Below are 230686 nucleotides of genomic sequence, written 5' to 3'. Positions count from 1 at the left end.
TGACACGGTAGGCGATTTTCAGGGACAGGTCCCCAACCACACTGGCCTGAACAGAGGTTTCCGATTCGGTGATCGCGTTATTGTGCTTGAGACCAAACTCGGTACTGAGTTTCTGACGGAACAGAGCATTCTCTGACAGGGAGAAATCAAGCTGCCCGGCCAGTCGGCCAATCACCTCATCCTCGTACTGTTCGCCATCCTCATCCGGCTCGGCAAGCCGGTTGTAACGGTAACCAGCACCCGCAGACAGGTCCAGGAAAGACAACTCGTCCAGTTGCCAGACCCGATGACCATAACCGGCGGTAGACGAGGAACGGAAATCATAGCCTGAAAACCGGTCATCCTCGTAATACCCGCGCAGGAAAAAGAAGCTGTTTTCCGAGAACTTGAGGTTGGTTTCCGCCTCGCCCCGATACCGCTCAGCGGTGGTTTCATCCTCGGCTTCGGTATACGCCGAACGCACCTCAATCAAATTGCGCCAGCGTTCACCGTCCTCCTTGAGCGCCAGCCGGCCTTTGAGGTTGGTTTCCTCGGTATTGCCCGTGGTGACAAGCACTCCGAGTTCCGCCTCACCTTCCCAGCCTGCTTCCTGGCCGAAAGCGACCAGGGGGACTGTCGCCAGGGTCAGGATGCTTACCCCTCTGATCAGCTTCATGAATGCTCCGTTTCAGGATTGTGTGCCTGCCGGCGCAACGCGGCTCTCAACGCTCTCAGTGGCTCAGTAGATCAGCGAATTAACCGCACGGTACACTAGGCCTCCCCCTGCATACTGAGGGCGGCCTGACGCTCACGCTCCGCCCTCTTGCGGGCCTTGCGCTCGGCAATGGTGCGCGCGGCTTCGCCGCCAACATGGGCCTCACCACGTTCCCGGGCCAGTTGAATCTGCCGTTCACGTTCGGCAAAGCGGGCCCGCTGCTCATCGGTCAGGCTATCAATGCACTGGTGGCAGCTTACGCCCTGCTCGTATTCCGGCCGCTGCTTATCCTGCTCGGTAATCGGGCGACGGCAGGCATGGCACTGGTCATACTCGCCCCGTTCAAGACGGTGATTGACGGTGACCCGGTCATCAAAGACAAAGCACTCCCCTTGCCACAGGCTGTTCTCTTCCGGCACTTCCTCCAGGTATTTCAGGATGCCGCCCTTGAGGTGGTAGACCTCTTCGAACCCCTGCTCCTTGAGGAAGGCCGTGGATTTCTCGCAACGGATACCGCCGGTACAGAACATGGCCACCTTGCGGTGCTTTTCCGGGTCCAGGTTCTGCTTTACATAGTCGGGAAACTCCCGAAAGGTATCGGTGGCGGGATTGACTGCATTGCGGAAGGTGCCGATTTCCACCTCGTACTGGTTGCGGGTGTCGATCAGCAGTACCTCCGGGTCGGCAATCAGATCATTCCACTGATCCGGTTCCACGTAGGTCCCCACAGTGCGCCTGGGATCGATGCCTTCAACACCCATGGTGACGATCTCTTTCTTGAGCTTCACCTTGGTGCGTTTGAAGGGCTGGATGTCCACGAATGACTCCTTGTAATCGATACCATCAAAACGCGAGTCCTTTTCCAGCCACGCCTTGATGGCATCAATGCCGTCCCGGCTACCGGCTATGGTGCCATTTATGCCTTCACGGGCCAGCAGCAGGGTGCCGTGTACGTCTTTCTCCAGCATCCGATCCAGCAATGGCTGGCGGAGCTGGCGGTAATCGTTCAGGACTGCGAACTTGTAGAGTGCGCAGACAACAACAGTCTGGGTCATGGTTTCTCCTTGCGGGCCGGAGCGTAAATCCGGAGCAATAAACAACAACGAGACCAGGGCCGGGCCCCGGTCTCGTCAACGGCGGGCAAATTCTAACCAATCGCGAAATGAAGGCCAACGGCCATGGAGCAATGGTAATTCAGTGCTCACTCAGTCCTCGCCCAGCTCCCGCTCCACCACGGCGGACAACTGGCCCCAGTGCGGGCGGTTCAGGGGGATATTATCCACCAGTACCGTGGGCGTACTGGCAATCTTCAGTTGCATGGCCACCTGCCGGCTGTCCTCGATGGCTTCCCGGTGCAGGTCCGACTCCAGGCAGCGGTCAAAGCGGCGGGTATCCAGCCCTATGTCGCTGGCGTATCCAGAGAACATCTCACCGGGGTTGTCGCTGGTTTCCCAACGGGTCTGCTCCGCAAACAGGCGGTCGTGCATGGCCCAGTACTGGTCCTGGTCGCCGGCACAGCGGGCCGCCATGGCCGCCTTTACCGAATGGGTGTGCTGCGGCAGCGGCAGATCGAAAAACACAAACCGTACCTGGCCAGACTCGACGTACTGCTCTTTCAGCTTCTGGCTGGCTTCGGCAAAACGGGCACAGGCCGGGCACTGATAGTCGGCAAACTCCCGCACCACCACGTCGGCATCTTCCGGACCAACGGCGATACCAAAACGGTCCAGTTCAGCCGGAAATGGCGGGGTATCCTCCGACACCTGCGGCAGGCTGTCCGAGTCCGGCGTCGGCGGTTGTGTCAGTTGATACAGTGCAGCAACCACGGCCACCACGATGATCAACAGCCCAACATATATAACGGGTTTGCTGGAACGTTTCCGGGGCGACGATGATGCCCCACTCCCCTGACGGCGCTTGGCTTCACCCATGGGCGACCTCCTGATATCGGTAGCAGACGAACGGTGAGTTGTTCAGAAGCGCTATTGTGAGGCGTTTGGCAAAGGCGAACAACAGTCCTTTACCAGGCTCCTCACGGAAAACGCACCAGTCGCCAACGGCGATCCTCAGTCGTCGTTATCGCTTTCCGTGTCATCCTCACTCTCGCTTTCAATTTCCTCCGCAATATACTCGCCATTCACTTCCCTATATTCCACTTCGACCCTTTCGCCCTCCAGGTCTTCAAAGGCAAGGCCTTCAAACCCGGTACTGGCATCAACCCGGATCACGACTCCCAGCACGGTCAGACTTCTGGCACCGGGCTCATCAGTCAGCGCGGTGATCCGGCCTTCAAGCTCATATCCGGAGTCATCCGCCCCGCTCTCGCACTCGATTTCCAGTGCCTCCAGATAACCTCCGTCTGTAGAGCGCTGGATACCTGCGACTTCCAACTGGATACGGCCAACGTGTTCGGGCCCGAACCGGACCGGACAGGCCTCATCATCCTCATCGCCTCCACGGATGGTGAAGGGGGTCAGGCGAATCTCGATTCCGCCTGCCTGGAGCACATCACTGTCGATGCCATCGAGTCGCCCCTCGAATTCCGCATCCGCGTCCCGGTACTCGATGTCATCGGCCCTCAGCGTGAGCACGCCATTGTCATTGATATAGTCGCCCTCTACCTGCAGCAGTACACCCTGATTGATGTCCGATGGCATCAGATCACCAAACTCCGTGCCTGCGTGGGTAGCAACCGGAATACCGTTCAGGGCGAAGCTTCCACTATCACGTTCCCCGGCAGCAAAGGCCCGGGTCACCACACCGGCGATCTGCACATCTTCATTCAGCGATACGTCCAGGAAGGCCGTTGCGCCACCGTTACAGATACGATTCACGGTGAACGGGGCTCCGCTGACATACTCACCCTCCACATCCACTGGCGCTCCGTCAGCAAGCTGCAGTTGGTCACAGACCGCGCCCGACAGGATCTGTAATTCCAGTCCACCCACAAAGAAACGTTGATTGGGCTCTTCGCCGGTGACAGAAAGGCTGCCCTCGAGCTCCGCTCCGGTGTCCTCCGCTGCAACAGGCCCCACATAACTTGCCCGGAAACGACCATCGGCCTGCAACCAGCCACTGATACGCAGAGTCTGGCCAACGCTGACCATTGCCAGGTCCGCCAGCGTGGTCTGTGTCAATGCATCAAGATTCACCTCGAAACCCATGACCTCAATGCGCCCCTGCCGGGTTGTCTCGTCCCAGGGCTGAGGAATCCCTGTTACCGGCCCGCGCAGCGTGTCGTCGTAGCGGACGGACTCAGCTTCACCTTCGCCGTCATCCTGCCATTCACCACGGATCTGCAGGATCATGCCTCTTTCCAGGTCGCCTTCGGTGGAGACACCGGCTTCTCCCAGGAAGTCGTCCATACCCAGGTTCTCCGTCACAAACCGGATACCGTTGACAATAACGCTACCAAAACCGGACACCGGCCCGACACTCGAACCGGTTCCGCGGATACCGCCGTCGGCGATGCTTCCACCGCCCCCACCCGCGCCGCCACAACTGGCCAACAACACCGTCAGCGACAGCAGTAACATCATGGAAACTCTTGCAAGCAAACGACCAGTCATGGGTTCCTGTCCTTGTTTGTACCCCGGCTGACGCTTTCCGGGGGATATCAGTATGGCAACGCCAGAAAACACCGTCGGGGCCGATGTCGACCACCGTCGTTGCGACGGACCATCAACGAAACCAACGGTTTCGTGTTCATGATGGTACCTCTCCGTCCGGTTCATTCTGGATAGGATCTTCAAAATAGAACACACTGATGCCGGTACGCACGGACGTCAGTTCCTCCCCGTGCCGACCACTCACATCCCGGTCACGAGGCCCCAGCCAGCCATCAAGCTGCTCCAGGAACTGCTGGGCTTCATGGCCCGCCAACTTGCGCCACTGCGCGATGAACTCCGGTGGAACATTGTTATAACTCAGCGTCCGCTGGAAAAGCGGTGATCGTCCCTGCCTGGCACTCACCAGGTTGTAATCGATGGTTGATATCAGATCGGATACATCTTCGCCGAAGATATGGAGCATCTCGGCATCATCCCCTGCAGGTACATAGGCGCGCTTGCGAAGTACCAGTTCTGCAGGGCCCTCGGCACTCTGGCTGACCACCCCCACCCGCAACAACTCATCCAGGACGGCCTTTGGTGTCATATCACCGCTGTACAGACGCACCAGTTCACTGAAACTGGCGCCCCCCTCGAACGGCAGTACTGCCGGGCCGCCTTCCACGTCCTGAAAACGGGTATCGTGTACCCAGCCGGCAACCACCCGGGAGGCTCGATTGCCCTGGCGACTCTCCCTCGGCTGCAGTGGCTGGCCGGAAAGCATTTCCCGCTGCCGTTTAACCTCCTTGCGGGTCAGGCCGGTGAGTACCGCAGCCCGGGAGTCGGTCATTTTCCTGCGCTGGTCCCTGAAATCTTCCAATGCGGCCTCCACATACGCCCGGCGCATCAGCTCGGCAAAATCGCCAAACGGAATACCATTACGAAGAAGCAGACGGGCCAGTGGCCGGAGGATCCGGTATAGGGCCCGGTGCAGGGGAGTCGGGGTATGATCGGTCATATTTGGGATTGTATTCCCATGGCAGGGGGGACTACCAGTGAGGGGCCGTGACCGGCCCCTCAATTACCCGCTTACCTCAGTCGTCATCGTCATCTTCGATGTCGATCTCAGTGATGACGTAGCTGTCGACGGATCCCTCGAAGTCGATCTCGACCAGGGTACCCACGGAGATCCCACTAAAGCTGGCATTCCCCCGGTTCAGGGTCAGGCCCATGATGCTGAGGGTGTCGCTGGAAATCCCGTCCACCCGGCCTTTCACTTCGAAGTCGCTGTCGTCGTCATCATCACGCTCGATCTTGAAGGCTTCCAGGAAACTACCGGAGCCGTCAGACTGCTGGCGCCCTTCGATTTCCACATACTGTCCCTGCACCAGGGACTCAAGGTCCTGGGTGCGTCTGCGGGCATCATCGTCATCATCGTCTTTAATCAGGGAATTGGCGGTGATGGCCACGGTCACACCGGACACCTGCATCCTGTCCTCCGCGAGATTGACGGAATCAATCACACCCTCCAGTTCCGCATCGCCGTCCCGGGGCTCAATTTCTTCGGCCTCAAGCAGGCCACCGCGATACTTGCCCTCCACCTTCACAAACAGGCCATCGGCCAGTTGGCTCTCGCGGAGACCATCGTCAAACTCGGTATCGCCAGTAACCTGAACGGTCACACCATTGAGCGTAAACCGACGGGCGCTCGCATCGTAATCACCCGCAATCGCGCCGGACACTTCCACATCATCATCGTCTTCGAACCCGTCGTCGTCCCCTTCGATCTCCCGGGCCATCAACACGCCTTCACTAAGGTAGCCCTCGACTTCCACGATCAGGCCGTTGCGAAGATCGTCAGCCCCGTCCAGGTCGTCATCAAATTCAGCCAACCCATAGTCCACCTGTAAACCATTGATGGTGAAGGTGCGGGTATCACGGTCCAGATCAGCGATGACACCCTCGACCTCTGTCTCGAGCTCATCATCGTCGGTGAAACGGTCGCCGATCGGGCGGATACCCACGAAGCTTGCCCGGAAACTGCCGTCCCCCTGACGCCAGGCGCTGACACGGACGCGGTAGTTCCCCGGTGCCCCGGACACGGTGGCGAGATCAGCGCCACTCCTGATCACGGTACGCCCATCCAGAACCACGGTCTGGCCAGCCACGGTCAACGACCCGGTATTCTCGACATCGTCCCAGCTAAACGCCGTCAGGGCACCGCGAAGGGTGTCGTCGTACTCCACACTGCGGGCCCGACCTTCATTCCGGTCATCGTCCCAGTCAGCCTTCACCAGAAGGATCATGCCTTTTTCCAGTTCGTTTTCCAGGGTGAGGCCGTCATCGCTGGTAATGCTGCCGCCGAGGTCGTCGGTATTGAAATAGGTACCGTTGACGTAAACGCTGCCAAAACCGGATACCGGCCCTACGCTGGTGCCACTGGCCGAAGCGCTGTCATCACCGGAGCCACTGCCCGAACCGGATCCACCCCCTCCGCCGCAGGCGGCCAGAGAGCCCGCGAGCGCTCCGATCATCAGGGCCTTTACTGCCATTGTCAGCTTGCTGCGTTCCATGATTCTCTCCACCGGTCTCAAGGTTTTTTTGCCTACCAGGCAGTACCGCCGAACCCGCCTCACATGTTGGGATTATTTTCCCAGACTTTATTGGGATTTTATTCCCAAAAACCAAGATGTCCAGCCATGAACATGAACCTTTTGTGAATCTGGTATTCTAGGCGCTGTAACGTACTGAACACACAAACCATCGGACAGAACGACGCTGGGACTGCTGAAAGCCGGTCGAGAAAAACAGAGAAAGGCGAGAGCACTCACCAGGGCCCGGAGACCCAGAGGAGAGGAATTGACGGGGCACTCGATGCCACGGAAGAAAGAGGAGAATGCTATAGACAGATACAGGTACTGGAGAACAACTGACGGGGCCCACACCGGGCCCCGGGGCATCGGTCAGTGCGACACAAAGCCGTGCAACAGGCGATTCAGACGGTCCACTTCCCGGCGCATGTCCTGGAGTTCGTCCAGCAGATCCAGTGACATGGCAAGCCCGGGCAGGTTGATCTTCAGGTCCCGCTGCAGCCGCTGGGCCTTGCGCAGACGGGCCAAAGCCTGCAGATCAAAGGCCCAGTCACGGGCATCGCGACTTTCCTCCACCGGCGCGATGATGCCGTAACTCACCAGCTTGATCACGAACTCGGCATGGCATTCGCCACGCTCGCAGAATTCCCGCAGGGTGAAGGTGCCTTCCGCATCTTCAAGCTCAACGCTCACAATCGTTTCCGTGGTGTTCATCCTGCCCCCCCCCTGTCACACGTGCAGTTTCTGGCGTGGATTGAAGTGGCTCTCCACTTCGGCCAACTGCTCATACAGTGACCGCGCTTCAGCACTGTGTTGCTCTGGCATGACCACCTGCAGCACCACAATCTGGTCCCCCGGATGCTTGCCGGGCAGGCCCTTGCCCTTGAGCCGCAGCTTACGCCCGCTGTTTGAGCCCTGTGGAACCTTGAGACTTACCTTGCCACCAACCGTAGGCACGGTCACCGTGGCACCAAGTGCGGCTTCCCATGGTGCCACCGGCACGGTGATGATCAGGTCCCGACCCTCCACGGTAAAGTGCGGGTGAGGTGCCAGTTCCACCTCAATAAACAAGTCGCCATCCGGACCACCACCGATGCCGGGCGAGCCCTGCCCCTTGAGCCGGATATGCTGGCCATCCTCCACCCCCGCCGGGATCTTCACCTTCAGGTTTTTCGGGCGGGCCACCACCCGACCGTGATCATCCAGTTCATGGACAGTATATCGCAGCTGCTTTTCACAGCCATGGAAGGCTTCCTCCAGAAACAGTGCCATCCGGGCATGGACATCTTCCCCCCGGCTGCGCATGGTCTGTTGGAAGCCACCGCCGAAGCCACGATTACCTCCGAAGATTTCCTCGAAGAAGTCACTGAACTGCCGGGCATCGGCGTCGGTGTAACCACCCCCACCGAAGCCGGATGCACTCTGCCAGCCGGGCGGTGGCTCAAAGGACCCGTCGCCCCGGGCGCCGACCTTGCGCAGCTCGTCGTATTCGGCCCGTTTTTCCGGATCCTTGAGCACTTCGTAGGCTTCGCCCACGTCCTTGAACCTGGCGTCCGCATCCGATTCCTTGCTGACATCCGGGTGATACTTCCGGGCCAGCTTACGGTAGGCCTTCTTGATGTCCTCCGGGTTGGCAGACTCACTTACCCCGAGTACGGCATAGTAGTCCTTGAAGTCCATGTAACCCCTCGCTTGTGGTCAAGTACGGTTTCCACAGTTCTATATTTGACGCAAACGGAGAAATTACAAGGCGGTACAGGAAGGGAAATTGACGGGGATCAGGTCCGCCCATGGACAGGGCGAAGGCCCCTTGCCGGCGACGGGACATGGGCAAGGGGCAAAAGGTGCATTACTTCCTGGCGGTGTAGTCCTGGTAGGACTTCTCTTCCACGAAACGGGAACCCAGGGCCAGGTTGACGTCCTTTTTGATAGCGGCGCGTTTGTCGTTGGTCACATAGACCGCACGGGCCAGTTCAATAAAACGGTCACCGAAGTCCTGCGCCGCCTCCTGGTCGCGGATATCATCCTCGATCTCCCAGAGCTGCTCATTCACCGACTTGAGCTGGGCGCGCAGATCAGCAATGGCGGACTGGTCCGGCACCGCTTCATTCCAGGTGGCGGTCAGCTCGTCCAGTTCCAGCCGCACGTTCCTGACCTTGGCCTCATCCTGGATACGTTCGGATTTGATTTCCAGGATGGTGATCTTGTCCAGCACTTCCCCGAAGGACACGGGAACCTTGATAACGTCTGCCATGATGATTTTCCTGTCGAATCAGGTTGGAAACCATAAAGCCGCCGCGCTGTTGACCAGCAGACGGCGGCTTGTGTGTCACGCTGGCGCGATCAGCCTTCGACGGGTGTCAGCCAGTCACTGTGCTCTGGCAGCTTGCCCTTGACGGCATCGAAGTACCGGCTCTGCAGCTTCTCGGTCAGCGGACCGCGCTTGCCTTCGCCGATGACCCGGCCGTCCAGTTCGCGGATAGGCAATACTTCCGCCGCGGTGCCGGTGAAGAAGGCTTCCTCGGCGATGTAGACTTCATCCCGGGTGATGCGACGCTCCTTCACCGGAATGCCCTCATCCTTGCAGAAGTCGAGGATGGTCTGCCGGGTGATGCCTTCCAGGCATGACGTCAGTTCCGGAGTGTGCAGCACACCATCACGGTAGATGAAGATGTTCTCGCCGGAGCCTTCCGCCACGTAGCCTTCGTTATCCAGTAGCAGGGCTTCTTCCGCGCCGCCGGAAATGGCTTCGTTCAGGGCCAGCATGGAATTGATGTAGTTGCCGTTGGCCTTCGCCTTGCACATGGTGATGTTGACGTGGTGCCGGGTGTAGGACGACGTGCGTACCTTGATACCCAGTTCCTTGGCCTCCGGCGACATGTAGGAGGGCCAGCTCCAGGCGGCCACCATCACGTGCACCTGCAGATTGTCGGCACGCAGACCCATGCCTTCGGAACCCAGGAACACCATCGGACGGATATAGGCCTCGTCCAGGTTGTTTTCCCGCACTGCGCGGCGCTGGGCTTCGTTGAGCTGCGCCTTGGTGAAGGGCATCTTCATGTTCAGGATATGGGCGGAGCGGAACAGGCGATCGGTGTGCTCCTCCAGCCGGAAAATGGCGGGCCCCCGGTCAGTGCTGTAGGCGCGCACGCCCTCGAAACAGCCCAGACCATAGTGGAGGGTATGGGTGAGGACATGGGTCTTGGCATCGCGCCAGGGAACCATCTCTCCATCCAGCCAGATCAGGCCATCACGATCTGCCATCGACATTGTTGCTGCTCCTGGAAAAGGTTTTTCGGAAAAACGGCAGTTTATCAGGAAAAATCCCCGAACAGAAGTGTAGGATGCTAACCATAACAGCAATCCAGCATCACCTGCTGCCACATGTGCCGCACATAGTCCCGCTCCTGCGGGAACGCATCCCCCGCCACCTGACTGTTGAGATTCTGCAGGGCCCGCCGGTGGATGGTGGAACGCAGGGTAATGAAGGTTTCCCGCAATTTTTCGGTATCTTCCCCTGGCAGGACGCCGGCACGGCCCAGCTCTTCAAGCTGGCGGATATTATCGGACCACTGGGTCAGTTCCGGATGGGCCTCGCTGCAGGCCAGCATCAGGTACTGCACCAGAAACTCTATATCCACCAGGCCACCGGTGTCGTGCTTGATGTGAAAAACGTCGTTCCGTTTCGATTCCGGGGTGCCCAGGCTGGTCCGCATCTTTTCACGCATCTCCACCACATCGTTGCGCAACCGGTCCTGGTCACGGTGCTGGCAGAGGATGTCGTGGCGCAGACTTTCGAAGGCCTCCAGCGTGCGCGGGCAACCGGCTACGCCCCGGGCCCGGGCCAGGGCCTGGTGCTCCCAGGTCCAGGCGTCGTTGCGCTGGTATTTCTCGAAGGCCGGCAGGGTACTCACCAGCAGGCCCGAGTTGCCGGATGGCCGCAGGCGCATGTCCACCTCGTAGAGCTGCCCGGAGGGCGTCTGGGTGTTGAGGATATGCACAATCCGCTGCCCCAGGCGGGTGTAGAACACGGCATTGTCGATGGGCTTGTCGCCATCGGTGGACAGCTCCGGATCGGCATCGTGCACGAACACCAGGTCCAGGTCCGAGGTATAGCCCAGCTCGAGCCCGCCCAGCTTGCCATAGCCAATAATGGCAAAATCCTTGTCGCAGGCGGAACCATCCGACCGCAGCGGGTAACCGTGACGGCTCACCAGGTTGGCGAAGGCCACATCCACCACATGGTCGAGCACCACCTCGGCAATCCACGTCAGGTAATCGCTCACTTTCATCAGCGGCAGGGTACCGCGCAGCTCCGAAGCCGCCACCCGCAGGATATGGGCTTTCTTGAAATGCCGCAGGGATTCCATCTGCTCTTCCAGGTCCTCATAGGGAATCCGCAGCATCTGCTGGCGCAGGTCATCCTCCAGTTCCGCCTTGGCCGGCGGGTGGTAGAGGCTTTCCGCGTTCAGCAGCTCGTCCAGCAGCAGCGGTGTTTCCGCGAGCTGGCGGGCAATCCAGGGGCTTTCGCTGCACAGGCGTACCAGTTGGGCCCGGGCTCCGGGGTTTTCCAGTAGCAGCACCATGTAGGCGGTACGACGCAGGATGGCTTCCACCAGTTGCAGCACCCGGGACAGGGTTTCCGACGGCTGTTCCACATGGCCAAGGGCCTCTAGCAGTACCGGCATGAACTGGTTGAGGCGCCGCCGCCCCTGGGTTTGCATGATCTGGACGGTGCGACTGTCGCGCAGCTCGTCCAGCAGGGCGAGACTGGCCTTAGGGTCCTCGAACTGGTGGCTGTCGAGCCACTGAATGGCGGCCTGTTCGTCCATTTCCGCCAACCAGAGTTCGTGCCAGCCCTCGTCCAGGTCGGAGGCTTCCTCGTCGTCCTCGTCCAGGGCAATGATATCCGCGAAATGGCGGGAGACCCGGGCCCGGTGCTGGTCGAGGGCCTCCAGGCACGATGCCCAGTCCGTAAAGCCCATGATCAGTGCCACCCGGGCCTGCCCCAGCTCATCGTCCGGCAGTAGCTGAGTCTGCTTGTCCTCCATGCCCTGGAGGGCATGCTCCAGGTTTCGCAGGAACACATAGGCCTCCCGCAGCTCAGTCACCACCGGCGAGGGCAGCAGTTCCAGTGCCTCCAGTTCCCGGAGGATGGCCAGCAGTTCCCGCTGCTGCAGCTCCCGGTCACGACCACCACGGATGAGCTGGAACGCCTGCACCACGAACTCGATCTCGCGGATACCACCGCCACCCAGCTTGATGTTGTTCTCCAGCCCCTGGCGCCGAACCTCGCGGTTGATCATGGCCTTCATGGAGCGCAGCGATTCGAAGGCGCTGAAGTCGATGTACTTGCGGTAGACAAAGGGGCGCAGGCTCTCCATCAGCACCCTGCCCGCGTCGGAATCGCCGGCCACCACCCGGGCCTTGACCATGGCATAACGCTCCCACTCACGGCCCTGATCCTGGTAGTAGGTCTCCAGGGCGGCAAAACTCAGGGCCAGGGCGCCACTCTGGCCATAGGGGCGCAGGCGCATATCCACCCGGAACACGAAGCCATCGGCGGTGATCTGGTCCAGGGCCTGGATCAGCTTCTGCCCCAGGCGGATAAAGAACTGCTGGTTGTCCAGGGAGCGACGCCCCCCCCGGGTCTCCCCCTTGCCCGGGAAGGCAAAGATCAGGTCGATGTCCGAGGAGATATTGAGCTCATGTCCGCCCAGCTTACCCATCCCCAGCACGATCAGGGGCTGCGGCGTTTCCTCGCCGGTCACCGGGTCGACGCCATAGGGGGTGCCCAGTTCCTCGCAGGCGCGGGGATACAGCCAGTCCAGCGCCGCCTGGATACCGATATCGGCAAAGTCACTGGCCGCCGCCACGGTTTCGTGATAGTCCGCCAGCTTCATGGCGTCCCGCCAGATCATGCGGAACTGGCTTTCCCGACGGAAACGCCGCAGGGCCCGATGCAACGAGGGCTCGTCGGTGACGTCGGCCAGGTATTGCTGCCAGCGTTGCCGCAGGCTGTCCTCCGTGGTCGGCTGGTTCAGGGGGTGCGCTTCCACCGCTTCGCGGACCAGATCACCGTGGCGTTGCAGGGTCTCCCTCAGGAACGGGCTGCGGGCCATGGCCCCGGCCAGGTCCGACTCCCCCAGGCCGACGGACTCGTCGGCCCAGGCAGGCACGCCCTCTGGAAACACATGCCGCCAGGCGCCGGACACCTCGTCCGCCAGTATCGCCGGCAGACCGCTCCACGGCTCTGTCATAACGCAACCCCCTGTATCTCTGTTATATTCACTGACGAGTCCCTGAATAACCCCTGACAGCCAATGACCGGCCAGGGCTTATCCAGGGGCTCCTTTACTGTATACGGAAGGAGCCCTCGCACAACCCCCGGTTCCGGGGACGATAACAGGGTCCTTGTGTCCATCCCACAGGAGCTGCCGGGAATCCATCCAGAATGCTGCCCAATCGCCGCCCGCTGAACCCGGAACACCAACTGACCCACCTGCCGATGTCGGGCATTATCCGTAGTCGTCTGAAGCGGCTTTTCCTGTTCCTGATCGGACTGATTGTGATCCACAGCCTGATTCTCTGGGCGGCGGAACCACTGAGCCTGCCGGAATCCTTCTGGCTGGCCATGACCACACTCGCCACCGTCGGCTATGGCGACCTGGCCCCGGCAACCGTGGTGGGACGCATCAGCACCGTCGTCCTGATGTATATCACCGCCATTACACTTCTGACACTGATCATCAGTGACTATATCGAGTACCGTTTCTACCGACGGGAACGCATCCTGACCGGCCGCTGGAGATACGACATGAAAAACCACGTACTGATCATCAACACACCCCGCCGTGGCGGCGAACAGTATTTCATGCGGATCGCCACCCAGTTACGGGCGGTTCCCGGCTACGAGAGCGTGCCGATCATGATCCTCACCCAGAAGTACCCCACCGGCCTGCCATCGGAACTGCAGGACATCGGCCTGGTCCACTACCACGGCACCGGCGCCAGCGAAGAGGATCTCAAGGCAGCCCATGCCGGACAGGCCAGGCACATTCTGCTACTGGCACTGGATGAGACCGATCCCTCCTCCGACAGCTATACCTTTGACATCGCCCACCGGCTCAGCGAACTGAACCTGGCCGGCAACACCACCGTGGAATGCGTCAGTGATACCAACCGGCAGCGGTTTCGCGCCATTGGCATCCGCTCGGTGATCCGACCGGTCCGGACCTATCCGGAGATCATGGTACGGGCGGTGGTGGCCCCGGGCACCGAAAAGGTGCTGGAGGATATGTTCAATTACGAGCAGGATCATCCACATAGGTATAACCTGACACTGGACGACCTGACCTGGTCTGATATAGTCAGCGCGCTGATCCGCCATGGTATCGGCACCGCGCTGGCCTACATCGACGACAACGACAATGTGATCTGCCACCCGGAGCCGGATCTTGAGGTGGAGGGCCGGGGCCTGATTGTCCTGGTCAAGTCCAGCGAAACGCCCGACCTATCCGTTGTAGAGGAAGCCCTGGAGCGCTACCGTCAGTTCCTCGAAAAATGGCAGGCAATGCACGAACACCCCGAGGAGCCCGCGCAATAGATATCTGGCCGGGCCCTTGACCTGATCCCGGACGGCGCCCATAGGCATTAACGACGAGGCTGCAGCGTGTCATTCCTTGATTCCGAGTTCTTCCAACCGCTCTACGAAGCCCTGGAAAACGACCAGACGGACGAGATCCAGGCGGCGGTCTCGGCCTTCAATGCCGCTGACCTCGCGGAATTCATCGAACACACCACCGGTGAGGACGACGACACCGGCCTGCGCGTGCTGCGTAGCCTGCCGGTGGAGCAGCAGGCCAAGATCTTCGGCTACATAAGCCCGGAGATCCAGCTCACGTTTGCCCGACTCATCCCCAAGCGGGAACTGGCCGGCATCGTTACCGACATGTCGGCGGACGAACGGGCCGACTTTTTCAATATTCTCGACGAAAACCAGCAGCACGCCCTGTTCCAGTCCCTGGCCAGCCGTGAGCGGGAGGACCTGCGGCGCCTGGCCAGCTTTGAGGAGGGTACCGCCGGTGCCCTGATGACCTCCGACTATGCCGTGGTCAGTGCCGGTATGACCGTGGCCTCGGCCCTGGCCCTGCTGCGTAATACCGCACCGGACAAGGAAACCATCTACCAGGCCTATGTGGTGGACAGGGATCACCGGCTGCAGGGGGCCATATCCCTGCGTAACCTGATCACCAGCGCCCCCGGCGCCATGGTGGACTCCCTGATGGCAACCGGCCTGGTATCCGCCCACACCCAGACCGAGCAGGAAGAGGTGGCCCGGCTGATCTCCCGCTATGACCTGCTGGCCCTGCCCATCGTGGATGACGACGGCCGCCTGGTGGGCATTGTCACCTACGACGACGCCATGGACGTGGCCGAGGCCGAAGCTACCGAGGACATGCACAAGGGTGCGACGGTTGGCCGCCTGGAGACCGGCCTGAAGACCGCGTCACCGTTTTCCCTGTATCGCTCGCGGGTGCAGTGGCTGGTAATCCTTGTGTTTGCCAACATCTTCACCGGTGCCAGTATCGATCACTTCCAGCAGACCATCTCCACCCACATCGCCCTGCTGTTCTTCATGCCGTTGCTGATTGCCAGCGGCGGTAACGCCGGCGCGCAGTCCGCCACCCTGATGGTGCGGGGCCTTGCCACAGGTGATGTCACCGCAAAGGACTGGGGCATGCTACTGGGCAAGGACATCCTGGTGGCCACGGGGCTGGGTCTGACCATGGCGGCGGCAGTCTCCGTTGTCGGGTTATACAAGGCAGGACCGGATATCACGACCGTGGTCGCCATCTCCATGCTGGTGGTGGTGCTCATGGGCAGCATTGTTGGCATGCTGCTGCCCTTCGTGCTGGACAAGCTGAAGTTCGACCCGGCCACGGCCAGCATGCCACTGATCACTACCATCGCGGACGTCAGCGGGGTGCTGATCTATTTCACTATTGCCTCGGTGGTGCTGGGCCTTTAAACCAGCAGCGACAACTGAAGCTGACCCAGCCTGGTCGAACCGGCCGCCAGTTCAGCGATGGTTTCACCCGAGTCCAGACGCTCCCGCAGCCAGGCCAGCTCATTGGCCTGTGCTGCCGGCACACTGTTCTGCTGCCGCAGACTGTCCAGATCCTCAACCAGCGTCACGTCAACGGTGCCGGACAACCAGGCACGGGACAAGCCATGAAACATCCGATTGACCAATGGCTCGCTGTCGTCCAGCGGTACCGGCCGATGCAGGCCGGCCAGGGCGTACCCCTGCTCTGCCTTGCTGATCAGGTTCAGGAACACCGGCACTTGGGCTGCCAACGCCCGCGACCAGTCCAGTAGGGTGTCCGGGGCGCCCTGTTTTAGTTCAAGCTCCAGTTCGCACAGATCCCTGCGCCTGCCTCCGGCGATAATGCTGCCCTGATCAAGGGCGCACTCGATGGTCGCCCTGGGCCCCTCCAGCATCAGGATCCGCCGCAGGAAATTGCTCTCAAACACCGGTGCCAGGTCGGCCAGATTCACACCCTGCCCCACCGGCGTATCGTCAATCAGGCCGATGTTGAGATCTGCCCCCAGCAGCGGCCACTCCCATTCCTGCCGGCGATGGGCGCCATCCACAAACTCCCCCTGGGTTTTCAGGGTCTGGATGTACCGATCACCCGCCTGGCGCACCCGCAGGGCCACTTTCTGCCGGTTCAGGTCACCGGCCGGGGTATCGTAGTAACGATTGACCAACGTCTTCTCCGCCCCCGCCGTCACGCCCGCCTGCGTCGACAGCCAGGCATGGGCCTGTGCCAAAGCGCCCGGGGTGAGACTCAGCTTGATTTCCAGTTCTTCCGCCATGGGGCCTCCAGGTTTGTCTCTACCGATACCATAAACGAAAAAACCGGCAGCCCGAAGGCTGCCGGTTTCCTGTACTGCTTCTTTAAATCAGCTGGTTAGCTGATCAGAAGTAGTAAACCGCACCGAGTGCTGCAACAGAGCGCTCGTCAGACTGCGGGTTGGTCGGGTCTTGGGTGTCGTATACGTCGTCACCGCCACCCAGGTAGCCTTCAACATACACGTACATGTTGTCGGACAGGTTGTGCAGAGCCTGAACGGTGATGGTGTCACGCTTCAGGTCATCGCCACCGTCTTCTTCCTGCAGCTCATAGGACAGAGCGAAGCGGTTGGCACCCAGGGTGTAGATACCCATCAGGCCGAACTTGTCGTAGTTGTCGCTACGAGTGTGGTATTCAGCGGTCAGGGACAGAGCGTCCAGGTTCGCGGTACCACGCAGGCCGTAGGTGTTCTCGTTGTCACCGTCGCCGTTGTCGTTGGAGTCCATGGCCAGGGCCAGCTCAACCATATCGGCAGAGTAGACAGCGGCCAGCTGGTACGGGAACTCGTTGTCGTCGGACGGGTTGGTGGCATCGCCGTCACCCTTGACCTGTACAGCGCCCCACAGGGACAGGCCGCCGAAGGACGGAGACATGTACTGGACCAGGTCGCCTTCACCAGTGGTGTAGCCGGCGTCCAGGCTCAGGTCAGCGGCTTCGTAGTACTGGGCGATAATGTCGACAGAGCGCTCGTAGGTGGAGTCATCACTACCGATCCAGACCTGACCGAAGCTGTCACCCTTAACACCGATGTAGGCTTCGTCCAGGGAGTCGATACCGTCGCTGCCTTCCTTGTCGTCAGCGCCGATACCTTCAAGCTCAATCTTGAAGAAACCGGTGATACCCGGAGCCAGAGCATGCTCGTGCTTGATACCCAGGGTGGAACCGTTGTCACGGTGCTCGAAGGAGTTGGGGCCGTCTTTGGTGTCGTCCCAGACAGCGGCGTACTGGATGTTACCGTAAACGGTCGGCAGGTTGCTTTCCTGCGCCAGCGCGGAGCCGGAGAAGGTAGCAGCGGCGATCGCAGAAGCGATAAGAGTCTTTTTCATCTTGCATCTTCCTTTTGAGTTAACTCAGGTTTTTAGCGACGGGCCTGACCCGCCTGTCAGTCTCAGTACACCCGCTCCCGCCAGCAAGTGCTGTGGCAACGGGGTGATGACGTCGAGCCTCTTCTTGCCGGAGCCCTTCACAGTCAATCACTTACAAAGCTTATTTAAAGCTCTATCTAAGTAAACCTTGTTTTAATATAAGAACAAGAGATTTGCAAATTTTTAACCCGAATTTTCTTAGGTTTTTTTTGCCTATGCCCACAATGCTTATAGCTTGCGGCTTCACCTCTAGGAACAAATTCAGGGCCAGGTAAAAAACAAAACTTACAAATCAGTAAGTTGTAAAACCATAAAGCCTGAACCACCCTACTCATCGAACCCGGATGGCACCACAAAAGTGCATTATTCAATACGCGGCCAAGTTGCTGCACCGCTGCCGGGCACTCTCCTGTTGCCGATCGGTAGCACCGTATCAGCCTTTTATGACACTTTTATTCAAACCGTCAATAAAAATGTCACCGGTCCGTCATTCACCAGTGATACCTTCATATCGGCGCCAAACCGCCCCTTCCCCACGCGATCCTCACCAAGTATCCCGACCGCCCGACGCACGAATTCGTCCACCAGATTACTGGCGACGTCCGGGGTGGCGGCATCGGAAAATCCGGGACGGGTACCGGAACCGGTATCAGCGGCGAGGGTAAACTGGGGAACGATCAGAAGCGCGCCACCACAGTCCTCAAGACTGCAGTTCATTCGCCCCTGGTCATCAGAAAAGACGCGGTAGCGGGAAATCTTGTGGACCAGGGCGTCCACTTCAGTGATGGTGTCCTTGCGCTCTATACCGAGCAACAGCAGAAGGCCGCGATCAATACTGGCGATGGTGTCATCATCCACCGACACACTGGCCTCCGTGACCCTCTGGATCAGTCCTTTCATAGCGTCCCTGAAATACAATTTATCTGGAAACGAGGCGAATTCTATCGGCGGAATGTCCGGGGCGCAAGTCAGGTTACATTTAGATACATGATTTTAAAGCCTGTATGGCAGCCTCCTCGGCCCGAGCCTCATGCCAGACGGGGCTCCGTCTGCCGGGAGACGGTTTCCACCGCCCGCATCAGGGCATCGATAATGGGAGGCTCAGAGGCGGAGTGGCCAGCGTCCCGAATGATTCGTAACTCCGCCTGGGGCCAGGCCTCACTGAGGGCAAAGGCATTATCCAGGGGGCAGACCATGTCGTATCGGCCATGAACGATCACACCAGGGATGTCCGCCATCCTGTGGGCATTGTCCAGAAGCTGCCGCGGCTCAAGGAAAGCGTTGTTCATGAAGTAATGGCATTCGATACGGGCCAGGGCGATGGCGGTATGGGGGTGGGCGAAATGCTCCACCACCCGGGGATTCGGGTGGAGCGTGGCACAACGGCCTTCCCAGACCGACCAGGCCTTGGCCGCCTGAATCTGCTCCAGCTCATTGTCGCTGGTCAGTCGCCGGTAATAGGCGGCCACCATATTGTCCCGCTCCGGTTCCGGGATCGTGGCCAGGTAGTCCTGCCAGTAGTCGGGAAACACCCGCCCTGCCCCGTGCTGGTAGAACCAGTGAATGTCCTCCGGGCGACACAGGAAAATGCCCCGCAGTACCAGGCCGAGCACCCGGTCGGGATGTTCCTGGGCATAGGCAAGGCTGAGGGTCGACCCCCAACTGCCGCCAAAAAGCATCCAGCGATCAACACCCAGGAATGCCCGCACCTTCTCCAGGTCGTCCACCAGGGCCTGGGTGTGGTTGCCTCCCAGCTCCGCCAGCGGTGTCGAGCGCCCAGCTCCCCTCTGGTCCAGCAGGATAATGCGGAAACGCTCGGCATCGAAGAACTGGCGATACCAGTCCTCACACCCGCCGCCGGGACCTCCGTGGATGACAATCACCGGTATGCCGTCCGGGTTGCCGGACTCTTCCAGGTACAGCTCGTGGGGTGGGTCCACCGCCAGGCGGTGACGGGCGTAAGGCTCGATTTCCGGGTAGAGGGTCAGCATTGCGGGCTCCTTTTGGCAATAAAAGGAGTCTAGCTGAGATCGATGGGGGGATTCACGTTTAAAAACCCTCCCCCTTGAAGGGAGAGGGGATCTACGCGGCGGAGCCTGGCAGAGTAGCCTTAGCTCTTCTTACCGGCCCGTTTGCGGTCGTTTTCGGTCAGCAGCTTCTTGCGCAGCCGGATCGACTTGGGCGTGACTTCCACCAGCTCGTCGTCGTCGATGAACTCCAGGGCCTGCTCCAGCGTGTGCTTGATCGGCGGCACCAGGCCGATGACCTCATCCTTGCCGGAGGCACGCATGTTGTCGAGCTTCTTGGCCTTGGTGGGGTTGACCACGATGTCGTTATCACGGCTGTGAATACCACACAGCTGACCTTCGTAGATCTCGTCACCCGGCGCCAGGAAGAGCTTGCCACGGCTTTGCAGGGTTTCCAGCGAGTAGGTCATCGCCGTACCCTTGGCCATGGAGATCAGCACACCGTTCTGACGACTGCCCATGGCACCCTCTTTTACCGGGCCATAATGACTGAATGTGGAGGTCAGGATGCCGCTGCCGGAGGTCATGGTCAGGAAGGTGTTACGGAAGCCGATCAGGCCACGGGCCGGAATCACGTATTCCACACGCATGCGGCCCTTACCGTCCGGGATCATGTTGGTCATATCGCCCTTGCGCAGACCCAACTGCTCCATCACCGGCCCCTGGTGCTGCTCTTCAATGTCCACGATGACGTTTTCGTAGGGCTCCTGTTTGACACCGTCGATTTCACGAATCACCACTTCCGGGCGACCTACCGCCAGCTCGAAGTTCTCCCGGCGCATGTTCTCGATCAGCACCGACAGGTGCAGCTCACCACGACCTGAAACCTTGAACTTGTCAGCGGACTCACCGTCCTCGACCCGCAGGGCCACGTTGTGCAGCAGTTCCTTCTCCAGACGCTCCTTGATGTTGCGGCTGGTGATGTACTTGCCTTCCTTGCCGGCAAACGGAGAATCGTTGACCTGGAAGGTCATGGACACGGTGGGCTCATCCACGGTCAGGGCCGGCAGGGCCTCAACCGCGTTCTGATCGCACAGAGTGTCGGAGATGAACAGTTGGTCCAGGCCACTGATACAGACAATATCGCCAGCCTGCGCCTCGTCCACTTCCACCCGCTGGAGACCGGAGTGGCCCATGATCTTGAGGATACGACCGTTGCGCTTATTGCCATCGGCGCCAATCGCGGTCACCGGCGTATTGGTTTTCACCTTGCCGCGCGTGATACGACCGATACCAATGACACCCAGGAAGCTGCTGTAGTCCAACTGGGAGATCTGCATCTGGAAGGTGCCCTCGGGGTCCACCGCCGGCGCGGGCACATGATCGACAATGGCCTGGAATACGGCATCCATGTTGTCGTCCATGGCTTCGTGCTCCATGCCGGCGATGCCGTTCAGGGCACTGGCGTAGACCACCGGGAAGTCGAGCTGATCTTCGGTGGCACCCAGGTTGTCGAACAGGTCGAAGACCTGATCCACCACCCAGTCCGGACGGGCACCGGGACGGTCAATCTTGTTGACCACCACGATGGGACGAAGGCCGGCATCGAAAGCCTTCTGGGTCACGAAACGGGTCTGGGGCATGGGGCCGTCGATGGAATCCACCACCAGCAGCACACTGTCTACCATGCTCATGACCCGTTCGACTTCACCGCCAAAATCGGCGTGACCCGGGGTGTCTACGATGTTGATGTTGTAATCGTGCCACTTCAGGGCCGTGTTCTTGGCCAGGATGGTGATACCGCGTTCCTTTTCCTGGTCATTGGAGTCCATGACCCGCTCGTTCTCGAGTTCCTTGCGGTCCAGGGTGCCGGACTGGCGCAATAACTGGTCTACGAGGGTGGTCTTCCCATGGTCAACGTGGGCAATAATGGCAACATTTCTTAGCTTATCAATCACAACAGGTTTCCTGAGGCATGTCGGGCGACCTGAGAGGGTCCACAATGCGCGCCCGACCTGTCGGCCGGCCCACATACCGTCTCAAATCCGGAAAATGAATACTTGTCACCGGCAGTGAGGCCGGTATCCTGCACTTGGAGTCTTTAGCAGGCGCGCGAAGTATATAGGAAACAGGGTGTCGTTAATATGAAGAAAAACGCCTATTCTGTTTCGGTGCACCCCATACGCCCAGCGCACCATAAATGACCACAGCAACCCTTGGGCGCACCAAGAAGGTGCACTGCAGAAGCCTTTAGGCCAGACTTTGCCCCAGCGGAGAGCGTAAAGAGTCCTCCCAAAGGCCGTGGTTGCGCTTTTCTGGCGCGCCAACAAAAAACTGGCAAGCAGTTTGCTTTAAATTACGCAGCCGACTATCAGGGCGGTGCGGCCCCGTATGGAACCGCTGACACTGCTGATACCAACGATCGGACCGCAGCAACGCTGAACGATCCGGCACGACGAACACCGAAATCGCCCGCAACCCGGGTTAACTTACGGAGTAAGCACAATGTCCAAAACGATTGATCTGATCAAAGAACACGAAGTCAAATGGGTCGACCTGCGATTCACTGACAGCCGCGGTAAAGAGCAGCACGTCACCCTGCCCGCCACTGAAGTGGACGACGATTTCTTCAGCGATGGCAAGATGTTCGATGGTTCTTCAATTTCCGGCTGGAAGGGCATTAACGAGTCCGACATGATTCTGATGCCGGACGACGAGACCTCCGTACTGGATCCGTTCACCGAAGAAACCACCATCAACATTACCTGCGACATCGTGGAACCGACCACCATGCAGGGTTATGAGCGCGATCCCCGTTCCGTGGCCAAGCGTGCCGAGGAATACCTGAAGTCCACCGGCATCGCCGAGGGCGCCCTGTTCGGTCCTGAGCCCGAGTTCTTCGTGTTCGATTCCGCCAAGTGGAAAGTGGACATGCAAGGCGCCATGTACGAGCTGTACTCCGAGGAAGCCGCCTGGGTTTCCGGTGAAGACTTCGAGCGCAACAACATTGGTCACCGTCCTGGCGTCAAAGGCGGTTACTTCCCGGTTCCCCCGGTAGACAGCCTGCATGATCTGCGTGGCGCCATGTGTGCCGCCATGGAATCCATGGGTCTGGAAATCGAGGTTCACCACCACGAAGTGGGCACCGCCGGCCAGTGCGAGATCGGTGTTGGTGCCAACACCCTGACCCGTAAGGCTGACGAGGTTCAGATCCTCAAGTACTGCGTACACAACGTAGCCCACGCCTACGGCAAGACCGCCACCTTCATGCCCAAGCCGGTGGTAGGTGACAACGGTTCTGGCATGCACGTTCACATGTCCCTGAACAAGGACGGCAAGAACCTGTTCGCCGGTGACGGCTACGCAGGCCTGAGCGAAATGGCACTGTACTACATTGGCGGCATCATCAAGCACTCCAAGTCCATCAACGCGTTTACCAACAGCTCCACCAACAGCTACAAGCGTCTGGTGCCGGGCTTCGAGGCGCCGGTCATGCTGGCCTACTCTGCCCGTAACCGCTCCGCCTCCATCCGGATTCCGTACGTAAGCAGCCCCAAGGGCCGTCGTATCGAAGTACGCTTCCCGGATCCGTCCGCCAACCCGTATCTGGCCTTCGCAGCCCTGATGATGGCTGGCCTCGACGGCATCCAGAACAAGATCCACCCGGGCGATGCCATGGACAAGGACCTGTACGATCTGCCGAAGGAAGAAGCCCTGAACATCCCGACCGTTGCCGAGACTTTCCAGGAAGCCCTGGACAGCCTGGAAGCGGACCACGAGTTCCTGACCCGTGGCGGCGTGTTCACCGAAGACATGATCGCCGGCTACATTGACCTGAAGCGCGGTGAAGTGGAAAAGCTGAACATGACCACCCATCCGGTCGAGTTCGAGATGTACTACTCTGTCTGATCCGCGTCCGCGGAACGACTGAGTCAGAGAAAGCCCCGCCTCGGCGGGGCTTTTTTGTGACTTTCACCTCACCGTAACCCGAGGCGACGTATAGCACATTGCATTGCCTCTGGGCTCTGTCGATAATCCCGTTATGGTCCATCACAAGGTTCTGCCCATGAAAGCATCGTTCCTGATTGCCGCCGCCACGTCGGCATTGATCGCCCTTCCCGTCCAGGCCGAGATCTACCGGCAGGTAGACGCCGACGGCAACGTGACCTTTACCGACGAGCCGGACGGCAACGCCGAGCGCGTCAACGTAAAACCGGCCACCACCATCACCATGCCAAAGCCGAAAACCGTCGAGGAACAGCTTGAGGAAGAGGACGAGGGCATCGGTGATCAGGATGCCTACGAGTCCGTCAGCTTCACCTCTCCGGCGGATGACGAGGCATTTCACAGTGGCAGCGGCGACGTTGAGTTCCGGGTAACCAGCGACCCGGGCCTGCGTCAGGGGCACAAGTTCGAAATCACCCTGGACGGCCAGCCGGTGGGGCAGACCAGTTCCGGCTCTGTCACCGTCAACAACGTCTTTCGGGGCACTCACAAAGCTGGTGTCAACGTGATCAACCAGGAAGGCAAGCGCATCTACACTGGTGACCAGATCAGCTTTACGGTGCATCGCCCCTCCGTACAGAATTGAAGAGTTCCTGAGTAACTTTCTGACCCTACCCGTCTGGCTCGCTCTGCCACGCGCGAGCCAGGCCTGACACAGCCCCCGGTCTTGCCCCTCACAAGCTGCACCATTTTAGTGCGCTCGCACCAATAAACAGCCATACTCTGTTCCGACAGGGGGCGTTTCCAATTCCCAATAGCAACAGTCCGTTCCCGTCCGCACCAGGCTACAGCGGACAGAGAGCGGTCTGGCAGCAGTGCTGCCCGCAAATGGCGCATCACCGAAAGAAATCGCGACGCGATCTCAATTCTGGATCGGTTTTTGCAGCAGCCAGGCCATCAACCGAGGGAGATTCATGTCAGCCGTTACGGAATACAAGAGCATACTCGACAGCCTGACCACCGCCGTGATCGTTGTGGACAAGAACCTGCGAATCGACTACCTGAATCCCGCCGCCGAGAGCATGCTGGAGACCAGCCTCTCCCGGGTTCACCGCGTCCGGCTGGCTGGCCTTCTGCTCGAGACCAACCAGACTCTGGATACCCTCCAGGCCGCTGCGGAAACCGGTCAGACCTACACCCGCCGTGAGGCGGAATTCCTGCTGGCCGCCGGCAACCGGTTGACCGTGGACTACTCGGTGACCAGCTTTGGCGCAGATGGCAGCCGCCTGCTGCTGGAAATCCAGCCCCGGGACCGCCTGCTGCGCATCAGCCGGGAAGAGGACCTGCTGACCCAGCAGGAGACTACCCGCATCCTGGTCCGGGGCATGGCCCACGAGATCAAGAATCCCCTCGGAGGCATCCGGGGTGCCGCGCAACTGCTGGACCGGGAACTGTCCGACGACAGCCAGAAGGAGTACACACAGGTCATTATTGACGAGGCGGACCGGCTTCGCGGCCTGGTGGATCGCATGTTGGGCCCCAACCGGGCACTGAAGTTAGCCGCCACCAACGTCCACGAGGTCCTGGAGCGGGTGCGCACGCTGCTGGAGGCGGAAAGCCGGGGCCGGCTCAACTTCCGCCGCGACTACGATGTCAGCCTGCCGGAATTCCCCGGCGACAAGGAACAGCTTATCCAGGCCTTTCTGAACATCGCCCGCAATGCCATGGAGGCCGCCTTTGAGTACCGTGACGGGCCCTGTAGCGCCGAGCCTCCCACCATTACCTTCCGCACCCGGGTACTGCGCCAGTTCACCATTGGCCAGAAGCGCCATCGACTGGTGTGCCGGGTGGATATTATCGACAACGGGCCGGGTATCCCCCCGGACCTGTTACAGAACATCTTCTATCCCATGATCAGCGGTCGCGCCAATGGCACCGGCCTGGGGCTGTCCATCACCCAGAGCATTATCGGACAGCACCACGGCCTGGTGGAGTGTGAGAGCGAGCCGGGCTCGACCGACTTTATTATCTTTCTGCCGCTGGAGGAGACCACGCGATGAGTCAACCGGCAAACGTCTGGATCATTGATGATGACCGCAGCATACGATGGGTGCTGGAACGTGCCCTGACCCAGGCCGGCATGGAGCCCCGGGTGTTCGAGAACGGCGACAATGTCATGATGCGCCTGGAACACGAGGAGCCGGATGCCATCATCAGCGACATCCGCATGCCAGGTATCGACGGCATTGCCCTGCTCTCCCGGGTGGTGGAGGATCACCCGGATGTGCCGGTGATCATCATGACCGCCCATTCCGACCTGGAGAGTGCCGTCACCAGTTACCAGAGCGGCGCCTTCGAATACCTGCCCAAGCCGTTTGACGTGGACGACGCCGTGGCCCTGGTCAAGCGCGCCGTGGCCCACAGCCATGAACGCCGGGCCAGTGCTGAACCCAGCACCGAGTCACCCCACCGCAACGCCGAGATCATCGGCGAGGCACCGGCCATGCAGGAGGTCTTCCGGGCCATCGGCCGGCTGTCCCACTCCAATATCACGGTACTGATCAACGGCGAAAGCGGTACCGGCAAGGAACTGGTGGCCCAGGCCCTGCACAACCACAGCCCCCGGGCCAGCCATCCGTTCATTGCCCTGAACATGGCCGCCATCCCCAAGGACCTGATTGAATCGGAACTTTTCGGCCACGAGAAGGGTGCCTTCACCGGCGCCGGCGCGGCCCGCCAGGGTCGATTCGAGCAGGCCAACGGCGGCACCCTGTTCCTGGATGAGATCGGGGATATGCCGGCAGATACCCAGACCCGCCTGCTGCGGGTGCTGGCGGATGGCGAGTTCTACCGGGTGGGCGGCACGACCCCCATCAAGGTGGATGTGCGTATCATCGCCGCAACGCATCAGGATCTGGAAAAACTGGTGGATGCCGGTAACTTCCGGGAAGACCTCTTCCACCGCCTCAACGTCATCCGAGTGCACCTGCCCAAACTGGCGGAGCGCCGGGAGGACATTCCCCGCCTGATGCAGCACTTCCTGAAGCGGGCGGCCAAGGAACTGGCGGTGGAACCCAAGGTATTGCGCCCTGAGTCGGAGGAATACCTCACCACCCTGCCCTGGCCGGGTAACGTGCGCCAGCTTGAGAACACCTGCCGCTGGCTGACCGTGATGGCCAGCGGCCGCGAGGTCCATATCGACGACCTGCCGCCGGAACTGATGCAGCAGGCGGAAGCCCCGGCCACCGGCCAGACCTGGCAGGAAGGCCTGCGCAACTGGGCCGAGCAGGAGCTGCGCCGGGGCAAGAAGGGCATCCTGGATACGGCGGTACCGGAGTTCGAGAAGATCATGATCGAGACCGCCCTGAAGCAGACCGGCGGTCGACGGCGGGATGCGTCCATCCTGCTGGGCTGGGGGCGCAATACCCTGACGCGGAAGATCAACGAATTGGGCATGGATCATGAGGAGGTGGAGGAGCACTGAGCGCTTCCACCTTCCTCATACCAGACGTCTAGTTCTCGACTTCGCGCCAGTAGATGATGCGGTCGCTGCCTCGGTAGACGCCGAAGGTGGCTAGACCGGAGGGATCCTCAAGCACACCATCGTCATCGTAGTCCCCGGTTAGCCATATCGGCACGGGAAAGGTCACCCGGACGTCCCCCCGGTTCCCTTCGCCAGGGGCCGTCAGGACTATCTCACTGCCAGTTGCCGGAGCTCCCGCCACTAAGGTGTCAGACGCGGCTATTACCGATGTACTGCCTCCGCTCAATCCGGATTGGTCCAGGACGACATCGTCGGTACTGTACGCCCAGCAACTGTCCGACGTGTTCTGCACAAAGCCCTCTTCGGTGTAATAGTCCACCCGGAAGGGCATCACAAGGTCTGACGTTTCGGGACCATAGACGTTTTCCAGCTGCAACCTGCCGTACCTCATCTCAAAATCGAAATCCGGCTCAATGGCAATGGGCAACTGGGGCGATGATACGTTGTCGGCGTCTTCCAGCCGGGTCAACTCGATGCGGTAGTCAGGCGTAAAGGGAGCCACACGGGTTTGTGGTGTTTTGTCATAGGTTATCTCATCAGATGACGAGAATCGGTATTCCAGCCGCCCCGGCCCTACGACCGGCAGGGTTGGCGTATCCAGGTTGGCAGTGACCGGGAACAGATCTCCGAGGGCATCCACTGCCGACAGGTCGGTATCACCGGGAGTCCTGGACACACCGCCGATAGACAGCCGCTGGAAGCTGCCTATCGTGTAATTCTGCGTCAGGCCACCGTTGGCGTTCAACGCTTCCAGTATCAGCAGTGGCTCCGTACCAGACCGCCAACTGAGGGCCTGACCGGTGTAGGCAAAGGCCGTGGAGACCGCGCAATAAGATTCAACTTCCCCATGTTCCGCAACGGTTACACCGAACCGGGCCGGAATGAAACGCCCAACGTGACTGATGGCGTTCCCTGTCACATCGTCGGAGCCGAGATAGCTGGCGCTGGACAGCGTCGGCGTCATACGGATGATGCCAACCTCCGGCCACTCAAACCAACCGCAGGCCGTTCCGCCAGGGGCTGAAGCCCCGCTGCAACCTTCCCCGAACGGGCCAAACGCTCCGGTCAAGGGGGGCGCACTGCCACCGCTTGGCGCGACCAGAGACGCATCAACGGACACGGATTCAGTAGGTGTTTCCCGGCCGAAATTCGGCGTGACATTACCACTGGCGTTGATGGCAGACACACCAACCTCAAACTCCTCGCCTGCGGCAACGAACACATTGTCATCCTGTACCGCTGTCGCTCCTGGATTGCCAGGAATATCCAACTCAAAATGATCCGGTCTGGCCACAAACGCCCCATCCCCCACCATGATCAGACCGGCGTCCTCTCCAGAGCCGTCATACCGGGCGTTAAGACGGACACGACCGACATCGGGGTAGCGTATGTCGACGGTGGCAACGCCGTCTCCATCAAAACTCAGCGATGTTGTCGCTCCCGCCGATGAGGGCATTGGATTGCCCTCGAGAAACAGGCTCCTGGTGCCTGAGGATGGATTCACATAGGTGGACCAGAGCGCTACCGGCTTGGTTTCGTTATCAAAGCCGGGCACACACTTTTCGGACGTGTCGTCCTTGCGAACGGCGGCGATACGTGCAGGGACCTCGGTATCGGCAATATGATCGGGTATCGATATATCGAAACCCGAGTCGACGAAGATGAGATCACATTGGTCGGCCGCCAGAACGCCGCTACCGTCATCACACAGGGTCTGCGAGAAGGCAACAGTCCCCGGGTCCGATTCAGGCACGCCCAGTGTCACCGTTCCCGGGGTGGTAATTGCCAGCGAGCGGGTGGCGACACCATCCGTGATGGTGAACGTATCACCACCCAACCAGCCGGAGGGTGCCAGGGTCACCTCGACCGGATCGGGAAAGGTCTCACTGCAGTCATCATTCTTACAGGCACGGATGACAATCTCTTCCGGACGGCAGGTCAGTGCAGTACCGCTGTGCTCAATCTCGAAGTGATCCACACGCGCCTGCACCTCACCCGTTTTTTCAGCGCAGATCTGAAGGTTGTCCAGTTCGTGGATGTTGGTTGATCCGCCCGTGGACGCTGTCAGCGACAGCAGGAGATTCTCCGGAATGTCGGGCTGGCTGCTGAGTGTTTCCTGGACCACCGTCTGGAACCGGTTGCCAGTGCCCCGACCATTCCTCTCGACGGTTATCACCGGTACCTGTCCGCCCCTGGAATCAATCGTTATCCGATAGCGGTACGGATTACTGTCATTGTTGGAATCAATACCGGGGGACAACTCTCCCGAGTCTGCAATGTAGGCATAGTCCGGCGCGGCGCCACGCAGGGCAACCGAGTCCTGGGTCCGGTCATTGTTGCCACCCACCCGGCCTTCGCTGTCGTGGGAAAAATTGCCGTACTCATCCAGGCCGACACCCAGCCAGCCTCCGGCAAACCCGCCACTGCCATCAGGCTCCTGCGCATAGCCGAGGGAACCACCATAGCCCCCCGCCTGTGGGGTGACAGCAGCATCGGAAAACACCACCGCCAGCCCATCGGCACCTGAGCCACCATAGGCGTAGTAATCAAACTCAACCTGAATGAGATTGTCTGCACCAGGGAACAGTCCCTGGTAGCTTGCAGCCGTCGCCTGATCTCCTACGTTCTGGGTCATGCGCAGGCGTCCATTGACGACCTGGGGCGTGAAAGAGCCCCGGGACACCGAGGTAGCCCAGTCTTCGGACAGGCTGCCAGTACTGAACTCGTCGTTCATGCAAATCAGGGGCTCAGGGCTGTCGCAGTCCCGAGTGTCAAGGGCCAGGTCACGGAGCTCATCCTCGTCCAACCAGTCGTCGTGAATCCGCACCTCGTCCAGTGTGCCGTCAAGGAAATTAACCGGTGAGCCAGAGCCATAGCGGACACCACCAAGAACCAACCGGCCATCGAGCGGCTTGGCAGTGTGATAGTCATCGTCGAACAGGTAATACATGGCTTCGTCTTCTTCATCAAGAAGATTGCCATTCGCATCTCTCAGGGCAACCCGGGCACTGCCGGAAACCGAGTATATCGGGCGTACCTGTGCCTCGAAAAAATACCAGCGGTTGGCCGCCATGGGTTCACTATCAAGCGAAACGGTCTCCCCTCCCCCATATCGATTCCACAGGGTCAACTGCAATGTGCCATTATCCACGGTCACGTTATATTCCTGTGACGCACCGCCTTCGCCCTTGTGTACCAGTGTCTGAGTGCCACTGGTCGAGTTCAGCTTCACCCAGCCACTGATCGTCATATCCCGATCGCCGAGCTGCGGTGAAAGCTCCGGGGCATCGGGAACATCCACATAGTGCTGGGCATCGGTGTATACACCATCCTCGACGAAACCCTGCCCCCGGAAGCGCCCCCCACGGCAAACCTTGGCGTCTTCAGTATCAGGCAGGGAGTTACTGCCACCCGCCGTACGGGCCGTGCCGTTATTACCATTTCCGCTGCTGTCGATCACCTCGCCACTGGTGCCGGTCCACCCGGATTCGTCCATCTGCCAGTGGGCGGCGGGATCCTGGGCCCATGCCCTACCAGGGAAGCAGGCAACAGCCAGCAACAACACCAGGAAGACACGGACCACCGCAACCGGCGATTCCTCGACACGATAAGCCGTCATCTGACCAGCACCTCAACCGTTCGCTTAGCGCGGTCAGGCCCGTCGTCACCACAGATACCGGTGCTACTGACCCGAACCCATACCACAGATGTTGTCGCCCCATCCTCACTACTAACTTCCTCAGATTCCACCTGAATATCCGCCCGACAGTCAGAAAGGCCGGCGACACCAAACTCGATTGGAGGACTACTGTTTATGTTTTTAACCTGCACCTGACTCCACACCTCGCCGGCATTTTCGGTGTTCGGAAGAATCCTGGCGAGAGTCAGCTGTGCTCCACTTTCCGCAGCAAAAAAAGCGCGCTGGGACTGAATTTGCAGGCTTACGGACCGGCTGCCGCTATCCTGCAAATCGGCCATGGTCAACACAATCAGAGACAGCACGGTAATGATAAACAGGGCGATGGGTAGCCCTGCTCCCCGCTGGCTTACCACAAACTTACTGACAGTCTTGGCATCAGGGAACATTTCTGACCTGCAGGGTTTGGGAGAAAGAAAGCGGCTCTCCGGAATCAGGGTCAATCACAAAACTGAAATGGATAAGGCTATTGTTTCGGATAGTCGGAGTCTCTGATTCGAAAAAACGGCCAGTCTCCGATGGGCCTATACTTGTGACCAGGACCTGTTCACCACTGTCGACGGTTGAACATCCATCACCAAGATCACTCAACGTTTGCCGGTAGAGCCTGCCTCCTGACCAGGAAAACCGGACCGGGGCTTCAACGTAATAGAGCCTTGATTCCGGAGACGTCATGGATGGATCAGTGACATCATCGATCGGGTTGACACCTCCGGAGGGGGAGGCAATGACAGCCGTCAGGCCACTGACTTCGTTAACTGGCTCGTAGCCTGCTCCCGACTCTTTCGGTTTGTATATTCCCCCGGCCACCGCGGGCAGGAAACTGATGCAGTTGCCGGAGCTATTGACGTTGACGGAACCGGGTACAGCTCCCCTGAGTTCGCGAGTCAGGCGCTCGGAAACCACCACGCCTTTGAGGGCCCGTTTCTGGCGCTCGCTGACATCGAGGGCTCCCCTCATCGACAGGGCGACAAACTGGACGGAGATAGTGGCTACGATGCCCAGCAGGATAATAACCATGACCAACTCGATCAGGGTGAAGCCACGGGAACGGACCATCAGAAATTCCCCCGGTAGGCACTAAAAACGTATCTTGTGCCAGATGGGGCTGTAACAGTGATATCAACGCGTTTGGCAAGCTCTGCGTCTACGCCTATGCCGGTATCGTTTCCGGCGCAGCTGATATTGACGGAAACCTCGAACCCCGGGTAGCCATTGTCATCCGGGTTCAGGTTCCCACCAGGGATGGTATTGCAATCCACGTCATCCCCTGAGACGGCACCTCCTCCAAGCGGAGTCTGTTCATCGTAATAACGGGCCGCCACCTCATCGTAGTAGAGCTGGGCCAGGGCAACCGCCCGTGTCTGATTGAGAGGATCCGCGCTACGGCCAGCAATGAGAGAGAAGGCTCCAACAACGCCTCCGATGGCGACACTGATAATAACGATAGTCATCACCAGCTCCACCAGTGTGGCCCCCTGCTGGAAAAGCCTGATACGTGGAAGGCGGCTCATGGGCATTTCCCCCGGTAGAGTGCACCAAGAGCGTTCAGGCATACCAGGAAGTTGCTCTCGCCCGAGATCTGGAGCTCAACAGATTGACCGGCTATAGGTCCGCTGAGATTTCCAAGCTGGTCGAAGGGAATCTCCAGTCCGTCAGCACTGCCCCAGGAGGATGCAGAACCATCGTCGGAAATCAATCGATAGTTCACCTCCGCGCCATAATGTTCAATAGAGGATTCAGAACCCGCGGCGGACAGATCGAGAGAGTCCCCCGACACGGAAATGGCCAGTTTCGGGTTGGGATTACCCGCCAGCGCTGCCTGCTGGGCAAGCAGCGTGGCAGATTCCAGTTGCTGGGTGGCCAGCAAGGGGGAGAACGAGGAGCTTCGGGCGAATAGGCCTATTCCCAGCGCTGACAGAACACCAATCAGGATAATGACCATGACCAGTTCTACCAGCGTGAAGCCTTCCATATCCGGGACACGCTGAAGCTCCATCACCCTACCCTCGCCTTTACTTCACTTTTTCACCCAGCCTGGACTTCCACAAAGCCAATGAACCGGTGGTGATTTCGTTATGGCGTCGGTACGTTGCATGTTGACGAACCATCCATTGTTCCCAGTTCACTGACCGTGGAGGGACTATTGCTTCCATCAGATTCTGTAAAGTTGAAGCATGGTTTCCCACTTTCATCGGCTGTAGTAATGAAGGCTGTCGACGGGTCGGCGGTGGCATCCACTGTTACGACGAAATCCTCCAACTGAGCAGCATCTTCCACTGAGCTTGCAGCCAGATAACCGTTTACAAGATTTACGGTGGTGCCCTCCAATTCAACCGATCCAGTGCTTCCGGTGTCATCCGTTGCGAGCGCCTTAGAACGAACAATCCCCATGGCAGACTTTACGCTACCCCGGGCTCCTTCTACGGTGGCTCGTTCCGCATCCCCACCCAAATCCGCAAACCGCGGCAAAGCAAAGGCCGCGAGGATGCCCAGAATCACAATCACCATGACCAGTTCGATCAGGGTGAAGCCTTTTTCTTTCTTAGAGGCGATTGCATTAATAGCTGTCATGGTATTACTCCGGTTTTTCAGTGACTGATCTAAGTTTTCAGTTTTTGGTTATGGACTAATCGTTGTGACGATTTCGCCGTTGTCGGCGTTGTAAGTAATGGTGCTGCCCTCGCCGTCAAGCTGGTACGTGTAGGTACAAATGGTGGTTCCCGCTGACGCTGAATAATCGGTATCCGTACCCGTGCTTACTGTCGGCGCATTCGATTGTAAAAGCGCATTCCACACTTCCACACACCGGTCGTTGGTCATCGTTGTGCTGTTGGCGTCAGATCCCGCACTGATGGGCCAACCGTCATCACTGACGTCGACATCGTCATCACCGAAGCCAACCACATCCGTAGTGGCAGTCGTTGTTCCATTGGCGACCCACTGCGCTTTGACCAAGGCAACCCCCGCACTCAGGGCCCCCGCCGTCCCCTGAATACTGGATGCATGGGCCTGCTCAGAAAGCGATGTAAATCTCGGCAAGGCAAATGCCGCCAGGATCGCCAGAATGGCGATAACCACCACCAGCTCTATAAGGGTGAAACCCCTCTCCTGTTTTTTAAAGCTCATCTGTCGGCCCTCTTTGTTGCGACATTTCAATAATTGTCTCATGCATGCACTTTAGTGCGTTCTAGTCAGTTTCGCTTACCTGATCGCTGTCAATCTCTACCAGCTTGAGACCAATGACCCGTTTTCCCGTGTTTTTACCGTTTTTTGCAGTTCCGGCGTAATCCAGCCGGACCTGCCAGATAAATCGCCCCCCTGGCTCCCTGCGCCGCCCCTCCACCACCAGTGACTGTGCCGGCTGGTAGACGAGCCAGCGACGTTCAGTGTCGAAGCACCACCCCCTGTCATCCGGTGCCAATGCCGTACAGCGTTGCTGGGGCCACGGCTCGTCCTTGTCCTGCTGCAACAGGGACAGCGGATTCAGCCCCTCCAGCGATGCCAGGGTCTCGTCCCTGACCAGCGCGGCCTCTGCGCCCCTGACCACCAGGGCGCTACGCATCTGGTTCAGCATCAGTCTGACCGATTGCCGCTCTGCCCTTGCCGTGGTTTCTTCCAGGGCGTCGAGCAAGAACCAGACCGCCACGCCCAGCACCGTTAGTGCCACCAGCCACCGGAAGCGGCGGCGGTTGTCGGCCATGACCCGGCCCTCGGCACCCAACTGTGGCTACCCCCGCCCCATGGCGGCCGCCCCCAGGTCCCAGATGGGCAGGAACACCCCCAGGGCCAGGATCAGGACCAGCACCCCCATGGCGACAATCAATATGGGCTCGATGGATTCCGCCAGACGCTTGAGTCCGAAATCCACATCCTCATCGTAGAAATCCGCCACGTTGTTCAGCATCTCGTCCACGGCACCGGTCTCCTCCCCCACGGCAATCATCTGCAGGATCAGCGGGGTGAACATGCCACTGTTACGGGCGGTACGAAGCAGACTCTCCCCCCGTTCAATGCCCTGTCTCATGTCCCGGATATGGGTAGCGATCCAGGCATTGTCGGTGGCGTCCGACACCACCGTCAGGGCATGGGTAACGGGCATACCCGCTGCCAGCATCGTGGCGAAGTTCCGGGAAAAGCGGCTCAGGGTGATCAGTTCCAACAGCGGCCCGATAATGGGAAGCTTGAGTTTGTACCGGTCCCAGGTCAGCCGGCCCTGTTCGGTCTGCTTCCATTGCCTTACCAGCAGCCCGATGACAGCGACGACAAACAGCAGGACATACCAGTAGCCGATCAGGAAATTGGAGGTGCCCACAAGCACCTGGGTCAGGAACGGCAGGTCCGCCCCCAGCTTGTTGAACACGGCTGCGAATTTGGGAATCACCAGGAAGTTCACCACCATCAGGGCGGCCAACAGCGCCACCACAACAAACATCGGGTAACGCATGGCCTGCTTGAGCCGGCGTCTGGTGTCCCGCTCCAGTTCGAGGATGTTGGACAGCCGCTTGAAGGCATCGTCCAGCATCCCGGTGTTCTCACCCACATGGATCATGGCGATGAACAGGTCGGAAAAGACCGACGGGTGGGCCTGCATGGCCGTGGCCATGTTGGCGCCGCCTTCCAGCCGATCAGTGACGTCATCCAGGGTCTCCGACAGCACCGGCGAACGGGTGGTTTCCGCCAGTCCGCGCATGGTACGGATCAGGGGAATGCCGGCACGGGTCAGGGCATGCATCTGGCGGCAGAACACTATCAACTCGTCCAGGGTGATGCGGCGGCGGAACAGGGGGATCCGCTCCAGATGCTCCGACAGGGAGGTGCTCTCCTGCTGTTCTTCAATGGCCAGGGGCGTAATACCACGGCGCATCAGCTCGCCAGCGGCGGCATCCGGGGTTGGTGCCGTCAGGCTGCCCTGCTGCACAGAGCCGGAACTGTCCTTGCCCCGGTAACGAAACAGCATCACTGCCCCTCCGTCTTATCGACGGCATCCTGTACCGCCTTTTCAGCCACGATGACATCACTATCCTCCAGAGAGACGTCGGCTTCGGAGGTGGCCGCCACCCGGGCCACCTCGGCCAGGCTGGTGATACCGCGCAGTGCGTAGTCCATGGCACACAGCCCCAGCGGGCGGTACAACCGGCTTGCCCTGGCGGCCCGGGTAAACCCGGATACGTCCTGTCGGCGCAAGGCATCCAGCATGGCTTCGTTCATCTCCAGCATCTCGTAGACACCGATACGGCCCTTGTAGCCGGTGTTACTGCACTGGTAGCAGCCACGGCCATGGACAAAACCCGCCTCCAGGTCCAGCGGGTCCAGGTCGAACGTATCCAGCCAGACCCGCTCCTGGTCCGTGGGTTGGTAGGGTTCGCGGCAGTTGTCACAGACCTTGCGCACCAGTCGCTGGGCCACCACCCCAAGCAGCGAGCTGGCAACCAGGAACGGCTTGGCCCCCATGTCGATCAGGCGCATGGCACTGGAGATGGAGTCGTTGGTGTGCAGGGTGGACAGGACCAGGTGACCGGTCATGGCCGCCCGCAGACCGATTTCCACGGTCTCGTGGTCCCGCATCTCGCCCACAAGGATCACGTCCGGGTCCTGGCGCAGGGCGGAGCGCAACACATTGGCAAACTCAAGGCCAATACGGGGGTTCACCTGTACCTGGGTAATCCTGGGCAGACGGTACTCCACCGGATCCTCGGCGGTGATGATCTTTACTTCCGGGCGGTTCAGTTCAGTCAATGCGCCATACAGCGTGGTGGTCTTACCGCTACCGGTGGGGCCTGTCACCAGGATCATGCCATGGGGCTTGTGGATCATGCGGCGAAAGTTGGTCAGGAGGTGTTCCGGCATACCGGTGGCGTTCAGGTCCAGGATGCCACTGCTCTGGTCCAGCAGACGCATGACCACCGACTCGCCGTACTGCACCGGCATGGTGGACACCCGCACATCGATACTCCGCCCCTTCACCCGAACGTTGAAGCGGCCATCCTGGGGCAGCCGCTTCTCGGAGATGTTGAGGCCGGCCATCAGCTTGAGGCGCAGGACGAGGGCGGCATTGACCCGCTTCTCCTTCATCACCTGTTCCTGCAGGACACCGTCCACCCGCTGGCGGATGCGGACCACGGTTTCGTCAGGCTCGATATGGATATCGGAACTGCGGGCCTGCACGGCGTCCTCAAACAGGGTCTTGAGCAGCTTGACGACCGGGGCTTCCTCGCTCTCGGATTCCGCCGACAGGTCCGCCAGGTCGAAAGCGTCGTCACCCAGCTCGTCTTCCAGTTCCTCAGCCAGGGAGGCGATTTCCTCGGTGCGCCGATAGACCAGGTCCAGGGTGTTAAGCAGTTCGCTCTCCCGCACCACCGCCTGCTTGACCGGCTGGCGCAGCACCCGCACCAGCTCGTCGTAGGCAAAGATATCCAGCGGATCGGCCATGCCCACCAGCAGCTCACCCCCCTGCTCCGCCAGCACAATGGAGCGGAACCGCCGCGCCTGGGCTTCCGGCAGTCTTTTTACCAGGCTCTGGTCGAACTGGTAGTTACGCAGTTGGACGAAAGGCACCTCCAACTGGCGGGACAGGATATTGAGCAGGCTGTCCTCGTCCACGTAGCCCAGGTCGATCAGCGTACGCCCCAGCTTGCGCCCGGTGCTCTTCTGTTCCTTCAGGGCGGTCTGGAGTTGCTGGTCGGTGATGACCTCGTTCTGGACCAGCAGGTCACCAATCCGGATCTTGCGTCTCGGCTCGGCCATGCTATCCGGCTCCCAATGTCTGAAGACGCTGACGCACGTAATCCGCCAGCGATGGCGCCAACCCCGGCAGGGCGACAGCCTGTCGGTACGCACGGCGGGCGGCGGGGACGTCACCGCGCCCCTCCAGCGCAATAGCCAGGCCCACCCACCAGGGGGCCCGGCTGTTATCCCAGGCGATCAGCTCCGCCCAGTGATTGGCGGCCTGGTTGCTTTGGCCCTGCTGCTGCAACAGGGTGGCCAGGGTTACCCGGTATTCCACATTGTCCGCTACCGACGGCACGCCGGATTGCAGGGTCGTCACGGCCTGGTCCAGGTCGCCATCGGCCAGTATCGCCCGGGCCCGGATCAGCCTGAGGGTAGGATTCCGGGCCGCCAGGTCTTCCGGCACCCAGGACAGCGCCCGCTGGGTATCGCCACGGGCCAGCACACTCCGGGCAAACGCATAGCGGCTTTGGGGCGCGACCTGCGTGTCGGTGATATTGGCAAGGATGGATTCGGCGGCATTCAGGTCCCCTCCGGCCACCAGGGCCCTGATCTCCTTGCTGGCGGACAGGTCCCGCTGTGCCGGTGTCTGCCGGGTCTGCTTGATGTCCGCGCTTGCCGTTACCGGTTCTGAGCTCATCTCATTCGCTGCCTGGCTGACCACAGGCTCCCGTGGCCCGCTGGCGGTGACTTCGGGGGTTCGGGCAACCGCCTCTTTTGCTGGTGCCTGTTCCGTCGCCGGCTCGACATCCGGTTCCTGCTTCCCGGCGGTTTTTGGCTCCGCCGCGGAATCCTCCATGGATTCCGTGGACCGGTCTTCCCGATCAGCGACCGGAACCAGTGGCTTCGGCTCCCACGCTACCGGCGCACCGATATCCTCCTCCAGACCCGAAACCATGACCGCTGTCCCACCGGTTGCCCGGTCCGGTTGACCGGACGCGTCCGGCGTGGCCGCTGCCGATTCCGACGGTGGTTGTACCGGTGATATGGACGCCGTTCCCGCCGGCACAGCCTGATCCAGGGACGCGCCCCTGGCTTCCCCGGCGGAAGGAATGTTGGGGACCGTCGCAAACTGCCAGCCGGCATAACCAACCAGGCCCACGATTACCGTCAAACCGATACCACCGAGGATACTACGGGCCCAGGAGCGACGGGGCTGGGTACCGTTCGCCTGGCCAATATAGGCGGACGGCGCCGGCTTTGCCTGGCGCTGCTCGGCGGCTTTGAGGGCATCGTTCAGCAGACTCATATCCACCTCGCCAGCAGGCCCGGTTGACGGGCGCTTTCGGTATCCCTGACGGCACTGAGGACGTGTCCGCGCTCCACCTGCCGGTCCCCCCTTCCCCAGGCGGCGAGCATGGCCTTGTGGGCCAGCACGTTGACCAGCCGGGGAATGCCGCCGGAGGCGCGGGTGATCACTTTCAGGGCGCCGGGGCGGAACACTTCGGCACCGTTGTAACCGGCCAGGGCAAGGCGATGGCGCAGATACTGGGCCACCGACTCCCGGTCCAGCGGTTCCAGGCGGTAGTGGAAGGTAATGCGCTGCTTGAGCTGCCTCAGGCTGTCCCGGCTAAGCAACACGTCCAGTTCGGGTTGGCCGAACAGAACCACCTGCAGGAGACGGGTACTCTCGGTCTCCAGATTGGTCAGCAGCCTCAGGGCCTCAATGGTGGCTTCGGGCATGGCCTGAGCCTCGTCGATGACCAGCACCGCCGGCGTCTGATCAACGGCCAGCGCAATCAGGCGTTCATTCAGGGACTTCAGCACCTGGTGGGTGTTGGCTCCGGGCTGGATCCGGGCACCCAGCTCCTCGGCCACGGCCTCGTAAAGGGCCTCGGGCGCCAGGTGCGGGTTGGGGATATAGGCGGTACTGGCTTCACCCTCAAGCTCGTTCAGCAACAGCCGGCACAATAGGGTCTTGCCGGTGCCCACCTCACCAGTGATCTTGATGAAACCCTCGCGCTGGCGCAGGGCCACCACCAGCAGCTCCAGCGCATCACCATGGCTGGGTGCCCGCAGGAAGTAGCGGGTGTTGGGCGTCAATGCGAACGGTGCTTCCTGCAGTCCGAAGTGGGTTTCGTACATATCAGCGCGGCCCGCCCTCCGGTTCGGGCTTCGGCGATTCGGACGACTGCAACAGCTCCTGCAGAACCTGCATTCGCTCGCGGCTGGCGGAGATATCGGCGCTCATGGTGTCGGCACCGACCACGATCGGGCGGATCAGGATCACCAGCTCACTCTTGCGGGACTGGAAGTTACGCTGGCGGAAGGCCTCACCCAGAAACGGAATCTCGCTGAAGAATGGCACGGCGGCGTTGTCGTCCTCGCTGATGTTCTGGATCAGGCCGCCGATCACCACAATCTGGCCGCTTTCCGCGCGGATAACACTGTCGGTCTCGCGCACGGTGCTCAGCGCCAGGGGCAGCGTCACGTCCTGGTCGCCAATGGTGATGACCTTGTTCTGGTCATTGACCTCACTCACCGAGGGGTGCACATGCAGGGTGACGGAATCGTCTTCGGAAATCTGGGGCGTCACATCCAGGGAGATACCCGAAAAGAACGGTGTCAGTTCCACCGAGGTAGTGACCCGGTCAGTGGCCGTCACGGAATCGTTCTCGTCGAAATCGATATCGGTGACGAAGAACTCATCGGTCCCCACCTTGATCACCGCCTTCTGGTTGTTCACCGTAGCGATGCGCGGGCTGGACAGGGTCTGCACATTGCCCTGTTCACCCAGTAACTGGATCAGGCCGCTGAAATCGCCGGCCCGGATAGTGGCTGAAAACAGCCCACCGATATCCGACGGACGAATGCTCTGGCCACCCAGTGACTGGGCGGTAAAATAATCCTGCCGACCGGCGGAGCTCTGCACGTCAGACCAGTTGATACCCTGTTGGTAACCTTCATTGAGGGCCACCTCAAGCACCTTGGCCTCCAGTACCACCTGGCGCTGCATGATCAGCTCGGTGCGCTCCAGGTAGTCCCGGACCTGACGCAGGGTCTCACCATTGGCCCGTACCATCACCAGGCCGGCGCCGGGATTGGTGATCACCTGATGGTTATCGGCCGAGCCGACAATCATGGTCAGCGACTCCTTCAGGTCACTCCAGAAATCCGATTCGGTTTCCGTGGAAATTCGGGTACCAACCAGATTACGGGAGCTGCCGGCGTTGCGTTCCGCCCGGTTGCCGCCGCCGTCAAAATCGTCATTGCTGCGGGCACTACTGACCTGACCGGAACTGACCCGGGTCTCGGAACCACCGCTGCGTTTGACGCTCAGGTAGTTGATGGGAAACAGCCGGGTCTGTACCCGATCCGTATCCACCTGGAACAGGCGGCCCTTGCGTTGGATCGACAGGGCATAGACGTCCCCGGCGATGTCCATGACTTCAGGCACGGTCACATCCGTCAACCGCAGGTCGATGGAGGCACTGACCCCAGGGTGCACCACCACGTTGTAGCCGGTGCCTTCCACCAGCGCCTGGAAAAAGCTCCTGGCCTCCACATCACGGGCGTTGACGTCAAACCGCTGCTCCGTCTCCTGCGCTTGCTCCAACGGCGGCAACAGCGCGGCACCAACGTCTTCCGGCATGGCCGGTGTTTCGGCCTGACGGGCTTTTTCTTCCTCTTCCCGGACCTGCTGTTCCGCCTCTTCCAGGGTCTCGTCGATGGCACGGGCGGATTCCGTGGACGTCGCCTGCCCGGTTCGCATCAGCGGATTGCTGGCACAGGCCGTCAATGTCAACGCCAGTATTGCCAGGGTACCGTGTCTTGTCAGTGTCATAGCCACTCGCTGTCGGTTACTTGGAAGTCCGGATTGCCGGTGGTGACGCCAGGCGCACTTCACGCACCTGGCCCTGCACCACCAGCTCCACCCGACCGGGATAGATACGCCGCACGCGAACCCCATCGAACGTTTCACCTTCTCTTCTTGGCACACCGTTAATCACCGCCACCCTGCGCTCCGGCCCGTATAGTATCGAGGCCAGTGCAAACTGCCGCGGTTCCGCCGCCGGTGGTGGAGGCACCTGTTGTCCGGGTGGCCGGGTCGGATCCTGCAACGCCATGGCGGCCAAAGGCGCAGTCATCAGTACGATCACAATCAGCAAACGTCCCACATCACACCCCCAGCCACGCAGGTTCCAGACTCAGGGTCCGCACCCGGATGCGGGCAGAGCCACTGGGCCACTCGGACGCGTCATACTCCACCATGACCCAGCCCAGGCGCTCGTCCATCGCCTCCAGCCGTTCCAGGTACCTCAGTGTCTCAAGGTAGCCACCGGACACCAGGATATCGACCTCATGGGCGTACAGCAGTGTCTCTGGTTGAGCTCCCCCCGACTCGGGTGACTCCTGTGCAACAACCGGCTTCGGGGCCAGCAACTCGACACCGTCCAGAGACAGTCCCTTCTCGGTGGACAGCATGTCCTGCAGCATGATGACCATGTCCCGGGGCGGGATAAGCTGCCCGGTGGTGTCGGTGATCTGCTGGTCGATCTGTTCCAGGCGACGCTGCCGGGCCTGCAACGTCTGCCGCAACAGTGCCGACGGATCCCGGGCCAGTTGCTGCTCCAGCTCCGCCTGGGTGGCCAGTAGCTGGTGGCGTTCGAAGCGAACATCGTTCAGTTGCGCCTGGTGACGCCCGGCCCGTTCCAGTGATGGGCCAATCCAGAACTGCCAGCCGGCCAGCAGGATCAGCACCGCGACGGTCAGCAGGATCAGCGCCCGCTCGCGCACCGGTCGCTCGTCATACCAGGTGGACACCTGATGCCAGGGGTTACGGGCATCACTCATCGGGAGCCCTCCTCGTCGCGAGGGGTGGACACCCGGAATTCAATCCAGGGGTGGTCTTCGGAACGGGCCAGTTCGAACCGGCCAAAGACCTGTCCGGTGAAGGCCGGCTCTTCCCCGAGACGCTCCAGATAGACTGGCACCAGGGTGCCGGCACGGGTCCGACCTTCCAGCGTGACATGGTTCTGGCGCAGTTGCAGGCCGGTGAGCCAGAGCTCCTGGGGCACCTGCCGGGCAAGCGCGGCCATGGGTGCGGCGAACCCGTCGGAGCGATTGTCGGCCAGGCGCTCGACCCGCTCCAGCAACTGCTGACGCCGGGACAGGGTGTCGGTCACCCGCTCCACCGCCCGTTCCAGTTGCGAGTCCGGTTGACGGCCCTGGATTTCCGATGTCAGGCGCTCAATGGCCTGCTGTATCTGTTCATTACCGGATCGCTCCGCTTCCAGGGCCTGCGCCAGCCCGCTAGCCCGCTGGTGGGACCAGCCACCCGCCAGCAATACCAGCGCCAGCAGAACCACCGCCAGCAAGGCCACATTGGTGGCGGTCATCCATTGTCGGCGGGGGCGGAAATCCGGCTTGTACAGGTTGACCTGCTGGATCATGCGTCTCCCTCCGGCAGACTGAGACCGGCACTCCAGGCCACCAGGCATCGGCTGTCCAGTTCCTCTTCCAGGCCCAGCGCCGCCCAGTCCAGGTTGCACGCACTGGCGGCCAGGTAGGAACCGAGCATGGAGGTCAGGGGCAGCATGCTGTCCCGGGCCACCAGGTTGATCACCGGCGGCGGCACCTGGCCCAGTTGGCTTTCGTAGTAGTCCAGCGAACGCTGCATTTCCAGTGCCAGGGACTGGACTGCAGCCTCCTGACTGGATACGTCCCGCAGTTCATCGGAGGTCACATCCAGGCGCCGGGAAAGATAGAGGGTGTCGCCCTGGCAGATCACCATATGACCATACCGGTCCCTCAGGTGCACCAGTGCCGCCCCGCGACCGGAGTCGTCCAGACGGCTGACCAGGCGACGCAGGGCCAGCTCGGCGATATCGATCCGCTGCAGATCCAGATCGGCCTCCAGGGCCAGGGAAACCAGTTCCGTGATCAGGGTCCGGCGCACCGCCACCACATTGACCAGGTCACCGCGACCACGGGCCGCATCCCGCGGAAAGGGGAAGACATCGCAGACAGCGTCCGATGGACTGAAGTCCAGGAAATCCTTGAGCTTCCACTTCAGCGCATCACCCAACTCCTCATCCTCGATGCCTTCCGGACGGTCAAGCTGGAATACCTGGTACTGGTCCAGGGGCAGGATAATGGTGGTTTCCGCCCCCCCATGGCGACCAGACGAAACAATCCCCCGCAGGGCTGCCAACCGCTTTGCCGGCGTACACTCGACAAATCCGGACTGCGAACCGCCGGCCCAGGCAATACCATCCGGCCGGATCTCCAGGGAGAGCCGTGGACGACTGGAAGAGGAACTGAAAAGTTTCTTGAATCGATCAGCCAGAGACACGCATACCCTGCTTGGTCACTAATTGGAATATGTCTTTTATGGCTAACATTCTAGTTAAAGAACCGCATATGGAAATATGACATTCAGCATTATTTGACAGGCTTTTGCACTTCCGTAACAAAAAAGCCCCCATATATGGAGGCTTTATACACACATTTATTAACGCGCCATTTGTTTGGCTCGATATCCGTTATCTTCAGAAGGGGAGTATGACACAAAATGCCCACGTTCATGGTGGGTGGGTGGGTTTGCGAACCTCCACATGCAAGCCACCCAGGGACATACCGAAATTCTCCGATCTGGTTTCGTAACGATTTTCGTTACGTTTAGCCCGATTTGAGGCTCTGCTCGTGCGAAAACGTTACAGAAAGCAATCAAACGAGGCAATCTATAATCTTGGGAATACCTACATCTGCCATTCAACCACTACAAATAAGCTTTCTATTTAAAATGCCACTACTTTTCATGCAAAAGAGTCCGGCCTTGAAGTACGAGCACTCAGTTTGTCTCTTACCTACCCCAAGATTGGGTTAGCGCTACACACCACCAGTCTCATTGAACCTCGGGTCATAGCCACATATAAGTGCTGAGCGTTCATGCCCTCGGTGTTCAACAGTACTACCGTTTCGGCCTCCAATCCTTTGAGTAACAGCGTGCTACCGACGGCTCGTTTGGGCAAAGGGCGCCCCAGCAACCTATTTTCCTCACGTACCCGTAGACCAGCTTCCACTAGCGGGGTGTTCCCCGCAGAAGCTTCTCTGAGCGCTCTGAGCACCCCATAAAGGATGGAGGGGCGATACACGCGAACGCCCGGGAGCCCGTGCAGTTCAGACAAGAGCACTGCTGCGGCAGCGATCGAAGGTGCACGTTCGAACTCCAAGGCTCGACGTTCGGCGTCGTTCGGTGGATTTCGTGCCGTACCTCTTCTCAGAGACTCTAAGCGCTGTTTCAGCTGGGTGACGCCGACATTAGTCATGACACTCTGTGCGAAGTTCAGGACCTGCCCAAGAGCGAGCGGCGAACTAACGTCGAAGCTGGTGCAAAAGGCAATGAGATCTTGCAGATCTACAGCTTCTACGGTGGACGCCCCAGGTGTCTGGCTCGCGAATTTACGTTGCGCGTCCCGACTCCGGCTGTCAGCGATGATCAGAACTCGTCCGTCCGCGGCCGGTGGGGCAATTCTGGCTGCAGCCAAGCGTTGTTGGTGGTCGTTGGGGGGAACGGCCGGAAACCAGGTTACATACTCTGGTGGCGCGGTGCGCAGATCGACCGACTGCCTGGATGCCAGTAACCGACGGGCCTCCAACAGCCACTCTCCTAATGCTTCAGCCCCCACATTACGCCATCGCCAAGGCGTACTTAGTTCGCCGACAATGGGAAAATGCGTGCACACTTGCTGGCTCCAGTCTGCCAACGCATTGCCCCGAAACCCGAATATGGCCTGCATTGGGTCGCCCAGCACGCAGGTGGGCAAGATCAACGAAAGGAAGCAAACGATGTTGTGTTGAGGCACCGAGCAGTCTTGGTACTCATCGACGATGAGATGTGCGTATGAGGCCTTCAGGACCTCGCTGACGTGCCCGGCCTGCAACAGCCTCCCGGCGGCTTCCCGAATCAAGGGATAATCTCGCGACGGTGACGCCAATCGTAGAATCTCCGGATCGTGAGCGCTCCGACCGGGAAAGCTTGAGATGAGCCGCAAAGCCCAGCCATCGATCGTGCTCAATCGATAGGCATTAGCCGGCACCCCTGCTTGAGAAAGCCGACCTCGCAGGGCTGCCACTCCGGCATTCGTGTGTGTTAGCACGAGGATGGGCTTTCGATCGCGATGAGCGACCAGAGCCTGGGCGATCAACTGCGTTTTTCCACAGCCGGCTGGCGCGGTTACGGTACCGCGGGTGACCGCAAGTAGATCTATCTCAGCGCGGTCCATACGCAGCCCATCTGAATACGTTGTCCATAAGCTCCCGGAAACCGGGGTCACATAGCCCCAGGTCCGGCCCGACGATGGTCCTAGCCACCTCCTCCATCCAGGAGATGGACTTAAACCAACCAGCTTTACGAATGCGGGCAGCCCGGCCGAGCACGGCCCTAGTTTCAGCTGACAAGGCACCAGTTTGGTCGATTTCTTCCCAGACAGCGTCAAAGGTCACCGCGTTATTGGACACGGTGCGAAGGTGTTCATGAATCAGGTCACCGTGCAGTTCGTACGCATTCGTGATCAGGGCCTGGCAAGCCGCTGGCGAAAGGCTGCTGAATAGCTCATCCTCCAGCGCCCGGCCTTCGCGATAGGCAACAACAGCCCCACCTTGAACCATGAACGACCGCTGGACGGCAGGGGTAGGTTGCTTGTCGTCATCCCGCAGGACCATCACACGATAACCCAACTGCTGGAAGGCCGAAGCGCGGGCATATGGACGGTCCGCATCCCCACCTCCGCAGTCGACGAGGGTGACTCCTAAAGCCGCCAAGGACGCATTCCCTTGTTCGAGCTTGTATAGGTCCAAGCCTCGCAGTAGGCCGATCTCGCTGGCTCCTTCGCACACGATCACCGATCCAGCTAAGAAGGCCTCGGGATAGAGACGGATGGTGCTCTGGATTCCATTCTCCGTGCCGACTTGCCGTACCTCGTGGCTGTCTTCGCCACGGCGCAGAACAAAGAGCTGGTGGCCCGACAGCTCTCTCAGCGCCACGGGCGAATGAGTGGTAAGAAACACCTGCAGCGGATCGGCTTCTTTGGCGCCAAGTGAGCCAAGAAAGCGGGCGATGCGGTGCGGCTCAAGACCGTACTCGAGCTCGTCCGAAAGCACGATCGATGCCTGTTCGGCTGCCTTGCGCTGCAGACCTGCGACGAGTAGACGTGTGGAGCCAGTCCCCAGGTTGCGTAGCGGGATACCGTTTTCATTGTGGAGGGACACCGTACCCCCGCCAAACGATACCGACTGCGAATCGAGCAGTGCCCTGGCCCTGCCGCCAATTTGGACGCCCAGCTCCTCCGCAGTGGTATTTACGATTCCCAGTGCCTCCCCCAACTGATGTTCGGCTTGATCTCCAAAGGCATTACGTGCATCCCTGGCAGCTTGGACCAGAGCAGCTGAAGCGTCGGCTCTTTCCTCTGAGATTCGGTTTAAGACGGAACCACGTTTCCACCCCAGGTTATACTCCGCGAAAGTGCCGATACGTGTCGGTGCCAGCGCAGCGCTATCCTTCCTGGTAAGCCACTTGACGACGCCTTGCTGTGCGGCGCGGTCAGAGATGAGGGACCAAGAAGGCTCCAAATCACTGTCAACGGTCAGATTGAGGCAGAGCACGACTTCAGTGCCAGTGGTGGGCTCGTCTTCAACAATGCCGGTGGTGGGGTCGAATCCACGCAGGAAGGTGCCAAAACCCTCGAGCGTTGTCATCGAATTGTCGAGGTCGCCGAGCGTCAGCGTGATGCTGATAGGGGCTTTAACGTTAAAATGGGAAAAATCAGCATCCGAGAACTGGACGTTTCGTCTGACGCCTAAACACAGGTCGATCGCGTCCAGCACCGTGGTTTTGCCACTGTCACCCGGGCCGATAAGGCAGTTGATACCAGGCCCCGGACACCACACCAGCTGCCCTATACCGCGGAAGTTGAAGATTTCAATTCTTCGGATTCTTGCCATAGGTTGATGCTCCGCTGGTCATTGTCCGTGACATTTATCAGGCGCTTTGGGTAGAAGTGCTTGGCGGTTTTGGCGATCATCTGTTTCGCCTGCGTCCGTTGAAGGAAATGCTATTCTCCACCAAGATTGATCGATAGTTTCATTCGATAACCTTCTCTTCTCGGGGACGAATTCTTTTCTTTCCTGATCAGAGATTGATTGGCCGCTCTTACCGGAACAGGTTTCCCTTGGTTATCCGTTCTGAGGATGATCAGTTCGAGTCCAACGTTTTTTCAAAGCTATGAGAGCATCCAGTGCTGGACGGCCAAATTAACCGGTAAGGGCATTAAATCGCAAACTTTGCACTCCGTTTTGCAAATAGCCTCGACAGTTGCCACTCGTATGCTAGGCCAACAGCGGGGTAAAAGTGGCCGCAACGTGCGCCGATATGAAATAGGCTTGCCCTCCGTTCAAATGTCTCAGTTCCTTCGGGAAGGCTCAACTGCTTCCAGGTCATACGGTATCGATCAGTGGTCCTAGCCTCATCCGCATCGGCAACAATTTTGGTAGGTGGAATTTGCGTTGGTCCATGGGAGGGATCGTCGCATTCGTTTGAGCTGGGTGAAGAGAAAACGGAGGGGGCTGGGTCTAAATACACGTCGCCAGACCGGTCCGAGCTGAGCCGAGCGCCTTTTTATCGAGGTGTCCTACTTATCAATTTTGTGGCACTGTGACCTCATAAAAAATGAAGTGCTTTAATAAGAGGCCTCCCCGCAGCGATGAACCGTAAATCGAGATACAAGGCACTTCAGCAACGTCGCATAGGCCTGACGACCTCGCAGCGAATCATGAAGGTCTGGGGGATCGGAGAGTCCGACCAAGAACGCATTTTAAGCATCGAACCGGGTGAGTTGGACTCGTTTGATGCGCTTGAAGCATTGACCGATGACCAGTTGGCGAAAGTTTCCTATCTCCTGAACATCCACGCGTCACTGAAAGAGCTCTTCCAGAATCCGGAGAATCGATGCGGCTTTATGACGGCTGTCAATCACAACCCTCCCTACGACGGCCGCAGGCCGGTGGATTTCGTAATGACTGGTGAGGTCGACGCTCTCAAGAGAGTTTTCGAAAGCCTGGAGCGGATGAAACATGGACAGTGGTAGAAACATTGTTATTTCTGACATAACCGCGCAGTTAGGTATCTCGGAAGACGAGTTACCCGGGCAGACCCTGTTGTTGAGCTATTCCGAGAAGGACGTTAGAATTCTCTTTGAAGCGCTCCAGAATCGAATGATCGCGCTAATTGGGAACGATCCAGACAATCTTGCTCATTGGCTGAAAACTGATAACGAAGCATTTAACGGCAGACCAATCGATCGCTTAAGCACAATTGAGGGCTTTCGCGAGGTCATACACTATCTCGAGTTCTTTTCCCGATAAACCGTGCTGCATACGTTTAACTGATTCAAACGCACGTAATTCAGTCGACAAACCGGACAGCAACCTCGGATTCCTGCTGCTGAGCAAAAGCTCACGAAGAGCTTTAGCTTTGCGCCTACGTAAGAATCGCACTCACTGCTCTAATCGTCGGGACAATCTGGGCTTCCCCACTCCAACCCAACCGGGCCACCAACAGCGCCTTGGAGCTTCCGGTGCTTAATCCATTTGATTGCAATTTCATCCAGCACTTCGGAGGGGATTTCAACGGTCAGGCTATCGATGATCTGGTCTTTGAAAGTCTCCTTTGAAACCTCGTAAGAAGCGGGTTTCTCGAGCGCAAGGAACACTGAGCGAGGCTCCGCTGACAGAAGCTCTTCGTTGTAAAGATGAAACCTCTCTCCAGCCGCAATAGATGCCTTGGTACTCATTTTTTATCTCCCTGCATCAACTTGATGGTTGCTCCCCAAACGAGGGGCAGGTAGTGGTCGTCCTATAGCTAAATACCGAGAAAACTCACCACCGGCTTATACTGCATGGTGAATTTCTACGATTATATCTGAGCAGCAGCGAAGCGGCCGAAACCAATCCTACAATCTGCATAAACCTGCACTCCACTGCCTCAAACCTGCTGATTGACAAGATGCCACTCACACCATAGTGCACTTGACTGTAATCCGCACCGAAAGCGCTTGCCTCTTGGAATCAGTCTATCCAGCTGTATTTTATAGTATTTTTATACCACCCACATGAAACATCCGCACACTCCCGCTTGGGCCGATGCTGCTTACACCATGCTTGTGGTGATTTTTACAGACGAATAGTGATCAGCATCCCAAAGAAGGGAGCGTCCTCCAAGCGGTGAATCGCAGGAGAGATCGCTGCACCTATCTGACTTTCCCCATGGTCATTTCGCTGAGGGAGCCTATCAAAGTTCACGTCATCAATACCCGGAACTGTGTGCTAACTCAACCATTGGTAATCCCCACGATTCACTGGAAGATCTGACGCCATGGGATTACCTGGCGAAACACCAACGGGCGGAAAACTCTACTCAGCAGTGCAACTGAAACAGGGACGTTTACATTTCAGAAGATTTCATGAAAGACTATGGAGAGAAACAATGAGTTGGTTAGAACCCGGACAATCCACTTCCAAGTTTCAGTGAGCCAGGTGCAGTTTGGCTTTTAGAATTCACGTGGGTCTTGCTTCTCTTATTCCGGTCGCTCTGGGGCTCAAAGAAAGGGCTGAACTACACGAATAATGGATCTACATTCCTGAACAATGCTAGTCAATATTAGGGTCCGACTGCCAATTCAAGCCAGAATAAAGAAACCTTTCATGTTTCGTCGAAAACGTGAGGATTTAGAAACAAAACTTCCAGATCTTCGCTTTCCCGGGGCTAGCCAGCGTGAACCATCTTAAGGGGTAAATTCCAGGATGCCTGAACAGATAGAGATCTTCGACAAGATTTGCGGAGCCCTTCTTCTTCACCTTTACGATCACTTCCCAGTAAAAATCAATGTTGAGTTCACTGATTTGCCACTGGATCAGGAGTTGGACGCCCTCACTCCAGAAGAAATCTCACATTGGATGACTATCTTCGTGGAGACGGCATTTTGGCTCTCCAAGGAGAACTTCATTCGCTTTGATGGCGCTTCTTATGGTCAAAGTTTCCATGGGATGCAGCTCAGCATGTCCGGTCTAGCCGTTCTGCGCTCGGTACCAGGCTCTGTCGATGGCGGAAGGCTGTCGTTGGTAGAGAGAATCAAAGGCGCATTCAGTGAAGGCGGAAAGGTGATTTCGATCGAGGGACTTAAAGTGGGGGTCGGAGCGCTGCTTACGATGCAGTCGGGTCTCTCCTGAGGTGATTAGTACCAGTCAGTTTTCTGCTTTGCTAAAGCAGGTTGGGTAATTTGTACCTGGCGGGAAGGGGCAGTAAGACAACCTCCAGATCCATTCGCTTTTCCGGCGATAGTCGGCCTGAGTCATCTTCAGAGGCTACAATCCTTGTCGAAGAGCGGCCATGCCCTATGGGAGGTAGGAGAGTGAAATGCAGACTTTAAGTGCACCTAAAGTTCGGCAGAACCTGCACAGGCTGCTCGATGCATTGGCTTCTGGAGAAGAATTTGTCATCACTCGCTGTGGCAAGCCCATTGCCCGCCTGACCGAAGATTTGCCCCAATCTGTGATATTTCATGATCGATAAGACCTGCGGGCATCGCTGCCCTCGGCAAATGAAAGCGCAGCTTTGGCAATCCGATGCTTCCGTGACAATGAGCGTTAGCGAGGGAAGTCCAAACTCGGGGAAATCTGTCCAAACGAGATAGTTGATGATGCCACTAAGTCCGGACAAAAACAGAAAGGAAACAGCAACCTCCGCATTGAAAGAGATGGAGGAGATTGCCGCCGAGATACGAGCCATAATCAGGGGTATGCCAGCTGAAGAGCTCCTAGGATATATCTATGCCCAGCGCTTAATGGCAGTTGGAGACAAAGACGATCAAGGTATCGAGGGAAATCATCCAGACAGTCTGAAGAAGGAGATAAACGAGTCCCAGTTTTTACTTGAGTATGTGCACGCTGTTCTGGCGTCGGATGAGGCTCCTGGTGCTGTTCAATTTGATGAGGCGCGGTGCGCTGACCTGTACGAACTGAGCCGCGAGTTGAGAGAGCAATCTATGATGTTTGCGATAACTTCCTCCGTGGACACAGAGAATCAAGAGTTTGGGCCCAACACTGCGGAATTGGAGGTTCGAGCGAAGTCGTCGTGGGTTGTTCTCCGAGGGAATCGTTATCAGGTTCTAGAGAACGAGTTCTATCGCTACGTTCTTGCTGCTCACGACGATGCCTTAACCGAGGCCTATGGTGTCGGGGCTACTGAGATTGCGAAGGGCTTTCAAGAGATTGCAGATGCTACGCGTACGGGGCAAGCAGACGCCATGCTGGTGATGAGGAAACAGCACGAAGCCGCAATGCAATATGCTTCCGCTAAAGGAAAATCCATCGAGGAGGTAATGGAGGATTGGGTCGCCGAAAATGGAGAAGAAGCGGAGGCCGCACGCTTCGCGATGGAGGATATGCTACGGGGTGGTATCGCAAATGTCAGTCGCCATGCGAATCTACCGGCGGAACTTTTGGCAGATTTGGCCTATGAGAGGGGAGAAGAGGAAGATTTTTTTGCCAAAGGCGACTTTTCAGGGACGCCATACAGAACTCTTCCAGCCCGTAAAAAACCCTTACTTAAATTGGGATCGGAATACTTTGCCGTCGACCCATGCTTTATCAGAGATTCTGGATATCGCGCTTTGCTCTTCAATCTCCTAGAGCGAAAGCCAGATTACAAAGCGCTATTTAAAGAACGTCAAAAGATAATGAGCGAAGGGGCTTTCCCGGATATCTTGGCCGATCAGCTTGCTGGCGCGACTGTCTATAAAGAGGTGTATTACAAAGATCCTGTTACCAATCAGTGGGTGGAGAACGATACTCTGATTCTCATTGATGATGTTCTCTACCTAGTCGAAGCTAAAGCGGGAGCAGCTGCCACCATAGCTTCACCTGCCCTAGATTTTAAACGTCACGCCCAATCAATTAGGGACCTGATATTAAAAGCCTACAAGCAGTGTGAGCGATTTTTCAATTATTTGAATTCGGCCGATCAGGTACCGCTCTTCGAGCTAGCTAATGGTGCCTACCAGAAAATTGGCCAGGTCAGTCGCTCAGACTACCGGGTTATGGTGCCAATAGGCCTTACCGTGGAATCATTCTCGCCTTTTTCAGCCTATTGCAAGGATTTGCCTGAGATCGCGCCGCTTCTCCAAAAACACGGCTTCATATCGATGTCTATTGATGATCTGTTAGTCCTGAAACGCATCTTACCCTCAGCGGGAGCTTTCGCTCACTATATGGAAGTTCGGCAGGCCATGGCTGGAATGAAGCGGGCGCACCTGTTTGATGAGTTTGATCACCTTGGAGCGTACATCAGCCGAAACCGATTCGACCAGGATATTCGCGAGCAGCTCAGAGAGGGTGAGGCAGGATTCGTTGTCTGGGATGGTATGAGCGATGTTATCGATAAATATTTCGAAGGCGACAGCTGGGGAACCAAGCCAATACCGACACAGGATTTCCCACATGAATTAGCAAAGTTGCTTGAGGCGCTTAATAGCACTCACAAGCCTGGCTGGCTCAAGGCGGACAGCCTCATACGCGACTATGGAGAACAAGGGCGCAAGGATCTCGCAATGCGCCTTGCGGAGGTAGGCGATAGCTTGGGCGAGCGCCCCGAACGCTATTTTGCATTTACTGACCTTGATCAGATGTTATTTATCTGGATGCAAAATTCAAGCAAAGCTCCCGACTGGCAGAAAATAAAAGATCAGGCAGCCGCATCAGCTCTTTACGTGCAAGCATCAGCCGCTGTTGGAATATATGTGGAGGTGGGTAACGCAAATTGCTATGAGAAGGCCCACTTCTTTGAGATAGACCCACCTTCAAAACAGACCACTGACAATGCCCATATTTTTGCGGCTGCGGAGCGAATAGGCCAACGAATGAGTAGGGTAACTGCATCCCCGAGGAATCAACTGCCCCAAGCGCAGTTCAGAGGGAAAGTAGGCCGAAATGAGCGATGTCCCTGCGGCAGCGGTTTGAAGTATAAAAAGTGCCACGGTCGCTGAGCCTCATCCAACTACATTGCCTGCCTTGGTGACAGCTGCGGCCCAAACTAGAATAACTAACTAAAACATGGACGTTACTATGGAGCAATTGAATTAAATAGAGTCGACTCAATCCCCCATGGGGCTATGTCCCAAACCCCAACCCTCGCCGGGCGGAAGGGGTTGCAGTCAGGACTGCAACCCCGCGTCGAGGATATTTAATGACACGGCGTCAAGGGGCCGAGCCCTCGACGCGTCGCGGCTGCGGACCGCACCAACCCCTTGCCCCCTATCGCCATTTTGACCTGCCCCCAGTCTTTATGACCCTGACCCCGTTTCAGGCCCAGCCAGAGTTGAAAAAATCCGGTTGTATCGTCATCACTTTGTAACACCACTGGTCCCTCGCGCGAGCACATATGGCATAGGCGCTGAAGGGGGAAACAGGTCAGTCGAGAAAATCAATCAAATTGGTGAGCAACGTCTTGCGCTTAAAGGCTTTCGGTGGAGCCTCCGTGACTTTCCTGAAGACATCTGCCGAACCGATGAGGTGCACTTCATTTTCGGCCCGCGTCAACGCTGTATAAAGCCAACTTCTATCCAGAACCCTACCATCTTTCAGAAGCACTATTACTCTCGGAAACTGGCTGCCTTGCGCCTTATGCAACGTCATTGCATACCCCAACTCCAGAGCATCCAGCAGAGCGCCCTGGATCTCGACAGTTTCGCCCGTGTCCAGCTGCACGACGCCAACTACATCCTCGTCCTGCTCGACGCTCACGAGTTTGCCTAAAGAGCCGTTTTGCACACCTTCAGTCGGATGGTTTTGAGTGAACAGAACCTGATCATTCAGTCGTAGGTTTAGGTAGTATTCTTCACCTTCCAGGTTGAAATTCATCAGCGGTGAGTCACCGTTGTAAATCTGCTGAATCGACGAATTGGCCTCTCCAACTAATTTCCTTGTGGGGGCGATTATGCGAGATGCCTCTGGGCTCTCCAGATAAAGCTCTATGGCTTTTCCCAGCGCAATCTCTGCATCATCAATCCCATGGAAGTAGATATTCCGTGTGCTCAACGATGGCGGCACCTCGCCCGCGTTGACCTGCTTCGAATACTCGGGGATACCAGTGCTGCCCTTCTGCCGCTTTACGACATCCAACATCGTGTTTTGGACGTGGTCGGACAGCACCAGATCATGAAGAATCTTTCCAACTCCAATTGGAGGTAGCTGACTTGGGTCCCCGGTCAAGATGATTTTTACAGAAGGATCAATGTGATTGATGATACGAAACATCGTCGGGAGGTCGATCATTGATGCCTCATCAATGACGAGCATTGCTTTCGCGCCGTCCGGGCAGACAACGGGCTCTTCTCTCAAGAAACGAGCAATGGTCATCGTGAGATAGCCAATAGACTCATGAAGTCGCATGGCAGCTCGTCCAGACAAGGCAACCGCGTGGATGCTATAGCCGATTTTTGAAGCTGTCTGAAGAAACGTCGACAATACGGTGGTTTTGCCTGTTCCAGCGCCACCTGTAATGCAGCTAATACCCTCAGTAAGGCTAGTCATTACTGCCAGCTTTTGTTTGCTCGTAAGATCGTAAGGAAGCTGAGCCAAAACCTCCTGAAACGCCCACTCATCCCGATCAGAGAGGGGGGTTTTGAGTCCTAATAAGTGCTTGATGCGCTTCGCGAGCGCGAGTTCTTGAATAGCAGTAGCTGTTGGATGCAAACGGCCATCCTGCTTGTGATGGAGAGCCACGCTAGGCGTGTTTTTAAGCCAATCGACGCCCTCTTCGCAAAGAGCTTCACTCTTGAGGTAGTTAAAAGCCCTGGTCTTCACCTGACCGGCCTTGAGCCAGGTACTGCCATCTAACATACAGTCTTTGAGAGACTGCACCATCGCTGCTTGCGTTCGCTCTTTCGGGTATCTCTCACGCTCCCAAGCATGGCCGTGAATAGCGTGCAGCAATGTGTCGATTTCCTTGAATGTCAGTCCAAAGTTGATCAGCTCGAACGGGTTCTTTTTGATTGCTTCGACCGTTCCAAGCTTGTGATGCTTCAGGATTCGCTGCTGCACCGGTTGAGGAATCTTCGCTTTGCACATCCACACGGTATGCCGCAGGTTTTCATACTTTGCATAGCCCGCGTAAAGCGCCTTGATCGACTTGTCCGACAGCGTTTCTTGAAGGGCTTTCAAATCTTGCGCATTGCCTTCGGTGAGCATGCGATGAATATCCATCCCGAAACGACTCCAGAGCTGGCGTGCTTTAGACTCACCGATCCCCGAGAACTGCTTGTCTTTACTCACGAAGGTGATAAAGGTTTCCCCGGTGTCCGGCATATGCAAATCAAACACATCGGGGTTTTTGTAGGCATGTTCATTCGTCTTGTACGCCCCATGATCCATGACCCTAATCGTCTTGTGGCCGCGTACCTTCCAGAGCTGTCCCGGAGTAGGTTCAACTGGCAAATGTTCACTGGGTGCGACGACGGAAACAAAGTAAGTAGCCGACTTAAGCAAGTGGTCGCCACGAACCGGGACACCACGAATCACGGTTGAAAAGCTGCGACGGAAAGGCACAGCGGTAACGCGCATCATTTCTTCAAACAGAATCAGCTCATCGGGCATTGCGTAAACACCACTAGCCCATCTTTAATCGCTTCGACCGTTTCGCTGGTCGATGCCAGCTTTGACCGGAGAGCCTCATTCTCTTTCTCAAGCTTTTCAATTCGGACCTGGAGATCATGATTCGTGGACTCCAACTGTGCCAGGCGCTGACTGTCTGCGGATGATCGTCTCGCGGTCTTGTCGTATAGCTTTGCTCCGGCCTGTGCTTTTTTTCCCGAATCGGTCAGTGGGGGCAATACAGCTCGCTCTCTCAGCGAATCCTCAAGGTCTTTCAACGCTTGTTTCACATTCGCGTTCTTCTTGATTGCTTGGTCGCTCAAACCCGCAAGTTTTTTGATTTCTTGCCGATTTAGTATCCCCATGGGGCCGTAGACAATCTGGCGGAAGTCATCATCTGACATTGATGCAGACCACGCCTGAAAACGCTCAAGGTAGATTTGGCCCCGCTCTTGACTCATGCCTTACCCTCCAACCAATTTTCCATTGCAGCCCCCTGATAAAACACGATCCTCATTCTCCTGGTAGCCATTTTCAGTCAGCACTGATTTCGTTGAATTCGATCTTGAATTTCGACGGGGAAAGGACACCTTCGTAGAGCTTCGGAGTGAACGGCCCTCGCTCAACCATATTGAGGACTCGATTTTTATCTCTTGGGTCCACTTCCACACCGAAATATAGACCGATAATGCTTTCTGGATGCAATAGGAGTGAGTCTCCGTCACTCGGAACGGCCTCTGCGCCAGGCGCAAAAATATGCCGGAATTCCTGTTCGTATTGCCATGCTTTTGACTTGATGAGGGCAGCCTGCATGTTTCGTTCATCAGTCACAGGTGGATATGCGAACTGAGGGTACTCTGTCTGATACTTTACCTTGCGAGCGTCTGCGATTGGCCATATCGACGCGTCAAATTCGATACAAACGCCGGTATGAGAAGCTCCGTAATGGGACCACATCAACAGATTCTCATTCGAGGTGGTAAAGCTGAACATGCGCAATTCGGCAAACGTATCAAGCCCAGTTTGATGGAGGAGTTGCGACAGCAGCGCCGGGTTTAGGGCACACCCTACAATTCTGGCCTGGGCCTCGTGATCAGGCATGCCGTACTCCCTGAGCACCCCGTATAGTTTTGCAAGCACAAGTCGACGTTCGTCGTCACTTTCTGGCTCCCTGTAGTGCGGTTTACATTCAAATGGATCATTGAGTGATTGAGGAGATGAGTGATGGAGCTTCCCGTCAACAAACAAGTGCTCCAACAACCAATCTTTAACGCCTGTAAGCCTACGAAAATGAAAAAGCTCACGTTGTCCGACCTTCTCTGGGTAGGGATGATCGGCCTCGAACTGCTCCCATGAAATCATACTTAGCACTTAGCCCCCTTACGCGACTCATCTATTCCCCTCACCACCGCTGTCATGCCTTGGTATTGGTCTGTTGAGTGATTCTTGCGTCATCCCTCGTTGCTCAGCGTTGTACTGCCACGTCAAAAACTTTTCTTTCAGAGCTTTGTTCTCATACTCAAGTTTTCGAATTTTCCCAAGCAAACCTTCGATTCTCGCGTGAGCCGTGTTTATATCGTTGGGACGCGCTGCCGTAGCTCCACTCAGATCTAGCTTCTGGGATCGCTTATACAGCTGGAACGCATCTTTGATTTGCTGCTTCCGGTTCAATGCCTGCCGTGTAGTTTTAATGCCCAGGCTTATCTCGCAAGCCTTGACCAGCGCATCCCATTTCAGGTCGTACTTCCAGCCCTCAATGAGCGCAAGAATGCGATTCACATCATTCTCGGTAAGATGCTTTGCCATGATTATCGACCCAAAAGCTTACGCAATTTTTCTTGATCAAAACCAGGCTCTGATTTCGAGAAGGGAGGTAGTTTAGGAGCCTCACTCTCTTTAAGTTTACCTCGTGCGGCAAGCGCCTTTGTCACGCTCGTAAATCCATCGTCCTGGCAGGCGATCACAGAACCGTCAGGCACGTCGGGATTCTCCAATATTTCGACGAGTTCGCAGGCCCTCTCGTAATCCCTCATGGTGTCTTTAAGCCACTTGTCAGCTCCAAAGTAACCCTCGTCGATGCCCCTTTGTGCTTTTTCAAGGTTGACTCGAAGCGCCTCTTTCTCGAATTTTATCCGGCGAAGCTTTTCGTCATCGCCTTTGATACATTTGTGCTTCGAACAACCAAGACAACCGCGAGCTTTTGGACAAGGCTCCACCGAAAAATCGTGTTCACACTTCCCATAGAGCGTCGTATGGGCGATCCGATCACCGCTTCCGCCGAGTTCCTCTAACATTATCGGTTCGTTCTTGGCTGATAGCTCCGCGAGGTTTGTTTTCTGCGATCCAAGGCCTACTGATCTTGCTCTTTCTACCCGCTCTTCGGTCGTTTCGTGGTTATAGACTTTGTTCTGGGAGAGATTGAGTCGAGATGACCAACGGGCCCGCTCGACTTCACCAACATTGCCTTTTGCTGCCAGCGTATTGAGATAGTGACGGAACTGGTGCGTTGTCAGACCGAAATCGCTGCCTTCGTATCCCCACCTCTGGAAAATATTAAGACCTTTATCACGAGCACCTTTGGCAGGCGTCAGAGCTACGTTCAACTTATTTTTGTCTTGAGCCTCAATCGAAAAGAGCTTGGCTTTAAATTTCTTTTCAAACTGGTAGGAGTAGTAGCAATTCAGCGCGTGCTGGAACTTAACCGTTTTTGCTTCCGTGGTGAACGGGAATGTTGGCGGTAGCCAATACTCGCGTACAAACACGTTTAGCTTGCGTAGGGTGAGCGTAAGAACATCCTGATTGGCCGGAGATGGCTTCCCGGCGTACATGCCATCCAGGGCCTCCCTTAAGATGGTCTTTGACGCTTTACAATCCTTTCGCTTGTCGAGAACCTTTAAAGTTTGGTTTAGCCAAGTCTTAACACAGTGCCGTGGGGTTCCTTGAGAGCCTTCCAAACACATCGTCGCCAGAACCTGCTCATGCGTCAAAATGACATCTTGTCTAACATTGGGACACTCTTCGTGAATCGGGAACTCATCTGGACTCTCCTCCAGTTTCCTTGCGAGCTTTCTAGGCCCTTCTGTGATTGACGTAAGCCGCTCAATCGCCTCAAGGCAAAAATGCTGAAATGTCTTGGGGACTGGCTTATCACTAAACCCAAACCCCTTCTGTCCGTACCAGTTCAGGAAAAGCTCTTGTTCGCTCTTTGAGTTTTCCTTCCAAACGACACAGTCTTTTGCAAGCTGGTTGAGTTCATCAACACGCCCCGGCGCTGAAAGCAGAATTACGCTGTTGGAGCTAACAAAAATATCTCGGTGCTCCGTAGGCTTGGCAACCCAGATTTCAGCCAAAGCGTCCAGAACTTTGGGGTTCGGCATTCTTTTCTTTCGATCATCTTCGCGCTTTCGGTGACCCTCTTGGTCCAGTGGTCTTCCAATGGGGTTTTTCCAGTGGAGGGGCTTAGCAACAAGCTGATTGTTATCCAAAAAGTTTGATAGCGCTTGAAGCTGCTGACCGACTCGGTACGCCCGGTTCGCTGACTTGTGAACTAAGGGGTCACTACAAACTTCTGCCGCACGATCCATAACTCCGCTATGGACTAGTGTGATGTTGGCAGAATAGCCCAGATCCAGAAGGGCCTTCTCTACGAGTCGGAGTGCGACTACTTGAGAGACTTCAGCGGTACGATTGAGCGTTTGTTGGTGAATACAATACGCTTTTGCGAACTCAATGAATTGTGAATCTAAAACGTCACTTGGACCAAAGGTCTTGCTTCGAACGTTCGCCCCCAGCTTCGAGAAGGCCAAGCTCTTAATCCAATAACTCCAGTTCACCGCCTCCCAATCAAGAGGCACATCTCCTTTATCAAAACCTCGAAGACTTTTGGCGAAGTCCACGTAGGCAGTCACTTGCTGCTCAGCTTCGAGATTTGCCTTCGGCTTAAAAATAATGACGTCAGACATTGGCTTATTCCACCTCCATGATCTCTACCCGCTTGAGTTCACAGCGGTGAATAACGTCCTCGACTGCCAAGATCGTTCGATCTAGCTGGCTAGCGATAGTTTCGTCCCCAGTAGCATCCAGGATTTCTCTTCTCTCATCATAGAGATCGATCAGGATCTCCTCGTGAGGCGCGTCAATCCAAGGCTGAAACTTAATGCATGTGTAACAGGCAATTGGCGCTCGTGAGCCGCAGAATGCGAAATTCCCACAAGTTCCGACATTGTCGGAGCCCGTGTTGGTGCGGATACGACTTTTAGGATCGTCTCCTCTGACAGCGTCTGCCTCATCCCTAACAAGCACGCCCGCAAAAGCTTGTGCCAAAGGCCCTAAAAGCTTGCCAATTTTCTGGTCTAGCCGTGTCGCCATATCCGCTGACGTAGATACGTATACTCCTGCATTTTGGTAGTCAGTGTGGTCAAGTGCTCTGGCGATCACGCCCACACCAGCGCCTTCGCGAGCCAAGTCTGTCCCTATCGTTCTTCGGAAGCGGTGGGAAGTGAGATTTATGATTTCACCAGTACGCTCTGAGTGCACGTTTATCACTCTGCTCACATATCTCAGTCGTTGCGCCAGTGCCTGTTCACCGAGGTGGTGCTCTTCAGATGTTTTCCGAGCTTCTAGAATTGACGGCAAATCCCGAGCGAAACCTTTCCAGGCCCCAAAGACTGGGAGCAAATCATCTGTCACCTGGTGGATCAGGTACCTTTGAGCTTTGGGGAGGCACTCCTCAACCGTATCCAGCGACTCTTTCCTCAATATACGGACTAGCTGATAGAGATCTTCCGAGATACTGAAAGTTGAGAACTCCTCTCTGAATCCAGAGCCCCGCTGCTTACCACGAGGCATATCTACGGATGCCTGCCTGTTATTCAGTTTGAAATCACTTACACGTAGGTTTTTGATCTGGTTCGTCCGACTTCCCCGCTGTGCGAAAAGGAAAGTCAAAACGTAGTTTCCTGTGCTCAGGCGATCTTCAAGAAAGGCGTTGTTAATGCCGTCAATAACGGCCTGAAGCTCAATTGGCGTGTAAGGGCCGATAAATGGATCGTGAGATTTGACCGCCTCGCCTTTGACGTCACCCTTTAGCTTTACCTGATAAAGGGCGTCCAGGTAATCTTTGGAAATGCCCCCCATACCTGTCTCAAACCAGAACTTGAAGAAGCCCCGAACCTTCCCGAGCGCCCCCTCACGCTCTCTGCCAAGCTTAGGCTTCAAGGACAGGAAATCTGCCTCTTCAAGAATATTTAGGTCAGCCCCGAATTTGGCCGCAAACATGTTGAGCGTATTGGCAATTGCGCAAACAGAGCCGGCTTTGCAGACCCTTGCGTATAAGGCAAGTGCCAACTTGAAATATCCCCACGACTCCTCGGGAATGATTAGCTTGCAACCTCCAGCCAAGTTGACGTTTTGATGTTTATGCCGAAGTTTCCAGCGATCCTCCGACGGGAGAAAAGTCAGACCAGCAAAGGACTTATGGGGGGTGTTGAGCAGCGTCTCTATTTCGCTAGGCGATTTTTGTTTACTTGGGATCATCACGTTCCCTCTTTACGGTCTGGAATTTTGAATCTCGCTGCTCAAGCAGCTGCTTGGCTTTATCCTCATCGAAACGACGGTTATAAACTTGAGCCATCGTCCCCTCCGGCTTCCAACCCATTAGGTAGGCCCGGCTATTCTGATCAAACGTTCTTCTGTCGTCTTCTGGGAGGTCTTTCATTTTTTCGTCAACCAGACGAGAATAATTATAATTCCAGTGATGACGAAGCTTGTGCGGGAACAGTCGTCCCAGTGCCGGAAATGCTTTGGATAACTGACCGAAGATGTAGTTAATCGTCTTGACGCTAATGGGAGAGCCGTTTCCTCCCCGATGCGAAATCAACAGGAATGGGTGGGTTTTTGCTCCTGAAACTTTTGCTCGACTATGCAGGACGTAATTATCGATTTGCTCAATCAAAGCAGGGGAAAGAGGGATACTTCTCTCTCCAGTCTTTGCCTGAGGTTGCAAAGTGCGGGGATCGATTCGGTCATTATGACGACGATAAATGCTTACTGCGGGATTAACGAAGTCAATATCTGATACACGTAGCGCTGCAAGTTCGCTACGACGCATGCCTGTTTCGAGCAAAACGTGAACGATTATTAGATTCCGAAGCCTCACATCTGGGTTAGCTGACCAAGGGTTTTCGGGGTGATTCGGCATGATTTTCTCTAGCAGAATCGCCTCCTGATCAGTGGTAAGTTCAATCCGAGAACGTTGCCTGTGCTTTTTAACTTTTGGCTTGTAGGACTTTATCTCTTGCAGCATCGCTGAAAGACCAAGATCGTTATCACCACATCCCACCAACTTTTTATAAAGAAACTTCAGATAATCAGTGATATGACCAACTCTCGCTGATGCCTCATGGCGCTCCACCTCCGTGTAAGCCGATTTCAGCAATCTGGCCCCCGAGCGGATACGATTAATCGTCGCCGAATCCCACGCACAAAAATCTACCAAGCTCAAACACTCGCTGCCCTTCAACGCTTCACCAGACCCAAAGCGCTCCTCCAGTTGAACCCCCTCCAACTCGCACCAAGAGTAAAGCAACCTTAGGTGGTGCTGAATATTACGCTGCGTATGAAGCGAAGATCCTCGTTTTTGAGTAGTGATGTATAAAGACGGGTAATAGACCGGAATGCCGTGCTGCAAAAGGAGCGCAAACCGACGACCGTCCTCCACTTTCAGCAGTTCAACTTTATAATCCACTTCGCACCCTCAAAACGTCACTTAATACATATTAGTAAATACCAAAATTAAGCACAAGTAATTTCGTGACAGCAAAAATTTCTGTAAGCACAAAAAAGCCCCGCTATTGCGGGGCCTTAGAATCAAACATAACTACGAAACGTTACACTTTACATGATTCGGAGCCTAGAACGGAATATCGTCATCAAAATCATCCACCGGTTCCGGCATGTTGCCCTGACCGCCACCGGGCTGGCTGTAACCGCCGCCCTGATTGCCCGCAGGTGCCCCGTAGTTGCCCTGAGGGTTACCCTGGGCCGCCGGCTGCGGTTGTGACTGCGGCCGCCCCTGAGGGGCACCCTGGTTCATTCCGCTGTTGTCACCACCCCGGCTGTCCAGCATCTGCATCTGGCCATTAATGTCCACCACCACTTCCGTGGTATAGCGGTCCTGGCCGTCCTGACCCTGCCATTTGCGGGTCTGCAGCTTGCCTTCGATATAGACCTTGGAGCCCTTGCGAAGGTACTGACCGGCTATTTCCGCGATCTTGCCGAACATGACAATCCGGTGCCATTCGGTCTTGGGGACCAGTTGACCGGTCTGCCGGTCCTTGTAGCTCTCGTCGGTGGCCAGGTTCAGATTGACCACTGCGTTGCCGTTTGGCGTATAACGGGTTTCGGGGTCCTGCCCCAGGTTCCCGATCAGAATGACCTTGTTAACACCTCGTGCCATGATTCACCCCTGCTCTGTCGTTGTTCATCTCTGACGCTCCATCGCCAGCATCGTATTCCTGCAACTCTACCACGAATTCATCCCCGTCCCGATCCCGGTAGCGCGGGGTCGACATGGTACCAGCCACCACCAGCCATGCCAGCAGCACCAGCACCATCAGGCCGAATACACCGTCGACACCGGCCCAGCCAGCCATGGTGCCACCCGCGGCACCCCCGAGGAAGGCACCAAAGAACTGTGACGTGGAATAGACGCCCATGGCGCTACCCTTGGCGCCTGCCGGCGATTCCTTGCTGATCAGCGATGGCAGGCTGGCCTCCAGCAGGTTGAACGCCATAAAAAAGAAGAACAGCCCGAACCACGCCGCCGTCAGGGTAACGGCCCATTGCCACAGGGCCATGCTGGCCAGTGCCAGCAGCGCCACCGCACCACAGAGAACGGCTTTCATCTGGCGTTTCTTTTCACCCAGGATAATGAACGGCACCATGGCGAAGAAGGAGGTTACCATTACCGTCAGGTAGAACCACCACATGTCGTCCATCGCCAGCCCGAGCCCGTCGGACAGCATCACCGGCACCTGGATAAACAGGGCCGTCAGGGCCAGGTGCAGGGCAAAGATACCGAAATCCAACCGCAGCAGCCGCTGGTCCCGCAACACCTGCCCCAGCATTTCCCGGGCCGGCAGGTGCTCGCCTTCAGTTACCATGGCCGGGGGATCCGGCACCAGCTTCCAGACGATCACCATGGCCACCAGGGCCAGCACCGCCGTGAGGTAGAAGAGCCCCGCCAGGCCCGCGAACTCACTCAGCAAAGGCCCCAGGATGAGTGACAATGAGAAAGACAGTCCGATGGTCACACCGATGCTTGCCATCGCCTTGGTGCGCTGTTCCGCCCGGGTAAGGTCGCTGACCAGCGCCATCAGCACGCTGGCAATGGCCCCTGCTCCCTGCAGGGCGCGGCCGAGGATAACCCCGAAGATATGATCGGACGACCCGGCCACCAGGCTGCCAAGCGCAAAGATAACCAGGCCTAGGTAAATGAGGCGCTTGCGGCCGAACCGATCCGACATGGCCCCGAAAGGAACCTGCAGGCACGCCTGACTGAGCCCGTAGACACCGATGGCCATACCCACCAGCATGGGGGTGGCACCCACCAGTTCCGGCCCCAGCAGGGCGAAGACCGGCAGCACCATGAACAGGCCCAGCATGCGCATGGAGTAGACGGAAGCAAGGGCAGCCACGGCCCGACGTTCAGAATCGTTCATCAAAATGTCGCAGCGTGAGAATGAAAGCCGCCAGTCTACCAGATGAACCCGGCAAATTTGCGCATCTGGTCATGGGCTGGGTCAACGTTGCGATACCAGGACCATCTTTCTAAGCTTGTCACGTCGTCCGACCTTTTATCTGTTCAAGGCGGGCGCCCCTGATTACAATTCGCACACATTTCTCATCGGGTAGTACATTGTGGATCTAGCAACCTTGATAGGCCTCGTCGGAGGCGCCGTCATCATTGGTATGGCAATCATTCTCGGCGCTTCTCCAGGTGTGTTCATGAACGCTCCCTCGGTACTGATCGTGGTACTTGGAAGCCTCTCGGTGGTGCTGGCCAAGTTCAGCTTCAGGCAATATTTCGGCGCCCTTAAGGCAGCCGGGCGGGCCTTCTCGTTCAAGCTGCCGGACACCCAGGACCTGATCGAGGAACTGGTGGATATCGCCAATGTCGCCCGCAAGCAGGGCGTACTGAACCTGGAAGGCCGCGAGGCCAGTTCGGAGTACCTGCAGCAGGGCATCCAGCTCCTGGTGGACGGCCAGGCCGCCGATACCATCAGGGAACTGCTCAACAAGGAACGCGTGCTCACCATGGACCGCAATCGGTTTGGCGCCAAGGTCTTCCGGGCCCTGGCGGATGTGGCGCCAGCCATGGGCATGATCGGCACCATTGTCGGCCTGGTGCAGATGCTGTCGAACATGGAAGACCCCAAGAGCATCGGTCCGGCCATGGCGGTAGCCCTGCTGACCACGCTGTACGGCGCCATGATCGCGAACCCCATCGCCGACAAGCTGGAGCTCCGTCTGACGGAGGAAGCCCGGATGCAGTCCCTGGTCTCGGATGCCCTGGTGGCCATCCAGAACGGCCAGAACCCGAGGGTGATCGAGCAGTTGTTGTCCAGCTACCTGCCACCGGCAAAGCGTGACACGGCCGAATCCGGAGCCTGACCCCCATGGACGATCTACCCGAAGAGGAAAAACCGGGCATCCCGGCCTGGGTGGTGACCTTTGCCGACCTGATGTCGCTGCTAATGTGTTTTTTTGTGCTGCTGCTCTCCTTCTCGGAGATCGACGCCATGAAGTTCAAGCAGATCGCTCAGGAAATGTCGAACGCATTCGGCGTGCAGCGGGAGGTGGCGGCGGTGGACATCCCGCAAGGTACCAGCCCCGTGTTCCAGCACTTCACCCCCGGAAAGCCCGAGCCCACCGATCTGGATGAGGTCCGACAGAGCACCACCGAAACGGACCCGTTCCTGGATCGTGAACCGGGCACCCAGCCCGGGGAGCAGGCAAAAGGGCAGGCTACCGCCTCGGCCATGACGTTTGCCAACGACCTGGCAGAGGTGCTGGAACAGGAAATCACGGCGGGCCAGCTCGACGTGCAGGCAGACCCGGGCAAGCGTCAGATCATTATGCGGATTGAGGAACGGGGGTCTTTCGCCTCCGGATCCGCGGAGCTGACCTACTCAATGGTTGATCTGCTCTATCGCATGAGCAAGGTACTGGTGGACATACCAGGGGATCTGACCGTGGAAGGCCATACGGATGACGTGCCCATCGGCAGTGGTGGCCGCTATGAGTCAAACTGGAACCTGTCCGCCGACCGGGCAGCGGCGGTGGCGAATGCGCTGATTGAGGCGGGGCCACTGGATGAACGACGCTTCCGGGTCATGGGGCTGGCCTCCACCGAGCCCCGCCGGCCCAATTCGTCGCCGGAGAACCGCGCCCTCAATCGTCGTGTGGAGATCATCGTCGACCTGTCGGATGATCCCGGCGAAACCCCGACCACCCTGGACGAACTGCCGCCGGACATCCTGGTGGAACCGGACCGCACACCCGCCCCGTCAGGGGAAACACTGACCTGGTAACCGACACCGGATCACCCCGGACGCTTGGCCAGAGACCTGAAGCCGGTATACTGGCGTATTCCCTTGCTGAGAATCGAATCGCCAGAGGAGCATTATGGAGTCCATCCAGGTCAAAGGCGCACGCACGCATAACCTGAAGAACATCGATGTTGAGCTACCCCGGGACAAGCTGATCGTGATCACCGGGCTGTCCGGGTCGGGCAAGTCCTCCCTGGCATTCGACACCCTCTACGCGGAAGGCCAGCGTCGGTACGTGGAATCTCTCTCCACCTATGCGCGGCAGTTCCTGTCGATGATGGAGAAGCCGGACGTGGACCACATCGAGGGGTTGTCTCCGGCCATCTCCATTGAGCAGAAGTCCACCTCCCACAACCCCCGCTCCACCGTGGGCACTATCACCGAGATCTACGACTATCTGCGCCTGCTGTTCGCCCGCGCCGGCGAACCCCGGTGCCCGGACCACGGCCAGCCGCTGGAGGCCCAGACCGTCAGCCAGATGGTGGACCAGGTGCTGGCCATGCCGGAGGGCAGCAAACTGATGATCGTGGCGCCAGTGATCCGCGATCGCAAGGGCGAACACCTGCAGGTCATCGACACCATGCGCAGCCAGGGGTTCATCCGCATGCGGGTGGATGGCTACGTCTACGACATTGACGACGTGCCGCCCCTGGACAAGAAAAAGAAGCACTCGATTGATGTGGTGGTTGACCGCTTCCGGGTGAAAGAAGGGCTGGAGCAGCGCCTGGCGGAAAGCTTCGAGACCGCCCTGGAACTGGCAGACGGCATCGCCCTGGTGGCCGACATGGACAGCAAGCAGGAGGACGTTACCTTCTCCGCCCGCTATGCCTGTACCCAGTGCGGCTATTCCCTGAGCGAACTGGAACCGAAGATCTTCTCCTTTAACAACCCCGCCGGAGCCTGCCCCACCTGCGACGGCCTCGGCGTGCGCCAGTTCTTCGATCCCGAGAAAGTGGTGTACAACCCCGGTGCCACCCTGGCAGCAGGCGCGATCCGGGGATGGGACCGTCGGGCGGTCTACTATTTCCAGATGCTCACCAGCGTGGCCGAGCACTATGGCATCGATATGGATACCCCTTTTGCGGATCTTCCTGAAGACTTCCAGACGGTGGTCCTGCACGGTTCCGGCAAGGAGGAAATCCCTTTCCGCTATGTAAACTCCCGTGGCCATATCATGGAGAAGGAGCACCCGTTCGAAGGGGTGCTGCCCAACCTGGAGCGCCGCTACCGGGAAACCGAATCCCAGAGCATGCGCGAGGAGCTCGCCCGGCACCTGAGCACCCAGCCCTGCAAGGACTGTGGCGGTTCAAGGCTGCGCCGTGGTGCCCGCCATGTCTTCATTGATGAACACAACCTGCCGGACATCACCCATCTGCCGGTGGGGGATGCCCACAGCTATTTCCATGACCTGACGCTGCCCGGCACCAAGGGCGAGATCGCCGAGAAGATCCTCAAGGAAGTACGGCAACGGCTCCAGTTCCTGGTCAATGTGGGGCTGGAATACCTGACCCTGGAGCGTAGCGCCGACACGCTTTCGGGCGGCGAGGCCCAGCGCATCCGCCTGGCCAGCCAGATTGGCGCCGGCCTGGTGGGCGTCATGTACATCCTCGACGAGCCGTCCATCGGCCTGCACCAGCGTGACAATGACCGGCTACTGGCCACCCTCACCCACCTGCGGGACCTGGGGAACACCGTCATTGTGGTGGAGCACGACGAGGATGCCATTCGCGCCGCCGACCATGTGCTGGATGTGGGCCCCGGTGCCGGCGTTCATGGCGGCCATGTGGTGGCCCAGGGCACACCGGACGACATCATCGCCAACGACAACTCCCTCACCGGGCAGTACCTCAAGGGCACCCGGGAAATCGCAGTGCCCGCCACCCGCAACAAGGGCAACGGCAAGACCCTGACCCTGACCGGGGCCAGCGGCAACAACCTCAAGGATGTGACCCTGGAGCTGCCCCTGGGGGTGATGACCTGCATCACCGGCGTGTCCGGCTCCGGCAAGTCCACCCTGATCAACAGCACCCTGTACCCTGTGGCGGCTACCAAACTGAACAAGGCCACCAGCCTGACCCACGGGCCTTACAAGTCCCTCCAGGGCCTGGATAACCTGGACAAGGTCATCGACATTGACCAGAGCCCCATCGGCCGCACGCCCCGGTCCAATCCAGCCACCTACACCGGCATCTTCACACCGGTGCGGGAGCTGTTTGCCGGCACCCAGGAAGCCCGCAGCCGGGGCTATAAGCCGGGCCGCTTCAGCTTCAATGTGAAAGGGGGACGCTGCGAGGCCTGCCAGGGCGACGGCATGATCAAGGTGGAAATGCACTTCCTGCCGGATATCTACGTACCCTGCGATGTGTGCAAGGGCAAACGCTACAACCGCGAGACCCTGGAGGTGCGCTACAAGGGCAAGAACATCCACGAGGTGCTGGAAATGACCGTGGAGGAGGCCCGGGAATTCTTCGACCCGGTGCCATTCCTGGCCCGCAAGCTGCAGACCCTGGTGGACGTGGGCCTGTCCTACATCCGCCTGGGCCAGAGCGCCATCACCCTGTCCGGCGGCGAGGCCCAGCGGGTCAAGCTGTCACGGGAACTGTCCAAACGGGACACCGGCAAGACCCTGTACATCCTCGACGAGCCCACCACCGGCCTGCACTTCTACGACATCCAGCAGCTACTGACGGTCCTCCAGCGACTACGGGACCACGGCAACACGGTGGTGGTAATCGAGCACAACCTGGATGTCATCAAGACCGCCGACTGGATCATCGACCTGGGGCCGGAAGGTGGCTCCGGTGGTGGTGAGATCATTGCCGAAGGGACGCCCGAGGACGTGGCGCACAACAAGCGTTCCCATACCGGGCGGTATCTGAAGTCACTGGTTGGCTGAAAGCCGGTGCCCAGGGCTGTTTACCGGGCAGCCCTGAGTCCTTGCTGAGCCATCGGCAGTACCTGGGAACGCAGATAGTAATCCTGCAGGCGGTGATACTCCTCGGCCCAGCGGGTGCTGAATGGCACCTGCGCCTCCGGCTCTGGCCCGCTGTACAGCGGATTGTCCTTTACCCATGGGTAATACCATTCCGCCCCACGACTGAACGCGCCATACTGATTAATGACGCGTTCCGCATTATAACCGATGTTACTGACCCCCTCCGTGGCAAGCAGGTTTTCCCCACCCAGAGTAATGTAGTCCTGATCCGACAGGCTGAAATGATACAGGGTCGGAAACATATCGCGGTGGGAGCCAATCCGCATGGGGTCATAGCGGTACGTTGTATTGCTCAGGATCGGCTCCGGTATGCTCAGGTAAAAGGGCACGGCGTACGCCAGGCCATATTCCGTTGACTCTTCGGTACTGACGTGACGCACACGGTGGTCGCCAGTCACCGCTATTACGGTATTGTCCTTCAGTTGCTCCGACCGCTTGATACGATCAATAAACTGCCCCAGAGCATCGGAGGCGTACTGGTAGGTAGTAAGCACCACTTCCGCCTGTTTCTCCTCAAACCCCATCAACGAAGACAGGCGTTTGCTGACGGCTACCGGCTTGGCGTCGTAATAAGCCGGTACTTTATAGGGTGAGTGATTGGTCACCGTCATGATAAACAGCAGGGTCGGTTCTTCCGCGCTTTCCAGAATCCTGTTCGCGAACCGAAACAGGTAACCATCAGGCACGCCCCAGGTGCCGGAGTACTGCGCCGCCTCTGGAAAGACCTCGAGAATGTCGTTCTCATCGTAGACGCGATCAAATCCCTGTACCGGCAGGTAGTTAGACAGATTTCGCCACATACCGTTACCGCCATACAGGAATGCCACGCGGTACCCTGCCCGCTTATAGGGCAGAATCGCGGAGCCCCGCAGCGCCTTGTTCTGAACCGATGAGTGACTGATGGTCGCCACCGGACTATGGAACAGGGTCATGACGATACTGTCGATGGTCCCCGAAGTGCCCGCCATAAAACGCCTGAACAGGAAACCTTGCTCCAGGTGTGGCCGGAGACTGCCCAGCAGGTCGTTTTCCGGCAGACGGTCTTCCACCATGATGTTCATCCCCATGCCTTCCATCATTGCCATGACAACGTGGGGAGGGTGCTGCTCCAGATAGGCATTGTTCGGGGTGTGATAAACCGGGGTTGGCTGACCGAGTATTTTTTCCATCTGCGCGGTCAGTTCGTTTTCGGAGACGGGCTCAAACCGGCGTTGTTCCTTGTAGTCGGAGGTGGCCCAATCCAGTGCCATGAACACGTTCGGCGTGATCATATTCAGCGGCCTGTATTGGGAGACACTCGCGTGGTAACGCTTCAGCGGATGGCTATCCAAAGTTCCACGCGCCACGACAAAGGTCACCAGCACCATCGACAGTACCGCCAGGGACGTAACACCCCAATGCCAGTATGCCCTTGGGTTTACAAGCCCCAAAGCACCGCGCAAAAACCACCGGGAAGACAGATACGCCAGTAGCCCAACAGCCATCGCTAACAACAAGCCGCGGATAACCGGATAATCCTGCCATATATTGATCAGTACAGCTTTAGAGTCATCTTCCCATAAACCGAAGACAAACAGATCCACGTAACTGCCGTAGGTCTGATAGTAATAATAGTTACAGATACAGCCGACCACATACAGACTGGCAATCACAACGTGATAACCAACCGCAAACTTCAGCCACCGCTGATAAGCCCGGTGAAAGGCAGCAACCATAAGACCGCTGAGCAGTAGAGGGGAGTAGGCTATCGCCGTTACCTTGGCATCAAAACGACCACCAACAAAGAATGCCCGCCATATATCATCACCAATGCCCTGCTCTGGCAGCGAGCCCTGCACACTGATAAAAAACAGATAACGGGAAATCAATAAAATACTGAATGAGAAAACAAAGAACTGCAGTAACAGCAAGGATAGCTGACGAAAGCGGGATTGGTACTTCATTGCACGGCTGATCCTGACAAAAGTAATATCTGGTCGTTATTGCACTAACGCACCAGACGTATATCAGCACCACGGATCTCCGGAGGTATCATGGATATCCAACGAATCAAGAGTTCATATTGCTCAAAGGCCCGAGCACCGGAATCCTGATACGCGACTGATAGTTCCCGGTGAACAACAACCAGCGTATACAGCGCGGGGCATTCGGAGGGGGTCAGGAGCGTCAAGGTTAGCAGGTCGCTATTATAGCACCACGGTCATGTAGCTGTCACATACATATTTTCGCAGGCAGGTGAGTCATGGCTGCCGCCCGCAACTCTGGCTCAAGACGTCTCGCCACCTGCCTGCCCTCCTCATGCAGGAGGGGATTGGCCAGGATCAAAAAGACTACGGCAAAGCGTGTTCAATGCATCAGGGTATACAGCTTTCGCCGATAAGTCCGCACATCCGGGTTGTTGTTACCCAACTTCTCGAACAGCTCCACCAGTGTTGTCTTGGCGATGCCGTCCTTGTAGTGGGGATCGGTCTGCATCAGGCGGATCAGCAGGTCCATGGCCTCGGCATTGCGGTCGTTCAGGGCGTACTGCATGGATAGCTGGTGCAGGGCGTCCGGGTCTTTCGGGTCCTGCTCCAGGGCCATTTCCAGATCCTTGATGGGGGGCAGTTCACCGGCCTGGCGCAGGATATTCAGCCGGGCCGCCAACTGCTTGGCCTTGGGCTGCAGCTTCTCTTCCGGCGGCAGGCTTTCCAGCACCTGCTCGGCGGTATCCAGGTCGCCCTGCTCCGCCTTGATCTGGGCCAGGTCGATCAGCACCTTGAGGTCGTCCGGGTTCTGCTGGTTGAGCTGGCCGAAGATGGCCAGGGCGCCGTCCAGGTCGCCCTCTTCCCATAACCGGTGAGCCTTGTCGTAGGGCGCCTCCTGCTCCTCGGCCTTTTCCACATGCTGCTCAAGGAGCTTGCGCACCTCGCCTTCCGGCAGGGCGCTGTTGAAACCGTCCACCGCCTGGCCGTTCTTCACCAGGATCACCGTGGGCAGGCTGCGAACCCCCAGGCTGGCGGTAAGCTGTTGCTGCTCATCGGCATTCACCTTGGCCAGCAGGAAGCCGCCATTGTACTCGTCCGCCAGCTTTTCCAGGATCGGCATGATCTGCTTGCAGGGCGCACACCAATCCGCCCAGACATCCACCAGGATCGGGGTGGATTGAGAGGCGTCCATGACCTTCTCCTGGAAGTTGTCCATGGTGGCTTCGAAGATAAACGGCGAATTGCTCATGGCAAGAGTCCTGTCTGGTCCGGTAAGTGGTTACGAAAACTATCCTGTACATGGTGTCATTGGTACTGAATTCAAGCCAGGCCGCATCCATTGCCAACCTTGAATTCCCATACCTTGCCGCTACATAGCAGGAGAGACCCATGATCAGGCCGGGCCCGTCGCCCGGTAATCCCATTCGCGAGGACATGAGGAAGACAATGGCCGACGACCAGCAGCACGACCAACCGGAAGACGACATCACTGAATACATTGGCCGCGACGAGAACACCGGCACCAGCCTGGTTCTGCCTGGCGAGGCCCGCCCGCGCCGCATGTACGTCATTCCGGTGTCCAACCGGCCCTTCTTCCCCGCCCAGGTGCAGCCGGTGATGGTCAACCAGGACCCCTGGCACGAGACCCTCAAGCGGGTGGGCGATACCGAACACCACATGATGGGCATCTGCTTTGTTGAGGATCCGGACCCGGAGCGCAGCATTCCCGCGAGCGAGGAACTGGAGACCATCGGCTGCGCGGTCCGCGTTCACCACGCCCAGCAGGAAAGCGGCAAGGTCCAGTTCATTGCCCAGGGTCTGACCCGTTTCCGCATTACCCAGTGGTTGCGCCGCAAACCACCCTACCTGGTGGAAGTGGAATACCCGGACGAGCCCGAGGAGCAGGCTGACGAGCTGAAGGCCTACACCCTGGCCATTATCAGCGCCATCAAGGAACTGCTGCGCTCCAATCCGCTCTATGGCGAGGACGTGAAGCAGTATCTGTCACGCTTCGGGCCGGACGACAGTTCACCCCTGGCGGACTTCGGCGCCTCCATGACCAGTGCCCCCGGACGTGATCTGCAGGATGTGCTGAACACCGTACCGCTGTTGCGCCGGATGGAGAAGGTGCTGGTGCTGATGCGCAAGGAACAGGAGGTGGCGCGCCTGCAGGCTGAGATCAACGAGGAAGTGAACGACAAGGTGCAGAAGCACCAGCGGGAATTTTTCCTGCGGGAACAGCTCAAGGTTATCCAGCGGGAGCTGGGTGTTGCCAAGGACGACAAGACCGCCGATATCGAACGCTTCCGGGCCCGCATGGACAAACTGGAACCCAACAAGGATGTGCAGTCCCGGTTCGACGAGGAAGTCCAGAAGCTCCAGGTGCTGGAACAGGGCTCCCCGGAATACGGCGTCACCCGCAACTATCTGGACTGGATCACCCAGGTGCCCTGGGGCATTACCTCCCAAGACCATTTTGACCTGGGCCATGCCCGCAGGGTGCTGGACCGGGACCACGACGGCCTGACCGACGTGAAGGACCGGATCGTGGAATTCCTGGCGGAAGGCACCTTCAAGGGGGAGATCTCCGGCTCTATCCTGTTGCTGGTAGGGCCGCCCGGTGTGGGCAAGACCTCCATCGGCCGCTCGGTGGCGGAAGCCCTGGGCCGGGAGTTCTACCGTTTCAGCCTGGGTGGTATGCGTGACGAAGCCGAGATCAAGGGCCACCGCCGCACCTACATCGGCGCCATGCCGGGCAAGTTCGTGCAGGCCCTGAAGGACGCCAAGGTGTCCAACCCGGTGATCATGCTGGACGAGATCGACAAGATCGGCACCTCGTTCCAGGGCGACCCGGCCTCGGCCCTGCTGGAAACCCTGGACCCGGAGCAGAACCGGGACTTCCTGGACCATTACCTGGACGTACGCCTGGACCTATCCAAGGTGCTGTTCATCTGCACCGCCAACCAGCTGGACACCATTCCCCGGCCGCTGCTGGACCGGATGGACACCATCCGCCTGTCCGGTTACATCACCGAGGAAAAGCTGGCCATTGCCAAGCACCACCTGTTGCCCCGGCTGCTCAAGCGGGCGGGACTGCTGAAGAAACAGCTCAACATCACCGATGCCGCCATGCGTCAGGTGATCGAGGGCTACGCCCGGGAATCCGGCGTGCGGAACCTGGAAAAGCAGCTCCACAAGATTATCCGCAAGGGCATCGTCAGACTGCTGGAAAATCCGGACCAACCGGTGAAGGTGGGTGTTTCCGACCTGGAGGGTTTCCTGGGCCAGCCGGCCTTCCGCAAGGAGAAAGCCCTGAAGGGCGTCGGCGTGGTCACCGGCCTGGCCTGGACCGCGATGGGCGGTGCCACCCTGAGCATCGAGGCGTCCCGTATCCACACCAACCAGCGGGGCTTCCGTATGACCGGCCAGTTGGGTGACGTGATGAAGGAGTCCGCGGACATCGCCTACAGCTATGTGTCGTCGAACCTGAAACGGCTAAAGGCGGACCCGGCCTTCTTCGACAAGTCCTTCGTGCACCTGCACGTTCCCGAGGGTGCCACGCCTAAGGATGGTCCCAGTGCCGGGGTCACCATGGCCACGGCACTGCTCTCCATTGCCCGCCGGGAGACCCCGGCACAGGGCATCGCCATGACCGGCGAGCTGACCCTGACGGGGCAGGTGCTACCCGTGGGCGGTATCCGCGAGAAAGTGATCGCCGCCCGGCGTCAGAAGATCAACACGCTGATATTGCCGGAAGCCAACCGTGGCGATTACGAGGAGTTGCCGGACTACCTGCGGGAAGGCCTGACGGTACACTTTGCCAGGCACTACAACGATGTGTATCAGGTGTGCTTTGGTAACAAACCCAAAAAGGGCGCAAGCGTTCACTAAAGCAGTCGCGCCCAGCACGAGCCCCGGGGGTGGGGAGGCCTTTCAGAGCAGGGCCATGGATGGCCCGGTAGCAAGGTCGGTCCAGGGATGGGCCGTGAATTGCGGCGGCGAAAGGCCTCCCCACCTCCGGGGCGTCCCCGCTATATTGCCAGCCTTCGATCGACCTACCAGATAATCGCGATATCCCCGCGCTGGATATTCTCCAGCGCACCGTACTGCGGAATCACGCCATTGGCGTATTCCGGGAACACATTATCCAGGGTAACTTCGATATCCGCTTCCAGCAGTTCCGGCGTGGCATCCGGGCTGTCGAAATGGGAGTAGCTGCGATACAGCGCCAGGGTATCACCCGGACGCAGACCGGCCGTGGCGCCGGAGGCGAGGGTCACCTTGGTGCCTTCCACCCGGGTAATACGGGTCATAAACGGCTGGCAGGCCAGTGCGCCCTGGATATCATTGCGCATCTGCGTCACCAGGTCCGCCACCGCCTGACCGTAGGGGGTTTCCAGGAAACCCGCCGAAGCAAAACCGGAGGACTGGCCCTTGCCGGCATCCCAACGCCCCCGAGTCTGGAAGCGCTTCTGGTAGACCGGGGAACCGCTGAAGCCGTCGAAAATCATCATATCGGCGATAAAACGTCGCTCGGTATTGGTGGCACCCAAGCCCCGACCGATACTGTGCAGCACCGAAGTGTTCCAGGCGGAGGGGTCCTCCACGCCGATATCCCGGATCACACCCGCCACTACGAACTGCGCCCCCAGTTCCCGGGACACGTTGATCACATTGGTCAGCCGGTTATCGAACTGCTGGCTGGTAGGAGCATTCATGACATCCGGATACAGCTGGGTACCGGACGCTTTCAGCACCTGCAGGTTGCCCTGGGCCTGTAATCCGGACTGCAGCCACTGCGGCAACATCTGGCCGGCATCGTCCAGGCCGCCCAGGCGCGCCTGTTCCGGTTGCTGGAGGGTAAATCCGGTCACCGCCACCCGCTTCTTAAGGCCGGATGCATTACCCGCCTGGCAACTGTTCTCACGGTCTGACACCTGGGCGCGGACGGTCACCCGAAGGGCGTTACCCACCCGACGTTCATCCACCACCTCGACATGACTGATCTGCGCCCGGGATGAGACGGTCAACTGTGAGTCGGTAATCCGGCCATTGAGCACCGTCTCCTCACTGCTGACTCGAACGTCCTGTTGAAGGGCTACATCCCGGATGGCCGCCTCACGGGCTTCCGCCCGGGCAGCGTCCAGGTCGCCACCATGGATAGTGGCAATACCTGTGCCTTCCAGGGTCCCGGCACCGGAGGCGAAGCTGATTCCCAGCAGCACAGCCAGGGTGATTGTGCGGATCGTCAGTGTCATGGACATCGCCATCAATCCAGATAGTACAGGGAGTCAGAGCCGTTGCTGACCACATCGCCCGTGGCCCCGTCACCGGTGGGGAGGGGGTCTGGGCAATAGCCTGAAACATCGCGGTCGCTGACCCGGGACACACACTCCCGGAAGCGCCGCTCCAGTTTCAGTTCCATCACGGTTTCGATCACGCCGTCATCGTGTTCCTGAATATCCACCAGCTTGGCACCGCGAAGATAGCTGTCCACATAGGTGCGGAACATGTCGCTGTGGGCAACAAAGTCACTGACGGTGGAGCTGCCATAGATCACCGTGCCGTAGACCCGCTCGGCCAGGTTACGATAGGCGTCCAGTTGCGAAGCCCGCCTGGCCATCAGGCGCTTGCGGGGGTTGGGCCGATCGGTGGCCACGTGTTCATAGGTGCCATACCCGCTGACACGGACGATGATCGGCTCGAAGTTATCCGAACCGTTCTGCGACTGCCCTTCATACTGACTGTTACTGGCGCAGCCGGACAACGCCACGATTAACAGCAGGGCAATACAGGATGACTTCATGGGCGACTCCGGTTGTCATTCAGGGCAAAACACTGCATGTTCCCATGAAAAATCCGGGCCATGTATCCCAATGCACTGTTTTAACAGTAGTTATAGGATCAGACCACTCTTCCAGGCACCCCCGGCGGCAAACCTTCGCCGCCCTTCCCTGTCTCCCTATGACCACCGATGTACCACCAGCCTTTGCAGCCAGATTGATCACAACTTTGCCTGACACGCGGTGGATCCGCATAATCGTGGCTTTGCGGTTGGATAACGGGCCCCCGGTTCATGGAAATCTATCTGGTTGGTGGTGCGGTAAGAGACAGGCTCCTGGACATTCCGGTCAAGGATCGGGACTGGGTGGTGGTGGGCGCCACGCCGGACGACATGCTGTTCCTGGGCTACAGGCAGGTGGGCGCCGACTTTCCGGTATTCCTGCACCCGCAAACCCACGAGGAATACGCCCTCGCCCGGACCGAACGCAAGCAGGGGCGAGGCTACCATGGCTTCTCCGTCTACAGTGCTCCGGATGTCACTCTGGAGGACGACCTGCGCCGCCGGGACCTGACCATCAACGCCATGGCGATGTCGGAGGATGGTGCCCTGGTGGACCCTTTCCACGGCCATGAAGACCTCCAGAACCACCGCCTGCGCCATGTCTCCGAGGCCTTCGCGGAGGACCCGCTACGCATCCTGAGGACCGCCCGGTTCGCGGCACGATTCCACCACCTGGGTTTCGAGGTGGCGGACGATACCATGGCGCTGATGCGGCAGATGGTTACGGACGGCGAGGTGCAGCACCTGGTGCCGGAAAGAGTCTGGCAGGAGATCCAGCGGGCGCTTCATGAGGTGACGCCGACCACCTTCTTCGAGGTACTCAGGGATGCCGGTGCCCTGGACTATCTGATACCGGAACTGGCGAACGATGGCGTGGTGTTCCGGAATGCCATGGCAGCACTGTCGAACACAGCCAATCGAGATCTGGCGACGGAGTGCCGCTGTGCCGCGCTTCTGCATGGGTTGTCGGTAGACCAGGTCACAGACCGGACGGCGGCGCTGAAGACCCCGAATGACTGTCGGGACCTGTCGCGGTTGGTGGTGGCGCTGGCACCGCTGGCTCTCGGGCGAACCCTGACCGCAGAGTCTGTGCTTGACCTGTTCAACCAGGCCGATGCCTGGCGGCGGCCAGAGCGGTTTGATTTACTGCTGGCGACATTGACCTGCCTGCCAGATGGCCTGGATTCGGACACCCGGCGGCGGTTTCAGGATGCCCTGGAGGGAGCCCGCTCTGTGGACGCCCGGTCTTTGATGGCTCAGGGTTTCAAGGGCAAGGAGCTTGGTGAGGCTATTGGTCGGGAGCGTTTGCAGGTCGTTGGTCGTTTTTTCGGTTGAGCTTTCTTTGCCGGCTGGGCTTGGGGGTGAGGCGTTGGGTGATGGGCTTTTCTCCACCGCAATTCACGGTCCATCCCTGGACCGACCTTGCTCCGCGTCATCCTGACGCTGTTACGAAAAGCCCATCCCCCAACACCTCCATCGAGATTCGGGAAGTCTCGTGTTTGGTGCCCCGGTCTGATTATGCCCACTCTCTGAATTTCGATAGAATCAACCTTCCCTTAATGCGGATAGCACATTACTCGATCCGGTATCCGGCAGGGGGTCTTTCGTAGCAGGACCATGGATGGTCCGGTGCAAGGTCGGTCCATGGACGGGCCGTGAATTGCAGCGGAGAAAGGCCCCCTGCCGGGTACCGCGCCCCCCAAGGTCAGCATACGATGGGGGGAACTTAAAAAAACCGGAGACCCCCAACATGCAAGATGTAGTCATCGCAGCGGCCAAACGCACCGCCATCGGAACCTTTGGTGGTTCCCTCGCCAGCCTGAAGGCCGACCAGCTCGGCACCGCCGTGATCAAGGCCCTGCTGGAAGAAACCGGCGTCGCCGCTGACCAGATCAACGAGGTTATCCTCGGCCAGGTCCTCACCGCTGGCTGCGGCCAGAACCCGGCCCGCCAGGCCGCCATCAACGCCGGCATTCCCGCTTCCGTTCCGGGCATGACCATCAACAAGGTCTGCGGCTCCGGCCTCAAGGCCGTGCACATGGCCGTGCAGGCCATCCAGTGTGGCGACGCCGACATGATCCTCGCCGGCGGCCAGGAGAGCATGAGCCAGTCGCCCCACGTGGTGCCCAACAGCCGCAACGGCCAGCGCATGGGTAACTGGACCATGATTGATACCATGGTCAATGATGGCCTGATGGACGCCTTCAACGACTACCACATGGGCGTGACCGCCGAGAACATCGTGGAAAAGTACGGCATCAGTCGTGAGGAACAGGACGAGTTTGCGGCTGCCTCCCAGCAGAAAGCAGCCGCAGCCCGCGCCGCTGGCTATTTTGACGGCCAGATCGTCCCCATCACCATCCCCCAGCGCAAGGGTGACCCGATTGTGGTGGACAAGGACGAAGGCCCCCGTGATGGCACCACCGCCGAAGGCCTGAGCAAGCTCAAACCCGCCTTCAAGAAAGACGGCACCGTGACCGCCGGTAACGCCTCCTCCCTGAATGACGGTGCCGCTGCCGTGCTGGTGTGCAGCGCCGCCAAGGCGAAGGAACTGGGCCTGACACCGCTGGCGGTGATCAAGGGCTATGCCAACGCCGGCGTGGACCCGAGCATCATGGGCACCGGTCCGATTCCCGCCAGCCAGCGCTGCCTGCAGCGTGCCGGCTGGACCGTGGACGACCTGGATCTGGTGGAAGCCAACGAAGCCTTTGCCGCCCAGGCCATCTCCGTCAACAGGGACCTGGGCTGGGATACCGGCAAGGTGAATGTGAACGGTGGCGCCATCGCCCTGGGTCATCCCATCGGTGCCTCCGGCTGCCGTATCCTGGTCACCTTGCTGCACGAGATGCAGCGCCGTGACGCCAAGAAAGGCCTGGCCACCCTCTGCATCGGTGGCGGCATGGGCGTGGCGCTCGCCGTCGAGCGTTAATGTTCCACATTGTTCTCTACGAGCCGGAGATTCCGCCCAACACGGGCAATATCATCCGGCTCTGCGCCAACACCGGCTGCCGGCTGCACCTGATCGAGCCCCTGGGTTTCACCCTTGAGGACAAGCAGATGCGGCGGGCCGGGCTGGATTACAGTGAGTACGCCAGCGTGACGGTCCACGCCAGCTATCAGGCCTTCCTGGAGGCCGAGCAGCCGCAACGGCTGTTCGGCCTGACCACCAAGGGCAGCCACCCCTACTATGAGGTGAGCTTCCAGGCCGGGGACTACCTGATGTTTGGCCCGGAGACCCGGGGACTGCCTGACAATGTGCGAAACGGGCTTGCGCCGGACCGGCGACTGCGCATCCCCATGCTCCCCCACAGCCGAAGCCTGAACCTGTCCAATTCCGCCGCCGTGGTGCTCTACGAAGCCTGGCGGCAACTGGCATTTGAAGGGGCGGTCTGACGCTCCACGGCGAAATCGTCCGTGGGCACCACCATCGGAAAACCTTCCGGCAGCATCATAATGCGGGCCTTCAGGTCGTATACCTCCCTCAGGTTCCGTGCCGTCAACGCCCGCTCGGGGATATCGTCGCAGTGGGTGGCGCCATCCCGGAGTAACAGCAACCGGTCGCCGTAACGGGCCGCCAGGTTGAGGTCGTGGACCACCGCCAGGATGGCGAAGTTCCGCTCCCGGGACAGGCGCTTCAGCAGGCCGAATACCTGTTGCTGATGGTTGGGGTCCAGCGCGGAGGTACACTCATCCAGCAGCAGGACCACCGGGCCGGGACTGTCCCAGATCTGGGCCAGAACCCGCGCCAGTTGTACGCGTTGCTGCTCCCCCCCGGACAGGCCCGGTACCCGCCGGTGCCGTAGATGGGCAATATCCAGCCGTTGCAGCAGGTCCTTGATGATGGGGGCGGATTGCGCCTGCGGTTCGGGAGGGCGCCCCAGCATCAGCACGTCTTCCACCGTCAGCGGGAAGTTCACGTCGACACGCTGGGGCATGACCGCCCGGTGCCTGGCCAACTGTGCCGGGCGCCAGTCCCGCATCGGCTGGCCCGCGATCTCGATACGCCCCCTGGCCACCTCCCGCTCCCCCGCCAGGACACTCAGCAGGGTCGACTTGCCGGCACCGTTGGGCCCCAGCAGGATCACAAGCTCCCCGTTATCCACCCCAAGGCTCACCTCCCGCACCACGGCACGGCCAGCGATCTCCACGGAAACTCCTTCCACCCGCAGGCTCATCAGATCATTCTCCGTTTTATCAGCAGGGCAAGGAAGAAGGGACCGCCAATCAGCGACATCATCAGCCCGATGGGAAGTTCTGCCGGGGCCACGATGACCCGCGCCAGACAATCAGCGCCCACCAGGAGGGTACCCCCAAGCAACGCGCTGAGGGGCAACAGTGTCTTGTGGCTGGCACCCTGTACCTGACGCACCAGGTGTGGCACCACCAGCCCCACAAAGCCGATCAGGCCACTGACGGCGACAGCGGCCCCTACGCCCAGCCCTGTCACCAGGATGGCGCCGCGCTTGATCCAGTCGGTCCGGTAGCCCAGGTGGCCCACCACCTGCTCGCCCAGCAGGAAGGCATCCAGTGGCCTTGCCAGGAACGGGGCCGCCACCAGCGCCAACAATAGCCACGGCCCGGCGACCAGAAGGTCTTCCCAGGTGGCATGGCCCAGGCTGCCCATGGTCCAGAAGGTGAGCGAGCGCAGTTCTTCGTCGCTGGAGTAAAAGGTCAGCAGCCCAGTGCCGGCGCCGGCAATGGCGTTGATGGCAATACCCGCCAGCAGCAGGGTCGCCACGGAGGTTTCACCGGCCCGGCGGGCAATCCGCCAGGCCAGGAAGACGGTGCCGCTGCCCCCGGCAAAAGCGGCGATGGGCAGCGCCCAGTTCCCGGCCAGGGCGGCCCAGCCACCGAGCCAGGTGCCACCCAGCACGATAACGCCGATGGCCGCCAGGGAGGCCCCCGCCGATACACCGATCAGGCCCGGATCGGCCAGGGGGTTGCGAAACAGCCCCTGGAGGACGGCTCCGGAAACCGCCAGCACCGCCCCTACCAGGAAGCCCAGCAGGAAACGGGGCATTCGCACATCCACCAGCACCAGACGCGACACCTGATCCGCTTCGCCGGGGCCGGCGATGACTGAGAGAATATCCCCCAGTGACAGGGGATAGGCGCCGGTGGTCAGCGACAGCCAGGCGATAGTCAGCGCGGCCGCCGCCAGGCCGGTCAGCGCGATCCCGGGGGCCAGCCGACCTGCTTCGTCACGAATCATGCTGACTGACTTTCGCCTCCGCAGGCAGCGCCTTGCTGATGGTGGCCAGCGCCTCCGCCAGGCGGGGGCCGAAGCCCAGCAACAGCATGCTGTCGGCAGCCACATGGTGCCCCTGCTGCCATGCGGGCAGCGATCCCAGCTCCGGCCAGTCCGCAATGTCGAACTGGCCCGGCCGGGTTTCCGCGATCACGATGGCGTCGGGGCGGGTTGCCAGTAATGCCTCACGGCCCGCCGGCTTGAAACCCTCAATGCCTTCAACGGCGTTCTCCGCCCCCAGGGCGTCAAGCATGGCCTGGGCCGCGGTGTTGTCGCCGGCGACCATGACACCATGCGAGCCCGCCGCCAGCAGGAACAACACCCTGGGTGTGGGCGCGCCGGCCCGGGCCTCAATCACGGCGGCCACCTTCTGTTCCATGTCACGGGCCAGTTGGTCGGCGGATTGCCGTTTGCCCATCACGTCGCCAACACCGCGAATCCGCTCGGCGGTGGCCTCCAGTGTGCGGGCCACCGGCAGTTGGTGGATGGTGACACCAGCCTGGCTCAGGCGGTCCAGGGTCTCGTCCGGTGCCGCCTCATCCGTGGTAATCAGTACATCCGGACTCATCGCCAGTACGCCCTCGAACGGCAGGGCCCGCAGGTAACCAACCTTGGGGAGTTCACCCACGGCAGCCGGGTACCGGCTGGTGGTGTCCACGGCCACCAATTGATCCTCCGCACCAATGGCGTAGATGATCTCGGTGATGGCACCGTCCGCACTGACCACCCGGTGTTCTTCCGCCAGCCCGTTCACTGGCAGGACAAGCGCAACCATGGCTACGACAACGGTCAAACGCATAGGGAGTCCTCCAGCTTCCGGATTTCCTCACGCCAGAGGGGCAGTTCCGGCTGCCCGGGTTTGCGCTCGCCAAACACGGTGAGCACGATATAACCGCTGCCATTGTAGGCTTCCAGCGAGGTGACCACGCCGTCAGCGGTTGGCTTGCGCACCACGAACCAGTCTGTCATCCCCGAGGTGTTGGCGTGCAGGTTGAAGCCCTTGTCCAGCACATTCATCCAGGGCCCCATGCGCCTGGGGTTGTCCACGCGGCCGGTATGGATCTGGACAATGCCGGGGTTACCCACGAAGAACATGAGCGGGCAGCCACTGATACGGGCGTTTTCCAGCAGCACATCCAGGGGCGAGGTCTCATCCCCTGGACTGGCAGGCAGCCGGGTGACCCACTGACTCCCCACCTGTTCCAGCGCTGTCAGCCGGTCCACTCCATGGCGCTTCAGCATGGCGTTGAAATGGTGCACGTCCTTGAGCGCTGCCCAGTCATCCTGAAGCGCCTTCACGTCCAGTGCGTCCGCATTCGCACGCTGGAGTGGCGGGCGCGGACCGCAATCCTCCACCGGCGGAAATGCGGGAGCACGGTACCTTTCCACCAGTGCGTTCCAGGCGTCACCATCGGTATCATCCACCCGGTAGATCTTCTGGATCGCCACACCATGGCGGTCGAAGAACTGCAGGCTTTCCCGATTGCCCGAACGCACCTGCTCACGCACGTGGAAGCCATGGGCCCACTGGCCGAAGAATACCCGGACATCAATGTCACCAACCGCCAGCCCCATGGTCCCGGAACCACCGACCGTGAAATCGCCGAAGGTTGCAGTAACCTCGTGCACCACCTGATCATTACGGGCCAGGATCATGACGGGCCCGACGGATGTCATCTCCTGCATCAGCCCGGAGAAATCCGGCGTCAGTGGGGCCAGTTCTTGTGACGGGCGCAGGCGAACCAGATCCATTTCGCTGACGCCCAACTGGTCCGCCGCCTGACGGATACGCATGCCAGGGTTATCTGCGAGAAGGGTCTGCCAACGTTCACGAAGGCCCCGGTTGCCCCTTTCGGTTATCACGGCGCCCATCAGTTCTCACCTCCGCTCAGCGTCACCGCTTTCCAGCGGATAACCGGCTGCCCGCTGTTACCGTCCTCGCCGTAGTAGTTGATAACCTGGACGGCGTACACCGTCGATGTGTCACCGGTGGTGTCGGTATTCACCAGGTACACGCGATAGTTGGGCCAGAGCTTGTGAGCTCCCTCAAGGTTATAGGCATACCAGCTGCTGTCGGAGAAAATGCCGGCGGTCTGGTCCGGCGTATAGGCCCGCTCAAGGGACGTGCCACTGGTGTCGGTGGTCGCGCTGGTGTAGGTGGAGAGATCGCTCCATGCCACCGGTCCGAGGACGGCGCCGTCCCCGTCTCCGTTCGGGCCGCTGTTACTGACCAGCGACAGGGCACGGGGCTGCAGATCGAGTTTCAGATCCCAGGTTGTACCCGTGCAGGGGATGGCCTGATCGATATCGAAGTCATAGCAGGCTTCACCGCCGGACGCCGGGATAGTACCGCTGAATGTCTGGTCGGTGGTCAACTGGGTGGTATCCGCCGCCTGTACTGTCAGGTCAATCCGGAAGGTGATGGGATCCGCCGAGTAGTCCAGGCCGGTCACCCTGACCCGGGCATAGCTGTTACCTTCACCTGAACGCACCAGCCAGCCATTGTCCGGGTTCGGGCTGATGATATGGGTGGTAAAGTCATAGATGTACCAGTCGCTGCCAAAGGCCGTGGTGGCTGCATCCGGCTGCCATTCATCGGGCTCGGGAAAACTGTCCGCCAGGTGCTCCAGCTCCGAACTGGCCGTGGCATTCAGGAACACATTGACGTCGGGTTCACCGGCCGCCGTGTAAAAGTCATCCTGCGCCACCGCAAGCGCCCCGGCGACATTGCCACTGCCGGAACCTCCACCATTGAGCTGGATGTTGGTGCGGCTGAATGCCATATGCCACTCCCCGCTCTCCGCCACTGTCTCTCCGGTGTCAAGATTCAGGTAGGTGTAGGTGCCGCTGGTCTGGGCATCAATCACCTGTTCCTCGTAGCTCGCCGCTTCCGGCGTTTCCGAATCGTCGTCAATGTCGTTGCTGCTACCACCGCTGCCACCACAGGCTGCCAGCGCGAACGTTACCGGCATCAGCCAGACGTTATGCTTGAACTTTTTCATGACAGGTTCCTTTCTCTCTGTTGAATAGTGGGGAGGTCGGGCTTTCAGAGCCCTTCAAAGTCCACGGAAAAGCCGAGATAGACATAACGGCCGCCAACGGGTCTGAAGTCTTCACTCGCGTTATCAAAGTCCCGCTGAACATCGGTGACGTTGTCGACACCGCCATACAAACTCAGCCAGTCGGACGCGAGATAATTGAGTTTCATGTCGACGGTGGTATAGCCGGGCGATTCCATGTCCAGCCCCGCATCAACGTATTCGGAGCTTTGCCCGCGAACCCGCGCCAGCCAGGAAAGGCCGTCTATCCAGGCCTGCCCGTCCAGGGCGAGGTTGGCCTGATGTTCAGGGCGACGATTCAGGTCCAGGCCCGTGGCCTGGTCTTCAGTCTGCATCCAGGTATAGCCGGCGGTCAGGCTCCAGCCTTCCGCAAACTCCCAGCCCGCCGTGGTTTCGAGCCCCCAGGTCCGGGCCTCGTTGACGTTGGCGTAGCTGTAGACCGCCACGCCGTTGTCCGTGCCCGTATACTCGGTGGCAATCAGGTCATCGATGTCATTGAAGAAAGCGTTGCCCTCCACCCAGAGCCGCTTGTCGCGGTGGACGCCCAGCCCCAACTGGTAACTGACACTCTCCTCCGCCTGCACATCGGGATTGCCGTACACCACATACCCCAATTGACTGTGATCGAAGACATAGAAACGCTCCTTCAGATTGGGAACCCGGTATCCGGCCCCCACTCCGGCGCGTACGAAACCGTCCCAGCCGATACCGTCTCCGACATCGAATCGGGCATTGATCTTGGGAGCAACATGATTGCCGAAGTCCGAATCATTCTGGCCACGGATGCCGGTCACCACCTCCAGGCTGTCCGTCGACATCCAGGTATGCTGTCCCCAGAGTTCGTAGCTTTCCCGCTCACCATCCACTTCCGCGGCGCCATCCTTGAGCTGTTCCAGGGTGTCCCGGCGTACATCCACCCCCCCCTGCAGCCGCTGGCTGTCACCCAGCCAGGTTCCCAGTTCCCCGGAAACCTGGGACAGGGTCATGCTGGCATCACGATCGTCGTAATAGGCGCTGGGGGTGTATTTGATGGTGTCGTCGGTCAGGTCCTCATGGACCGCGAACCAGCTTCCCTCCAGCGACCCCGCCAGGTTATGGTCGCCGGCCAGCGACACCCGCCAGCGGTCCACATCCTCATCTTTGCCATTGCGCTGGCCTGTGCTCATGAAGCGGGCAATGGAGGTTTCAGTGAATTTCTGTCCCTCCAGGGTGACCCGATGGTTATCTCCCGGTGTCCACTGCAACCGGGCATGGATGTCGTCGCGGGTGATTTCGTTGCCGGGGCGTGTCCAGGTCTCCGGTTCCGGGTCGATGCCATAGGTATGGCGCGTCTCGCCCGCTATTCTCAGCCCCCAGGTCCCGTTTCCGGTTTCCCCCATGGCGGAGGCGTTGTAGCGGGACGGATCGTAACGCTCGCCGGAGGGGTTGTCGGAGCCATAGGATCCCGTATCGGCGTCCAGGGACGCTTTCCAGCCCGGCTCAATGGGCCGGGTAATGACATTGACCACGCCGCCCATGCCGGAGCTGCCGTACTGGGCGGACACAGCGCCCTTCACAATCTCGATCCGGTCAATCTCCAGGACGGACAACTGGCTGACATCCACGGATGAACCGGTGGTGGCATTCAGCGGCATGCCGTCCACCAGCACCAGGGTCTGGTCCGCGGTAAAACCCTGCAGCCACACCTCATAGCCGGATTTGCCATGCACTTCCTTCAACTGCAACCCGGCAACATTGAGCAAGGCCTCCCGCAGGTCCCGGGCGTGGGTCTTCCTGATTTCCTCCGACGTCACTACCTCGGTACGGACCGGGGTCTCCAGAACGGTCCGCTCGCTACGAGTCCCGGTCACCACTATCTCGTCCAGGTAGCGCTTCTCCGCCGTCACCTCGCACGCCAGGGAACCGAGAAGCGCAATCGCCAGCACACTTCGACTTGTTTGATTGAACACTTACCGTCTCCGTTCGACAAAAACGATAACGATTCTCATTCAACAATTCTCATATGTCAATTTTAAATACAACGATTTGTATTTTTATTATCGTTTAAATGAAAAAATCTGGTCGGCAAGATAGTTCGGATGAACTGAATGGTGATGCAGGGCGGGCCGTGGCTTGGCAAACAGACACAAAAAAACCGGCCGAAGCCGGTTGCGTGATTCAGGAGAGTATCGAGGTCGACGTCAGTGCGTCTGCTGACCTTCCGGGGCTTCCGCACCCTGCTGTTCCTGCTCCTGCTGCTTGCGCTTCACCGCCTGGGCGAAGATGGCGTCGAAGTTCACCGGCGCCAGCATCAGGGCCGGGAAGCTACCCTTGGTGACGATGTTGTCGATGGTTTCCCGGGCGTAGGGGAACAACAGGTTCGGGCAGTACGCGCCCAGCATCGGCGGTACCTGCTGCTCCGGGAAGCCGTTGAGCAGGAACACCCCTGCCTGCTGGATTTCCACGATGTAAGCGACCTTCTCGTCCACCTTGGCAGTGATGGTGATGGACAGCACCACTTCGTACTGGGTGTCGCTGACCTTCTTGTGGGAGGTGTTCAGGTCCATGTTGACGGACGGTTTCCACTGCTGCTGGAACATGTCCGGGGCGTTCGGGGATTCGAACGACAGGTCCTTTACGTAAATACGTTGCAGCGCAAACTGGGGCTGGTTCTGGTTTGCGTTATCGCCGCCGCCGGCAGCCTGCTGATTGTTCTCAGCCATGATCTTTCCTTATTTGCGTTCAGTGTGTCAGTCGATATTCTTATTTCTTTACCAGGGGAAGGTTCGAGGCCTTCCAGTCACCGATACCGCCGTTCAGACGAACCACATTGGTGTAGCCCTCGCCATTGAGCTGCTTCACCGCCATGGCGGCATGCTGCCCCATCTTGTCCACCACGATCACCGTCTTGTCCTGGTGTTTCTTCAATTCCGAGGCTCGCTCCTTGATGGCGTTGAGCGGGATATGGATGGAGCCGGTAATGCGCCCTTCATTGAATTCCTTACGATCCCGAATGTCCACCACCACGGCCTCATCCCGGTTGATCAGGTTCACAGCTTCCTGCGCCGACACCTTCTTGCCACCACGACGGCTTTCCAGGAAAAACAGCGCCAGCAGCAGGGCCACAAAGATGGATACCAGAATGTAGTGATTTACGACGAACTCAAACAACCGTTCCATGAACCTGTCCCGAAGTAATAATTTGGGCGGATTATACACACCCTCCGCCGGCGACAGAAGGCAGCTTCCATAGCCCGTCACACCCTATTCGGGTTAGAATTCAGCTTCAAATTCTCAGGCGACGCTGATGCCGGCCTGCCACGGGCCCGAGATGCACCAGCGCACCCACAACCACACCGGAAAGCGTAATGACCAGCACTCGCAAGACGACGGCACTGATCATACTGGACGGCTGGGGCCATCGTGACCCGGCTGAAGACAACGCCATCAGCAAGGCCGACACCCCGTTCTGGGACAAGGCCTGGGCGGAATTTCCCAAGACGCTGATCAACACCTCAGGGATGTTCGTTGGGCTGCCCCAGGGGCAGATGGGCAACTCGGAAGTCGGCCATATGAACCTCGGTGCCGGCCGGGTGGTTTACCAGAGCCTGACACGCATCGACAAGGACCTGGAAGACGGCACCTTCAATGAGAACCCGGCGCTCCTGGCCGCCATCGACAAGGCGGTCACCAACGGTGGCGCGGTCCATCTCATGGGGCTGATGTCCCCGGGCGGCGTCCATGCCCACGAAGATCACATCCTGGCCGCCGCCGAACTGGCGGCGCAAAAGGGCGCCACTCGGGTCTACATCCACGCCTTCCTGGACGGTCGTGACATGCCGCCCCGCAGTGCCCGCCCGTCCCTGGAGAAGGCCGCCAACAAGATGAAGGCCCTGGGCGTCGGCCGTGTCGCCTCCATTGTCGGTCGTTACTTCGCCATGGACCGGGACAATCGCTGGGACCGTGTCGAACAGGCCTACAACCTGCTGACCCTGGGCGACGCGGAGTTCACCGCGCCGGACCCGCTGACCGCCATCGACGAAGCCTACGAGCGCGGCGAGAACGACGAGTTCGTCAAGGCCACCCGTATCCAGGGCGATGACGAGCCGGACGCCACCATCAACGACGGCGACGCGGTACTGTTCATGAACTTCCGCGCCGACCGTGCCCGGGAGATGACCCGCACCTTCGTGGAGGATGATTTCGACGGTTTCCAGCGCCGCAAGCACCCGAAGCTGTCGGATTTCGTGATGCTCACGGAGTACGCCGCCGACATCAGGACCTCCTGCGCCTATCCGCCGGAACAGCTCAAGAACGGTCTGGGCGAGCATGTGGCCAACCTGGGCAAGACCCAGCTCCGCATTGCCGAAACCGAGAAGTACGCCCATGTCACCTTCTTCTTCAACGGCGGCCTGGAAACACCTTTCGAGGGCGAGGATCGCATCCTGGTGCCCTCCCCCAAGGTGGCCACCTACGACCTGCAGCCGGAAATGAGCGCCCCTGAGGTGACCGACAAGCTGGTGGAAGCCATTCGCAGCGGCAAATACGACCTGGTGGTATGCAACTACGCCAACGGCGACATGGTGGGCCATACCGGTAAGCTGGACGCCGCCATCAAGGCCGCCGAATGCGTCGACCGGTGCATCGCCCGTATCGCCGATGCCCTGGACGAGGTCGGGGGCGAGGCCCTGATCACCGCCGACCACGGCAACTGCGAGCAGATGACCGACCCCGCCTCCGGCCAGGTCCATACCGCCCACACCACCGGCCCGGTGCCGCTGGTGTATGTCGGCCATCGCAAGGTCAGCCTGAAGGACGACGGCAGCCTTAGTGATGTGGCGCCCTCCCTGCTCGCAATGATGGGCCTGGAGCAACCCGGAGACATGACCGGCCACAGCCTGGTCACCCTCAACCAGGACTGACCGGCACACCGATGCGACACCCCATGGCCAGGAACGCCGGACATCGCCCGCTGACAAGCGCCACCGGACAACTCCGGCTGATGCTTGTTGCGTTTCTGCTGACTGCCGGCAGCATGGGCCATGGTCAGGACCAGGTCACTCCTGCTCAGGTTGAAGCCCTGAAGGAAGAGATCGCGGAGATCGACGAGTGGCTGGCCGACGCCGAGGAAGACCGCAGCGAACTGGAACAGACCCTGGCAAATGCCGAACGGGAAATCAGCCGCCTGACCCGCGAACGCCGGGAACTGCAGGAGCAACGCCGGCAACAGGCCCGGGAACTGGAACAGCTTGAGAGTGAGGAAAAGGAACTGGATCAGAGCCTGCGGGAGCAACGCTCCGCCCTGAAGCGACAGCTCCGGGGCGCCTGGATGGAGGGCAAAGCCCCAGCCATCAAGGTCCTGCTCAACGAGGCCGATCCGGAAGAGATCGCCCGCACCATGACCTACTACGAATACCTCAGCGGCGACAACCTCCAGCGCCTGGAAACCTTCAACGAGACCCTGACCGAACTACAGGCCACCCGCCAGCAAAAGCTGCAGGCCCAGGCCGAGGTGATCCGGCTGGAGGAGCAGGTCAGTGAGCGACAGCAATCCCTGCAAACACAGAAGGCCAACCGGGAACAGGCCCTGGTGGCGCTCAAACAGGACATCAGCGAGCGCAAGGACGAGCGCAGCACCCTGGAAGCCGACCGGAACCGGCTGGAAAAGCTGTTGCGGGAGGTGGAAGAAGCCATTGCCAGCATTCCCTCCCCCACCGAGACCGAACCCTTCAACCAGCGCCAGGGTAAGCTGGACTGGCCGGCCCAGGGGCGCCTGGTGGCAGCCTTCGGCGGCTCCATGGCCCAGGGGCACCTGCGTCGCAATGGCATCCTGCTGAACACTGAAGAAGAGGCGGAAGTACGCTCGGTCCATTACGGTCGCGTGGTCTTCTCCAACTGGCTGCGGGGTTTTGGCATGCTCACCATTGTCGACCATGGCGAGGGCTACATGACCCTGTACGGCCATAGCTCCAGCCTGCTGGCCAGCCCCGGGGACTGGGTGCGGGCCGGGGAGACCATTGCCCTGGCCGGTCGCACCGGAGGCACCCAGGACCCGGCGGTGTACTTTGAACTGCGTCACAACGGTAAGCCACAGAACCCGATGCGCTGGCTGGAGCGCCAGTAATTCCAGGAGCCCCCGTCCCAGCCATGGCTGACAAAAGGAACCGGGGACGCCATACTGACAGCCGTATCCATGAATCCGAACAGGGACACTGAATGAAACCGGTTATCCATAGCTGTAAAACCACACTCCTTGGCGGTTTACTGGCAGCCACCTGCCTCTACGGTGTAACCGCCACGGCCCAGGAATCGCAGCCTGCGGAGGCAGTCTCGCCGCACGCTGACACCATGGGTAGCGAGGAAGGGGCCCTGCCCCTGGATGACCTGCGCAAATTCACGGAAGTGTTCAGTCGTATCAAGGATGCCTACGTTGAGGACGTTTCCGATAAGGAGCTCCTGGAAAATGCCATCAAGGGCATGCTTTCCGGGCTGGACCCCCACTCCGCCTACCTGGAGCCCGAGGCCTACACCGAGCTGGAGGAAACCACCACCGGCGAATTCGGCGGCCTGGGCATTGAGGTCGGCATGGAAGACGGCTTCGTGAAAGTGATCGCACCCATCGACGACACCCCCGCCCAGAAGGCCGGCGTCCAGGCCGGCGACCTGATCATCAAGCTGGGCGACGAGCCGGTGAAGGGCATGACACTGCAGGACGCGGTAACCCGCATGCGGGGCGAACCCGGCACCACGCTGACCCTGACCATCATGCGGGACGGCGAGAGCGCCCCCATCGAGATTGACGTGGAGCGGGCCGTTATCAAGGTCACCAGCATCAAGTCCCGTACGCTGGAGCCCGGCTATGGCTATATACGCATCACCCAGTTCCAGGACGAAACCGGCGACCAGTTCATCAATGCCATTGAGACACTCATGTCGGAGAACGACGGCAACCTCGACGGCCTGATTATCGACGTGCGCAACAACCCGGGCGGCATTCTTCAGGCGGCCGTGGCCACCTCCGACGCACTGCTGGATGAAGGACTGATCGTCTACACCGAGGGTCGTATCCAGAGCTCCCGGCTGCGGTTCAACGCCCAACCCGGAGATGTCTCCAACGGCACCCCGGTTGTGGTACTGATCAACGGCGGCTCCGCTTCCGCCTCCGAGATCCTGGCCGGGGCCCTGCAGGACCATGAGCGCGCGGTCGTTATGGGCACCCGTTCCTTCGGCAAAGGCTCGGTGCAGACTGTTATCCCGCTGGATGAGACCCACGCCATCAAGATGACCACCGCCCGCTACTTTACCCCGGATGGTCGCTCTATCCAGGCCCGGGGTATCGAACCGGACATTACCGTGCGTCCGGCCACCCTGACCGAGCTGGAAGGTGGCCCCTTCTTCAGCGAGGCCAGCCTGAGCGGGCATCTGAAAAACGGCGAAGGGGATATCAAGCCGGAAGACCGTAACGCCCCGAGCAACTCGGAAATCGACCGGGATTATCAACTTCGCTCAGCCCTGAACCTGCTCAAGGGCATGGGGATCCTCAGCAGGAAGGGAGCCAGCCAGGAGTGAAACCGGGCGCCATCGCAGCCACGCTGGCACTGCTCGCGGCTTTCCCCCTGGCCACCTGGGGCGACGAGCCCACCCTTCCCGCCCGTGCGGATGAAGGGGTTCAGCCCACCATTGCCATTATCATCGACGACATGGGGGCCAATGCCGTTGAGGGCAAACGGCTGATCCGGTTGGAGCAGCCCCTGACCCTGGCTTTCCTGCCCTATCGTCGTCATACCCGGGAACTGGCCACCAGCGCCCATCGGCACCACAAGGAAGTGATGCTGCACGCCCCCATGGACAACACCCGGCATATTGGCCTGGGTGCCGGCGGCCTGACCGCCGACATGGACCGGCCCACCATCACTGCCACTCTCCGCCAGTCGCTGCGGGCCGTCCCCTATGCAAAAGGCGTCAATAACCACATGGGCAGCCTGCTGACCCAGCTCCCTGGGCCTATGACCTGGGTCATGGAGGAACTCCGCGACCACCCGCTGTACTTCGTGGACAGCCGCACCATTGCCTCAACGATAGCGGGCCGGACGGCGGCGGAAAACGACGTTCCCACCCTCACCCGCGATGTCTTCCTGGACCATGAGCAGACTGAAGAGTTTGTTCACCAGCAGTTCCAGCTACTGATCCGGAAAGCCCGGGAGAACGGCACCGCCATCGCCATAGGCCATCCCCACACTGTCACCGTCGACTATCTGGAAAAGGTCCTGCCCACGCTTGATGAACAGGGTATCGCTGTGGCCACGGTCAGTGCTGTGTGGGCTATTCGGAACGGGAATCGGCGGATGTTTGCGGAAGAGCAAAAGCCGGAGATCGCTCCCGCAGTGGCGAGACAGCCAGAGTAAGGATTGATCTAGGTTTAAGCCAAGGCAGCTTAAGGCATCTGCATATCCTTGGCCCCGCCAGGTTGAAGGGTTTTCCGGGACCTTCAAAAACAGGGACGTTTTTGAAGAGCCTCCAGGGATGGATTTACGGCGTGTCCCGGAAAACCCTTCAATCTGGCGAGGCATGCACCATGCCTATCAGGCAAGTTACGAACTATTCCCGGACTTCGATCCCCTGCCCCTTCATAAAGGCCTTGGCCTCGGGAATGGTGTGCTGGCCGAAATGGAAGATGGAGGCCGCCAGCACGGCATCAGCTCCGCCCTTGGTGACGCCATCCGCCAGGTGCTGTAGTTCGCCCACCCCACCGGAGGCAATCACCGGCACCACGACGGCATCGCTGATGGCCCGGGTCAGGCCGATGTCGAAGCCGATCTTGGTACCGTCCCGGTCCATGCTGGTGAGCAGCAGCTCCCCAGCGCCCATGGCGACCATCTTGCGGGCCCATTCCACGGCATCCAGGCCGGTGGGCTTACGGCCGCCGTGGGTGAAGATTTCCCAGCGTGGTTCTTCACCTTCGTCACTGACCCGCTTGGCGTCGATGGCGACAACGATGCACTGGCTCCCGAAGCGCTCGGCGGCTTCCCTGACAAACTCGGGGTTGAAGACCGCAGCGGTGTTGATGGAGACCTTGTCGGCACCGGCATTGAGCAGTTTGCGGATGTCGTCGACGGTGCGTACGCCGCCGCCCACGGTCAGGGGAATGAAGACTTCCGCCGCCATGCGTTCCACGGTTTCGTAGGTAGTGTCGCGGCTTTCGTGGCTGGCGGTGATGTCCAGGAAGGTGATTTCGTCGGCGCCCTGCTCGTTGTATTTGCGGGCTACCTCCACCGGGTCGCCGGCATCGCGGATATCCACGAAGTTGACGCCTTTGACCACGCGGCCCTTGTCCACGTCCAGGCAGGGGATGATGCGTTTTGCCAGTGCCATGTCGATCTCCTCAGACAGTTCCCAGGCTGTCGCAATAGGCCTGGGCTTCGGTGACGTCGAGGGTGCCTTCGTAGATGGCGCGACCGGTGATGGCCCCCAGGATGCCTTTGTCGGCGACGGTGGCCAGGCGTTTGAGGTCGTCCATGTTGGTAACGCCGCCGGAGGCGATGACGGGGATGCCGCCCTCTTCCGCCAGTGCGGCGGTGGCTTCGACGTTGACGCCCTGCATCATGCCGTCGCGGCTGATGTCGGTGTAGACGATGGCGTCGACGCCGTCGTTGGCAAAGCGTTTAGCCAGGTCGGTGGCCATGACTTCGGAGACTTCGGCCCAGCCGTCGGTGGCCACGCGGCCGTCCTTGGCATCAAGGCCGACGATGATGTGGCCGGGAAACCGTTTGCACATGTCGGTAACGAACCCGGGCTCCTTGACGGCTTTGGTGCCAATGATGACCCACTGTACGCCGGCCTTGAGGTAAGCTTCGATGGTTTCCGCGGAGCGGATGCCGCCGCCGATCTGGATGGGCAGGTCCGGATAACGTTTGGCGATGGCACGGACGATCTCACCGTTAACGGGTTCGCCGGCGAAGGCGCCATTGAGGTCGACCAGGTGCAGGCGGCGGGCACCGGCTTCCACCCAGCGGGTGGCCATGTCGACCGGGTCGTCACCGTATTGGGTGGATTCGTCCATCCGGCCCTGTTTCAGGCGAACGCATTTGCCGTCTTTCAGGTCAATCGCGGGGATTATCAGCATCGGTTGTGTGTCCTTTGGCTTTGGCCAATTGGCCTTGGGGCTCGCCGCCCGTGCTCTGGCAGGTGGGAACCCTTTTCGGGACACGCCGTGAATACATCCCTGTAGGCTCTTCAAAAACGTCCATGTTTTTGAAGGTCCCGGAAAGGGTTCCCACCCACCAGATCACTACCTTGGGCAGTGCCCGCCTGGTGATCGGATCAGTTTCCGGACCAGTTGGTAAAGTTCTTCAAAAGCTGCAGCCCCGCCCGTGCACTTTTTTCCGGGTGGAACTGCGCCGCAAAAATGTTATCTCTCGCCACCGCCGCCGCCAGGTCGACACCGTAGTGGGTGCGGCCGGCAATATCGTGGTTGCCGGTGGATTCGACATAGTAGCTGTGGACAAAGTAGAAACGGTCGCCGTCATCAATACCGTGCCACAGTGGGTGATCCTGGGTCTGCCAGACCTGGTTCCAGCCCATGTGGGGTACTTTCAGGCGTTCACCATTCTCAGTGAGGTTTTCACCGAAAAAGCGCACCTGGGAGTCGAACAGGTTGATGCAATCGACGCCGCCGTTTTCCTCGCTGCGGGACATGATGGCCTGCATGCCGACGCAGATGCCGAGAAACGGACGGTCCGCAGAGACTTCGCGCACCAGTGTATCCACGCCCAGGCGGCGGATTTCCGCCATGCAGTCACGGATAGCGCCGACGCCGGGCAGGATGACGCGGTCTGCCTCGCGGATCCGGTCGGCGTTGTCGGTGACCAGTACGGTGGCGTCCGGGGCAACGTGCTCCACGGCCTTGCGGGCGGAATGGAGGTTGCCCATGCCGTAGTCAATAATGGCAACGGTATTCATGATCGGGGAACAGTCCTGAAAAAGTGTCCGGGGCGGTTTACAGCGACCCTTTGGTGGACGGTGTGATACCGGCCATCCGTTCATCCATTTCAATAGCCATTCGCAGGGCACGGCCGAAGGCCTTGAACACGGTTTCAATCTGGTGATGCGTGTTCTTGCCCTTCAGGTTGTCGATGTGCAGCGTAACCATGGAGTGGTTGACGAAGCCCTGAAAGAACTCCGCGAACAGGTCGACGTCAAAGCCGCCTACCGAGGCACGGGTGTAGGGCACGTCCATCAGCAGCCCGGGACGGCCGGACAGGTCGATGACGACCCGTGACAGGGCTTCGTCCAGGGGCACGTAGGCGTGGCCGTAGCGGCGGATGCCCTTCTTGTCGCCCACGGCCTGTTTGAAGGCCTGGCCCAGGGTGATGCCGATGTCTTCCACGGTGTGGTGATCGTCGATATGGAGATCGCCGGTGGACTTGATGGTCAGGTCAACCAGGCCATGACGGGCGATCTGGTCCATCATGTGTTCCAGGAAAGGCACGCCAGTATCAAAGCTGGATTTGCCGGTACCGTCCAGGTCGATCTCGACGGTAATCTGGGTTTCAAGGGTATTACGCTCTACCCGTGCCTTGCGATCGGCCATGGGAACTCCGGAGTTTTACAAAACTGGCAATGAATCAGGCGCCAATTATACCTTCTCGCGGCGCCTGCGTCCTGCTTTCACCGCTATTGTGGCAATAGCTTCACATCAGACCGGGGATTCAGGACGCCTTCTTCAGGTTGTTCATGTAGGTATCCACCAGTCCGTTGAATTCGTGCTTGACCACCGGGCTGATGGCCAGCTTGAGCAGCCCGGGCAGCGGCAGCGTCAACTCCGCCGAGGTCTGGAAGCGTGCCCGGGTGCGGTTGTCATCAATGGCGGTCAGTGTCCAACTGCCCCGGACCACACCATTACCCACGCCCTTTACTGGTTCCCAGGTGATCTTGCCGGAGTCCTTGTCCGACCGGTACTTGCAGGCATAGGCGGTCTGGATGGAGTACTTGTCGATGCCGATCTTCTCCATCTCCCACCGGTAGGTGTTGTCGCCCAGGTCCACCAGTTGGTCGATCTTGGGGAAATAGCTGACGGAACGGGGCACATCAGACAACAACTCAAAGGCCTCATCGTAGGAAGCGGCCAGCTCAATCTCGCGGTTCAACTCTATGGATACGGTAAAAGCCACGCCTGTCTCCTCAAGTTATACAGCGCCCCGTTTAGGTGATATTGACGGAGTACTGGTATCCGGCCAGGTTTGTTGCGCCAGTAAACTGCCTATTGTGGCGAAACCCTGCCATTTTGTCATACTTGGGGCGCTTTTATTTTGTAATCTGTGCGTTAGGCTTGAAAGGAGAGCCGGTCGCACGGCCCTCAACCCATTGGAAGTCACCCAGAAAGGATCCTCCCACCATGAAAGCTGTACGCTACATTGTTCTGGCCATAGTCGGTCTGATCGTGCTGGCTGTTATCGCCATTGCGGTGGCCATGTTCGTTATCGATCCGAACACCTACAAGCCGCAGATTGAACGGCTGGTGGAGAACAGGACCAACCTGGACCTGGACCTGTCCGGCGATATCGACTGGTCCCTGTTCCCGTTGGGGCTGGAGGTAAACGAAGTGGAGGCTTCCCTGGAAGGTGAGCGTTTCGTGGCCCTGCAGCAGCTTGTTGCTGAACTGGACCTCTGGTCACTGATCTCCATGTCTCCGCAGGTGCAGAGGTTTGTGCTGGATGGCCTGGATGCACGACTGGTGGTGGACGAGAACGGGAACGGCAACTGGACCCGGATCATGCCGGAGGGCGAAGCGACCGCAACCGATGAAACGGAGCAGACAGCACCGGAAGCCACCGCCGACACCGAAGGCTCCGGGGACCCACTGACCTTCGCGGTGGAGGAAGTCCAGATTACCAATGCCAGCGTGCAATATGAGGACCTGGGCACAGGCCAGACCATCGTGCTGCAGGATTTCCGTGTACTCGCCAGTCAGATCGCCCTGGGGTCCGAGTTCCCACTGGAAGTCGGCTTCCTGGTGAACACCACCCAGCCGGATATGGGCGTCAACGGCGACATAACCATGCGCATCACCGCCAATGAGGCCCTGGACCAGTTTTCCGTCAGCGGCCTGGATGCAAAGTTCGGCCTGTCCGGCGAGCCGTTCGGCGACCGCACACTGCAAGCCCGCATCACCGGCAACGCCGGTGCCAACCTGGAGAATGAGACCGCCAGCCTTGAGGACTTCCGGGCGACCCTGGCTAACCTGGAACTCACCACCAACCTGGATGTGGAAGGGTTTGGCGCGACGCCTAAGGTCACCGGTGATCTGGCGGTGGCGGAATTCTCCCTGCGGGAACTGCTCAACACCCTGGGTGCGGGGGACATTGAAACCACCGATCCGGATGTGTTGAACCGGCTGGCATTCAGCACCAAACTCAGCGGTCCGGCCGGCGTCGCAGAGCTGTCGGAACTGAAGATGATCCTGGATGACACCACATTTACCGGCGGTGCCCGCTACAACATCGAATCCGGCGCCCTGGCGTTCCAACTGGACGGCGACGCCCTCAACGCCGACCGCTACCTGCCACCACCGGCGGAAGGCGGTGATGGCAACCAGGCCACGACTGGCGGCTCCGCGCCTGCATCCGGCGGCAGCGAAAGCGACCTGCTGCCCCTGGACACGATTCGCGGACTGGAGCTGGACATTGACCTGGGCCTTGGTGAACTGATCATCAGCAACCTGACCATCACCGATATCCAGACCGCGATTGATGCCTCGGGAGGACAGCTTGGGCTGAGCAACTTCAGCGGCAAACTCTACGAAGGCGGCTTCCAGTCCAACATCGGCATTGATGCCCGCACCGATAACCCCAACTGGACCCTGCGCGCTGACGTGACCGGCGTAAAAACCCAGCCGCTGCTGCAGGATCTGGCGGAAATGGACATGCTGGCCGGTGCCGCCAACATCAACATCAATGCGAACACCAACGGCAACCGGATTTCCGCCCTGCGTCAGAACGCCGATGGCAAAGTGACATTCAACCTCGCCGAGGGCCAGTTCACCCGCATGAACCTGACACGCATGGCCTGCACCGGCATCGCACTGGCAAACCAGGAACAACTCACCACCACGGACTGGGGCAAAACCACCCCATTCAACGACATGCGCGGTGAGCTGGACATCAATGGCAACATCCTGAACAACACCAGCCTGGTGGCGGCCCTGGCCGGCATGCGACTGGAAGGTAACGGCGAGGTGGACATGGCCGCATCGGAGATCGACTATGAGGCCGGTCTTCGCATCGTGGGCGAAATCCACCGTGATGAGGCCTGCCGGGTCACCGAGTACGTGGAGAACGTGGTCATTCCGGTAGAGTGCCGTGGCAACTTCCAGGAGGACCCGGCCGGCATGTGCTCCTTCGACGGCTCACGCTTCCGGGATACCCTGAAGGACATGGCCGCCAATGCCGCCCGGTCCAAGGCAGAGGACGAGATCAGCGAGAGGATCAACGAAAAGCTCGGTGAGGAAACCGGCGGCAAGGTCAAGGACGCCCTGGAGGGTCTGTTCAATCGATGAGTGATCATTTCGCCGACCGCCTGCTGCGCTGGTACGACCAGCATGGCAGGCACGCCCTGCCCTGGCACCAGGATCGTAACGCTTACCGGGTCTGGGTCTCGGAGATCATGCTCCAGCAGACCCAGGTGACCACCGTCATCCCCTACTTCCAGGCTTTTATGGAACGCTTCCCAACGGTACGGGACCTGGCGGAGGCGCCGGTGGATGACGTGCTCGGGCACTGGTCCGGCCTGGGCTACTACGCCCGCGCCCGCAACCTGCAGAAGGCAGCCATCCAGGTGGTGGAGGACCATGATGGCGAGTTCCCCCGGGACCAGGAGGCCCTGGAAGCCCTGCCCGGCATTGGCCGCTCCACCGCCGCCGCAATTATCGCCCAGGCCTGGAACCAGCGGGCGGTAATTCTCGACGGTAACGTCAAACGGGTGCTGGCCCGCTACCACGCCACTCCCGGCTGGCCCGGACAGACCGCTACACTGAACGCCTTGTGGCAGCGTGCCGAGGACCATACACCGGACACCCGGCCACGAGACTATACCCAGGCCATCATGGACCTGGGCGCCCTGGTCTGTACCCGTAGCCGACCGGATTGCGAGCATTGTCCGGTGAGTGAAGGCTGTATGGCCTATGCCAATGGCGAGATCCACCTTTACCCGGGCCGCAAACCCAAAAAGGAGAAACCGGAGAAGACCACCTGGATGGTTATCCTGGAAGACCATAGCGGTCGCATCCTGCTGGAACGCCGCCCACCCAGCGGCATCTGGGGCGGCCTCTGGAGCCTGCCGGAACTGGACCCGGCCTACGGCCCCGACGAACTGCAGGACGCCTGCGAGCGCCAGTTCGGGCTCGACTGCAGCGCGCCGGACCTGATCAGCGGCTTCCGCCACACCTTCAGCCATTACCACCTGCACATCCAGCCGGCCAGGTTACAGGTAACGCCATCCAGTCAGGCCCGGGATATGGCCGACCATCGCTGGATCCACCGGGAAGAAGCGCTCGAACTCGGGCTGCCCGCCCCTATCCGCAGCCTGCTCACTACACCGGAACAGGCCACCTTGCTCTGATCTGTTATCATCCCCCGGATCAGACATTCAGGCACCTTAACCAAGGCAATCACAGGAGCCCTCATGAGCCGCACCGTATTCTGCCGCAAGTACCAGAAAGAAATGGAAGGCCTCCAGTTTCCGCCCATGCCCGGCGCCAAGGGCCAGGACATCTACGAGAACATCTCCAAACAGGCCTGGGAGGAATGGCAGGCCCAGCAGACCATGCTCATCAACGAGAAGCACCTGAGCCTGATGGACCCGAACACCCGCAAGTACCTGCAGGCGCAGATGGACCGCTTCTTCAACAACGAGCCCTTCGACAAGGCCGAAGGCTACGTGCCACCGGAAAAATAACGCTTGCTGATCAAGGTTTAGCCACAGGAAAAGCGCCCTGGAATTTTTTGACCGACGGCCTTGACTCAACCATCCTAAACCGGTTTAATAGCGCCCCGTTGCACGGTGAGTGCAGCAAAGCCCGGATAGCTCAGTCGGTAGAGCAGGGGATTGAAAATCCCCGTGTCGGTGGTTCGATTCCGCCTCCGGGCACCAATAATTCAATGACTTAGCCCGCCTCGTGCGGGCTTTGTTGTTTCTGGTGTCCACCAAACGTCCACCGAACTACAGGAACATCCATTTTCGCTCCAATTTTGCTAGCCGATCTAGCAACTCCCTCCTGATTGAAACAGTTTCCTCGTCATCGTATATGCCCATTGGCTGTGGATCAGTTTCTGAAAGGTTCCATTCCTGAATTCGTCTCTTCAGCTCAGACGGCAAATGCGGAGACAACCGAGTGTAAAGGTCAGTAGACCTGAAGGAATATGGAGTGAACTTTGATTTGAGAACACCGCGACATTGTGCAATTAACTGTTCACGATTGTCATTCCTCCTCTGCCTCCTCCGAAATGCATCATCGAACCAAGGTCTACATAAAGCTCCAACAACAATCCCTATGAGGCCAGAAATAATTTCCAACATGTCACTCTCCAATAGCGAGAACTGTTTTTCCAACTACGTCCTCAAGGTAACTCGGGCTTAAATGAGCATACCGCATAGTAAGCTTGATATCCGAATGCCCCAGGATCTTCTGCAACGTGAGGATATCGCCACCTTTCATAATGAAGTGACTGGCGAAGGTGTGCCGGCAGACGTGGGTAAGCTGTCCAGGTGGTAGCTTGACTCCGGCCCGCTTGATGGCACTGCGAAATGCCGCACTGCAACTGACGAAGGGCACTTCCTGGATCAGTTCCTTGTAGAGTGATTCCGATATCGGAACGCTCCTGGACTTGCCGGACTTGGTGTAGTTATAGGTCACCCGGTACGGGGTGAAGCTTGCCCTGGTTACGCCTTCTGCTTCTGACCATCGAGCACCCGTTGCCAGCGCCAGGCGGGTGACATGGTATAGGCTGGGATTCGATGACGCCTGGCACTCTTCCAGAAGTCGCCGGATCTGTTCGTCCGTGAGGAAGGCCAGTTCCTGTTCATCCAGCTTGAACTTACGCAGGTTCTTCAGCGGGTTCGGGTGTTTCCACTCGCCCTGCCTGGTTAGCTCGTTGAAGACCGCGCTCAGGTAGGTGTGTTCGTGGTTCAGGGTGTTCTCCCCTACCCCGTCGTTTTCCATCCGTACACGGCGATAGGTGGCAAACTGCGACGTCGTAAAGTCGGTTGCCCTGGGATTGCCCAATCGATCGCAGAGGGCAAACAGCTTGCGCTTTCGGCCTTTGGCATCTTTCAGGGTGTGGCCGTAGCTGTCATACCACTGCTGCACCAGGTCCTTCAGGGTTCGGCGATCCATTGACGGGTTCCAGTCCTTCCCTTCGGCCTGCCTGACCTGGAGGTACTGGAGAAAACGCCTGGCTTCTGCCTTTGTATCGAAGCTTTTACGGAGTCGCTTAGACCCCCTGCCATTCTGGCGGACGTCTACCTGCCATCGTCCCGATGGTAGCTTTCGGATCATGCGGCCACCTTGGTCAGCAGTCGTCGTCGGGTAAGCCCTTCCTGGACGAGCTGAAATAGCTCGTTTTCGTAGATCTCCCGTCGTCGGTAGTAGTTGCAGAGATCTTCCCAGAGCCCCGATTTCTTGAGGCAGTCCCAGGCCTGTCTTGCGTTAAACCGGTTGCGGGCGTAGATCGACAGCAGGTTGCCGAAGGCCAGGGAGACATTCTTTTCGTTGCCGCAACCGGGTTCCTTTTTTGCGCGTTTGTAGGTCAGGCTGGGGGGCGGGTGGCCAAAGCTGACATCGTCCCGCAGCTTGGTCCAGATGGGGTGCACCCACTCCCGTTTGACCTCGTAGCGGTTGCCCTGGAGGGCGTATTGCCAGAGGCCGGTCAGGTGCGGGACGGCATCGGCGAAGGTCTTGATGCCTTTCATGCCAGGGGTGCCGTCGGAGATCTCGTTGACGATCCGGTGGTGGTAGCGGATCTCCAGGCGCCAGACGGGTTTTTCGGGGTCATAACAGGTGTCCGGGAAGGACTGTTCACTGACGGCGCATTCCCAGATGCCTTCCATGAAGGCGCGTTTGTCGGAGACGTCGATTTCCTTGCTCTTGTCGTACAGGCACACCTGCAGGCTGTTGGCCTTGCCGAAGGTGAAGGTCTCCCCTCTTCCGTTGATGGTGGCGCCCTGGAGCCCCTGGAACGCCAGTTCACTGATGCCGTTGTGGCAACTGATGGTCCGGGCTCGGGTAACGAAGTGGCTGGGTAGATCCTGGGGCGGTTCCCAGCCCTGGAAGTCCACGGCCAGGTGGAGCGCGATACCGACCGGGTTAATGGCGTTCAGGAAGAGCATGCCCCATTCCGTCAGCTCGTCGTGCACCTGGTCGCTGGAGCGCTCATATAGCCATCTGGGGCTGGTCTCGATCTTGACGTGGGTGCCCTGGCTGTCAGCGTCCGCGTAGAAGTTCTGGACAAGGATGGTCAGGCCGATCTCCCGGTTCTGGAGCAGGTACTTGAAGCCGCCCCGTCTGCCGGACATGAGCCGGAACTCGGTGTTGTTCAGGGTGATGCTGGCATTGAAGCCTTCTTCGTAGGCGTTGGCGATGTCGGCAAGGATCTGGGGTTTCAGGCGTCCCTGGAACAGTTGTCGGACGGTGTCCACCCCACTCCAGAGGATGTTGACCTTTTCCAGGTTGACCTGTTGGCCGTCGGGTCCGATGAACAGGTTCCCCGTGCCAATCTCCCCGGTCCGGATATCCATGCGTTCAAAGTCTCTGATTTTCATCTGTGGCCTTCTGTGGTTGTCTGTGGCTGTTAAACGACTGGGGTCGTTTTCCATGAGACGTGTTACAGGGTGGTCTCCGGGCCGTCGGCCCCGTCGTCGCGGTCGCTCCTCGCCATCGTCGCTACCGCTCCGCCGGGGCCTCGTTGGCGGTTTTCACAAGGTTGTTGTCGGTGTTTATGGGCTGCATCCAGGGGGTGGGTTCCGGCCGGGGGTCGGGTTTTCTTATCCGGGAGCGTTCGCAGTAGATCTCCCGGACCTTCTGCTGGCCGTACCACAGCGAGCCATGGCAGGGGCCCTGGTACTGGATGGCGTAGCCGTAGGCAGCCAGCTCCTGGTGATCTATGGAGAACTCCCCTTCCCGATCCTGGCCATGGAGCAGGTAACGCTGGTTGATGGTGCCGGTGATGATCAGGTGCGCGTCCTGGAACGGGTGGGTTACGCCACCATGGTTTTCAGGGCCAGGCGCAGGATCGCGGAGGCGAGCACCATCAGGAACAACATCAGGCCCACTCTGAGCAGCGCCCGGCTCGCTTTCCTCAGGAACCACTTCAGGTGTCCGATCCCTTTGGAAAATGCTGACCGACAGATAGAGGAAGACCAGTAGCGAAATTCCAGCAAGCGAAAGGTAGCCCACAACGCGCTTATCCTTAAAAACGCTTTGGGGGCCTTGATTGGACTGGTGTTCGCCGGTTTTGGTGCTTTGGTAGGTCTGGAAGACGGTTTCGTCCGATTTGTACTCTTTCGGGACACCGTATGCATGGGACTTGGCTTTACCATTGTTTTCGGGGTCATGTTCCACCTCTCGCCATTTGCCCTTCTTCCAGGGCAGCAACTCGCCCATGGAGTAATGCCGGAAGGCCACCTGGGCGGCCTGCCGGATATCCATGTGGACCTTGGAGATATTGGGGGTGCACAGGAACACGTCCCAGTTGTAGTGCCGGTGCATGTCGTAGGCTTCGAACATGTCGGCGGGACGTTCGTCCTGTTTGGCCTGATCGGGGCCGCCGGGGTAGTCGAGGTTTTCCGGTTTGAAGTCCTTGCGCTTGGCCGGGTAGATGGCCTGGGCCTCGTCGATGATGACCATGGCCCCAGGGGGTGCCCAGTGGAACCACCGGGCCATGTAGGCCTTTTCCTCTCGCCCTTCGGTGTTGACGTTGAGGATGGCCGCGTCGTCCGGGAGGGGTTCCTGGAGGGCGTCTTCCACTTTCTCGATGCTGTCGAAGCCGCGGATGTTGGTGACCACCGTGCGCCCTTCCTTCAGGGCGGGGATGGCGTGGCGCTGGAGGACACCGAAGGATTTATAGGAACCGGGGTGACCGTGGTGAATGATGATGCTCATGACAACACGTCCATGACGTAGCGGGTGACCCGGGCATTGATGAGCATGTTCAGGGCTTCGGGCAGCTTGAGGTAGGTGGCCACACCCAGGACCTGCGAATCCAGTTGGCCCCATAGGTTCTCGATGGTGCCGGAGACGTTGAGCTGGGTCAGGATCTCCCGCGCCACTTCCCAGCTGTAGCCGATGAAGGCGATCTTGGCCTTGGTGAAGGATATGACCATCCAGGCGCCGACCTTGACCATGAAGTCATCGACAAAGTCGGGAATGCTGCCCAGGAAGGTCCAGAATGCGTTGAAGAAATCAGCGATAAATTCCATGGTTACCCCCTTCCGGTGAACAGGATGCCCGCCGAGATAAAGGCGGCGCAGAACAGGACGACGGCCCCCAGGATGTTGAGGCCGTCGAGGAATCGGTTGAGGCTGAAGTTGACGGGGACGCCCTTGATGTCGTGGACGTCGTCGGCGACGGAGCCACCGCCGGAGAGGTTGGTGCCGAACATGGCCTGGACTTCGTTCTTGATGTCCTGGATCTTTTGCTTGTAGTCGTTCATGACCTGGTCGTATTCCTCGTCGGTGTCACTCAAGGTCAGGTCGATTTCTTCGCCGCTCCAGGTGACGGGGTCGCCCTCGCCTTCTCCGTCGCCGCTTCCGCCGCCAGAGCCATTACCATCATCAGAGCCGTCGTCGCCTGATCCATCATCACCGCTGCCGTCATCCGATCCGTCGTCACTTCCGTCACCGTCATCACCAGTGCCATCGTCGTCGCCGGATCCGTCGTCACCGCCATCACCACCGTCGCCGTCTCCCCCATCGTCACCGCCGTCGTCATTTCCGTCGTCGCCGTCATCGTCCTGTTGACCGCCTTCGGACGCATTGGAGGTCTCGCAGTATTCACCGGTGCTGGCGGCTTCGTAGAATGTCCAGGAGATGACATTGCCCTGGGCGTCCTCTTCGTAGGCCGACGGGCCTCCCAGGGAGAAGGTGCAGGAGCTAAAGCAGGCTTCGAAGCCGATGGCGGCGGGATCGGGTACGGAGAGTGAGCGGGTGTTGCCGGCAGGGATCTCGCATTCAGGCCCCTTGTACCAGAAATAGGTCTGGCCACCAGCATCACTATCATTGCTCTGACGATAGGTGCGACGGCTGACGGCGTACTGATACGTGCCAGTGTCAGAAAGCTGGCCCGCATCCGTGCATACATAATAATAACTCTCTGGATTGCTATGTTCGGTCGACTCGCACGCCGACATGGCTTCCTCCAGGGAGTCATATTCCGCCAACGCAGACTCTGCCAATAGCAACGAACAGATGGGCAATAAGCGCCAGTAACGCGATGTCTTTCGGATCATTAAACCAAACACGTTCGATCCCCTAACGATGAAAAAGGGCCGGATGCCCGGCCCTTGGTTAGTGGGTGTTGTAGCCGAGGGCGAACATCGAGGCCCAGAGGGCCCCGATTAAGACACCCGTGGCCATTACCGGCGCAGGATGCTGACGATCATGCCCAGACCGGTGACGATGGCCACCAGGGCAATCACGCCAGTCACGGCGGTGGTGACGTTGGTGGAGCCGTCGGTGAACGCCCCGTTGATGGCTTCGCTGTGGTCCACGGCGGCCGCAGTACCCGCCGCGAAGCCAGCCACCAGGGCGGTGCCGATCTTGGCGCTGCGACGAGCCCAAACGCCGTTCTTCTGTTGCTTCATTTCGATAACTTCAGACATGGTGTTTTCTCCGGTTTGGTTTTTAAGAGACCTTCCGCATGACCTGGACGACCCGGCCCAGTCCGAGACCGATGGCCCAGAACACCAGGGCCGATCCCATGACGAGGCCGATCATTTCAGGATCGGGCGAAAGGTATTCAGCGAAGACCGTTTCGATGTCTTCGGGCTGAATGGCTTCCACGGTCCAGGTGCCGCCGGTGCAGGCCATGACCGCCGAGCCGTTGACGGCTTCGGTGGTCAGGGTGCCGGTGCATTGGTAGTTCTGGACCGTGGGCATATCTCGGTGTCCTTACGCCGCCGGTTTGCGGGTGGCGTCCTGGGGTTTCAGCTCCAGGGCCTTGAAGGTGACCTTGCCCCCTGCCCCGGCTTTCATCTGGGCCTTGACGATGAACGGCGCCGGGAGCTTGTCGGCGTGGTTGCGGAGCTGGTCGATGTGTTTCCAGTCGCAGGCGATCTTCATGACTTCGTTGCCGACCCGGTTGTCGTCGGTGGCTTCGGCGGGGCTATAGGCCCAGACGGATCCCCCTTTGTTACCGTCGATGTCGTAGCGGGTGGCGCCGATGATCATCAGGTTCAGGTAGTTTTCCATTGGTCTGTCCTCTTGCTTGGTTTGGCGTTAATGGCCCACTCGGGCCTGGGTGTTGGTCTGTGGCCACCCTGCGGGTGGCTGCGTTTGCTCACGGCTCGGAATCAAGGGGCGGGCGTCCACCCCCGTCAACGACACCGCTCGTTGTGCGCACTGTGGTCCAGTCAGTGCCCCCAGCAAGGCCAAGGGGCCTGCGGCCCTGGCGCTGCGCGCCAGCCTTGCAGGGCTCACTGCCCGGCCCCCGAATCGTGCGCGAGCGGTGACGATGACGGGGGCGGACTCGGGGACTTTTCAGGGTGGTCCTGGTCCCTTTCGAAGAAGTCCGGGCAGCCGGCCTCGACCCAGGCGGACAGGACCGCACCGCCGAGGGTGTAGAGGTCCGTGCCCCGGGCCGCCGCTTCCTTTAACAGGTCGGCGTGGATTCGGGTGGTGGCCATGACGTAAAAGCGCTTGGGCTCCGCCGGCAGGTTCTTCTTGCGTTTGGGGATGGTGTTCATGGGTGTGTCTCCGTCTCTGTCACCATCGGGAGATCCAGGGCGCCGTGGTCCCAGGCGTCGCGCAGCTTGGTCAGGCGGTCAAACGCCGGGCTGTGGTAGCCCCTGGCTTCCAGGTCGTGAATGAGTTGGTCGGTAAAGGTGGCCTTGCACCGGGCGACGTAGTCGCACGGGTAGTCGGTGTGGACTTCCTGCAATTGGTCCAGGCGGTTGGCCAGGGTGATAAACAGGCATTCCAGGGCGTCAGTAAAAAGGCCTTCCAGGGCGTCGGTGGTGAGCGCAGAGGACGAGGCTGGGCCCTGGAAGGCAAAACTGTCTCGGATGGCCGGGCGGCTGGGGGCTTCCTGGCTGTGGTATCTCATGCCGCCGCCCTCAGTGCTTTGCAGGCTTCACCGATAGCCCAAGTTTTGAAGTCCCGGGTTTTCTCTTGGGTGATGTAGTCGGCGTAGACGATAGAGAGCTGGACGAAAAACCAGTACAGGTCGCTGTCTGTACTTTGATAAGGAAAGGCGATACCGCAGAACTCGCTGAACAAGTGGCTGGCTTGTTCGTAGTCACCAGCGGACCAGATCTGCGCCGCTTGGTTAACCTTCAGAAGCATTTCTTTCTTTTTCTTCTCACGCAGTTCCGGGGTCATATGTAAACCTCCAAGCGGACGCCTTTGTAGACCTGGCCGGGCATGGCGCCGCAGCTGGATAGCTGTTCGCGTCGCAGGGCAACGGTGTCCGGCAGGGTGCCTTTGACGCTCCGGTAGTAGTCCAGGTAGTCGTCCAGCTTGGCGCGGATCTTCAGGGACCTGGGGTTGTCGTTGAAGTGGACGGCGTCGCCTTCCACTTCTGACTCGTCCTTATAAGGAGAGGTGAAGGACCAGCCGGCGGCACCGTTGACGCGGTCGCCACCAACGGCCACCCACTGGCGACCGGAAATACTGACAACGACGGTTCCAGGAGCGACCATGCAGGCCGGGCCCAGGCGGTCAGACGTCGCCACCAGTTCTTTTCCATTAAAGAACCAGAAGCCGGAAACCTGACTGCCAGCCTCACGACGAATCCGAACATACAGCGCAACATGCTCGCCTACTTTGTTCAGACGCTTCATTGCCAGTCCTCCTGTTCCAATGCCACCTGGGACAGAGCCGCAATGTTCACCATGCGCACCCGGCCAATCTTCAGGGATGGCAAATGTCCTTTTTCGATCTGGCCCCTTACCTGCCCTTCCGTTAGCCCGGTGAGCTGGGCGTAGCGGTCCTGGGTCATGACTGGCGTCGCTAATAGGATGATCTGCTTTTGCTCGTCCACTGTTTTGCACTCTGCTACACTGTTTTCCATTGCTTTGACTCAGTATTAAAAACTCAGTACTGAGTACATATTACTTACTCTAGCAGAGTGAGTATAATTTACTAATTTAAATTAATTATGATCCGTGACCGAGTGATTGAGCTTTTTGATACCCTGGACCTGACATCGAAGAAGATGGAAGAGCTAACCGGCATCGACCGGTACAAGTGGGGAAACATCCGAGGGAGAAAACAGAAGGTGAACGAGGATTACCTGGAAGCCCTTGCCAGGGTATTCCCTCAGTACTCCTACTGGATCATGACGGGCGAGACGATTCCCGAAGCTGGACAGATCAGCCCGGAGATTGAGAAGGCGCGGAAAGAGAACAGCCTGAAAACAGGATAGGTTTCAGCCTGGCGGCGAGAATCGCCAGTTCCTGGTATGGAAACCAGTGTGGGAGACAAGAAGAACAAGAGGGCTGGCCGTCGTAGTGTGTGGTGGCGGTTTCAGGCTTTAGCTGCTAACAAATTGGTGTGAGCGAGTCGTCTCGGCGTGGGCTAATAGAGGCTTTACCATTTCCGTAGCTAAAACCTATGACTCATTCCACTTCTAAGATTTCTTGGTAGAGCGCTTCCAGGTTTTCCTCAGTGATTTCACATTCCCAAACAACGATAGGCCGCCACCCAGAATCTCTCAGAGCATCCTCCACTTTCAGGTCTCGCAAGGTGTTAGATGATAATTTTTTCGACCAAAAATCCGTATGACTCGCTGGCAACTTTGCCTTTCGGCATCTTGGGTGTTGGTGCCAGAAGCACCCGTGCACGAAAACAACAACCCTCCTAGAAGGGAACACGATATCTGGCTTACCGGGTAGGTCCTTTCGATGCAAGCGGTAGCGAAGCCCCCTTCGATGCAAGAAGCGACGCACGGCAAGTTCTGGTTTCGTGTTTTTACCTTGAACTCTAGACATAACGCTACTTCGTTTCTCTGGACTGAAAATATCCATGCAAGGCTTACCTATTTTCAAGAGGCTGTCTAAGCGTTTGGGAATCTCCATGATATAGTACTGCCCAGATCAAGTTTAGACGATCTAGGGCATAGAGCGATAAGGAAAAACATGAATAATTTGAAAGCGATAGAGAGCTTTTCTGGAGCAGGAGGCATGTCAGTTGGGCTGATTCAAGCAGGCTTCGACGTGAAATTTGCCTTTGATAACGATCAGCGCTCGGTAGAAACCTATCGACATAACATTGGGCACCACGTGGATACGCTCGACGCAAGTTCCGTTACCGGAGCGGAACTGATGGAACGAGCAGGCTTGCCCAAAGGAGAGCTTGACCTGTTTTCGGGGGGGCCACCTTGTCAAGGCTTTTCAAAACAACGACGTGGGGCAGCTGCCTTAGATGACCCAAGAAACGAGCTAGTTCGCCATTTTGCCAGATTAGTGCAAGAAGTTTCGCCTAAAGCATTTTTGTTCGAAAATGTTCAAATATTCGGACAAAAGCGTGGAAAAAAGCTGATTGAAGAGCTCTCTGAAAAGCTATCAAATTACGACGTCTACGACTTCTTTGTTTGCTCTTCCGATTTCGGAATTGCGCAATCCAGAGGGCGCTTTCTAATGATTGGGCTACGCAAGGACCTTGGCGCTGCTCCACCACTGCTGCCGACTTCAACTAAGTCAGCCACAGTGAGAGACGCGATTGGCGATTTACCCCCGCCTCCGAGCGATTACACTGAACATCCTATGATCCCTAACCATATCCAGTGCAAAATCTCGGATATGAATAAGCTCAGGATTTCACATGTGCCCCAAGGCGGTGGTTGGCGAGATATCCCCTATGAATTGCGATTACCCTGCCACCAAAGGGTAAATACGACCAAGGGTGGCTGGCCTGATGTTTATGGTCGGCTCAGCTGGAACAGTGTTTGTCCTACTATTACCGGAGGCTTCGATAGTTTTTCACGCGGCCGCTACGCACACCCGGATCAGGACAGGTCTATCACTCCACGAGAAGCAGCGCGACTCCAAGGATTTAGTGACGACTTTCGTTTCTTAGGGAATCGTGCAGATGTGCGCAGGATGATCGGAAATGCCGTTCCACCACCGTTGGCCAAAGCTGCAGGACAAGCAATAGTACGGTCGTTAGAGAGTACTGCGCCCTGGGCTAAACCAAAAGATCTACCACAGAAAGAAAACAAGACCTCAATGACAGTTCTTTCATAATTTCGACTTTCTATTAACTTAATGTAGGCTGTTCCCCCAAACGGGGAAATTAATATGCATGACGTCCAAAAGCAGTATAAAGCACTTACTAACCTTACCAAGACAACCGACCTTGGCAGCCAGGCGATAGCCGAAAAACTGGAGCGATTATGCTCTGAGGCCGCCAAATTTGCTGCCGAAGAATTGACCATCGAAGAAGTTAATTCGAAAGTTCCTGGCAAGCGTTACGGTGTACTCCGCCGACCTAGTGATGGCAAGCGATCCAGACCCATCAATCTTGATAGATACAACGCACTTCTTGCGGAAGACTTTCTGAAAAGCAAGGGACTAGCTGACATCGAGGACTTAGAGGCCAACGAGCGGAGCTGCTTGCTCTATTCAATGGTGATGTCTTTTTGCGCTGCCAACGACATCCTTAAATCAGGAGACAAGAAGAGCCCTGGCACCTTCTTCGAAATCTTTGTTGGACACCTATTTTCTGCTAAGTACGATCTCAACCCAATGAAGCACATCCAAGTTTTAAATTTGGACGCAGATAGCAAGTTGCCCACGGATTTCATCTTCGACTTGGGACCCGAGAAGAGCAAGATTCACCTACCTATCAAGTTATCAACTCGTGAGCGTGTGGTACAAGTCTGGGCTCACCAACGCGTATTGGACGGGGTGTTCGGCACAGAGCGCTTCAAAGGAGTTTTAGTAATTCTTGCCGAAACCAATTACCAAGGTAAAGATAACTCTGTAGTCGAAGTCTGCTTACCTCAACAATGGGCGGTCTACCAAATGTTTATTGCACGCATGTTCCGCGTTTATTATTTAGACGTGCCCGAAAAATATCGGAGCCTAAGCAAGCAATATCCTTTTATCCAGGTTCGTGACTTTGCTGACTTCTTTGATGAGGCAGATAAAATAGTCGGCCCGCCTGAAGCACCCTAAAGGATGCCAATAGCTGCTTCTGTCTGATTATAGTGAACTACGGTCTAACATCGAAAAAGACCGTTAATCTATACAGTAAATCTGAAATACTACACTAGGCACCCGAACACCAAGACGCCTGCATGAAACGTCCTCACGGTGTCCACAGAAATGCGACTTTCAGTGGTCTACTGTGGTGATAGTTTTTCGTAAGTGACTGATTGCGCAGCATTGTGGCTTTATGTGTTGCTTGCTCACCGGATTGAAAATCCCCGTGTCGGTGGTTCGATTCCGCCTCCGGGCACCATTAGAATTCCAAAGCCCTTCGGAGAAATCCGAGGGGCTTTTTGTTTGAAGAGCTTCTACGCGCTCCGGTGGGGGTGGAAACTTTGCCTATGCTGGTGAGCCGGTCTACGCTGAGAGTTCTTCGAAAAGAAATTTCTGCAGTATTTCTTTTTTCATACACTCAATTCAGGTGATGAAAAATGAATACACGCACCGCCCTCCTATTACCGCTCCGCGTCATACTGTTTTCGATTATATCTCTTGAGGCAAACAGTGTACTGATCGACTTCAATGATCTCCCTACCCAGGTTGATCCCAGCCAACGGTGCGCCGATTGGTTTGCAGGCTCTAACTGTGTGGACGACCAATATCTGGATCTTGGCGTGCGCTTTGAGGGATTGATGGTCTATGAACCCATCGACGCGTTCCCGTTCACCCCTACGGCTTCATCCAACGCAGTCGTGAACTGGGCAGGCCCGACCGTCCGGTTTATTTTTTCCGATGATGCAAGACCAGATTATGTCAGTTTTGATGCGTGGACTCGTAATCTTGGGGGTGTTTTTGCCTGGGCCTACAACAGCGACGATGAACTTATTGCCGAAGTCCACGCAAAACCCGAAAACCCTAACCCACCAGATCCGGACAACCCGCCTCCCATCGACAAACCAAACGATGACTGGCAGTACCCTCTGTCCCCCACCACCATCTCTCTGACGGCAAAAGACATCCAATGGGTGAAAGTTGAGGGGCGTATGAATCGTCGGAGTAATCTCCACATGGACAATGTCTACTTCGGTGACACTCCCCCTGTCGACGTATCGGAACCGTCAATGCCGGCTCTTCTGGTTATCATGGGCTTAGCGCTACTTTGCCGTTCAGGGCCCCGATCCCTGCCGGGCACTTAGCACCGGAATTCAGGAGGTGAGCTACGAGCCCGCATCATTGCGAACGTATACTGATGCTCTCGGCGCGTCCACGTCACTAAGTTTTCAAGGACCTTGTGGTTTCCGGGCCAGTTATCCTGTGCCCTCATCCATCAGCGTTAAACAACCCAGCCAACCAGCTTGTCACACCTGGGTATGCCTCAAGGTCCAGCACAAACTCCTGCCCCCTGGCCGCGCTTTTTAGTCGGCATTTGCCTTCCCCTGCCCGTTGCCAGCGGTCCCGGTTGTGGTGGTAACTGAGGGGTTCCCGGCCTCCGGTTGGGAAGAAGTCTTCCGGCAGAAGCCAGTCGGTTACTCCCCGGGCATCCGGTGCCGTCAGGCGGTGGCTTTTCTTTAGGCGACCGAATATGCCGGCTCCTGACACCCCATCACCAACCCCGGGAAGATCCAGGCCTTCCGCCGACAGGTACAGGGTATTGTGCACACCCCGTTGGCCCGACAGATGGGGATGGTAGGCCGCCCAGGCCGGCACCTTGTGGTTACCGTCCAGCGGCAACACCTCTCCCGCCTGGAGCCAGCCCCACAGGGCATGGAATGGCCTGGTGCCCGGCACGAACCGCCACTGCCGACGGTGGCGCTCCACCTCACGGAACAGGGCAAAGAACAGGAACAGATCGCCGGCACACACGCCCTGTCTCATCAGGTGAGACTGGGCCTGGCCATGCTGCCCCAGGACAGGCCGCCAGCCGTTTTCCCTGGGATAGGCATCCGCTATCACGTCGGGGTCCAGGTGGGCTCCGTGGTTTGCCTTTACCTTGCCAGAGGTCAGGTGAGTGACCAGCGGACCGACGCCCTGGCCCTGGTGGCTGACCCTCCCATAGCGGATCGGCGATTGGCTGTCCGGGATCGGTAACGCCAGGGCGGAACCGTCCGGAAAGACCGGATTGGGGCATCCACCCGATGAACTGTCGAATCCCTTCCGGCTGAGGATCAGGCGCATGGCATCAGATCAGGATGGCGACCCAACAGACGGCGATGATGACCAACCCCATAAACTGCGCGGCGCTGCCCATATCCTTGGCCGACTTGGACAGTGGGTGCAGCTCCAGGGAAATCCGGTCCACCACGTGTTCAATGGACGAGTTGATCAGTTCAATGGTCAGAGAGAGTAATGGGGTCACCAGCAGGATGGCCCGTTCCGCCGGTGACACATCCACCCAGAGGGCGATGGGCAACAGGATAACGTTCAGTAGTGCCAGTTGGCGGAAGGCCGGTTCGGTACGAAAAGCCGTGCGGAAACCGTTCATGGAGTATCCGGCGGCATTGATGATTCGGCGGATACCGGTACCGCCCTTGAGCTCACGGGCCGTCTTTGGGTCGGATAGATCAGTCATGGAAGTTGCTATCTGCCTGAAAACCAGCCGACATTATGGCAGTTGTGAACGTCCGTGTCCCGGTCCCGCCAACACCGACTCCCGGTCTGGAATCGGTATCGACGGCCATGGGAAAAAACGATCTCAGCCGCGATAGCGGCGCCACGCCAGGAGCAGTCCGCCCAGGGCAAACAGCGGGAGGGAAGACGGCGCTGGCACATCTGCGACTTCCGCCAGGCTTTGTAGCACATTGACGGGAGCATCCAGGGTAAAGTGCGTTGTCACCGGAGCATTCAACCAGTGGCCGTCGCCACGGCTCTCGGAAGGCACATGGAGGGTTGACCAGATGTCCTCCGGGAAGTGGGCATCCAGCTTGTCGGCAAAGCCGTCCCCTTGCACCGGCGGCCAGAGCAGGAACATCAGTTCCAGGGTTCCGGCTTCACCGGTCATTTCGTCCGTGCCATTAACGAGGCCACCGCTCACCACGTTGGCATTGTAGTATTCACCGACCTGGGTCAGTGCCTGCGGGGAGCCATCAGACCAGGAAAAGACAAACTCATCACAAACCAGCTGCCCCCCGACAACGGCATTCAGGTCGGTGTCGGCAAGGATGAAACCGTTACCGCTCACGGAGTGCTCGGGATCGTATGACTCGAAGTTCAGGTCGTAATGCAACAGGCCTGCATTGGCCAGGGAGGGTGTAATAAAGGCAATTGCCCAAAAGAACCTGCGAAACATGGTGCATCCTTTTCATTTGTTGTCCTGATGATCGGCTATGCACAAGCAAAGACTGGGCCTACAACCAGATATCAACAGGTTATCAGCGACAACATTGGTAGGAGTTAAATAAATGGACGGCAATTTATACCCATTTCGACGACACCAAGAGCCAGGCTTCGGTCCTTTCCCCTGGATTATTGATGCCTGAATCCCGGCGGCTCAACGATTTCCCCGCCCGAACGTCCCAATCTCTGATACCCCGGGTAGTTCAAAAAGCGGGATGATGGCGTTACGATTTGCCATCGTTTAAATCATCGACATCATTCTGGACCCTACATGACAGTGCATAAATACCTGGCCTTACCCTTCCTGGCCCTCATCCTGGCCCTGACAGGCTGTGGCAGCCCCGAAACACCCCAGGAAGTCACCCGTGAGTTCTGGTCCGCGGTGCTGGACGGTGATGCCGAAACCGCCGCAGAACTATCGACGCTGGTGGACGAGTCCGGCTTCGACGGCTATTCCCTGGACTGGGACGGTGCCGAGGTGAGCTGGGGACGGGTCACCGTGGAAGGCCAGGAAGCGCAGATTGACACCGTGTTCAGCGACCTGCCCGACATGAAGGGAGGCGAGCTGGAAACCACCACCTACCTGGTCCGCATCAACGACCAGTGGCAGGTGGACTATCATCGTACCGGCGACGAAATCAGCACGGATGTCCGTATCGGCAGCCTGATGGGGAGCGTCCGCGATTTCGGGGACAGCCTGCGCTCACGCCTGGCGGATGAGTCGGACCGGGCAAACCAGGAGCTGGACCGTCTGATCGATGACTTTTCGGCCTTCTCAGAGGATACGCAGGAAGAAATGTCCGCCCTGTTCGAACAGTACGGTGACAGTCTGGAAAAACGGATGGAGGAACTGTCCCGTTCGCTGGACGAGGCCCTGGAGCAAGCCCCCTCCGCGAGCGAGGAGGAACGCGAGACCATCGAACAGGCCCAGGAAGGATTGGAGCGCCAGCAGGATGCCCTGGACGGCGGCGACCCCGAGACCATTGCCGAGGTCAGCAAGGAGTTGGCCCGCATTCAGGAGCAGCTATCAGAGCTCTCCGACCAGTCCTTCGCGCGCCTCAAGGAAGAACTCCAGCGCTGGTCCCAGGCGTTGAACCGGGAACTGGAGCAGTTGAACCGGGATGCCCGGATGAAGGAACAGCACAGTATCTGACCGGCCAGAGGACTTTCGTAAGGACGCCTCAGGCAGCCTTGCGGAAGTCCTCTGACCTGACCCTGTTGTCGCGACTGCGCTTGTACTTGGTCTTGTCCTCTACCACCCGCATCTGGAACTTGGGTGTTCTCAGGTCACGCTGGACCGCGCTATGATTGGTGGGCCTTGCCCGTCGTTTAGCCATGACAATCTCCTTGCTGGCGTGTGAGTTACGCGGCGGATTATAGCATCCGGAATTTCAGGTGAGCATAAGCAATGTCACTCTCTGTCTGGCTGACCTTTGTGGTGGCCGCCATCCTCATATCCGTGTCCCCCGGCGCCGGGGCCGTCAACACCATGAGCAACGGGCTGCAGTACGGTGTACGCCGGTCCATGCCCGCGATCCTGGGCCTGCAACTGGGCTATGGCGCCCAGATACTGCTGGTGGGTGCCGGGCTGGGGGCCGTGATTGCCTCATCCAACATCGCCCTGTCGGTCATCAAGTGGCTTGGGGTGGCCTATCTGGTCTGGCTGGGCATACAGAAATGGCGCGAACCGGCGGTGGCGCATTCTTCCGACGGACAGGCGGAGGTCAGCGATGGTCGCCGTTTCTGGCGGGCGACGGTCGTAAACCTGACCAACCCCAAGGCCACGGTGTTCCTGATCGCCCTGTTTCCCCAGTTCCTGGTGGCGGAAGCCCCCCATGCGCCACAACTTGCCACCATGGGCATTACGCTGATCATCGTGGATTGCATGGTGATGCTTGGCTATGCCCTGCTTGCCAGCCAGCTGTTCCGCTTCATGACCACACCCCGGCGCCAGAAACGCATGAACCAGGTGTTTGGCGGCCTGTTCGTGGTGGCCGCTGTTGCCCTGGCAAGCTTCCGGCGCGCCTGAGCGACAACCGGGGTGACGCCGGCTAGAAGAATGATTATCCTTGCCCCGGCACGGATTCCCTCCGTGCGCCAGCCATCCGTCAGACCCTATCAGACAGGAGCCACACTTGACGTTCAGGACGATACTCATTGCCCTCCTGGTGATCGCCGGTCCCACCAGCCCCGTCTTTGCCAGGGGGATACCGCCGGTGGACGTGACCGTATCCGGTGAGGCCTCGCCGGAACTGCTGGCCGATTTCCGCCAGGCGCTGAACCGCATGGCCAACCGGCAGACCAACGGCGCTCAGCCCCCATCACCAGCCCGGGATGAGGGACTCATCGACCTGGAGCAGTTCTGGAAAGTCGAGCAGGACGTACCCTACGCCATCGGCGGGGACAGCCCTCGTCAGCGGCTCAACATCACCTACCCGTTTGAAGGCGAGCCGCCCTACCGGTTTATCGTGCATTTCCACGGTGGCGACTGGGCGACCGGAAGCAGACAGTCCGCCGCCAACGCTCCCGCCTACTGGGCCATCTACCAGGGCTATGCCGTAGTGGATGTGGGTTACCGCCTGGCGGATAAGGCCCAGTGGCCCGCCCAGCTCCACGATGCCAAGGCCGCCATTCGTTTCCTCCGCGCCAACGCCGACCAGTACCAACTGGATGCCGAGCGCATCGTTGTTATGGGCAGCGGCGCCGGCGGACACCTGGCCCAGATGCTGGCCGCCACCAACGGGGATTCCGCCGCCCAGGACCCGGACATGGGTTATGGTGATGCCTCCCCGGAGGTGCAGGGCGTTGTTTCCTGGTCCGGCGTATCCGATATCACCACCATGGGGGAACAGGGTCGTACAGCGGCGGACCGGCTAATGGGGTATCCCGCCTACCAGAGCGAACTGGCCCTGGAGGCCAGCCCGGTGGCCCGGGTGCATGAGAATTTCCCGCCCATCCTGCTGCTCCACGGCACCAACGACCGCTGGGCACCCTTTGAACAGTCCGCCCGTATGGCGATTCGGGTCAATGCCGCAACCGGCCGGTCCACGGCCACCCTGGATCTATTGATCAATGCCCGCCACCAGGACCCGCGTATCGGGACAAAAGAGATAATGTCGAAGAGTCTCAATTTCGTGGACAGGATACTGTTTCCCGACGACGGCAATCCCCACCGGTCCACCTTCTATCCTGGCATCCAGACCACGGGGACTTCAGAGCAACCCTGATCCACCATTACCCAAGGATGCACTCACGCCCCAGGCGACCACTGAGCACCCGGCGCCTGGCCCGGAGCCGGTTCCCCTCGGCATTGCCATAACCGGCCCGTAGCCGGCTCTGGATATTATCCAGTTCCTGCCGGTACTGCTCACACTGTCGGCGCTGCCGGTCAGCGGCCTCTCGCCCCCCGTCGAATTCACCCCGCCTGCTGGAGGGGGAAGTGGCGACCGTCTCATCAATGGCGGAGGCCGCGTCCAGATTCTCCTTCATGGGCACCAGGACCGGCTGGTCCAGTTCCAGCTGCCGGCTCTGGCCGTGGGCCGGGGCCTGGTCCGAGAAATGAGTTACCCCGTGTTCATCGGTCCAGGTATGGATACCGTCAGCGCAGGCGTCGTGGGAATAGACTGAGAGGGGAGACACTGTGATACACAGCATCGGGAGCCATCCTGGCTTCATGCAACATCCTTATTGGTCGGTTGGGAAAGTCGCATCCAGCGACAACCATCCTATTATCCACACCTCGGGAAACGGGCGACACTGTTCACATTATAAACACATGCACCCACGGCGGGGATGGATTGCCTGCCCGTTACGGGATTTTTGATCTATGCTGGTCTATTGATAAATATCAACAACAAAAAAAGAGATAAGTCCATGAAGACTGTCAAGCGTAGCGATATGGTTATCCCGGCCTGGCTGATGATCCTTACGGGGTCCGGAGCATTCCTCTATTGCGCCTATGCCGGCCTGCTGTCCGGCTGACACTCTGGTGTCCCTTAACATAAGTTCGCAGCATTTCAGGGGCTGTGTCAGACAGTACTACAAGGCGCGTTCCGCCGGGAATAGTGGCTCTATTGCCAAGGGACGCACCATTCCCGGCGAGCCGCGCCTCGCCAGGGGCTTTGTATGGCACGCTGAAACTCTGCGAACTTATGTTAAGGGACACTAGGGCTCGCCGCCCACGGATTCGCCCTCGCCTGCTTCATCGTTGGCGGCATTATCTTCCTGACTGCCTGAGCGGCTGTCCGCCCTGGCCTGCCTCATAAACGCCATGCCGCTCTGCAGCACCATGGCCCGGAAGCGGGCATCCGCCTGACCGAAAATACCGAGGGCAAAGGCGCCCAGAGCGGCTTCCAGGGGGTTTTCGCGGATGGTGTTTTCCAGCCGATCACGAAGGGAAAGGCCCGGCTCGCCACCGCTGCCCGAGGTCGCCCGGGCACTGAGCAGGCGCCAGAAAAACAGCCCCAGCAACAGGAAACAGAGCCCACCGGAAATGGCCAACGCCCCCGCCTGACCGACTAGCGGGCTGAGCCCCGCCGTGGTAGCCCACAGCAGCAGCACCAGCCCGGCAATCAGCAGGGCGGACAACAGGGCAACGGTTAACAACACCCCGACCAGGGCGGCGACCGCCTTACGTGCCAGCCCTTCCATTTCCTGTTTTGACAGCATGGTTACCGGTCTAGCAACTTGCCGACCACAAGGCCTGCCAGGAACAGGATCAGTACAGTAAGGAACGGGCGCTGGGTGATACGCTCCTCAACGTCGTGAATCGCCTTCTCACCGGCTCCACGGGCTGAGTTCAACGCCTCCTGTCCTTCCCGACGCAACTCTTCGCGGAAACTGTTGAAACTGTCTTTCTGACCATCGGCAACGCTACGGCTGAGCTTGGCAAAATCCTCCCTGAGCGCCTTCAGGTCAGCCTTGACCTGTTCGTACTCGGCGTTCTGCTTCTTCGCATCCTGGGATTGGGCTTCCATAGTAGCCTCCTTGGTTGGACCAATGGATATTCAGGTCTAGCTCTCTCAAGGTAGCACAGAGCCTGTGGCCCATGCAGACATTGCCGAAATGTCACTGGTTTATCGATGGCCCCCGATCAAGCAACTCGATCCAGTGGCGTACTGGCACCGTTGACCGGGTTTCCAGATGGAGTTGGCAGCCCACATTGGCCGTCACAATCTCATCGGGCTGCTCCACCGTCAGCGCCTGCAGCTTATTGATGAGCAGGCGCTGGCTCAGTTCCGGCTGCAACACGGAATAGGTGCCAGCGGAACCGCAACAGAGATGCCTGTCCGTGGTGGTCGCAAGTTCCACACCGGCCTTCTCCAGCACCTCCTCCACAACGCCCCCCTGTTTCATGGCATGTTGCAGGGTACAGGGACAATGGAATGCCACCTTGCCCCTGGCACCGGAGCGCTGCAGGGGGCCAAGGTCCTGTTGCAGCAGAAAGGCCCCCAGGTCCATGGTCAGCTCGCTGACCCTGCGCGCCCTGTCGGCGTAGGCCGGATCACCCTTCAGCAGGTGCCCGTAATCCTGGACCATGGCACCACAACCGGACGCGGTCATAACGATCGCCTCCGCACCGTTCTCGATGGCGGGCCACCAGGCATCGATATTGCGCCGCATGTGATCGAGGCCGTCTTCATGGTCACCCAGGTGATAGTTCACCGCACCGCAGCAGCCCGCCTGCGGCGCCTCCATCAGGGTAATGCCCAGACGGTCCAGTACTCGGGCAGCCGCTGCATTGGTGTTGGGCGTTGCCGAGGGCTGGACACAACCGGCCAGAGCCAGCACCTTGCGATCATGGGTGCCTACAGGCCAGGCATGCGCGGTTTTCTTCGGCGGAATCTTGCTGCGCAAGGGTTCCGGCACCAGCGGACGGGCGATTTGCCCCAGTCGCAGCAGGCTGCCGAACAACCGGCGGCTGGGGAGCACCCGGGTCAGCCCCCAGCGTAGCCATTTCTCATGCCGTGGCCGCTCCAGGCGTTCCTCCATAAACCCCCGGCTGATATCCAGCAGGCGGCCATATTGCACGCCCGACGGGCAGGTGGTCTCGCAGGACCGGCAGCTCAGGCACCGGTCCAGGTGCTCGCGGGTCCGTTCCGTGGTTTCCTGCCCTTCCAGGAACATCTTCATCAGGTAGATCCGGCCCCGGGGGCCGTCCCGCTCGTCCCCCAGTTCCTGATAGGTGGGACAGGTGGCGGTGCAGAAGCCACAATGGACGCAGCTACGGAGGATGTCCTCGGCTTCCTGGCCTTCCGGCTTGTTGGCGAATTCCTGAACGAGGTTGGTCTGCATACTAAACCCAGCTGTACAGATGTCCGGGATTGAAAATCCCATGGGGATCGAAAGCAGCTTTCAGTCGCTGCTGAATTGCTCGCAAGGGCGCGGGTTGTGGATGCATCACTTCACCCGTGCGGTCGCCGTGGCGGAACAGCGATGCCTGCCCACCCGCACGACCAGCCCGTTCGGCCATGGCGGACAAGGTCTCGTCCTGGCGGCCCCAGCGCTGTGCCCCGCCCCAGTCGATCAGGGCATCTGTGTCGATATCCTCCATAACGGCGGTCGGATTCACCGAGAATCGCCACAGGGGACGATCACCGTCAAAGAAGGACAACCGCTGGTCGCGAAGCTGGCGCCAGAACTCATCGCCATTTTCCAGACTTTCCATCTGCCCCACGCTGTCTGCCCGCCAGGCTTCAGCGGTCGCCTCAACAGCGGGTTGTGATCCGGATAGCCGGAGATACAGACTGCCCTCGAACCAGCAGGCGGCGGACAGAGGCTTGGCCTGGCCGGCAAGCCGGTTCATCAGGGCGATGGCTTGCGGTTCTTCCATTTCCTGCACCAGCGTCTGCTCCACAGCCGGCTTTGGCAACACTTTCAGTGACACTTCGGTGATCACCCCCAGCGTGCCCAGGGCGCCGGCCTGAAGCCGGGACGCGTCATAACCGGCCACATTCTTCATCACCTGCCCCCCGAACCTGAGGTGCTCACCACGACCATTGATCAACCGCAGCCCCAGTACATGGTCACGAACCGATCCCTGCCACGGACGGCCAGGGCCGGACAGGTTGGCCGCCAGCACGCCGCCAATGGTGTCCGCGTCGCCAAACCGGGGTGGCTCGAACGCAAGACGCTGACCGTGTTCCGCCAACGCGGTTTCAATGTCGGTGATACGGGTACCGGCCCGCACCGTCAGCACCAGTTCCACGGGTTCGTAGCTGACAATACCGGTGTGGTCGCCAATGTTCAGGGGCTCACCGTGCAGGCCGCGCCCCAGGAAAGGCTTGCTGCCACCGCCGGTGATAGCCAGCGGCGTCCGGCTGGCAACCGCCTGGCGCACCTGTTCCTGCAACTGTGTACTGATATCACCCATGGTCTGCACTCCCTTCACCCGTCGCAGCAGGCGTCTGTAACGGGCCAATCGCCCGGTATTCCTGGCACTGCCTCAGCGTGGGCACACCCTTGCCCGGATTGAGGATGCCCCTGGTGTCGAAGGCCTGCTTGATGCCATGGAACTGGCTGACCTCCAGGTTGCCGAACTGGTTGGGCATCTGGCGGATCTTCTCCATGCCCACACCGTGCTCACCGGTAATGCTGCCCCCCACCTCCACGCAGAGGTTGAGGATATCGCCCCCGAAAGCCTCGGTGCGCTCGAACTCGCCGGGCACGTTGGCATCGAACAGGATCAGGGGGTGCAGGTTGCCGTCGCCGGCATGGAAGACGTTGGCCACCCGCAGGCCATAATGTCCGGACAGTTTCTGCATCTCGGTGAGCACATGGGCCAGTTGGCTGCGGGGAATGGTGCCGTCCATGCAGTAGTAGTCCGGGGAGATCCGGCCCACCGCCGGGAAAGCGGATTTGCGCCCCTTCCAGAGCAGCGCCCGTTCGGCTTCACTGCCCGAGGTGCGGACGGAGGTGGCGCCCAGCTCCCGGAACAGGTCCTCCGCCTGATGGATATGATCCTGGACTTCCTCGCGGGTGCCGTCCACCTCACACAGCAACAGCGCCTGCGCGTCCGTAGGGTAACCGGCATGGGCGAAATCCTCCGCCGCCTGGATCGCGAAGCCGTCCATCATTTCCAGGCCGCCGGGAATAATACCCCGGCCGATGATGCCCGCCACCGCGTCGCCGGCCTGCTGGACGGAATCGAACCCCGACATGACCACCTGGGCCACTTCCGGCTTGGGCAGGAGTTTCACCTGCACCTCCGTGACAATGCCCAGCAGCCCTTCCGACCCGGTCACCAGGGCGAGCAGGTCCATACCGCAACTGTCGTAGCCGTCGCTGCCGATAGTCACCCGATCGCCCTCGGCGGTGACCACCTCGACACTCAGCAGGTTGTGAACGGTCAGGCCATATTTCAGGCAGTGCACACCGCCGGAATTCTCCGCCACATTGCCCCCGATGGTGCAGGCAATCTGGGAGGACGGGTCAGGGCCGTAGTAGAGGCCATGTTTTGCGGCAGCCTCACTGATGGCCAGGTTGCGGACACCCGGCTGCAGCCTGGCGGACCGGGCGGCGGGGTCAATCGACAGGATGCGGTCGAATTTTGCCAGCGACAACACCACACCGCCGGCATGGGGCATGGCCCCGGCGCTGAGCCCGGTGCCGGCGCCACGGGCCACCACCGGCACTTCCTCGGCGTGGCACAGGCGCATGATCTGCTGCACCTGCTCCACCGTCTCAGGCAGCAACACCATTTGCGGCATTTCACAGTACATGGAGAGACCGTCGCATTCGTAGGGGCGAATGGTCTCGTCGTCGGTGATCACCGAATCCGGCTTCAGGAATCGCCGGAACTTTTCCGCCAGGGCGTGACGGTCCACCGGCGGGAACTCGGTCCGACCGTCCAGGGGACTATCGCTGCCGGCCAGCCCATCTTGTTGTTTTACCGCTGACATTTTGAGGCCTGTTATCACTCTCTACATTATGTGTTTCCATCATAGGAAAGCCGACCACCGAGTACCACCAGACTTTGGTGGATCCAATCGCTCGGGGACTATTGATTTTGTGCGCCGCAATCCGTAAAAAGTGCGCCTTCTGAAACATATCGGTTCATGATGCCGGCCAATTCGTGTATTTTTCAGGCATCACAGCATTGTCATCAACAGCCGGAGTATGGCCATGGCGGACAACGCCCCCCTGATCTGCAGGGATATCCACAAAACCTTTGACCAGAACGAGGTTCTCAAGGGCGTGTCCCTGGAAACCCGCAAGGGCGATGTGGTCTCCATGATCGGCAGTTCGGGCTCCGGCAAGAGTACCTTCCTGCGCTGTATCAACCTGCTGGAAACACCAACCTCCGGCGACATTATCGTGCACGGTGACCCAATCCGCTTCAAAACGAACCGCAAGGGTGAGCGGATACCGGCGGACAACAGGCAGGTTGAGCAGGTCCGTGCACGGCTTTCCATGGTCTTCCAGGGGTTCAACCTCTGGTCCCACATGACCGTGCTGGAAAACGTGATTGAAGCGCCGGTCCATGTGCTCAAAGTGCCCAAAAAGGAGGCAATCGAGCGCGCCGAGGCCTATCTTGAAAAGGTCGGGATCTATGAGCGCAAGGACTATTACCCCGCCCAGATGTCCGGCGGGCAGCAGCAGCGGGCGGCCATTGCCCGCGCCCTGGCCATGGAGCCGGAGGTGATGCTGTTTGACGAACCGACATCCGCCCTCGATCCTGAACTGGTGGGAGAGGTTTTGAAAGTCATGCAGGGTCTGGCTGACGAAGGTCGCACCATGATCGTGGTCACCCACGAGATGGCTTTCGCCCGGGACGTGTCCTCCCAGGTCCTGTTTTTGCATCAGGGTGTGATCGAAGAACAGGGAACCCCTGAAAAAGTCTTCGACCACCCGGATTCGGAGCGCATACAGCAATTCCTTGCGCCCCGGTTCTGATCCTGAGAATTGTCATCCGACAACCCCCAGAAATCGCAACACACTGGAGAAACTCAAATGAAAAAACTGATTGTTGCAGCGGGATGCGCCCTGGCCATGATGGCCGGCACGACACTGGCCCAGGACGGGGAAACCATTCGCATCGCTTTCGATGTGCCCTACGAGCCCTTTGAGTACCGCGATGACGACGGCAACCTGACCGGCTTTGAAGTGGAACTGGCGGAAGCCATGTGTGAGGAGATGAACGCCAACTGCGAGTTCGTCATCCAGGCGTGGGACGGCATGATCCCGGGGCTGCTGGCGCGTAAGTTCGACGCCATCATGTCCTCCATGTCCATCACCCCGGAGCGTGCCGAGCGGGTGCTGTTCTCCGAGCCCTACTACAACACCCCGGGTGGCTGGTTCGCCCCTGAAGACTTCGACACCGACGTGACCGACAAGTCCGCGATGGAAGGCAAGACCGTGGGCGTTCAGCGCGGCACCACCATGGACACCTACGTCACTGAAAACCTGGGTGGCGTGGTGACCATCAAACGTTACACCACCGCCGATGACATGGTCCTGGACCTGGAAGGCCAGCGCCTGGACGTGGTCTTCGTGGACTACCCGGTGGGCGAGCAGACCGTCCTTAGCAAGGACGGCTTCAAGGAAGTGGGTGAGCCGGTCAAACTGGGCGAAGGCGTTGGCGTTGCCATGCGCAAGCGTGACCGGGAACTGGCCGAGAAGATCAATGCCGCCCTGGACACGCTGAAGAACGATGGCACCTACGACGCCATCATGGAGAAATACTTCAACTACGACATCAAGATGTAAGCCATCTGCGGCGGCCGGGCCCGGGTATCTGTTGTCGACCATGCCACAGATACCTGACCGGCCTCCGATACCTGGATTCCCTGCATGATTGATCTGAAAGGCTACGGCCCCCAACTCGCCGAGGGCGCCGTTGTCACTGTCGAACTGGCCCTGTTGTCCCTACTCCTGGCCCTGTTCCTGGGGCTGACCGGAGCTGCTGCCAAACTGTCCGCCAGCCGTGTCGCCAGGACCATTGCCACCGTCTATACCACCATTGTCCGTGGGGTCCCCGACCTGGTCATGATGCTGCTGCTCTATTACGGCGGTCAGGTCATGGTCAACAACCTCTCCGACTGGCTCTACAAGCAGTACGACATTGACTGGTTCTTCCAGTTCGACCCTTTTATCTCCGGCACCCTGACCATCGGCCTGATCTTCGGGGCCTACATGGCGGAGACCTTCCGCGGAGCCTTCCTGGCGGTGGAAACGGGGCAGATAGAAGCCGCCCGGGCCTATGGATTCACTCAATGGCACACTTTCCGCCGGGTAATGGTGCCGCAGATGATGCGCCACGCCCTCCCGGGCATCGGCAATAACTGGCAGGTACTGCTCAAAACCACCGCCCTGGTGTCCATCATCGGGCTCACCGATATGGTGCGGGTCGCGGAAGAGGCCGCCAAGGCCGAGCGCTCGCCGTTCCTGTTCTTTATTCCGGTGGCGGCAGTCTACCTGGCCCTGACGGCGGTTTCCGAACTTTTCATCAAGTGGCTCAACCGGCGGGCCAACGTCGGCGTTGTCCAGGGGGAGAGCTGACATGCCGGAGTTCATCACCGCCTGGCTGGACCAGAACGAGATCTTCACTGCCATGACTCTGCTGGAATACTGGCAGGGCCTGGTGAGTACAGTCCAGCTCGTGTTCCTGTCCCTGGTCATCGGCCTGGCCATGGCCATCCCCCTGGCCATCCTTCGTAACAGCCCCCGCTGGTGGGTGTCCGGGCCGGTATGGATCTACACCTACCTGTTCCGTGGCACACCGCTGCTGATCCAGCTCTACATCATCTACTATGGCCTGGCGCAGATTCCCGGCATCCAGGACACCTTCTGGTGGGACATCTTCCGGGAACCCTTCTACCCGGCACTGCTGGCATTCACCCTGAACACGGCGGCCTACACCACGGAAATCTTCCGTGGCGCCATCGCCGCCACGCCCCAGGGTGAAATCGAGGCGGCCAAAGCCTATGGCATGTCATGGTTCTTGCGGCTGCGCCGTATCGTCCTGCCCAGCGCGGCCCGTCGCGCGGTGCAGGCCTATTCCAACGAAGTAATCTTCATGCTCCACGCCAGTGCCATCGCCAGCGTGGTCACCATTGTTGACCTGACCGGCGCGGCGCGAAACATCTACTCCCGCTTTTATGCCCCCTTCGATGCCTTTATCGCAGTGGCGCTGATCTATATGGCGCTGACCTTCCTGCTGGTGTTTGCCTTCCGCAAGCTGGAGAACCACTTGCTTAGGCACCAGAGACCGGCGGGGGGCTGACCCATGGAGCGGGGGGTATTGTTTGACGGCCAGCCTGACTGGCTGGCCCATACCCTCGCCACGGTTGATCACTCCTGCGCCGAAGCGAGCACCATCCTGCCCGGCGGCAGGCTGGTTCGGCAAGGTACGGGGCTGCTTCAGTTCGAGCCAGGTCAGCCAGTCAATGGCGCACCTGCCCTGCTGCTGTCCGCCGGCGTCCATGGTAACGAAACCGCCCCCATCGAGTTGCTGAACCGGCTGGTGGACAACATCACCACCGGCGTCCTCCGGCCCCGTATCCCACTGTTATTCATGCTCGGCAACCCGCCCGCCATGGTGGCGGCGCAGCGCTTCGTCGAGCACAACCTGAACCGGCTTTTCCAGGGGGCCTGGAAGGACTACCCGGACGGCTACGAAACCCGACGCGCCGCCCAACTGGAAGCCACCTGCCAGGCCTTCCGGGACCGGCACCCTGGCCCACTGCGCCACTACGACCTGCACACGGCCATCCGCCCGTCCCGGCGGGAGAAGTTTGCCCTCTATCCGTTCGTGGAAGGGCGGCAGGTACCGGGGACGGAACTGGCCTTCCTGACGGAGGCAGGTATTGGCACGCTGTTGCTCCAGCACCAGACGGCGACGACGTTTTCTTCCTTCACGTCGGAAAGCCTGGGGGCGGAAAGCTTTACCCTTGAGCTGGGGAAGGTACACCCGTTCGGGCAGAATGATCCGCAGACAATAGCGAAATTGGAGAAGGCCCTGATCCGACTGGTTCAGGCTCAACCAGCCCCCGATATCGCCACGGACCAGCTACCCGAAACCTTTGAGGTGGTTCACGAAATCCTGAACACTGGCGAGCATTTCCGGTTCCATATTGCCGATGATGTGGCCAATTTTACCGAGTACCCGCCGGGGACCCTGATCTGGGAGGACGATACCACCGAGTATCGGGTCGGCCCCGAACCGGAGGCCATTATCTTTCCTAATCCGAAGGTTCCGGTGGGGCATCGTGTTGGGCTGATGGTCCGGCAACGTTTCGGAGAGTGACCAAGAAGCCTCAGCCCCCAGGCAAGCGGTACTATACTTCGTGCTGGAAATCATAGATCGACCCCAGCCCGAGAATCCCCGTTAGCTCATCCAGCGCATGGCGACTTTCCTGCAGCAGCGACGGATCCGCCAGGTCCTCTGGAAGCAACTCCTCCCGGTAGTGGCCCTGCACCCAGGCCACCAGGCGTTCGTAGAGCTCGTCCGTGAGCAATACGCCCTGGTTCATGGCCGCCACCGCATCGTCGTCCAGAGCCACCCGCAGGCGCAGGCAGGCCGGGCCGCCGCCGTTGCGCATGGACTGGCGCAGGTCGAAAGTCTCAATGGCCCTGATCGCATTGTCCCCCGCCAGCACCTCATCCAGGTAGCGGCTGACGGACGTCACCTCCCGACATTCCCCGGGCACCACCAGCAACATGCCGCCGTCCACTGACAGCAACTGGCTGTTGAACAGGTAGGAGGCCACCGCATCCTCCAGCGGCACCTGGTCCGACGCCACCCGCAGGGTCTCCAGTGGCGTGTTGCCCAGCTTCTCCCGCAGCTCCGCCAATAGCGGCTCCTCGTTCAGGAACGCCAGTTCGTGATAGAACAGCAGGTTCTCGTTGCCCACCGCGATGACGTCATTGTGGAACACGCCGGCATCGATGGCCGCCGGATTCTGCTGGGCGAACACGACCCGCTCCGGCTTCAGCCCATGCAACCGGGCCACCGCCCGCGAGGCCTCAAGAGTCTGCCGGGCCGGGAATCGCTGGGGCATGGCCGCCCGGCTGTCGAAGGCCATCTGCCCGTAGACAAAAAGTTCGACCCCGGGCTTTCCGTGGGATGGACACAACCGGGTATGGTTGGCCGCGCCCTCATCGCCAAACTGGGACACTGGCGGTAATGACGGATGATGGGCAAACCAGGCGTCGTCGGTAAAAATCGACCGCAGGATTCGCCCCGTCTCACTGGCTTCCAACGACCGATGGAAACTCGACGCCAGGTTCGCCGGCGTAAAATGCACCCGGTGGTCCACTGTATCCGCCGCTGGCGAGACGGTGGCCGCATTGGCCGTCCACATGGACGAGGCGGAACTGACTGCCGACAGCAGTTCCGGCGATTCCTGACTGACCCGGGCCAGGATTTTTTCCTCTGTCCCTGTGAATCCCAGTCGCCTCAGCGTCGGCATATGGGGGCGTTCCTGGGGCGGCAGCACGCCTTGCAACAGCCCCTTGTCCGCCAGCGCCTTCATCTTCGCCAGCCCTTGCAACGCCGCCTCCTGCGGGCTGGATACCTGGTTGGCATTGGAACTGGAGGCCAGGTTGCCCCGAGCCAGCCCCGCATAGTTGTGGGTGGGGCCAACGAGGCCGTCCAGGTTCAGCTCGCGGCAGGGGCCTGGGTTAGATTTGCCGCCGTTTCGCGGATTATAGGTATCCATAGATGGCTCACTTTTCAGAAAGCTTTTGAGGCTCTCATAGATGGACTGGTACTTCGCTCCGGTGCCGGTCCCCACAGGTCGATAAGGCTTTCCGGGACACGCCGTAAATCCATCCATGGAGGCTCTTAAGAATCAAAGCTTCATACCAGGAGCCAAAGATTCGGGCAGAGACACCCGCTCCGACTCCAGGGAAGCCACAGGCCAGGCACAATAATCCGCCGCGTAGTAGGCACTGGGCCGATGGTTACCGGAATCCCCGACGCCCCCAAACGGCGCCGCACTGCTGGCCCCGGTCAACGGCCTGTTCCAGTTCACAATGCCGGCCCGGGCCTCCACCAGCAGCCGGTCATAAAGCTCCCGCCTGTCCGACAGGATGCCGGCGGCCAGCCCGAACCGCGTATCATTGGCCAACGCCAGGGCCTCATCAAAATCCCCATAGCGATACACACTCAACAGCGGCCCGAAATGCTCCTGGTCCGGTGCATCGACCCTGGTTAGGTCCACGATACCCGGCGTCAGGAGCCCTGTCCCTTGCTTGTGGGACATTTCCAGCAAGGATTGACCGCCGTCCGAGACCAGCTTCTGCCAGGTATCCATTAACCGGGCCGCCGCCTCCGGCGAAATCACTGCCCCCATGAATGGCTGGGGGTCTTCGTCAAACTGGCCAACAGACAGCTTACCGGCCGCTTTCACCAACTCATCCAGGAACGCATCACCATCCTTTCCAGAGGGCACCAGCAGCCGCCGGGCACAGGTACACCGCTGTCCCGCCGACAGGAAAGCGGACTGCAGAGTGTGGTGAACCGCTGCCCGGGTGTCCGCCACGTCCTGCACGATCAACGGGTTGTTGCCACCCATCTCCAGGGCCAGGATCTTCTGGGGCTGCCCGCCGAACTGTTCGTGCAGCAGGTGACCAACCGTGGAACTGCCGGTAAAGAACAGCCCGTCAATCTGGTCATGCCCCGCCAGGGCCCGGCCGGTATCCACCTCGCCCTGGATCAGGTTCAGGACGCCGTCTGGCAACCCCGCGAGCTGCCAGAGCCGCACTGTCATTTCCGCCACTCCCGGTGCCAGTTCACTGGGTTTGAAGACCACGGCATTGCCCGCCAGCAACGCCGGCACGATATGGCCATTGGGCAGGTGACCGGGGAAGTTATAGGGGCCGAATACTGCCACCACGCCATGGGGTTTATGCCGCAGGACCGCCCGGCCTCCAGGCACATCGCTCTCACGGAAGCCGGCCCGTTCGTCCCGGGCCCGTATCGAGATATCGATCTTGCCGATCATGGCCGACACTTCCGTTCGTGACTCCCACAGCGGCTTGCCGGTTTCACGGCCAATCTGGTGAGCCAGCGTTTCCCGATGCTCCTCAAGCAATTCGCCGAAACGGCGAACCACCGCCTCACGCTCACCGGCGGATGTCCGGGACCAGACCACGAATGCCTGGCGGGCTTCATTCACCGCCGCATGGACATCGTCCATCCCGGCTCCCGAGCCCTGCCAGACGGTTTCCCCGGTGACCGGGTGCAGGGACTCCAGCGCCTCGCCATGGGCCGAGGCCCACAGACCATTGATAAACAGTTCACCGGTCAGCGTCAGGTTCATGAAGCACCTCCTGGGTCGACGAAAGGGCGGGGAAAAAACCTTCTACCCCTACAGGTATTGGTCAGAACAACGTTTCTTTCAAGGAGGCGATACGTACCTGATCGCCCTCGCTGATGCCCAGCACCTCCATGATCGGCCCCGGCACCTGTACTTCGTCATCGCGTACGGCCTCCCTGGGAAGCGTGCCGACCCGGAAATCATCGAAGGAGCGGTTGGAGATCATGACCTTGTCGCTGGCGGACAGGTTGTCCAGCAGCGGCCGGTCCACCCGTTTGACGGGGCGCAGGATGCTCTGGCGGATGGTGCGGATGTTGTGGAGGAAAGCTTCTACCACCGGGCCGCCATCGAAGATGTCCACCAGGCCGTTGAAGTTGAAACCCTCCGCCTGGAGCATGTTCAGGGCTGGTTCGGTATTGCGGTGGACTTTGCCGATCACGTCGGTGGCGCTTTCCGGCAGCAGTGACAGGTATATCGGAAACCGGGGCATGAGTTCGGCGATGAAAGATTTGTTGCCCCGGGCGGAGAGGCGGTCGGCCTCGACGAATTCCATGTCGAAGAAGCGTCGTCCAAGAGCGTCCCAGAGGGGGCTCTGGCCCTGGTCGTCGGAGACGCCCCGCATTTCGGCGAAGATCTTGTCGGAGAAGTGTTCGCGGAATTCGTCCAGGTACAGGAATCTCGCCCGGGAGAGCAGCAGGCCATTGCCGCCGCCCCGGTGGCTGTCCGCCAGCAGCAGGGAGCCGATTTCGGTGGCGTCGGTCATGTCGTTGGTGAGGTAGAGCGTGGGGGTGCGGACATGGACGTCGAGTTCGCGGCTGTCGCTGACGGTGATGCTGAGGCGATAGTTGTAGAACACTTCGTCCAGGCCGACCCTGGCCTGGATGCCGCTGATGCCGGCGCAGCATGGTTGTTCGGTGTCTTCCAGGGCGAACAGGTAGAGGCCCGCGTCGGGGGAGCGGCGGCCCTCGAAGGTGTCCCGGGCTTTCTGGATCTTGCGTTGGAGGAGTTCGCGTTCCGGCGGGAGGGTGGTCATGCCGTTGCCGGCGGAGGCGGCCATGGCGTAGAGGTCATCCAGATCTGTTTGCTGAAGTGGCCGGATGATCAGCATAAGCCCTCCAAGACTTCAGGTTTGGGTGCTGGGTCGGCGATCTGGTACTGCTTTCCGGGACACGCCGTGAATACCTCCCTGTAGGCTCTTCGAAAACGTCCCTGTTTTCGAAGGTCCCGGAAAGCAGTACCAGACCACCCACCGCGACATCCTGCAATTCGCCACAGGATTCTTCTACTTGGTCAGTGTAGCCACCGCTTTCTCAAAGCGCTCAAGCCCTTCCTCGATATCCTGATCCGGGATGATCAGTGACGGAGCCAGGCGGACCACGTCGGCGCCGGCGACCAGGATCATAAGACCCTCCGCCTGGGCCGCCGCCAGGAATTCCTTGGCCTTACCCTTCCACTGGTCGGTCAGGACACAGCCCAGCAACAGGCCTTCTCCGCGCACATGGCTGAAGATGTCGTATTTCTCGCCGATGGCCATCATGCCCTTGCGCAGTTTTTCGGAACGGACCTTCACGCCCTTGAGGATGTCCGGCTGACTGATGGTGTCGACAACCTTCTGGGCCACGGCACAGGCCAGCGGGTTGCCGCCGTAGGTGCTGCCGTGGGTGCCGACGCCCAGGCTTGCCGCCACTTTCGCGGTGGTCAGCATGGCCGCCACCGGGAAGCCGCCGCCCAGGCCCTTGGCGCTGGTCAGGATGTCGGGGGTGACACCGTAGTGCTGGTAGGCGTAGAGGTGGCCGGTGCGTCCGGCGCCGCTCTGGACTTCGTCGAACACCAGCAGGGCATCGTGGTCATCGCACAGTTTCCGCAGGCCTTCCAGGAATTCCGGTTCAGCCGGCATGACGCCGCCCTCGCCCTGGATGGGTTCGACCACCACGGCACAGGTCTTTTCCTTCGAGATCAGTTCCTTGACCGAATTCAGGTCGTTGTAGGTGGCGTGGTGGATGCCGCCGGGGGCCGGTTCGAAGCCTTCCAGGTACTTGGGCTGGCCACCGACGCTGACGGTGAACAGGGTGCGACCGTGGAAAGAGTTGGTGAACGCGATAATTTCGTGTTTTTCCGGGCCATGGTGCTGCCAGCCATAGCGACGGGCGAGTTTGAAGGCGGCTTCGTTGGCTTCCCCGCCGGAGTTGGCGAAGAACACACGCTCGGCGAAGGTGAGTTCGCACAGGGTGCGGGCCAGGCGCAGGGCCGGTTCGTTGGTGAGTACGTTGGAGACATGCCAGAGCTTTTCTGCCTGTTCATACAGGGCGCCGATCAGACCCGGGTGGGCGTGTCCCAGGCTGTTGACGGCGATGCCGCCGGCGAAGTCGACGTACTCTCGGTCGTCCTGGTCCCAGACCCGTGACCCCTCGCCTCGCACGGGAATCATGGCGCCGGGGGCGTAGTTGGGTACCATGACATCGTTGAAGAGTTCGCGGGTGACGGGTTCTCTGTTCATAAGTTCCTCTCTGACCTTCCCGGGACCGGCCAACGGACCGGCGTGTAAAGCCCTATCATACGCCAGAGGGGCAGGTGCAGGAAAACTCAGGAGGTCCCGGGCTCCACTCCAAGGATGTCAGGCCTACCCACTGGCGGAAGTTCCAGGATTGTCAGGCCCTTTACCCCCTTCCCGGAGAGTGCCTTGACCACCAGTTTGTAGGAATCCATATCGAAGGTGACGGCGGTGCCGCGAAGGCTGAGGTCCTCCAGTTCTTCGTCAGAGCGCAGGGTGACCACATGCATCCAGTTGTAGATCACCAGGATCTCCGTTCGCCCGGTACCGGGGTTGTGTTCCCGCACGCCCACCGGCCCCTGCCAGGGCCAGGTTTTCAGTCGCAGACTGTGGAAGGCGATCTGTACCCGCAGGTTGTAGCGGATGACATCCTCAAGGCCTTCGCAGGCGCCCTTGCATCGGCCCAGGGTACGCTGGAAGCAGGGTCCTTCCTGATCCGGGGGTTCCAGATCCAGCAGGCGGTTGCACAGTTCGTTCTTGCCGGCAATGCCGGTTAGCGCCCTCTGGGCGTCGCGTTTGCTGCGAAACAGGCCGTAGTAGTCCCCGAGCCGGTGGGGTTCGACCTGCTGTACCAGGCGCGCCTGCAGATAGCCCTGGGCATTTTCGGTCAACTCGATGCTCCAGAGCGTCTTGGCGGGACGGGAACGGCGGTTGTACATCGGCCGCAGGGCCTTGATCTGGCGCAGCTCCAGTAACAGTGCGCCCAGTTCACCGGCGGTTTCCGTCCAGTCCACACGGCGCATGCTCTCGGACAGCCTCACGCCCTTGCTGGAGTTGTGGTCACCTGAGAAATGGGAGGCGACCCTCTGGGCGATGTTCGTGCTCTTGCCCACGTACAGCAGTACGTCGTTCTCGCCGTAGAAACGGTAGACGCCGGGCACCGACGGTATGTCGTCGAGCACATCCGGTGGCATGTGGGAAGGCACGCTGGGGCGCTGGAGCAGGGTGCGGACCGCCTGCTCTACGGCGTCCACACCCTTGTCTTCCAGGGCGTGGGTAAAGAAGTCAACCATCGCGGAAACATCCCCCATGGCCCGGTGTCGCTGCACCTGGGCCAGGCCGTGGCGCTGGATCAGGGCGTCCATGTTGTGGCGACGATGTTCAGGATAGAGCCGCCGGGACAGCTTGACCGTACACAGCACCCGGGCCGAGAACGGTTGCACCAGGCGACGGAACTCCGCCTTGATAAAGCCATAGTCGAAGCGGGCGTTATGGGCAACGAAGATACAGCCCTCCAGGCGCTCCCGGAGTTCATCCGCAATGGCCCCGAACATCGGTGCATCGGCAACCATGTCATTGGTGATACCGGTGAAACGCTCGATATAGGCGGGAATCCTGGTCTGGGGGTTGACCAGGGTCTGCCATTCACCCACCACCTCACCATCACGCCAGAAGCGGATGCCGACTTCCGTGATCCGGTCGTGGCCGGCAGATCCACCGGTGGTTTCCAGATCCAGAAAGGCAAGGGTTGCGGAGCCCAGGAAGGCTTTCAAAGGGGTGCCGTCGTTCATCCCTGCATTATACGGAGGGCGAGACCAACTTCGTTAATGCAGCTTTCGAATACATACTGAGAGATCTCCACAATTCGTCTAAAAAATCATTCATATTCGCCTATCAACATTGCAGTTTCGTTACTTGTTTGCCACGTTAGTGGGGTGTTCTACCGAAGAAGCGGAGAAATAACGGCAAACTACACATGTAACGCAACAGAGAGAGGACGAACATGAAGAAGAATGTACTCGCCAAGGCAATTGGCTTGACATCCGCTGCAATGGCACTGGGCATCGCGTCCGGTCAGGCAGCCGCCGTCGAGTTCGAAGCAGGTGACGTCATGCTCGACGTGTACGGCTACGCTCAACTGAATGCGGTTTACGACATTGATCAGGACATCGGCCTGGATACTCAGGCTGGTCACTTCCCTTACCTGTTTGATAACGACGATGGCCGGGATGGCCATTTTGATGCCGACGCGCAGCAGTCCCGGCTCGGTGTCACCGCCACCCACGCCAGTGGCGTCAGCGTAACCGTTGAAGGCGACTTCCGCGGTGGCGACTTCCGCCTGCTACGCGCCTACGGTGAATATGGCAACTGGATGGCCGGTCGCAACTGGTCTAACTACACCAGTTTCGTGGGCTGGACACCTACCCTGGACTTCGACGGCCTGGCCGGCCTTGCTGGGATACAGGACCGCGCAGCACAAGTTCGCTACTCTAACGGCCCCTGGTCGTTCTCGGTGGAAGACCCCAACTTTCAGAGAATCGCGGATACCGATGACGAAAAGCAGAGTGCTCCCGTGGTTACCGCTCGCTATGAAGACGCTCTCACTTCCAATGTGATGTTCAGCGCTGGCGCTTTGCTGCAATACCTGTCCTATGACGAAGGCGATGCCGGTGACGACGACAATGCCGTTGGCATGGCTGGCTATGTTGCCGCTGATATCTCACTGACCGACGCCCTCACCCTGCACGGCGTACTGAATGCCTCAGATGGCGCCAACGGCTACCTCTACCGTTCCGGTGATAGTGGCTTTGGCGGGAACGATGCCTATCTTGATGGCAGCAGCCTGGAAACCATCTCCGGTTACGGCGGCACAATCGGTGCATCTGCCGATGTCGGAGCAGGCACTCTGAACGCAGGCTACGGCTTGGTCGAGATGGACTGGGACGACTATGAAAGCGATGTGGGCGCCGCAGCGGCGGATGCCCGGGTTGAAACCAACAGCAACGCCTTCGTGAACTATCAGTGGAATCCCATTGAGCACGTGATGCTGGGCGTTGAATACGGTTACTTCAAGTCCGAGCTCTACAGTGGCGATAGCGAAGACGCCCAACGGGTCATGTTCGCATCCCGCTACAGCTTCTGATAAGCCCACCTGAAATCGGCGTCCCCCGCTCCGGGGGACGCCTCTTCTTCCTACCGACCTTCGCCGATCAGGCTACCCGCTAAAGCAGCAACTGCCGGATATCCCCCAACACCTGCGCCAGGTAGTTGGTGAACCGCGCCGCATCGGCGCCATTCACCGCCCGGTGGTCGTAGGACAGGGACAGCGGCAGCATCAGCCGGGGCTGGAAGGCCTCGCCATCCCACACCGGTTTCATCGCCGCCTTGGACACCCCGAGGATCGCCACTTCCGGCGTGTTCACAATGGGCGTGAAGGCGGTGCCACCGATGCCACCCAGGCTGGTGATGGAGAAGCAGGCACCCTGCATCTCTGCCGGCTTGAGCTTCTTGTCCCGGGCCTTGTCCGCCAGTTCCTGGGCTTCCGCCGCCAGTTGCCAGAGGCCCTTCTGGTCCACGTCCCGGATCACTGGGACCATCAGCCCATGGGGCGTGTCCACAGCGATGCCGATGTGGATGTACTTCTTGCGCACCACCTCCTTGCGCTCCATGTCCAGAGACACGTTGAACTGGGGCAGCGCTTCCAGGGCGGCGGCGCAGGCCTTGAGGATAAACGGCAGCGGCGTGAGCTTGACGCCCTTTTTCTCGCCCGCCTGTTTCTGGCCCTTGCGGAAGGCCTCCATCTCGGTGATGTCGGCATCGTCGAACTGGGTCACGTGGGGCACGTTGAGCCAGCTCTTCTGCATGTTGGTGGCGGTAGCCGTCATCATGCGGGACATGGCTTCCCGTTCCACCTCGCCGAACTGACTAAAGTCCGGCAGCTTGATGCCCGGGATGCCCGCACCTTCCACGGAACCACCCTCCTGGACCTTCTTCAGGTTCTGGCGGATGTAGGCTTCCACATCCTCCTTGAGGATGCGGTGCTTCGGGCCACTCGGTTTGACCTTGGTGAGATCAGCCCCCAGTTCCCGGGCCACCTTGCGCACCGCCGGACCTGCATGGACCTTGCTGCCGGGCGTCGGCGGTTGATAGGTGCTGTCGCCCTGCCCTTCATCCGGGGTGGACGCTTCCTCCTTGCCAGCATCCTTTTCACCCCTGGCCGGTTTGCGCTCCTTGTCACTGCGAGGCTCTTCGGACTTGCCGGTGTCGTTCGCGTCATCGGCTTCGTCACCGCCAGCCTCTTCGACGGTCATCTCCAGCAGGTCATCGCCTTCGGAGAGCTTGTCCCCTTCCTTCACCAGGATCTTCCCGACCTTGCCGGCATAGGGGGACGGGATTTCCATGGTGGCCTTGTCGGATTCGACGGTGACCAGCGGATCTTCCTCGGAGACGGTATCGCCTTCGCTGACATTGATCTCGATGACCGGCACATTCTCGAAGCCGTCCAGGGGCGGGACCTTGACGGTCTCCTTGCGACTACCGCCCTTCTTTCCTGAGCTTTTCTGCTTGTCGGTCTCGCTGTCGTCTTTCGACGCCTTTTCCTTGTCACCGTCCGAGTCGGCATCCTTTTCCTTCGACTCGTCCTTGTCCTTCTCGGCTTTTTCCGGTTCGTCGTCTTCGTCGTTGTCCTCGCTGCTGTCACCACCGGCACCATCAGCATCGATGGTGCCGACCACATCGCCCTCGCTGAGCTTGTCGCCCACCTTGACGGACAGCTTGGTGATCTTGCCGGCATAGGGAGCCGGCAGCTCGACGGAAGCCTTGTCGGACTCCACGGTCAGGATGGGATCCTCCTCCTCAACCGTGTCACCCTCGCTGACCAGCACTTCGATCACCTCAACCTCGTCCGCGCCGCCGAGGTCGGGAACCTTGATCTCCTGTTCACTCATGGTTACCTCCTCAGCTCAGCACCGGATTGGGTTTGTTACGGTCGATGCCGTACTTGCGCATGGCCTCCAGCACCTGGTCGTTCTTGACCTCGCCGTCTTTCGCCAACGCGGACAGGGCACTGATCGTCACGTAGTACCGGTCCACCTCGAAGAAGTGGCGCAGTTTCTCGCGGGTATCACTGCGACCGAAGCCGTCGGTGCCCAGGGTGAAGTAGGTCTTGGGAATGTAGGCCCGCAGTTGTTCGGAGTGCAGCTTGATGTAGTCAGTGGCCGAGACCACCGGGCCCTGCTGCTTCTCCAGGCACTGGGTGACGTAGGCCTTTTTCTGGGTGTCGTCCGGATGCAGGTGGTTCCAGCGCTCCACGTGCATGCCGTCCCGGGCCAGTTCGTTGTAGCTGGTGACGCTCCAGACGTCGCTGGCCACGCCCCAGTCATCCTTCAATAGCTGTGCCGCTGCCCGGACCTCGTTGAGGATGGCGCCGGAGCCCAGCAACTGAACCCGGGGAGTCTTCTTGCGGCCCTTGGTTTCCACCGATTCGAACTTGTACATGCCCTTGATGATTTTCTCGGCCAGGCCCTTGGTCTTGGGCATGGCGGGCTGGTGGTAGTTCTCGTTCTCGATGGTGAGGTAGTAGAAGACGTGGCGGTTGTCCTCGAACATCTCCTTGATGCCATGCTGCACCACCACGGCCATTTCGTAGCCGAAGGCCGGGTCGTAGCTGCGGCAGTTAGGCACGACGTTGAACAGCACGTGGCTGTGGCCATCCTGGTGCTGCAGGCCTTCGCCGTTCAGCGTGGTGCGGCCGGCGGTGCCGCCGATCAGGAAGCCCTTGGCCTGCATGTCGCCGGAGGCCCAGACCAGGTCCCCCACCCGCTGGTAACCAAACATGGAGTAGAAGATATAGAACGGGATCAACGGGAAGTTATTGTGGCTGTAGGAGGTGGCGGCAGCCATCCAGGCGGCCATGGAACCGTCCTCGTTGATGCCTTCCTGCATGATCTGGCCTTTCTTGTCCTCCCGGTAGTACATGATCTGGTCCCGGTCCTGGGGCACGTACTTCTGGCCTTCGGAGGTGTAGATACCCAACTGGCGGAACATGCCTTCCATGCCGAAGGTTCTTGCCTCGTCGGGGACGATGGGCACCACCCGCTTGCCGACACGCTTATCCTTCACCAGGGCGTTGAGCAGGCGCACGAAGGTCATGGTGGAAGACACTTCCCGGTCACCGGAGCCGTCCAGCACGGATTTGAAGATATCCAGCTCGGGCACCTTCAGGGGCTGGCTGTCCTTGCGTCGCTTGGGATAGAAGCCGCCCAGTTCCTGCCGGCGCTTGTTCATGTAGACGATTTCCGGGCTGTCAGGCGCCGGACGATAGTAGGGCACGTCCTCCAGTTCGTCGTCCTTCAGGGGGATGCCGAAGCGGTCCCGGAAAGCCTTGAGGGCGTCCTTGTCCAGCTTCTTGAGGGAGTGGGCGGTGTTCTGGGCCTCGCCTGCCGCGCCAAAGCCGTAGCCCTTGATGGTGTGGGCCAGGATCACGGTCGGCCGGCCGTTGGCCTCGGTGGCCGCTTTCTGGTAGGCCGCGTAGACCTTGTAGGGGTCGTGGCCACCGCGGTTGAGCTTCTTGATGTCCTCATCGGACAGGTCTTCGGCGAGCTTGGCCAGCTCCGGGTACTTGCCGAAGAATTCCTTGCGGGTGTAAGCCGGGCCCTGGCTGATGTAGTTCTGCAATTCGCCGTCAACCGCCTCATCCATGGCCCGTTGCATGACACCGTCCTCGTCCTTCTCGAACAGCGGGTCCCACATGCGGCCCCAGACCACCTTGATGACGTTCCAGTCGGCACCCCGGAAGATGCCTTCCAGTTCCTGGATGATCTTGCCGTTACCCCGTACCGGGCCGTCCAGGCGCTGCAGGTTGCAGTTCACCACGAAAATGAGGTTGTCCAGCTTCTCGCGACCGGCCTTGGAGATGGAGCCCAGAGTCTCAGGTTCGTCGCACTCGCCATCGCCCACGAAGCACCAGACCTTGCGATCGCCCATGTCGATCAGCTCACGACTGTGCAGGTACTTCATGACGTGGGCCTGGTAGATGGCCTGGATCGGACCCAGGCCCATGGACACGGTGGGGAACTGCCAGTAGTCCGGCATCAGCCAGGGGTGCGGGTAGGAGGACAGGCCATTGCCGTCCACCTCTTCCCGGTACTTGTCCAGTTGTTCCTCGTCAAATCGACCTTCCAGGTAGGAGCGGGCATAAATACCCGGGGAGGCATGGCCCTGGAAGTAGATCAGGTCGCCCTCACGCTTTTCATCACCACCGTGAAAGAAGTAGTTGAAGCCCACGTCGTACAGGGTGGCGGCGGACGAGAACGTGGACACGTGCCCGCCCAGCTCCCCGGGACGCTTATTGGCCCGTAGCACCATGGCTAGCGCGTTCCAGCGGATCAGCGAGCGGATACGCCGTTCCATGAACAGGTCCCCCGGCATGCGGGCCTCGTCCCTGAGCGGGATGGTGTTGCGGAACGGCGTGGTGATGGAGTAAGGCAGTTCCGTGCCTTCCCGGCTGGCCCGTTCGGACAATCGCTCAAGGATGTACTTCGCCCGCTCGACACCCTCGTTCTCGATCAGGGATTCCAGTGCGTCCAGCCATTCGCTGGTTTCAGTGGGGTCTTCATCCTGGTACATCGAACCCTCCCATGTTTTGTATGGTGCGGCCAGGGCGCCGCGCGAAGGGGTGTTTCAAGGCTGTGCAAACACACCCGAAGAGAAGAGTGGCCACCACAAGCATAGAACAGCCCCACCGAATTCACCGGTATCGGGACAGGTTTGTGGTGATAACCGGGGGCGCCATTGCCGCCGGGATTTTTCAGAGGAACTTCAAGACTATAGTCAACGCGGGACAATGACCACAACCCAACCAAGGTCGAAGGCGGATACGGGAGCACATAGGGGATGTACGTATTACCCCGAGGTCAGGATGCCTCCATCTCCCCGGGGCCACAAAGCTTTTCACACTAAAGATCTCCAGCGAACCGTCCGCCCCTCAAATATTGCAGTTAAAAGTCGTTATTTTTACCAAAGACGCAGATAAATCACATAATCTCCTGAAATCTCATAAAAATAGCCAGAAGAAAACCAGGGTAGGCGGGGATTCTTTTAATTAGACCTGAAAATGTTGTCCCTTTCCGGTATACTTGCCTGCCCGTTTTTTGACCAGTGGTGACTGATACGATCCGGTCAGTCACCGGCCATTTCACTCAGACAGAGGGCGATTCATGAATTCCATCGTCACCTTTCCGAACCGGATTCCGACCGTCGAGTTTGAAGAGCGTCGTTTTCAGGTTTACACCGATCGCCAGCTCGACAAGATTGAGGTTATCCAGAATCTCCCGGAAGAAACCCTGTTCGAAATGAAAGTCGTGGCCAGTGTGCTACCGTTCCGGGTCAACGAATACGTGATCAACGAACTGATCGACTGGAACAAGGTTCCCAATGACCCGCTTTACCAGCTCGTATTCCCGCAGAAGGGAATGCTGAAGGACGAGCACTACGAGCGCATGGCCAGGCTGCACCGGGAAGGCGCGGACAAGAAGCTGATCCAGTCCGTGGCGAAGGAAATCCGCGACGAACTGAACCCGCACCCGGCGGGCCAGATGGAAATGAACCAGCCCATGCTGGACGGCGAGCCCCTGGAAGGCCTGCAACACAAGTACCGGGAAACCGTGCTGTTCTTCCCCGCCCAGGGGCAGACCTGCCACTCCTACTGCACCTTCTGTTTCCGTTGGGCGCAGTTTGTCGGTGACAAGGACCTGAAGATGGCCAGCACCGACGCCGAGAAACTGCACGGCTACCTGAAGGAGCACACCGAGGTTAGCGACCTGCTGATGACCGGCGGCGACCCCATGGTCATGAAGACCAAGAACCTGGTGCAGTACCTGGAGCCCCTGCTGGGGCCGGAGTTTGACCATATCCAGACCATCCGCATCGGCACCAAGGCGCTGACCTTCTGGCCGTACCGCTTTGTCACTGACAAGGACGCCGACGAGCTGATCGAGCTGTTCGCCAGGCTGGTGGATGCCGGCAAGCACGTAGCCCTGATGGCCCATTACAACCACTGGCAGGAGATCACCACCGATATCGCGGAAGAGGCCATTCGCCGCATCCGTGCCACCGGTGCCGAGATCCGCGCCCAGGGCCCACTGATCAAGCACGTCAACGACGACGCCGATGCCTGGGCCAGGCTGTGGAAGAAGCAGGTGAAGCTGGGCATCATCCCCTACTACATGTTTGTGGAGCGGGACACCGGCGCCAAGAACTACTTCGAGGTGCCCCTGGCAAAAGCCTACGAGGTCTATCGGGAAGCCATGAAGCAGGTATCCGGCCTGGGCCGTACCGCCCGCGGCCCCAGCATGAGTGCCGGCCCCGGCAAAGTGGAGATCCAGGGCATCGCCGAGATCAAGGGCGAGAAGGTGTTCGTTCTGCGCTTCCTGCAGGGCCGCAACCCGGACTGGGTGCAGCGCCCCTTCTTTGCCAAGTACAGCGACACCGCCACCTGGCTGCATGAGCTGGAGCCGGCGTTCGGCGAGGAGAAGTTCTTCTTCGAGGACGAGTACGAGCAGATGCGCAAGGGTAACGGCTGATAAAGCCCCCCCCTGACGCCGAGAAGGGCAGCCCGCGGGCTGCCCTTTTTTGTGGGCCGGGATTTTATCGGACCCATAACGCAGAAAGCCGCCCCGGTCTCCCGGGACGGCTTTCAGGTACAGCGTAATGCTTAGCTGAAGTCGGTCGGCTGCTCGCCTTCCTTCACTTCCTTCATGGACAGCTTTACGCGGCCACGGTTGTCCACATCCAGCACCTTGACGGTGACTACCTGACCTTCGCTGAGCACGTCGGTGACGTTCTCGACGCGCTGGTCGGAAATTTGGGAGATGTGCACCAGGCCGTCCTTGCCGGGCAGGATGTTGACGAAGGCACCGAATTCCATGATGCGCTCGACCTTGCCCTTATAGATGGCACCGACTTCGATCTCCGCAGTGATTTCCTTTACCCGGTTGACCGCTGCCTGAGCTGCAATCTGGGTGTCGGCGTAGATCTTCACGTTGCCGTCATCGTCCAGGTCGATGGAGGCGCCGGTCTCGTCACAGATTGAGCGGATGGTGGCGCCGCCCTTGCCGATCACGTCACGGATCTTGTCCGGATGGATCTTGATGGTGGTGATGCTCGGCGCACGCTCGGACAGCTCGGCCCGGGGCTTGGCAATGACCTTGGCCATTTCACCCAGGATGTGCTGGCGGGCTTCGTGGGCCTGCTCCAGGGCAAGCTCCATGATCTCGTCGGTGATGCCGTTGATCTTGATGTCCATCTGCAGGGCGGTAACGCCTTCAGAGGTACCGGCCACCTTGAAGTCCATGTCACCCAGGTGATCCTCGTCACCCAGGATATCGGTCAGTACCGCAAACTTCTCGCCTTCCTTCACCAGGCCCATGGCGATACCGGCTACCGGTGCCTTGATGGGCACACCCGCGTCCATCAGCGCCAGGGAAGAGCCACACACGGAGGCCATGGAGCTGGAACCGTTGGACTCGGTGATCTCGGATACGGCGCGGATGGTGTACGGGAATTCCTCAATCGTCGGCATAACAGCCGCAACGCCACGCTTCGCCAGACGACCGTGACCTACCTCGCGACGACCCGGCGTACCAACACGACCGGCCTCACCCACGGAATAGGGAGGGAAGTTGTAGTGGAACAGGAACGGGTCCTTTCGCTCACCTTCCAGGGCATCGATGATCTGCATGTCCCGGGCGGTGCCCAGGGTAGTGGTCACGATGGCCTGGGTCTCGCCACGGGTGAACAGGGCGGAGCCGTGGGTGCTGGGCAGCACGCCAACCTCGATGTTGATCGGGCGAACGGTCTTGTTGTCGCGACCATCGATACGGGGCTTGCCTTCGATGACCTGCTGGCGAACCACGTTCTTCTCAACCTTGCCGAAGTACTTCTTGACCTCTTCTTCAGAGGGCTGGCCCTCTTCTTCGCCGGCCAGCTTCTCGACGGCGGCGTCCTTGATTTCCTTCAGCTTCGCATACCGCTCCATCTTGTCACGGATAGCGTAGGCTTCAGCGATATCACCGCCGAAACCTTCCTTGATGGCATTCAGCAGATCCGTATTTTCCGGCTCCGGCTGCCAGTCCCAGCGAGGTTTACCGACTTCCGCAGCAAACTCCTTGATGGCGGCAACCGCGGACTGCATCTCCTGATGGGCAAACAGCACGCCGCCCAGCATCTGGTCTTCGGTCAGGCCCTTGGCTTCGGATTCAACCATCAGCACGGCATCTTCAGTACCGGCAACCACCATGTCCAGCAGCGAGGTTTCCAGCTCTTCGAAGGTCGGGTTCAGGAAGTAGCCACGCTCATTGGTGAACGCCACACGGGAGGCACCAATGGGGCCATCAAACGGAATACCGGAGATGGACAGGGCAGCGGAAGCGGCCAGCATGGCGGCAATGTCCGGATCCTGGGTCTTGCTGGAAGACATGACCGTCAGGATGACCTGGGTTTCGTTCATGTACCCGTTGGGAAACAGGGGACGAATCGGACGGTCGATCAGGCGGGAGGTCAGGGTTTCCTTCTCGGAAGGACGCCCCTCACGCTTGAAGAAACCACCGGGAATCTTGCCCACGGCGTAAGTCTTCTCGAAATAGTTGACGGTCAGCGGGAAAAAAGGCTGACCGGGTTTGGCCTCTTTTGCACCAACCACCGTACCCAGTACGGAAATATCGTCGATGGTCACCAGCACCGAGCCGGTGGCCTGGCGGGCAATACGGCCCGTTTCGAGGGTGACGGTCTTACCGCCGAGCTCGAAGGTTTTCTTGGTTGCTTGTGGAATCACAATAGCTCCTGATTTCGCTTGAGTGTCCAATGCACCAGACCAGGATGACGCGGTCCCGAAACCCTGCTACCGGAAAGCGAACAGGCTGTTGCAAAACCCCGGAGCACAAAGCCCGGGCCTTTCAACAACCTGCTATCGGCGCTCTCGGTCATGACAGCAGAAGCACTTCGGTAGTGGCGTAACAACCGGTTCTGGTACCGGTTAGGGTGGAAAAGCATACCCCGATGACAGGCACGGACCGAAACCCGTCCCAGCCATCGGAGCACAGGCCGGCACCAGGATGGCACCGGCCGGCAGGTCGTCCGCTTAGCGACGCAGACCCAGACGCTGGATCAGTTCCAGGTAACGGTCGGCGTTTTTGCGCTTCAGGTAGTCCAGCAGCTTACGACGCTGGTTAACCATGCGAATCAGGCCGCGGCGGGAATGGTGATCCTGCTTGTTGGCCTTGAAGTGGTCCTGCAGCTTGTCGATGTTAGCGCTCAGCAGGGCAACCTGTACTTCAGGAGAACCTGTGTCGCTATCGCCTTGCTGGTAGTCCTTGACGATCTGTGCTTTTTCCTCGGCTGAAAGTGCCATAAATCACCTCATTGTATGCGATGCCTGAAATCATCCGGCCGAACCGCGCATCTCTGCAGCCCGGCTAGGCAGCGGTTTCCCGAAGGCTACCGACTGCTTGAAACCAGACGACGTGGCACGATCTTGATCGCGTCATCGCCATCCGGCTGCCCTTCTCCGAGACCGACGAAAAGGCTGTCACCGTAGAGCCTGACCGGTCCGGAGAAAGACTGACCCGATATTCTAACGGGTTGTCCGTTCAATATCGACCGTAAATTTTGCCCCTCCAGAGCCAGTTCCGGGAACATGGTCAGGGCCTTGTCCGGGGCCACCAGCAGGCCATCCAGGGACTCGCCCTGCTCCCGCATCTGCTCAAGATCCGCGACCTGGTGAACATCGTCCAGCGTGAATCCCGACGCCAGTGTGCGGCGCAATGCGGACACATGGGCACCGCAGCCAAGAGCTTCGCCGATGTCTTCCACCAGGTTGCGGACGTAGGTGCCCTTGGTGCAATGCACCGCCAAGTCCAACTCTCCGTCGCGAACCGCCAGAAGCGTCAGTTCATGGATGGTCACCGGGCGCGCGGGCCGCTCCACCTCAATGCCTTCCCGGGCGTATTCATAGAGGGGCCGCCCCTGGTGCTTGAGGGCCGAGTACATGGATGGCACCTGCTCGATATCACCCCGGAAATCCGTCAACACTGATTCGATATCACTTTCGGTCAATCCGGGCGGTACCGGACGCTCCGCCACCACAGCTCCCTCGCTGTCGGCGGTTTCTGTACGGATACCCAGGCGGGCGGTGGTGACATAGGCCTTGTCACTGTCGAGCATCAACTGGGAGAACTTGGTGGCCTCGCCAAAACACAATGGCAGCACACCGGTAGCCAGGGGATCCAGCGCCCCGGTGTGTCCCGCCTTGGCGGCACCATAGAGACGCTTGACCTGCTGGAGGACACCGTTGGACGTCACCCCCGCCGGCTTGTCGATGACCAGGATGCCGTTGACGTCACGGCCCTTTCGTCTGCGAGCCAAGCGTCAGGTCTCCTCGCCGGCATCGTCATCCCGACCCACCGCAGGCTTCTTGCCAACGGCCTGGTTGATCAGGCTGTCGATGTGACGGCTCTGGCCCTGCAGGGTGTCGAAGTGGAAACGAAGCTGCGGAATCACCCGCAGCTTCATGGCGCGACCGAGCTGCCCCCGGAGGAATCCGGAGGCATTGCGCAGCACTTTCAGGGAGTCCTGCACCTCGCCGGACTCCTCCGTCAGCTCCTCGGTACTCAGCAGGGAGACGTAGATATCGGCATAGCCGAGGTCCCGGCTGACACGCACCGCATTGATGGTCACCATACCCACGCGGGGGTCCTTGACCTCCCGCATGATCAGATGGGACAGCTCCTTCTGGATCTGGTCACCAATGCGGTCGAGACGACTGAACTCTCTTGGCATTTATGATCCCGTGGATTCCAGCTTGCGTTCGACACGAACCCGATCAAACACCTCGATCTGGTCGCCTACTTTCACATCGTAGCCCTTAACGCCGATACCACACTCCATGCCGTTGCGTACTTCCGGCACGTCATCCTTGAAGCGGCGCAGGGATTCCAGCTCACCCTCGAAGATCACCACATTGTCACGCAGCACGCGGATCGGCTTATTCCGGTAGACGGTACCTTCCACCACCATACAGCCGGCCACCTGGCCGAACTTCGGTGAGCGGAACACGTCCCGCACCTCGGCGATACCTACGATATCTTCCCGGAATTCGGGCGCCAGCATGCCGGTCAGGGCCGCCTTCACATCGTCGATCAGGTTGTAGATGATGCTGTAGTAGCGAAGATCGACACCTTCCTGCTCCACCAGGCGCTTGGCCGAGGTATCGGCACGGACGTTAAAGCCGAAGACCACCGCGTTGGACGCCACTGCCAGACTGATATCGGTCTCGGCGATACCACCCACGCCGGAGGACACAATCTTCACCTGGACCTCGTCATTCCCCAGGTCCAGCAGCGCCTTGGTGATGGCTTCCAGGGAACCACGAACGTCGGTCTTGAGTACCACGTTGAGGGTCTTGACCTCGTCCTTGCCCATATTCTCGAACAGGTTCTCCAGCTTGGCCGCCTGCTGACGCTGCAGCCGCTGCTCACGCTCACGGGTCTGTCGGAACTCGGCCAGTTCCTTCGCCTTACGCTCATCGGCCACGGCGAAGAACTCGTCACCGGCGTCCGGGGTACCGTTGAGACCCAGGATCTCCACGGGAATAGACGGCCCCGCTTCCTTAACCTGCTTGCCGGCTTCATCGGTCATGGCACGGACCTTACCGTACCAGGCGCCTGCAACGACCATCTCACCCTGACGAAGCGTGCCGTTCTGGACCAGCACAGTAGCGACAGAACCACGACCACGTTCCAGGGAGGATTCCACCACCACGCCCTTGGCCGGCGCATCCCTGACTGCTTCCAGCTCAAGAATCTCCGCCTGCAGCAGTACCGCTTCAAGCAGGTTCTCGATGCCATCGCCGGTATGAGCGGATACCGGCACGAACTGTACGTCGCCGCCCCACTCTTCGGGAATCACGTCCATGCCGGCCAGTTCGTTCTTGATGCGGTCCGGGTCGGCCTCTTCCTTGTCCATCTTGTTGATGGCAATGACCAGGGGCACGCCGGCTGAACGCGCATGGTCCACAGCTTCCTTGGTCTGTGGCATGACACCGTCGTCGGCGGCCACCACCAGGATGACGATATCGGTACACTGAGCACCACGGGCACGCATGGCGGTAAACGCCGCGTGGCCCGGGGTATCCAGGAAGGACACCATGCCGTGATCGGTTTCCACGTGGTAGGCGCCGATATGCTGGGTAATACCACCGGACTCGCCTGACGCAACCTTGGTGCGACGGATATAGTCCAGCAGTGAGGTCTTGCCATGGTCAACGTGACCCATAACACTGACCACCGGCGCGCGACGGGATTTTTCGCCTCCGCTCTCGGCGGCGATCTCGCTGATCACCTCTTCTTCAAAGGCATCCTCACTGACCGTCTTGGGCTTGTGTCCCAGTTCCTCGGTGACCAGCACAGCGGTTTCCTGGTCCAGGGCCTGGTTAATAGTGGCCATCACACCCATACCCATCAGGGTCTTGATCACATCGGCTGCCTTGACGGCCATGCGCTGGGCGAGATCACCAACGGTAATCGTTTCGGGGATTTCGACTTCTCTGACCATTGGTTTGGTTGGCTTCTCGAAGCCATGCCTTTTCTCTTTGGGTTTCTTTTTCGCCCGCAACGGCTTGCGCAGGGTGGTGTCCTCTTCTTCTTCGGACATCACGATGGGCTCTTCCACCGGGCGACTACGAGGTCCGCGATGACCGGCGGACTTCTTCTTCGGCTTGCCTTCTTCCACCTCGTCGGAGCGCTCACGGGCCTTCTCTTTCTTCTTCTTGGCCTTGCGTTCCTTGTCCTTCGCGGTTTCAGGGTCCGGCGGCGGCATCGGCATATCGTCTTCCGCTGCCGTGTTGGCTGGTTTCACCGCCTTGTTGGTTTCCTCTTTCGCACTTTCCTCGCCAACGGCAATGGGGCCGGTTTCCGGGGTCGGCTCCGGCTTGGCCGGCTCTGACTCCTGAGAGGGCTGCTCCGGTGCCGCCTCAGCGGTCGGCTGCGGCTGCGGCTGTGGCGCTGATTCCGCCTTCTCTTCCACCGGGGCTTCCGGCTGCTCCGCCTCTGCCTCTGGCTGCAGTTCCGTGCGCTTCACGTAGGTACGACGCTTGCGCACTTCGACGTTGACGGTCTTGCCGCGGTTGCCACCACCAGTCTTCAGGGTCGTGGTTGTCTTCCGCTTGAGGGTTATCTTGCTCGGTTCGGCGGCGGCCTCACCGTGGTTCTTGCGCAGATACGTCAGCAACTGCTGTTTCTCATCGCTGGTCACGGAATCATTCTCGGAACGGGCCTCAAGGCCGGCTTCCACGATCTGACGCAGCAAACGATCCACGGGAGCGCCTACATCATCGGCCAGTTGTTTAACGGTTACTTCTGCCATACTGGTCCTCCTCCCGGTTAAGCCTGGTCTTCAAACCAGGGTGCACGCGCCGTCATGATCAACTGACCAGCACGCTCTTCATCCATACCTTCGATGTCGAGCAGGTCATCAACAGACTGCTCGGCGAGGTCCTCCATGGTACGAACCCCCATACCCGCAAGCTTGAACGCGAGGGTACGGTCCATACCGTCCATGCCCAGGAGGTCTTCTTCCGGTTCGTTGCCCTCCAGGGCTTCTTCACTGGCCAGGGCCTTGTTCAGCAGGACATCCTTCGCCCGGCGGCGCAATTCGGTGACGGTTTCCTCATCAAAGCCTTCGATGGCAAGCATCTCCTCCATGGGGACATAGGCCACTTCCTCCAGGGAAGTGAACCCCTCTTCAATCAGGACGCCGGCAAACTCCTCGTCCACGTCCAGGTTTTCCATAAAGTGGTTCAGCAGGCGATTGTACTCCTGCTCCTGGCGCTCGCCCGCCTCCTCTTCGGTCATCACGTTCAACGTCCAGCCGGTGAGGTCACTGGCAAGGCGGACGTTCTGGCCGTTACGGCCAATGGCCTGGGCCAGGTTGTCCTCGGCCACGGCCACTTCCATGGTGTGACTGTCTTCGTCCATGACGATGGACGCCACTTCCGCCGGCGCCATGGCGTTGATCACCAGCTGTGCCGGGTTGTCGTCCCACAGCACAATATCGACACGCTCACCAGCCAGTTCGTTGGACACGGCCTGAACACGGGAACCACGCATACCGACACAGGCCCCGACCGGGTCGATTCGACGGTCGTTGGTCTTGACCGCAATCTTGGCGCGGGAGCCGGGATCGCGGGCGGCACCGCGGATCTCAATCAGGTCCTCGGCGATTTCCGGTACCTCGATACGGAACAGCTCGATCAGCATCTGCGGGTCGGTGCGGCTGAGCATAAGCTGCGGGCCGCGGTGATCGGTGCGGATGTCCTGAAGCAGCGAGCGAACCCGATCGCCCATGCGGAAGGTTTCCCGGGGAATCAGCTGATCCCGGGGCAGCAGGGCTTCGGCGTTATTCCCCAGGTCGATGATGACATTGTCCCGTGTCACCTTCTTGACCGTACCGGAGATCAACTCGCCCACGCGGTCGCGGTAGCTGTCAACGATACGCATGCGCTCGGCTTCGCGCACCTTCTGGAAGATAATCTGTTTGGCGGCCTGGGCACCGATCCGACCAAAGCTCTCGGACTCGGTCTTCTCTTCGTAGATATCGCCGGGCTTGAGGCCAGGGTCGATCTCTTCCGCCTCCTGCAAGGTAAGTTCGGTACCCAGTGCGGGGACGGCGTCGTTGTCCACCACCAGCCAGCGGCGGAAGGTCTCGTACTCACCGGTGCGACGGTCGATGGCAACCCGGATATCCGCTTCTTCTTCCTCAAAGCGCTTCTTGGCTGCGGTTGCCAGTGCCAGCTCGATGGCCTCGAAAATGACGTCTTTCTCAACGCCCTTCTCGTTGGAAACGGCCTCAACCACCATCAGGATTTCTTTACTCATTGAAATGCCCTGCCCTTAAAATTCTCAGACTTGCAGTCACCCGGCCTTACTCGAAAACCGGCACAATGTTGGCTTTATCAATACTTTCGAACGGCAGCAGGTACTCGTGGTCATCCACCACAACCACCACGTCACCACCTTCGGTGCCCTTCAGGACGCCCTGGAACCTGCGCCGGCCCTCAAAGGCCATCCGCAGCCGGATATTGACCTGGTGTCCCGCCCAGTCATTGAACTGGTCCAGATAGAACAGGGGCCGGTCCATCCCCGGTGACGACACTTCCAGGGTGTACTCGTTTGCGATTGGATCCTCGACATCCAGCACACCGCTGACCTGCCGACTGACCTTCTCGCAATCCTCGACGCTGATGCCATCCTGCGGATCATCAATAAACAGTCGCAGTAACGAGTGGCGACCCTGGGAGCGGAATTCAATCCCCCAGAGTTCGTAACCAAGCCCCTCGACCACCGGCCGGAGGATTTCATCCAGTTTGTTCAGCTTCGCAGACAAGTCCGTTGAGACTCCTGTTGTAGGCCACCTGCCCCAGGCGGCACGGATTTTCAGACCACAAAAACAAAAAAAGGGCTGTCTGGCAGCCCTTTCATGCACCAGGGCCCGACGCGCCAGGCCCCTTAATCAAAAAGCCCCGCCTGCTCAGACAGTCCGTGCGCCTTGCACCGGAACTACCTGCCTGTGGGGCTTTTTGTTGCAAGTAATCGCGGAAACCACAGCGGCGTTCCGCCGACAGACACCTGGCCTGTCACCACGACCTGACGGGAACAAAACCCTACGCGCCAGACCGCTTCAATAATCGCCGGAGTATAAGGATCCGCGCGACCATGGTCAAGGACTGACCAAAAAAAACGGCTTGGGGCACACGACTCCAAGCCGTTTCTTGTATGGTGCCGAAGGCCGGACTCGAACCGGCACGGCTTACGCCACTACCCCCTCAAGATAGCGTGTCTACCAGTTCCACCACTTCGGCAATAACTCACTCGAGCTCGGGGATGGCATCGCCATCACCGCTCTCTTCTTCGCTGAGGCTCGGGGCAGCGCCCTCACCGTCACTTTCTTCACCGGCAGCGGACTCAGCGGGCGCAGACTCCTGCACCTGCTCGACGACGGGAACACCGGCCTGACCGGCGACTTCCGCACGCTGCTTGGCGAAGATCGCCAGCGAAAAACTCGTCACAAAGAATACCAGCGCCAGAATACTGGTCATCCGGGTCAGGAAGCTGCCGCTGCCCTGACTACCGAAAACCGTCTGGGAAGCACCGCCACCGAAGGCTGCGCCCGCATCAGCACCCTTGCCCTGCTGGATCAGAATCAGACCCACCAGTGCCACGGCAATCACCACGTGCACGACGACAACCAGTGTTTCCATCCAGTCCATAAATGCTCTCTGTCACCTTGCACAGCCAACAACTGACTGCGGTATTCATATGATCCTGCCTGGTCTTATGCCTTTGCTGCCTGGCAAATCGCGATAAAATCGTTTGCTTTCAATGACGCACCGCCAATCAGGCCGCCGTCGATATCCGGCTGGGCAAACAGCGCGCCCGCATTATCCGGTTTTACACTGCCGCCGTAAAGCAGTGACATCTCATCTGCGGCAAAACCCAGCACCGAGAGCCTTGCCCTCAAAGTCCGATGCATGGCCTGGGCATCGTCGGCGGTCGCGGTCTTTCCGGTGCCGATGGCCCATACCGGCTCGTAGGCAACCACAATGCGTTCGGCGTACTCTGCCGCAACACCTGCCAGGGCGACCTCAGCCTGCCGACAGACCACCGCTTCGGCGTCACCGGCTTCACGCTCTTCCAGGGTTTCGCCCACACAGAGCATCACCTTCAGACCGCCCTCCAGGGCTCGAGCCACCTTTTCAGCAATGACCTCATCGGTCTCACCGAAAAGCTGCCGACGCTCGGAGTGCCCTACCAGGGCGTAATCACAACCGACATCCACCGCCATACTGGCAGACACTTCGCCGGTGTAGGCACCGCCCTGCCAGCGGGCAATGTTCTGGATACCGAGGGACAGACCGGAGCCCGAAAGCTCACCTTTCACCCCGCCCAGGTACAGCGAGGGAGGCATAATAACAACCTCGACGGCATTATCAAGCGCTACCGCAGATTCCCTGATGGCCGGCACCAGCTCCTGAACCAGCTCACTTGAGCCGTTCATCTTCCAGTTAGCTGCAACGATCTGTCTGCGCATGGCATTCCATTATCGAAGTTGCGGTACCGGGGGTCATCCAGAAACGAGCGCGAACTATACAGCAGGGAAAACGGCCGCACAAGTGCCTGGTGACGGGGATTAATCCGGCTTCGAGCCCTGCACCACCTCCGCCAGTTCCTCGGCGACGAGGGCAATGGCATCGGCATCCTCCCCTTCCGCCATCACACGGATCAGCGGCTCGGTTCCGGACGCCCGCAACAGGATGCGGCCCGCCGCTCCCAAGTGGTCCTCCGCCTTGCGCACAGCCCTGGCGATATCGGCACGCCCCATCGGATCGAAACGCTCGGCCACCCGCACATTGATCATGGTCTGGGGCAGCTTGGTCATGCCCTGGCGCAGCTCGCCGATGGACTGATCCGCCCGCCAGCAGGCCAGCAAGACCTGGAGCGCGGAAACGATACCGTCACCGGTGGTAGTGCAGTCGCGAATCACCAGGTGTCCGGAGCCTTCACCGCCAAGCAGCCAGCCCCGTTGCAGAAGACGCTCCATGACATAGCGATCCCCGACCTTGGCCCGCTCAAAGGGAATCCCCCGATCCTGCAGGGCCAGCTCAACACCCAGGTTGGTCATCAGGGTGCCCACAACCCCCCCATGAAGGGTACCGGATTTCTTGCGCTGGGAAGCGATCATGTAAATCAGCTCGTCGCCATCAATCTCTGTGCCGTCGCGGTCCACCATCAGTACACGGTCACCATCGCCGTCGAAGGCAATCCCCAGATCCGCATGCCGGTGTAGAACAGCCTCCTTCAGGGCCTCCAGGTGCGTGGAGCCGACACCGAGGTTGATATTCAGGCCGTCCGGATCGCCGCCAATCACGGACACCCGCGCGCCCAACTCCCGGAACACCTTGGGCGCCACATGGTAGGTGGCACCATGGGCGCAATCCAGCACGATATGCATGCCATCGAGTACAAACTCGTTGGGTACCGTGCTCTTGCAGAATTCCACATAACGGCCCGGCGCATCATCCACCCGGGTGGCCTTGCCCAGATCGGCGGACTCGCAGACGGACACCGGCTGCTCCAGCCAACGCTCGATCTCGGCCTCCAGGCTGTCATCCAGTTTGGTGCCGTCACCGGAGAAGAACTTGATGCCGTTGTCGTAGTGGGGATTGTGGGAAGCGCTGATCATGATACCGGCGCAGGCCCGGAAGGTCCGGGTCAGGTAGGCAATCGCTGGCGTGGGCATAGGGCCCAGCAGCTTGACATCGACGCCGGCGGCGGACAGGCCCGCCTCCAGCGCGGATTCGAACATATAACCTGACAGGCGGGTATCCTTGCCGATAATCACACTATTGGGCTGGCCATCCCGCTTGAAGGCCTGCCCGGCCGCCCACCCAAGTCGCAGCATGAAATCCGGGGTGATCGGCGCTTCACCCACACGCCCGCGAATCCCATCGGTGCCAAAGTACCTGCGCCCCACCGGCGACTTGCTATCCGTCATTGAAATGCTGCTCCTTTGAGATCTCTTGTTGTCTGCGGGCTTTCGGTTCAGATCCCCGGTACCGCTCGGTTCATCGCCTCGACCACCCTGACCGCATCCACCGTTTCCCGCACGTCATGTACCCGTATCACCGATACACCCTTCTGGGCGGATATTGTGGCGGCCGCCAGGCTCGCCGGCAAGCGCTCACTGACCTCCCTGCCGGTGATCTCGCCAAGCATGGTCTTTCGCGACATGCCGACCAGTAAAGGGTAACCCAGCACCCGGAGCTGCTCCAGTGCCGCCAGCAGTTGCAGGTTGTGCTCCAGAGTCTTGCCGAACCCGAACCCCGGGTCCAGCAGGATATCCCCCGCCCCAATTCCGGCGGCTTCGCAGGCACGCACCCGATCCATAAGATAAGCGGCAACGTCACGGACCACGTGGCGATAGGCCGGATCGTCCTGCATGGTTCCGGGCGCCCCCTTCATATGCATCAGGCAGACGGGGAGCCCGGCTTCCATGACCGCCCCGACAGCCCCTTCCCGCTCCAGCGCCCGGACGTCGTTAATCAGCCCCGCCCCCAGGCGGGCGGCCTCACGCATGACAGACGGGGTACTGGTATCCACCGATATAATGGCATCGACTTCCCGGGCGATGGCCTCCACCACCGGGCCCACCCGATCCAGCTCCTCCTGCTCCGACACCGGATCGGCGCCGGGGCGGGTGGACTCCCCGCCAACATCCACGAAGGCGGCACCGTCTGCCACCATCTGCCTGGCCCGCTGCACGGCCAGGTCCAAGGTGTTGTACCGCCCACCATCGGAGAAGGAGTCCGGGGTGACATTCACAATACCCATGACATGGGCACGCCCCATGTCCAGCTCACGTCCCGCAAACGTCATTCGCATTGCAAACCTGCCTGACAAAGAATGTTCGGAAAGGGAAGATAGGGACAATCATGCACCAGAGGCAAACAAAAACGCCGCCCTTGCGGGCGGCGCTTCAGGCTACAGCCTCAAACTGCGGCAATCAGTGCTCACCGGCCGGCTGGCCAGCGGCATCACTGTCACGACCATCATGATCGGACAGGGTACCGGTTTCCGGCTGATCGATGGTGACGCCACCACCGGAGCTGCCGTCACCACCCCAGCCCTTGGGCGGACGAGGCGCACGGCCTTCCATGATGTCGTCAATCTGGAAGCGGTCGATGGTTTCATACTTCATCAACGCTTCCGCCATCAGATCCAGCTTGTCACGGTTCTCGACCAGGATCTGCCGGGCCTTCTCGTAACAGGTGTCGATAATATTGCGAACTTCCTCATCGATACGCTGGGCGGTCTCCGGCGAATATACCGTATGACTCTGACCCGCGCTGCGGCCCAGGAAGGGCTCCTCGCTTTCGGTGTCATACTGCAGCGGACCCAGCTTCTCCGACAGCCCCCACTTCGTGACCATGTTGCGAGCCAATTGCGTGGCACGCTCGATGTCGTTGGAGGCGCCGGTAGTCACACCCTCGAAGCCCAGGGTCAGCTCCTCGGCAATACGACCGCCAAACAGGCTGCAGATGGAACTGATCAGGAAGCGTTTGGAGTGACTGTACTTGTCCTCTTCCGGCAGGAACATGGTCACGCCCAGGGCCCGGCCACGGGGAATGATACTCACCTTGTAGACCGGGTCATGCTCAGGCATCAGCCGGCCAACAATAGCGTGGCCCGACTCATGGTACGCCGTATTGAGCTTTTCCTTCTCGTTCATGACCATGGACTTGCGCTCGGCGCCCATCATGATCTTGTCCTTGGCCAGCTCCAGCTCTTCCATGGTGACCAGGCGCTGGTTGCGACGGGCGGCGAACAGGGCGGCCTCGTTCACCAGGTTGGCCAGGTCGGCACCGGAGAAGCCGGGGGTGCCACGGGCAATGACGCCCGGATCGATGCCATCGGCCAGGGGCACCTTCTTAAGGTGCACCTTGAGAATCTGCTCACGGCCGATGATATCGGGCAGGCTGACCACCACCTGGCGGTCGAAGCGACCCGGGCGCAGCAGCGCCGGATCCAGCACGTCCGGACGGTTGGTGGCGGCGATGACGATAACGCCTTCGTTACCCTCGAAGCCATCCATTTCCACCAGCAACTGGTTCAGGGTCTGCTCACGCTCATCGTGGCCGCCGCCCATGCCGGCACCACGATGACGACCAACGGCGTCGATTTCGTCGATGAAGATGATGCAGGGGCTCTGCTTCTTGGCCTGTTCGAACATGTCCCGTACCCGGGAGGCACCAACACCCACGAACATTTCCACGAAATCGGAGCCGGAAATGGTGAAAAACGGCACCTTGGCTTCACCGGCGATCGCCTTGGCGAGCAGGGTTTTACCGGTACCCGGCGGGCCCACCATCAGCACGCCCTTGGGGATACGGCCACCAAGACGCTGGAACTTGCTGGGATCCCGCAGGAAATCCACCAGCTCCTTGACGTCTTCCTTGGCCTCATCGCAACCGGCAACGTCACCAAAGGTGGTCTTGACCTGGTCCTCGCTCATCAGGCGGGCCTTGGACTTGCCAAAGGACATGGGGCCCTTGCCGCCACCGCCACCCTGCATCTGTCGCATGAAGAACACGAACAGGGCGATGATAATGAGGATCGGGAAGGCCGCCACCAGCAACTGCGTCCACAGGCTCTGGCGCTCCGGCTCCTTACCGATGATTTCCACGTTGTTCTGAAACAGGTCATCCATCAGACGGTTGTCGGGAATCGGCGGACGCACCGTCTCGAACCGGGAGCCATCGCTCTGCTGCCCCTGAATGTTCAGCCCATCAATGGTGACCTGGCGCACCTGGCCATTCTCCACCATCTGGACGAATTCGGTATAGTTGACCTGCTGACCTGTGGTGGTCGGAGAGAAATTCTGGAACACCATCAGCAGTACGGCTGCAATAATCAGCCACAAAACCAGATTTTTAGCCATATCGTTCAAGGATCATCACCTGTGAATTGCAGGGTAACCGGAGTGCGCACCCTCGGCGGCCTGTTACCCGTAACCTTACACTAATTGTACGCCCGACCACCAGAAACCGCTCATCCGCGAAAACCCTTGCACACCTGGTAGATTTCCCTCGAACGGGCACGTGAAGAATCCGGCTTGCGACTGACGACGGACGAGAACGACCGCTTCATGTCCGCCAGCAATGCATCAAACCCTTCCCCCTGGAACACCTTGGTGACCAGGGCGCCTCCCGGACGCAGCACCTGCTGCGACATATCCAGCGCCAGTTCCACCAGGGCCATGGCCCGGGGAATATCCGTGGCGGGGTTACCACTCATATTGGGGGCCATATCGGAAATCACAATGTCTACCGGGCGCCCCTCCAGTACCGCCATGAGTTCATCAAACACCGACTGTTCGGTGAAATCCCCCTGCACGAACGCCACACCCGCTACCGGATCCATGGGCAGGATGTCACTGGCAACAACAACGCCCTTGCCCCCCACCTTTTCTACCGCCACCTGGGTCCACCCGCCAGGAGCGGCACCCAGATCGACCACGGTCTGGCCAGGCCTGAACAGCCGATCCTTGCGATCCAGCTCGATCAGCTTGTAGCTGGCCCGGGAGCGGTAACCGTCCTGCTGTGACTTCCTGACCCATACATCGTCAAAATGTTCCTTCAGCCAGCGATCACTGGATTTCGAGCGTGCCAACGTGCCTCCCGGATAAAACTGTACGTGCAATCGCCCATCCAACCGACAGGCTTCTCTGTTATCATGCCGCGATTATACGGCCTGGCGATCGTAATTTCTCCCGACCTTCGCCGCATACGCCCTACTATCTTTTAATAGCACCGATCAAGAGATTTCATCATGAGCCTTTCCGCCGCCCAGCGTCGCGAATACCGGGCCATTGCCCACAACCTGAAACCGATCATCATTATAGGCGACAAGGGGCTGTCCGATGGCCTGGTGCAGGAACTTGAGAGGGCCCTGGACGACCATGAACTGATCAAGGTGAAAGTAGCCAGCAATGATCGTGATGCCCGCGGCGAAGTCATTGATGCACTCTGCCAGCAGTCCGGCGCCGAACTGGTCCAGACCATCGGCAAGATTGCGATCATCCTGCGCCGGGCGAAGCAGCCGAACCCGAAGCTGAGCAATCTGTCGAAGTAACAACGCCCCGTTTCCGAGCACACCCTCACTCCGCCCTCTCCCGCCAGATGGAGAGGGCAAGACGATCTCCCATTGAAACGCGACACGTACCAAATACCACCCAATCCCCAAAAACCCGCTATCCATCACGTTTCAATGGCGCTAGGATACGGCTAAAAACCAAACTGCTTGTTCGAAGGACCGATACGATGAACACCGCACTCAGGCTCCTTGCCATATCCGCCGCCTCGTCCCTGATCCTGCTTGCTGCGGGTTGCAGCAGTTCGGACGACGCCAGTTCAGAGGCTGCGGGCCATATCACCCGGGCCGAAACCTACGCCGACCAGGGCCAGTACCGGTCGGCCATGCTTGAAGTACGCAACGCCGTTCAGAAAGAACCAGGCAACGTGGAGCACGTAATCCTGCTTGCCGGCATCTACAACGATATCGGAGCAGGCGAGCAGGCCACTGAACTGCTGTCGCCATGGCTGGAGGACCAGCGCCAGCAGGTGGCACTTCCCCTTGCACGGGGTTACATCCTCCAGAACAAGCACCTTTCCGCCCGTGAGGCACTGGAGGGGTTCACCCCGCAATCCGATACCGAAGAACGCCAATTCCAGCTCCTGCTTGCGGAAAGCAAGCGCTTGGCGGGCAACACCGGCGAAGCCATCAGCGACCTGCGCTCCCTGCAACAGTCCGCTCCCGACAACCCGGAGGTGACCGCCGCCCTGGGCAAGGCGCTGCTGGCTGCTGGTGAGAATAATGCGGCGCTCAATGAACTGACCCAGTGGACCTCAGAGCATGGCGAAAACGCCGACATCCTCTACCTGACCGGCCTGGCCCACTATCGCCAGGGCAAGGTAGACGAGACGACAGAAACCCTCACCAGGGCCACCTCCAGCGTTCCCACCTCCGATATTTTCCTGCCGGTACGGCAGCAGATCCTGACCCTGCTGTCCCGGAGCCTGACCGAACAGGGACGCATCACCGAAGCCCAGGTCTACAACAAGATCCTGGCCGAGAACACCAACTCGGAAACCCGGGAACGGGCGGAATCCGCCATCGAAGCCATCAACAGCGGTGATCTCGATACCGCCCGCACCACCCTGGAAGAACTGCTCCAGCAGAACCCGGACAATGAACGGGTGGCCATGATGCTGGGTGCGCTCAGCCTGCACGAAGGCCGTGCCGACGACGCCCAGTCGCTACTGGTGGAGAACATCGACGCAGAGACCACACCGACACCACTGCTGCGTGCGGCCACCATCGCCCAGATCGACACCGGTAAACGCGAGGATGCCATCAGGACCCTGTCCCGGGCCATAGAGGCACGCCCCAACGATGCGGAGCTGCTGGCCCTCCACGGCCTGCTGGCCCTTGCCCTTCCTGACCGGGCGGATGAGGGCGTGGCAAGCCTGAGCAAGGCACTGGAGCTGGATCGGTCGCGCTCACGCCTGAGACTGGCCCTGGCCCGCCATTACATGAAGCAAGGCCAGGCTGAGCAGGCCCTTGCCCAGATGCGGGTGGCGTTCACCGAAACCCCCACGGACTGGTCGGTTACACAGTACTACCTCGCCCTGCTACTGCGCACCGACCGGGAAAAGGAAGCCCGGGAAGTCACTGAGTCGCTGCTGAATGGCTTTGCCGATGAGCCCCGGGCAGTAACGCTTGCCGCGATGACCGAACACCACCTGGGAGACACCGACTCTGGGCAGGCTCGCCTGGAGGAACAGGTCAGCGAACGACCGGACGACCTGCTGGCCCTGGTGGCGCTGGGCACGGTGTACCAGGACAAGGACATGAACGAAAAAGCGGTTGATACCTTCCTGGACGCCGCCCGGGTACAACCGGCGAATACACGCCTGTTGCAGGCAGCCGGGCAGATCTACGCCCGGGACCACGACCCTGACGCGGTAGCAGACTGGCTGACCCGGATCGGAGAAGACAACGACACCATGTCTCCCAGTGCCTACACCCTGGCTGCCCAGATCCGTATTCAACAGGGCCGCCTCGACGAGGCACGACAGACCCTGGACCGGATCCCGGAGGCGGAACAGACCGACCAGTCGCAGACGATCAGGGGACAATTGCTGGTCGCCGAAGCTGAACGGGCCGCCGGGCAGGAAGACTGGCCCACCGCCCGGGCCAAGGCAGCGCAAGCCGCCTCCTTGCGTCCGGATAACCTGGCGTTCGCCCTGATCCCGGTGCGTGTATCCGCCGCCGAAGGCAATTTCCAGGAAGCCCGAACCAGCCTGGATGAACTGGAAGGCACCTTCGGCGAACAGAGTGCCATCGATATGGCCCGGGCAAGGCTGATCACAGCGACGGATGGCGAGAAAGCCGCCTTTGATTACCTGCAACAACGCTGGCAGGACACGGCCAACGCGGAACTGCTCCCCCCCGTGGTGGGACTGGCCAAACAGCATGCGCCGGATAGTCTGGAAGAACTGACGGAGGCCTGGGTGGAGGCCAGCCCGGACAGCACCGCCGCGCAACTGACCCGGGCCGAACATCTGATGACCAGCGGCGACGATCAGGCAGCTATCGCCAGCTATGAGATCGCCCTGGGACTGCGCCCCGACAACCCCATTGCCATGAACAACCTGGCCTGGCTGTTGCGGGAACGCGATCAGGAGCGGGCACTGGTCCTTGCGCGAAACGCCCGGGACCTGGCCCCGGAGAACCCCGCCATACTGGATACCTACGGCTGGCTGCTGCACCTTTCCGGCAATCACCAACAAGCCAAAGCCGTTATGGAAGAGGCCCTGGCTCTGGCACCGGAAAACCAGGAAATCAAGGACCACCTGGAGAGCATCAACCAGGAACTGTGACCCATCGTGGCTTGATCAAAAAGCAAACGTCAGATCCTTTGACACATATTTCCCGCCTCTGAACGGCAACCACCGCTCCCGACCGGTGGTTGCCCGGCTCTCGGCAGACTGAGCTGTCGGAACAATTTACACCCGCCAATCACAGAAACCATATCTCTTTGTTTTTATTGATAGTTCAGAACTGGCCCGATTTTCGCTTGGCATATGAAGTAATGACAGGGCAATCGCCCCGTCAGCCGTTACATTTGGCGAGTGAAAGCGGTACACATAGTCGCACCACCCGTTCCAACCCGGGATGGATGATGCGTAAAGGAATTCATCGGATTGAGATACGGAGAGAACTACATGAATCATGCAATCAAGATTCTGGCAGGCTCGGTTTTACTGACCCTGTCCTCCCTGAGCTTTGCGGTGCCCACTACGGGCGGTGCCAGCTTTTCCACCTACGGCACCGGTGCGGGGTTTGACGACGACGAAGTCTGGTTCGGCACGGGATTTGACGCAACAGCACCGGAGAAAAACGCTCTGGTGACAGATGTTTCAGACGATTTTGCCAACTACTTTACCGCCGGTGACAAAGTTGAATTCACCGACTTCCTCTATGACCCGCTCAGCTCACCGCAACTGGTGTGGAGTGGTACCGGCTCCAGCTCCGGTGAAACGCTGTCCTTCTTCCTGGAAACCATCACGGGCGTTGATTACCAGGGCAACAGCCTGAAGCTTGATGGGGTCGGGTACATCACGGACGGCACCGATTCCTCGGAGCTGACCTGGGTTTACACCGGTAATACCTCTAGCGGAACCTTCAGCTGGTCTGCCTCGTCATCCGTACCCGAGCCCGGCACCATTGCCCTGCTCGGCCTGGGCCTGCTTGGCCTGGGCGCCGCACGCCGTCGCCAGGCGTAACAGCGATCATGCCCGGACCTTCCGGGCAGCAAGCAAAGCCGGGAGCTTAACCGCTTTCGGCTTTTTTCATGTCAACAAACTTTACACAAACTGACCCCGCCGTTCTCGCCCTCCTCACAACTCATTGATAATAATTAACTTAAAAAAGTGGCCCGATCCCTGCTTATCCAGATACTGCTGGACCCAACCCAACTGAAAAAAAGGAAGTGCAGTAATGATCAACAAACTTGGACTGACTCTTGCCACGGCACTGCTCTGGGCATCAACGGCCTCCGCCGGAGTGATCGTTGATACCGTTGAACAGAGCGTCAAGCTGAGCACCTGGCAATCTTACAGCTATAGCCACAACATCAACGACGATGGCTTCGTTCTCGGCACCGCAGTCAGCGGCACCCTGGAGATCGGCATCAAGGACGATCGGGAAGGCTGGGACGAACTCCTGCCTGAGTGGATTGTCTTCACCATTGAAGACTTCGACTTTGACACCGGAACCTTCACCTTCGGTGACGACTTCAGCAATGACCTGGAAGTGGAAGCTCTCGCAGCCCTCAACGCCGACGGCCTCCTTAACGTCAAGGTAACTTCACTGGCTGGTGACTTCTACGTGAAAGACTCCGTCCTGACCGTGATCACCGAAGACGTCCCCGAGCCCGGCACCCTGGCTCTTCTGGGCCTTGGCCTGGTCGGTCTGGGAGCAGCACGCCGCCGCGCAGCCTGATTATCCATCGGCTACAGGCGAAATGACCGGGCCCCTGGGTCCGGTCTTCCTTTCTGGAGCGCCCTGATTCTGCTTGTGGAATAACCCGCGCACCCCTTCCTGTTTTTCGATACACTCATCATCGAACATGTCTTAATCCCAACGAGAAGTCTGGCGCCGATGTTAAGGAAAACATTCCAGCAATTCCCGCTCGCCCGCCCATACCTGATAGCAACCGCCGTCTGCATTCTGCTGTTCTGGCCCACGTGGTTCCGGCTCATCCAGGAATGGCTGAAGTGGGAACAAGTGCTAACTCATGGCCTGCCGACCTTTATTATTTTCCTGGGACTGCTTATCGTTCATCCGCCCCGCCCCCGGACACCCGAGGCCCGGGGTATTCCGGTGGTGGGGGGCTGTCTGTTGTTACTGGCGGTGACCGGCTGGGCGCTGCTGGAACTGGTACGGATCGACACCCTGGCCTACCTGATGCTCCCTGCCGGCCTGTTACTGGTGTGCTGGACCCTGTATGGGTTAAGGGCCGCGGTCTCATTCCTGCCCCATGTCCTGTTGCTTTCCCTGTCGCTACCCATCTGGGCGGACATGGTGCCATTCCTCGTCGAGTTGGCGTCCGTTGTGGTGGGCGACCTGGTTGGCCTCCTGGGTATCACGGCCCTGATCGAAGGTGCGAACATCACCCTGCCCTACGGTCGACTGGTCATCGCGGACGGTTGCTCCGGCATTCGCTACCTGGCGATCTCCATCCTGCTTGGAATGATGACCGCCATCCTCAATGACTTTCGCTGGAAGGGCTGGTTGGCCGCAATCGCAGCCAGCGTGCTGCTGGCCCTGATAGTAAACTGGGTTCGCATTACCGCCCTCGTCCTGATTGCCTATTACTCGAATATGGAAAGTGACCTGGTCCGGGAGCATGAAACCTTTGGCTGGCTGGTATTTGCCGCGTTCGTCATTCCCGTCATGCTGCTGGCCCCGGTGCACCGGCGGATACCGGAACCCGTGGATGCCGCCATGCCCACGTCCGGAAAACCCTTTATCTTCATTGTCGCCGGCCTGCTGATCGGCCCTCTCGGCATCAGCATCGCACACTCCGCAGCAACCCAGTCGCCTCCCTGGGCCCCCTCCCATGGCGATCTGACGACAAAGGACCCAGGCCAACTGCCACTGGCGGTTCACTTGCCAACCCACATGGACCATGAAGTGTGGCGTACCACGGATGGCCATTGGATTTCACTGGCCCAAAGTGTCCGTTCAGCATCGGATGAAAAACTGGTGCCCTATCTGCCCAGGCCGCTCGATACCGGTAACTGGTTTCTGGCAGATGAGCACCAGCAGCCGCCGATCCGGATCTATCAGAACCTGTCGTCCCGACAGCAGGTCGCCGTTTACCAGCACTACCTTGTGGGCCGCTATCGCGCGAACAGCTACTGGGTCGCAAAACTCCTGCAGATACCGGCCACGCTACAGGGCCAGGGACGCTTTGCCTTCCTGACTCTACAGGCGCCCTGCGAGCCCCGTGATTGCACAGACGCCATTAGCCGACTGACACAGCAGATTGACAGTGGAATCGTCACCATAGACGCTCAGAAGGCCAACTGATGCTCGCTGCCTCCAGAAAGCTCATCCTGAAAATCCTGCTGCTTTTCACTCTGACACTCATCCTGGTCCTGGGGGGCGCCTATGCCTGGTCGGATTTCTTCCGGTACTGGGTTCATGACCTGACCGGGCATAACAGAATCGACGCCGTTGCTATGGGCAGCAGCTCCATCCTGTCGCTCCCCAGGGACTATTTCACGGAATGCCAGACCCTGGCCCGCCGGGGTTTCGGCAGCGGCACGCTGGGCCACCTGTCCAGATACCTGGACTACAGCCCCCTGCCGGATTCGTTGTCGCTGGTGGTGGTCTATGCCGGCGAGAATGACCTGGTGTATGGGAACTCTGTCCCCCAGATCATGGACAGGTTTGACACCCTGGCGGATCGCCTGTCACAACGCTTTCCCCAAGCGGAGATCTACATCCTCAAGGCCAAACTGGCGCCGGCCCGGTCCGACTATCACGAGGGAATGACCGCCCTGAACCAGGCCCTCGACACACTGGACTCGATACCCCGGGTAACGGTGGTTGGGTCGACGCTGTCACGGCAGGTAAGCCCACGGTATTATCTCCCGGACGGCGTTCACCTGAACCGGAAAGGCTACGACCTGTTCCTTGAAGGGGTGCCCAGGTCATGCTGAATAATGGTCGCATTTACTACCTGGATTCCATGAGGGCCATCCTCATGATCCTGGGCATCCTGCTGCATACCGCCAATATCTACAGCCCCAGCCATTTCTGGCTGGTGTCCGGCAACGAGACGAGCATTCTCTTTGCCATAATCTCCGACTTCATCAACCTGTTTCGGATGCCGGCATTCTTCATGGTATCTGGCTTCTTTTTCGTCTACATCTACCGGAAGCGCCAGCGCATCGATATCGTCGACCGCGTGTTCCGACTGGTCATTCCCCTTGTGTTCACTGCCCTGACCCTGAACGTGATCCAGGAATTCCTGGTCAAGGCCCACTATGACCAGCCCCTGGACTTCGCCCGGTTTTTCACCGCGGGCGGTTGGGTGTCCCATCTCTGGTTCCTGGTCAACCTGACGGTCTACAACCTGGTGGTCTGGGGCCTTTTCCTGCTGAAGCCCGCACATCCGCTGTTACAACGGACCAGCGACTGGCTTGCCGGTCGATACGTGTACCCGCTCGCCATCCTGGCGTTTCCCCTGATGATCTCGGGAATCTACGGGATGAACAGGATGATGGACATCTATTCCAGTTTCTATGGCGTAACCAGCCCCTTTCTCCTGCTCTATTATTTTCAGTTCTTCGCCCTTGGGCTGCTCTTCGGGTACAGCGCCCGACTGCTGGACCGCTTCTCACAGCCCGGCAAAGTGGAACTCCTGACCTTCGCCCTTGCCTATATCGGCTCTTATGTGGTCCAGGACCGGACAGCGACGGATAGCTTTCTGCATGATGTATCCGGCGCCTACAATCACTCTCTCGTGATCCTGTTCCTGTCGTCGATGTGCTTCTTCCTGTTCCGGCGGTTCCTGGATTTCAGGAACCGGGCACTCGGCCTGATCTCGGATTCAGCCTATTCGATCTACCTGCTCCACCATATCCTGGTTGTGAGCCTCGGCATCCTGTTCGTCGACGCCTCGGTCAACATGTACCTGGCCTACCCGGTTATCGTGGTACTGACATTCACACTGACCATGCTGGCTCACCAGGGCATAGCCCGCTCACAGTGGCTGTCGTTCCTGCTGAATGGCGTCCGGCCGACCAAATTCCGGAAATCATCCCGGAACAGCCATCGCACTGAAGCCGGCGCCCGGCAGTAAACCAGATAGCCAGGGGTATTCGGGGGCTGAAAAATACCGCGACCGGCCTCCAAGTGTTACTTTATGTTACCCGGAAAAGGTCGTATGCTATCGCGTACAGGAGTTGGCAGTAGGCATGATCATGGACCCCATCGCCATTTATCTCAGGGAAGACGCTGGCATCATCCGACAGGATGAGCCGGTCACGGTTGGCGTTCCCCTCAATCAGGGTGCCCTCCCCCCCGGGCAGGTTCCCCAGGTTCGCCTTGTTGATCCGGCGACGGGGCACGCCATACCCTGCCAACCCACCCCCCTTGCACACTGGCATGACGGCAGCGTGCGCTGGCTGTCCGTCCAGTTCCTGGCAAGCCTTCCCGCCAATGACAGCCTGGAGCTCAGGCTTGAGGCAACGCCAGCGTCATCATCGATCCCTGAACCATCACCTGAAGTGTCTCAGTTGCCGGACGGCACCCTGACCGTATCCACGGACACCATGAGCCTGCATTTCATGCCGGACCGGGCTGAATGGACACGGACCAACCACCACAACGACGGGATGGCCGATAGCACATCGGTCGTCCGACATCTGTTGCGATACGAAGATGCCCAAGGCCAGCCTTGTACCCTGGCGATGGACGAACCGTGGCAGGTCGTCAGCCGGGGCAATGTCAGCGTTACCCTTGAGTGCCATGGTCAGTGGCTGACGCCGGATCAGGCCCCCCTGGGGAGACTGCGATGTCAGCTTGAGGTATACCGTGGCAGTGGCCACGTCAAAGTGGACGTGTGCCTGCACAACCCCAACCGGGCCCGTCACTCAGGCGGACTCTGGGATCTGGGTGATCCCGGCTCGCTGCATTTCAGGTCACTGGAACTGGGGATCACATTGCCACAAGCAGGAACCGGCTGGCTCCGGACTGAAACGGATTGCCAGCCGATCACCGCCGATGGGGGGCAACAACTCCACCTATACCAGGATTCCAGTGGTGGTGACGCCTGGCAGAGCCCCAATCATATGAATGCCGACGGGCAACCGATCCCCCGTTTTCGGGGATACCGGCTCACCTCCGAGGGACAGGAACTCACCTCCGGCAACCGGGCACAGCCGAGCGCAGGTATCCGCATAGGCAATCATGGGCTGCAGGCAACACTCTGTGCTTTCTGGCAAAACTTCCCGTCGTCCATCAGCGCAGGCAACAACAGCCTGACTGTGGGGCTTTTCCCCGGTGATACCGCCGAGCCCTACGAACTGCAAGGCGGTGAACGCAAGACACAAACCCTATGGCTAACCGGTTCAGCGGATCCGGAAGCGCTCGCCTGGGTATCCCACCCGCTACGCCCAACCCTCTCCCCGGACCAGTACCAGCAAGCGCAGGCCTTTCCCTGGTTCCAGGCGGACGCGGAACCCGGCCCCCTGGAGGCACTGATCCAGGAGGGCCTGGAAGGACAGAGCAACTTCTTCGCCAAGCGGGAAACAATCGACGAATACGGGTGGCGCAATTTCGGCGATATCTTCGCCGACCATGAAACCCTCTACCAGGCATCGGGAGAAGCCCCCCTGATCTCCCACTACAACAACCAGTACGACGCCATCTATGGTTTCGCCCGACAGTACGCCCTGACTGGCGACAGGCGTTGGTTCGAGCTGATGGATGACCTGGCCCGGCATGTGGTGGATATCGACATCTACCACACCACCGAGGACCGGAGCGAATACAACAACGGCCTGTTCTGGCACACCGACCATTACCTGCCGGCCCATACCGCCACCCACCGGACGTTCAGCCGGCACAACAGCACCAGTTCGACACCCGGGCAGACGGGAGGCGGGCCGGCCTCCGAGCATTGCTACACCACCGGGCTGCTATACCACTACTACCTGACCGGTGCGGAATCGTCCCGTCAGGCGGTACTCCAGCTTGCCGACTGGATGAAAGCCATGCATGAGGGACAGGGCGGCCTGCTGGAACAACTGCTGGCCTTGAAAAAACAGGACCTGCCCAAGGCCCGTGCCCTGATCCGGGGGGAGCGCCCATCCCGCCATACCTATCCGTTCACCCGGGGGACCGGCAACTACCTGAACACCCTGCTGGATGCCTGGCAACTGCAACCGGACGAGGACTGGCTGAGGCTGGCCGAGGATGTCATCCGCCAGACGATCCATCCGGCCGATGATATCGGGCAGCGCCAACTGCTGGACGTGGAAACCGGCTGGTCCTACCTGGTGCTGCTGACCAGCATCAACCGTTACCTATGGTTGAAGTCAGCCTACCATCAGGTCGATGAGAACTACCGCTATGCCCGGAACGCCCTCATTCAGTACACCCGCTGGATGCTCAGACACGAGCGCCTTTTCCTGGAGGACCCGGAGCAACTGGAGTTCCCCAACGACACCTGGACAGCCCAGGATCTCCGCAAGGTGATGCTGCTTCGTATGGCCGCCGGCATCGACCCCGAAAAAGCTGACGACTATTTGCACCAGTCCGATCTCTGGCTAAAGGCAATCTGTCGCAGGCTTGCCGCCAGCGACGAGCGCCACTATGCCCGGGTCCAGATTATCCTGCTGCAGAATCATGGCCCTCACCAGTCGGTCTTTCAGGCGCTTGAGGCATACCCCCTATCGGACCTGCCTGAAACACCGAAACTGACATGGAGCACATTGACGGCAAGGGTCATAAAACGGCTGGCACGGGCATTGGCAACCTTTCGCCCGGCCCGGGAGCGCGCCTGGCTCAACGCAAGGCTGGACCGGCCATGACAACCAGACAGGTGATCAAGAGAACCATCAAAATGGTATTCCTGATACTGGCAGCCCCCCCGTACCTGCTGTTTCTCGGACTGGCCGCCATTACCCAGGAGGACTCAACCTTCCAGGGCTTCTCCCAGGCACTCAGCCTGATACCCGGCAAGATCGGCACCTACCTGCGGGCGGCCTTCTATCGCCTGGCCTGCCCGGACACATCCGATGACATTTCCGTGGGTTTCCTGACCCTGCTATCGCACCGGGATACGACGATCAAACGGGGCGTCTACATCGGCCCCCAGTGCAATATTGGCAAGTGCACCATTGGAGAAAATACGCTGGTTGGTAGCGGGGTGCATATCCTGAGTGGCAGTCGGCAGCACGCGTTTGATGATATTGATCGCCCTATCCAGGAGCAGGGGGGGAACTTTGAAAAAATCCACATTGGCGATGATTGTTGGTTAGGCAATGGGGCGGTTGTACTGGCCCCCATTGGCAACCAGGCAATTGTCGCTGCGGGCACGGTGGTCTCCAAACCTGTACGGGAGGGCGAAGTGGTTGCCGGCAACCCCGCCAGACTCATCCGTAACCGACTTGAGACCGCCTCAGCAACAGAGCCAACGTCTGATCCGGTCGAGGCAAGATAAGTTATGGGAAGCTCTGCTGAACAGCTCTACAACCTTTCTCCAGCCTGGCTACAGAACGTCCTGGTGAGTGCCTACGGGTACCGCCTGTACCGTAAGCGTTATGGGGGGGATTTCCGAAAGATCCTCGACCAGGTACGGGCATCACGCCAGTGGAGCGATGAAGAAATACAGGCGTATCAGGACGAAAAACTGTTCGAGATGGTTCGGCATTGTCGCCAGCACGTGCCCTACTATCAAAGGCTCTTTGCCGAGCACGGGCTCCACGAGAAGGACATCACGTCAACCTCGGATTTGCACAAACTTCCCATCCTGACCAAACAGGAACTGCGCACTGACCCGGAGTCCTTCAAGGCCCCAGGCTTTCCCGGCTTTATGACCCAGCACACCAGCGGAAGCACCGGCACACCGCTGGTACTTGAGGTGAACGCACTCACCTACAGGCTGGCAATGGCCCTGGTCGTCGAACATGAGGAGCACCACGGCGTTCCCTTTGGTGCCCGCCGCGCGACCTTTGCCGGCCGCATGGTACAGCCGTCCACCGACATGAAGCCGCCTTTCGCACGCATGAACAGGGCGGAGAACCAGAAGCTATTTTCTTCCTACCACCTTAATGCAGAGACGTTTCCCTGGTACCGGCGTGAACTGGACCGTTTCCAGCCCAAAGAGTTGATTGGCTATCCTTCCGCAATCTGCGATTTGGCAAACCACTATCGCACCGGCCAAGTCACACCTGAGTTCAAGCCAACAGCTATCATCACGAATTCGGAGACATTGCTCGACTGGCAACGGGATATCATTGAGCAAGTTTTTCGGTGCCCGATATGGGACTACTACGGCACAGCGGAATATGTTTTGTTTGCAGGACAGGAAACCAGCGGTTACCGCGTGAATCCAATTATTGGCGTGACAGAGCTACTAAGAGGCGAAGATCATTCTGAACCACTAGGGCAACTGATTGCAACGTCGCTCACAAACACTTCCATGCCATTGTTGCGTTATGAAATTGGAGACCAGGCCGAACCTTATAACTCCACAGACTCGGACCACTCGATTATCAATCAGCTTGGCAGAATCGCCGGCCGCCTCGATGACTACATAGAGACCCCTGATGGACGAAAGATTGGTCGGATTGACCATATATTCAAAGGTCTTGAAAATATATCCGAAGCACAGATCATTCAAGATGCACCCGATCATTGTACGATTCTCATACAGCAGTCACCGATAAGGCCCGGAGCAGACCAAGAAAAGCAACTCATTGAGAACTTCAAGGCTCGAACAGCAAACCGTATTGGTGTACAAATCCAATACACATCAATGATTCCCCGAGGAGCCAATGGTAAGTTCAAGGCAGTGGTGCGGCAGACTTCATGCGTAAAGTAAAATTTTCAATAGTGCTGCCAGTGTTCAACGAAGAGGAACACATTGACACTTGTCTCAAGTCAATCCTATCCTCCAGCCTGCCAAACGATCAATATGAAGTAATAGCTGTCGACAACGGCTCTCAGGATCGATCAGCTGAGATTATTAAATATCACAACGACGTTATCTATATATCTGCACCTAACTGTAACGTTGGCAGGGTAAGAAACCTTGGTGCCAGAGCCGCTTCCGGAGATTATCTGATATTTCTAGACAGTGATTGCACTATAGGAAGTGCTTGGCTGGAGCAAAAACTCGAGCTAATTAGAGAACATCCAGAAACAGTATTCGGGGGTGGCATCTTGTTACCCGATAGACCGACCTGGATCGAACGATTCTGGACCCTTCAATCCGAAGATCGCTCAGAACTGCCCAAGAGGCTAATTGGAGCCTCAATTCTAACTCCCAAAAGAACCTTTTTTTTAGCGGGCGAGTTCAATGAGACTGTTACCTCCGGCGAGGACAGCGAATTCCATGGTCGCCTGACAGATCTTAAAATTACAGTCAATTTGACCAATGATATGGATGTAACTCACCTTGGAAATGCAAAAACGGCAACCAACTTTGTAAGGCGACAAATTTGGCATTCAGAGAACTACATACAAGACATTCGCTCTTCTATAAAAGACCCGATATTTATCTTAACAGCAACATTTGTACTATTATTCTTTAGCTTAGCCATATCAGTCATTACATCTGGGTCGAAAACAAAGATAGCAGCGATAATCGTTATGCTTCTGATTGTGCCAGCCATACTAACTTTCAAGCGCATTCACAGAGCTCGAAGCTATAAGCTTAGGTTCATAGACCTTCCAAAGCTATATATCATCGACCTTCTGTATCTCGTTGGGAGGGGAATAGGCTTACTGTCTTCGGTTTTTATAACAGCACAAAAGAGCAAGCAACCTGACCCCCATTACTAGAATTGGAAGTACAAAAACTCGGGAGTGTCGAAAGATAAGCCTGAAAATACAACCAACAGCAAAGAGTATCCTACTGCTTGAAAGGGCACAGGCAAGTTCAGGTAGAAGGCCCTGAGCCGCTCCCTTAGAACACGCTGAGGAATAAAGTGCCAAACAAAGGCCACTATCAGCAATGCATAGCAGTACCACGACAATACTGTCCAGTCGAAATCGAACTTGAGAAAGCCAGCCACGAACTCGGTAAACGTTTGCATATCCTGAACCCTGAACAGTAACCAGCCAAAAAGTATCAGATGGAATGTCAGCACGATCAGAAGAACTGACCTTATCCCTGTCGCATTGGCTGTGACTGACCGAAAAGGCAGGAACAACATCAGTATCAAGCCATGAAACGCTCCCCACAAGATGAAGTTCATGGACGCGCCGTGCCAAAGACCTCCGAGCAGCATGGTGATGAACAGGTTTCGCTTAGTAATCAGCGGCCCTCGCCTATTCCCTCCCAGAGATATATACAAATAGTCACGAAGCCATGTCGATAATGAAATATGCCACCGGGTCCAGAATTCGCTAGGATCCTTTGCCAGATAAGGCCTGTTGAAGTTGATAGGCAACCTAAACCCAAGCATCAACGCAACACCAATTGCGATGTCAGAATATCCTGAGAAATCACAGTATATTTGCAGCGCATAGGCGTAAAGTGCTATCAACAGGTCCAAGGAAGAAAAAGCTTCCGGATTCTCGAAGATGTCATCAATAGCTAATAAAGCCAGGGAGTCGGCAATAAGAATTTTCTTCACAAGACCGCAGAAGATCAGGAAGAGCCCCGCGTTAACCATAGCTGAATCAATTTTTATTTTTTTGTGTAGCTGCGGGAGGAAGTCGGAGGCTCGCACGATTGGCCCAGCCACTAGCTGAGGAAAAAAGGAAACAAAAACGGCAAACTTAAGAAATGACCGTTCGGGTTTTATATTTCCCCGATAGACATCAATTGTGTAACTGAGTGTTTGGAAGGTATAAAACGAAATACCGACAGGTAATAGAAATTCATGACGGATAGCATCAACCTGAAACCCAAAAACAGATAACGCATCAACGCCAACTTCGGAAAAGAAGTTAAAATATTTAAATATAGAGAGAAGACCGAGATTAAAAATCAGGCTAAAGGCAAGCAACATCTTTCTATGCCCTTTTCTGGCCTCGTCGGCCATCCTGATTCCCACAAAATAGTCAACCAGGGTGGAACTCAAGATAAGGAACGAATATTCCCAGTACCACGCACCATAGAAAACATAGCTTGCCACCAGAAGAAATCCGTCGCGAGCACGCTCATTCCGATATACAAACCCGTAGATAAAGAGAACTATCGAGAAAAAAACAAGAAACTCAATCGAATTAAATACCATTACCTGACAATTCCCTTTAGCTCTTCCGCTATCATCCCCGCAACCTGCTGATGCCCGGACCTTGAGAAATGAACGAAGTCGTCAAAGTGACCCTGTCGCTCCTCTGAAGCCCAGATTCCATCTAAATCGATGACTTCAACTCCATGCTGACGACCTACTTCACGAATCAATGTGTTGTACTCAGACACCAGACGGTTGACTGTGGTGGGGCTGTATCCCTCGAAATAACGCATTAACCAGGTCTTATACATCCAGCTTATTTCGTCCGGGGAATCTCCATGTGCCGAAACGAATGTCATGAGGATAGGCGTCGATCCTATTCCCTCAACTTCGTGAATAAAACGGATCAGACGGTCACGAAACTCCACCTTTTCAGAATCTGGAAGATCCGATAGTAAAGGAGTGGATAGCAAGAAAGCACTACCCAGATAATTTCGGGAGTAATTCCTGAGAATCGTACTCCTCAGCATCTCGTCAATTCGAAGGCTATTTTTCACTCGATCAGCTACCCGAGGTTCAGCCTGTGGAGTATCAAGCGTGTCTACCTCCGGTGCAGAAGTGGGTGCAGATTTCGCCGAATAATGAATGTCGAGATAAGCCTGATATAGAAGGACGTAATCAGGTTTCCAGTCTGCCCCATTTTCCTTGAGAAACTCGATATTATCCTCTAGCAAGACCCCTGGGGTTGAGGCATTCAATACGTAGCAGTTCGTATTCTTTAGAAAATCACAGAGAAGGTTTGCAAATTGATTTTCTGGACCATGATGATCCGCTGCGTGGGATGCAGAAGAGACCCAAAGCTTCAGCTCGTGGTCCTGATATCCCTTTATCGATACAGGGCGACTGGTAAATGGGAAAGGGACCGCCTCAACAGAGGCCTGTTTCATAGTTCCTTCTTCTTCAGGCTGTTCAGCCCCGAAGAGAGCCTGACCTTTTAGGACCGTTCTCAGGGTATCGAGACTAAACTCGCCCAGAAACAGAAAAACAAGTATGAGAATCCCACAGCCAAGACTTCGAAAATACGAGACCATATCCTTCCCTAGTATGACCGAAAAGCAAAGCCAGCACACTTAATCCCTTAAAAATACTAGCATTATTTCACGCCAGCTTTTAGCTTCCCTGATTAACTCAAAATCCCTTCCTATTATTTGGTAAAAATACCAACAATGCAACACGCTCACCGAGCCGGGACACTACTGATAGCATGCGAACCATCCACCCAAAAAAAATGGGCAGATTCCTGAGGAATCTGCCCATTGGTCATTTTTCTAAACACGCGTTTTTGGAGAGTTAACCTCCATCAGCAGTGACGCCTGATGGCGGATTTGGGCGGCTGACGGCCCCATCGTCAGAACCACCGCTGATAACATCGTCAGGAATCTCGGTAGCCATATACACATCATCAATCGAATACCATTCTTCACGCATTTGGCTATTCGGATATGCTTGCCAGTTGTCATTTCCTCCAATGGCCACCATATTCCATTGCACCATCCGGTTATCAGGATTATCCTTGACCCAACGAATGGTTCTATTGACATAGACTTGTTCGTCGTTAATCCATTGAATTAATTCGCCGTCGTTAGCACCTGGTTCCGAATTCATTTTCAGGAAGAAGGCCACTTTAGTCCAATTCTCTGGTCGTCCAAATAACTGAGCATGCTTGACCGTCTGATTCAGGTTATCTGACAGATATCCCCCATTCACTTGGTCTGGAATTTTCGGAGTACCTCCATCGGCGGCCATTCCAACCGTATCTTGGGTGTAGTTCAACGAAAACGATCCCAAATTATTAACCCCCCTTGGAGTATCATAGATGTCCTCGCTGGTCATCTGATAATAGCTGCCCTCAGGAGGCCCCCCCCTATATGCATGGACATTTCTCACACCATAGTTGTTTTCGTTGTAATCCCACAAGAAGATGGGACCGGAGTTTCCATCATCGAAGAACTGGAATGGGCTACCTTCACCATTCCAGTAATAGGCGCGAAAAAACTTGCTTTGCCCACCAGGCGTCCAGTTCTCCTCAAATCGAATGTAAAAACTGACGTATAGCTGGCTAACACCCTGATCCAATTTCTTTGCCAGGATGCCGTCGCTATTCCATCGTTGCCACCCTGGATCATAGGACTCCCGCCACGCAACAAATGACTTTCCTGTACCACCACGTGCTTTATCCGCATTAGATTCCAGGATTTCAAATGCATCGTGTTTATCTGGGTATCCGTTACTTGGTGACCAGTTTACTTCTCCGTTCCTTCGATGATCCCATCCTTCGAGGTCCAGTTCTTCAGAGCTGGTGTAGTCAGGTAAGTCATCAAAAGACTCCTCGAAAAGCACACGGGACTCAACGACAGCCGGAACCATTAGCGAAACAATAATCGATACGACTAACGGGTTGCGTGCTACTTTTCGTTTACTGCTTACGGGGTGAAGACTTTTAACTTTCATCTGACAGCCTCAATGCTCAGGGTCATTATCGTTTTACCGGCAACCGATATCTTCTGTATCGATCAAGGCTAGATCTTACGCTACCTCTTTGCCGGACTAACATCTCATTCCTGCAATTCATAACAAACCGTAACGCTGGCCCCTGTTTAAGGAACGCTGTGTGTTACGACTTCCGACGGTTCACTAACTAGGCCGCTGGTGTCCACCACCTGGACAGTGAAGTGCCAGGTTCCGGATTCCAGGTTACTGAACTGATAACTGGTATCGGCACTATCCACTTCGACCTGTTGATCAAGGGCCCCCTCCTGCTGGCCGTAGCGCACGATGTAGGAGTCGATTTCGCTCAACGAGATTGATTCCCCATCCACCCGGGTTGAAGGCGCTGTCCAGGTCAGCAGGACACTGCCCTCACCGGTCGCGGGCTCTTCCTCATCCGGAAGGACGCCCGGCTCTCCGGCCGCGGGCTCCAGGGTTCGCGGTGCCAGTCCGCTGGCGTAGGCCTCCAGGTTGGTGACTTCCTGATCATTGAGCACCTCTCCCCCATCAGCTACCCAGGCGTTGGTCCCATTCGCCAGTTCCCAGGTGTCCGGTATACCGTCGCCATCGGTGTCTACCGACGATGTGGTTGTCGGATCCGGCGCCCGGAACGTTTCTGTCAGGTTAACACTTGTCCCTTCGGCCAGATCCGTCACGTCCATTTCAATAATGGCATCGTACCGTCCCTCGAAGTACTCAAGGGTCACCGCCACGGGCTCTCCCGCGGCCAGGGAGGCCGTATGGGTAAAGGTGGTCACGGACTGTCCCTGCCATTCATCGATAACCAGATCGCCGTCCAGGTAGAGTCGGGCCCCATCGTCGGTCCTTACCGTAAACCGGTAGTCACGGGCGCCGGAGCCATGGGGCGGAACGAACTCGCTGAACCAGCGGACACTGAAATTGTCCTCCGGAAGACTTTCCGGGGCTCCACTCCTGCCCCAGTCAAAGTCAACGGTGTTGTCCGTCCGGACGTACACCAACTCATCAAACCCGGTACCATTGAAATACTGGCCAACAAAACCGGACACAAAGGTGGTTTCCGGCTCTTCCGGCCTGTCGTCCGCTGACCGGATGTCGGTGCCGGCCTGGTATTCCTGGAGGTTGGTATAGCCATCGCCGTCGAGATCCTCCTGGGCATCCGCCGGGTCGAGCGGGTCCAGTTCCATGGCAAACTCCTCGCCATCGGGAATACCATCACCGTCGGTGTCGGGGTTACCTTCCTCGGTGCCCAGGAAGAACTCCTGGGAGGCGCTCAGGAAATCACCGTCCGGGTCTGACCTGGCGTCGTCGGGGTTGTTCGGGTCCAGGCCGTGGACCACTTCCCAGTTGTCGTAGATACCATCTCCGTCATCATCCCTGGGAGGATACTCCGGGTTGAAGCCTAACCCTTCCTTGCCGTCGAGATAGCCTACACGATAGCCCAGATTGTAGGCCTCGCCTGATGCCAGGCCGGTGCCGTCATCTATTTCGGATGGCGGCGCCCAGGAGTGGAGAGCGGACCCGGGTACCGTACTGCGGGCGAACCCTGGGCCTTCCCAGGCCACAATAAAGTGGTCACCGCTCCAACGTTCCTTGAACAGGATTTCAAAGTAGTAGCGCTTGTCCGCTTCCAGGTCGATAACCCCGGATGCCTGGGAAGCATATTTGTCGAATTCCCCGACGTTGCTCCAGCCCGTCACGGCAGCAATCAGTTCCTTGTTATCCTCACTGATATTGGAGCTGAGATAGAACTCGGACTGGTCATCACTGCTTATAAAGAAACGGTATTCGCCCGCCAGAGGCGGTTCGATAAACCCCCTGACCCTGGCACCGTATTGACTCCCCCGATCCCTGGGACCATCCAGACTATTGATGGGTACGGTTTCATCAGGATCATCCGGATAGCGGGGGGAACTGGTCAGATCGGAAACACTGACGCCCTCGATGTTATCCCAGTAGTCGACATAAACGACCCCGGGCTCACTCACCGCTGCCGTGGGTTCTTTTTCATCCAGATCATCACGCCAGACCTGACATCCAGTAAGAGTGACAGCCAATAACATCAATGCCGATATCTTTGTGACGGACATAATCCACCTGTATCCATTGATTAGAGACTGTCTTTAAGTATTGGATCTGTCCGCAGCAAACGCTAGCCGGGGTATAAATCGTTTTGGCATGTTATCCATTCTATTATGCCCCGATCACATGTGATCCACTTTGCTAGTTCAACATCTTTAAAAATGCAACCAGGGCATTCCGTTCTTTTTCGGTCAGATCCATATCCTGTAGTTCATGCATCCTGTTCGGACCACTGTCTGGAGGGTCCTGGTAATAGTTGATTACCGCCTCCAGGGAACTGAACCGGCCATCATGAAAATAGGGTCCCGTTTGCTCAAGGTATCGCAACGTGGGGGTCTTGAAGGCTCCATGCAGGCTCTGGTGGACATCCTGTGATACATGATTGAGAGCATTGCACTGGTCGGCGCTGGCGTCACTGTAATCCCCCAGACAGTTGAACTCATCCATAAGCACGGCCTGCAGGCCGAACACCCGCCCGAAATCCATGTTCTCCCCTGAAAACCTGCCCGTGCCGATATTATGGAAGCCGCCATTGCTGAACATCGGGCCATTGTGACAGCGAAGGCACTGGGTACGCTGGTCATCGGTATACAGTTTGATGCCAGCCAGTTCCTGCTCGGTCACCAGCTCCCTAGCCTGCACCATATTGCCCTGGTTCAGTGCCGACACAAAGCGGTCAAACCGGGTCTCCGGGGGATGAAGGGTGCGCTGGAACGCTTCCAGGGTCTTGCCGATGTTGGCGAATACGGCATTTATCTTCCGCTGGACCGGACGAGACAGGCGGTACCACGCATTCTGCTTTTGCACTTCACCAATGGGAGTTGCCTGCTCCGGCAAGGTATCCCAGTCCAGATCCGGCGGCGCGCCAAACAGTGCCTGATAGGCTTCCCGGTACTCAGGATCGGAAAGCACGCGATGTACGACGAACACCCTGCTGCCCCCCATTTCACTGGGTGCTTCGAAAGGTATCAGCGCCTGGGACCAGAGCGAGTCCCTACGACCGTCCCAGTAGAGCCAGTCGAGGTAGGCGGCGCCATACAGGGTGGGGGTGTTGCGAGCCGTGCGCCCCACACCCTCTGCCAGGGGTTTGCCGTCGGTATACGCCTTTTCCGGTTGATGGCAACTGGCACAGGAAAGGGAGCCGTCCAGGCTGAGGGAGGTATCAAAGAACAGGCCCTTTCCCAGGGCCGCGGCCCGCTGGCTGTCCGCCACCCGGTTTGACGGACTGGGGGGAACGGGGCCCAGCTCGGCCAGGCTCAGGGACTGGAGGATGCGAAGGTCACGATCCGTGAGTCCGCCCGGCCGTTCCGCCAATGCGGCGGGGGACGGCGCCATGAGGATCAGTAGCAGGATAAGGGCGCGACGGACAACCATCAGTAATCCAGGGTCAGTTCCAGGTCCGCGACATCCTGGACCCCCTGCCTGACCAGATGGAAACGCAGTGTCCAGTCGCCATGCATATTGAACAGGACCCCAGTCAGCCGGTAACGCCCTTCCCCCAGGTACTCCGAAACCCTGGGCTGGCTGGGCAGCCCGTGGCCATGGCCAGGCATGCCTCCGGTCACGGACAGCCCGTCCAGTTTCACCGGGTTGTTGTTGGCGTCCCACACGTCCAGGATCCAGTCATGATGGTTCCGGAGCGGCACCTCCCCTTCAGCCGGGGCGACGGAGATCCGGAAGTGTCCGTCCCTGGTGACAGCCTCGCAACCGCTAGTGCAGTCCCCGGCGATAGCGATGACCGGGAACACCATGACAGCAATCAGGCACCCGATTTTCAATCGCTCCAGGCACCTGACCAGAACACCATGGGTGTATCGCACGTCTGCTTCCTTCTTTTATCGTTTTCTTCCATTTCGATGGGGGCGACCGCATCCATCACGGTCGTCCGGCATCACTCTCCAGCAGGTAGAACTCCAGTTCCACCGCTTCCTGTTCCGTCACAGTAAGGTTGTCATGGGCCAGTATGGCCTCTGCGATACTCAGCGCAGCCCCGTTGTGCAGGTAGGGCGCGGTCGCCCAGAGGAAATCCAGGGTGGGCGTATCGATGCCGTACACCGGACCCTGACTGCTGGAGCCCGTGGCATCCGTCAGTGTGCCGATATCGTGCACCACGCCGGAGGCTGAATCCGTGCGGCGATCCCCGCTATGGCAACCGGCGCAGTTTTCCCGCTGGTACACCGCCTGCCCCGCCGTTGCGGCCGTTGACAGGCTGCCGTCATTGAAGGGTGAGGCCGGATGCCCGTCAAGCGATGCCAGGTAACTGGCGAGGGCATCCAGGTCCGTACTGAGCCCGGCACGATCCGTTGACAGCGGGTCGTCACCCAGATCGAATTCACTGTCGTCGACCAGGCCGGTGCCACCCGCCAGAAGGCGGATCTGGGATTCGAAGTCCTGGACCTCGTCGAAGTTACCGGTCCAGTGGATGCGGCCATGGCCCACGCCCTTGCCGGTCAGGTCAATGGTATTGCGCACGCCCTCGCCCAGGCTGGCCAGATCCCAGACCCGTCCATCGTGGCCACCGTCGTTATGGCAGGACGCACAGCTCATGTAGTTGTCCCTGGCCAGCCGATCATCCGCGGCGTCGTAGAAGAGCTGTTTACCCAAGAGCACGTCCGGCGCCAGGGCTTCGCTGGACACCAGATCCACCACGTGCAATGCACTGGCCTGCGGCAGGTTATCCAGCAGGATCGGGGCCAGGTCGTAGCTCTGCAGGCTGCGATCCATGAAGTTGTGGATCAGCAGTCGCTCACCATCGGCGCTCAGGGCCAGCCCCTGTGGCGCAATGCCGGTGGCCAGTCTGGTGAGCTGGTAGCCCTGCTCCAGGTTGTAGACCGCCACTTCACGGCTGGTTTCCAGGGCGACGAACAGGTACCGGCCATCCGCCGTTACCACCGCACCCGTCGCCATACTGGCGTTGTCGTGGTCGATGCGCGCCCCCGGGTTCTCACTGCCGGACACCAGGTCCACCCTCGATGTCACGGCCCGCACGGTCTGGTCAAAGGTCATTCCGGGACCACCACGGGCCGCGCCGGCCAGGATGTTGTCCTGCTTCGACGGCACATAGGCCCAGTCGCCGTCGGGTCCGAGGACCGGGGCATTGAGGTAGTTCGGCATCCCCGGGCCGGTGCTTTCGGACACACCCCGGTTCCGGTAACCCAGTTGAATGGTGTCCACCACCGACAGGCTCTGGGCATCCACCACCCACAACTCACCACCACCGGCCGCGACGTCCGGTGCCAGGCCGTCCTCTCCCGGCAGGGGCGGCGTAACAAAGTTGGTGACGTAGACGGTGCTGCCATCCTCGCTGATCGCCAGATGGCGGGGCCGTCCGCCCAGGGCTCCGGTGGCATTGACCTGACCGGTGTCGGTATCCACCCGAACCAGTTGCGCCGTAGCCTCCAGCACCACCAGCAGATCGTCACTGCCAGGCACTCGTACCAGGCCGTGGGGACGACTGTCCGCTGGCAGGTCAATGGTATCCACGACGACCTGGCTTGTGGTGTCAATGGCGCTGACAGTGGCGTCGGCCTTACTGGTCACCCAGGCCAGGGAACCGTCCGCCGCCAATGTGATGGACGATGGCTTGCCACCCACGGAAACTTCGGCAACCCGCAGATCGTCCACCACCAGTGAGACCGTGTCGTTATCCGGGTTGGCAACCCACACCCGATCCTCACTGGTCGAGCTTTCCACGGCCAGGGTGGTGGAGTTGAGTACCGGCAGCGGCGGCCTGGCGTAGAGGGACGGATTCGCCGGATAGAAGTCCGCATTATCTCCCACACCGTCACCATCGCTGTCAGCCCACTCGGTGGCATCGTCGGGGAACGGATCGCTGTTATCCCCCACCCCGTCGCCATCGGAATCCACCGATTCGTCCGGGTCGTTCGGGAAGCTGTCGGCATTGTCACCGACGCCGTCGCCATCGCTGTCGATGACCTCCCCTGAGTTTTCAGGGAAGGCATCCTCGTCGTCGATGACACCGTCGTTGTCGGTATCCGCCGGTGCCACCCGGGGGACGAGTCCCATCACTTCCTGGCTGGCCAGTTCGGTGTTGCCGTCACGGCCTGTCACGATGAACAGCTCATCACCAAAACCGGCGCCACCGGGGGCATTGCGACCTGAAATCAGGCTGGGCAGCTCCCGCCAGCTTCCGGTGCGGACATCCAGCGCTTCCACGTCCGTGTGGTCACCGGCTGGGCTCTCACCCGCTGCCACCACCAGTTCCGGCCCGTGCTTGATCAGGGCCACACCGGCACGGGGGGTGGGAATGTCGTTCTCCAGGGTTGTCCACTGGCCGGTGTCGAAATCGTAGACATCCACGCTCGCTTCGGTATCACCGATGGCGTTACCCAGATTGACGCTGGAGCGGCGTCCAGCCACCACGTAAAGCTTGCCATCCACCACCGAGGCACGGTGGTGGTCACGGGCATGGGGCGCATCAGGCAATGGGGTCCATGTCTTCGCCACCGGGTCGTAGACGTCGAACCAGGATACCCAACCGGCGTTATGGCCCTCGGTATTGCCACCGACCACGTAGATCTTGCCGCCATAGTTAACCGCCGCGGCGGCACCACGACGGCGGTCTTCAGGAATCACCGCTTCTTCACGCCATTGTGCCGGCTCACTGGGATCAAAGCTGTAGATCTCCGCCACCGGGGTCTCTGACGGGAAGCCGCCACGGAGGGCACCGACGATGTACACCCGGCCGCCCACTTCCACGCTCTGGAAGTGGTGCAGCTGTAGCTCGTTGAAAGCGCCGTCCCTGGGTACGCCACGGTCGGACCAGCTATTGGTGAGGGCGTTGTAGACGTTTACCGCCCGGCTGTCCCGGCCACCGATCAGGTACATGCTGTTTTCCACAGCGATGTAGTCGCCCTCGTGACGGGCATCCGGTGTGCCGAAATCGGGCTGGCGGACAGACCATTGGGTCGCGCCGTCGCCCCACTGGTTCGGATCATTCGGATAGACGTCGGCATTGTCACCCACCCCGTCGCCATCGCTGTCGGCCCATTCGGTCGGGTCGCCGGGGAAGGCATCCTGTTCATTCGGGTAACCGTCGCCGTCCCGGTCCGGGTCGCTGTTGTCGCCAATGCCGTCGCCATCGGTATCGGCCCACTCGTTGGGATCGTGCGGGTAAACATCACCGTTGTCGCCCACGCCGTCGCCATCAGTGTCGGTCCATTCAGTCGGGTCGTTCGGGAAGGCGTCCTCGGTATCGACAACGCCATCGCCATCGGTATCCAGGCCGTCGCCCTCACGTACCACCTGGATGGCAAAGCCCTCCGACGGCACGCCTTCGTCATTGACGGCAAACAGCCAGTAGTATCCCGGAATCATCACGTTCGGGTTGGGATTGACCTCAACCGAATAGGAGCCGCTGCCGCCGTCGAAGGCCAGGGGCACGAAGCGCTGATCCGTGTTGATGGAGTGGGTGGTTCCCTGCAGGCGAATCATGTTGAACTCGGCGATCGCCTCGCTGGTGTTGATCGTCATCTGGGCGCCGGCGATAACCTGCAGTGGTGCCTGGAGGATCTCGGGGCGGCTGGCCAGGGAGCCATCCGCGTTGAACAGGTAGTCCGGCGAGTAGAACTGGGCATCCTGATGGTTGGCATCACAGGCGCCACAGGCGCCACCACCACCGGTGAAGACCCGGCCATCTTTCATAAGCAGCGCGGTCGAATGGTAATTGCGGGGCACGGTCAGGCTGTTGACCGGTGTCCACTCCCCGGTGTCCGGGTTCCAGATCTCCGGTTGCAGGATGCTGCCCTCATCATTCCACAGTTTTGCGACCGTGGTGCCACCGATCACCATCACACGACCATCCGGCAGCACTACGGAATCCTGGAAGGTACGCCTGTGTTGCATGGGCGTGGTTTCCTGGATGACCGGGGCAGCGCCGTTCAGGTCCACGGTGATGGCCTTGTTGGAGGAAGGCTCTTCCTGGGAGGCATCGTTGCCGCCGGTAATCAGGATCTTGCCAATGTCGTACATCACCGCGGAGCCGAACATCCTGGCCTGGTCACCGCCCAGGCGGGCACCGATTTGCTCGATATCCCCCTGTCCGGCGGTATCAAACCAGTGCATGGTCTGCATGGGGCCGGACTGGAACACCCGGCCATTGGGCGCCACATGCATGAATGCATACCATTGCATGTCGGTGCTGCCATTACCGGACTGGTTGCTGTTGATCAGGTTCTGCTCGTCCACCAGGCTCTGCATGGTCGCTCCCGGGGTATCCAGCCATTGCTGCTGCCCGGTGGCGTAGATTTCAGAGGTGTTGCCCGCCCCTTCCGCGAAGGCCGTGAAAATACGGTTGTCCGGCATGGTCAGGGTGGTTGGGTACCAGCGCGGATAACTCATCTCGTCCAGGGTGACCCACGACATGGTTTCGATATCGAAACGGCTGGTCTTCTTGGTGGTGGGGTTACCGCCGGAGTTGAAGATGGATCCATCCTCCATCTGGGCGATACCGGAACAGAACTGGTTATGGGTGGCGTGGTCCTTCGCCAGGAACGTTCCAGTCTCCGGATCATAGATGCTCGCGGTGGACTTGTTGCCGGTATCGGTAATCTCGGTACCACCGACCCAGGTCAGCAGCTTGCCATCCGGCAATTGCGCGGCGGACACGGGGATTTCCGCCCACTGGACCACATCACTCCACTGCCCGCCGATGTGGCTGGCAAACTCCGTCGGCGGTGTCAGGATGGCGTCCACACGGTCGGTGATCGCCGCCATATCCTCGACACCGGAGAAGTAGAAATCGTTCTCGGTTCCCCGGGCGGCGGCCAACTCCACAACGGCACCACCGGAAGCTTCGTAGTAGAGGATTTCCACCTGCTTCATGCCCGCCTCCAGATAAACGGTAGCGTCCGCATGGTTGACCGGGTGAGGCTCGTCATCATTGATCACGACCTGCCCATCGATGATCAGGCGCACGCCATCATCACTGCGGGTCAGGAAGGTGTATTCCCCATCCTCGGGAATAAAGACCGAGCGCGTGGCGACCATGGCGAAATGATTGTCAAAGGGGAACGCCGCGGAGTCGGCAAAGATGCCGGTGTTGCCCTCGCTGCCGTCACTGAAGCTGATGATGTCCGAGCTCATGGAGACGGTCTGGTACTGGCCCTGGTTGTCGATCAGTGCCTGGGCCTTGGCCATGGTATTGATCGTTTCCGTGCCCTTGACGAACAGCACCTGGAAGGGCTCGCTCAGCAGCCAGCGGCTGGCGTCATTCGGATGGGCGTCGGAATTGTCACCGTAGCCGTCGCCGTCGCTGTCCACCCACTCGGTGGGGTCCTGGGGAAAGGCGTCGTCGGCATTGTTGTAGCCGTCACCGTCGGAATCCAGGGCCGGGTCACTGTTGTCCCCGATGCCATTGTTGTTGGTGTCTTCCCAGTTATCGGGATCGTCCGGGAACAGGTCAATATCGTTGGCATAGCCGTCGCCGTCCCGGTCCGCATCGGTGTTGTCGCCGATACCGTCACCGTCCAGGTCGGACCACTCCGCAGGATCCAGCGGGAAGGCGTCGTCTTCATTCAGGTGACCATCGCCGTCGATGTCCGGGTCGGAATTGTCGCCGATACCGTCGCCATCGGTGTCAGCCCATTCGCTGTCATCCGAGGGGAAGGCGTCGGCGTTGTCACCAATACCGTCACCATCGGTGTCCTGCCACTCCGTCGGATCGTTCGGGAAGGCGTCGTTGTTGTCGGGAATGCCATCGCCGTCGAAGTCGCCGTTGCTGTCATAGACGCACAGGGCCGACAGCTTGGGAGCGTCGGTAATGCTGCCAAAGCTGACCTGGACACTACCGTCATCCACTTCCGCCAGGTAACGCTCAACGATGGCCGTCTGACTACCGACTTCGGCAAGAATATCAAACCCAGCGTGAACCAGCTCACCCTCAATGTAGACATCAAATACCCTCGAGCCCGGCCCGCCGGACGAGCTGGCCGCCTGGAAGTATATCTCGGCGAACATCAGCGCCACATTGTAGGGGCCATTGTCAGGTACAGGGATGCTGTAGCTGAAGTTGCCCCAGCGTTCGCTGTGGTAGAGCGTGTCGTCGTCGGTGTCGGCTATCTCGACTTCATAACTGGCGGACCGGCCTCCGGAATAGTGCTGGTCCGCCAGGTAATCAACACCACCGGTACTGGTGTAGGCCTGACCACCCACGTTAATACACATCTCAAAGTTGTTCACCGGCTCGTTGGGGGTCGGGTCGGCATTGTCACCGATGCCATCCCCGTCGCTGTCGAGCCATTCTTCCGGATCATTGGGGAAGGCATCGTCGTCATTGGGGTAACCGTCGCCGTCCCGGTCGGTATCGGTATTGTCGCCAATACCGTCTCCGTCCAGATCGGACCATTCGTCCGGATTATTGGGGAAGGCATCGGCATTATTGCCAATGCCATCACCGTCGCTGTCCTGCCATTCGGCGGCATCCAGCGGGAACTGGTCACTGGTGTCCGCCACGCCGTCACCGTCGGCGTCGCCATAGCTCTGATGCAGGCAGACGGCAGAGAGCTTGGGCTGGTCCGATTGGCCAACAAAGCTCACCTTAAGGGAATCGTCACTGACCGGCACCACGTAATTCCGGGACAGTGCGGTCTTGCTGGGCACCTCAGCCAGGATATCGAAGCCCTGCTCGACCAGGGCGTCTTCCAGATAAATATCGAACACCCGGCTGCCCGGACCTCCGGCACTGGTCGATGCCTGGAAATGCACCTCGGCAAAATGAAGGGTGGCGATGTAGTCGCTTGCCTGGGGAACCGGAATCTCGTATACAAAGCTACCCCAGCGCTCGGTCTGGTACAGGGGGTCGTCCTCGGTTCCGGCGATGTCATGGGTATGAACGCTGGCGGTGCCGCCGGAGTAATACTGGTCTGCCTGGTACGTCAAGCCACTGGCGGAGACCAGCTCCCCGCCACCCACGTTGACACAGTAACCCCAGTCAGAGCCCGGCTGGGGTGGCTCTTCCTCCCAGCGCTCCGGATCATTCGGGTACACATCGTCTTCGTTGGCAACGCCATCACCGTCGCGGTCCGGATCGCTGTTGTCGCCAACACCATCGCCGTCCAGATCAGCCCACTCGTCCGCATCATTGGGGAAGGCATCCGCGTTATCGCCAACACCGTCGCTGTCGCTGTCCGCCCATTCGTCCCCATCAAAGGGGAACACATCCTCGTTGTCGGCGACCCCGTCACCGTCGGTGTCACCGAGGCTTTCCCGCACACAGAGTGCCGACAGTTTTGGCCAGTCCTGAATAACACCAAAGCCGATGTCCACCATGCCGTCGTCGACCGTGGTCATATGGATCAGGGTCAGGGCGGTGGTACTGGGCACCTGGGTCAGGATGTCAAAATTATCGGCAATCAGTTCGTCTTCCACGAAGACGTCAAAAACCCGGGTACCCGGACCGCCACTGCTGGACGTGGCCTGGTAATAGATCTCGGCGAACTCCAGCTCGATGGTGTAGGTGCCGGGCTCCGGCACGGGAATTGAGTAACCAAAGGCCCGCCAGCGCTCCGACTGGTAGATCAGGTCGTCGTCGGTATTGGCAATATCATGAGCATGGGTGCTGGTGCGGCCACTGGAGTAATAGCCGTCCGCCTGGTATTCGGTGCCATCGACGGCGGTGTAGGCAGGCCCGCCGGCGTTGATGCACATCTCATAGGCGGAGACTGCCAGCAGTGGGGTCGGATCCGAGTTATCACCGATGCCATCGTCGTCGCTGTCCAGCCACTCGTCCGGATCATCCGGGAAGGCGTCCTCGTCGTTAAGGTGGCCATCACCGTCGCGGTCGGTGTCACTGTTGTCGCCGACGCCATCGTTATCAAGGTCCGCCCATTCCGACGGGTCGTTGGGGAACACATCGGCATTATCGCCGACGCCATCGCCATCCGAATCGGCCCATTCCTCAGGGTCCAGGGGGAACAGATCGTTGGTATCACTGTAACCGTCACCGTCGGAATCGCCGGTGCTAAGGTGGACGCACAACCCCGAAAGCTTTGGATAATCAGCCACCCGGGAAAAACTGATCTTCAGGTCGTCATCTTCAACGGTGGTCGCATAGGTACGTGACAGGGCCGTCTTGCTGGGCACATTGGCAAGGATGTCAAAATTGTCGTCAACCAGCTGGTCTTCCAGAAAAATATCGAACACCCGACTGCCAGGCCCTCCGCTGGAGCTGGTCGCCTGGTAATAGATCTCGGCAAAGTACAACGTCACAAAATAGTTATCGGGGCTTAACGGGATGGAATAGTTGAAGCCGCCCCAACGTTCGCTCTGGAACAGGAGGTCGTCGGTCGTCTGCTCAATATCGTGAGCATGGAAGCTGGTACGCCCTCCCGAATACAGGACATCAGCCTCAAACGTGACATCGTTGGCGTCAACGAATTCGTCACCACCCGCATTGATACAGATCAGTGCATTATCGCTGGACAGGGTTTCCGACGCCGCCAGCGGGGCGATCAGAAGGGATGCCACTCCCAGGAATACAGACCAATACCGTCCCTGATTCATACCTGTTGCCTCTGCACTCTTACATATCGATTAAAGCAGCAGCAAATAATGAACCAAGCATTGATAACTTATTAAAATTCGGAAACAAACGCGCTCTCAGCAACGCATGTAACCTCTGTTTAACACTAATCGTGTAAAGGAAGCCGACATCCACATGCCGACAATTGCCCGAGGACTCGGGTAAGGCAATCCCAAATCCTTGACTTGGTTGCAGGAACTCCATTAATTTCCACTGTAAGGATTCGTTTACAGGAAACTTCGCCAGGAATGGTGGCAGGTGAGGAATGGCCAAAGTCAGTGTGGTGGTACCGGTTTTCAACGCCGAGGAATGTCTGGATGAAATACTGACCAGCCTTTGTCGTCAAACACTGGATGATATTGACGTTATCTGCGTGGATGACGGTTCTACGGATCGATCCCGGGATATTCTCCGGGCAGTGGCTGACAGGGATCCCAGGTTCCGGGTGATCGAAAAGACGAACGGCGGTGTCGGCTCTGCCAGAAATCTCGGCATCGAAAGCGCCACCGGCGAGTACCTGTCATTTATTGACTCGGACGATGTTGTCAGCGACGACTACCTGGAAGAACTCTATTCCAGCACTTCTCCCGAAAAACCCGATATCGTGGTAACCGGGAACGTGCTGGAGTACTGGCCCGATGGTCGTAAAAACTCCCGCAATGTCGGTGTTACCGGCGACGCCCTGCTCACCACCCCCGACGAAAAGGCTCCCCTGATCACCTCCACCGGGCTCACCCAGAACAAGCTCTACAGGTCCGCGTTCATCCATGGGATTGGGTTGAGGCACTACACCGGCAAGAGCGTATCGGAAGACAACTACTTCACCATCTGCGCCGTTGCCCTGGCGGAATCCATCAAGACCGTACGCAAGGGCACCTATCTCTATCGCCAGCGCCCCCAGTCCATTACCAAGTCCAGAAAACGGCCGGACGACGTGTCCATGTATGATGTCTATGAACAGGCAAGGGCCTTTGTTTCAGCAGCGACGGGTAGCGAGAAGTTTGCCAGCGAATGGGAGCCGATCATCCGCACACGACAGCAGACGGATCTGACCAACTATCACTTTGAACTGGCCCCGCCCGACCGGGCCGGATTCCGGGAACAGGCCGTGCGCCTGACGGGGGGCAGAATCCGGATTCCCAGGCCTGACAACGAGCGCCTCGCCATTATAAAGTTCCATATAAAAAGTGCGCTGACATCGATCGGGTTATATCATCCCTCCCGGTAGCCGGAGGATCTGACACTCCCAGATCATGACTCGTTGATCACATTGCCGTGATCGCCACTCTCTCAACCATTGACCGCCATCCATGTCGACGACCGCCAACCGGGTGCTCAAGAGTTCCGCATTTCTCCTGATGGCAAAGGGCGTCCAGCGATCCATCGGGTTGGTCAGCATTCTGGTGCTCGCCAGGATACTGACCCCCGACGACTTCAGCATCGTCGCCATTTCAGCCCTCCTGCTGTACTTCTGCGAGACACTGGCCGCCACCGGTAGCGAGTCCTATATTATTCACAAAGACGATGTCGCCTCCTCGGACTTGTCCACCGCCTGGACGATCGACCTGATCATCAAGTCGGCCATCTTCCTGCTGCTGGTGATCGCGATTCCCTTTATCGCTGACTTTTACGAGGACCAGCGCCTGGTCCCCGTACTCTATGCCACCTCGTCGATTCTGCTGATCAACGCCCTGAAAAGCCCGGGGCTTATTGCCCTCAAACGGCAACTGGACTATCGCCGGATCTTCTTCGTCATGATCACCCAGAAGGTCTGTGCCTTCACGGTCACCCTGTCCATTGCCCTCACCACTGAATCCTACTGGGCCCTCATCATTGGCGATATTACCTCCGCCAGCGTGCTCTGCCTGGGTTCCTATCTGATCCACCCGTTTCGTCCACGGCCCTGCCTGGCCAACTGGCGCAACCAGTGGCGCTTTTCGAAATGGATACTGTTTCGGGCAAGCGTGGGATTCAGCAAATCGCAGATGGACTCGCTGCTGATCTCAAAGTTCTTCTCGGCACAGGAGTTGGGGGCGTTCTACATGACCAAGAATCTCTCGGTGCTCCCCAGCACGGACATCATCGGCCCCGCCGTGGAACCCCTGCTGGCATCACTGTCCCGGGTCCGGGACGACCTCCAGGAGTTCAACCAGCAGTTATCAAAGGCGATTTTCGTGATCACATCGATAATCATGCCGATCGTGGTCTTCATGTGGTGGTTCCCTGATCACATCATCAACTTCTTTTTCGGGCCAGAGTGGGCCATCGCCTATCCGATGCTACCACCGTTGGCGGTCGTGCTTGCGACGATCGCATTTGGCCAGATAATCAATCAGGCCATTATGTCGCTGGGGCGAGTCAAGGCGCTCTTCATTTTCGAGATCATTGGCCTTGTGATGCTGACAACTGCCCTCTTTCTGTCACGCAACCTGGAAATTCGGCACTTCATAGAGGTACGCTCACTGTTCGCAGTAGGCCTTGTCTTAGGCATAATTGCCTTTCTACGGTACTGCACGGGAATCCGGATTCTTCGCCTCGCGGCCCTGATTTCACCAACTATCCTGCTGGCGATACTGGCTGCGTGGTTGACTGGGGAAGTAGAAACCCGACTAGCCATAGAGCTCAACAGTTTTTCTGTCTTTCCAGTAGCCGTGCTTTACTTTGGCCTGTTCATTCCCGCATTCCTACTGATATTGGTTACGGTATACCAACGTTATGATGAAGGGGCATTTGCCCTGAAAACATTGGGCAATATAGTGAGAGGGCTCTGGGCGCGAATACTCCACAAATCGGGATAGAGGTACAAGAGCGTTATATCGGCTGGTGTTCCGGTGGCACCATACGCGATGCGTCAGAAGAACGATCCCCTGTGGCCAGAACATCGTTAACAAAACGAACAACATGCTCATCGCCGCTTTCGGCTTTGAGTTCCTCCGACAATCGCCTTGCATTGGCCACAAAGCCCATATTGGATAAAACGTCAGAAATGACCTCATGGAGATCATTATCACTGATCCGGAATGTCCGAATCATACGCCCAACGCCCAGGGATTCCGCCGCCCACGCGCAATAGAACTGGTCCCACAGCAACGGGATACCCAGCACCGGCTTGCCAAACCACAACGCTTCCCGGTAACTGGTTGCCCCCATGTGGCTAATAAATACAGTAACCTTTGGACTGGCCAATACCGACGCCTGGGGAGCCCAATCCACCCAACGAACACTGTCATCTTCCCATTTTCGTCTTGTTCCTTCAGAACCAGTTCCGGCAGCCACCAATACACGCTTTCCCAATAGCCGTATGTGATTAATGATCCTGTGCACGAGTCGGTCTGGCGGCGAGGCCAGAGTACCAAAGGAAAGATAAACCACGCTATTGTCTTCACAACCACTAAGCCAATCCATCACACTCTGACCGGCGCCCCAGTCTGACTCCGGATCCAGGGAGCCAAGTCTGATGAATGGATCCGAGTTCTGGGCTCCACCAAACAGGTACTTGTTTTCGATGTTAGCCGTCCCCGTCGTTATTCTATGGACTGCACCTGGCCTGGCCCGGGAATAGGACGCCCTGTGCTCATTAACGAACCGGCTCATATCGCCCCAGGCCTTGAACCGGCGTCTGCGAAATACCTTGTTAAAGCGATAGTGCCAGGCCGGCATGAATTGCAACGCGAATCGTTCCAACAACTCGCCACTCCATGAGCGTTTTTCCAAGTGAGCCCGCCGGTCCTGCAACCGGTAGAGCGTTCCCGTGGCCTCATGGACAATGAGGGGGACCTTCAGCACCGTCGCCATCAGGCCATACTCCTCGAGAAAGATATGGGGATCACAGAGGAGTGCGTCACAGCCTAACCCCTTCAGTTTTTCCATGATGTATCGCCGATGCTGCAATCCGTTATAGGTCAGCGTAAGAAAGTAGCGTTTCTGCGCTTCCAGATGTGTAAAGAACACATGCTTCCATCTTCCGGACCGAGACAGAACCTGCAAAAACTGACGCCCATCTTCCGGCACTACCGGGCCAATCAACTCATAGGGAAAACCAAAACTTCGTGCCTGGATCTCCGCTTCATCAGGCACCAGAACGTAAATCTCGGCGCCAGCATCCTCCAGGTTCTTCAGGATGAGAAATAGACTTTTCAGGTGACCTGCGTCAGGTATCAGGCTGACCATTACAATGCGCTTGCCTTTCAGACTGCCCACTCCAACCTCACTGAATACTGCCTTTGAAATAGACTACTAGAGGCTTACAGTTCATCCGACACATGGTAATGATGGCTGGTTATCTGAATTAGTACCAATGACCATCACTCCAATACGCGGAGGCATCCCGGATGAAACGACTAAGCCTGGCTAACATCTTGCAGACGGCTTATTAATCCGTAGCGGGAAAACACCGCAGCCACCTGCCGATCATTATGACCCAGCGTATTATTGACATGATGCAGTGACTGATCTTCCGCCTGGCTGCCCCAGGTACGCGGGAAATCCTGGTGCCTTTCAGTAATCTTCACATGGGGCACGCCGTTGTAGAGCGCCATGGCCTTGAACCACACGTCATCGGCAGTCGGGGACAGCTCCATGAAAGCATCCCGGTTATGGACTTCGGGATGAAGGGAGCCAGGGGGGTACAGTATGCCCTCGCACCCCTGGGCAAACAGCAGATAGCTGGGTTTATTGCGTTCCGTGAACTCCGGCCACTGGATGTACGGCGCCAGGCTACCCCGTTGCACCAGCATTCTGGTCCCCCGGTAACACACAACCGCTTCGGGATGGTCACTGTGAGCGGCCAGCAGCTTTTCAAGCCAATTACCGGGATAAAGCGTGTCGTCATCCACGGTGATGATAATGGCGTCCGGGTAACGTTCCAGCGACGGCAGCAGCTTCCGGTAGGAGCGAATGTCATCGACAAACGCGATCTCAATCCCCTTGCGCTGCATCCGGCGAAGGTTTGCCGGCAGGTTTTCGGGGTCGATGACCTTCTCCCCCTTCTGATTGTATTCCGACAGCCAGAGGACAACCCGGTCCGGGCGCACCGTTTGCCAGAGCAGGCTCATGAGAACCGCATGCAGCTTTTCGAAGCGCCAGGGGATGGAGGTCATGCTGACCACCACTTCCCTGTCCAGGTCATGGGAGCGCCCCCGTTTGAGCCCTGGCAGGTGACTCAGGAAACCGTAGAAGCCCTCCAGTGACAGAAACTCGTGTTTGATCTTCCTGAGTGTTCCTAACATGTCCTTCCCCTTTCATCCGAAACAAGCTCCAGGTAGTGAATGGCGATCTGCTCCCAGGAGAATCTGTCCCTCACCAGGGCCGACAGCCGATCCCGGTACCCGGTATCCGCGCCCGGCTCACCAATCCGGCGAATGGCGGCCACCCAGTCGTCCAGGTCCAGGCCCCGGACGACTTCACCCGCCTGGTTGCCGCCGATGACGTCGATACCACCCGCAGTGGCGGTTGTCACGCAAGGCACGCCGAAATAGAGAGCCTCCAGCAATACCATGCCGTAGATCTCGTAGTCGCTGGGCAACAGGAACACGTCGCTATGGCGGTAAATGGCTGGTAACTCCTCCTGCCCCAGGGCCCCGGTCATGATCACATTGTCGAGCCCCTGTTCAGCCACGCGCTGACGGACCGCCTCTTCCATCGGCCCGTTGCCCACCAGGATCAGCGCGGTGTCATCACGCATGGCGGCGGCTATATCAACCAGCAGCATCGGATTGCGTCGCTGCTCCAGCCTGCCCACGTACAGCAGGATCCGGGAATAACGGGATCTCAGTTCCTGCAACATTCCTTCATGGGGAGAGGACTCGGTCATGGCTTCAAACCGGGTGGTATCCAGCCCCACGGGCAATACCTGTACGTCGTTGATCCCCCGGGACCGGAGGAAGTCGCGGGCGGTGGTGGTCTTGGCCAGGAAGGCGCGGACGTTGCGGCGGATGGCCGGCGCCAGCAGATACCCATGCAGCCGGTCATACCAGGTTCTGGCGCGACCGGAGGGCACCACGTACATGCCGTGGTAGATCACATAGGGAATGCCCAGTCGGCGGCAATTAAACGCCACCATGGTGGCGGCGGGGTTGTTCTCCTCACTGACATGAACGAGATCGTACTGCCCCTTGCGCAGCAGCTTCCAGAGGCCCGTGAGGACACCGTATTCCAGCACGGGAATGCGGCGGTAGCCGGTGCGGATAATGGTAATGGGGCTGCCTGATTGACTGTCGATCACTTCCACCGGAGGATTGTCCGAACCTCCCTCGGCGGTAATGATGTTGACGGTATGGCCCTGGCTGGTCAGGCCCCGTGCGAGCCCGATCTCCTGGCTGTTGTATTGACGATGGTCAACGTCGCTGCCATCGGTCCTGAGGATCGCTATTTTCATGCCCGGCTACCCGCCACATTGTTATAAAGCCTGTTGTATTCCCCAACCATCGTGGCCACCGAAAAACGGGCCTCGAAAGCCTCACGGGCCTCACGGGCCATACGGTCAATCTGATCGGGCCGTTCCAGCAATCCGGCAAGCGCCTCAACCAGGGCCGGCTGATCATCGTTGGGCACCAGGCAGCCGCTCTTTCCATGCTCGATGATCTCGGGGTTGCCGCCCACATCGGTGGCCACCGGCGCAACTCCCAGGCTCATGGCCTCCAGCAGGGTCATGGAGGTGCCTTCCGAGTACGAGGTCAACAGATACAGGTCCGACAGGGCCATGTACTTCTCAGGGGACGCCGAATACCCCACCAGACGAACCCGCTCCGACAGGCCCAGTTCCCTGACCTGCTCTTCGATGGCGGCACGTTCGGGGCCATCCCCAACAATCACCAGGACCAGGTTGTCGAGCCGGTCGCACAGGGCCTGAAAGGCCCGCAAGGCCAGGCTGTGGTTCTTGATCGGATCCAGCCTCGACACCATGCACAACACCCGGGCTCCCTTGGGCAAGGACAGCTCGCCGGCAAGGGATCGCTTCTGGTCTTCGGTTACCGTCTTGCCCTGGATGCCGTTGTAGATGACTTGGATCCGGCGCCTCGGCATGAACTCATACTCCGCCAGGGCATCGGCCGTGGCCCGGGAAATGGCTACCAGGGCCGCGGTTGTCCGGGCCATCCACCGGTTCAGCCATTTGGCCTTGGTCCGATACCGGTCCGGGTGGAACCGGCCATGTTCGGTGAAGACCACCAAGGCCCGGGTCATCCGGGCCGCCAGCCAGCCGTAGAAGTAAGGGGTGTACTGGTGACAATGCACGATGTGGATATCCCCCTCGCGGATCCGCCGGCGCAGGTCCCGGGCCAGTCTCAGGTCAATACCCGGTCGCCGGCACAAAGCCGACACTTTGATTCCCTGGTTTGCCAGCCGCTGCCCCATCGGACCGACCTCCCCATCAATGCAAAGTACCTCCTGACGGAACCGCTGGGGATCGCCGTTCTCCACCAGTTGGGTAATAACCTGCTCCGTCCCACCAACGCCCATATTGAAGGTGACATGGAGGATATTGAGCTTTGACACAAAATTGCCCATAAAACGATCAGTCCAGTAATCAGGGCTTTGGGGCGCGACGGCGCCACAGGAAATAAATACCGGAAAAAGCCAGCAGGGCCAACGGCAGGAGCCATTTCAGGATATAGCTGACTTCTTCAAAGATGTAGCGTTTGGTCATGAAATGGTAGGTGTCGTCGAATATGGCAAAACGGGATTCATAGGCCTTGAACAGATAGTCCACCTCGTCAGGTGGATAGCCAGCTTCAGAGTAGTGCTTCCTGAATCTGTCCGGATCTCGAACCAGTTGCTCCAGATTACCTTCAAGTTCAACACCAAAGTCCGGATCTGCCAGGTAACGATTTCCTTCCTTGTCCTCATACTCAACGATGACATGGCCATGGAAGGATACAATACGATTTTCAATTCCATGGTTATCGAGAATACTGGACAGCACCGTGGATGCATCACCACAGATTCCTATGCCCCGTCGGATATTGCGCTTGTAATTGGCATAGTGGTAGCGCTCAAACTGGGGCAGACCAGAAAACTTGCCAATGCCCCACAGGAAGTAGTTCTCCCATATTGGGACCAGTTGTCGGTACTCTTTCGGATCGACATCTACCCAGTCGATATGGATAAGACTCTGGTTAACAACACGATTAGCTTGACCGACCAGGCTCCTCGTCGACCCTCCCCCCAACTGGTCAATAGCTTCCAGGCTTTGTTCGTAAGACCAGACCTCCTCTGGAATAAATCTCAACTGGTCATGGTCGTTGATCCCCAGACCCGGTTTCCGTATCGGCTGGGTCAAGCCGTAAGCATTGATGAGCATCAACGCCATACCCGCCAACGCCAATAACAGGAAAAAAGCGTCCAGGAAGACTTTCTTTACCGACCTTGGTGTACTGGTGCGAGCCGTCATGTCACTCTTTGCCTCATCCTTTCCGCAAGCTCAAGTTGCCAGCCGGACCTTGGATCTCATATTCATGAAGGGTAGCTCCACCGCCCTGTACAATGCCTCGGCGGCTAATGCCGACAGCACAAGCACCAACGACAGGTAAACGACAAACGGCAGCTCAATGGGCAGCCTGTTAGCAATGGCAATAGCATCAGGATGCAGCAGGTAAATAGCATAGGACCTGGTGGCCACGTAATTTGCCCCGGGGAAATATAGGTTCCAGCTTACCTTCGGGCTGGAATTCGCATACACCACCCAAGCTCCAAACATCAAAGCCCTGGCAACGAACCCCGGCTCGTCGAGCCAACTCAGCGGAAAAAAGCGCTGATAGAAGTAAAGTATGAAGAAGCCCGTTGCCAGTAGTGCCATGTGCCCGGAATACTTCAGCATCTGATTCCAGATTGTCCGGTGCTGGTATTTAAGGCAAGCCAGAAGCACCCCCATAATACAACAGTCGAGTCGAACATGAGTCTCGGAGGTGGTTCCGTACCATTCGAAATACCGAAATACGGACGGCAGGATGAAGATCAACAGTAACATTGCCAACCGTGTATTCGGGCGAAAATAAATCGTAAATGCAAGGAATGGTGCAATGAATAGGTAGAACTGCTCTTCGACTGCGAGAGACCAACTGACTGAAAATATCTCAAGTGGATAATCGTAATTCTGGAGGAAGAAAAAATACGTCCAGGGTGTCGCTGGAGACTCTTTCGTAAGCACTTGCTGCGCCATGGTGTACAGGAGCACCACATAATAGGCCGGCAGTGTCCGCATCCAGCGCCGGATCCAGAACCGCTGGACGTTTATCTCACCACTCTCCATTTCCTTGAAAAGCTGGCTTCCTAAAAGCCAGCCCGACAGGACGAAGAACAGATCCACCCCCATGCCTCCGAGCTGGAAAGGCGCAAGAAGCGGCGGCGAACCGAACCCAAGAATCGAGTGCGCAAACACCACAATCAGGATGGCGACGCTTCTCAGGGTATCCATTGAGCGGATACGGCCTCGGCTTCCTAGCATGGCGCATACCTCTGCCACCAAAGACCAAAGACCACCATACTCCAAAGCTCCTGAGTATAGCGATCATCCCCGTTAATATGAGCCTGCCAGAGTTCTGCGACCCGGGACATTTTGAAACAGTAGGACAACCCACCATCCTGGTCCGTCAAAAGGCGATTTGCCACCGGATACAGCTCATGCCTCAACCAACTGGCCAACGGCACCGAGAACCCCATTTTTTTTCGGTAAAGGATGTCATCCGGAAGCATTCGTGAGAATGCCTTCTTCAGGATGTACTTCTTTTCCTTCTGCCGGAGCTTTAGGGCTGACGGAATGGTGGCGGCATACTCAACCACCCGATAATCCAGCAACGGCGCCCGGGTTTCCAGGGAATTCGCCATACTCATGCGATCAACCTTCACCAGGATGTCGCCGGGCAGGTAAGTCTTGATATCAGTATAGAGAATTCGGGACAAGTGATCCTCGGTATCCGCAGCCTCAAAATGGCGCCGAGTGGTATCCGCAGGATCATAGTCATCAGTCGACTTTCGGAAGCTGTCGTTGACCAGTTGATCCCATAGCCATGGCCTGAAGAAACAGTTGGTCAGGTAGAAGCCTTCATCAGCGGGTCTCATCAGTGTCTGACACAAAGTCTGGGCCTTGCCCCCAAGCCGCCCGGGAACCCCCGCTGCCACTGATGCCAACATTGGGAACAAAGAGCGTCTTATCGGAAGAGGGAAAAGCGAGCGTAAACGGTTCTCAACGGCATCTGTTCGATACTTGCTGTAACCCGCAAAGTTCTCATCACCACCATCGCCCGCAAGAGCGACCGTAACTTCCTGACGGGCTAGTTGCGACACGAAAAACGTTGGCACGAATGAGGGATCGGCAAACGGCTCGTCAAAGAAACGGGCGATATATGGAAGGCTGTCCGCCACCCGCTCCTTTACCGTGAACTCGTAATGGCTGGTTTGAAACTGACTGGCTACCTGGCGAGCGTACTGAACCTCATCAAATTTTTTCGAATCGAACCCGATTGCGCAGGTGGTTACGGCCTGATCCGCATGCGATGCCATCAAACCCACGACAGCGCTCGAGTCGACTCCGCCGCTCAGGAAGGCTCCCAGCGGCACATCGCTCACCATTCGCAGATGGACAGCATCATCAATCAGACCATAAAGTTCATCCTCAATCTGACCCTGGGAACGCGAGCTGATATTGCTAAAAGACACATCCCAGTACTTGGCCACTTGAACACTGGTACCATCCGTCTTGAGCCAATGGCCCGGTTCCAGCTTATAGGTATTCTGGTAGATGGTTTTCGGATCAGGTATGTACTGATAGGCGAAGAAATCCTTGACAGCATCCGGTCGAATTTCTCGCTTAACCAGCGGCATTTCTATCAATGCCTTGAGCTCAGAGGCGAATACGAACTGCCCATCGGCATGGTAATAGTAAAGCGGTTTCTTGCCTAAACGATCTCTTGCCAGGAAAAGCGCACGCTCCTCCCTGTCCCAGATGGCAACCGCAAACATGCCATTTAACTCATGCAGGCACTCAGCCCCCTGCTTCTCGAACAGAGCGAGCAGCACTTCAGTATCACTGCGACTATGAAAACGAACACCCTCCGATTCGAGCTCCATGCGCAGTGACTGAAAGTTGTAGATCTCGCCATTGAACACAATCACATATCGACCCGATGCAGAAACCATGGGTTGATTACCTTCATCGCTCAGATCCAGGATGCTGAGCCGGCGATGCGCCAGGGCAACGCCTTCATCCAGAAACACAGCCCCGGCATCCGGTCCGCGATGGCGAATGGATTCGCCCATTGCTGTCACCCAGGTGCGATGGGCATCTGGGTACAAGGTTTTTGCAGTTCGACAAAATCCCGCTATTCCGCACATATCAGCCTGCCCCGTCCGCAGATCGCACTGATGCAACAGAATTTCGACCTGTCAGGTGCGCAAACAACGACTGGTATTCAGAGGCCATACGTCGAGATGAGTAGGTACTTTCAATCTTTTCCCTGGCTGCCTTTACCAGCTTTCCAGCCAACTCTGGATCTTCAAGCAGTCGTCGGCAGCAGTCCTTCAGAGCCCTCTGATCGCCCAAGGGGGCAAGCAGTCCAGTCACCTCGTGTTCAATCAATTGATCGACCCCCGGGATATCGTAGGCTGCCACAGGAACGCCCAAGGCCATGGCCTCCATCAGGCAGCGCGGGATGCCCTCCAGGGTCGAGGTCATCACAAACAGGCTGAACCGGGACACCAGTTCCAGTCGATCTGGCCTGAAGCCAAGGAAGTCGATGGCATCGGCACTTGGCATCGCCGCCGCCTGAGCTTCAAGTTCTGCACGTTGACGACCATCCCCCAGAATCTGGAGCTTAAGTGCAGGATCATCCCGATGAAGCCCGTCAAACACCTCCAGCAGCTCCGAAATGCCTTTACGGGGGATCAATTGGCCCACAAAGCCGACCACCCTGTCATCAGCTACAACCGAAGGTGGCGCCTCACTCCCCATGTCCCGGCTAAGTTCAATCTCATTCAGATCCACGCCATTGCGGATAAAATGGACTTTTCGAGCCGGCACCTTGAAATCGGCCATATTATCGACCAATTCCTCGGACAAGGGCGCAACCGCATCGAAATAGCGCAGCATAAAGGTTCCCATGCGGATAAATGCCTTCAGTTTGAAGCCGACATCGCCAGAGAATCCATGAGGAGTGCTGAGGCATTTAACTCCTGCCCTACGAGCGGCTATTAATCCAAGGATGTCGGATTTGTATCCATGGGTGTGCACGATCTCGATCTGGCGGTCCTTGATAACCTTCACCAGACTGTCCACCACCTGAATGTCAAACCTTCCCGACATGGACAGATAGTGAACTTCCCCTGCTTCTCTTGGGTAAAGCTCGGCAACCGTCAGATCCTGTTTATCGCTCTCCTGTGTCACAGCCAAATCGCAAATGATATTGTCTTGATCAATATTATTCGCCAGTGCAAGAACCCAGCGCTCAGCACCGTAGAATCCTGAGGGTGTAATAAACTGAAGTATGCGCATCTTACCCACTTGAACCACCCCCAATCACGCGTCCTTTCCTTCGCAACATGTCACCTCTAGCTTCTTGGAACTTAAGATAAAAAACGTTAGATGAAATCATCACAAAAAGGATGGCCCACCAGAAAGCCTCAGCCCTGATCCGATCAATAAAGGTCGCAGCTATAAAGTAGGAGATAAGGCCACATTCGATAGCCAATATCTTAAAATAATGGTTATGATTTTCCTGGCTTAACACATATTTTTTGGCTTTCCTGGACGTTGATGCGAGGCTTACAAACAAGAAAAAGAAAACAACAACACCAGGCCAACCAACGTCCGACAACAACTGGAACCAGCTTGAGTGAACCGATCGCGACGTCATATCCCCCATAAATTCGGGAGGTATATAAGTCCTACTCAGTACGTTATAACCGGATATGCCCATTCCAAACGGGTTGTCCCCGACCATATCAAATGTGGCCCACCAAAATTGCATCCTATAAGCACCGCTGGTTCGCCCCTCGTCTTCCTCGAAAGACTTGAGTGTCCCCATTCGTTCCCAGAACAAATCATCGGTCACATAAAGAGCACCTGCCGCACTTACAACGATTACAAACACGGCTGCTGCGCGCTGGCCCTTTTGCTGCCATTTGGAGAAGATCATGAAGCAGGTGAAAATTCCGGCACTCAATGCAACTGCAAGAAAGGCACCCCGACTGTTGATCAGCACCAACGCATTGGCGATCAGCGCTCCACAGAATACAGACAGCAATTTGAGCTTCTTTGATCCTTGCCAGAAGTAGTAGAGCAAGAGAACCAAGGGCGGAGCTAAGACAGCAGCGACGCCATTACCATCGGTTCCATCAGCAAATCCGATACCTTCCACCCTGCCACTGGCATTCCGCCCCGTCCCCCAAATAAGATAGGACACATAAGTGGAGCCAATACAATACACCCACAGCGAGATATCCAGCTTTTTTTCATCATTAATCAGCTTATAAGCAACAAAAAATATGACGATCAGCTTGATGAAGTTAACGAGGAAAATACGGTGTGTATTGGGGGCAAGGGCATAACCCAAAGCCACAACATATAGAAGGAGAAGAATGACAATCCATTTGAACGACGGATGACGAGACCAAGGACTAACCGACGTCAACGCCCGATAGTTGAGCATCATGACGAATAGCATTAACGCTGAGGTGACGAAGGAATAAGGCAATCCAGGAATGACCGCCGCCCACCAGCGATCATCCGGATTCAGTAGATAGACGAGCTGGTATAACCAAAATGCGGCAGCACTACTGAAAAACAAAGCCGCAAAGATGCCGCCAAAAAATATCAACAGGAACAACAGCGCAAACTTCGACATCAGTCCTGCTCCCGCCCCGGCCTGGCACTGTTCCAGGTCACCTGGGTTTCACCCCGAAGGGCTTTCACAATTCCCCGCAGGGAATACAGGTTCACCATCACGAAGTAGTAGGGCACCGAGATAAACAGCGGCAGGGCATTCCTGTCGGAGGCAAGGTGCCCCACTCCGGCCAGTAACAGCACCAGCAGGACGCCGGCGGCGATCAACTGGAACACCCCGTAACCCGCCAGCGCAAGTAACAGGCTGCCAATGGCGCCCACCAGAAGGAAAAGAGGAATCAGCCAACGCAGCAGCTTGTGGGAAACCACCTCCCAGGCAAAGAGGCCCACCCGGAAGGGGTTCATCACGCTCTTGACCCGCATCAGCCCGCGAATGCTGCGATTGACGATCCGCTCCTTGCGGGCGATTTCCCGCCCGAAATCACCAGCGGTTTCCTCGTAGCAGCGGGCTTCCGGATCAAAAATGCCCCGGTATCCCCTGGCGATGATCTGCAGCGGATTGACGAAGTCGTTGATGTCCTTCTGCTGGAGCGGTTCCCACAGATGCGAGCGAATGGCATAGATGGCCCCGTCGCCGCCCACCACGGAATGCAGGCGGGACTCCATGGCCTTGATGGCCAGTTCATACCGCCAGTAGAGGTTCTCGTTGTGGGCACTGGCGCCACTGTCGCTATCGGTGTAGAGCGCTGCACCCACCACGTACCCCACCTGCTCGTCGGCAAAGTTGCGGACCAGCTTGCGAATCGCATCGGGGGCGTACATGGCGTTGGCATCACTGAACACGGTGATCTCCGAGGACAACTGCTCCATGGCCAGGTTCAGCCCCATGGTCTTGCCCAGCCGGCCTTCCTGCCGGATCAGTTTGACACCGATCAGGGCGTACTCCCGGACGATGTCGTCGGTGCCGTCATCGGAGCCGTCGGATACCACCACAATGGTCAGCTTGTCCCGGGGATAATCCAGCTCCAGGGCATTTTCGAGCTTGTCGCGGATGACGTCGGCTTCGTTGTAGCAGGAAATCACCAGTGCCACCGTTGGCCGGGTTTCCCAGACACGATGGTTTGGCCCGGTGCGCCCCAGGGTCAGCAACCACAGGGCACATGGGTAGCCCGCATAAACGTAGGCGGGGATCAGCAGGCTGGTCACCGTCACCAGCAACATCAGGGTCGTCATAGGCTGATGTACTTCCTTACCGGTGGCCCCAGAAGGTTTGCCACGGATAACGGCATTCGCTGCCAGAGGGATTCAACCGTGGCCCGCAACCTGCCGGCCTGGCCCGACGATACGGTTTCAGGGCTCGGGCGGCCATCCGGCGTCATGTCGAGCCAACGCAGTTCGTGGGGCCTGGCGCCCCATTGTTTCTTGAAGCGGTAGGTGCCCTCGCCGGGGGTGGAACGGCCAAAATCGAAAACCCGGCAGCCGGCGTCGGTCACATCGGCCAGCAGTGCCCAGTACAGAAGCATGTTGGGTGCCAGCCGGTTGTACTCGGCCAGGGTGGAGGCCCAGGGAATGCTGGCCCTGACGCCGTTCACGAGAACAACCCCGGCACCGACGACCCTGTCGTCCAGGAACACCAGCCCCACCTTCATACGATCCCCGAATGCCGCCTGCAGGTCGAGGAACCAGCGCAGGCTGTGTACCGGCGACCCCAGGCGGTGCATATTGATGGCAAACACACGATAGAACTGACGGATAGCCTCCGGACCGGATTGCACCTCCGCCCGCAGGCCGTTCTTTTCGGCCTTGCGGATCTGGCTTCGCAGTTTGGGCTTGTAATTGCTGAACAGGGCCTCACTGGTTTCCGGCAAATCACAGAGCATGCTGACTTTCGCCAGAGCCTCTTCCTCATGCCCTTCAACAACGGCTCCCGGTAAGCGAAGCTGCAGGCCCTTGCCGCCACGTTGCTGAACCAGCTCCTGGGCCCGGTCACGCAACGCGGTCTCGGCCGTCTGGCTGCTGGCAAGCGGCCCTCCCAGGTCACAATAGGGCAAGGACACCCAGCGAGCCCCCAGCAACGGCACCCGAAACTCGCAAATGGGCATCACCCCAGACAGGTTACCCCCCGGAGACAGCGCCACCAGACACCAGGGACGATGACCATAGGCCGAGGCGATGCTCTCCAGCCACGCCAGGTGGTGGTAGCCGGTGCCGTCCGGGTGCCGACTGACATAGTCGTCCCATCCCGCGGCCCGGGCCTCCCTGAGACCTGTCGAGACGACCTCAACATCGTCCGTGCCCGACATCATTTTCTCCTCAACGCCCATAGCCCGCTCCCGGCTCCCCGAGCCAGTGGTTCCTGGCTTCCCGGAGCGCGTTCTCAAGCTTCAGCTTGAAGCGAGGCCGCTGGAGGGCAATCTGGACCAGTTGACGATGACACTGACCAAGGTTCGACTTATAGCGTTCATCCCCGCCCATGAAATCGTAGTAGTGAAAACCGTGCTGGCGGTAGTCTTCGATACACAGACTGTGCCCGAGCAGCCCGGGTTTCAGTTTGTTGTCCGACTCCGTCATCATGCCACCGAGATAGAAGTACACCACTTGGTTGTGAAGCAGGTTATAAAAGGATGCGATGACATCATCCCCGGCCCGTACCGACACCAGATCCACGCCCCCCTCGGCCCATTGGCTGCGGATCAGTGACCGGTGGAAGCGGACAAAATCCGGATTGGCAAAGCCACTCTGGTCCGGACCGCTGCCCCAGCGCTCCAGGTGACGGGGGCCGATACTGTCGAACACCGCAAGCGCTTCCTCAACGCTGTCCGGCCGGACCAGCTCTACGTCGCCCCGTTTTTCGTACAGCCGGTGTGCCCGGTTGATCTGATACCGGGTATTGCGGGACAGCGTATCCAGGTAATGCTGTCCACCACGGCGCAGGGCATTCAGGTTGACGCCATAGCAGGGCGCCTCCCACCGGATGTGCTTGTGCAACCCCATGGTCCGGGCGTAGAAATCGGCCTCGTCGGCATCGATCGCCCCAACCACGAACTCGTCCCACATATCCCGCTGACGTTCCAGGAACGCCAGGCATGCGGCAGAAACATCACGATCACGGCCATGTTCCGCCAGGAAGCCGTTGTACTCGATCCAGATCTGGTCGAGGACCCTGTGCCCGGTCTGGTGTAGACGCAGGCAGCGGGATCGCAACACACCATGGCGGCGCTCATCCGATGTCACGACCATCCCCAGGCCAATCAGCCTGCCGCCTTCCAGTACCCGCAACACCCGTACATCGGGCTGGTACACCTCAAGCCAGTGCCCCAGCCACTGCCACGACAGGAAAACCGTGGGAGCCGACCGGCTTTCCAGGTCTTCCCACTCTTCCCGTAGCTGCTCCGGGGTGACGACTGGCTCCTGACTAACTTCCAGCTTGTCTGCTGTCATCAGCGCCGTGCTCCGCCCGCTGTAAATAGGTCAGTGGACCGGATTGGGCTGCTTGACCAGGAACGGTCCAATAGCCAGATAATCCAGCGCGCCCTGCACAAAAGCCCTGATCGCATCCGACGGCGAACTCACGATGGGCTCTTCGTGCATGTTGAAACTGGTGTTGATCAGGCTGGGAACGCCGCTGATCTTCTCGTACTCCTTGAGGATATCGTAGTACCCCGGGTTCACCTCCCGGCGCACCAGTTGCGGTCGGGCGGTGCCGTCCACATGAACTGCTGCCGGACAGTTCTCCCGCATGAAATCGGTGCAGTCGAAGGTGATGGTCATGAATTCCGCGCTGTGCTCGGCACCGCGAATCCCGTGGTAGCACTTTTCCCGGGCTTCATAGAGGGTTACCGGGGCAAATGGCATGAATTCGGTGCGCCCGAGACGCTTGTTCAGCCACTGGTTCACTTCCGGCTCACTGGCATGGTAGAGAATCGAACGGTTACCCAGGGCCCTGGGGCCGTATTCCATGCGTCCGTCAAAGCGGGCAACCACCTCGCCGCTGTGGATCAGCGCCGCCACTTCCGCTGCCAGGTTGTTGGGCCGGGTATACGACAGTCCCTCCGCCTCCAGGGCGGCCTCAATTTCTCGATCGCTGTAGTCGGGTCCGAAGTAGGCGCTGGTGATGGAATCCTTCACGCCCCCCGGCCAGCTGTGATAGAGGGCGGCCCCCGTGCCGCAACCGCCATCGCCCATGTTCGGGTACACGAAGATGTGGTTGACCCCTTCAAGCTCGAAAATACGCTGGTTCAGCTTGACGTTGGCGGTGACGCCACCAGACAGCACCACGGTATCGATGCCGGTCTTTTCCACCCAGTAGCGAACATAGTTGGTGGCCACCACTTCCAGGGCATGCTGGTAGGCGGCCGCCACATCGATCTTCGGGAACTTGGACGCCAGGTAACGGGAGAAATAGACGTTGTTGGCCTCATAGATCCGGTAGTCCCCGGGTTCCTGCTGGATACGATCCAACAGGATATCGCCCAGGATGGCCGGGTCACCGTAGGACGCCAGGCCGACGATCTTGCCTTCGTGACGACTGGGCTTGAAGCCAAGGCTGGAGGTCACATGCTCGTAGAGCGTCCCCAGGGAATTGGGATAGCTGATACCGTGCAGCCGATGGATCTTGCCGTCCCGCGCCTCGCTGGCGGAACCGGCCAGGCCCGATCCATAGCCGTCCAGTGTGATGCACAGAGCACGGTCGAAACCACTGCACAGGTAGCTGTTGGCCGCGTGGGAAAGGTGGTGTTCCATCCGCTTGACCGGCTTGTCCCAGCCCATTCGCTGCAATCCGCTCTCCAGGGCCTTTTCCCACTTCTGGAAGGACGCCGTTGCCTCCTCCCCCCAGTGTCGGGAGCCTTTCAGGGCGGCATTATTGGAAGCAATGCGCTGGGCGCCTGCCATGGAGTAATACGAGCTGTGCAGGAAGCCCTTTTCCATGATGGCGTTCGGGTGTTCCAGGCCATGGATCGGTTCGTTGCGATCCGGCACCCGGGTCAGCGCTTCCTTGACCTGACGGTTGAGGTCGGCGGGCTCGAACCTGCGGATAAACTCGCGTTCGTCCTCCAGGTTCTGCGTGAAAAGCTTGGCCTCATTCTCCCAGCTCAGGAACGGGTAACACACCAGGTCAAAATCACTCATCTTACTGCCGGTGTACTCCAGGGCCTTCTCAAGGGCAAGCTGCGGGAAGCCATCCTGCTGCTTTACCCGGGAGAATCGCTCCTCGCCAGCGGCAAACAGGATCTGGCCATCTTCGACAACCGAGACCGTGGCGTCCTTGTCCAGTGGCGAAATACCAAGCACTTTCATGCAAACTTCTCCATCAGCGTCTTTAGCCGGGTGGGAGACGAAGCCTCCCCACCCAATTCGTTAAAAAAGAAATCGAAGAACTGCCGGAATGAGTCCAGAAACTCCTGGAGCTGCTGCTCATCCTGCACGTAACTGGTATGGCCCGGAACCACACTGGGACTGTGGAAGCTCCAGGTAAAGGTGCGTACCCCTCGACGATAAAGGTCGCGGGTCAGCTTGATGTGCTCGGACGACCGGAACCCTTCCGGCGACAGCATCAACCGGTCGACAATCCCGAGCCGTGACAGGATGCCCGGTGCCTTCAATTTGCGGAACGCCATGGCCAGATCAAAAACGGGGGGTGATAACCCACCAGCCACCCCGACAAAGCCGCCAGTCACCGGCAGCTCCAAAACCCGATTGTCCTCCGGCCCGTACCAGAACGGCCAGGCGTTTTCGTAACGGTAGTCCGGTCCGCCATCCCCCCTGGCATCCAGTGGTGGACAGATGGACAGATCAATGTCGAAACCCAGGTCATTGAGGATGGCCGTGGTGTTCGGACCATAGCCGTAGCGACCCGCCTTATAGATGTGGGGCGGTGCCCCGAAGGCATCCGCAATGGTATCCCGCAGCTCCGTCAGCTTCCGGCGTTCCAGGCTCTCGGGCAGGTTGCCCGGGTACATGTTGGAGCGGGACAGCGATTCCTCCACCGGCGGATTGACCCAGGGATGCAGATGGGCACCGATTTCACACTGGCCGGCCTCAAGGAAAGACTTCAGGGGTGCTATGCTGCGTTCCTGGCTGGCAATGGAGTAATCCACCACGTAGCAGGGCGCAATGCCATACTCGTTGAAAATATCCTGCGCCCGATGGATATGGTCCATTGCGGTGACCGCGGTAGCCTTCGGATCCGGATCTGCGTTCCAGTCGAACTCCTCCTCCGTATCAATGACCACCATGAGCTGGGGAGGCGTATCCGCGGGGAGTTGTATGGTCTTTCGATTCTCAAACACAGCGTCTTCCCTGTTCGTCCTGCAATGATGCCTGTCTGGCTACCACGCCGATTCCATGCCGTCCCAGCCGAGCGTGACAAAGACCTTTGCCCGGTACTCTTCCTCATCCGTGAACCCCCGGGTAACCGCGGTTTCAAACGAGGTTCCCCAGGTGGCCAGCTCGGTCAACTGGTGCCGATAGGTCACACTGAACCGGTGGAGTGCGTCATCAATCTCTCCCCGCTCCTCCAGGGCGTCCGCCTGCCAGCGATAGTCGAAGTCCAGCGTTTTCAACTCAGCCACCTCGAAGCCCACTCCCAGCCCGGCAAGGTACTGCCAGGTCTCATCGCTGGTGGCAACCTCTTCCTCCTGTGCCGCCTGGGCGATCACCCTGACCGTGCAAAGGTCGCAAAACCGACTGGAACTGTGGGCGAAGGTCACCTGATCCCGAACCGTAACGCCCTGGTAACGGATGGAGAATTCATCCTCAAAGCCCGGTCCGGCGATGGGGCCCAGGGCCAGGTCCAGCAGGGTACTGCTCTGGGTGCGGTCGTAACTGAAACGGGTACTGGTGAGGTCCGTTGACCAGACGCGCGCAAGGGACCCGATAATCGCCTCGTTCTCAAAACCATTGCTTTCGGCCCGGGAAAGGCCCACAGACAGGTTAAACGACCCATCCTCCAGCAGCGATTGCAGACCGACAGACACGGAGTCAAGGGTGATGTCATTGGTGTCTTCCTGTTCCTCCCATGCCCTCGTGGCCATGAGAAAAACGGAGCTCAGCTCCGACACCTGGCGGGTCAGGGTGGCGTTCGCACTGACGGACTCCCCGTCTGGCACGTCCCCTTCTTCCCAGGTTTTGCCACCCTGGCCAGACACCCGGAAGGTGGTCAGGTCACCGGGATAGAAATTGACACCGGCACCGGCGCTGACCGCATTCTGGGTATCGTAGTCAAAGTTATCCACGGCAAAACCGGTGTCATTACGCACGGAGCGTATGGTATGGCCGGCATTGAAGTCGAAACGGCTGCCGGGTTCGAAGTAGTTGTAACTTGATGAGCCACGCAGCCAGAAATTGTCGTCGTCACTCCTGCCGAGACTACTGCGTTCCGTTTCGAGGCTCGCACCGTAACGGCCAATCAAGCTGTGCGGTCCCGACGAAAACTCCGCGCCGACATCGCCACTGATCCCGGCCCCGGCACGGGTGTCGCTATCATTTTCGTATCTGGTGTGGGTGAGATCCGAGAACAGGGTTGTCGTCGCGGTGTAGCGACTCTCGGGCAGACCGTCTTCCGCAGCGTAGGACACCGAAGCCTGCCCCATCAGCAACGCCAGTGTCGCCACAACATGGCCTTCGGGCCACAGCTTGCGGAAAGCGCGCTCCATGCCATACCTCATTGCTGGAAAACCAGGCCGGAAAATTTCTCTGACCCGAGAGTTTCAACAGAACTGACAATGTCGTCCGGGGTAACCTCGCCGAAAGGAACGCCAAGCACCACCTGGTTCGCATACCGCACCAGGATGTGGGCCTCGGTGCTGGCCTTGAGTGGTGGCGCATTGATGATCAGGAAACGATCCGGGTAACGGCTTCTCAGTTCCCCCATCAGGTCACGCATCCTGACGGCGGAGAACAGTTCGACGGCGGAAGCGGACTGGGTGCCGGCGGGCACCACACTGAGACGATCCACACCACTTGGGTAAATGATGTCCTTCACCTTAAGGGATTTGTCAGCCACGAAATCCGTGACGCCCAGGTTCATGGGGGAGGAAACAAGATGCCCAAGATCACTGTCCCAGGGATTGCAGTCCACCAGCAGCGCGGAACTCTGGGCATCCATGGCAAACGTGGCCGCCAGGTTAAACGCAGTCAGTACCGAATTGTCATTCTTTCCCAGGGACGAGATCAGCACCGAAAAGTTGACGGCGCCAGCCCTGTCACGCAGTTTGATACGAATCTCGCGGAACGCATCCAGTATGGCCTTGTTGGCCATACCGGGGTAGATAATCTTGCGCTCCCTGAGATCGTCCAGGCTCCAGGGGCGTGGATTGTCGATCAGGTCCAGGGATACTGACGAGTCATAGACCGACGGCGCGCGCCGTTCCCGCCTTTCCTCCACCAGGGTCCAGTTGGGGCCGGGCTCGGCAAAAGGTCGCTCCGCCCGCGCGGGGTCCTCGGACCGGCCGTGCCTGATATAGGCCGGCTCCGACGAGGTGTTGTTCTCCGCACTTTCCTGTCCGGAGTCTTCGGAAACCTCATCCATCTCTGCCGCCTGAGCAGCCCGTTCCGCACGATGACGTTCCTGGGTTTTCAGCAGAGCATTGTAAAGCTTATTGTTGTCCATGAATTCTAACCGCCCTGACCGGTGCCGGACCCGGTAATCGTGTCCATGATCTGTGCCGGCGTCACACCGAGGATGCTGAATACCATTATGGCCAGGTACACGCCCATGAACACCACCAGGATACCGACGATGAATATCACATCCTTGCGAAGCAAACGTTCCTTCCAGGTACTCGAGTAATGCGGAACGGAAGCCAGCACGGGGATGTCTTCCGGAAGCTGCGTCAGCAACGTCCGGCTGGAACGGACCCGGTTATCGAACATGACCAGGGCCACCAACAGCCCCAGAACCATGGTTCCGCCCAGGAACGGGCCCGCCATGCCAACCTCGTACAACTGCAATCCATCCCAGTGGGTGGGATAGGAGGCGGGCTCCTGAATACGATAACTCACACCCTGCCCTTGCACATCCAGCGTCATGGACAGACGGGCTTTTTCGCGGCGCTGCAACATGTCCTCATACACGCCTTTCGTTACATCGTAGTCACGGGTCAGTTCGGACAGTTCCGCCTGATTGGCCGCCACACGTTCGGCCCGCTCAAAGGCTTCTTCCAGGAGATTCTCCAGGGATGTAAGTCGCTTGCGCTGAACCTCAAGGTCTGTCTGGGCGTCGGTCAGTTTCAGGCGTAACTGTTCGTAAACCGGGTTCTCGATAACCTCGCTGGATCCCACACTCCGTTGACCGACATCGCCCCTTGCCTTACGGGCCCGCAAATCCTCAAGCTGTCCAAGCACGGAGGAAACGTCCGGATGGGTGTCGTGGTATTTGAGCCTCAGGTCGGATAGCGACTGCTCAAGCTGGGCAATCTTCCGGTCCACTTCCGATAACCCGCCACCGGTACTGACCGACCGGTATGGCCGCTCTTCCTGAAGCTGGGAAGTGGTCAGTTCAACTTCCTGTTCACTCTGCTGAATTTCCAGCTTGAGATTCTCAATATCACTTCTGAGACTTTCGATCCTGGCCTGTACGCTGGACTGCGTTCCATCCTGGTTGCTGCCCCGGAACTCCTTCAACCGGGCTTCCGCTTCTTCCAATTGCCTCTTGTAGCTCTTGACCTGGGCGTCGATAAACTCATAGGCGCCCTCGCTCTCTGATCGCTTCTTGCTGGAGGTGCGCTCGATGAAGCGGTTCAGAGCTGCGCTCAGCACGCGGAACGACTGGTCCGGATCGCCACTCCGGTAACTGAGCTCAAGGAAATTGCGGTTCGACACCCGCATATTGAGGGTATCCCGGAGCTGGCCGGTAACACCGTTCTTCTCCACATCCGTTTCACCGCCAAGAAGCAGCCCGGAGTCGAAGGCCACCTGCTCCAGGTAAGAGCGGCTTTGCAGCATTTCACGGGCCTCGTTGACCCGATCAATGGGGGTCACTTCCGCGCTGCCACGAAGCAATGGCTCGAGGATCGTTGAGGAATCCGCGTACAGCAACGCCTCGGAGGTGTAGGTTTTGGGCGTCACGTACCCCAGTCCCAGGACCCCGGCCGTCACGCACATGAAGATGATGGCGGCCAGCACCCGATAACGGTAAAGCTCCAGCTTGACCGCGTTGATCATATCGAGAATGTACCGCCAGTCCATCAGAGTTCTCCGCGCAGCAGGGTCTTGCGTGGGACACTGACCACGTCACCCGGCTGGATGGTGTAATTGGTTCTCATATCACCATCTTCCAGGATGGCTTCCAGGTCCAGGCCAAAGCTCTCATACTCTTCGCCGGTATGGCGATGCATAACCGCCCGGTCCCCTGCCGCGAACGGGGTCAGACCGCCGGCTTCCAGTACCAGGTCAAGCACGGTCATACCCTGCCGGTAGGCCACGGAAATCGGCTGCCCCACCTGGCCGGTGATACGCACGCGATTGCGGTATTCCGCGCTGACCGGACTGTTGACCATCACGGTCACTTCCGGGCTGCGAATGACTTCGCTCAGCCCCGCGCTGATTTCATCCGCCAGGTCCTCCGGCCTCAGCCCCTCGGCTTCCACATCCCCCATCAGGGGCATGGAGATATGGCCATCAGGCCGGACCACAATGCTCTGGGTCAGCTCAGGGTTCCGCCATACGTGGATCGACACGGTGTCGCCCACCCCAATGCGGTAGGGTTCCGGCTCCGTGGCCGTCACGGGCGGGCTAGGGTTATTACCACCTTCCGGCACGCCGGCACAGGCGGCCAGAAAGCCGGCCAGCATGACCATGACGGCCGTCTGCAGCGCTGTTATCCGCTTGGTATCCATATCGTTTATCGCACCCCTTTGCCCAGTAACACCACTTCAACGGTCTGGATCATGATCAGGAAATCCATCACGATGCTGTGGTTCTTCGAGTAATACAGGTCGTATTCCAGCTTTCCCCGGGCGTCCTCAATGGATGCGCCGTAGGGGTAATTCAGCTGGGCCCACCCCATAAGTCCCGGCTTCACGTAATGCCGGGTGTTATAGAATGGCACCTGCTCCTTTAACTGTTCGACAAATTCCGGCCTTTCCGGACGGGGGCCGACGAAACTCATCTCCCCCTTGATCACGTTCCACAACTGGGGCAGCTCGTCCAGCCGCGTATTGCGAATGAAGGCGCCGACCCGGGTCACACGACTGTCGTTCTGGGAAGCCCAGCGGGCCTTGCCGTCCTTTTCCGCGTCCTGGCGCATGCTGCGGAACTTGTAGATCCGGAAGGTTCTGCCCCGTGCGCCGACACGGTTCTGGCTATAGAGGATAGGTCGTCCACTTTCCAGCACGACGGCCAGGGCGGTCAATACCATGAATGGCGCCAGCACCACGGTGAGCAAAAGACTGATAACCAGGTCCACCACCCTTTTGGTCATATCCCGTGACTTGGAGGCCTTGAAACCGTCGGAAAACAGGATCCAGGATGGATGAACCAGCTCCAGCCGGGCCTTTTTCAGCTCACGCTCGTAAAAGGCCACGGCGTCGGTCACCTCGACGCCACGAAGCTTGCACTCCATCAATGACTCCACCGGAAGCTGCCCTCCCTCATTACGGCGGCGCTCCTGCTGGGCAATGACGATCTCCGAGATCCTGTTCTGCTGGCAGAATTCAAAGAAATCCGTGGGCGCAGGCAGATGGTGACGGCGGTCAACCCTGGGGTCGGCGGAGTCGGGGATGCACCCCATAATACGGATACCCGAGGCCTTCAGGTTGGTCTGGTAATCCGTCATCAGCGACTCGGCGAACTCGCCACCGCCATAGATCACCACACGCCGGGCCAGTTGGTCGGAATCCACAACCTTGAGGAAAAGCTGCCGGATCACAGTGACCAGCAGGATCGCCAGCAATACGGCCAGGAAAAGCTTGTCACTGCCGGGGCTGACATTGGGCAGGACCATATAGAGAATCGTGAGGGCAAGCCCGCCCAGGAAACAGAAGGCCACCAGGGTGCGGAAGAACATGGAGGCAAAACCTTCCCGTACCATGGCGAAATACACGCCCATGGCCAGGGTGCCGCAGCTCATGACGAGGGCAAACAGCAGGGCGGAACCCGCACCGGTGTCAAACCCCGAACCATATCCGCCCAACTGGTCCAGCACGAACCCCAGCAGGTACAACGTTCCGAAAAGTACCGCAAATTCCAGGGCGCCAAGCACCAGGTATGGAAGATGCAGGTAATGTTTTCTGATGCGTATATAGGACACACCAAACATCCTTGTCGTCTCTATAAAACTCGATGGGCCGGCACTGTCAAGAAGTGAGACGGTACCAGGTCAGCCCGCAGCTAACCGAATCTGTCAGACGACGCGTGAGAGCTTTATTTCCTGAAGTTCATTTTGCGCCCGACATATGACAATCTCAAGGTGCCATGTATCAATCTGTAACGGAATTTTACAACTATTTACGTTGTCATGCGACAATGTTCGGAAGTCGGCCCCGAATGGCGATGACAAGTGGGTCCGTTAAGGCTACTATTTGAACGGATTCGGGGTCTGGACAGATCCCGTTGTGGTTTGTAGGGAGACGGAGAACGGAGCCTCCTATGACGGAACCAGTTCAATCGACCGCCCGCGAGGACGGTCACCGCGCAAGGACACTGCATGCGCTGAGTGTTGATGTGGAGGACTACTTTCACGTTGCCGCCCTGTCCGGTGTGATTGCCCCCAAAGACTGGGAAACACTCCCGTCCCGCGTGGAACAGAACACGGAGCGACTGCTGGAGCTGTTCGACCGTCGCCAGGTCAAGTGCACCTTCTTCGTGCTGGGGTGGGTAGCCGAACGCTATCCGGCCCTGATCCGCAAGCTGGCCGACCACGGGCACGAAATAGCCTCCCACGGTTACAGCCACCAACTGGTCTACAACCAGACCCCGGCGGTGTTCGCCGAGGAAACCCGCAAATCCAAGGCGATACTGGAAGACATCATCCAGCAGCCGGTCACGGGTTACCGGGCAGCCAGCTACTCCATTACCCGGGAATCCCTATGGGCCCTGGACATCCTGGCCGAACTTGGCTTCACCTGGGATTCCAGCATTTTCCCCATTCACCATGACCGGTATGGCATACCGGATTCTCCCAGGACGCCGTATACCATCCAGACCAGTACGGGCACCGCCTTGCGGGAGTTTCCGCTGGCCACGGCGAAGCTATTCCGCATGAGCATTCCGGCTGCGGGGGGAGGCTATTTCCGGCAGTTCCCCTACCCGCTGTTCCGGCACCTGTTCCGAATGGCCAGCGCCGGGGACACCCAACCACAGATGTTTTACCTGCACCCGTGGGAAATCGACCCGGATCAGCCCAGGTATGACAATGCCAGCTGGTTCTCCCGTTTTCGTCACTACACCAACCTGGATAAATGTTACGGTCGACTGGAACGCTTGCTGGGGGACTTTCGCTTTGGCACGGTAAGTCAGAGCTACGAGGAATATAAGCCGGATCGAATCAAGCTTCACCAGAACGAGATGATTCGCCTGGCCTGACCACGACGGACGACCAACATGTACCTGGAACACTTCGGATTACGCCGACACCCCTTCCGGATGACCCCGGAAGATGATTTTGTCTATATGAGCCAGCAGCACTCCCGGGCGTTCGTGTACATGAACTCCGCTATCTGGAGTCCGGAAGGGTTTGTGGTTATCAGTGGTGAAATCGGCTCGGGCAAGACCACCCTGCTCAAGAAGACCATCCGCAGCCTGGACGGCAACCTGAAACTGTTGCACGTCTCCTACACCAACCTGAAATCCGACGATTTCTTCCGCCTGCTGATCCACCAGGCGGGCATCAAGACCGAAATGGACAGCAAGGTCACCATGCTGTTCGCCATCATGGACTACCTGCAGATGATGGCGGATCGCGGGACGCCGGTAGTACTGGCGGTGGACGAAGCCCAGAACCTGACCAAGGAAAATCTCGAGGATATCCGTATGCTGGCGGGCCTGGAGGGCCTGGGCGGTCCCGCCATGCGGGTGATCCTCCTGGGCCAGCCGGAACTCAAGGATCACATCCACAAGATCCAGCAGCTTTCCCAACGGGTGAAGCTGTTCTTCCACCTGGAAGGACTGTCCGAGAAGGAAACCGGCGAGTACATCGACTATCGCCTGCTGGTAGCCGGCCACAAGGGTGCCCCGCTGTTCGACGAAGCCATGATCCACGATATCTTTACCATGAGCGCCGGCATCCCACGGGTCATCAACAAGCTCTGTGACGGACTGATGATGTGTGCCTATTCCGATGAGCGGGATGTGCTGGACCGGCGTGATCTCAAGGAAATCCGCAAGGATCTGTTGGGCGATGCCCCCGATCCGGACAGGAAACCTTCCATCCCCACCAGCACCAGTTCAGCGGACTTTGAACCACCGGCGGCGGCATCAACACCGCTGAGCGGCAGCAGTGAACTGGGCAATACCCTCTCTCGCATTGCCGATGCCCTTGAGGGCATTGACCGCAAGATCGGCATGCTACTGCACGACAAGGCGGAAACCCCACCGCCCCAGGACTCGGGCAACGTCAAACCCCTGTCGCCGGGCCGGCACCGGAGTAACTGAACACCAAGGGCCTTCGCCATCGCCAATCCGGGTCCGCACTCCATAAACAAAGCCCTTCCCCCTGACGGGAGAAGGGCTTCATATAAAGCGCGCCGGCAACGTTGGCGGAGCTTCAGATATGCTCCACTTCCTCAATTTCGTATTCCACCGTACCGGAAGGCACACGGATCGCCACCACGTCGCCTTCGCTCTTGCCCACCAGAGCTCGGGCGATGGGAGATGAAATGGAGATCTTGCCCCCCTTGATGTCGGCCTCGTCCTCGCCAACGATCTGGTAGACCACCTGTTCGTCCGTCTCCACATTGAGCAGGTGGACGGTGGTGCCGAAAATCACCTTGCCGGTGTTCTCAATGGTGGTGACATCGATCACCTGGGCGGCGGCCAGCTTGCTTTCGATCTCCTGGATTCGCCCCTCGATAAAGCCCTGCTGCTCCCGGGCGGCATGGTACTCGGCGTTTTCCTTGAGATCGCCGTGCTCACGAGCGTCGGCGATGGCCTCGATCACCTTGGGGCGCTCGACAGACTTGAGCTGCTGAAGCTCTTCCCGCAGGCGTGCTTCACCATAGATGGTCATGGGTACTCGAGTCGTCATAGTCACTTTCCTGAATGCAGTTCCTGCAGACGGCGCACCGTCCGCTCGGGTCCGAATTTAATCGCGCGGCAGAAGGCTTCGCCCCCTGCCAGCGTGGTTGTATAGGTCACTTTGTGCTGGAGGGCCGACTGGCGAATCTGGGCGGAATCGGCAATGGCCTTGCGCCCCTCCGTGGTATTGATGATCAGTTGCACCTGGCCATTCTTGATGGCATCAACAATGTGCGGACGGCCTTCGCCCACCTTGTTGACCCGTTCGACATCCATCCCGGCCTCACTGATAACCCGGGCGGTGCCGGTGGTGGCCACCAGACTGAAACCGGCGTCCACCAGGTCACGGGCCAGCTTGACCACACCGGCCTTGTCCACTTCACGCACGGAGATAAACGCCGTGCCCTTGGCCGGCAACCGCTCCCCGGCGGCCAGGGCCGCCTTGGCGAAGGCTTCGTCAAAGCTGTCGCCAATGCCCATCACCTCACCGGTGGACTTCATTTCCGGCCCGAGGATCGGGTCCACCGCCGGGAACTTATTGAACGGGAAGACGGATTCCTTCACCGAGTAGTGGGTCGGTACGATTTCAGTGGTAAAACCCTGCTCCTTCAGGCTGCGACCAGCCATGCAACGGGCGGCCACCTTGGCCAGGGAGACGCCCACCGCCTTGGAGACGAATGGCACCGTCCGGGACGCACGGGGGTTCACCTCGATTACGTAGATCTCGCCGTCCTGCCAGGCCAACTGCACGTTCATCAGGCCCACGACATCCAGTTCCAGGGCCATTTTCCTGACCGCCTCGCGCATCTCGTCCTGCACGTCTTTCGGCAGGGTATAGGGCGGCAGGGAGCAGGCGGAATCGCCCGAGTGAACGCCGGCCTGCTCGATATGCTGCATGATGCCGCCGATCACCACGTCTTCGCCGTCACAGATGGCGTCGATGTCCACCTCGATGGCAGCATTGAGGAAGTGGTCCAGCAGCACCGGGCTGTCATTGGAGACCAGCACGGCGTCGCGCATGTAGCGCACCAGCTCTTCCTCGTTATAGACGATCTCCATGGCACGGCCACCCAGAACGTAGGACGGGCGGACCACCAGCGGGTAGCCAATCTCCCGGGCCACTAGGATGCCCTCCTCATGGCTGCGCACCGTGGCGTTTTCCGGCTGCTTCAGGCCCAGGCGGGTGATCATCTGCTGGAAACGCTCCCGGTCCTCGGCACGGTCGATGGCGTCCGGCGAGGTGCCGATAATGGGCACACCGGCAGCCTCAAGGCCACGGGACAGCTTCAGCGGTGTCTGGCCGCCGTACTGGACGATGACCCCCTTGGGCTTCTCCTTGTAGACAATCTCCAGCACGTCTTCCAGGGTGATGGGCTCAAAATAGAGCCGGTCACTGGTGTCGTAGTCGGTGGAGACGGTCTCCGGGTTGCAGTTGATCATGATGGTTTCATAACCGTCCTCGCGCATCGCCAGGGCGGCATGGACACAGCAGTAATCGAACTCGATACCCTGGCCGATACGGTTGGGGCCACCACCGATGACCACGATTTTTTCCCGGTCGGATATGTCTGCCTCGCACTCCTCCTCATAGGTGGAGTACATGTAGGCGGTGGAGGAGGCAAACTCGGCGGCACAGGTGTCCACCCGCTTGTACACCGGGCGTACGTCCAGTTCATGGCGCAGCTTGCGCAGCGACACCTCGGAGATACCAAGCAGTTTCGCCAGACGGCCATCGGAGAAGCCCTTGCGCTTGAGGCGGAACAGGGTATCCCGATCGATGTCGGAGGTGCCGGCCGTTTTCAACGATGCTTCTTCCAGGATGAGATCTTCAATCTGCACCAGGTACCAGGGATCCACTTTCGTGTGACGGAAGACTTCGTCAACCGTCATACCGGCACGGAAAGCCTCGCCGATGTACCAGATACGCTCCGCACCCGGCACATTCAACTCCTTGATCAGCGTTTCGCGACCGCTGGTGCTATCCAGGTCCACCTTTTCCTCGAACCCTTCCGAGCCCACTTCCAGGCCGCGGAGGGCTTTCTGCATGGACTCCTGGAAGGTGCGGCCGATGGCCATCACCTCACCCACCGACTTCATCTGGGTGGTCAGGCGAGCGTCCGCCTGGGGGAACTTCTCGAAGGTGAAGCGGGGAATCTTGGTGACCACATAGTCGATACTCGGCTCGAAAGACGCCGGCGTTATGCCGCCGGTGATGTCGTTCTGCAGCTCGTCCAGGGTGTAACCAACGGCCAGTTTCGCAGCCACCTTGGCGATGGGGAAACCGGTGGCCTTGGAGGCCAGAGCCGAGGAGCGGGACACCCGGGGATTCATCTCGATGACCACCATGCGCCCGTTATCCGGGTTGACACCGAACTGCACGTTGGAACCACCGGTTTCCACACCGATCTCACGCAGCACCGCCAGCGAGGCGTTCCGCATGATCTGGTATTCCTTGTCGGTGAGGGTCTGGGCCGGGGCCACGGTGATGGAGTCACCGGTGTGCACGCCCATGGCGTCGAAGTTCTCGATGGCACAGACGATGATGCAGTTGTCGTTCCTGTCGCGAACGACTTCCATCTCGTATTCCTTCCAGCCGATCAGGGACTCGTCGATCAGCAGTTCGTTGGTGGGGGACAGATCCAGCCCCCGGGTGCAGATTTCCTCGAACTCCTCCCGGTTATAGGCGATGCCACCGCCGGAGCCACCCATGGTGAAGGATGGGCGGATAATACAGGGGAAACCGATGTCATCAGCTACCTGCCACGCTTCTGCCATGGAATGGGCGATGGTCGCCTTGGGGCACTCCAGGCCGATTTTCTTCATCGCCTTGTCGAAGCGGTCGCGGTCCTCGGCCTTGTCGATAGTGTCGGCATTGGCACCGATCATCTCGACGCCATGCTTGTCCAGGATACCGTGTTTTTCCAGATCCAAGGCGCAGTTCAGGGCCGTCTGGCCACCCATGGTGGGCAGCAGGGCGTCCGGTTGCTCTTTCTCAATGATCTTCTCGACCGTGCGCCAGGTGATGGGCTCGATGTAGGTGGCATCCGCCATGGCCGGGTCGGTCATGATGGTGGCGGGATTGGAGTTCACCAGGATCACCCGGTACCCCTCTTCCCGCAGGGCCTTGCAGGCCTGTGCGCCGGAATAGTCAAACTCACACGCCTGGCCAATCACGATGGGGCCAGCGCCCAGGATCAGGATGCTCTTGATGTCGGTCCGCTTTGGCATTTCTCAGTCAACCTGTCAGCAAAATTCAGATTCGTAGGGCCTTTCGGCAACGCTGTGTCGGGCGTCCGCTTACGCGGACCGTGCTTCCATCAGCCGGATAAACTCGTCAAACAACGGAGCCATATCGTGGGGCCCCGGGCTGGCTTCCGGGTGTCCCTGGAAGCTGAACGCCGGCTTGTCCGTGCGTCGGATGCCCTGGAGCGTGCCGTCGAACAGGGACTTATGGGTCGCCTCGACGTTGTCGGGCAGCGTGGTCTCGTCCACCGCGAACCCGTGGTTCTGGCTGGTGATCATCACCGTGCCATCCCTGAGGCTCTGTACCGGGTGGTTGGCACCGTGATGGCCATGGCCCATCTTCACGGACTTGGCGCCACTGGCCAGGGCCAGCAACTGGTGTCCCAGACAGATGCCGAAGACCGGAACATCAGTTTCCAGCACCTCGCCAATCGCCTTGATGGCATAGTCGCAAGGCTCAGGATCGCCGGGGCCATTGGAGAGGAACACCCCGTCCGGTTTCATCGCCAGCACTTCCGACGCGGGGGTCTGGGCCGGCACGATGGTCAGGTCACAGCCACGGCTGGCCAGCATACGCAGGATGTTCTTCTTCACACCATAGTCCCAGGCGACGACCTTGAAACGGCTTTCAGTGCGCTTGCCATAGCCCTCACCCAGTACCCATTCGGTTTCGTCCCAGGTCCGGGTATCCTTGCGGCACACTTCCTTGGCGAGGTCCATGCCCTTGAGCCCCGGGAAGGCCTTGGCCAGCTCCAGGGCACGCTCGGCTGTCACACCTTCGCCCGCCACAATGGCACCATCCTGAGAGCCTTTGTCCCGCAGGATCCGGGTCAGGCGCCGGGTATCGATGCCGGCGATGCCGATGCGGTTGTTTTCCTTCAGGTAGTCGGACAGTGTCTTCTGGCTGCGCCAGTTGCTGGCCAGCAGCGGCAGGTCGCGGATAATCAGACCCGCAGCGTGGAGGTCGTCGGATTCCACATCCTCGTCATTGATGCCGGTATTACCAATATGAGGATAGGTCAGGGTCACTATCTGACGGGCGTAGGACGGGTCCGTGAGGATCTCCTGGTAGCCGGTCATGGCGGTGTTGAAAACCACCTCACCACTGGTTTCGCCGTCGGCGCCGATGGCGACTCCGTGAAACAGGCTTCCGTCTGCGAGTGCAAGGATGGCTGGTGTACTCAAGGCGTGTATCCTCAATCGGGTTCGTTTGGGCAAACGGGAACGCAAGCGCAAATTCAGGTCGCAAAAAAGCGAGAGGGGGTGTTGCCCCGTCCCGCTCTTGTATCCGCCCTCGGAAATCATCCGGACTTCCGGGCGGGCTTTGTCTTCAGGCTACGCTTGGTGCAGTTAAATCGCCTTATTGTAGGAAATATGACGATCTGTGTCCATCAGAAGCTCAGTCTTTCAGGGACAGCACATCCTGCATATCGTACAGACCGGCGGGCCTGCCCTGTAGCCAGTGGGCTGCACGAATGGCGCCCTTGGCAAACGTCATGCGGCTGCTGGCCTTGTGGGTAATCTCGATGCGCTCACCCATGGTGGCAAACAGCACGGTGTGGTCGCCCACCACATCCCCGGCCCGGATGGTCTCGAAACCAATCTCCCTCTGGGGGCGCTCGCCGGTGAACCCTTCGCGGCCGTAGACAGCACACTCCTTCAGATCCCGCCCGAGGGCGTCAGCCACGGCCTCACCCAGACGCAGGGCAGTACCAGAGGGAGCATCCTTCTTGTGGCGGTGATGAGTCTCGATGATCTCGACATCGTAGTCGTCACCCAGAACGGACGCGGCCGTCTGAAGCAGGTTTAGCACCACATTGATACCCACGCTCATGTTGGGCGCAAAGACCACGGGCACCCGGTCAGCCGCCACCTTGACCTGCTCCTTCTCCGCATCCGTCATGCCGGTGGTGCCGATAATCACCGCCTTGCCGTTCTGGCTGCAGAACTCCAGGTTCTCCAGTGTCAGGTCCGGGAAGGTGAAATCGATCAGGACGTCAAAGGCATCCTTCACATCGGCGATGCTTCCGGCCAGTGCCACGCCATTCTTGCCAATGCCGGCCATTTCACCGGCATCCGCGCCCACCAGCGAGCTTTCCGGATGGACGATGGCGGCACCCAGGGACAGATCATCCGCCTCATCGATGGCTTCGATCAGCACCTTGCCCATTCGACCGGCCGCGCCGGTTACCGCAATCCTTGTCATGGCAGACCTCAGAATTTCATTTCGTCGAAGAAGCTCTTCACACCCTCAAACCAGGAGGTTTTCCGGGGCGCGTGATTGTTACCGTTGTTGCCGTCCAGGGTTTCCTGGAACTGCTCCATCAGATCCTTCTGCTTTTTGGTCAGATTGACCGGCGTTTCCACCATGACCCGGCACAGCAAATCACCCGCAGGACCGCCACGGACCGGAGAAACGCCCTTGTTCCGCAAGCGGAACAGCTTGCCGGTCTGGGTCTCCGGGGGAATTTTCAGTTTCACGCGGCCATCGAGTGTCGGCACTTCCAGCTCACCGCCGAGGGCGGCGTCCACGATACTGATGGGCACCTCGCAATAGAGGTTACGACCGTCACGGGTGAAGATGGAATGTTCACGGACCGCGATCTGCACGTACAGGTCGCCTGCCGGTGCGCCATCAACGCCCATCTCACCTTCTCCGGACAAGCGGATCCGATCGCCGGTATCAACACCTGGAGGAACCTTGACGGACAGGGTCTTCTCTTCCTGGAGGCGCCCGGCGCCATGACACTTGCTGCACGGATCCTTGATCACCTTGCCGTTACCGCGACAGGTGGGACACGCCTGCTGGACCGTGAAAAAGCCCTGCTGCATGCGAACCTGCCCCATGCCCTTACAGGTGCCACAGGTTTCCGGCCTGGAGCCCTTGGCGGCACCGCTGCCCTCGCACAGGTCGCATTCCACATGGCCAGGCACGCGAATCTTCACCGTGGTGCCGTGAACAGCCTCCTCCAGGTCAAGCTCCAGGGTATAGCGCAGGTCGGCCCCCCGGTTGCTGCGGCCCCGGCCGCCGCCACCAAAGATATCACCGAACACATCCCCGAAGATGTCGGAGAAACTGGCACCACCGCCGCCAAAGCCGCCGCCTCCGGCCTGGCCATCCACTCCGGCATGGCCGAACTGGTCGTAGGCGGCGCGCTTGTTGGCATCCATCAGCACGTCGTAGGCTTCCGTGGCCTCCTTGAACTTCGCCTCGGCTTCGGCGTCGTCCGGGTTACGGTCCGGATGGTACTTCATGGCGAGCTTGCGGTAGGCTCGCTTGATCTCCTTCTCGTCCGTATCCCGGGATACCCCGAGAACGTCGTAGTAGTCACGTTTGGCCATTCTGGAAAACCTTGTTGAAAAACCTGTCTGTGCTAATCAAATTCGGGCCCGGGTATCCGGAAACCCGCCATTCTCTAACGCAGAAAACGCGGGGGCGATCACCCCCGCGTTCTTGCCGGACCGAACGAAACGCTTAGCGCTTGTCGTCGTCCTTGACTTCCTCGAACTCAGCGTCGACGGCGTCATCGGGGCTGCCGCTGGCCTGCTCTTCGCCGCCGGCCTGCTGGGCCTGTTCGCCCTGGTCGGCATACATTTTCTGGGCCAGCTCACCGGACACTTCGGTCAGCTTCTGGGTCTTGGCTTCGATGTCGTCCTTGTCGGAGCCTTCCAGCGCTTCCTCAAGGTCCTTGATGGCTGACTCGATGTTCTCCTTCTCGCTGTCGGTGACCTTGTCGCCGGCATCGTTCAGGGTCTTGCGCACGGTGTGAACCATGGCGTCGCCCTGGTTACGGGCCTGGACCAGTTCCTCGAACTTGCGATCTTCCTCGGCATTGGCCTCGGCGTCGCTGACCATCTTCTCGATTTCGTCATCGTTGAGACCGGAAGAGGCCTTGATCACGATGGACTGTTCCTTGCCGGTCGCCTTGTCCTTGGCGGACACATTCAGGATGCCGTTGGCGTCGATATCGAAGGTCACCTCGATCTGCGGCACACCACGGGGCGCCGGCGGGATATCCGCCAGGTCGAACCGTCCCAGGGACTTGTTCTGGGTCGCCTGCTTGCGCTCACCCTGGACCACGTGAATGGTCACGGCGGTCTGGTTGTCTTCCGCCGTGGAGAACGTCTGGGACTTCTTGGTCGGAATCGTGGTGTTCTTCTCGATCAGCGGCGTGGCCACACCACCCATGGTTTCGATACCCAGGGTCAGCGGGGTCACGTCCAGCAGCAGAACGTCCTTCACGTCGCCTGACAGAACCGCGCCCTGGATGGCCGCGCCAATGGCAACCGCTTCATCCGGGTTCACGTCTTTGCGGGCCTCCTTGCCGAAGAAGTTCTTCACCTTTTCCTGCACCATCGGCATACGGGTCTGACCGCCCACCAGGATCACCTCGTCAACCTCGTTGGCGGACAGGCCGGCATCCTTCAGGGCCACCTTACAGGGCTCCAGGCTGCGCTCCACCAGCTCTTCCACCAGCGCCTCGAGCTTGGCCCGGGTCAGCTTGACGTTCATGTGCTTGGGACCGCTCTGATCCGCCGTGATGTACGGCAGGTTGACGTCGGTCTGCTGGCTGCTGGACAGCTCGATCTTGGCCTTCTCGCCGGCTTCCTTAAGGCGCTGCATGGCCAGGGAGTCACCGCGCAGGTCGATGCCGCTGTCCTTCTTGAACTGGTCCGCCAGGTACTCGATGATCTTCAGGTCGAAGTCTTCACCACCCAGGAAGGTGTCGCCGTTGGTGGCCAGAACCTCGAACTGGTGCTCACCATCCACATCGGCAATCTCGATGATGGACAGGTCAAAGGTACCACCACCCAGGTCATAGACAGCCACGGTGCGGTCACCGCTCTGTTTGTCCATCCCATAGGCCAGTGCGGCGGCAGTCGGCTCGTTGATGATCCGCTTCACTTCCAGGCCGGCGATTTTACCAGCGTCCTTGGTGGCCTGACGCTGACTGTCGTTGAAGTAGGCCGGTACGGTGATAACCGCTTCGGTTACCTTCTCGCCCAGGTAGTCCTCGGCGGTCTTCTTCATCTTTTTCAGGACTTCCGCGGACACCTGCGGCGGCGCCATCTTCTCGCCTTTCACCTCAACCCAGGCGTCGCCATTGTCCGCCTTGGTGATGGTGTAGGGCACCATCTTGATGTCCTTCTGAACCACATCGTCCTCGAAACGACGACCGATCAGACGCTTGATGGCGTACAGCGTGTTATGGGGGTTGGTCACCGCCTGACGCTTGGCGGACTGGCCAACCAGCGTTTCACCATCGTCGGTGTACGCGATGATGGAAGGCGTGGTGCGATCGCCCTCTGCGTTCTCGATCACCTTGACCTTGTCACCATCCATGATGGCAACACAGGAGTTGGTCGTGCCCAGGTCGATACCGATAATCTTGCTCATGAAATCACTCCAGTTAGCTATTCAGTCCGGATGCTGCCTGATCCGGATTTACCTGATTCTTTTCCGGCCCACCAGGGACCGCGTCTTGACTGTTACCTGCCTATATTGGCTCCGACGCCGACTTTTCAAGCCTGCTCATCGATTTTTGGCGCATCTTCGGCCTTGGCGACCACCACCATGGCCGGACGCACCAGACGCTCGTTCAGCGTGTAACCCTTCTGCACCACGGCCACCACGGAATTGGGCTCGGCGTCCGGCGCCGGCACCATGGACATGGCCTCGTGCAATTGCGGGTCAAAGGGTTCGCCCACGGGGTTCAACTGCTGCACGTTGAACTTGCCCAGACTCTTCAGGAACAGGTCCAGGGTCATTTCCACCCCTTCCCGGATGGACGTGACAACGTCATCGGAATCCTGCTGTCCCTCTGTGCTCTCAACGGCCTTTTCAAGGCTGTCGGCCACCGGCAGCAGCTCCTTGACGAACTTTTCAAGGGCAAACTTATGGGCCTTCTCCACGTCGATCTCCGCCCGGCGGCGCACGTTCTGCATTTCCGCCTGACTCCTGAGCACCTGGTCCTTCAGCTCCTGGACGCGGGTCTCCATGGAATCGGCGTCCTCCTCCGGTGAGGAGGTCTCACCCGGCTGCTGCTCGGACACCGGCTCACCGGCCCGCTCCTCCGCTTTCAGCTCTTCATCGACATTTTCATTGCGATTTTCGTCAGCGCTCATCAGCTACTCCCGGTTATGCCTGTGCGCGGCTCGCCGCGCCTTTATCCAATGATGGTAAAAACTTGCCATCGGATATGGGGCCCAAATAAGCGCTTTCAACCATGAGCATTTCACAGAATTCGCCACACTGGATTTGCATACAGCAATTTTGCTGTATATATTCACAGTCACTGTATGCCTAAACAGTGTTCGTGACTCAGGGAGACACCACATGCTGACTCAACTCACGGTTTCCAATTACGCCATTGCCGAACGCGTCGAACTCCAGTTCCAGAAGGGCATGACCGCCCTCACCGGAGAGACCGGCGCCGGCAAGTCCATTGTGCTGGACGCACTCGGGCTGGCCATGGGAGGCCGTGGCGATGCCAGTGCTGTTCGCCATGGCGCCAAGCGGGCGGATATTACCGCCACCTTCGACATCGCCCGGATCCCTGAAGCCCGGGAATGGCTGGAGGAACAGGACCTGGATGACGGCAACGACTGCATCCTGCGACGGGTGATCGGCCGGGATGGCCGTTCCCGCGCCTACATCAACGGCCAGCCCTGCCCGCTGAACCAGTTGAAGGACCTGGGCGCCACGCTAATGGATATCCACAGCCAGCACCAGCACCAGTCTCTCCTGAAGAAGGACACCCACCGTCGCCTGCTGGACGAATTCTCCGGCTCCGAAGACCTTGCCATCAAGACCCGCCTGGCCTGGAAACAGTGGCACCAGGCCCGGGAACGGCTGACCAGCCGTCAACAGAATGCGGATGAAACCGAGGCCCGGTTGCAGCTCCTGCGCTACCAGGTCGAAGAACTGGACCGCCTGGCCCTCGAGGAAGACGAGCAGACGCGCCTTGAGCAGGAACAGGAACAGCTCAGCCACGCGGAAACCGTCCGCCAGCACAGCCACCATGCCGCCATGTTGTGCTCCGAGGATGAAACCAGCGCCGCCGACATGGTTCGCCAGGCCCTGCAGCAACTTGAGCAACTGCCGGTCCAGGTACCGGCCCTGGCTGACACCATCCAGATGCTCAATGAAGCCCAGATCCAGTTGTCGGAGGCCGGCAACAACCTGGTCCATTTCGTGGAGGATTACGAGGCGGATCCGGAGCGCCTGCAGGAAGTGGAGGATCGCCTCAGCGCTATTTACCAACTGGCCCGGAAGCACCGCATCCAACCGGAGGAACTGCCGGAGCTGCACCAGCGACTGGGCGAGGAACTGGCCGAACTTGATGGCAGCGAAGGCAGCCTGGAACAACTGGAGGCCGATGTGGAGAACTATCGCAAGGCCTACCAGACGGTGGCCGACAAACTGTCCAAGGCCCGGCGCGAGGGGGCGGCCACA

Annotated in this window: 192 protein-coding genes, 2 tRNA genes and 2 pseudogenes (2 of these 196 cut by a window edge); 56 read left to right on the top strand and 140 right to left on the bottom strand. The window is 58.8% G+C overall.

The window, feature by feature from the left end:
• The 11 genes from ACJO3T_RS12150 to glnE form a co-directional block, all read right to left on the bottom strand.
• Nucleotides 1-655, bottom strand: the 5' portion of a protein-coding gene (locus tag ACJO3T_RS12150; RefSeq protein ID WP_406963873.1) for a DUF481 domain-containing protein. It extends 77 nt beyond the left edge of the window; only the first 655 of its 732 coding nucleotides appear in the window; the start codon lies at nucleotides 653-655; its stop codon lies beyond the left edge, outside the window.
• A gap of 95 nt (nucleotides 656-750) precedes the next feature.
• On the bottom strand, nucleotides 751-1749 hold the full coding sequence (trhO, locus tag ACJO3T_RS12145; protein WP_406963872.1) for an oxygen-dependent tRNA uridine(34) hydroxylase TrhO: 999 nt from the start codon (nucleotides 1747-1749) through the stop codon (nucleotides 751-753).
• Nucleotides 1750-1899: 150 nt separating this feature from the next.
• Entirely contained in the window at nucleotides 1900-2625 is a 726-nt protein-coding gene (locus tag ACJO3T_RS12140; RefSeq protein WP_406978606.1) for a DsbA family protein, read from the bottom strand.
• A 135-nt stretch (nucleotides 2626-2760) separates the two neighbouring features.
• Complete coding sequence (locus ACJO3T_RS12135) at nucleotides 2761-4233, bottom strand: DUF5666 domain-containing protein (protein ID WP_406963870.1); 1473 nt, start codon at nucleotides 4231-4233, stop codon at nucleotides 2761-2763.
• Nucleotides 4234-4399: 166 nt separating this feature from the next.
• On the bottom strand, nucleotides 4400-5260 hold the full coding sequence (locus ACJO3T_RS12130) for a DUF6502 family protein (RefSeq protein ID WP_406978605.1): 861 nt from the start codon (nucleotides 5258-5260) through the stop codon (nucleotides 4400-4402).
• Between the two features lie 76 nt (nucleotides 5261-5336).
• Complete coding sequence (locus tag ACJO3T_RS12125) at nucleotides 5337-6815, bottom strand: DUF5666 domain-containing protein (protein ID WP_406978604.1); 1479 nt, start codon at nucleotides 6813-6815, stop codon at nucleotides 5337-5339.
• 390 nt (nucleotides 6816-7205) lie between these two features.
• Nucleotides 7206-7547 carry a chaperone modulator CbpM gene (locus ACJO3T_RS12120; protein WP_406963867.1) on the bottom strand — a complete coding sequence of 114 codons (342 nt, stop codon included), beginning with the start codon at nucleotides 7545-7547 and terminating at the stop codon, nucleotides 7206-7208.
• Between the two features lie 15 nt (nucleotides 7548-7562).
• Nucleotides 7563-8513, bottom strand: coding sequence for a DnaJ C-terminal domain-containing protein (locus tag ACJO3T_RS12115; RefSeq protein ID WP_406978603.1), 951 nt, complete (start codon nucleotides 8511-8513; stop codon nucleotides 7563-7565).
• A gap of 169 nt (nucleotides 8514-8682) precedes the next feature.
• Nucleotides 8683-9087 (bottom strand): DUF6165 family protein, encoded by a 405-nt coding sequence (locus ACJO3T_RS12110; RefSeq protein WP_328186162.1) that lies wholly within the window; start codon nucleotides 9085-9087, stop codon nucleotides 8683-8685.
• An 89-nt stretch (nucleotides 9088-9176) separates the two neighbouring features.
• On the bottom strand, nucleotides 9177-10103 hold the full coding sequence (locus tag ACJO3T_RS12105; protein ID WP_406963864.1) for a branched-chain amino acid transaminase: 927 nt from the start codon (nucleotides 10101-10103) through the stop codon (nucleotides 9177-9179).
• 77 nt (nucleotides 10104-10180) lie between these two features.
• Nucleotides 10181-13093 (bottom strand): bifunctional [glutamate--ammonia ligase]-adenylyl-L-tyrosine phosphorylase/[glutamate--ammonia-ligase] adenylyltransferase, encoded by a 2913-nt coding sequence (gene glnE / locus ACJO3T_RS12100; RefSeq protein WP_406978602.1) that lies wholly within the window; start codon nucleotides 13091-13093, stop codon nucleotides 10181-10183.
• Nucleotides 13094-13287: 194 nt separating this feature from the next.
• Here glnE and ACJO3T_RS12095 point away from each other — a divergent pair, with 194 nt between their 5' ends.
• Complete coding sequence (locus tag ACJO3T_RS12095; RefSeq protein WP_406978601.1) at nucleotides 13288-14439, top strand: ion channel; 1152 nt, start codon at nucleotides 13288-13290, stop codon at nucleotides 14437-14439.
• A 66-nt stretch (nucleotides 14440-14505) separates the two neighbouring features.
• Complete coding sequence (mgtE, locus tag ACJO3T_RS12090) at nucleotides 14506-15864, top strand: magnesium transporter (protein WP_406963861.1); 1359 nt, start codon at nucleotides 14506-14508, stop codon at nucleotides 15862-15864.
• Here the strand turns inward: mgtE and ACJO3T_RS12085 are convergent.
• From ACJO3T_RS12085 to typA, 5 genes are all read right to left on the bottom strand, one after another.
• Nucleotides 15861-16715, bottom strand: coding sequence for a CYTH domain-containing protein (locus tag ACJO3T_RS12085; RefSeq protein ID WP_406978600.1), 855 nt, complete (start codon nucleotides 16713-16715; stop codon nucleotides 15861-15863). The genes mgtE and ACJO3T_RS12085 overlap by 4 nt on opposite strands.
• Nucleotides 16716-16818: 103 nt before the next feature.
• Complete coding sequence (locus ACJO3T_RS12080) at nucleotides 16819-17799, bottom strand: porin (protein WP_406963859.1); 981 nt, start codon at nucleotides 17797-17799, stop codon at nucleotides 16819-16821.
• A gap of 495 nt (nucleotides 17800-18294) precedes the next feature.
• Nucleotides 18295-18738 (bottom strand): D-aminoacyl-tRNA deacylase, encoded by a 444-nt coding sequence (dtd, locus tag ACJO3T_RS12075; RefSeq protein ID WP_406963858.1) that lies wholly within the window; start codon nucleotides 18736-18738, stop codon nucleotides 18295-18297.
• 128 nt (nucleotides 18739-18866) lie between these two features.
• The gene (pip, locus tag ACJO3T_RS12070; RefSeq protein WP_406978599.1) at nucleotides 18867-19829 is read right to left on the bottom strand and encodes a prolyl aminopeptidase; all 963 of its coding nucleotides are present in this window, start codon (nucleotides 19827-19829) and stop codon (nucleotides 18867-18869) included.
• Between the two features lie 119 nt (nucleotides 19830-19948).
• Nucleotides 19949-21763, bottom strand: coding sequence for a translational GTPase TypA (typA, locus tag ACJO3T_RS12065; protein WP_406963856.1), 1815 nt, complete (start codon nucleotides 21761-21763; stop codon nucleotides 19949-19951).
• A 547-nt stretch (nucleotides 21764-22310) separates the two neighbouring features.
• On the opposite strand from typA, the gene glnA reads away from it, so the two are divergent.
• The 4 genes from glnA to ntrC all read left to right on the top strand — a co-directional run bounded on the left by glnA (nucleotide 22311) and on the right by ntrC (nucleotide 27234).
• Entirely contained in the window at nucleotides 22311-23714 is a 1404-nt protein-coding gene (gene glnA / locus ACJO3T_RS12060) for a glutamate--ammonia ligase (RefSeq protein WP_406963855.1), read from the top strand.
• Nucleotides 23715-23871: 157 nt separating this feature from the next.
• Complete coding sequence (locus ACJO3T_RS12055) at nucleotides 23872-24396, top strand: DUF4124 domain-containing protein (RefSeq protein ID WP_406978598.1); 525 nt, start codon at nucleotides 23872-23874, stop codon at nucleotides 24394-24396.
• A 328-nt stretch (nucleotides 24397-24724) separates the two neighbouring features.
• Entirely contained in the window at nucleotides 24725-25810 is a 1086-nt protein-coding gene (gene glnL / locus ACJO3T_RS12050) for a nitrogen regulation protein NR(II) (protein ID WP_406963853.1), read from the top strand.
• Nucleotides 25807-27234, top strand: a complete 1428-nt coding sequence (gene ntrC, locus ACJO3T_RS12045; protein WP_406963852.1) for a nitrogen regulation protein NR(I) — start codon at nucleotides 25807-25809, stop codon at nucleotides 27232-27234. Before glnL ends, ntrC begins: the two co-directional genes overlap by 4 nt.
• 28 nt (nucleotides 27235-27262) lie before the next feature.
• Here the strand turns inward: ntrC and ACJO3T_RS12040 are convergent, their stop codons facing one another.
• The 19 genes from ACJO3T_RS12040 to ACJO3T_RS11950 all read right to left on the bottom strand — a co-directional run bounded on the left by ACJO3T_RS12040 (nucleotide 27263) and on the right by ACJO3T_RS11950 (nucleotide 47665).
• On the bottom strand, nucleotides 27263-30913 hold the full coding sequence (locus ACJO3T_RS12040) for a DUF6701 domain-containing protein (protein ID WP_406978597.1): 3651 nt from the start codon (nucleotides 30911-30913) through the stop codon (nucleotides 27263-27265).
• Nucleotides 30910-31380, bottom strand: a complete 471-nt coding sequence (locus tag ACJO3T_RS12035; RefSeq protein ID WP_406978596.1) for a pilus assembly PilX family protein — start codon at nucleotides 31378-31380, stop codon at nucleotides 30910-30912. The genes ACJO3T_RS12040 and ACJO3T_RS12035 overlap by 4 nt, the downstream gene beginning before the upstream one ends.
• Nucleotides 31370-32050, bottom strand: coding sequence for a PulJ/GspJ family protein (locus ACJO3T_RS12030; protein ID WP_406978595.1), 681 nt, complete (start codon nucleotides 32048-32050; stop codon nucleotides 31370-31372). Before ACJO3T_RS12030 ends, ACJO3T_RS12035 begins: the two co-directional genes overlap by 11 nt.
• Nucleotides 32050-32505, bottom strand: a complete 456-nt coding sequence (locus tag ACJO3T_RS12025; RefSeq protein WP_406978594.1) for a type IV pilus modification PilV family protein — start codon at nucleotides 32503-32505, stop codon at nucleotides 32050-32052. Before ACJO3T_RS12025 ends, ACJO3T_RS12030 begins: the two co-directional genes overlap by 1 nt.
• Nucleotides 32502-32990 carry a pilus assembly FimT family protein gene (locus tag ACJO3T_RS12020; protein WP_406978593.1) on the bottom strand — a complete coding sequence of 163 codons (489 nt, stop codon included), beginning with the start codon at nucleotides 32988-32990 and terminating at the stop codon, nucleotides 32502-32504. The genes ACJO3T_RS12025 and ACJO3T_RS12020 overlap by 4 nt, the downstream gene beginning before the upstream one ends.
• A 77-nt stretch (nucleotides 32991-33067) precedes the next feature.
• Nucleotides 33068-33565, bottom strand: coding sequence for a type II secretion system protein (locus tag ACJO3T_RS12015; RefSeq protein ID WP_406978592.1), 498 nt, complete (start codon nucleotides 33563-33565; stop codon nucleotides 33068-33070).
• Between the two features lie 48 nt (nucleotides 33566-33613).
• On the bottom strand, nucleotides 33614-34120 hold the full coding sequence (locus ACJO3T_RS12010; RefSeq protein ID WP_406978591.1) for a prepilin-type N-terminal cleavage/methylation domain-containing protein: 507 nt from the start codon (nucleotides 34118-34120) through the stop codon (nucleotides 33614-33616).
• A gap of 61 nt (nucleotides 34121-34181) precedes the next feature.
• The gene (locus ACJO3T_RS12005) at nucleotides 34182-34694 is read right to left on the bottom strand and encodes a hypothetical protein (RefSeq protein ID WP_406963844.1); all 513 of its coding nucleotides are present in this window, start codon (nucleotides 34692-34694) and stop codon (nucleotides 34182-34184) included.
• A 27-nt stretch (nucleotides 34695-34721) separates the two neighbouring features.
• Nucleotides 34722-35951 (bottom strand): type II secretion system F family protein, encoded by a 1230-nt coding sequence (locus ACJO3T_RS12000; RefSeq protein WP_406963843.1) that lies wholly within the window; start codon nucleotides 35949-35951, stop codon nucleotides 34722-34724.
• Nucleotides 35951-37738, bottom strand: coding sequence for a GspE/PulE family protein (locus ACJO3T_RS11995; protein ID WP_406963842.1), 1788 nt, complete (start codon nucleotides 37736-37738; stop codon nucleotides 35951-35953). The genes ACJO3T_RS12000 and ACJO3T_RS11995 overlap by 1 nt, the downstream gene beginning before the upstream one ends.
• A gap of 1 nt (nucleotide 37739) precedes the next feature.
• Nucleotides 37740-38969 carry a tetratricopeptide repeat protein gene (locus ACJO3T_RS11990; protein ID WP_406978590.1) on the bottom strand — a complete coding sequence of 410 codons (1230 nt, stop codon included), beginning with the start codon at nucleotides 38967-38969 and terminating at the stop codon, nucleotides 37740-37742.
• Nucleotides 38966-39805, bottom strand: a complete 840-nt coding sequence (locus tag ACJO3T_RS11985; protein WP_406978589.1) for an ExeA family protein — start codon at nucleotides 39803-39805, stop codon at nucleotides 38966-38968. The genes ACJO3T_RS11990 and ACJO3T_RS11985 overlap by 4 nt, the downstream gene beginning before the upstream one ends.
• Nucleotide 39806: 1 nt before the next feature.
• On the bottom strand, nucleotides 39807-41504 hold the full coding sequence (gene mshL / locus ACJO3T_RS11980) for a pilus (MSHA type) biogenesis protein MshL (RefSeq protein WP_406978588.1): 1698 nt from the start codon (nucleotides 41502-41504) through the stop codon (nucleotides 39807-39809).
• A gap of 16 nt (nucleotides 41505-41520) precedes the next feature.
• Nucleotides 41521-41838 carry a hypothetical protein gene (locus ACJO3T_RS11975; protein WP_406978587.1) on the bottom strand — a complete coding sequence of 106 codons (318 nt, stop codon included), beginning with the start codon at nucleotides 41836-41838 and terminating at the stop codon, nucleotides 41521-41523.
• A gap of 1 nt (nucleotide 41839) precedes the next feature.
• The gene (locus tag ACJO3T_RS11970) at nucleotides 41840-42514 is read right to left on the bottom strand and encodes a type II secretion system protein GspM (protein ID WP_406978586.1); all 675 of its coding nucleotides are present in this window, start codon (nucleotides 42512-42514) and stop codon (nucleotides 41840-41842) included.
• Entirely contained in the window at nucleotides 42511-43113 is a 603-nt protein-coding gene (locus tag ACJO3T_RS11965) for a PilN domain-containing protein (RefSeq protein WP_406963836.1), read from the bottom strand. The genes ACJO3T_RS11970 and ACJO3T_RS11965 overlap by 4 nt, the downstream gene beginning before the upstream one ends.
• Nucleotides 43110-44015 (bottom strand): biogenesis protein MshI, encoded by a 906-nt coding sequence (locus ACJO3T_RS11960; RefSeq protein WP_406978585.1) that lies wholly within the window; start codon nucleotides 44013-44015, stop codon nucleotides 43110-43112. The genes ACJO3T_RS11965 and ACJO3T_RS11960 overlap by 4 nt, the downstream gene beginning before the upstream one ends.
• Nucleotides 44016-44529: 514 nt before the next feature.
• Nucleotides 44530-45948, bottom strand: a complete 1419-nt coding sequence (locus ACJO3T_RS11955; RefSeq protein WP_406978584.1) for a UvrD-helicase domain-containing protein — start codon at nucleotides 45946-45948, stop codon at nucleotides 44530-44532.
• Nucleotides 45935-47665, bottom strand: a complete 1731-nt coding sequence (locus ACJO3T_RS11950) for an ATP-dependent nuclease (RefSeq protein ID WP_406978583.1) — start codon at nucleotides 47663-47665, stop codon at nucleotides 45935-45937. The genes ACJO3T_RS11955 and ACJO3T_RS11950 overlap by 14 nt, the downstream gene beginning before the upstream one ends.
• A gap of 758 nt (nucleotides 47666-48423) precedes the next feature.
• Between ACJO3T_RS11950 and ACJO3T_RS11945 the strand changes: the two genes are divergently transcribed.
• Both ACJO3T_RS11945 and ACJO3T_RS11940 read left to right on the top strand, forming a co-directional pair.
• Nucleotides 48424-48807 (top strand): hypothetical protein, encoded by a 384-nt coding sequence (locus tag ACJO3T_RS11945; RefSeq protein WP_406978582.1) that lies wholly within the window; start codon nucleotides 48424-48426, stop codon nucleotides 48805-48807.
• Nucleotides 48794-49084, top strand: coding sequence for an antitoxin Xre/MbcA/ParS toxin-binding domain-containing protein (locus tag ACJO3T_RS11940; protein ID WP_406978581.1), 291 nt, complete (start codon nucleotides 48794-48796; stop codon nucleotides 49082-49084). The genes ACJO3T_RS11945 and ACJO3T_RS11940 overlap by 14 nt, the downstream gene beginning before the upstream one ends.
• Before the next feature lie 140 nt (nucleotides 49085-49224).
• Here the strand turns inward: ACJO3T_RS11940 and ACJO3T_RS11935 are convergent, their stop codons facing one another.
• Nucleotides 49225-49512: a hypothetical protein gene (locus tag ACJO3T_RS11935; protein ID WP_406978580.1), complete on the bottom strand. Its 288-nt coding sequence runs from the start codon at nucleotides 49510-49512 to the stop codon at nucleotides 49225-49227.
• 1009 nt (nucleotides 49513-50521) lie between these two features.
• On the opposite strand from ACJO3T_RS11935, the gene ACJO3T_RS11930 reads away from it, so the two are divergent.
• The 3 genes from ACJO3T_RS11930 (at nucleotide 50522) to ACJO3T_RS11920 (ending at nucleotide 53760) form a co-directional block, all read left to right on the top strand.
• Nucleotides 50522-50947, top strand: coding sequence for a hypothetical protein (locus ACJO3T_RS11930; RefSeq protein ID WP_406978579.1), 426 nt, complete (start codon nucleotides 50522-50524; stop codon nucleotides 50945-50947).
• A gap of 187 nt (nucleotides 50948-51134) precedes the next feature.
• Nucleotides 51135-51290, top strand: coding sequence for a type II toxin-antitoxin system Phd/YefM family antitoxin (locus ACJO3T_RS11925; RefSeq protein ID WP_406978578.1), 156 nt, complete (start codon nucleotides 51135-51137; stop codon nucleotides 51288-51290).
• A gap of 124 nt (nucleotides 51291-51414) precedes the next feature.
• A complete protein-coding gene (locus ACJO3T_RS11920; protein ID WP_406978577.1) occupies nucleotides 51415-53760 on the top strand; it encodes a YecA family protein in 2346 nt (781 codons plus the stop codon).
• Nucleotides 53761-54184: 424 nt separating this feature from the next.
• On the opposite strand, the gene ACJO3T_RS11915 is transcribed toward ACJO3T_RS11920, so the two are convergent.
• From ACJO3T_RS11915 to ACJO3T_RS11875, 9 genes are all read right to left on the bottom strand, one after another.
• Nucleotides 54185-56368: an AAA family ATPase gene (locus ACJO3T_RS11915; RefSeq protein WP_406978576.1), complete on the bottom strand. Its 2184-nt coding sequence runs from the start codon at nucleotides 56366-56368 to the stop codon at nucleotides 54185-54187.
• Nucleotides 56353-56826: a VPA1267 family protein gene (locus ACJO3T_RS11910; RefSeq protein WP_406978575.1), complete on the bottom strand. Its 474-nt coding sequence runs from the start codon at nucleotides 56824-56826 to the stop codon at nucleotides 56353-56355. Before ACJO3T_RS11910 ends, ACJO3T_RS11915 begins: the two co-directional genes overlap by 16 nt.
• A 73-nt stretch (nucleotides 56827-56899) precedes the next feature.
• A complete protein-coding gene (locus ACJO3T_RS11905) occupies nucleotides 56900-57727 on the bottom strand; it encodes a DUF2971 domain-containing protein (RefSeq protein ID WP_406978574.1) in 828 nt (275 codons plus the stop codon).
• 27 nt (nucleotides 57728-57754) lie between these two features.
• The gene (locus tag ACJO3T_RS11900; protein WP_406978573.1) at nucleotides 57755-58171 is read right to left on the bottom strand and encodes a hypothetical protein; all 417 of its coding nucleotides are present in this window, start codon (nucleotides 58169-58171) and stop codon (nucleotides 57755-57757) included.
• Nucleotides 58172-58173: 2 nt separating this feature from the next.
• Entirely contained in the window at nucleotides 58174-60327 is a 2154-nt protein-coding gene (locus tag ACJO3T_RS11895) for a hypothetical protein (protein WP_406978572.1), read from the bottom strand.
• 4 nt (nucleotides 60328-60331) lie between these two features.
• Nucleotides 60332-61900, bottom strand: coding sequence for a site-specific integrase (locus ACJO3T_RS11890; protein ID WP_406978571.1), 1569 nt, complete (start codon nucleotides 61898-61900; stop codon nucleotides 60332-60334).
• Nucleotides 61887-63110, bottom strand: coding sequence for a tyrosine-type recombinase/integrase (locus tag ACJO3T_RS11885; protein WP_406978570.1), 1224 nt, complete (start codon nucleotides 63108-63110; stop codon nucleotides 61887-61889). The genes ACJO3T_RS11890 and ACJO3T_RS11885 overlap by 14 nt, the downstream gene beginning before the upstream one ends.
• Nucleotides 63111-63275: 165 nt before the next feature.
• Nucleotides 63276-63821: a single-stranded DNA-binding protein gene (gene ssb, locus ACJO3T_RS11880; RefSeq protein ID WP_406978569.1), complete on the bottom strand. Its 546-nt coding sequence runs from the start codon at nucleotides 63819-63821 to the stop codon at nucleotides 63276-63278.
• Nucleotides 63805-65085 carry an MFS transporter gene (locus tag ACJO3T_RS11875; protein WP_406978568.1) on the bottom strand — a complete coding sequence of 427 codons (1281 nt, stop codon included), beginning with the start codon at nucleotides 65083-65085 and terminating at the stop codon, nucleotides 63805-63807. Before ACJO3T_RS11875 ends, ssb begins: the two co-directional genes overlap by 17 nt.
• 199 nt (nucleotides 65086-65284) lie before the next feature.
• Here ACJO3T_RS11875 and pomA point away from each other — a divergent pair, with 199 nt between their 5' ends.
• The 3 genes from pomA (at nucleotide 65285) to uvrA (ending at nucleotide 69871) form a co-directional block, all read left to right on the top strand.
• Nucleotides 65285-66037, top strand: coding sequence for a flagellar motor protein PomA (gene pomA, locus ACJO3T_RS11870; protein WP_406978567.1), 753 nt, complete (start codon nucleotides 65285-65287; stop codon nucleotides 66035-66037).
• 5 nt (nucleotides 66038-66042) lie between these two features.
• A complete protein-coding gene (locus tag ACJO3T_RS11865; RefSeq protein WP_406978566.1) occupies nucleotides 66043-66957 on the top strand; it encodes a MotB family protein in 915 nt (304 codons plus the stop codon).
• Nucleotides 66958-67051: 94 nt separating this feature from the next.
• Nucleotides 67052-69871 (top strand): excinuclease ABC subunit UvrA, encoded by a 2820-nt coding sequence (uvrA, locus tag ACJO3T_RS11860; protein WP_406963830.1) that lies wholly within the window; start codon nucleotides 67052-67054, stop codon nucleotides 69869-69871.
• Between the two features lie 20 nt (nucleotides 69872-69891).
• On the opposite strand, the gene ACJO3T_RS11855 is transcribed toward uvrA, so the two are convergent.
• Nucleotides 69892-71913, bottom strand: coding sequence for an LTA synthase family protein (locus ACJO3T_RS11855; RefSeq protein WP_406978565.1), 2022 nt, complete (start codon nucleotides 71911-71913; stop codon nucleotides 69892-69894).
• A gap of 403 nt (nucleotides 71914-72316) precedes the next feature.
• Entirely contained in the window at nucleotides 72317-73186 is an 870-nt protein-coding gene (locus tag ACJO3T_RS11850) for a tetratricopeptide repeat protein (RefSeq protein ID WP_406963828.1), read from the bottom strand.
• Between the two features lie 197 nt (nucleotides 73187-73383).
• Here ACJO3T_RS11850 and lon point away from each other — a divergent pair, with 197 nt between their 5' ends.
• On the top strand, nucleotides 73384-75828 hold the full coding sequence (lon, locus tag ACJO3T_RS11845) for an endopeptidase La (protein ID WP_406978644.1): 2445 nt from the start codon (nucleotides 73384-73386) through the stop codon (nucleotides 75826-75828).
• 164 nt (nucleotides 75829-75992) lie between these two features.
• On the opposite strand, the gene ACJO3T_RS11840 is transcribed toward lon, so the two are convergent.
• Entirely contained in the window at nucleotides 75993-77195 is a 1203-nt protein-coding gene (locus ACJO3T_RS11840; RefSeq protein WP_406963827.1) for a flagellar assembly protein T N-terminal domain-containing protein, read from the bottom strand.
• A gap of 11 nt (nucleotides 77196-77206) precedes the next feature.
• Entirely contained in the window at nucleotides 77207-77743 is a 537-nt protein-coding gene (locus ACJO3T_RS11835) for an LPP20 family lipoprotein (protein WP_406963826.1), read from the bottom strand.
• A 270-nt stretch (nucleotides 77744-78013) separates the two neighbouring features.
• Here ACJO3T_RS11835 and ACJO3T_RS11830 point away from each other — a divergent pair, with 270 nt between their 5' ends.
• From ACJO3T_RS11830 to trmL, 3 genes are all read left to right on the top strand, one after another.
• Nucleotides 78014-79117, top strand: coding sequence for a tRNA nucleotidyltransferase/poly(A) polymerase-related protein (locus ACJO3T_RS11830; protein WP_406963825.1), 1104 nt, complete (start codon nucleotides 78014-78016; stop codon nucleotides 79115-79117).
• A 415-nt stretch (nucleotides 79118-79532) separates the two neighbouring features.
• Nucleotides 79533-80711, top strand: coding sequence for an acetyl-CoA C-acetyltransferase (locus ACJO3T_RS11825; protein WP_406963824.1), 1179 nt, complete (start codon nucleotides 79533-79535; stop codon nucleotides 80709-80711).
• Nucleotides 80711-81175, top strand: a complete 465-nt coding sequence (trmL, locus tag ACJO3T_RS11820; RefSeq protein WP_406963823.1) for a tRNA (uridine(34)/cytosine(34)/5-carboxymethylaminomethyluridine(34)-2'-O)-methyltransferase TrmL — start codon at nucleotides 80711-80713, stop codon at nucleotides 81173-81175. Before ACJO3T_RS11825 ends, trmL begins: the two co-directional genes overlap by 1 nt.
• On the opposite strand, the gene ACJO3T_RS11815 is transcribed toward trmL, so the two are convergent.
• From ACJO3T_RS11815 to ACJO3T_RS11780, 8 genes are all read right to left on the bottom strand, one after another.
• Nucleotides 81133-81957, bottom strand: coding sequence for a heme ABC transporter ATP-binding protein (locus tag ACJO3T_RS11815; protein ID WP_406963822.1), 825 nt, complete (start codon nucleotides 81955-81957; stop codon nucleotides 81133-81135). The genes trmL and ACJO3T_RS11815 overlap by 43 nt on opposite strands.
• On the bottom strand, nucleotides 81957-82994 hold the full coding sequence (locus ACJO3T_RS11810) for a FecCD family ABC transporter permease (RefSeq protein WP_406978564.1): 1038 nt from the start codon (nucleotides 82992-82994) through the stop codon (nucleotides 81957-81959). The genes ACJO3T_RS11815 and ACJO3T_RS11810 overlap by 1 nt, the downstream gene beginning before the upstream one ends.
• Nucleotides 82984-83829 (bottom strand): heme/hemin ABC transporter substrate-binding protein, encoded by an 846-nt coding sequence (locus ACJO3T_RS11805; protein ID WP_406978563.1) that lies wholly within the window; start codon nucleotides 83827-83829, stop codon nucleotides 82984-82986. Before ACJO3T_RS11805 ends, ACJO3T_RS11810 begins: the two co-directional genes overlap by 11 nt.
• Nucleotides 83820-84902 carry a hemin-degrading factor gene (locus tag ACJO3T_RS11800; RefSeq protein WP_406978562.1) on the bottom strand — a complete coding sequence of 361 codons (1083 nt, stop codon included), beginning with the start codon at nucleotides 84900-84902 and terminating at the stop codon, nucleotides 83820-83822. The genes ACJO3T_RS11805 and ACJO3T_RS11800 overlap by 10 nt, the downstream gene beginning before the upstream one ends.
• Nucleotides 84902-86032 carry an HmuY family protein gene (locus ACJO3T_RS11795; RefSeq protein WP_406963818.1) on the bottom strand — a complete coding sequence of 377 codons (1131 nt, stop codon included), beginning with the start codon at nucleotides 86030-86032 and terminating at the stop codon, nucleotides 84902-84904. The genes ACJO3T_RS11800 and ACJO3T_RS11795 overlap by 1 nt, the downstream gene beginning before the upstream one ends.
• 44 nt (nucleotides 86033-86076) lie before the next feature.
• Complete coding sequence (locus ACJO3T_RS11790; RefSeq protein ID WP_406978561.1) at nucleotides 86077-88038, bottom strand: TonB-dependent receptor plug domain-containing protein; 1962 nt, start codon at nucleotides 88036-88038, stop codon at nucleotides 86077-86079.
• Between the two features lie 231 nt (nucleotides 88039-88269).
• The gene (gene secB / locus ACJO3T_RS11785; RefSeq protein ID WP_406963816.1) at nucleotides 88270-88791 is read right to left on the bottom strand and encodes a protein-export chaperone SecB; all 522 of its coding nucleotides are present in this window, start codon (nucleotides 88789-88791) and stop codon (nucleotides 88270-88272) included.
• Nucleotides 88792-88831: 40 nt separating this feature from the next.
• Nucleotides 88832-89248 carry a rhodanese-like domain-containing protein gene (locus ACJO3T_RS11780; RefSeq protein ID WP_406963815.1) on the bottom strand — a complete coding sequence of 139 codons (417 nt, stop codon included), beginning with the start codon at nucleotides 89246-89248 and terminating at the stop codon, nucleotides 88832-88834.
• Nucleotides 89249-89436: 188 nt separating this feature from the next.
• On the opposite strand from ACJO3T_RS11780, the gene gpmI reads away from it, so the two are divergent.
• From gpmI to ACJO3T_RS11760, 4 genes are all read left to right on the top strand, one after another.
• Nucleotides 89437-90990 (top strand): 2,3-bisphosphoglycerate-independent phosphoglycerate mutase, encoded by a 1554-nt coding sequence (gene gpmI, locus ACJO3T_RS11775; protein WP_406978560.1) that lies wholly within the window; start codon nucleotides 89437-89439, stop codon nucleotides 90988-90990.
• Nucleotides 90991-91070: 80 nt separating this feature from the next.
• Complete coding sequence (locus tag ACJO3T_RS11770; protein ID WP_406978559.1) at nucleotides 91071-92192, top strand: murein hydrolase activator EnvC family protein; 1122 nt, start codon at nucleotides 91071-91073, stop codon at nucleotides 92190-92192.
• A 92-nt stretch (nucleotides 92193-92284) separates the two neighbouring features.
• Nucleotides 92285-93637 (top strand): S41 family peptidase, encoded by a 1353-nt coding sequence (locus ACJO3T_RS11765; RefSeq protein WP_406978558.1) that lies wholly within the window; start codon nucleotides 92285-92287, stop codon nucleotides 93635-93637.
• Entirely contained in the window at nucleotides 93634-94473 is an 840-nt protein-coding gene (locus tag ACJO3T_RS11760) for a divergent polysaccharide deacetylase family protein (protein ID WP_406978557.1), read from the top strand. Before ACJO3T_RS11765 ends, ACJO3T_RS11760 begins: the two co-directional genes overlap by 4 nt.
• A gap of 193 nt (nucleotides 94474-94666) precedes the next feature.
• Here ACJO3T_RS11760 and hisF read toward each other — a convergent pair whose 3' ends face one another.
• From hisF to ACJO3T_RS11735, 5 genes are all read right to left on the bottom strand, one after another.
• Nucleotides 94667-95440 carry an imidazole glycerol phosphate synthase subunit HisF gene (hisF, locus tag ACJO3T_RS11755; protein WP_406963810.1) on the bottom strand — a complete coding sequence of 258 codons (774 nt, stop codon included), beginning with the start codon at nucleotides 95438-95440 and terminating at the stop codon, nucleotides 94667-94669.
• Between the two features lie 10 nt (nucleotides 95441-95450).
• Entirely contained in the window at nucleotides 95451-96191 is a 741-nt protein-coding gene (gene hisA, locus ACJO3T_RS11750; RefSeq protein WP_406963809.1) for a 1-(5-phosphoribosyl)-5-[(5-phosphoribosylamino)methylideneamino]imidazole-4-carboxamide isomerase, read from the bottom strand.
• Between the two features lie 197 nt (nucleotides 96192-96388).
• Nucleotides 96389-97027 (bottom strand): imidazole glycerol phosphate synthase subunit HisH, encoded by a 639-nt coding sequence (hisH, locus tag ACJO3T_RS11745; protein ID WP_406978556.1) that lies wholly within the window; start codon nucleotides 97025-97027, stop codon nucleotides 96389-96391.
• A 37-nt stretch (nucleotides 97028-97064) separates the two neighbouring features.
• Complete coding sequence (gene hisB, locus ACJO3T_RS11740) at nucleotides 97065-97658, bottom strand: imidazoleglycerol-phosphate dehydratase HisB (RefSeq protein WP_328190300.1); 594 nt, start codon at nucleotides 97656-97658, stop codon at nucleotides 97065-97067.
• A 118-nt stretch (nucleotides 97659-97776) separates the two neighbouring features.
• A complete protein-coding gene (locus ACJO3T_RS11735; protein ID WP_406963807.1) occupies nucleotides 97777-98238 on the bottom strand; it encodes an SRPBCC family protein in 462 nt (153 codons plus the stop codon).
• Between the two features lie 224 nt (nucleotides 98239-98462).
• Here ACJO3T_RS11735 and ACJO3T_RS11730 point away from each other — a divergent pair, with 224 nt between their 5' ends.
• The 4 genes from ACJO3T_RS11730 to ACJO3T_RS11715 all read left to right on the top strand — a co-directional run bounded on the left by ACJO3T_RS11730 (nucleotide 98463) and on the right by ACJO3T_RS11715 (nucleotide 102214).
• Nucleotides 98463-100622: an AsmA family protein gene (locus ACJO3T_RS11730; protein WP_406978555.1), complete on the top strand. Its 2160-nt coding sequence runs from the start codon at nucleotides 98463-98465 to the stop codon at nucleotides 100620-100622.
• Nucleotides 100619-101683 (top strand): A/G-specific adenine glycosylase, encoded by a 1065-nt coding sequence (gene mutY / locus ACJO3T_RS11725; RefSeq protein WP_406978554.1) that lies wholly within the window; start codon nucleotides 100619-100621, stop codon nucleotides 101681-101683. The genes ACJO3T_RS11730 and mutY overlap by 4 nt, the downstream gene beginning before the upstream one ends.
• 63 nt (nucleotides 101684-101746) lie before the next feature.
• The gene (locus tag ACJO3T_RS11720; protein WP_406963804.1) at nucleotides 101747-102019 is read left to right on the top strand and encodes an oxidative damage protection protein; all 273 of its coding nucleotides are present in this window, start codon (nucleotides 101747-101749) and stop codon (nucleotides 102017-102019) included.
• A gap of 119 nt (nucleotides 102020-102138) precedes the next feature.
• A tRNA-Phe gene (locus ACJO3T_RS11715) sits at nucleotides 102139-102214 on the top strand.
• Nucleotides 102215-102641: 427 nt separating this feature from the next.
• On the opposite strand, the gene ACJO3T_RS11710 is transcribed toward ACJO3T_RS11715, so the two are convergent.
• The 13 genes from ACJO3T_RS11710 to ACJO3T_RS11650 form a co-directional block, all read right to left on the bottom strand.
• Nucleotides 102642-103619: a phage integrase gene (locus ACJO3T_RS11710; protein WP_406978553.1), complete on the bottom strand. Its 978-nt coding sequence runs from the start codon at nucleotides 103617-103619 to the stop codon at nucleotides 102642-102644.
• Entirely contained in the window at nucleotides 103616-104881 is a 1266-nt protein-coding gene (locus ACJO3T_RS11705; RefSeq protein WP_406978552.1) for a phage replication initiation factor, read from the bottom strand. The genes ACJO3T_RS11710 and ACJO3T_RS11705 overlap by 4 nt, the downstream gene beginning before the upstream one ends.
• A 121-nt stretch (nucleotides 104882-105002) precedes the next feature.
• A complete protein-coding gene (locus ACJO3T_RS11700) occupies nucleotides 105003-106220 on the bottom strand; it encodes a zonular occludens toxin domain-containing protein (RefSeq protein WP_406978551.1) in 1218 nt (405 codons plus the stop codon).
• Nucleotides 106217-106537 (bottom strand): DUF2523 family protein, encoded by a 321-nt coding sequence (locus ACJO3T_RS11695; RefSeq protein WP_406978550.1) that lies wholly within the window; start codon nucleotides 106535-106537, stop codon nucleotides 106217-106219. Before ACJO3T_RS11695 ends, ACJO3T_RS11700 begins: the two co-directional genes overlap by 4 nt.
• A gap of 2 nt (nucleotides 106538-106539) precedes the next feature.
• Complete coding sequence (locus ACJO3T_RS11690) at nucleotides 106540-107496, bottom strand: hypothetical protein (RefSeq protein ID WP_406978549.1); 957 nt, start codon at nucleotides 107494-107496, stop codon at nucleotides 106540-106542.
• A 195-nt stretch (nucleotides 107497-107691) separates the two neighbouring features.
• Nucleotides 107692-107937: a hypothetical protein gene (locus ACJO3T_RS11685; RefSeq protein WP_406978548.1), complete on the bottom strand. Its 246-nt coding sequence runs from the start codon at nucleotides 107935-107937 to the stop codon at nucleotides 107692-107694.
• Nucleotides 107938-107959: 22 nt separating this feature from the next.
• The gene (locus tag ACJO3T_RS11680; protein ID WP_406978547.1) at nucleotides 107960-108214 is read right to left on the bottom strand and encodes a hypothetical protein; all 255 of its coding nucleotides are present in this window, start codon (nucleotides 108212-108214) and stop codon (nucleotides 107960-107962) included.
• A 12-nt stretch (nucleotides 108215-108226) separates the two neighbouring features.
• Complete coding sequence (locus tag ACJO3T_RS11675) at nucleotides 108227-108526, bottom strand: hypothetical protein (RefSeq protein WP_406978546.1); 300 nt, start codon at nucleotides 108524-108526, stop codon at nucleotides 108227-108229.
• A 224-nt stretch (nucleotides 108527-108750) separates the two neighbouring features.
• The gene (locus tag ACJO3T_RS11670; RefSeq protein ID WP_406978545.1) at nucleotides 108751-109020 is read right to left on the bottom strand and encodes a hypothetical protein; all 270 of its coding nucleotides are present in this window, start codon (nucleotides 109018-109020) and stop codon (nucleotides 108751-108753) included.
• A complete protein-coding gene (locus tag ACJO3T_RS11665; protein ID WP_406978544.1) occupies nucleotides 109017-109379 on the bottom strand; it encodes a hypothetical protein in 363 nt (120 codons plus the stop codon). The genes ACJO3T_RS11670 and ACJO3T_RS11665 overlap by 4 nt, the downstream gene beginning before the upstream one ends.
• Nucleotides 109376-109654 carry a hypothetical protein gene (locus ACJO3T_RS11660; protein ID WP_406978543.1) on the bottom strand — a complete coding sequence of 93 codons (279 nt, stop codon included), beginning with the start codon at nucleotides 109652-109654 and terminating at the stop codon, nucleotides 109376-109378. The genes ACJO3T_RS11665 and ACJO3T_RS11660 overlap by 4 nt, the downstream gene beginning before the upstream one ends.
• A complete protein-coding gene (locus tag ACJO3T_RS11655) occupies nucleotides 109651-110115 on the bottom strand; it encodes a hypothetical protein (protein ID WP_406978542.1) in 465 nt (154 codons plus the stop codon). The genes ACJO3T_RS11660 and ACJO3T_RS11655 overlap by 4 nt, the downstream gene beginning before the upstream one ends.
• Nucleotides 110112-110315, bottom strand: a complete 204-nt coding sequence (locus ACJO3T_RS11650; RefSeq protein ID WP_406978541.1) for a hypothetical protein — start codon at nucleotides 110313-110315, stop codon at nucleotides 110112-110114. Before ACJO3T_RS11650 ends, ACJO3T_RS11655 begins: the two co-directional genes overlap by 4 nt.
• A gap of 132 nt (nucleotides 110316-110447) precedes the next feature.
• On the opposite strand from ACJO3T_RS11650, the gene ACJO3T_RS11645 reads away from it, so the two are divergent.
• Nucleotides 110448-110699, top strand: coding sequence for a DNA-binding protein (locus ACJO3T_RS11645; protein ID WP_406978540.1), 252 nt, complete (start codon nucleotides 110448-110450; stop codon nucleotides 110697-110699).
• A 193-nt stretch (nucleotides 110700-110892) separates the two neighbouring features.
• On the opposite strand, the gene ACJO3T_RS11640 is transcribed toward ACJO3T_RS11645, so the two are convergent.
• Entirely contained in the window at nucleotides 110893-111300 is a 408-nt protein-coding gene (locus ACJO3T_RS11640) for a very short patch repair endonuclease (RefSeq protein WP_406978539.1), read from the bottom strand.
• Between the two features lie 111 nt (nucleotides 111301-111411).
• On the opposite strand from ACJO3T_RS11640, the gene ACJO3T_RS11635 reads away from it, so the two are divergent.
• From ACJO3T_RS11635 to ACJO3T_RS11625, 3 genes are all read left to right on the top strand, one after another.
• Entirely contained in the window at nucleotides 111412-112518 is a 1107-nt protein-coding gene (locus ACJO3T_RS11635; RefSeq protein ID WP_406978538.1) for a DNA cytosine methyltransferase, read from the top strand.
• 54 nt (nucleotides 112519-112572) lie between these two features.
• Nucleotides 112573-113451: a hypothetical protein gene (locus ACJO3T_RS11630; protein WP_406978537.1), complete on the top strand. Its 879-nt coding sequence runs from the start codon at nucleotides 112573-112575 to the stop codon at nucleotides 113449-113451.
• Nucleotides 113452-113915: 464 nt separating this feature from the next.
• Complete coding sequence (locus tag ACJO3T_RS11625) at nucleotides 113916-114620, top strand: hypothetical protein (protein ID WP_406963803.1); 705 nt, start codon at nucleotides 113916-113918, stop codon at nucleotides 114618-114620.
• Nucleotides 114621-114744: 124 nt separating this feature from the next.
• On the opposite strand, the gene ACJO3T_RS11620 is transcribed toward ACJO3T_RS11625, so the two are convergent.
• From ACJO3T_RS11620 to ACJO3T_RS11610, 3 genes are all read right to left on the bottom strand, one after another.
• Nucleotides 114745-115599 (bottom strand): Nmad3 family putative nucleotide modification protein, encoded by an 855-nt coding sequence (locus ACJO3T_RS11620; RefSeq protein ID WP_406978536.1) that lies wholly within the window; start codon nucleotides 115597-115599, stop codon nucleotides 114745-114747.
• A 4-nt stretch (nucleotides 115600-115603) separates the two neighbouring features.
• Nucleotides 115604-115993: a diacylglycerol kinase gene (locus tag ACJO3T_RS11615; protein ID WP_406978535.1), complete on the bottom strand. Its 390-nt coding sequence runs from the start codon at nucleotides 115991-115993 to the stop codon at nucleotides 115604-115606.
• 123 nt (nucleotides 115994-116116) lie between these two features.
• Nucleotides 116117-116710, bottom strand: coding sequence for a PEP-CTERM sorting domain-containing protein (locus tag ACJO3T_RS11610; RefSeq protein ID WP_406963800.1), 594 nt, complete (start codon nucleotides 116708-116710; stop codon nucleotides 116117-116119).
• Nucleotides 116711-117028: 318 nt separating this feature from the next.
• Between ACJO3T_RS11610 and ACJO3T_RS11605 the strand changes: the two genes are divergently transcribed.
• On the top strand, nucleotides 117029-117910 hold the full coding sequence (locus tag ACJO3T_RS11605; protein WP_406978534.1) for a hypothetical protein: 882 nt from the start codon (nucleotides 117029-117031) through the stop codon (nucleotides 117908-117910).
• 28 nt (nucleotides 117911-117938) lie between these two features.
• Here ACJO3T_RS11605 and ACJO3T_RS11600 read toward each other — a convergent pair whose 3' ends face one another.
• Entirely contained in the window at nucleotides 117939-118094 is a 156-nt protein-coding gene (locus tag ACJO3T_RS11600) for a hypothetical protein (protein WP_328190315.1), read from the bottom strand.
• A gap of 71 nt (nucleotides 118095-118165) precedes the next feature.
• On the opposite strand from ACJO3T_RS11600, the gene rhtB reads away from it, so the two are divergent.
• Together rhtB and ACJO3T_RS11590 are read left to right on the top strand one after the other, a co-directional pair.
• A complete protein-coding gene (rhtB, locus tag ACJO3T_RS11595) occupies nucleotides 118166-118786 on the top strand; it encodes a homoserine/homoserine lactone efflux protein (protein ID WP_406963798.1) in 621 nt (206 codons plus the stop codon).
• Between the two features lie 106 nt (nucleotides 118787-118892).
• Nucleotides 118893-119984 (top strand): alpha/beta hydrolase fold domain-containing protein, encoded by a 1092-nt coding sequence (locus ACJO3T_RS11590; RefSeq protein WP_406978533.1) that lies wholly within the window; start codon nucleotides 118893-118895, stop codon nucleotides 119982-119984.
• Nucleotides 119985-119991: 7 nt separating this feature from the next.
• Here the strand turns inward: ACJO3T_RS11590 and ACJO3T_RS11585 are convergent, their stop codons facing one another.
• The 6 genes from ACJO3T_RS11585 to ACJO3T_RS11560 form a co-directional block, all read right to left on the bottom strand.
• Entirely contained in the window at nucleotides 119992-120411 is a 420-nt protein-coding gene (locus ACJO3T_RS11585) for a DUF4124 domain-containing protein (RefSeq protein ID WP_406963796.1), read from the bottom strand.
• A gap of 510 nt (nucleotides 120412-120921) precedes the next feature.
• On the bottom strand, nucleotides 120922-121425 hold the full coding sequence (locus ACJO3T_RS11580) for a hypothetical protein (protein ID WP_406963795.1): 504 nt from the start codon (nucleotides 121423-121425) through the stop codon (nucleotides 120922-120924).
• 2 nt (nucleotides 121426-121427) lie between these two features.
• Entirely contained in the window at nucleotides 121428-121733 is a 306-nt protein-coding gene (locus ACJO3T_RS11575) for an ElaB/YgaM/YqjD family protein (RefSeq protein ID WP_406963794.1), read from the bottom strand.
• 91 nt (nucleotides 121734-121824) lie between these two features.
• On the bottom strand, nucleotides 121825-123051 hold the full coding sequence (gene glcF, locus ACJO3T_RS11570; protein ID WP_406963793.1) for a glycolate oxidase subunit GlcF: 1227 nt from the start codon (nucleotides 123049-123051) through the stop codon (nucleotides 121825-121827).
• A 1-nt stretch (nucleotide 123052) separates the two neighbouring features.
• Nucleotides 123053-124129 (bottom strand): glycolate oxidase subunit GlcE, encoded by a 1077-nt coding sequence (gene glcE / locus ACJO3T_RS11565; RefSeq protein ID WP_406978532.1) that lies wholly within the window; start codon nucleotides 124127-124129, stop codon nucleotides 123053-123055.
• Nucleotides 124122-125657 (bottom strand): FAD-linked oxidase C-terminal domain-containing protein, encoded by a 1536-nt coding sequence (locus ACJO3T_RS11560; protein WP_406978531.1) that lies wholly within the window; start codon nucleotides 125655-125657, stop codon nucleotides 124122-124124. The genes glcE and ACJO3T_RS11560 overlap by 8 nt, the downstream gene beginning before the upstream one ends.
• 223 nt (nucleotides 125658-125880) lie before the next feature.
• On the opposite strand from ACJO3T_RS11560, the gene ACJO3T_RS11555 reads away from it, so the two are divergent.
• The 5 genes from ACJO3T_RS11555 to astE all read left to right on the top strand — a co-directional run bounded on the left by ACJO3T_RS11555 (nucleotide 125881) and on the right by astE (nucleotide 130003).
• Complete coding sequence (locus ACJO3T_RS11555; protein WP_406978530.1) at nucleotides 125881-126651, top strand: ABC transporter ATP-binding protein; 771 nt, start codon at nucleotides 125881-125883, stop codon at nucleotides 126649-126651.
• 57 nt (nucleotides 126652-126708) lie between these two features.
• On the top strand, nucleotides 126709-127464 hold the full coding sequence (locus ACJO3T_RS11550) for a transporter substrate-binding domain-containing protein (protein ID WP_406978529.1): 756 nt from the start codon (nucleotides 126709-126711) through the stop codon (nucleotides 127462-127464).
• A gap of 84 nt (nucleotides 127465-127548) precedes the next feature.
• Complete coding sequence (locus ACJO3T_RS11545; RefSeq protein WP_406978528.1) at nucleotides 127549-128256, top strand: ABC transporter permease; 708 nt, start codon at nucleotides 127549-127551, stop codon at nucleotides 128254-128256.
• 1 nt (nucleotide 128257) lies between these two features.
• Complete coding sequence (locus ACJO3T_RS11540) at nucleotides 128258-128980, top strand: ABC transporter permease (protein ID WP_406978527.1); 723 nt, start codon at nucleotides 128258-128260, stop codon at nucleotides 128978-128980.
• 3 nt (nucleotides 128981-128983) lie between these two features.
• Nucleotides 128984-130003 (top strand): succinylglutamate desuccinylase, encoded by a 1020-nt coding sequence (gene astE / locus ACJO3T_RS11535; RefSeq protein ID WP_406978526.1) that lies wholly within the window; start codon nucleotides 128984-128986, stop codon nucleotides 130001-130003.
• Nucleotides 130004-130034: 31 nt separating this feature from the next.
• Here the strand turns inward: astE and astB are convergent, their stop codons facing one another.
• From astB to ACJO3T_RS11510, 5 genes are all read right to left on the bottom strand, one after another.
• Nucleotides 130035-131417, bottom strand: a complete 1383-nt coding sequence (astB, locus tag ACJO3T_RS11530; protein ID WP_406978525.1) for an N-succinylarginine dihydrolase — start codon at nucleotides 131415-131417, stop codon at nucleotides 130035-130037.
• Between the two features lie 132 nt (nucleotides 131418-131549).
• Nucleotides 131550-133022: a succinylglutamate-semialdehyde dehydrogenase gene (astD, locus tag ACJO3T_RS11525; RefSeq protein WP_406978524.1), complete on the bottom strand. Its 1473-nt coding sequence runs from the start codon at nucleotides 133020-133022 to the stop codon at nucleotides 131550-131552.
• Nucleotides 133023-133083: 61 nt separating this feature from the next.
• Nucleotides 133084-134127 carry an arginine N-succinyltransferase gene (gene astA / locus ACJO3T_RS11520; RefSeq protein WP_406978523.1) on the bottom strand — a complete coding sequence of 348 codons (1044 nt, stop codon included), beginning with the start codon at nucleotides 134125-134127 and terminating at the stop codon, nucleotides 133084-133086.
• A gap of 174 nt (nucleotides 134128-134301) precedes the next feature.
• Entirely contained in the window at nucleotides 134302-135516 is a 1215-nt protein-coding gene (locus ACJO3T_RS11515; RefSeq protein WP_406978522.1) for an aspartate aminotransferase family protein, read from the bottom strand.
• Between the two features lie 86 nt (nucleotides 135517-135602).
• Nucleotides 135603-137081, bottom strand: a complete 1479-nt coding sequence (locus ACJO3T_RS11510; RefSeq protein WP_406978521.1) for an exonuclease domain-containing protein — start codon at nucleotides 137079-137081, stop codon at nucleotides 135603-135605.
• Between the two features lie 212 nt (nucleotides 137082-137293).
• Here ACJO3T_RS11510 and ACJO3T_RS11505 point away from each other — a divergent pair, with 212 nt between their 5' ends.
• The gene (locus ACJO3T_RS11505; protein WP_406978520.1) at nucleotides 137294-138433 is read left to right on the top strand and encodes a DcaP family trimeric outer membrane transporter; all 1140 of its coding nucleotides are present in this window, start codon (nucleotides 137294-137296) and stop codon (nucleotides 138431-138433) included.
• Nucleotides 138434-138512: 79 nt separating this feature from the next.
• On the opposite strand, the gene aceF is transcribed toward ACJO3T_RS11505, so the two are convergent.
• The gene (aceF, locus tag ACJO3T_RS11500; protein ID WP_406978519.1) at nucleotides 138513-140237 is read right to left on the bottom strand and encodes a dihydrolipoyllysine-residue acetyltransferase; all 1725 of its coding nucleotides are present in this window, start codon (nucleotides 140235-140237) and stop codon (nucleotides 138513-138515) included.
• Between the two features lie 10 nt (nucleotides 140238-140247).
• Nucleotides 140248-142917: a pyruvate dehydrogenase (acetyl-transferring), homodimeric type gene (gene aceE / locus ACJO3T_RS11495; RefSeq protein WP_406978518.1), complete on the bottom strand. Its 2670-nt coding sequence runs from the start codon at nucleotides 142915-142917 to the stop codon at nucleotides 140248-140250.
• Between the two features lie 590 nt (nucleotides 142918-143507).
• Here aceE and ACJO3T_RS11490 point away from each other — a divergent pair.
• Nucleotides 143508-144872: a KamA family radical SAM protein gene (locus ACJO3T_RS11490; protein WP_406963778.1), complete on the top strand. Its 1365-nt coding sequence runs from the start codon at nucleotides 143508-143510 to the stop codon at nucleotides 144870-144872.
• A 131-nt stretch (nucleotides 144873-145003) separates the two neighbouring features.
• On the opposite strand, the gene pnp is transcribed toward ACJO3T_RS11490, so the two are convergent.
• The 14 genes from pnp to rlmE form a co-directional block, all read right to left on the bottom strand.
• Complete coding sequence (pnp, locus tag ACJO3T_RS11485; protein ID WP_406963777.1) at nucleotides 145004-147121, bottom strand: polyribonucleotide nucleotidyltransferase; 2118 nt, start codon at nucleotides 147119-147121, stop codon at nucleotides 145004-145006.
• 306 nt (nucleotides 147122-147427) lie between these two features.
• Nucleotides 147428-147697, bottom strand: coding sequence for a 30S ribosomal protein S15 (gene rpsO, locus ACJO3T_RS11480; protein ID WP_406963776.1), 270 nt, complete (start codon nucleotides 147695-147697; stop codon nucleotides 147428-147430).
• Nucleotides 147698-147783: 86 nt separating this feature from the next.
• On the bottom strand, nucleotides 147784-148710 hold the full coding sequence (gene truB / locus ACJO3T_RS11475) for a tRNA pseudouridine(55) synthase TruB (RefSeq protein ID WP_406963775.1): 927 nt from the start codon (nucleotides 148708-148710) through the stop codon (nucleotides 147784-147786).
• Nucleotides 148711-148713: 3 nt separating this feature from the next.
• A complete protein-coding gene (gene rbfA / locus ACJO3T_RS11470; protein WP_406963774.1) occupies nucleotides 148714-149124 on the bottom strand; it encodes a 30S ribosome-binding factor RbfA in 411 nt (136 codons plus the stop codon).
• Nucleotides 149125-151707, bottom strand: coding sequence for a translation initiation factor IF-2 (gene infB, locus ACJO3T_RS11465; protein ID WP_406978517.1), 2583 nt, complete (start codon nucleotides 151705-151707; stop codon nucleotides 149125-149127).
• A 17-nt stretch (nucleotides 151708-151724) separates the two neighbouring features.
• Nucleotides 151725-153218, bottom strand: a complete 1494-nt coding sequence (nusA, locus tag ACJO3T_RS11460) for a transcription termination factor NusA (RefSeq protein WP_406963772.1) — start codon at nucleotides 153216-153218, stop codon at nucleotides 151725-151727.
• A 46-nt stretch (nucleotides 153219-153264) separates the two neighbouring features.
• Nucleotides 153265-153726 carry a ribosome maturation factor RimP gene (gene rimP / locus ACJO3T_RS11455; protein ID WP_406963771.1) on the bottom strand — a complete coding sequence of 154 codons (462 nt, stop codon included), beginning with the start codon at nucleotides 153724-153726 and terminating at the stop codon, nucleotides 153265-153267.
• 390 nt (nucleotides 153727-154116) lie between these two features.
• Nucleotides 154117-154201, bottom strand: a tRNA-Leu gene (locus ACJO3T_RS11450).
• A gap of 6 nt (nucleotides 154202-154207) precedes the next feature.
• Nucleotides 154208-154609, bottom strand: coding sequence for a preprotein translocase subunit SecG (secG, locus tag ACJO3T_RS11445; protein ID WP_406963770.1), 402 nt, complete (start codon nucleotides 154607-154609; stop codon nucleotides 154208-154210).
• A gap of 65 nt (nucleotides 154610-154674) precedes the next feature.
• Nucleotides 154675-155430: a triose-phosphate isomerase gene (gene tpiA, locus ACJO3T_RS11440; protein WP_406978516.1), complete on the bottom strand. Its 756-nt coding sequence runs from the start codon at nucleotides 155428-155430 to the stop codon at nucleotides 154675-154677.
• 99 nt (nucleotides 155431-155529) lie between these two features.
• A complete protein-coding gene (glmM, locus tag ACJO3T_RS11435) occupies nucleotides 155530-156873 on the bottom strand; it encodes a phosphoglucosamine mutase (protein ID WP_406978643.1) in 1344 nt (447 codons plus the stop codon).
• A 68-nt stretch (nucleotides 156874-156941) separates the two neighbouring features.
• On the bottom strand, nucleotides 156942-157781 hold the full coding sequence (gene folP / locus ACJO3T_RS11430; RefSeq protein WP_406963768.1) for a dihydropteroate synthase: 840 nt from the start codon (nucleotides 157779-157781) through the stop codon (nucleotides 156942-156944).
• Between the two features lie 121 nt (nucleotides 157782-157902).
• Entirely contained in the window at nucleotides 157903-159846 is a 1944-nt protein-coding gene (gene ftsH / locus ACJO3T_RS11425; RefSeq protein WP_406963767.1) for an ATP-dependent zinc metalloprotease FtsH, read from the bottom strand.
• 101 nt (nucleotides 159847-159947) lie between these two features.
• Nucleotides 159948-160568 carry a 23S rRNA (uridine(2552)-2'-O)-methyltransferase RlmE gene (gene rlmE, locus ACJO3T_RS11420; RefSeq protein ID WP_406963766.1) on the bottom strand — a complete coding sequence of 207 codons (621 nt, stop codon included), beginning with the start codon at nucleotides 160566-160568 and terminating at the stop codon, nucleotides 159948-159950.
• Nucleotides 160569-160727: 159 nt separating this feature from the next.
• On the opposite strand from rlmE, the gene yhbY reads away from it, so the two are divergent.
• The 11 genes and pseudogenes from yhbY to ACJO3T_RS11365 all read left to right on the top strand — a co-directional run bounded on the left by yhbY (nucleotide 160728) and on the right by ACJO3T_RS11365 (nucleotide 174548).
• Nucleotides 160728-161030, top strand: a complete 303-nt coding sequence (gene yhbY, locus ACJO3T_RS11415) for a ribosome assembly RNA-binding protein YhbY (protein WP_406963765.1) — start codon at nucleotides 160728-160730, stop codon at nucleotides 161028-161030.
• 188 nt (nucleotides 161031-161218) lie between these two features.
• Complete coding sequence (locus tag ACJO3T_RS11410; protein WP_406963764.1) at nucleotides 161219-163840, top strand: tetratricopeptide repeat protein; 2622 nt, start codon at nucleotides 161219-161221, stop codon at nucleotides 163838-163840.
• An 825-nt stretch (nucleotides 163841-164665) separates the two neighbouring features.
• A pseudogene (locus ACJO3T_RS11405) lies at nucleotides 164666-164746 on the top strand (PEP-CTERM sorting domain-containing protein); the annotation flags it as partial.
• 637 nt (nucleotides 164747-165383) lie between these two features.
• Nucleotides 165384-165464, top strand: a pseudogene (locus ACJO3T_RS11400) (PEP-CTERM sorting domain-containing protein); the annotation flags it as partial.
• Between the two features lie 285 nt (nucleotides 165465-165749).
• Nucleotides 165750-167057: an exosortase/archaeosortase family protein gene (locus tag ACJO3T_RS11395; RefSeq protein ID WP_504925359.1), complete on the top strand. Its 1308-nt coding sequence runs from the start codon at nucleotides 165750-165752 to the stop codon at nucleotides 167055-167057.
• Nucleotides 167057-167692 (top strand): GDSL-type esterase/lipase family protein, encoded by a 636-nt coding sequence (locus ACJO3T_RS11390; RefSeq protein ID WP_406963762.1) that lies wholly within the window; start codon nucleotides 167057-167059, stop codon nucleotides 167690-167692. Before ACJO3T_RS11395 ends, ACJO3T_RS11390 begins: the two co-directional genes overlap by 1 nt.
• A complete protein-coding gene (locus ACJO3T_RS11385) occupies nucleotides 167686-168837 on the top strand; it encodes an acyltransferase family protein (protein ID WP_406978515.1) in 1152 nt (383 codons plus the stop codon). The genes ACJO3T_RS11390 and ACJO3T_RS11385 overlap by 7 nt, the downstream gene beginning before the upstream one ends.
• Before the next feature lie 115 nt (nucleotides 168838-168952).
• On the top strand, nucleotides 168953-171571 hold the full coding sequence (locus ACJO3T_RS11380) for an RIFT barrel domain-containing protein (RefSeq protein ID WP_406978514.1): 2619 nt from the start codon (nucleotides 168953-168955) through the stop codon (nucleotides 171569-171571).
• A complete protein-coding gene (locus tag ACJO3T_RS11375; RefSeq protein ID WP_406978513.1) occupies nucleotides 171568-172203 on the top strand; it encodes an acyltransferase in 636 nt (211 codons plus the stop codon). The genes ACJO3T_RS11380 and ACJO3T_RS11375 overlap by 4 nt, the downstream gene beginning before the upstream one ends.
• A 3-nt stretch (nucleotides 172204-172206) precedes the next feature.
• Nucleotides 172207-173586: a phenylacetate--CoA ligase family protein gene (locus tag ACJO3T_RS11370; protein WP_406978512.1), complete on the top strand. Its 1380-nt coding sequence runs from the start codon at nucleotides 172207-172209 to the stop codon at nucleotides 173584-173586.
• Nucleotides 173574-174548 carry a glycosyltransferase gene (locus ACJO3T_RS11365; RefSeq protein WP_406978511.1) on the top strand — a complete coding sequence of 325 codons (975 nt, stop codon included), beginning with the start codon at nucleotides 173574-173576 and terminating at the stop codon, nucleotides 174546-174548. The genes ACJO3T_RS11370 and ACJO3T_RS11365 overlap by 13 nt, the downstream gene beginning before the upstream one ends.
• Here the strand turns inward: ACJO3T_RS11365 and ACJO3T_RS11360 are convergent.
• From ACJO3T_RS11360 to ACJO3T_RS11330, 7 genes are all read right to left on the bottom strand, one after another.
• Entirely contained in the window at nucleotides 174545-175849 is a 1305-nt protein-coding gene (locus ACJO3T_RS11360; RefSeq protein ID WP_406978510.1) for an MBOAT family O-acyltransferase, read from the bottom strand. The genes ACJO3T_RS11365 and ACJO3T_RS11360 overlap by 4 nt on opposite strands.
• A gap of 101 nt (nucleotides 175850-175950) precedes the next feature.
• Entirely contained in the window at nucleotides 175951-176838 is an 888-nt protein-coding gene (locus ACJO3T_RS11355) for an SGNH/GDSL hydrolase family protein (protein WP_406963755.1), read from the bottom strand.
• A gap of 403 nt (nucleotides 176839-177241) precedes the next feature.
• Nucleotides 177242-178402: a hypothetical protein gene (locus tag ACJO3T_RS11350; RefSeq protein ID WP_406963754.1), complete on the bottom strand. Its 1161-nt coding sequence runs from the start codon at nucleotides 178400-178402 to the stop codon at nucleotides 177242-177244.
• A gap of 146 nt (nucleotides 178403-178548) precedes the next feature.
• Nucleotides 178549-180507, bottom strand: a complete 1959-nt coding sequence (locus ACJO3T_RS11345) for a PA14 domain-containing protein (RefSeq protein WP_406978509.1) — start codon at nucleotides 180505-180507, stop codon at nucleotides 178549-178551.
• 133 nt (nucleotides 180508-180640) lie between these two features.
• Complete coding sequence (locus ACJO3T_RS11340) at nucleotides 180641-181873, bottom strand: cytochrome-c peroxidase (RefSeq protein WP_406978508.1); 1233 nt, start codon at nucleotides 181871-181873, stop codon at nucleotides 180641-180643.
• A complete protein-coding gene (locus tag ACJO3T_RS11335) occupies nucleotides 181873-182319 on the bottom strand; it encodes a FixH family protein (RefSeq protein WP_406978507.1) in 447 nt (148 codons plus the stop codon). The genes ACJO3T_RS11340 and ACJO3T_RS11335 overlap by 1 nt, the downstream gene beginning before the upstream one ends.
• Before the next feature lie 55 nt (nucleotides 182320-182374).
• On the bottom strand, nucleotides 182375-190984 hold the full coding sequence (locus ACJO3T_RS11330; protein ID WP_406978506.1) for a malectin domain-containing carbohydrate-binding protein: 8610 nt from the start codon (nucleotides 190982-190984) through the stop codon (nucleotides 182375-182377).
• Nucleotides 190985-191304: 320 nt separating this feature from the next.
• Between ACJO3T_RS11330 and ACJO3T_RS11325 the strand changes: the two genes are divergently transcribed.
• Complete coding sequence (locus ACJO3T_RS11325) at nucleotides 191305-192267, top strand: glycosyltransferase family 2 protein (RefSeq protein WP_406978505.1); 963 nt, start codon at nucleotides 191305-191307, stop codon at nucleotides 192265-192267.
• An 82-nt stretch (nucleotides 192268-192349) separates the two neighbouring features.
• Entirely contained in the window at nucleotides 192350-193837 is a 1488-nt protein-coding gene (locus tag ACJO3T_RS11320) for an oligosaccharide flippase family protein (RefSeq protein WP_406963748.1), read from the top strand.
• A gap of 13 nt (nucleotides 193838-193850) precedes the next feature.
• Here the strand turns inward: ACJO3T_RS11320 and ACJO3T_RS11315 are convergent, their stop codons facing one another.
• The 19 genes from ACJO3T_RS11315 to ACJO3T_RS11225 form a co-directional block, all read right to left on the bottom strand.
• Entirely contained in the window at nucleotides 193851-195239 is a 1389-nt protein-coding gene (locus ACJO3T_RS11315) for a glycosyltransferase (protein WP_406978504.1), read from the bottom strand.
• A gap of 140 nt (nucleotides 195240-195379) precedes the next feature.
• A complete protein-coding gene (locus tag ACJO3T_RS11310) occupies nucleotides 195380-196267 on the bottom strand; it encodes a glycosyltransferase family A protein (protein ID WP_406963746.1) in 888 nt (295 codons plus the stop codon).
• Complete coding sequence (locus ACJO3T_RS11305) at nucleotides 196261-197415, bottom strand: glycosyltransferase family 4 protein (RefSeq protein ID WP_406978503.1); 1155 nt, start codon at nucleotides 197413-197415, stop codon at nucleotides 196261-196263. Before ACJO3T_RS11305 ends, ACJO3T_RS11310 begins: the two co-directional genes overlap by 7 nt.
• Nucleotides 197412-198545, bottom strand: coding sequence for a glycosyltransferase (locus ACJO3T_RS11300; RefSeq protein WP_406978502.1), 1134 nt, complete (start codon nucleotides 198543-198545; stop codon nucleotides 197412-197414). The genes ACJO3T_RS11305 and ACJO3T_RS11300 overlap by 4 nt, the downstream gene beginning before the upstream one ends.
• A 19-nt stretch (nucleotides 198546-198564) precedes the next feature.
• Nucleotides 198565-199428 (bottom strand): hypothetical protein, encoded by an 864-nt coding sequence (locus tag ACJO3T_RS11295; protein WP_406963743.1) that lies wholly within the window; start codon nucleotides 199426-199428, stop codon nucleotides 198565-198567.
• Between the two features lie 30 nt (nucleotides 199429-199458).
• Entirely contained in the window at nucleotides 199459-200451 is a 993-nt protein-coding gene (locus tag ACJO3T_RS11290) for an acyltransferase family protein (protein ID WP_406963742.1), read from the bottom strand.
• Between the two features lie 23 nt (nucleotides 200452-200474).
• Nucleotides 200475-202367 (bottom strand): asparagine synthase (glutamine-hydrolyzing), encoded by a 1893-nt coding sequence (gene asnB, locus ACJO3T_RS11285; RefSeq protein WP_406978642.1) that lies wholly within the window; start codon nucleotides 202365-202367, stop codon nucleotides 200475-200477.
• Between the two features lies 1 nt (nucleotide 202368).
• Nucleotides 202369-203523: a glycosyltransferase family 4 protein gene (locus ACJO3T_RS11280; protein WP_406963741.1), complete on the bottom strand. Its 1155-nt coding sequence runs from the start codon at nucleotides 203521-203523 to the stop codon at nucleotides 202369-202371.
• Between the two features lies 1 nt (nucleotide 203524).
• Nucleotides 203525-204874 carry an O-antigen ligase family protein gene (locus tag ACJO3T_RS11275; protein ID WP_406978501.1) on the bottom strand — a complete coding sequence of 450 codons (1350 nt, stop codon included), beginning with the start codon at nucleotides 204872-204874 and terminating at the stop codon, nucleotides 203525-203527.
• On the bottom strand, nucleotides 204874-206046 hold the full coding sequence (locus ACJO3T_RS11270; protein WP_406978500.1) for a glycosyltransferase family 2 protein: 1173 nt from the start codon (nucleotides 206044-206046) through the stop codon (nucleotides 204874-204876). The genes ACJO3T_RS11275 and ACJO3T_RS11270 overlap by 1 nt, the downstream gene beginning before the upstream one ends.
• A complete protein-coding gene (locus tag ACJO3T_RS11265; protein ID WP_406978499.1) occupies nucleotides 206043-207116 on the bottom strand; it encodes a FemAB family XrtA/PEP-CTERM system-associated protein in 1074 nt (357 codons plus the stop codon). The genes ACJO3T_RS11270 and ACJO3T_RS11265 overlap by 4 nt, the downstream gene beginning before the upstream one ends.
• A gap of 10 nt (nucleotides 207117-207126) precedes the next feature.
• Nucleotides 207127-208254, bottom strand: a complete 1128-nt coding sequence (locus ACJO3T_RS11260) for a GNAT family N-acetyltransferase (protein WP_406963737.1) — start codon at nucleotides 208252-208254, stop codon at nucleotides 207127-207129.
• Between the two features lie 30 nt (nucleotides 208255-208284).
• The gene (locus ACJO3T_RS11255) at nucleotides 208285-210111 is read right to left on the bottom strand and encodes a carbamoyltransferase family protein (protein ID WP_406963736.1); all 1827 of its coding nucleotides are present in this window, start codon (nucleotides 210109-210111) and stop codon (nucleotides 208285-208287) included.
• Entirely contained in the window at nucleotides 210108-211103 is a 996-nt protein-coding gene (locus ACJO3T_RS11250) for a polysaccharide deacetylase family protein (RefSeq protein ID WP_406963735.1), read from the bottom strand. The genes ACJO3T_RS11255 and ACJO3T_RS11250 overlap by 4 nt, the downstream gene beginning before the upstream one ends.
• Nucleotides 211104-211142: 39 nt before the next feature.
• Complete coding sequence (locus ACJO3T_RS11245; RefSeq protein ID WP_406978498.1) at nucleotides 211143-212468, bottom strand: hypothetical protein; 1326 nt, start codon at nucleotides 212466-212468, stop codon at nucleotides 211143-211145.
• 8 nt (nucleotides 212469-212476) lie between these two features.
• Complete coding sequence (locus ACJO3T_RS11240; protein ID WP_406963733.1) at nucleotides 212477-213424, bottom strand: P-loop NTPase family protein; 948 nt, start codon at nucleotides 213422-213424, stop codon at nucleotides 212477-212479.
• Nucleotides 213425-213429: 5 nt separating this feature from the next.
• The gene (locus ACJO3T_RS11235) at nucleotides 213430-215001 is read right to left on the bottom strand and encodes an XrtA system polysaccharide chain length determinant (RefSeq protein ID WP_406963732.1); all 1572 of its coding nucleotides are present in this window, start codon (nucleotides 214999-215001) and stop codon (nucleotides 213430-213432) included.
• Nucleotides 215001-215651 (bottom strand): XrtA/PEP-CTERM system exopolysaccharide export protein, encoded by a 651-nt coding sequence (locus ACJO3T_RS11230; protein WP_406963731.1) that lies wholly within the window; start codon nucleotides 215649-215651, stop codon nucleotides 215001-215003. The genes ACJO3T_RS11235 and ACJO3T_RS11230 overlap by 1 nt, the downstream gene beginning before the upstream one ends.
• Before the next feature lie 5 nt (nucleotides 215652-215656).
• Nucleotides 215657-217072, bottom strand: coding sequence for a TIGR03013 family XrtA/PEP-CTERM system glycosyltransferase (locus ACJO3T_RS11225; protein ID WP_406963730.1), 1416 nt, complete (start codon nucleotides 217070-217072; stop codon nucleotides 215657-215659).
• Between the two features lie 329 nt (nucleotides 217073-217401).
• Here ACJO3T_RS11225 and ACJO3T_RS11220 point away from each other — a divergent pair, with 329 nt between their 5' ends.
• Together ACJO3T_RS11220 and ACJO3T_RS11215 are read left to right on the top strand one after the other, a co-directional pair.
• Entirely contained in the window at nucleotides 217402-218337 is a 936-nt protein-coding gene (locus tag ACJO3T_RS11220; protein WP_406963729.1) for an XrtA system polysaccharide deacetylase, read from the top strand.
• Between the two features lie 18 nt (nucleotides 218338-218355).
• A complete protein-coding gene (locus ACJO3T_RS11215; RefSeq protein ID WP_406963728.1) occupies nucleotides 218356-219405 on the top strand; it encodes an ExeA family protein in 1050 nt (349 codons plus the stop codon).
• 112 nt (nucleotides 219406-219517) lie between these two features.
• Here the strand turns inward: ACJO3T_RS11215 and greA are convergent, their stop codons facing one another.
• The 7 genes from greA to grpE all read right to left on the bottom strand — a co-directional run bounded on the left by greA (nucleotide 219518) and on the right by grpE (nucleotide 229356).
• Nucleotides 219518-219997, bottom strand: a complete 480-nt coding sequence (gene greA, locus ACJO3T_RS11210) for a transcription elongation factor GreA (RefSeq protein ID WP_406963727.1) — start codon at nucleotides 219995-219997, stop codon at nucleotides 219518-219520.
• 2 nt (nucleotides 219998-219999) lie between these two features.
• Nucleotides 220000-223215, bottom strand: coding sequence for a carbamoyl-phosphate synthase large subunit (carB, locus tag ACJO3T_RS11205; RefSeq protein WP_406963726.1), 3216 nt, complete (start codon nucleotides 223213-223215; stop codon nucleotides 220000-220002).
• A 69-nt stretch (nucleotides 223216-223284) separates the two neighbouring features.
• Nucleotides 223285-224415, bottom strand: a complete 1131-nt coding sequence (gene carA / locus ACJO3T_RS11200; protein WP_406963725.1) for a glutamine-hydrolyzing carbamoyl-phosphate synthase small subunit — start codon at nucleotides 224413-224415, stop codon at nucleotides 223285-223287.
• Between the two features lie 214 nt (nucleotides 224416-224629).
• Nucleotides 224630-225436 carry a 4-hydroxy-tetrahydrodipicolinate reductase gene (dapB, locus tag ACJO3T_RS11195; protein ID WP_406963724.1) on the bottom strand — a complete coding sequence of 269 codons (807 nt, stop codon included), beginning with the start codon at nucleotides 225434-225436 and terminating at the stop codon, nucleotides 224630-224632.
• Nucleotides 225437-225444: 8 nt separating this feature from the next.
• Nucleotides 225445-226572, bottom strand: a complete 1128-nt coding sequence (dnaJ, locus tag ACJO3T_RS11190; protein WP_406963723.1) for a molecular chaperone DnaJ — start codon at nucleotides 226570-226572, stop codon at nucleotides 225445-225447.
• A gap of 133 nt (nucleotides 226573-226705) precedes the next feature.
• Nucleotides 226706-228628: a molecular chaperone DnaK gene (gene dnaK / locus ACJO3T_RS11185; RefSeq protein WP_406978497.1), complete on the bottom strand. Its 1923-nt coding sequence runs from the start codon at nucleotides 228626-228628 to the stop codon at nucleotides 226706-226708.
• A 125-nt stretch (nucleotides 228629-228753) separates the two neighbouring features.
• A complete protein-coding gene (grpE, locus tag ACJO3T_RS11180) occupies nucleotides 228754-229356 on the bottom strand; it encodes a nucleotide exchange factor GrpE (protein ID WP_406963721.1) in 603 nt (200 codons plus the stop codon).
• A gap of 211 nt (nucleotides 229357-229567) precedes the next feature.
• On the opposite strand from grpE, the gene recN reads away from it, so the two are divergent.
• Nucleotides 229568-230686: the 5' portion of a DNA repair protein RecN gene (gene recN / locus ACJO3T_RS11175; protein ID WP_406963720.1), read on the top strand. The gene runs 558 nt beyond the window's last position; 1119 of the gene's 1677 nt are visible here — the first part of the coding sequence; it begins with the start codon at nucleotides 229568-229570; the stop codon falls past the right edge of the window.

The sequence above is a fragment of the Marinobacter shunpengi genome (assembly GCF_045449715.1).
GTDB lineage: Bacteria > Pseudomonadota > Gammaproteobacteria > Pseudomonadales > Oleiphilaceae > Marinobacter.
Note: the sequence above shows the minus strand (reverse complement) of the source record. Positions and strands in the feature narration are given on the sequence as shown.

Coding starts and splice junctions, on each gene's coding strand:
- trhO (WP_406963872.1), bottom strand. CDS start 1,749: ATGACCCAGACTGTTGTTGTCTGCGCACTCTACAAGTTCGCAGTCCTG.
- ACJO3T_RS12140 (WP_406978606.1), bottom strand. CDS start 2,625: ATGGGTGAAGCCAAGCGCCGTCAGGGGAGTGGGGCATCATCGTCGCCC.
- ACJO3T_RS12135 (WP_406963870.1), bottom strand. CDS start 4,233: ATGATGTTACTGCTGTCGCTGACGGTGTTGTTGGCCAGTTGTGGCGGC.
- ACJO3T_RS12130 (WP_406978605.1), bottom strand. CDS start 5,260: ATGACCGATCATACCCCGACTCCCCTGCACCGGGCCCTATACCGGATC.
- ACJO3T_RS12125 (WP_406978604.1), bottom strand. CDS start 6,815: ATGGAACGCAGCAAGCTGACAATGGCAGTAAAGGCCCTGATGATCGGA.
- ACJO3T_RS12120 (WP_406963867.1), bottom strand. CDS start 7,547: ATGAACACCACGGAAACGATTGTGAGCGTTGAGCTTGAAGATGCGGAA.
- ACJO3T_RS12115 (WP_406978603.1), bottom strand. CDS start 8,513: ATGGACTTCAAGGACTACTATGCCGTACTCGGGGTAAGTGAGTCTGCC.
- ACJO3T_RS12110 (WP_328186162.1), bottom strand. CDS start 9,087: ATGGCAGACGTTATCAAGGTTCCCGTGTCCTTCGGGGAAGTGCTGGAC.
- ACJO3T_RS12105 (WP_406963864.1), bottom strand. CDS start 10,103: ATGTCGATGGCAGATCGTGATGGCCTGATCTGGCTGGATGGAGAGATG.
- glnE (WP_406978602.1), bottom strand. CDS start 13,093: ATGACAGAGCCGTGGAGCGGTCTGCCGGCGATACTGGCGGACGAGGTG.
- ACJO3T_RS12095 (WP_406978601.1), top strand. CDS start 13,288: ATGCTGCCCAATCGCCGCCCGCTGAACCCGGAACACCAACTGACCCAC.
- ACJO3T_RS12085 (WP_406978600.1), bottom strand. CDS start 16,715: ATGGCGGAAGAACTGGAAATCAAGCTGAGTCTCACCCCGGGCGCTTTG.
- ACJO3T_RS12080 (WP_406963859.1), bottom strand. CDS start 17,799: ATGAAAAAGACTCTTATCGCTTCTGCGATCGCCGCTGCTACCTTCTCC.
- dtd (WP_406963858.1), bottom strand. CDS start 18,738: ATGAAAGGACTGATCCAGAGGGTCACGGAGGCCAGTGTGTCGGTGGAT.
- pip (WP_406978599.1), bottom strand. CDS start 19,829: ATGCTGACCCTCTACCCGGAAATCGAGCCTTACGCCCGTCACCGCCTG.
- glnA (WP_406963855.1), top strand. CDS start 22,311: ATGTCCAAAACGATTGATCTGATCAAAGAACACGAAGTCAAATGGGTC.
- ACJO3T_RS12055 (WP_406978598.1), top strand. CDS start 23,872: ATGAAAGCATCGTTCCTGATTGCCGCCGCCACGTCGGCATTGATCGCC.
- glnL (WP_406963853.1), top strand. CDS start 24,725: ATGTCAGCCGTTACGGAATACAAGAGCATACTCGACAGCCTGACCACC.
- ntrC (WP_406963852.1), top strand. CDS start 25,807: ATGAGTCAACCGGCAAACGTCTGGATCATTGATGATGACCGCAGCATA.
- ACJO3T_RS12040 (WP_406978597.1), bottom strand. CDS start 30,913: ATGACGGCTTATCGTGTCGAGGAATCGCCGGTTGCGGTGGTCCGTGTC.
- ACJO3T_RS12035 (WP_406978596.1), bottom strand. CDS start 31,380: ATGTTCCCTGATGCCAAGACTGTCAGTAAGTTTGTGGTAAGCCAGCGG.
- ACJO3T_RS12030 (WP_406978595.1), bottom strand. CDS start 32,050: ATGGTCCGTTCCCGTGGCTTCACCCTGATCGAGTTGGTCATGGTTATT.
- ACJO3T_RS12025 (WP_406978594.1), bottom strand. CDS start 32,505: ATGAGCCGCCTTCCACGTATCAGGCTTTTCCAGCAGGGGGCCACACTG.
- ACJO3T_RS12020 (WP_406978593.1), bottom strand. CDS start 32,990: ATGGAGCTTCAGCGTGTCCCGGATATGGAAGGCTTCACGCTGGTAGAA.
- ACJO3T_RS12015 (WP_406978592.1), bottom strand. CDS start 33,565: ATGACAGCTATTAATGCAATCGCCTCTAAGAAAGAAAAAGGCTTCACC.
- ACJO3T_RS12010 (WP_406978591.1), bottom strand. CDS start 34,120: ATGAGCTTTAAAAAACAGGAGAGGGGTTTCACCCTTATAGAGCTGGTG.
- ACJO3T_RS12005 (WP_406963844.1), bottom strand. CDS start 34,694: ATGGCCGACAACCGCCGCCGCTTCCGGTGGCTGGTGGCACTAACGGTG.
- ACJO3T_RS12000 (WP_406963843.1), bottom strand. CDS start 35,951: ATGCTGTTTCGTTACCGGGGCAAGGACAGTTCCGGCTCTGTGCAGCAG.
- ACJO3T_RS11995 (WP_406963842.1), bottom strand. CDS start 37,738: ATGGCCGAGCCGAGACGCAAGATCCGGATTGGTGACCTGCTGGTCCAG.
- ACJO3T_RS11990 (WP_406978590.1), bottom strand. CDS start 38,969: ATGAGTCTGCTGAACGATGCCCTCAAAGCCGCCGAGCAGCGCCAGGCA.
- ACJO3T_RS11985 (WP_406978589.1), bottom strand. CDS start 39,805: ATGTACGAAACCCACTTCGGACTGCAGGAAGCACCGTTCGCATTGACG.
- mshL (WP_406978588.1), bottom strand. CDS start 41,504: ATGACACTGACAAGACACGGTACCCTGGCAATACTGGCGTTGACATTG.
- ACJO3T_RS11970 (WP_406978586.1), bottom strand. CDS start 42,514: ATGAGTGATGCCCGTAACCCCTGGCATCAGGTGTCCACCTGGTATGAC.
- ACJO3T_RS11965 (WP_406963836.1), bottom strand. CDS start 43,113: ATGATCCAGCAGGTCAACCTGTACAAGCCGGATTTCCGCCCCCGCCGA.
- ACJO3T_RS11955 (WP_406978584.1), bottom strand. CDS start 45,948: ATGGACCGCGCTGAGATAGATCTACTTGCGGTCACCCGCGGTACCGTA.
- ACJO3T_RS11950 (WP_406978583.1), bottom strand. CDS start 47,665: ATGGCAAGAATCCGAAGAATTGAAATCTTCAACTTCCGCGGTATAGGG.
- ACJO3T_RS11945 (WP_406978582.1), top strand. CDS start 48,424: ATGAACCGTAAATCGAGATACAAGGCACTTCAGCAACGTCGCATAGGC.
- ACJO3T_RS11940 (WP_406978581.1), top strand. CDS start 48,794: ATGGACAGTGGTAGAAACATTGTTATTTCTGACATAACCGCGCAGTTA.
- ACJO3T_RS11935 (WP_406978580.1), bottom strand. CDS start 49,512: ATGAGTACCAAGGCATCTATTGCGGCTGGAGAGAGGTTTCATCTTTAC.
- ACJO3T_RS11930 (WP_406978579.1), top strand. CDS start 50,522: ATGCCTGAACAGATAGAGATCTTCGACAAGATTTGCGGAGCCCTTCTT.
- ACJO3T_RS11925 (WP_406978578.1), top strand. CDS start 51,135: ATGCAGACTTTAAGTGCACCTAAAGTTCGGCAGAACCTGCACAGGCTG.
- ACJO3T_RS11920 (WP_406978577.1), top strand. CDS start 51,415: ATGATGCCACTAAGTCCGGACAAAAACAGAAAGGAAACAGCAACCTCC.
- ACJO3T_RS11915 (WP_406978576.1), bottom strand. CDS start 56,368: ATGCCCGATGAGCTGATTCTGTTTGAAGAAATGATGCGCGTTACCGCT.
- ACJO3T_RS11910 (WP_406978575.1), bottom strand. CDS start 56,826: ATGAGTCAAGAGCGGGGCCAAATCTACCTTGAGCGTTTTCAGGCGTGG.
- ACJO3T_RS11905 (WP_406978574.1), bottom strand. CDS start 57,727: ATGATTTCATGGGAGCAGTTCGAGGCCGATCATCCCTACCCAGAGAAG.
- ACJO3T_RS11900 (WP_406978573.1), bottom strand. CDS start 58,171: ATGGCAAAGCATCTTACCGAGAATGATGTGAATCGCATTCTTGCGCTC.
- ACJO3T_RS11895 (WP_406978572.1), bottom strand. CDS start 60,327: ATGTCTGACGTCATTATTTTTAAGCCGAAGGCAAATCTCGAAGCTGAG.
- ACJO3T_RS11890 (WP_406978571.1), bottom strand. CDS start 61,900: ATGATCCCAAGTAAACAAAAATCGCCTAGCGAAATAGAGACGCTGCTC.
- ssb (WP_406978569.1), bottom strand. CDS start 63,821: ATGGCACGAGGTGTTAACAAGGTCATTCTGATCGGGAACCTGGGGCAG.
- ACJO3T_RS11875 (WP_406978568.1), bottom strand. CDS start 65,085: ATGAACGATTCTGAACGTCGGGCCGTGGCTGCCCTTGCTTCCGTCTAC.
- ACJO3T_RS11865 (WP_406978566.1), top strand. CDS start 66,043: ATGGACGATCTACCCGAAGAGGAAAAACCGGGCATCCCGGCCTGGGTG.
- uvrA (WP_406963830.1), top strand. CDS start 67,052: ATGGAGTCCATCCAGGTCAAAGGCGCACGCACGCATAACCTGAAGAAC.
- ACJO3T_RS11855 (WP_406978565.1), bottom strand. CDS start 71,913: ATGAAGTACCAATCCCGCTTTCGTCAGCTATCCTTGCTGTTACTGCAG.
- ACJO3T_RS11850 (WP_406963828.1), bottom strand. CDS start 73,186: ATGAGCAATTCGCCGTTTATCTTCGAAGCCACCATGGACAACTTCCAG.
- lon (WP_406978644.1), top strand. CDS start 73,384: ATGGCCGACGACCAGCAGCACGACCAACCGGAAGACGACATCACTGAA.
- ACJO3T_RS11840 (WP_406963827.1), bottom strand. CDS start 77,195: ATGACACTGACGATCCGCACAATCACCCTGGCTGTGCTGCTGGGAATC.
- ACJO3T_RS11835 (WP_406963826.1), bottom strand. CDS start 77,743: ATGAAGTCATCCTGTATTGCCCTGCTGTTAATCGTGGCGTTGTCCGGC.
- ACJO3T_RS11830 (WP_406963825.1), top strand. CDS start 78,014: ATGGAAATCTATCTGGTTGGTGGTGCGGTAAGAGACAGGCTCCTGGAC.
- ACJO3T_RS11825 (WP_406963824.1), top strand. CDS start 79,533: ATGCAAGATGTAGTCATCGCAGCGGCCAAACGCACCGCCATCGGAACC.
- trmL (WP_406963823.1), top strand. CDS start 80,711: ATGTTCCACATTGTTCTCTACGAGCCGGAGATTCCGCCCAACACGGGC.
- ACJO3T_RS11815 (WP_406963822.1), bottom strand. CDS start 81,957: ATGAGCCTGCGGGTGGAAGGAGTTTCCGTGGAGATCGCTGGCCGTGCC.
- ACJO3T_RS11810 (WP_406978564.1), bottom strand. CDS start 82,994: ATGATTCGTGACGAAGCAGGTCGGCTGGCCCCCGGGATCGCGCTGACC.
- ACJO3T_RS11805 (WP_406978563.1), bottom strand. CDS start 83,829: ATGCGTTTGACCGTTGTCGTAGCCATGGTTGCGCTTGTCCTGCCAGTG.
- ACJO3T_RS11800 (WP_406978562.1), bottom strand. CDS start 84,902: ATGGGCGCCGTGATAACCGAAAGGGGCAACCGGGGCCTTCGTGAACGT.
- ACJO3T_RS11795 (WP_406963818.1), bottom strand. CDS start 86,032: ATGAAAAAGTTCAAGCATAACGTCTGGCTGATGCCGGTAACGTTCGCG.
- secB (WP_406963816.1), bottom strand. CDS start 88,791: ATGGCTGAGAACAATCAGCAGGCTGCCGGCGGCGGCGATAACGCAAAC.
- ACJO3T_RS11780 (WP_406963815.1), bottom strand. CDS start 89,248: ATGGAACGGTTGTTTGAGTTCGTCGTAAATCACTACATTCTGGTATCC.
- gpmI (WP_406978560.1), top strand. CDS start 89,437: ATGACCAGCACTCGCAAGACGACGGCACTGATCATACTGGACGGCTGG.
- ACJO3T_RS11770 (WP_406978559.1), top strand. CDS start 91,071: ATGCTTGTTGCGTTTCTGCTGACTGCCGGCAGCATGGGCCATGGTCAG.
- ACJO3T_RS11765 (WP_406978558.1), top strand. CDS start 92,285: ATGAAACCGGTTATCCATAGCTGTAAAACCACACTCCTTGGCGGTTTA.
- hisF (WP_406963810.1), bottom strand. CDS start 95,440: ATGGCACTGGCAAAACGCATCATCCCCTGCCTGGACGTGGACAAGGGC.
- hisA (WP_406963809.1), bottom strand. CDS start 96,191: ATGCTGATAATCCCCGCGATTGACCTGAAAGACGGCAAATGCGTTCGC.
- hisH (WP_406978556.1), bottom strand. CDS start 97,027: ATGAATACCGTTGCCATTATTGACTACGGCATGGGCAACCTCCATTCC.
- hisB (WP_328190300.1), bottom strand. CDS start 97,658: ATGGCCGATCGCAAGGCACGGGTAGAGCGTAATACCCTTGAAACCCAG.
- ACJO3T_RS11730 (WP_406978555.1), top strand. CDS start 98,463: ATGAAAGCTGTACGCTACATTGTTCTGGCCATAGTCGGTCTGATCGTG.
- mutY (WP_406978554.1), top strand. CDS start 100,619: ATGAGTGATCATTTCGCCGACCGCCTGCTGCGCTGGTACGACCAGCAT.
- ACJO3T_RS11720 (WP_406963804.1), top strand. CDS start 101,747: ATGAGCCGCACCGTATTCTGCCGCAAGTACCAGAAAGAAATGGAAGGC.
- ACJO3T_RS11710 (WP_406978553.1), bottom strand. CDS start 103,619: ATGATCCGAAAGCTACCATCGGGACGATGGCAGGTAGACGTCCGCCAG.
- ACJO3T_RS11705 (WP_406978552.1), bottom strand. CDS start 104,881: ATGAAAATCAGAGACTTTGAACGCATGGATATCCGGACCGGGGAGATT.
- ACJO3T_RS11700 (WP_406978551.1), bottom strand. CDS start 106,220: ATGAGCATCATCATTCACCACGGTCACCCCGGTTCCTATAAATCCTTC.
- ACJO3T_RS11695 (WP_406978550.1), bottom strand. CDS start 106,537: ATGGAATTTATCGCTGATTTCTTCAACGCATTCTGGACCTTCCTGGGC.
- ACJO3T_RS11685 (WP_406978548.1), bottom strand. CDS start 107,937: ATGTCTGAAGTTATCGAAATGAAGCAACAGAAGAACGGCGTTTGGGCT.
- ACJO3T_RS11680 (WP_406978547.1), bottom strand. CDS start 108,214: ATGCCCACGGTCCAGAACTACCAATGCACCGGCACCCTGACCACCGAA.
- ACJO3T_RS11675 (WP_406978546.1), bottom strand. CDS start 108,526: ATGGAAAACTACCTGAACCTGATGATCATCGGCGCCACCCGCTACGAC.
- ACJO3T_RS11670 (WP_406978545.1), bottom strand. CDS start 109,020: ATGAACACCATCCCCAAACGCAAGAAGAACCTGCCGGCGGAGCCCAAG.
- ACJO3T_RS11665 (WP_406978544.1), bottom strand. CDS start 109,379: ATGAGATACCACAGCCAGGAAGCCCCCAGCCGCCCGGCCATCCGAGAC.
- ACJO3T_RS11660 (WP_406978543.1), bottom strand. CDS start 109,654: ATGACCCCGGAACTGCGTGAGAAGAAAAAGAAAGAAATGCTTCTGAAG.
- ACJO3T_RS11655 (WP_406978542.1), bottom strand. CDS start 110,115: ATGAAGCGTCTGAACAAAGTAGGCGAGCATGTTGCGCTGTATGTTCGG.
- ACJO3T_RS11640 (WP_406978539.1), bottom strand. CDS start 111,300: ATGGATATTTTCAGTCCAGAGAAACGAAGTAGCGTTATGTCTAGAGTT.
- ACJO3T_RS11635 (WP_406978538.1), top strand. CDS start 111,412: ATGAATAATTTGAAAGCGATAGAGAGCTTTTCTGGAGCAGGAGGCATG.
- ACJO3T_RS11630 (WP_406978537.1), top strand. CDS start 112,573: ATGCATGACGTCCAAAAGCAGTATAAAGCACTTACTAACCTTACCAAG.
- ACJO3T_RS11625 (WP_406963803.1), top strand. CDS start 113,916: ATGAATACACGCACCGCCCTCCTATTACCGCTCCGCGTCATACTGTTT.
- ACJO3T_RS11620 (WP_406978536.1), bottom strand. CDS start 115,599: ATGCGCCTGATCCTCAGCCGGAAGGGATTCGACAGTTCATCGGGTGGA.
- ACJO3T_RS11615 (WP_406978535.1), bottom strand. CDS start 115,993: ATGACTGATCTATCCGACCCAAAGACGGCCCGTGAGCTCAAGGGCGGT.
- ACJO3T_RS11610 (WP_406963800.1), bottom strand. CDS start 116,710: ATGTTTCGCAGGTTCTTTTGGGCAATTGCCTTTATTACACCCTCCCTG.
- ACJO3T_RS11605 (WP_406978534.1), top strand. CDS start 117,029: ATGACAGTGCATAAATACCTGGCCTTACCCTTCCTGGCCCTCATCCTG.
- ACJO3T_RS11600 (WP_328190315.1), bottom strand. CDS start 118,094: ATGGCTAAACGACGGGCAAGGCCCACCAATCATAGCGCGGTCCAGCGT.
- rhtB (WP_406963798.1), top strand. CDS start 118,166: ATGTCACTCTCTGTCTGGCTGACCTTTGTGGTGGCCGCCATCCTCATA.
- ACJO3T_RS11585 (WP_406963796.1), bottom strand. CDS start 120,411: ATGCTGTGTATCACAGTGTCTCCCCTCTCAGTCTATTCCCACGACGCC.
- ACJO3T_RS11580 (WP_406963795.1), bottom strand. CDS start 121,425: ATGCTGTCAAAACAGGAAATGGAAGGGCTGGCACGTAAGGCGGTCGCC.
- ACJO3T_RS11575 (WP_406963794.1), bottom strand. CDS start 121,733: ATGGAAGCCCAATCCCAGGATGCGAAGAAGCAGAACGCCGAGTACGAA.
- glcF (WP_406963793.1), bottom strand. CDS start 123,051: ATGCAGACCAACCTCGTTCAGGAATTCGCCAACAAGCCGGAAGGCCAG.
- glcE (WP_406978532.1), bottom strand. CDS start 124,129: ATGGGTGATATCAGTACACAGTTGCAGGAACAGGTGCGCCAGGCGGTT.
- ACJO3T_RS11560 (WP_406978531.1), bottom strand. CDS start 125,657: ATGTCAGCGGTAAAACAACAAGATGGGCTGGCCGGCAGCGATAGTCCC.
- ACJO3T_RS11555 (WP_406978530.1), top strand. CDS start 125,881: ATGGCGGACAACGCCCCCCTGATCTGCAGGGATATCCACAAAACCTTT.
- ACJO3T_RS11550 (WP_406978529.1), top strand. CDS start 126,709: ATGAAAAAACTGATTGTTGCAGCGGGATGCGCCCTGGCCATGATGGCC.
- ACJO3T_RS11545 (WP_406978528.1), top strand. CDS start 127,549: ATGATTGATCTGAAAGGCTACGGCCCCCAACTCGCCGAGGGCGCCGTT.
- ACJO3T_RS11540 (WP_406978527.1), top strand. CDS start 128,258: ATGCCGGAGTTCATCACCGCCTGGCTGGACCAGAACGAGATCTTCACT.
- astE (WP_406978526.1), top strand. CDS start 128,984: ATGGAGCGGGGGGTATTGTTTGACGGCCAGCCTGACTGGCTGGCCCAT.
- astB (WP_406978525.1), bottom strand. CDS start 131,417: ATGGATACCTATAATCCGCGAAACGGCGGCAAATCTAACCCAGGCCCC.
- astD (WP_406978524.1), bottom strand. CDS start 133,022: ATGAACCTGACGCTGACCGGTGAACTGTTTATCAATGGTCTGTGGGCC.
- astA (WP_406978523.1), bottom strand. CDS start 134,127: ATGCTGATCATCCGGCCACTTCAGCAAACAGATCTGGATGACCTCTAC.
- ACJO3T_RS11515 (WP_406978522.1), bottom strand. CDS start 135,516: ATGAACAGAGAACCCGTCACCCGCGAACTCTTCAACGATGTCATGGTA.
- ACJO3T_RS11510 (WP_406978521.1), bottom strand. CDS start 137,081: ATGAACGACGGCACCCCTTTGAAAGCCTTCCTGGGCTCCGCAACCCTT.
- ACJO3T_RS11505 (WP_406978520.1), top strand. CDS start 137,294: ATGAAGAAGAATGTACTCGCCAAGGCAATTGGCTTGACATCCGCTGCA.
- aceF (WP_406978519.1), bottom strand. CDS start 140,237: ATGAGTGAACAGGAGATCAAGGTTCCCGACCTCGGCGGCGCGGACGAG.
- aceE (WP_406978518.1), bottom strand. CDS start 142,917: ATGTACCAGGATGAAGACCCCACTGAAACCAGCGAATGGCTGGACGCA.
- ACJO3T_RS11490 (WP_406963778.1), top strand. CDS start 143,508: ATGAATTCCATCGTCACCTTTCCGAACCGGATTCCGACCGTCGAGTTT.
- rpsO (WP_406963776.1), bottom strand. CDS start 147,697: ATGGCACTTTCAGCCGAGGAAAAAGCACAGATCGTCAAGGACTACCAG.
- rbfA (WP_406963774.1), bottom strand. CDS start 149,124: ATGCCAAGAGAGTTCAGTCGTCTCGACCGCATTGGTGACCAGATCCAG.
- infB (WP_406978517.1), bottom strand. CDS start 151,707: ATGGCAGAAGTAACCGTTAAACAACTGGCCGATGATGTAGGCGCTCCC.
- nusA (WP_406963772.1), bottom strand. CDS start 153,218: ATGAGTAAAGAAATCCTGATGGTGGTTGAGGCCGTTTCCAACGAGAAG.
- secG (WP_406963770.1), bottom strand. CDS start 154,609: ATGGACTGGATGGAAACACTGGTTGTCGTCGTGCACGTGGTGATTGCC.
- tpiA (WP_406978516.1), bottom strand. CDS start 155,430: ATGCGCAGACAGATCGTTGCAGCTAACTGGAAGATGAACGGCTCAAGT.
- folP (WP_406963768.1), bottom strand. CDS start 157,781: ATGCGAATGACGTTTGCGGGACGTGAGCTGGACATGGGGCGTGCCCAT.
- yhbY (WP_406963765.1), top strand. CDS start 160,728: ATGAGCCTTTCCGCCGCCCAGCGTCGCGAATACCGGGCCATTGCCCAC.
- ACJO3T_RS11410 (WP_406963764.1), top strand. CDS start 161,219: ATGAACACCGCACTCAGGCTCCTTGCCATATCCGCCGCCTCGTCCCTG.
- ACJO3T_RS11390 (WP_406963762.1), top strand. CDS start 167,057: ATGCTCGCTGCCTCCAGAAAGCTCATCCTGAAAATCCTGCTGCTTTTC.
- ACJO3T_RS11385 (WP_406978515.1), top strand. CDS start 167,686: ATGCTGAATAATGGTCGCATTTACTACCTGGATTCCATGAGGGCCATC.
- ACJO3T_RS11380 (WP_406978514.1), top strand. CDS start 168,953: ATGATCATGGACCCCATCGCCATTTATCTCAGGGAAGACGCTGGCATC.
- ACJO3T_RS11375 (WP_406978513.1), top strand. CDS start 171,568: ATGACAACCAGACAGGTGATCAAGAGAACCATCAAAATGGTATTCCTG.
- ACJO3T_RS11370 (WP_406978512.1), top strand. CDS start 172,207: ATGGGAAGCTCTGCTGAACAGCTCTACAACCTTTCTCCAGCCTGGCTA.
- ACJO3T_RS11365 (WP_406978511.1), top strand. CDS start 173,574: ATGCGTAAAGTAAAATTTTCAATAGTGCTGCCAGTGTTCAACGAAGAG.
- ACJO3T_RS11355 (WP_406963755.1), bottom strand. CDS start 176,838: ATGAAACAGGCCTCTGTTGAGGCGGTCCCTTTCCCATTTACCAGTCGC.
- ACJO3T_RS11350 (WP_406963754.1), bottom strand. CDS start 178,402: ATGAAAGTTAAAAGTCTTCACCCCGTAAGCAGTAAACGAAAAGTAGCA.
- ACJO3T_RS11345 (WP_406978509.1), bottom strand. CDS start 180,507: ATGTCCGTCACAAAGATATCGGCATTGATGTTATTGGCTGTCACTCTT.
- ACJO3T_RS11340 (WP_406978508.1), bottom strand. CDS start 181,873: ATGGTTGTCCGTCGCGCCCTTATCCTGCTACTGATCCTCATGGCGCCG.
- ACJO3T_RS11325 (WP_406978505.1), top strand. CDS start 191,305: ATGGCCAAAGTCAGTGTGGTGGTACCGGTTTTCAACGCCGAGGAATGT.
- ACJO3T_RS11320 (WP_406963748.1), top strand. CDS start 192,350: ATGTCGACGACCGCCAACCGGGTGCTCAAGAGTTCCGCATTTCTCCTG.
- ACJO3T_RS11310 (WP_406963746.1), bottom strand. CDS start 196,267: ATGTTAGGAACACTCAGGAAGATCAAACACGAGTTTCTGTCACTGGAG.
- ACJO3T_RS11305 (WP_406978503.1), bottom strand. CDS start 197,415: ATGAAAATAGCGATCCTCAGGACCGATGGCAGCGACGTTGACCATCGT.
- ACJO3T_RS11300 (WP_406978502.1), bottom strand. CDS start 198,545: ATGGGCAATTTTGTGTCAAAGCTCAATATCCTCCATGTCACCTTCAAT.
- ACJO3T_RS11295 (WP_406963743.1), bottom strand. CDS start 199,428: ATGACGGCTCGCACCAGTACACCAAGGTCGGTAAAGAAAGTCTTCCTG.
- ACJO3T_RS11290 (WP_406963742.1), bottom strand. CDS start 200,451: ATGGATACCCTGAGAAGCGTCGCCATCCTGATTGTGGTGTTTGCGCAC.
- asnB (WP_406978642.1), bottom strand. CDS start 202,367: ATGTGCGGAATAGCGGGATTTTGTCGAACTGCAAAAACCTTGTACCCA.
- ACJO3T_RS11280 (WP_406963741.1), bottom strand. CDS start 203,523: ATGCGCATACTTCAGTTTATTACACCCTCAGGATTCTACGGTGCTGAG.
- ACJO3T_RS11275 (WP_406978501.1), bottom strand. CDS start 204,874: ATGTCGAAGTTTGCGCTGTTGTTCCTGTTGATATTTTTTGGCGGCATC.
- ACJO3T_RS11270 (WP_406978500.1), bottom strand. CDS start 206,046: ATGACGACCCTGATGTTGCTGGTGACGGTGACCAGCCTGCTGATCCCC.
- ACJO3T_RS11265 (WP_406978499.1), bottom strand. CDS start 207,116: ATGTCGGGCACGGACGATGTTGAGGTCGTCTCGACAGGTCTCAGGGAG.
- ACJO3T_RS11260 (WP_406963737.1), bottom strand. CDS start 208,254: ATGACAGCAGACAAGCTGGAAGTTAGTCAGGAGCCAGTCGTCACCCCG.
- ACJO3T_RS11255 (WP_406963736.1), bottom strand. CDS start 210,111: ATGAAAGTGCTTGGTATTTCGCCACTGGACAAGGACGCCACGGTCTCG.
- ACJO3T_RS11245 (WP_406978498.1), bottom strand. CDS start 212,468: ATGGAGCGCGCTTTCCGCAAGCTGTGGCCCGAAGGCCATGTTGTGGCG.
- ACJO3T_RS11240 (WP_406963733.1), bottom strand. CDS start 213,424: ATGGACAACAATAAGCTTTACAATGCTCTGCTGAAAACCCAGGAACGT.
- ACJO3T_RS11235 (WP_406963732.1), bottom strand. CDS start 215,001: ATGGACTGGCGGTACATTCTCGATATGATCAACGCGGTCAAGCTGGAG.
- ACJO3T_RS11230 (WP_406963731.1), bottom strand. CDS start 215,651: ATGGATACCAAGCGGATAACAGCGCTGCAGACGGCCGTCATGGTCATG.
- ACJO3T_RS11225 (WP_406963730.1), bottom strand. CDS start 217,072: ATGTTTGGTGTGTCCTATATACGCATCAGAAAACATTACCTGCATCTT.
- ACJO3T_RS11220 (WP_406963729.1), top strand. CDS start 217,402: ATGACGGAACCAGTTCAATCGACCGCCCGCGAGGACGGTCACCGCGCA.
- ACJO3T_RS11215 (WP_406963728.1), top strand. CDS start 218,356: ATGTACCTGGAACACTTCGGATTACGCCGACACCCCTTCCGGATGACC.
- greA (WP_406963727.1), bottom strand. CDS start 219,997: ATGACGACTCGAGTACCCATGACCATCTATGGTGAAGCACGCCTGCGG.
- carB (WP_406963726.1), bottom strand. CDS start 223,215: ATGCCAAAGCGGACCGACATCAAGAGCATCCTGATCCTGGGCGCTGGC.
- dapB (WP_406963724.1), bottom strand. CDS start 225,436: ATGACAAGGATTGCGGTAACCGGCGCGGCCGGTCGAATGGGCAAGGTG.
- dnaJ (WP_406963723.1), bottom strand. CDS start 226,572: ATGGCCAAACGTGACTACTACGACGTTCTCGGGGTATCCCGGGATACG.
- dnaK (WP_406978497.1), bottom strand. CDS start 228,628: ATGAGCAAGATTATCGGTATCGACCTGGGCACGACCAACTCCTGTGTT.
- grpE (WP_406963721.1), bottom strand. CDS start 229,356: ATGAGCGCTGACGAAAATCGCAATGAAAATGTCGATGAAGAGCTGAAA.